The sequence below is a fragment of the Nocardia bovistercoris genome (assembly GCF_015674855.1).
In the GTDB taxonomy this organism is placed as follows: Bacteria; Actinomycetota; Actinomycetes; order Mycobacteriales; family Mycobacteriaceae; genus Nocardia; species Nocardia bovistercoris.
Map to the genome: position 1 here is coordinate 140883 of NZ_JADMLG010000009.1, position 200902 is coordinate 341784.

The 200902-nt window shown below is 67.8% G+C and carries 166 protein-coding genes, 6 tRNA genes and 1 other RNA gene (1 of these 173 running past the window's edge); 88 read left to right on the forward strand and 85 right to left on the reverse strand.

The genetic code is table 11. The features are described from left to right. The 7 genes from IT779_RS22230 to IT779_RS22260 form a co-directional block, all read left to right on the forward strand. Positions 1 to 1540, forward strand: the 3' portion of a protein-coding gene (locus IT779_RS22230) for an alpha/beta hydrolase-fold protein (protein WP_196151465.1). 260 nt of this gene lie to the left of the window's left edge; 1540 of the gene's 1800 nt are visible here — the last part of the coding sequence; the start codon falls outside the window, past its left edge; its stop codon occupies positions 1538 to 1540. 459 nt (positions 1541 to 1999) lie between these two features. Next, positions 2000 to 2251: a DUF732 domain-containing protein gene (locus IT779_RS37935; protein ID WP_232541976.1), complete on the forward strand. Its 252-nt coding sequence runs from the start codon at positions 2000 to 2002 to the stop codon at positions 2249 to 2251. A gap of 17 nt (positions 2252 to 2268) precedes the next feature. After that, positions 2269 to 3231, forward strand: coding sequence for a cutinase family protein (locus tag IT779_RS22240; RefSeq protein WP_332838910.1), 963 nt, complete (start codon positions 2269 to 2271; stop codon positions 3229 to 3231). 212 nt (positions 3232 to 3443) lie between these two features. Further along, positions 3444 to 4481: an LLM class F420-dependent oxidoreductase gene (locus tag IT779_RS22245; RefSeq protein ID WP_196151320.1), complete on the forward strand. Its 1038-nt coding sequence runs from the start codon at positions 3444 to 3446 to the stop codon at positions 4479 to 4481. Positions 4482 to 4669: 188 nt separating this feature from the next. Next, on the forward strand, positions 4670 to 6583 hold the full coding sequence (gene fadD32, locus IT779_RS22250; protein WP_196151321.1) for a long-chain-fatty-acid--AMP ligase FadD32: 1914 nt from the start codon (positions 4670 to 4672) through the stop codon (positions 6581 to 6583). Between the two features lie 92 nt (positions 6584 to 6675). Continuing rightward, the gene (gene pks13 / locus IT779_RS22255) at positions 6676 to 12165 is read left to right on the forward strand and encodes a polyketide synthase Pks13 (protein WP_196151322.1); all 5490 of its coding nucleotides are present in this window, start codon (positions 6676 to 6678) and stop codon (positions 12163 to 12165) included. Next, positions 12162 to 13706, forward strand: coding sequence for an acyl-CoA carboxylase subunit beta (locus IT779_RS22260; protein WP_196151323.1), 1545 nt, complete (start codon positions 12162 to 12164; stop codon positions 13704 to 13706). Before pks13 ends, IT779_RS22260 begins: the two co-directional genes overlap by 4 nt. Positions 13707 to 13767: 61 nt before the next feature. Here the strand turns inward: IT779_RS22260 and IT779_RS22265 are convergent, their stop codons facing one another. Then, positions 13768 to 14268 carry a peptidylprolyl isomerase gene (locus IT779_RS22265; RefSeq protein ID WP_196151324.1) on the reverse strand — a complete coding sequence of 167 codons (501 nt, stop codon included), beginning with the start codon at positions 14266 to 14268 and terminating at the stop codon, positions 13768 to 13770. A 188-nt stretch (positions 14269 to 14456) separates the two neighbouring features. Here IT779_RS22265 and IT779_RS22270 point away from each other — a divergent pair, with 188 nt between their 5' ends. Further along, positions 14457 to 17792 carry an arabinosyltransferase domain-containing protein gene (locus IT779_RS22270; protein ID WP_196151325.1) on the forward strand — a complete coding sequence of 1112 codons (3336 nt, stop codon included), beginning with the start codon at positions 14457 to 14459 and terminating at the stop codon, positions 17790 to 17792. 133 nt (positions 17793 to 17925) lie between these two features. Here the strand turns inward: IT779_RS22270 and IT779_RS22275 are convergent, their stop codons facing one another. The 6 genes from IT779_RS22275 to IT779_RS22300 all read right to left on the reverse strand — a co-directional run bounded on the left by IT779_RS22275 (position 17926) and on the right by IT779_RS22300 (position 28787). Next, complete coding sequence (locus IT779_RS22275; protein WP_196151326.1) at positions 17926 to 18084, reverse strand: hypothetical protein; 159 nt, start codon at positions 18082 to 18084, stop codon at positions 17926 to 17928. A gap of 316 nt (positions 18085 to 18400) precedes the next feature. After that, entirely contained in the window at positions 18401 to 21826 is a 3426-nt protein-coding gene (locus tag IT779_RS22280; protein WP_196151327.1) for an arabinosyltransferase domain-containing protein, read from the reverse strand. 38 nt (positions 21827 to 21864) lie between these two features. Continuing rightward, positions 21865 to 23877, reverse strand: a complete 2013-nt coding sequence (locus IT779_RS37940; protein ID WP_232541977.1) for a hypothetical protein — start codon at positions 23875 to 23877, stop codon at positions 21865 to 21867. Between the two features lie 417 nt (positions 23878 to 24294). Further along, positions 24295 to 26316, reverse strand: coding sequence for an arabinofuranosyltransferase (locus IT779_RS22290; protein WP_196151328.1), 2022 nt, complete (start codon positions 26314 to 26316; stop codon positions 24295 to 24297). 246 nt (positions 26317 to 26562) lie between these two features. Beyond that, on the reverse strand, positions 26563 to 27342 hold the full coding sequence (locus IT779_RS22295; protein ID WP_196151329.1) for a decaprenylphospho-beta-D-erythro-pentofuranosid-2-ulose 2-reductase: 780 nt from the start codon (positions 27340 to 27342) through the stop codon (positions 26563 to 26565). Further along, entirely contained in the window at positions 27339 to 28787 is a 1449-nt protein-coding gene (locus IT779_RS22300) for an FAD-binding oxidoreductase (protein ID WP_232541978.1), read from the reverse strand. The genes IT779_RS22295 and IT779_RS22300 overlap by 4 nt, the downstream gene beginning before the upstream one ends. Positions 28788 to 28960: 173 nt before the next feature. Between IT779_RS22300 and IT779_RS37230 the strand changes: the two genes are divergently transcribed. After that, the gene (locus tag IT779_RS37230; RefSeq protein ID WP_232542001.1) at positions 28961 to 29398 is read left to right on the forward strand and encodes a GtrA family protein; all 438 of its coding nucleotides are present in this window, start codon (positions 28961 to 28963) and stop codon (positions 29396 to 29398) included. A 4-nt stretch (positions 29399 to 29402) separates the two neighbouring features. Here the strand turns inward: IT779_RS37230 and IT779_RS22310 are convergent, their stop codons facing one another. From IT779_RS22310 to IT779_RS22320, 3 genes are all read right to left on the reverse strand, one after another. After that, positions 29403 to 30041: a pyridoxamine 5'-phosphate oxidase family protein gene (locus IT779_RS22310; RefSeq protein ID WP_196151330.1), complete on the reverse strand. Its 639-nt coding sequence runs from the start codon at positions 30039 to 30041 to the stop codon at positions 29403 to 29405. 227 nt (positions 30042 to 30268) lie between these two features. Beyond that, positions 30269 to 32470 (reverse strand): molybdopterin-dependent oxidoreductase, encoded by a 2202-nt coding sequence (locus tag IT779_RS22315; RefSeq protein WP_196151331.1) that lies wholly within the window; start codon positions 32468 to 32470, stop codon positions 30269 to 30271. A 198-nt stretch (positions 32471 to 32668) separates the two neighbouring features. After that, positions 32669 to 33178, reverse strand: coding sequence for a hypothetical protein (locus IT779_RS22320; protein WP_196151332.1), 510 nt, complete (start codon positions 33176 to 33178; stop codon positions 32669 to 32671). Between the two features lie 630 nt (positions 33179 to 33808). On the opposite strand from IT779_RS22320, the gene IT779_RS22325 reads away from it, so the two are divergent. Continuing rightward, positions 33809 to 34666, forward strand: coding sequence for a helix-turn-helix domain-containing protein (locus IT779_RS22325; RefSeq protein ID WP_196151333.1), 858 nt, complete (start codon positions 33809 to 33811; stop codon positions 34664 to 34666). Here IT779_RS22325 and IT779_RS22330 read toward each other — a convergent pair. Then, positions 34663 to 35082, reverse strand: a complete 420-nt coding sequence (locus IT779_RS22330; protein ID WP_196151334.1) for a MarR family winged helix-turn-helix transcriptional regulator — start codon at positions 35080 to 35082, stop codon at positions 34663 to 34665. The genes IT779_RS22325 and IT779_RS22330 overlap by 4 nt on opposite strands. An 85-nt stretch (positions 35083 to 35167) precedes the next feature. On the opposite strand from IT779_RS22330, the gene IT779_RS22335 reads away from it, so the two are divergent. Next, on the forward strand, positions 35168 to 36628 hold the full coding sequence (locus IT779_RS22335; RefSeq protein WP_196151335.1) for an MFS transporter: 1461 nt from the start codon (positions 35168 to 35170) through the stop codon (positions 36626 to 36628). Between the two features lie 94 nt (positions 36629 to 36722). Here IT779_RS22335 and IT779_RS22340 read toward each other — a convergent pair whose 3' ends face one another. Further along, on the reverse strand, positions 36723 to 37277 hold the full coding sequence (locus tag IT779_RS22340) for a dTDP-4-dehydrorhamnose 3,5-epimerase family protein (RefSeq protein ID WP_196151336.1): 555 nt from the start codon (positions 37275 to 37277) through the stop codon (positions 36723 to 36725). A 2-nt stretch (positions 37278 to 37279) separates the two neighbouring features. Continuing rightward, positions 37280 to 38152 carry a glucose-1-phosphate thymidylyltransferase RfbA gene (gene rfbA / locus IT779_RS22345; protein WP_196151337.1) on the reverse strand — a complete coding sequence of 291 codons (873 nt, stop codon included), beginning with the start codon at positions 38150 to 38152 and terminating at the stop codon, positions 37280 to 37282. 265 nt (positions 38153 to 38417) lie between these two features. Between rfbA and IT779_RS22350 the strand changes: the two genes are divergently transcribed. Next, positions 38418 to 39410 (forward strand): alpha/beta hydrolase, encoded by a 993-nt coding sequence (locus tag IT779_RS22350; RefSeq protein ID WP_196151338.1) that lies wholly within the window; start codon positions 38418 to 38420, stop codon positions 39408 to 39410. A gap of 192 nt (positions 39411 to 39602) precedes the next feature. On the opposite strand, the gene IT779_RS22355 is transcribed toward IT779_RS22350, so the two are convergent. Next, the gene (locus tag IT779_RS22355) at positions 39603 to 40316 is read right to left on the reverse strand and encodes a hypothetical protein (RefSeq protein WP_196151339.1); all 714 of its coding nucleotides are present in this window, start codon (positions 40314 to 40316) and stop codon (positions 39603 to 39605) included. Between the two features lie 305 nt (positions 40317 to 40621). On the opposite strand from IT779_RS22355, the gene rfbB reads away from it, so the two are divergent. Then, positions 40622 to 41635, forward strand: coding sequence for a dTDP-glucose 4,6-dehydratase (rfbB, locus tag IT779_RS22360; protein WP_196151340.1), 1014 nt, complete (start codon positions 40622 to 40624; stop codon positions 41633 to 41635). A 7-nt stretch (positions 41636 to 41642) separates the two neighbouring features. Here rfbB and IT779_RS22365 read toward each other — a convergent pair whose 3' ends face one another. Both IT779_RS22365 and IT779_RS22370 read right to left on the reverse strand, forming a co-directional pair. Then, the gene (locus IT779_RS22365) at positions 41643 to 43319 is read right to left on the reverse strand and encodes a DUF2142 domain-containing protein (RefSeq protein WP_332838911.1); all 1677 of its coding nucleotides are present in this window, start codon (positions 43317 to 43319) and stop codon (positions 41643 to 41645) included. After that, complete coding sequence (locus IT779_RS22370; RefSeq protein ID WP_196151341.1) at positions 43316 to 44296, reverse strand: glycosyltransferase; 981 nt, start codon at positions 44294 to 44296, stop codon at positions 43316 to 43318. The genes IT779_RS22365 and IT779_RS22370 overlap by 4 nt, the downstream gene beginning before the upstream one ends. Positions 44297 to 44565: 269 nt before the next feature. Between IT779_RS22370 and IT779_RS22375 the strand changes: the two genes are divergently transcribed. Together IT779_RS22375 and IT779_RS22380 are read left to right on the forward strand one after the other, a co-directional pair. Beyond that, a complete protein-coding gene (locus IT779_RS22375; protein ID WP_332838912.1) occupies positions 44566 to 45093 on the forward strand; it encodes a GtrA family protein in 528 nt (175 codons plus the stop codon). A gap of 226 nt (positions 45094 to 45319) precedes the next feature. Next, a complete protein-coding gene (locus IT779_RS22380; RefSeq protein WP_196151342.1) occupies positions 45320 to 47218 on the forward strand; it encodes a glycosyltransferase in 1899 nt (632 codons plus the stop codon). Positions 47219 to 47442: 224 nt separating this feature from the next. On the opposite strand, the gene IT779_RS22385 is transcribed toward IT779_RS22380, so the two are convergent. The 7 genes from IT779_RS22385 to IT779_RS22415 form a co-directional block, all read right to left on the reverse strand. After that, complete coding sequence (locus tag IT779_RS22385) at positions 47443 to 48294, reverse strand: SDR family oxidoreductase (protein WP_196151343.1); 852 nt, start codon at positions 48292 to 48294, stop codon at positions 47443 to 47445. A gap of 87 nt (positions 48295 to 48381) precedes the next feature. Next, positions 48382 to 49293, reverse strand: a complete 912-nt coding sequence (locus tag IT779_RS37945; RefSeq protein WP_232541980.1) for a hypothetical protein — start codon at positions 49291 to 49293, stop codon at positions 48382 to 48384. A gap of 56 nt (positions 49294 to 49349) precedes the next feature. Further along, positions 49350 to 50405: a ribosome small subunit-dependent GTPase A gene (gene rsgA, locus IT779_RS22395; protein WP_196151344.1), complete on the reverse strand. Its 1056-nt coding sequence runs from the start codon at positions 50403 to 50405 to the stop codon at positions 49350 to 49352. A 247-nt stretch (positions 50406 to 50652) separates the two neighbouring features. Continuing rightward, on the reverse strand, positions 50653 to 51621 hold the full coding sequence (gene glfT1, locus IT779_RS22400) for a galactofuranosyltransferase GlfT1 (RefSeq protein ID WP_232541981.1): 969 nt from the start codon (positions 51619 to 51621) through the stop codon (positions 50653 to 50655). Further along, positions 51618 to 52469: a galactan export ABC transporter ATP-binding subunit Wzt/RfbE gene (gene wzt, locus IT779_RS22405; protein WP_196151345.1), complete on the reverse strand. Its 852-nt coding sequence runs from the start codon at positions 52467 to 52469 to the stop codon at positions 51618 to 51620. The genes glfT1 and wzt overlap by 4 nt, the downstream gene beginning before the upstream one ends. A gap of 13 nt (positions 52470 to 52482) precedes the next feature. Continuing rightward, the gene (wzm, locus tag IT779_RS22410) at positions 52483 to 53304 is read right to left on the reverse strand and encodes a galactan export ABC transporter permease subunit Wzm/RfbD (RefSeq protein WP_196151473.1); all 822 of its coding nucleotides are present in this window, start codon (positions 53302 to 53304) and stop codon (positions 52483 to 52485) included. Between the two features lie 557 nt (positions 53305 to 53861). After that, positions 53862 to 54458 carry a bacterial proteasome activator family protein gene (locus IT779_RS22415; protein WP_196151346.1) on the reverse strand — a complete coding sequence of 199 codons (597 nt, stop codon included), beginning with the start codon at positions 54456 to 54458 and terminating at the stop codon, positions 53862 to 53864. A 114-nt stretch (positions 54459 to 54572) separates the two neighbouring features. On the opposite strand from IT779_RS22415, the gene IT779_RS22420 reads away from it, so the two are divergent. Then, a complete protein-coding gene (locus IT779_RS22420; RefSeq protein ID WP_196151347.1) occupies positions 54573 to 55775 on the forward strand; it encodes a cysteine desulfurase-like protein in 1203 nt (400 codons plus the stop codon). Between the two features lie 13 nt (positions 55776 to 55788). Here IT779_RS22420 and IT779_RS22425 read toward each other — a convergent pair whose 3' ends face one another. Further along, complete coding sequence (locus IT779_RS22425) at positions 55789 to 56775, reverse strand: NAD(P)H-quinone oxidoreductase (RefSeq protein WP_196151348.1); 987 nt, start codon at positions 56773 to 56775, stop codon at positions 55789 to 55791. Positions 56776 to 56927: 152 nt separating this feature from the next. On the opposite strand from IT779_RS22425, the gene IT779_RS22430 reads away from it, so the two are divergent. The 4 genes from IT779_RS22430 to IT779_RS22445 all read left to right on the forward strand — a co-directional run bounded on the left by IT779_RS22430 (position 56928) and on the right by IT779_RS22445 (position 59459). Further along, complete coding sequence (locus IT779_RS22430) at positions 56928 to 58103, forward strand: alpha-hydroxy-acid oxidizing protein (RefSeq protein ID WP_196151349.1); 1176 nt, start codon at positions 56928 to 56930, stop codon at positions 58101 to 58103. Positions 58104 to 58232: 129 nt separating this feature from the next. Further along, on the forward strand, positions 58233 to 58643 hold the full coding sequence (locus IT779_RS22435; RefSeq protein ID WP_196151474.1) for a MarR family winged helix-turn-helix transcriptional regulator: 411 nt from the start codon (positions 58233 to 58235) through the stop codon (positions 58641 to 58643). 66 nt (positions 58644 to 58709) lie between these two features. Then, positions 58710 to 58794 (forward strand) — tRNA-Ser (locus IT779_RS22440). A gap of 89 nt (positions 58795 to 58883) precedes the next feature. Further along, a complete protein-coding gene (locus IT779_RS22445) occupies positions 58884 to 59459 on the forward strand; it encodes a Uma2 family endonuclease (protein WP_198428798.1) in 576 nt (191 codons plus the stop codon). 6 nt (positions 59460 to 59465) lie between these two features. Here IT779_RS22445 and IT779_RS22450 read toward each other — a convergent pair whose 3' ends face one another. The 3 genes from IT779_RS22450 to IT779_RS22460 form a co-directional block, all read right to left on the reverse strand. Continuing rightward, complete coding sequence (locus IT779_RS22450) at positions 59466 to 59765, reverse strand: type II toxin-antitoxin system PemK/MazF family toxin (protein WP_196151351.1); 300 nt, start codon at positions 59763 to 59765, stop codon at positions 59466 to 59468. Continuing rightward, complete coding sequence (locus tag IT779_RS22455; protein ID WP_269781622.1) at positions 59765 to 59989, reverse strand: antitoxin; 225 nt, start codon at positions 59987 to 59989, stop codon at positions 59765 to 59767. Before IT779_RS22455 ends, IT779_RS22450 begins: the two co-directional genes overlap by 1 nt. A gap of 65 nt (positions 59990 to 60054) precedes the next feature. After that, complete coding sequence (locus tag IT779_RS22460; protein ID WP_332838930.1) at positions 60055 to 61134, reverse strand: nitric oxide synthase oxygenase; 1080 nt, start codon at positions 61132 to 61134, stop codon at positions 60055 to 60057. Positions 61135 to 61810: 676 nt separating this feature from the next. Here IT779_RS22460 and IT779_RS22465 point away from each other — a divergent pair. Next, positions 61811 to 62887 (forward strand): alpha/beta hydrolase, encoded by a 1077-nt coding sequence (locus IT779_RS22465; RefSeq protein WP_232541982.1) that lies wholly within the window; start codon positions 61811 to 61813, stop codon positions 62885 to 62887. Here IT779_RS22465 and hisC read toward each other — a convergent pair. Beyond that, positions 62884 to 63960: a histidinol-phosphate transaminase gene (gene hisC, locus IT779_RS22470; RefSeq protein ID WP_196151353.1), complete on the reverse strand. Its 1077-nt coding sequence runs from the start codon at positions 63958 to 63960 to the stop codon at positions 62884 to 62886. The two genes, IT779_RS22465 and hisC, sit on opposite strands and share 4 nt — an antisense overlap. A gap of 168 nt (positions 63961 to 64128) precedes the next feature. On the opposite strand from hisC, the gene IT779_RS22475 reads away from it, so the two are divergent. The 3 genes from IT779_RS22475 to IT779_RS22485 all read left to right on the forward strand — a co-directional run bounded on the left by IT779_RS22475 (position 64129) and on the right by IT779_RS22485 (position 65128). Beyond that, on the forward strand, positions 64129 to 64836 hold the full coding sequence (locus tag IT779_RS22475) for a dienelactone hydrolase family protein (protein ID WP_196151354.1): 708 nt from the start codon (positions 64129 to 64131) through the stop codon (positions 64834 to 64836). Between the two features lie 92 nt (positions 64837 to 64928). Next, positions 64929 to 65018, forward strand: a tRNA-Ser gene (locus tag IT779_RS22480). 34 nt (positions 65019 to 65052) lie between these two features. Next, positions 65053 to 65128: transfer RNA gene (locus IT779_RS22485), tRNA-Arg, on the forward strand. Between the two features lie 155 nt (positions 65129 to 65283). Here IT779_RS22485 and IT779_RS22490 read toward each other — a convergent pair. Continuing rightward, positions 65284 to 66108 (reverse strand): hypothetical protein, encoded by an 825-nt coding sequence (locus IT779_RS22490; RefSeq protein WP_196151355.1) that lies wholly within the window; start codon positions 66106 to 66108, stop codon positions 65284 to 65286. A 120-nt stretch (positions 66109 to 66228) separates the two neighbouring features. Continuing rightward, a complete protein-coding gene (locus IT779_RS22495; RefSeq protein WP_196151356.1) occupies positions 66229 to 66648 on the reverse strand; it encodes a Rid family hydrolase in 420 nt (139 codons plus the stop codon). A gap of 81 nt (positions 66649 to 66729) precedes the next feature. Between IT779_RS22495 and IT779_RS22500 the strand changes: the two genes are divergently transcribed. Continuing rightward, positions 66730 to 68313: an esterase-like activity of phytase family protein gene (locus IT779_RS22500; protein ID WP_196151357.1), complete on the forward strand. Its 1584-nt coding sequence runs from the start codon at positions 66730 to 66732 to the stop codon at positions 68311 to 68313. Here IT779_RS22500 and IT779_RS22505 read toward each other — a convergent pair. The 3 genes from IT779_RS22505 to IT779_RS22515 form a co-directional block, all read right to left on the reverse strand. Further along, positions 68300 to 69010, reverse strand: coding sequence for a DUF998 domain-containing protein (locus IT779_RS22505; protein WP_332838914.1), 711 nt, complete (start codon positions 69008 to 69010; stop codon positions 68300 to 68302). The genes IT779_RS22500 and IT779_RS22505 overlap by 14 nt on opposite strands. A 273-nt stretch (positions 69011 to 69283) precedes the next feature. Further along, on the reverse strand, positions 69284 to 69694 hold the full coding sequence (locus IT779_RS22510) for a very short patch repair endonuclease (protein WP_196151359.1): 411 nt from the start codon (positions 69692 to 69694) through the stop codon (positions 69284 to 69286). Then, on the reverse strand, positions 69691 to 70824 hold the full coding sequence (locus IT779_RS22515) for a DNA cytosine methyltransferase (protein WP_196151476.1): 1134 nt from the start codon (positions 70822 to 70824) through the stop codon (positions 69691 to 69693). Before IT779_RS22515 ends, IT779_RS22510 begins: the two co-directional genes overlap by 4 nt. Positions 70825 to 71085: 261 nt before the next feature. Here IT779_RS22515 and IT779_RS22520 point away from each other — a divergent pair, with 261 nt between their 5' ends. Both IT779_RS22520 and fadD32 (IT779_RS22525) read left to right on the forward strand, forming a co-directional pair. Then, on the forward strand, positions 71086 to 72336 hold the full coding sequence (locus tag IT779_RS22520; RefSeq protein WP_196151360.1) for a KasA/KasB family beta-ketoacyl-ACP synthase: 1251 nt from the start codon (positions 71086 to 71088) through the stop codon (positions 72334 to 72336). 128 nt (positions 72337 to 72464) lie between these two features. Continuing rightward, complete coding sequence (gene fadD32 / locus IT779_RS22525; RefSeq protein ID WP_196151361.1) at positions 72465 to 74378, forward strand: long-chain-fatty-acid--AMP ligase FadD32; 1914 nt, start codon at positions 72465 to 72467, stop codon at positions 74376 to 74378. Positions 74379 to 74442: 64 nt separating this feature from the next. Here fadD32 (IT779_RS22525) and IT779_RS22530 read toward each other — a convergent pair whose 3' ends face one another. Then, on the reverse strand, positions 74443 to 74721 hold the full coding sequence (locus IT779_RS22530) for a putative quinol monooxygenase (RefSeq protein WP_196151362.1): 279 nt from the start codon (positions 74719 to 74721) through the stop codon (positions 74443 to 74445). Between the two features lie 167 nt (positions 74722 to 74888). Here IT779_RS22530 and IT779_RS22535 point away from each other — a divergent pair, with 167 nt between their 5' ends. The 3 genes from IT779_RS22535 to IT779_RS22545 all read left to right on the forward strand — a co-directional run bounded on the left by IT779_RS22535 (position 74889) and on the right by IT779_RS22545 (position 79340). Continuing rightward, entirely contained in the window at positions 74889 to 76766 is a 1878-nt protein-coding gene (locus IT779_RS22535) for an ABC transporter ATP-binding protein (RefSeq protein ID WP_332838915.1), read from the forward strand. Beyond that, positions 76763 to 78619 carry an ABC transporter ATP-binding protein gene (locus IT779_RS22540; protein WP_196151364.1) on the forward strand — a complete coding sequence of 619 codons (1857 nt, stop codon included), beginning with the start codon at positions 76763 to 76765 and terminating at the stop codon, positions 78617 to 78619. Before IT779_RS22535 ends, IT779_RS22540 begins: the two co-directional genes overlap by 4 nt. 109 nt (positions 78620 to 78728) lie before the next feature. Further along, the gene (locus tag IT779_RS22545; RefSeq protein ID WP_196151365.1) at positions 78729 to 79340 is read left to right on the forward strand and encodes a putative glycolipid-binding domain-containing protein; all 612 of its coding nucleotides are present in this window, start codon (positions 78729 to 78731) and stop codon (positions 79338 to 79340) included. Positions 79341 to 79499: 159 nt separating this feature from the next. On the opposite strand, the gene IT779_RS22550 is transcribed toward IT779_RS22545, so the two are convergent. Beyond that, positions 79500 to 80453: a prephenate dehydrogenase gene (locus tag IT779_RS22550; RefSeq protein ID WP_332838916.1), complete on the reverse strand. Its 954-nt coding sequence runs from the start codon at positions 80451 to 80453 to the stop codon at positions 79500 to 79502. Between the two features lie 58 nt (positions 80454 to 80511). On the opposite strand from IT779_RS22550, the gene IT779_RS22555 reads away from it, so the two are divergent. The 5 genes from IT779_RS22555 (at position 80512) to IT779_RS22575 (ending at position 82453) form a co-directional block, all read left to right on the forward strand. Then, on the forward strand, positions 80512 to 81051 hold the full coding sequence (locus IT779_RS22555; RefSeq protein ID WP_196151367.1) for a tRNA adenosine deaminase-associated protein: 540 nt from the start codon (positions 80512 to 80514) through the stop codon (positions 81049 to 81051). 35 nt (positions 81052 to 81086) lie between these two features. After that, on the forward strand, positions 81087 to 81521 hold the full coding sequence (locus IT779_RS22560) for a nucleoside deaminase (RefSeq protein WP_196151477.1): 435 nt from the start codon (positions 81087 to 81089) through the stop codon (positions 81519 to 81521). 53 nt (positions 81522 to 81574) lie between these two features. Next, positions 81575 to 81665 (forward strand) — tRNA-Ser (locus IT779_RS22565). A gap of 130 nt (positions 81666 to 81795) precedes the next feature. Continuing rightward, entirely contained in the window at positions 81796 to 82047 is a 252-nt protein-coding gene (locus tag IT779_RS22570) for a type II toxin-antitoxin system Phd/YefM family antitoxin (protein ID WP_196151368.1), read from the forward strand. A gap of 58 nt (positions 82048 to 82105) precedes the next feature. After that, positions 82106 to 82453 carry a type II toxin-antitoxin system VapC family toxin gene (locus IT779_RS22575; RefSeq protein WP_332838931.1) on the forward strand — a complete coding sequence of 116 codons (348 nt, stop codon included), beginning with the start codon at positions 82106 to 82108 and terminating at the stop codon, positions 82451 to 82453. Here the strand turns inward: IT779_RS22575 and IT779_RS22580 are convergent. Beyond that, positions 82390 to 82575 carry a hypothetical protein gene (locus IT779_RS22580; protein WP_196151490.1) on the reverse strand — a complete coding sequence of 62 codons (186 nt, stop codon included), beginning with the start codon at positions 82573 to 82575 and terminating at the stop codon, positions 82390 to 82392. The two genes, IT779_RS22575 and IT779_RS22580, sit on opposite strands and share 64 nt — an antisense overlap. A gap of 221 nt (positions 82576 to 82796) precedes the next feature. Here IT779_RS22580 and IT779_RS22585 point away from each other — a divergent pair, with 221 nt between their 5' ends. Both IT779_RS22585 and IT779_RS22590 read left to right on the forward strand, forming a co-directional pair. Further along, complete coding sequence (locus tag IT779_RS22585; RefSeq protein ID WP_196151370.1) at positions 82797 to 83012, forward strand: hypothetical protein; 216 nt, start codon at positions 82797 to 82799, stop codon at positions 83010 to 83012. 343 nt (positions 83013 to 83355) lie between these two features. After that, a complete protein-coding gene (locus IT779_RS22590; RefSeq protein WP_196151491.1) occupies positions 83356 to 83616 on the forward strand; it encodes a hypothetical protein in 261 nt (86 codons plus the stop codon). Positions 83617 to 83660: 44 nt separating this feature from the next. Here the strand turns inward: IT779_RS22590 and IT779_RS22595 are convergent, their stop codons facing one another. Together IT779_RS22595 and IT779_RS22600 are read right to left on the reverse strand one after the other, a co-directional pair. Then, positions 83661 to 85940, reverse strand: a complete 2280-nt coding sequence (locus IT779_RS22595) for an MMPL family transporter (RefSeq protein ID WP_196151371.1) — start codon at positions 85938 to 85940, stop codon at positions 83661 to 83663. A gap of 215 nt (positions 85941 to 86155) precedes the next feature. Next, positions 86156 to 88450, reverse strand: a complete 2295-nt coding sequence (locus tag IT779_RS22600) for an MMPL family transporter (protein ID WP_196151372.1) — start codon at positions 88448 to 88450, stop codon at positions 86156 to 86158. Positions 88451 to 88659: 209 nt separating this feature from the next. On the opposite strand from IT779_RS22600, the gene IT779_RS22605 reads away from it, so the two are divergent. The 5 genes from IT779_RS22605 (at position 88660) to tgt (ending at position 94844) form a co-directional block, all read left to right on the forward strand. Beyond that, positions 88660 to 89253, forward strand: coding sequence for a TetR/AcrR family transcriptional regulator (locus IT779_RS22605; RefSeq protein ID WP_196151373.1), 594 nt, complete (start codon positions 88660 to 88662; stop codon positions 89251 to 89253). Between the two features lie 92 nt (positions 89254 to 89345). Continuing rightward, on the forward strand, positions 89346 to 89831 hold the full coding sequence (locus IT779_RS22610; RefSeq protein WP_196151374.1) for an RrF2 family transcriptional regulator: 486 nt from the start codon (positions 89346 to 89348) through the stop codon (positions 89829 to 89831). Between the two features lie 66 nt (positions 89832 to 89897). Continuing rightward, positions 89898 to 91631 carry an ABC transporter ATP-binding protein gene (locus IT779_RS22615; protein WP_196151375.1) on the forward strand — a complete coding sequence of 578 codons (1734 nt, stop codon included), beginning with the start codon at positions 89898 to 89900 and terminating at the stop codon, positions 91629 to 91631. Continuing rightward, positions 91628 to 93547 (forward strand): ABC transporter ATP-binding protein, encoded by a 1920-nt coding sequence (locus tag IT779_RS22620; protein WP_196151376.1) that lies wholly within the window; start codon positions 91628 to 91630, stop codon positions 93545 to 93547. The genes IT779_RS22615 and IT779_RS22620 overlap by 4 nt, the downstream gene beginning before the upstream one ends. Positions 93548 to 93611: 64 nt before the next feature. Continuing rightward, a complete protein-coding gene (tgt, locus tag IT779_RS22625; protein ID WP_196151377.1) occupies positions 93612 to 94844 on the forward strand; it encodes a tRNA guanosine(34) transglycosylase Tgt in 1233 nt (410 codons plus the stop codon). A gap of 36 nt (positions 94845 to 94880) precedes the next feature. On the opposite strand, the gene IT779_RS22630 is transcribed toward tgt, so the two are convergent. Further along, positions 94881 to 95660 (reverse strand): queuosine precursor transporter, encoded by a 780-nt coding sequence (locus IT779_RS22630; RefSeq protein ID WP_196151378.1) that lies wholly within the window; start codon positions 95658 to 95660, stop codon positions 94881 to 94883. 82 nt (positions 95661 to 95742) lie between these two features. Here IT779_RS22630 and IT779_RS22635 point away from each other — a divergent pair, with 82 nt between their 5' ends. Next, a complete protein-coding gene (locus IT779_RS22635; protein WP_196151379.1) occupies positions 95743 to 96258 on the forward strand; it encodes a DUF4190 domain-containing protein in 516 nt (171 codons plus the stop codon). Positions 96259 to 96335: 77 nt separating this feature from the next. Here the strand turns inward: IT779_RS22635 and IT779_RS22640 are convergent, their stop codons facing one another. The 3 genes from IT779_RS22640 to IT779_RS22650 are packed head-to-tail and all read right to left on the reverse strand — an operon-like array spanning position 96336 to position 98509. Beyond that, positions 96336 to 97025, reverse strand: coding sequence for an RDD family protein (locus IT779_RS22640; protein WP_196151380.1), 690 nt, complete (start codon positions 97023 to 97025; stop codon positions 96336 to 96338). Between the two features lie 54 nt (positions 97026 to 97079). Continuing rightward, complete coding sequence (gene gluQRS / locus IT779_RS22645) at positions 97080 to 98000, reverse strand: tRNA glutamyl-Q(34) synthetase GluQRS (RefSeq protein ID WP_408637781.1); 921 nt, start codon at positions 97998 to 98000, stop codon at positions 97080 to 97082. 5 nt (positions 98001 to 98005) lie between these two features. Then, positions 98006 to 98509 (reverse strand): DUF309 domain-containing protein, encoded by a 504-nt coding sequence (locus IT779_RS22650; RefSeq protein WP_196151382.1) that lies wholly within the window; start codon positions 98507 to 98509, stop codon positions 98006 to 98008. Positions 98510 to 98931: 422 nt separating this feature from the next. On the opposite strand from IT779_RS22650, the gene IT779_RS22655 reads away from it, so the two are divergent. After that, positions 98932 to 99141 (forward strand): DUF397 domain-containing protein, encoded by a 210-nt coding sequence (locus IT779_RS22655; RefSeq protein WP_332838917.1) that lies wholly within the window; start codon positions 98932 to 98934, stop codon positions 99139 to 99141. Between the two features lie 190 nt (positions 99142 to 99331). Continuing rightward, complete coding sequence (locus tag IT779_RS22660) at positions 99332 to 100717, forward strand: condensation/DUF1298 domains-containing protein (protein WP_196151384.1); 1386 nt, start codon at positions 99332 to 99334, stop codon at positions 100715 to 100717. A gap of 171 nt (positions 100718 to 100888) precedes the next feature. Here the strand turns inward: IT779_RS22660 and IT779_RS22665 are convergent, their stop codons facing one another. Next, positions 100889 to 101731 carry an ADP-ribosylglycohydrolase family protein gene (locus tag IT779_RS22665; protein ID WP_196151385.1) on the reverse strand — a complete coding sequence of 281 codons (843 nt, stop codon included), beginning with the start codon at positions 101729 to 101731 and terminating at the stop codon, positions 100889 to 100891. A 298-nt stretch (positions 101732 to 102029) separates the two neighbouring features. On the opposite strand from IT779_RS22665, the gene IT779_RS22670 reads away from it, so the two are divergent. From IT779_RS22670 to IT779_RS22680, 3 genes are all read left to right on the forward strand, one after another. Beyond that, positions 102030 to 102356 (forward strand): hypothetical protein, encoded by a 327-nt coding sequence (locus tag IT779_RS22670; protein ID WP_196151386.1) that lies wholly within the window; start codon positions 102030 to 102032, stop codon positions 102354 to 102356. A 313-nt stretch (positions 102357 to 102669) separates the two neighbouring features. Beyond that, complete coding sequence (locus tag IT779_RS39105) at positions 102670 to 102849, forward strand: hypothetical protein (RefSeq protein WP_408637782.1); 180 nt, start codon at positions 102670 to 102672, stop codon at positions 102847 to 102849. Continuing rightward, on the forward strand, positions 102842 to 103153 hold the full coding sequence (locus tag IT779_RS22680; RefSeq protein WP_196151387.1) for a helix-turn-helix domain-containing protein: 312 nt from the start codon (positions 102842 to 102844) through the stop codon (positions 103151 to 103153). Before IT779_RS39105 ends, IT779_RS22680 begins: the two co-directional genes overlap by 8 nt. A 109-nt stretch (positions 103154 to 103262) precedes the next feature. Here IT779_RS22680 and IT779_RS22685 read toward each other — a convergent pair. Further along, positions 103263 to 103350, reverse strand: a tRNA-Ser gene (locus tag IT779_RS22685). A gap of 128 nt (positions 103351 to 103478) precedes the next feature. Between IT779_RS22685 and ffs the strand changes: the two genes are divergently transcribed. Both ffs and IT779_RS22695 read left to right on the forward strand, forming a co-directional pair. Next, an RNA gene (gene ffs, locus IT779_RS22690) (signal recognition particle sRNA small type) lies at positions 103479 to 103573 on the forward strand. A 170-nt stretch (positions 103574 to 103743) separates the two neighbouring features. Then, positions 103744 to 105033 carry an aminotransferase class I/II-fold pyridoxal phosphate-dependent enzyme gene (locus tag IT779_RS22695; RefSeq protein WP_196151388.1) on the forward strand — a complete coding sequence of 430 codons (1290 nt, stop codon included), beginning with the start codon at positions 103744 to 103746 and terminating at the stop codon, positions 105031 to 105033. A 46-nt stretch (positions 105034 to 105079) separates the two neighbouring features. Here the strand turns inward: IT779_RS22695 and IT779_RS22700 are convergent, their stop codons facing one another. Beyond that, positions 105080 to 105928 carry a methyltransferase domain-containing protein gene (locus tag IT779_RS22700; RefSeq protein WP_408637783.1) on the reverse strand — a complete coding sequence of 283 codons (849 nt, stop codon included), beginning with the start codon at positions 105926 to 105928 and terminating at the stop codon, positions 105080 to 105082. Between the two features lie 156 nt (positions 105929 to 106084). On the opposite strand from IT779_RS22700, the gene IT779_RS22705 reads away from it, so the two are divergent. The 3 genes from IT779_RS22705 to IT779_RS22715 all read left to right on the forward strand — a co-directional run bounded on the left by IT779_RS22705 (position 106085) and on the right by IT779_RS22715 (position 109160). Further along, the gene (locus IT779_RS22705) at positions 106085 to 106672 is read left to right on the forward strand and encodes an HhH-GPD-type base excision DNA repair protein (RefSeq protein ID WP_196151389.1); all 588 of its coding nucleotides are present in this window, start codon (positions 106085 to 106087) and stop codon (positions 106670 to 106672) included. Between the two features lie 119 nt (positions 106673 to 106791). After that, complete coding sequence (locus tag IT779_RS22710; RefSeq protein ID WP_196151390.1) at positions 106792 to 107502, forward strand: hypothetical protein; 711 nt, start codon at positions 106792 to 106794, stop codon at positions 107500 to 107502. A gap of 389 nt (positions 107503 to 107891) precedes the next feature. After that, complete coding sequence (locus tag IT779_RS22715; RefSeq protein ID WP_196151391.1) at positions 107892 to 109160, forward strand: ROK family transcriptional regulator; 1269 nt, start codon at positions 107892 to 107894, stop codon at positions 109158 to 109160. A 73-nt stretch (positions 109161 to 109233) separates the two neighbouring features. Here the strand turns inward: IT779_RS22715 and IT779_RS22720 are convergent, their stop codons facing one another. Beyond that, a complete protein-coding gene (locus IT779_RS22720; RefSeq protein WP_232541983.1) occupies positions 109234 to 110892 on the reverse strand; it encodes a DUF2207 family protein in 1659 nt (552 codons plus the stop codon). Positions 110893 to 111045: 153 nt separating this feature from the next. Between IT779_RS22720 and IT779_RS22725 the strand changes: the two genes are divergently transcribed. Next, positions 111046 to 112179, forward strand: coding sequence for a neutral zinc metallopeptidase (locus IT779_RS22725; protein ID WP_332838919.1), 1134 nt, complete (start codon positions 111046 to 111048; stop codon positions 112177 to 112179). Between the two features lie 4 nt (positions 112180 to 112183). Here IT779_RS22725 and IT779_RS22730 read toward each other — a convergent pair whose 3' ends face one another. From IT779_RS22730 to IT779_RS22740, 3 genes are all read right to left on the reverse strand, one after another. Continuing rightward, positions 112184 to 112858 (reverse strand): TetR/AcrR family transcriptional regulator, encoded by a 675-nt coding sequence (locus tag IT779_RS22730; protein WP_196151392.1) that lies wholly within the window; start codon positions 112856 to 112858, stop codon positions 112184 to 112186. Next, on the reverse strand, positions 112855 to 115092 hold the full coding sequence (locus tag IT779_RS22735) for an MMPL family transporter (RefSeq protein ID WP_196151393.1): 2238 nt from the start codon (positions 115090 to 115092) through the stop codon (positions 112855 to 112857). Before IT779_RS22735 ends, IT779_RS22730 begins: the two co-directional genes overlap by 4 nt. Positions 115093 to 115159: 67 nt before the next feature. After that, positions 115160 to 115984 carry a hypothetical protein gene (locus IT779_RS22740; protein ID WP_196151394.1) on the reverse strand — a complete coding sequence of 275 codons (825 nt, stop codon included), beginning with the start codon at positions 115982 to 115984 and terminating at the stop codon, positions 115160 to 115162. Positions 115985 to 116471: 487 nt separating this feature from the next. On the opposite strand from IT779_RS22740, the gene IT779_RS22745 reads away from it, so the two are divergent. The 5 genes from IT779_RS22745 (at position 116472) to IT779_RS22765 (ending at position 128180) form a co-directional block, all read left to right on the forward strand. Beyond that, a complete protein-coding gene (locus IT779_RS22745) occupies positions 116472 to 119405 on the forward strand; it encodes a DNA polymerase III subunit gamma and tau (protein ID WP_196151395.1) in 2934 nt (977 codons plus the stop codon). 369 nt (positions 119406 to 119774) lie between these two features. Then, entirely contained in the window at positions 119775 to 120989 is a 1215-nt protein-coding gene (locus IT779_RS22750; RefSeq protein ID WP_196151396.1) for an acetyl-CoA C-acetyltransferase, read from the forward strand. Positions 120990 to 121037: 48 nt separating this feature from the next. Continuing rightward, a complete protein-coding gene (locus IT779_RS22755; RefSeq protein WP_198428845.1) occupies positions 121038 to 123170 on the forward strand; it encodes a 3-hydroxyacyl-CoA dehydrogenase NAD-binding domain-containing protein in 2133 nt (710 codons plus the stop codon). A gap of 410 nt (positions 123171 to 123580) precedes the next feature. Further along, the gene (locus IT779_RS22760) at positions 123581 to 124252 is read left to right on the forward strand and encodes a hypothetical protein (protein WP_196151398.1); all 672 of its coding nucleotides are present in this window, start codon (positions 123581 to 123583) and stop codon (positions 124250 to 124252) included. A 268-nt stretch (positions 124253 to 124520) separates the two neighbouring features. Further along, on the forward strand, positions 124521 to 128180 hold the full coding sequence (locus tag IT779_RS22765; RefSeq protein ID WP_232541984.1) for a serine/threonine-protein kinase: 3660 nt from the start codon (positions 124521 to 124523) through the stop codon (positions 128178 to 128180). 66 nt (positions 128181 to 128246) lie between these two features. Here the strand turns inward: IT779_RS22765 and IT779_RS22770 are convergent, their stop codons facing one another. The 3 genes from IT779_RS22770 to IT779_RS22780 all read right to left on the reverse strand — a co-directional run bounded on the left by IT779_RS22770 (position 128247) and on the right by IT779_RS22780 (position 131795). Then, a complete protein-coding gene (locus tag IT779_RS22770) occupies positions 128247 to 128906 on the reverse strand; it encodes a hypothetical protein (protein ID WP_198428800.1) in 660 nt (219 codons plus the stop codon). 136 nt (positions 128907 to 129042) lie between these two features. After that, positions 129043 to 130359: a class I SAM-dependent methyltransferase gene (locus IT779_RS22775; protein ID WP_196151399.1), complete on the reverse strand. Its 1317-nt coding sequence runs from the start codon at positions 130357 to 130359 to the stop codon at positions 129043 to 129045. Next, on the reverse strand, positions 130356 to 131795 hold the full coding sequence (locus tag IT779_RS22780) for an FAD-binding protein (protein WP_196151483.1): 1440 nt from the start codon (positions 131793 to 131795) through the stop codon (positions 130356 to 130358). Before IT779_RS22780 ends, IT779_RS22775 begins: the two co-directional genes overlap by 4 nt. Before the next feature lie 260 nt (positions 131796 to 132055). On the opposite strand from IT779_RS22780, the gene IT779_RS22785 reads away from it, so the two are divergent. Then, entirely contained in the window at positions 132056 to 132490 is a 435-nt protein-coding gene (locus tag IT779_RS22785; RefSeq protein ID WP_196151400.1) for an SRPBCC family protein, read from the forward strand. Positions 132491 to 132661: 171 nt separating this feature from the next. Here IT779_RS22785 and IT779_RS22790 read toward each other — a convergent pair whose 3' ends face one another. Together IT779_RS22790 and IT779_RS22795 are read right to left on the reverse strand one after the other, a co-directional pair. After that, positions 132662 to 133015 carry a VOC family protein gene (locus IT779_RS22790; protein WP_196151401.1) on the reverse strand — a complete coding sequence of 118 codons (354 nt, stop codon included), beginning with the start codon at positions 133013 to 133015 and terminating at the stop codon, positions 132662 to 132664. Between the two features lie 10 nt (positions 133016 to 133025). Next, on the reverse strand, positions 133026 to 133847 hold the full coding sequence (locus tag IT779_RS22795) for a MerR family transcriptional regulator (RefSeq protein WP_196151402.1): 822 nt from the start codon (positions 133845 to 133847) through the stop codon (positions 133026 to 133028). A 114-nt stretch (positions 133848 to 133961) separates the two neighbouring features. Here IT779_RS22795 and IT779_RS22800 point away from each other — a divergent pair, with 114 nt between their 5' ends. Further along, positions 133962 to 134303: a YbaB/EbfC family nucleoid-associated protein gene (locus IT779_RS22800; RefSeq protein WP_196151403.1), complete on the forward strand. Its 342-nt coding sequence runs from the start codon at positions 133962 to 133964 to the stop codon at positions 134301 to 134303. Positions 134304 to 134313: 10 nt separating this feature from the next. Beyond that, positions 134314 to 134922, forward strand: a complete 609-nt coding sequence (recR, locus tag IT779_RS22805; protein ID WP_196151404.1) for a recombination mediator RecR — start codon at positions 134314 to 134316, stop codon at positions 134920 to 134922. Between the two features lie 105 nt (positions 134923 to 135027). Here recR and IT779_RS22810 read toward each other — a convergent pair whose 3' ends face one another. Then, positions 135028 to 135666, reverse strand: coding sequence for a hypothetical protein (locus tag IT779_RS22810; RefSeq protein ID WP_196151405.1), 639 nt, complete (start codon positions 135664 to 135666; stop codon positions 135028 to 135030). Positions 135667 to 135781: 115 nt separating this feature from the next. Then, positions 135782 to 135988, reverse strand: a complete 207-nt coding sequence (locus tag IT779_RS22815; protein ID WP_196151406.1) for a hypothetical protein — start codon at positions 135986 to 135988, stop codon at positions 135782 to 135784. A gap of 153 nt (positions 135989 to 136141) precedes the next feature. Here IT779_RS22815 and IT779_RS22820 point away from each other — a divergent pair, with 153 nt between their 5' ends. The 4 genes from IT779_RS22820 to IT779_RS22835 are packed head-to-tail and all read left to right on the forward strand — an operon-like array spanning position 136142 to position 145414. Continuing rightward, the gene (locus tag IT779_RS22820) at positions 136142 to 139831 is read left to right on the forward strand and encodes a transglutaminase family protein (RefSeq protein WP_196151407.1); all 3690 of its coding nucleotides are present in this window, start codon (positions 136142 to 136144) and stop codon (positions 139829 to 139831) included. Positions 139832 to 139859: 28 nt separating this feature from the next. Beyond that, a complete protein-coding gene (locus IT779_RS39110) occupies positions 139860 to 143372 on the forward strand; it encodes a circularly permuted type 2 ATP-grasp protein (protein ID WP_408637784.1) in 3513 nt (1170 codons plus the stop codon). Continuing rightward, entirely contained in the window at positions 143369 to 144283 is a 915-nt protein-coding gene (locus tag IT779_RS22830; protein WP_196151408.1) for a transglutaminase family protein, read from the forward strand. Before IT779_RS39110 ends, IT779_RS22830 begins: the two co-directional genes overlap by 4 nt. Positions 144284 to 144343: 60 nt before the next feature. Further along, positions 144344 to 145414, forward strand: coding sequence for a zinc-binding metallopeptidase family protein (locus tag IT779_RS22835; protein ID WP_408637786.1), 1071 nt, complete (start codon positions 144344 to 144346; stop codon positions 145412 to 145414). Between the two features lie 82 nt (positions 145415 to 145496). Here the strand turns inward: IT779_RS22835 and IT779_RS22840 are convergent, their stop codons facing one another. The 6 genes from IT779_RS22840 to leuA form a co-directional block, all read right to left on the reverse strand. Further along, positions 145497 to 146207, reverse strand: a complete 711-nt coding sequence (locus tag IT779_RS22840) for a type 1 glutamine amidotransferase (RefSeq protein WP_196151410.1) — start codon at positions 146205 to 146207, stop codon at positions 145497 to 145499. After that, positions 146204 to 147442, reverse strand: a complete 1239-nt coding sequence (locus tag IT779_RS22845; RefSeq protein WP_196151411.1) for a MurT ligase domain-containing protein — start codon at positions 147440 to 147442, stop codon at positions 146204 to 146206. The genes IT779_RS22840 and IT779_RS22845 overlap by 4 nt, the downstream gene beginning before the upstream one ends. 37 nt (positions 147443 to 147479) lie before the next feature. After that, positions 147480 to 148127: a pyridoxamine 5'-phosphate oxidase family protein gene (locus IT779_RS22850; protein WP_196151412.1), complete on the reverse strand. Its 648-nt coding sequence runs from the start codon at positions 148125 to 148127 to the stop codon at positions 147480 to 147482. Between the two features lie 237 nt (positions 148128 to 148364). After that, on the reverse strand, positions 148365 to 150083 hold the full coding sequence (locus IT779_RS22855; RefSeq protein WP_232541985.1) for a hydroxysqualene dehydroxylase: 1719 nt from the start codon (positions 150081 to 150083) through the stop codon (positions 148365 to 148367). A 258-nt stretch (positions 150084 to 150341) separates the two neighbouring features. Beyond that, a complete protein-coding gene (locus IT779_RS22860; RefSeq protein WP_196151414.1) occupies positions 150342 to 151898 on the reverse strand; it encodes a MinD/ParA family ATP-binding protein in 1557 nt (518 codons plus the stop codon). Positions 151899 to 152317: 419 nt separating this feature from the next. Further along, positions 152318 to 154111: a 2-isopropylmalate synthase gene (gene leuA / locus IT779_RS22865; protein WP_196151415.1), complete on the reverse strand. Its 1794-nt coding sequence runs from the start codon at positions 154109 to 154111 to the stop codon at positions 152318 to 152320. 291 nt (positions 154112 to 154402) lie between these two features. On the opposite strand from leuA, the gene IT779_RS22870 reads away from it, so the two are divergent. The 5 genes from IT779_RS22870 (at position 154403) to IT779_RS22890 (ending at position 159950) form a co-directional block, all read left to right on the forward strand. Further along, positions 154403 to 155170: a sulfite exporter TauE/SafE family protein gene (locus IT779_RS22870; protein WP_196151416.1), complete on the forward strand. Its 768-nt coding sequence runs from the start codon at positions 154403 to 154405 to the stop codon at positions 155168 to 155170. Continuing rightward, entirely contained in the window at positions 155167 to 155736 is a 570-nt protein-coding gene (locus tag IT779_RS22875) for a hypothetical protein (RefSeq protein WP_196151417.1), read from the forward strand. The genes IT779_RS22870 and IT779_RS22875 overlap by 4 nt, the downstream gene beginning before the upstream one ends. 5 nt (positions 155737 to 155741) lie before the next feature. Then, the gene (locus tag IT779_RS22880) at positions 155742 to 157340 is read left to right on the forward strand and encodes an alpha/beta hydrolase (protein ID WP_332838920.1); all 1599 of its coding nucleotides are present in this window, start codon (positions 155742 to 155744) and stop codon (positions 157338 to 157340) included. A 78-nt stretch (positions 157341 to 157418) separates the two neighbouring features. Beyond that, positions 157419 to 159047 (forward strand): GMC oxidoreductase, encoded by a 1629-nt coding sequence (locus tag IT779_RS22885; RefSeq protein ID WP_332838921.1) that lies wholly within the window; start codon positions 157419 to 157421, stop codon positions 159045 to 159047. A 72-nt stretch (positions 159048 to 159119) separates the two neighbouring features. Continuing rightward, the gene (locus tag IT779_RS22890) at positions 159120 to 159950 is read left to right on the forward strand and encodes an ion transporter (RefSeq protein ID WP_196151419.1); all 831 of its coding nucleotides are present in this window, start codon (positions 159120 to 159122) and stop codon (positions 159948 to 159950) included. A 5-nt stretch (positions 159951 to 159955) separates the two neighbouring features. Here IT779_RS22890 and IT779_RS22895 read toward each other — a convergent pair whose 3' ends face one another. The 4 genes from IT779_RS22895 to IT779_RS22910 form a co-directional block, all read right to left on the reverse strand. Further along, positions 159956 to 161170 carry a low temperature requirement protein A gene (locus tag IT779_RS22895; protein WP_196151420.1) on the reverse strand — a complete coding sequence of 405 codons (1215 nt, stop codon included), beginning with the start codon at positions 161168 to 161170 and terminating at the stop codon, positions 159956 to 159958. A gap of 37 nt (positions 161171 to 161207) precedes the next feature. Next, positions 161208 to 161669, reverse strand: coding sequence for an SRPBCC family protein (locus tag IT779_RS22900; RefSeq protein ID WP_196151421.1), 462 nt, complete (start codon positions 161667 to 161669; stop codon positions 161208 to 161210). Between the two features lie 156 nt (positions 161670 to 161825). Then, entirely contained in the window at positions 161826 to 162017 is a 192-nt protein-coding gene (locus IT779_RS22905; RefSeq protein ID WP_196151422.1) for a DUF1918 domain-containing protein, read from the reverse strand. 121 nt (positions 162018 to 162138) lie between these two features. Further along, the gene (locus IT779_RS22910) at positions 162139 to 162708 is read right to left on the reverse strand and encodes a TetR/AcrR family transcriptional regulator (protein WP_408637785.1); all 570 of its coding nucleotides are present in this window, start codon (positions 162706 to 162708) and stop codon (positions 162139 to 162141) included. Positions 162709 to 162781: 73 nt separating this feature from the next. On the opposite strand from IT779_RS22910, the gene IT779_RS22915 reads away from it, so the two are divergent. Further along, a complete protein-coding gene (locus IT779_RS22915; RefSeq protein WP_196151424.1) occupies positions 162782 to 163360 on the forward strand; it encodes a dihydrofolate reductase family protein in 579 nt (192 codons plus the stop codon). Here IT779_RS22915 and IT779_RS22920 read toward each other — a convergent pair whose 3' ends face one another. Beyond that, entirely contained in the window at positions 163361 to 163774 is a 414-nt protein-coding gene (locus IT779_RS22920; RefSeq protein ID WP_196151425.1) for a YjbQ family protein, read from the reverse strand. It lies immediately after the preceding gene. A gap of 549 nt (positions 163775 to 164323) precedes the next feature. On the opposite strand from IT779_RS22920, the gene IT779_RS22925 reads away from it, so the two are divergent. Further along, positions 164324 to 165589: an aspartate kinase gene (locus tag IT779_RS22925; protein WP_196151426.1), complete on the forward strand. Its 1266-nt coding sequence runs from the start codon at positions 164324 to 164326 to the stop codon at positions 165587 to 165589. 2 nt (positions 165590 to 165591) lie between these two features. Beyond that, positions 165592 to 166626 carry an aspartate-semialdehyde dehydrogenase gene (locus IT779_RS22930; protein WP_196151427.1) on the forward strand — a complete coding sequence of 345 codons (1035 nt, stop codon included), beginning with the start codon at positions 165592 to 165594 and terminating at the stop codon, positions 166624 to 166626. 9 nt (positions 166627 to 166635) lie between these two features. Here IT779_RS22930 and IT779_RS22935 read toward each other — a convergent pair whose 3' ends face one another. Both IT779_RS22935 and IT779_RS22940 read right to left on the reverse strand, forming a co-directional pair. Further along, entirely contained in the window at positions 166636 to 167991 is a 1356-nt protein-coding gene (locus IT779_RS22935; RefSeq protein WP_196151428.1) for a serine hydrolase domain-containing protein, read from the reverse strand. Positions 167992 to 168038: 47 nt separating this feature from the next. Next, on the reverse strand, positions 168039 to 169217 hold the full coding sequence (locus tag IT779_RS22940) for an APC family permease (protein ID WP_196151486.1): 1179 nt from the start codon (positions 169215 to 169217) through the stop codon (positions 168039 to 168041). A 430-nt stretch (positions 169218 to 169647) separates the two neighbouring features. On the opposite strand from IT779_RS22940, the gene IT779_RS22945 reads away from it, so the two are divergent. Both IT779_RS22945 and IT779_RS22950 read left to right on the forward strand, forming a co-directional pair. Further along, the gene (locus IT779_RS22945; RefSeq protein WP_196151429.1) at positions 169648 to 170085 is read left to right on the forward strand and encodes a Fur family transcriptional regulator; all 438 of its coding nucleotides are present in this window, start codon (positions 169648 to 169650) and stop codon (positions 170083 to 170085) included. A gap of 748 nt (positions 170086 to 170833) precedes the next feature. Next, positions 170834 to 171499, forward strand: coding sequence for an arsenate reductase ArsC (locus IT779_RS22950; protein ID WP_332838923.1), 666 nt, complete (start codon positions 170834 to 170836; stop codon positions 171497 to 171499). 105 nt (positions 171500 to 171604) lie between these two features. Here the strand turns inward: IT779_RS22950 and IT779_RS22955 are convergent, their stop codons facing one another. From IT779_RS22955 to IT779_RS22975, 4 genes are all read right to left on the reverse strand, one after another. Continuing rightward, positions 171605 to 172819: an FAD-dependent monooxygenase gene (locus IT779_RS22955; RefSeq protein WP_196151431.1), complete on the reverse strand. Its 1215-nt coding sequence runs from the start codon at positions 172817 to 172819 to the stop codon at positions 171605 to 171607. Between the two features lie 148 nt (positions 172820 to 172967). Further along, positions 172968 to 174812: an allophanate hydrolase gene (gene atzF, locus IT779_RS22960; protein ID WP_196151432.1), complete on the reverse strand. Its 1845-nt coding sequence runs from the start codon at positions 174810 to 174812 to the stop codon at positions 172968 to 172970. After that, on the reverse strand, positions 174813 to 178559 hold the full coding sequence (locus IT779_RS37960) for a 5-oxoprolinase/urea amidolyase family protein (RefSeq protein WP_232542017.1): 3747 nt from the start codon (positions 178557 to 178559) through the stop codon (positions 174813 to 174815). 62 nt (positions 178560 to 178621) lie between these two features. Continuing rightward, entirely contained in the window at positions 178622 to 179329 is a 708-nt protein-coding gene (locus IT779_RS22975; RefSeq protein ID WP_196151433.1) for a GntR family transcriptional regulator, read from the reverse strand. Between the two features lie 351 nt (positions 179330 to 179680). Between IT779_RS22975 and IT779_RS22980 the strand changes: the two genes are divergently transcribed. The 3 genes from IT779_RS22980 to IT779_RS22990 all read left to right on the forward strand — a co-directional run bounded on the left by IT779_RS22980 (position 179681) and on the right by IT779_RS22990 (position 181744). After that, positions 179681 to 179965, forward strand: coding sequence for a hypothetical protein (locus tag IT779_RS22980; RefSeq protein ID WP_196151434.1), 285 nt, complete (start codon positions 179681 to 179683; stop codon positions 179963 to 179965). Positions 179966 to 180020: 55 nt separating this feature from the next. After that, a complete protein-coding gene (locus tag IT779_RS38845; RefSeq protein ID WP_332838925.1) occupies positions 180021 to 180839 on the forward strand; it encodes a GNAT family N-acetyltransferase in 819 nt (272 codons plus the stop codon). A gap of 83 nt (positions 180840 to 180922) precedes the next feature. Beyond that, positions 180923 to 181744 carry an alpha/beta hydrolase gene (locus IT779_RS22990; RefSeq protein WP_196151435.1) on the forward strand — a complete coding sequence of 274 codons (822 nt, stop codon included), beginning with the start codon at positions 180923 to 180925 and terminating at the stop codon, positions 181742 to 181744. Positions 181745 to 181822: 78 nt separating this feature from the next. Here the strand turns inward: IT779_RS22990 and IT779_RS22995 are convergent. The 3 genes from IT779_RS22995 to IT779_RS23005 all read right to left on the reverse strand — a co-directional run bounded on the left by IT779_RS22995 (position 181823) and on the right by IT779_RS23005 (position 184566). Then, a tRNA-Pro gene (locus IT779_RS22995) sits at positions 181823 to 181896 on the reverse strand. Between the two features lie 61 nt (positions 181897 to 181957). Then, entirely contained in the window at positions 181958 to 182977 is a 1020-nt protein-coding gene (locus tag IT779_RS23000; protein WP_196151436.1) for a hypothetical protein, read from the reverse strand. 626 nt (positions 182978 to 183603) lie between these two features. Further along, the gene (locus IT779_RS23005; protein ID WP_196151437.1) at positions 183604 to 184566 is read right to left on the reverse strand and encodes a metallophosphoesterase; all 963 of its coding nucleotides are present in this window, start codon (positions 184564 to 184566) and stop codon (positions 183604 to 183606) included. Positions 184567 to 184699: 133 nt separating this feature from the next. Between IT779_RS23005 and IT779_RS23010 the strand changes: the two genes are divergently transcribed. Beyond that, positions 184700 to 185164 carry a GatB/YqeY domain-containing protein gene (locus IT779_RS23010; RefSeq protein ID WP_196151438.1) on the forward strand — a complete coding sequence of 155 codons (465 nt, stop codon included), beginning with the start codon at positions 184700 to 184702 and terminating at the stop codon, positions 185162 to 185164. 69 nt (positions 185165 to 185233) lie between these two features. Here IT779_RS23010 and IT779_RS23015 read toward each other — a convergent pair whose 3' ends face one another. Then, positions 185234 to 187594, reverse strand: coding sequence for a penicillin-binding protein (locus IT779_RS23015; RefSeq protein WP_196151439.1), 2361 nt, complete (start codon positions 187592 to 187594; stop codon positions 185234 to 185236). A gap of 372 nt (positions 187595 to 187966) precedes the next feature. On the opposite strand from IT779_RS23015, the gene IT779_RS23020 reads away from it, so the two are divergent. After that, positions 187967 to 188290, forward strand: coding sequence for a WhiB family transcriptional regulator (locus tag IT779_RS23020; RefSeq protein ID WP_054816825.1), 324 nt, complete (start codon positions 187967 to 187969; stop codon positions 188288 to 188290). Positions 188291 to 188374: 84 nt separating this feature from the next. On the opposite strand, the gene IT779_RS23025 is transcribed toward IT779_RS23020, so the two are convergent. Further along, positions 188375 to 189505: an ArsA family ATPase gene (locus IT779_RS23025; RefSeq protein ID WP_196151440.1), complete on the reverse strand. Its 1131-nt coding sequence runs from the start codon at positions 189503 to 189505 to the stop codon at positions 188375 to 188377. Beyond that, on the reverse strand, positions 189505 to 190518 hold the full coding sequence (locus IT779_RS23030) for an ArsA family ATPase (RefSeq protein WP_408637787.1): 1014 nt from the start codon (positions 190516 to 190518) through the stop codon (positions 189505 to 189507). The genes IT779_RS23025 and IT779_RS23030 overlap by 1 nt, the downstream gene beginning before the upstream one ends. 179 nt (positions 190519 to 190697) lie before the next feature. Between IT779_RS23030 and IT779_RS23035 the strand changes: the two genes are divergently transcribed. Genes IT779_RS23035 through IT779_RS23045 form a run of 3 tightly spaced genes read left to right on the forward strand, consistent with a single transcriptional unit; the run spans position 190698 to position 192167 of the window. Further along, entirely contained in the window at positions 190698 to 190862 is a 165-nt protein-coding gene (locus tag IT779_RS23035) for a DUF4177 domain-containing protein (RefSeq protein ID WP_196151442.1), read from the forward strand. Next, positions 190859 to 191332 carry a RidA family protein gene (locus tag IT779_RS23040; RefSeq protein WP_196151443.1) on the forward strand — a complete coding sequence of 158 codons (474 nt, stop codon included), beginning with the start codon at positions 190859 to 190861 and terminating at the stop codon, positions 191330 to 191332. Before IT779_RS23035 ends, IT779_RS23040 begins: the two co-directional genes overlap by 4 nt. A 43-nt stretch (positions 191333 to 191375) precedes the next feature. Further along, the gene (locus IT779_RS23045; protein ID WP_196151444.1) at positions 191376 to 192167 is read left to right on the forward strand and encodes an MBL fold metallo-hydrolase; all 792 of its coding nucleotides are present in this window, start codon (positions 191376 to 191378) and stop codon (positions 192165 to 192167) included. Between the two features lie 55 nt (positions 192168 to 192222). On the opposite strand, the gene IT779_RS23050 is transcribed toward IT779_RS23045, so the two are convergent. Both IT779_RS23050 and IT779_RS23055 read right to left on the reverse strand, forming a co-directional pair. Then, on the reverse strand, positions 192223 to 192897 hold the full coding sequence (locus IT779_RS23050; protein ID WP_040703546.1) for a Crp/Fnr family transcriptional regulator: 675 nt from the start codon (positions 192895 to 192897) through the stop codon (positions 192223 to 192225). A gap of 171 nt (positions 192898 to 193068) precedes the next feature. Further along, complete coding sequence (locus IT779_RS23055; RefSeq protein WP_082393642.1) at positions 193069 to 193296, reverse strand: hypothetical protein; 228 nt, start codon at positions 193294 to 193296, stop codon at positions 193069 to 193071. A 232-nt stretch (positions 193297 to 193528) separates the two neighbouring features. On the opposite strand from IT779_RS23055, the gene nth reads away from it, so the two are divergent. The 4 genes from nth to IT779_RS23075 are packed head-to-tail and all read left to right on the forward strand — an operon-like array spanning position 193529 to position 196786. Then, positions 193529 to 194236 (forward strand): endonuclease III, encoded by a 708-nt coding sequence (gene nth / locus IT779_RS23060; RefSeq protein WP_232542018.1) that lies wholly within the window; start codon positions 193529 to 193531, stop codon positions 194234 to 194236. Continuing rightward, positions 194233 to 194862 (forward strand): TlpA family protein disulfide reductase, encoded by a 630-nt coding sequence (locus IT779_RS23065; RefSeq protein ID WP_196151445.1) that lies wholly within the window; start codon positions 194233 to 194235, stop codon positions 194860 to 194862. Before nth ends, IT779_RS23065 begins: the two co-directional genes overlap by 4 nt. Beyond that, positions 194859 to 195596, forward strand: a complete 738-nt coding sequence (locus IT779_RS23070) for an NUDIX hydrolase (RefSeq protein ID WP_332838927.1) — start codon at positions 194859 to 194861, stop codon at positions 195594 to 195596. The genes IT779_RS23065 and IT779_RS23070 overlap by 4 nt, the downstream gene beginning before the upstream one ends. Beyond that, a complete protein-coding gene (locus IT779_RS23075; RefSeq protein WP_196151446.1) occupies positions 195593 to 196786 on the forward strand; it encodes a MarP family serine protease in 1194 nt (397 codons plus the stop codon). The genes IT779_RS23070 and IT779_RS23075 overlap by 4 nt, the downstream gene beginning before the upstream one ends. Positions 196787 to 196818: 32 nt before the next feature. On the opposite strand, the gene IT779_RS23080 is transcribed toward IT779_RS23075, so the two are convergent. From IT779_RS23080 to IT779_RS23095, 4 genes are all read right to left on the reverse strand, one after another. After that, positions 196819 to 197754 carry an alpha/beta fold hydrolase gene (locus tag IT779_RS23080; protein ID WP_332838928.1) on the reverse strand — a complete coding sequence of 312 codons (936 nt, stop codon included), beginning with the start codon at positions 197752 to 197754 and terminating at the stop codon, positions 196819 to 196821. A gap of 94 nt (positions 197755 to 197848) precedes the next feature. Beyond that, positions 197849 to 198361: a phage holin family protein gene (locus IT779_RS23085; RefSeq protein WP_196151448.1), complete on the reverse strand. Its 513-nt coding sequence runs from the start codon at positions 198359 to 198361 to the stop codon at positions 197849 to 197851. Continuing rightward, a complete protein-coding gene (gene nhaA / locus IT779_RS23090; RefSeq protein ID WP_196151449.1) occupies positions 198358 to 199638 on the reverse strand; it encodes a Na+/H+ antiporter NhaA in 1281 nt (426 codons plus the stop codon). The genes IT779_RS23085 and nhaA overlap by 4 nt, the downstream gene beginning before the upstream one ends. A gap of 173 nt (positions 199639 to 199811) precedes the next feature. Next, the coding region (locus IT779_RS23095; RefSeq protein ID WP_196151450.1) for an AMP-binding protein at positions 199812 to 200902 on the reverse strand (1091 nt) is incomplete at its 5' end.

The window sequence follows — 200902 nt, forward strand, 5'->3', positions numbered from 1 at the left end:
CGACGACGAGAACGGGTGGACCAAAGACGCGGGAGCGCAGGACTTCTACGCGGACAAGAACGTCACCGTGGTGCTGCCCATCGGTGGGCAGTCCAGTTTCTACTCCGACTGGATCCAGCCCGACAACGGGCGGACCTACATGTGGGAGACGTTTCTCACCAAGGAGCTGCCGCCGCTGCTGGAGAACCAGTGGCGTGCCACCGACACGCGCGGGATCGCCGGGCTGTCCATGGGGGGTACCGCCGCGATGTTCCTGGCGGCCCGCAATCCCGGATTCGCCCGCTATGCGGCGTCCTATTCGGGGTTTCTCACCACGACGACGCTCGGCATGCCGCAGGCCATCGAATTCGCCATGCGTGACGCGGGGGGCTACCACTCCGCCGCCATGTGGGGGCCGCCGACGAATCCGCTGTGGGAGGCGCACGATCCGTACGCGTTGGCGGAGAAACTGAAAGGGGTCAGTCTCTACATCTCCAGCGGGAGCGGGGCGACCGGGCGTCACGATCAGACCGCGGGGATACCTGGAATCAGCACCAATTACGCGGGGATGGGTTTGGAGATTCTGTCTCGGCTCACCTCGCAGAACTTCGTCACCAAACTGACCGAACTGGCCATTCCCGCTCAGGTCAACTACCGGCCGTCCGGTACTCATACATGGCCGTACTGGGATTTCGAGATGCGGCAATCGTGGGCGCAGGCGGCGTCGGCGCTCGGTGCCGAGCAGGGCAAACCCGCGTGTGAACTCGGTGGCGCCATCGGGGACACCGCTGCCGCCAACGCTTGGCTGGGGGACTGCCTCACCACCGAATACCCGGTCGCAGGCGGCCTGGCTCAAGACTTTCGCCACGGTCGAGTGTTCTACTCCCAGGCTGCGGGCGCGAATCCGGTCGGTGGGCCGGTCGGCGGTGGTTATCAGGCTGCGCTGGGGCCTGCGGGTGCGCTCGGTCTGCCCGTCGGCGTCGAACAAGCGCTTCCTGACGGTCGGGGTCGGTTCCAGGCGTTTCAGAACGGGGCTCTGTACTGGACGCCCCAGACCGGTGCTCAGGTGGTGCGTGGTGCGATACAGGAGGAATGGGGTCGGCAAGGTTTCGAACGGGGACCCGCGGGTTATCCCGTCGCTCCGGAAGCTCGGACTCCCGGTAAGGACGGGGTCGTTCAGGCGTTCGAAGGCGGGCCGTTCTACTACAGCCAGAAAACCGGTGCGCATCGGGTGCAGGGGCTGATTCTCGGCAAATACGCTGAGCTGGGGTATGAGAACGGTTGGTTGGGGTTTCCCGCGGCCGAAGAAGCTCCCTTGAAGGATCTCGGGCGGATCGGTGTGTTCGAAGGCGGCAACGTCTACTGGAGTCCTCTTTCCGGTGCTTGGACTGTTCGGAGTGGGCCGGTCATGGATGTGTGGAGAGAGCAGGGGTACGAGAACGGCAAGCTGGGGTATCCCGTGTCGGATGAGTTCGCTATCCCCGGGGGGAGTCAGCAGAACTTTCAGACCGGCTTCATCACCATTCGGGACAGTAAGGCGGAGACTCACGGGCTTCCGTGAGGGTGGGTGCGGGTGGTGGGGCCGAGTTTGTCGGGCTCGCTTCTGACGGGGGTGGGTGGGTTTGGGGGGAGGCGTTCGGGGGATTGCTGAAGGGGCCGGGAAACCTCTGGTCCGAGCATCGGCGTCTGCGCCCGCGGCTAGGCTGGGGGCTGACCTGACCCCGAGTAACCAGATCGAGGACACGATTTCATGTATCGGACCTGTGGAAAGGTTCTAGGCGTCGCTGCTGTTCTTGCCGCGACTGGTCTGCTCAGCGCTTGTGGTGACAACGATTCGACTGCCTCGAGTACGCCGACGTTGAGCACCACCGCTTCGTCCGCGGTGTCGGCGCCGTCGACTCCGTCCGCGTCCGCGCCTGCGTCGTCCTCGCTTCCGCAGCCTGAGCCGCCGCCGTCCCAGGAGACGACTCCTGAGCGTCCGGCGCCCGCTCCTGCGCCGTCTCAGCAGGACACTTCCAGTTTGGCCGACAAGGATCGCAAGTTCTTGGACTCGTTGAAGGCGCAGGGGATCAATCCGGCCAGTCCGGATATCGCTTTGAGTATCGGCGCCTATGTCTGTCAGGGGGTTGCGGCGGGGGCGTCGGAGGCCGACTTGTCCACGTTCGTGAATGCCATGGCCGGGTCGGATCCGTCGTTCGATCCGGCGAAGATGCCGGTGGAGCAGGCGGGGAAGATCTATATCGATACGGCTAAGCAGACGTACTGCCAGTGAGTGCGCGTCGCGGTTCCGTGTCCCGCCGGTCTCGGCCCGCGGGGTGTCTTTCGCTGCTCGGGGGACTCGCGCTGGTGGCGGTGATCGTGGTGGCTGCTTGGTACATGTTGGCGGGGTGTGGGCGGACGCCCAAGCCGCCCAAGCCGCCGGAGCAGCCGACTTCGCAGCCCGCGTGGTGTCCCGATGTGCAGATGATCTCGGTGCCAGGGACGTGGGAGTCGGGTAGCGGGGACGATCCTTATAACCCGTCGGCGAATCCGGCGTCGTTGATGTTGAACGTGTCGCGTCCGATTCAGCAGCGATTTCCGTCGGAGCGGGTGGATGTGTACACGGTGCCGTATGTGGCGCAGTTCTCGAATCCGGTGGCGATTCCGCCGGACGGGCAGCAGTCGTACAACAACAGCCGGTCCGAGGGAACGGAGCGGATGATCGATTTCATGGCACTGCGTGCCAAGGATTGTCCGTTGACTACCTACGTGCTGGCAGGCTTCTCGCAGGGCGCGGTGATCGCCGGTGACGTGGCGAGCATGATCGGCGCCGACAAGGGGCCTGTCGCGGCGAAGTCGGTGCTCGGTGTCGCGTTGATCGCCGATGGTCGGCGTACCGGTGACACCGGCGCGGGTGAGGCCACCCAGATCGGGCCCGTGCCCGGCGGTGTCGGCGCGGAGATCGCGTTGACCGGTGTGAAGGTGCCGGGGATCACGATGACGGGAGCGCGTCCCGGCGGTTTCGGCTCGTTGGCCGACCGTACGTTCAGTATTTGCGCGCCGAGTGATCTGATCTGCGATTCGCCACGTCAGGCGTTGAGTCCGGTGAATTTCGTCGGCAGTGTTCTGACCTTGGTGCGGGCGGTGGGCAATCCGGTGCACGCGCTGTACAACGGCTTCGTCGTGGACGGGAACGGAACGACTTCGACGGCGTGGATGGCGGCGTGGGCCGCCGATCTGATCGAGGCCGCGCCGCATCCCGCGCATTCATGAGGTCTCACAGTCGTGACCGGGAGGACCGGTGTTTAGGCATCGCGTGCCGTGACATCCGTACTCTGGTTGGCTCGCACGTTGTAAAGTGCGCTGATGATCGCGACGTTCGCTAGCCGTCAATTGGCACGGCATATCGGATGTCGTGGCGCTCAGCGGCGATCACCCCGTCCGGTGATCGAGGATCGCACACCGACAGCCAGGAGCATGAGTTCATGACACAAGCCGCCGCACCGGCCGCGGCCAACAGCGCAGCGGCCGGGGTGACCGCGCAGGGGGTTCCCCTGCGACCTTTCCGCTTCGGAGCCGCGGGGGAGGGGAACAAGCAGGAGGGCGGGGCCCGCAAGTTCATCCAGACCGCGCAGCAGGCCGAGGAGTACGGCTTCGACACGTTCTTCGTGCCGGATCACCTCGGCGACCAGATCGGTCCGATCGCGGCGCTCGGCGCGCTCAGTCAGGCCACCGAGCGGATTCGGCTCGGAACTTCGGTGCTGGCCAACGGTTTCCGGCATCCGGTGGTGTTGGCGAAGGATCTCGCCACCATCGATGTGCTGTCGAAGGGCCGTCTCGAGGTCGGTCTCGGCGCGGGCTGGAAGCAGGACGAATACCTGGCGGCGGGCCTGACCTACGATCCGCCGGGTGTGCGACTGGCGAAGCTGGACGAGGCGCTGACCATCCTCGACGTGCTCTTGCGCGGTCAGGAGTGCAATTTCGACGGCACCTACTACCAGGTGCACGGGGTGAAGGGCACGCCGCGGCCGCGGCAGGGTCCGCGTCCGCCGATCTGCACCGGCGGCGGCGGCCCGAAGATGCTGCGCCTCGCGGCCAAGCACGCCGACATCATCTCGATCGTCCCGATCACCACCAAGGGCGGCAAGGGTCTGCTTTCGGGCATCACCCTGGAGAAGACCATCGAGAAGGTGGAGTTGATCAAGGAAGCGGCGGGCGACCGTTTCCCCGAGATCGAGCTGAATTGGGCGATCACCGCGATCGTGATCACCGACGACCGGGAGAAGACGGCGGAGATGGCGCTGTCGGCGCTGGATCGCGGTCTGCATCCCGATCTCGAGGTCGACGTGAAACTGTCGGTGGAGGAGATTCTCTCCTCGCCGTATGTGGCGATCGGGACCTTCGAGGAGATCGCGGAGCAGATCCGACGTGTGCGGCAACTCACCTCGATGTCCTACGTCGGAGTTTTCCCCACGCAGATGGATGCTTTCGCACCGGTTATCCCCATGCTGCGAGACGAGTGAGCCGCTCTTCTCTGTAACATGACTCTGGTTTGAGTACATCTAGCCGATAGCGGTCACCGCGCAGGCCGCAGGAAAATCGCAGGTCGACTCTCTACATTTGGAGCACCCGCGGCGAAAGCGAGTCGGGGCCTCACAGACGACAGCGGCGATAGCCGTTTTGCTGCGTGTGCCTCGGAGGAGAAGAAGGAATGGAAGAGACTTTCGACGACTACCTGGACGAAACCGGGAACATCCGTATTCCCGAGGATCACACCCTGGTCGATCACGTCGAGAAGCACACCAGGAACGACGCGAACACGCTGGCGTACCGCTACATCGATTACTCGCGCGAGCGCGACGGCGAGGTGCACGAGCTGACGTGGCAGGAATTCGGCGTACGGCTGCGCGCGGTGGCCGCCCGTCTCCAGCAGGTGACCAAGCGGGGTGACCGGGTCGCCGTCCTGGCCCCGCAGGGGCTGGACTACGTGATCTCCTTCTTCGCCGCGATCTACGCGGGCTGCATCTCGGTGCCGCTGTTCGATCCGGACGAGCCGGGTCACACCGATCGCCTGCACGCGGTGCTCGGCGACTGCACGCCCTCGGCGATCCTGACGGCGAGTTCCTCGGCGGCGGGCGTCCGCCAGTTCTTCCGCGCACTGCCCGCGGCGCAGCGTCCGCGCATCATCGCCGTCGACGCCATCCCGGACAGTATCGCCGAGAACTGGGTGCGCCCGGATATCAAGATCGACGATATCGCTTACCTCCAGTACACCTCCGGGTCGACTCGCGTACCGGCGGGCGTTGAGATCACCCATCGCGGTGTCGGCACGAACCTGCTGCAAATGGTCGAGGCGATCAACCTGGACTGGAATTCGCGCGGCGTCACCTGGCTGCCGCTGTTCCACGACATGGGGCTGCTCACGGTCATCCTGCCCGCGGTCGGCGGCCGGTACATCACGATCATGTCGCCGAGCGCGTTCGTGCGCCGCCCGTACCGCTGGATCAAGGAATTGGCGGCGGTCTCCGACGGGGCGGGCACCTTCGCCGCCGCGCCGAACTTCGCGTTCGAGCACGCGGCCGCGCGCGGTCTGCCGAAGAACGGCGAGACGCTGGATCTGTCGAACGTGATCGGCCTGATCAACGGCAGCGAACCGGTCACCACGTCCTCGATGAAGAAGTTCAACGAGGCGTTCGCGCCGTACGGCCTACCGAAGACCGCGATCAAACCCTGCTACGGCATGGCCGAGGCCACGCTGTTCGTCTCGGCGACCAAGGCCGAGGACGAGGCCAAGGTCGTGTACGTGGACCGGCACGAACTCAACGCCGGTCGGATGGTGAAGGTCGACCAGGCGGCGGAGAACTCGATCGCCCAGGTGTCCTGCGGATATGTCGCGCTGTCGCAGTGGGCGGTGATCGTCGACCCGGAGACCGTGGAATCCGACGGCGGCCACGAACAGCCCGACGGCCGGGTCGGTGAGATCTGGCTGCACGGCAACAACATGGGCATCGGGTACTGGGGTCGCGAGGAAGAGACCACCAAGACCTTCCGCAACAAGGTAGCCGAGCGGATCGCCGAGGGCTCGCACGCCGAGGGCACCGAGCCGGACGCGAACTGGATGCGCACCGGCGACTACGGCGTCTACTTCGAAGGCGAGCTCTACATCACCGGTCGCGTGAAGGACCTGGTGATCGTCGACGGACGCAACCACTACCCGCAGGACCTGGAATTCTCGGCTCAGGAGGCCAGCTCGGCGCTGCGCCCCGGATTCGTCGCCGCGTTCTCGGTGCCCGCCAACCAGCTGCCCGCCGAGGTCTTCGCCCAGGACAGCCATTCCGGGCTGAAGTTCGATTCCGACGACGCCTCCGAACAGCTGGTCGTGGTCGGTGAGCGCGGGCCCGGCGCGGGCAAGGCCGATCCGCTGCCGATCGCCGACGCGGTGCGCGCCGCGATCTCGCAGCGTCACGGCGTGACGGTGCGCGACGTGCTGCTCGTCCCCGCGGGCTCCATCCCGCGGACCTCGAGCGGCAAGATCGCGCGTCGGGCCTGCAAGACCGCATACCTGGAGGGAACACTGCGCGGTGGTTACACCCAGCAGGCTTTCCCCGATGCACCCGAAGAGTAGTTCCGCTCCGAGTGCTCGATATCGCTCGACCAGACCACCGAGCGTCAATTTGGCGGCGCCTCCGGTACGCAGACAGGTAGCTTGAGGAATTGATGGCTGACAACGAGGGCACGCCCGCACCGGCGACCGAGGGCGCACCGGTCGACGCGGTATCGAGTGAGCAGGTCACGCAGGCCGATATTTCGGTGGCGGAGCTGCGGGAGTGGTTGCGGCGCTGGGTGGCCGACGCGACGGGTCAGGCGGTCGAGCAGATCACCGTCGACCGGCCGATGGAGGAATTCGGCCTCGCCTCGCGTGACGCGCTCGCCCTCGGCGGCGATATCGAGGAGCTGACCGGGGTGGTGTTGACGGCGACGGTCGTCTACCAGCATCCGACCATCGCCTCGCTGGCCGAACGCATCGTCAACGGTGAGCCGGACGCGCCGGAGGAATCCGGCAACGAGGACATCTACACCGCCCTCACCGCCGACGAGGCGCACGACATCGCCATCGTCGGTCTGTCGACCCGGCTGCCGGGCGCGGGTGACACGCCGGAGTCGACGTGGGAGTTCCTGATCGGCGGCGGTGACGCGATCCGTGAACGGCCCGAGGGCCGGTGGTCGGAGTTCACCGCCGACCCGCAGGTGGCGAAGGCGGTCGAGGAGGGCAACACCCTCGGCGGCTACCTCGACCAAGAGGTGGTCAAGGGGTTCGACGCGGAGTTCTTCGCGATGTCGCCGATCGAGGTCGAGCGGGTCGATCCGCAGCAGCGGCTCATGATGGAACTCACCTGGGAGGCGCTCGAGCACGCCAGGATTCCGGCCAGTGAGCTGCGCGGCGAGGCCGTCGGTGTCTACATCGGCTCGACCGGCAACGATTTCCAGCTGCTGGCCGCGCTCGGGCTCGGCGACCCCGATCCGAACGTGCCCGCCTCGGCGGAGGCGTACGCGATCATGGGCAGCGTCTCCAGCATCATCCCCAACCGCGTCTCCTACTTCTACGACTTCCGCGGCCCTTCGGTGTCGGTGGACACCGCCTGCTCCTCGACGCTGGTCGCGGTGCACCAGGCGGTGCGCGCGCTGCGTGCGGGCGAGGCCGACCTCGCGGTGGCGGGCGGTGTGAACATGCTGCTCGCGCCGCTGGCCACGCTCGGTTTCGACCGGAACGGCGGTGTCGCCGCGAACGGCAGGATCAAGGCGTTCTCCTCCGACGCCGACGGTATGGTCCGCTCCGAAGGCGGCGGGCTCGTCGTGCTCAAGCGCCTGGTCGACGCCGAACGTGACGGCGACCGGATCCTCGCGGTCGTCAAGGGCTCCGCGATCAACAACGACGGCCGTTCCAACGGTCTGCTTGCCCCGAACCCGGACGCGCAGGCCGACGTGCTGCGCCGCGCGTACCGCGACGCGGGTATCAAGCCTTCCACCGTCGACTACATCGAGGCGCACGGCACCGGCACCCTGATCGGTGATCCGATCGAGGCCGACGCGCTCGGCCGGGTGGTCGGTCGCGGACGCGACGCCGACAAGCCCGCGCTGCTCGGTTCGGCGAAGACGAACTTCGGTCACCTGGAGTCGGGCGCGGGCGCGGCCAGTCTGGCGAAGGTCCTGATGTCCTTCCAGCACAATGTGATTCCCGGAAATCTGCACTTCGCGGGCCCGCATCCGTTCATCCCGTTCGAGCAGGCGAATCTGAAGGTCGTCGACGCCGCGACGGAGTTCCCGCGCTACAGCGGGGTCGCGACCGTCGGTGTCTCCGGGTTCGGTTTCGGCGGCACCAACGCGCACATCGTGATCCAGGAGTACGTCCCGTCCGCCGCGGTTTCCGAACCCGGTGCGAGCGATCTCGATGGCGAGTCCGCGAAGCTCGCCGAGACCGACGGCGCCGAGACCGCCGACCTCGCCCGGACCGACGAACTCGCCGGTGTCGGCGGCGCGGCGCACGATGGCGCCGCGCCCGAACCGGAATGGACCGCCGAGCGCACCGAACCGCTGCCGGTGATCCTCGCGGTCTCCGGATACCTGCCGTCGCGTCGCCGTCGCGCTGCGGGCGAACTCGCCGACTGGCTCGAATCCGCGGGCAGCGAGGTGCCGTTGGCCGATGTCGCCAGGTCGTTGGCCCGCCGCAGCCATTGGCGCTCGCGCGGCGTTGTGATCGCGCGCACCAACGAGGAAGCCGTCGCCGGTCTGCGCGCCATCGCGGAGGGCAAGCCGGGTGCGGGCGTTTTCACCGCCGACGCGCCTGCCGTCAAGGCGCCGATCTGGGTCCTCTCGGGCTTCGGTGCGCAGCACCGCAAGATGGGCAAACAGCTCTACGCGGAGAATTCCATCTTCCGCCGGGCCGTCGACGAGGTCGACGAACTCGTCCAGGACGAGGCCGGTTACTCGATCCGCGAAATGATCCTCGACGACGGTCAGGACTACGACGTCGGCACCTCCCAGGTCGGCATCTTCACCGTCCAGATCGGCCTGGCCGCCGTCCTGCGCGCGCACGGCGCCGAACCCGAAGCGGTGGTCGGCCATTCGATGGGCGAGGTGGCGGGCGCCTACATCGCGGGCGGGCTCGCGCTCGAGGACGCGGTGCGGGTCATCTGCGCGCGTTCGCGCCTGATGGGTGAGGGCGAGGCCATGATCACCGAGGACGACGTGCGCAATATGGCGCTGGTCGAACTCGGCGTCGCCGATGTGGAGAAGCTGCTCCCGGAGTATCCGGACGTCGAGATGGCGGTCTTCGCCGCGCCGACCAACACCGTCATCGGCGGTCCGCGCGACCAGGTGGCCGCGATCGTCGCGCAGGTCGAGGCGGCGGGCAAATTCGCCCGCGTGCTGCAGACCCGCGGCGCCGGGCACACCTCGCAGATGGACCCGCTGCTCGGCGAGTTGGCCGCCGAACTCGCGGGCATCGAACCCACCGCGCTGCGGCACGGCCTGTACTCGACGGTGCACAAGGAGGAATTCTTCCGCGCCGGTCACGACCCGATCCACGACGAGGACTACTGGGTCAAGAACATGCGCCACGCGGTGTACTTCACCAACGCGGTGCAGAACGCGGTGGACGCAGGCCACACCACCTTCCTCGAGCTCGCGCCGAATTCGGTGGCGCTCATGCAGGTGCTCGGCACCACCTTCGCGGCGGGCGTGCACGACGCGCAGCTGATTCCGACGCTCAAGCGCAAGGAAGACGAGTCGGCAGGCGTCGTCGGTGCGCTCGCGCAGCTGTACGTGCACGGCCACAAGGTCGACCTGCCGTCGCTGCTGCCCGCGGGCGAGTTCGCCGATATCCCGCGAACCACGTTCGTGCGCAAGGAGTTCTGGCCGAAAGCCAAGATCGCCGCAGGCGGCGGCAGCGACCGGATTCCCGGCGCGCACGTCGCGCTGCCGGACGGTCGGCACGTCTGGGAGGTGCAGGCCGGTCCGGTCGGCGACCTCACCGCGCTGGCGCGGGCGGCGGCGGGTCAGGTGCTCGCCGATGTCGCGCTCGGCGCGACCGTCACGCACGCGCCCGCACCGATCGTCGGCACGCTGACCACCACCCTCACCCCGCATCCCGGCGGCGCGTCGGTGCAGGTGCACGCGCGGTCGGGCGCGAACTTCACGCTGCTGTTGGACGCCGTGGTGACCTCGGGCGCGCCGCTGCCGGAATCCGCGGTGGTCACGCCCGTCGAGCAGGCGGTCGTCGCGGCCGACAGCGTCGAAGTGATCGTCGGCGCCGACAGTTTCGGTGACCGTTGGGATCCGAACGGCACGCAGACCATCGAGGACAGGCTCGCGCTGATCGTCGCCGAATCGATGGGTTACGCGGTCGAGGATCTCCCGATGGAGATCCCGCTCATGGAACTCGGCCTCGACTCGCTGATGGCCATGCGCATCAAGAACCGCGTCGAATACGAATTCGACATCCCGCAGCTGCAGATCCAGGCCGTGCGCGACGCCAATCTGGCCGAGGTCGGCAAGGTGCTTCGCTACGCCATCGACCATCGCGACGAGGTCCAAGCCATCGCCGACAAGCAGGCGGCGGGCGAGGACATCTCGGTGGACGGCGGATTCGCCGCCGCCGCCCGCGCCGCGCTCGCCGCCGGTGAGGATCCCGATGCCATCGCGAAAGCCGTTGCCGGACAGGCGGATAATTCGGCAGGCGGGGCAGGCGCACTCGGTGCGGAGGAAGCTTCCGATGCCGGTGAGTCGGGCATACAGGCGAATGGGCTCGGCGCACAGGGAGTTTCCGACGCGGGCGTAGAGTCTGCCGCGCGGGTGAATGGAACCGGCGCACAGCAGGACTCCGACGCCGTCGCGAAAACCGCTGCGGCCAAGGCGGGTAACTCGACCGCGCAGGTGAACGGCTCTACCGCGGGAATCGGGGAGGCCGCCCCGCGACCGGGTGCCACTGTCGAGACGATCGCGGACGAGGCCGAGCGCGCCGAGACCACCGGCTCGGTCGCCGAGGAACAGTCGAAGGTCGGTGCGGACGCGACGGATTCGGTGCTCGCCGGATTCGGCGCGCAGGGCGGCGGCGCCGACGAAGAGGACGTTCCGCCGCGTGACGCTCCCGAGCGCCTGACCTACGCGACCTGGGCGATCGTCACCGGTAAGTCGGCGGGCGGCATCTTCAACACCCTGCCGATCCTCGAAGAGGAGGTCGCGGAGAAACTCGCGGCCAGGCTCTCCGAGCGCATCGGGGCCGAACTCACCGTCGATGACGTCCTCGACTGCGAGACCATCGAGCAGTTGTCCGATATCGTGCGCACCCTGCAGGACACCGGCGCCGAACTCGACGGGTTCGTGCGCACGTTGCGAGCACCGGTCGCGGGCTCGAACGCGGTGCCTGTCTTCGTGTTCCATCCCGCGGGCGGCAACACCCTGGTCTACGAACCGCTGCTCAAGCGGTTGCCGAGCGACACGCCGATGTTCGGCGTCGAGCGCGCGGAGGGCGAGATCGAAGAACGCGCCAGGCAGTACGTGCCGCAGCTGCGCAAGATCCAGGGCGACGGGCCGTTCATCCTCTACGGGTGGTCCCTCGGGGCGGTGCTCGCGATGGCGTGCGCGCAGCAGTTGCGTGCCGAAGGCGCCGACGTGGCGCTGGTCGGCCTGATCGACCTGGCGATTCCGGCCGATCCGGAGGACAACAGTTCGGCCGAGCGGGTGCGTCGCATCGAGCGCTATCAGGAGTTCGCCAAGAAGACCTACGGCGTGCAGGGAGAACTGCCGCGCGAGCAGCTCGAGGAACTGGCCGCGGCCGACGACGAGGAACAGTTCACGATCATCAGCGACCTGGTGAAGATCAGCGGAACCAAGATCCCCGGCGGCGTGCTGGAGCACCAGCGCACCTCGTGGATCGAGTTCCGGGCGCTGGCCAGGGTCACCCCGACCCGTTACGACGGTCGAGTCGCCCTCTACCTGGCCGATCGCTACCACGACGGCGCGATCGAACTCGAACCGCGTTTCGCGAACCGGCGGCCCAACGGCGGCTGGGACGAGTACGTTCGGAATCTCGATATCGTGCGCATCCCCGGCGACCACCTGCAGATCGTGGACGAGCCGCGCATCGGCAAGATCGGCGCCGACCTCACCGCGAAACTGATCGCCATCGAGGCGAAGGGAACCAAGTGAGCACTACTGCCGAGAAACTCGCCGATCTGCGCAAGCGCCTGGAGCTGGCGCAGGAACCGGCGGGTGAAGCGGGAGTGGCGAAGCGGGCCGCGAAGGGCATCCCGAGCGCGCGCGACCGGATCAACATGCTGCTCGATGCAGGCACGTTCGTCGAGATCGGCGCGTTGGTGCGCAAGCCGGGTGATCCGGACGCGCTCTACGGCGACGGCGTGGTCACCGGGCACGGGCTGGTCGATGGCCGTCCGGTGGCGGTGTTCTCCCACGACCAGACGGTGTACGGCGGGTCGGTGGGTGAGATGTTCGGCCGCAAGGTCGCGTTGATCCTGGAGTACGCCGCGAAGGTCGGTTGCCCGGTGGTCGGCATCAACGACTCCGGCGGCGCGCGCGTGCAGGAGGCGGTGACGTCGCTGGCCTGGTACGCCGAATTGGGCCGTCGCCAGGAGCCGCTCTCGGGTCTGGTGCCGCAGATCTCCATGATTCTCGGCAAGTGCGCGGGCGGCGCGGTGTACGCCCCGATCAATACCGATGTGGTGGTGGCGACCGAGGACGCGTACATGTTCGTCACCGGGCCGAAGGTGATCCGCGAGGTCACCGGCGAGGACGTGAGTCTCGAGGAACTCGGCGGCGCGCAGAGTCAGGCCGAGTACGGCAATATCCACCACGTCGCGAAGGACGAGGCGGCGGCCTTCGAGTGGGTGCGCGACTATCTCGGTTTTCTGCCGACGAGTTGCCAGGAGACGGCGCCGATCGTGAATCCTGGCATGGAGCCGGGGATCACCGAATCCGATCTGGCCTTGGATTCGATCGTGCCGGATTCCGATAATGCCGCCTACGACATGCACGACATCCTGTTGCGCATCTTCGACGACGGTGACTTCCACGAGGTCGGCGGTTCGGCGGGTCGCAATGTGCTGACCGGATTCGCGCGCGTCGACGGGCGCAGCGTCGGTGTGGTGGCCAATCAGCCGATGGTGTACGCGGGCGCGCTGGACGCCCGCGCTTCGGACAAGGCCGCGCATTTCGTGCGATTGTGCGACGCGTTCGAGATTCCACTGGTGTTCGTGGTCGACACGCCGGGTTTTCTGCCCGGCGTGGAACAGGAGAAGATCGGCGTCATCAAACGCGGCGGCCGTTTCCTTTTCTCGTTCGTCGAGGCCACGGTGCCGAAGGTGACGGTGGTGATCCGCAAATCCTACGGCGGCGGTTACGCCGTGATGGGTTCCAAACAGCTCGGCGCCGATGTGAATCTGGCGTGGCCGACCGCGCGTATCGCGGTGATGGGCGCGGAGAGCGCGGTGAGCCTGATCGGCGGACGCCAGATCGCCGCCGCGCCGGAGGATCAGCGCGAGGCGATGCGCAAAGAGATGATCGATTTCTACAACGCGACGATGGCGACGCCGTGGGTGGCGGCCGAGCGCGGCTACATCGACGCGGTGATCGAGCCGTCGGCGACCCGCCTGGAATTGCGCAGGGCGCTGCAATTGCTGCGTGACAAGCAGTTGGCGCGGAATCCGCGCAAACACCATCTGCTGCCGCTGTGAACCGGAATCGGGCCGCATCCCGAGGGGATGACGGGCCCGATTCGCGTCGATTCTCGGTCGGTCAGCCCGCGACGGTGGCGGATTCGATGACCACGTCCTCGCGCGGCACGTCCTGGTGCATCCCCGCGGAGCCGGTGGTGACGCCGACGATCTTGTCGACGACCTCGGTGCCTTCGGTGACCTTGCCGAACACCGCGTAACCCCAGCCGGACGGGGTCGGCGCGCTGTGGTTGAGGAAGGCGTTGTCGGAGACGTTGATGAAGAACTGCGCGGTGGCCGAATGCGGGTCGTTGGTGCGGGCCATCGCGACCGTGTACTTGTCGTTCTTCAGGCCGTTGTTCGCCTCGTTCTGGATGGGCGCCTGGGTGCCCTTCTGGCGCATGCCGGGTTCGAAGCCGCCGCCCTGGATCATGAAGTCGGGGATGACGCGGTGGAAGATGGTGCCGTTGTAGTGTCCGGAATTCACGTATTCCACGAAGTTCTTGGCCGAGTTCGGCGCCTTGGCGTCGTCGAGTTCGATCACGATCGGCCCGAAGTTCGTTACGAGATTCACCTTTGTCATACCTCTACCTTTCCACGGAGGGGGTGCGGGGTCAGCGATTCGGTCCCGTTTTTCGGTGGCCGCGCCCGGTGTCGCGGCGCGTCACCTCGGATTTCGCGGTGCGTGACGGCGCCCTGAATCGATCTTCGGCGCGATCGGATGCTCACAGGACACGCTGCGGATCGGACGGGAAGATAGCATGTCCAACCGTGCCCGACGCCGTAACCGCAGTCCTCGCCAAACCGACACCGATCCCGGAGGTCGCTCCGCGCGATTTCCGGGTGGCGCGCGTGATAGCGCTGGTGACGGGACTGATAGGGGCGCTGCTCGCGCTGGCGACGCCGTTCCTGCCGGTCACCCAGACCACGGCGGTGCTGAACTGGCCGCAGGGCGACACGCTCGGCAATGTGCAGGCGCCGCTGATGTCGCAGGTGCCGGTCGATCTGCGGGCCGTCATTCCGTGCGCCGCGGTGGGGTCGCTGCCGCCGCAGGGCGGCATGCTGTTGGCGACGGCGCCGCCGCAGGGTGACCGGGCGGCCCTCGAGGCCATGTTCGTGCGGGTGTCGGAGACCTCGGTCGACGTGGTCGACCGCAACGCGGTGGTCGCCACCGCCGATCGCGCCGACATGGGCGGCTGTTCCTCGATCGTCATCGATTCGAACGACGAGCGCACGCGCGCGGAGTTCGCCGGTCTGACGAAGACGGTGGAGCGGCCGGTCGAGGGTGGCGCGCCGGGCGCGAAGGAGTCGGTGGCCGTTCCGGTCGAGGGGCAGTTGCTCGGTGACCTGCGCCCGCAGGTGGTCGGCGTGTTCTCCGATCTGGAGGGCGCGGCGCCCACGGGTCTGTCGTTCACGATGACGGTGGACACCCGCTTCACCACCGGCCCGACGCTGATCAAACTGCTCGCCATGATCGGCGCGGTGCTGTGCACGCTGATCGCGCTCGGCGCGTTGGCGCGCCTCGACGGCAGCGACGGCCGAGGGCACCGCCGTTTCCTGCCTGCGAACTGGCTGAAGCCGTCGTGGGCCGACGGCGCGGTGATCGGCACCCTGCTGGTGTGGCATTTCGTCGGCGCCAACACCTCCGACGACGGCTACATCCTCTCCATGGTTCGGGTGGCGCCGCACGCGGGCTACATGGCGAACTATTTCCGCTGGTACGGCGTGCCGGAGGCGCCGTTCGGCTGGTACTACTACGTGATCCAGGTCTTCGCCGAGATCTCGACGGCGAGTCCGTGGGTTCGGCTGCCCGCGCTGGCCTGCGCGATCCTGTGCTGGATGGTGATCAGCCGGGAGGTGGTGCCACGGCTCGGGCGCGGCGTGCGCAGCAGTCGGGTGGCGCTGTGGACCGGCGGCCTGGTGTTCCTCGCGTTCTGGCTGCCCTTCGACAACGGCCTGCGCTCGGAACCCATCGTCGCCCTCGGCGCACTGCTGACCTGGGTGTCCATCGAGCGCGCCATCGCGACCGGGCGGCTGCTGCCCGCCGCGGCGGCGGTGCTGATCGCGGCCTTCACGCTGGCGGCCGCACCGACCGGGCTGATGTGCGTGGCGGCGCTGCTCGCCGGTATCCGGCCGCTGGTGCGGATCGTGGTGCGCAGGCATCGCGAGCACGGCACGCTGCCGCTGCTCGCGCCGATAGCGGCGGCCGGGTTACTGGTGCTCACGGTGGTCTACAGCGATCAGACCTTCGCCGCGATCCAGGAAGCCAACCGGGTCAGGCAGATCACCGGCCCGAACCTCGCCTGGTACGAGGACTACCTGCGTTACTACTACCTGTTCGTGGAGACGGTCGACGGTTCGCTGTCGCGCCGCTTCGCGTTCCTGGTGATGCTGCTGTGCCTGTTCACGACCATGCTGGTGCTGTTGCGGCGCAGGCAGGTGCCAGGCATCGCGAGCGGCCCGACCTGGCGGCTCATGGGCGTGGTCATCGGAACCATCTTCTTCATGATGTTCAACCCGACCAAGTGGACCCACCACTTCGGCGCCTACGCGGGCATCGCCGGTTCATTGGCCGCGGTGACGGCGGTCGCGGTGTCGGCGACGGCGCTGCGAGCCAGGAAGAACCGCGCGATATTCCTGGCCGGGCTGCTGTTCGTGCTCGCGCTGGCCTTCTCGGGCATCAACGGCTACTGGTACGTGTCCAGTTTCGGGGTGCCGTGGTTCGACAAGCGCATCTCGCTGTTCGGATACCAGTCCAACACCGTCATGCTGATCCTGTTCGGCGCGGCGCTGGCGCTGGTCGCCTGGTTCACCTTGCGCGAGCAGTACGTTCCGCCGGAGGCGTCGCCGAAGTCGGCGCGCGGCAGGCGAATTCGCCGGTTCGCGGCGATCCCGCTGACCGTGGTGGCCGCGCTCATGGTCGCGGTGGAGGTGCTGTCGCTGGCGAAGGGCGCCTACGCGCAGTACCCGGCCTATTCGCTGGCCCGCTCGAACTTCGACGCGATCGGCGGCAACGCCTGCGGTCTGGCCAATGACATTCTGGTGGAACCGAACGCGAACGGCGGCAGGCTGCGACCGATCGTCGACCCGGCGGAGCCGCCGCTGAACGGCGACCCGCTGGCCGGTGTGGCGCCGGTCGGATTCGACGCCAACGGCGTGCCCGACGACCTGTCCGCCGACAGTGTCGAGGTCAAGCCCGGCACCGGCAACACCTCGACGCAATCGGTCGGCGCCGCGTTCGCCGAGGGCGAGAGCGCGGGCACCGGCGGCGGGCAGGGCGCGCAGGGCGTCAACGGGAGCACCGTCGCACTGCCCTTCGGCCTCGACCCCGCGACCACGCCGGTGATGGGCAGCTACCAGGAAGGCGTGCAGAAGCCCGCGCTGCTGACCTCGAGCTGGTACGAACTCGCGCCGCGCGCCGCGGACAAACCGCTGGTGGTGATCTCGGCGGCGGGACGCATCCTGTCCTTCGACAACACCGGCGCGATGAAGTACGGCCAGTCCCTCACCGTCGACTACGGCAAGCGCCGCGCCGACGGCGGCGTCGACAAGCTCGGCACCTACCTGCCGCGCGATATCGGCCCGTTCCCGTCCTGGCGCAATCTACGGGTGCCGTTGGACGAGATCGCGCCCGAGGCCGACGCGGTGCGCATCGTCGCCAACGACCCGATCCTGATCGGCGACCAGTGGTTGGCCTTCACCCCGCCCCGGATGCCGACGTTGCAGTCGCTCGACAGCTACATCGGCGCCGATCAGCCGGTGCTCCTCGACTGGGCGGTCGGCCTGCAGTTCCCGTGCCAGCGCCCGTTCGACCACCGCGACGGCGTCGCCGAAGTCCCCGGCTTCCGCATCCTGCCCGACCGCCCGCTGGCGATCAGCTCCACCAACACCTGGCAGGCCGAGGAATTCGGCGGCCCGCTCGGATTCACCCAGATGCTCGCGAAGTCCACAACCGTCCCGACCTACATGAAGGACGACTGGGCCCGCGACTGGGGCTCCCTGGAGCGCTACGACCAGTACGACCGCAGCGCCACCCCCGCGAAACTCGACACCGGCACGGAAACACGCACCGGCTTGTGGACGCCGGGTCAGTTGCGGGTGTTCTGAGGATAGAAGGGCCGAAAAAGTAGGAGGGCCGTGGCGTCGGTGACGCTACGGCCCTGCTGCGTATTACGAGGCTGTTTTCGATCGGCGAAGGTTCAGGGTCTTCGGCGGGATGCGGTCGCGGTGTTCGGTCCGTTCATACCTCCATGCGCCTGCCGAGTTCGCGGCGCAGCACCTCCTGGGAGGGCAGGCGACCGAGCACTCGAAGTACGGCCGGACGTAACTCGCGCTTCTCGTCATCTGTGAGCAGATCGACGAGATCGCGCAGATCCATGTCATCGAAGGCTGCTGTCATACCCACAACCCTACGTTCCCAAACTGTAATTCGCCGAGCAATCCCACCAACGGTTACTGGCGCGTCACCCTGCCGAAACTCGCGCTGTACCAGGAGGTTTGAGTCATATGCCGGTAACATCACCGACGTGACGATGATTCGCCAAGATGTGTCACGTCTCACACTTCTCGGCATTCGCGAATGATGACGTATCATCTCCGCATCGCCTCACTTCGGCGGGTATGCGGCGGTCGGTTCCAGCGGAAAACCGCCGCGTCGGCTATTGATCCGCGCGCTGTCCGAGACGCTCGCGGCGCCGAAGCGGCGGTCGGCGAAGTCAGCGAATCCGGATCGGATCCTGCTTCGACCATCCGCCGCGATTCACCACCGACACGTCGATCGTCGCGGGCGCGGCACTCGGTTCGTACGGAGTGAAGCGCTCGAGTGCGCCCCAATCGCGTCCCCAGTCCTCGTCCAGATAGCTCGGCACCGTCTGCGCCTCCGACAGCAGACCCGTCCAGCCGAGCGGACCGCCGCCGATATCGTCCTGCCAGGCATTGGCGGCATCGGAACCGACCCGGTCCGGCAGGATGCGCCAGCGCGGCGCCTCGGCGACGCCGTCGTGGTGGTCGAAGGGCCGCTGGCACGGGAAGGCCAAGCCGACGTGCCAGTCCAGCAGCACCGGATCGGACGAACCGACAACCGAATCCAGGCTCGCCAAGCGGGGCAACCGGGGCGGGGTGACGGCGAGCCACTGCCGCGCCGTGATGTCGTTGTCCACGGCCACCAGACGCACCGCGTTCACCTCGGCGGGCAACCGGTCCAGCGGGACCCGCAGGTTGCGCCACGACGGCGCGGGCCCGATATCCAGCGGATCCACCGACCCGAGCATTTCCACCGCGCCGTCCGCGCCGCGCACGCCGTACTCCACGCGCAGTTCCTGACCGTAGGTGAGCACGCCGTCCGCGTCGACCGACCGGATGCGGCCCGCCGCGGTCACGGCGAGCACCCGGTAGGCGGGGTCGTGGCGCATGCTGTCGGTCAGATCGAGCCGATACCACTGGGATCGGAGCGTGGCCTGGCGCTGCTCGCCCTCCTGATAGCTGCCGAGCACGGGAGTGCGCGCCGGATCGAGGCCGAAGGGCAGCGTCACGGTGCTGCCGTTCACGCCGACCCGCTCGCTGGTGCCGCCGCCGGTGCCCGCGCCGGTGGTGTTGGTGGTCTTGTTGTCGGAATCCTTCTCGACCGAATTCGCGCCGCCGGTCACGGTTTCCTCGGCGTCGGCGGTGAGATCCTCGGCCACGCCGTTCGGGCTGAATCCCTTCGTCGCGTCCGGCGTCGAAAGGCCGTCCGCCACCGAACCCTCGAAGGGCAGCAGCACCGAGTCCGCCGTATCGGTCTCCACCAGAACGTCGTTGGCGAGACCGCAGGAATCGCCTGCCAGCGATTCGATATTCGACTTCGCGATCGAATAGGCCGGGTACTGGGTCACCGCGGCCTTGGCCAGCGACGCCACCTCGAACAGCACGAGCAGCGCGGCCGCGACGGTCAGCGGAACCGAGGCGAAACGGTCGAACCGATTCGGCGGCGCGGGCGCCCGGTACGGCTCGCGGTAGTGCAGCCAGATCGCCCAGAGCAGGGCGAGCACGCTGAGCCCGAGGAATGCGGTGGACAGACCCTTTCCCGCGATCAGCGGCGACTTGTCCCACCACGGGACACCGTAACTGGAGACATACCACCAGCCGTTCGACCCGGTGAAGGTGATGGCGAGCAGGAACAGCACGGCGGCGGCGAACAGCGCCCGGTTGCGCGGCGCGCGGATACCGGTGCTGCCGACCGCGACGGCGGCCAGCGCCGCGAGCGAGCCCGCGAGTCCGGCGTAGACGCCGAAGTGATGGGTCCACTTGGTCGGGGTGAACATCATCAGCAGCAGCGAGGCGAACACGATGCCGAGAATGCGCACCGAAGGACCGCGCGAAGTGCCGGGGATGCGACCCTTGCGCAGCACCTGGAGCACGCACACCAGCAGGCACAGCAGCATCATCAGCACGCCGAAACGCCGGGCCAGCGACCCGTCCGGGGACAGCATGAGCAGCGAATCCCAACGGGTGCGCTCGTCGAACCAGGCCACGTTGGGGCCGACGATGGTGCGCACGCGGGTGGCTTCCATGACGGTCGCGAGGGTCTGGTCGGCGAAGACGACGATGAGCACGAGGGTGCCCGCCGCGAGTCCTGGCGCGAGCAGGGACGCGTAGCGGTAGGCGAGAGCGCCGAAAGAACGGGACTCGATCGGTCGCGGCGCGTCGGCGCTGGGCAACTTGCCCTGGGCGCGCTTGACGATGATCTGCAGAACCGGCCGCGACCCGGCGATGAGCGCGGCGATGCAGATCAGTCCGGTGGGTCCGGCGGCCAGCGAGAAGGCGGCGATCATGACGCCGATCGCGGCGGGCAGCAGTCGCCCGGTGGCGATGGCGCGCTCGATCGAACACCAGGTGAGCAGCGCGCCCGCGGCGATCAGCGGTTCGGGGCGCAGGCCGTTGTCGTAGGGCAGCCAGAAGGCGAGGAACACCAGTCCGGCCGTCCACAACGCGACCTGGTGCCTGCGGACCCGCGCGCCGAGCCTCGGCAACACCTCGCGGCTGATCACCAGCCAGCACACCACGCCCGCGGCCAGCGTCGGCAGCCGCATCCACGGGCTCGCCGCCGAGATCTTCGTCATCCAGGCCAGCACCTCGTATGACCAGCCGAACGGGGCCTCCGGCACCGCGAACCACCGGTAGTAGTTCGCCATGTAGCCCGAATGTTCCGACGCCCTGGCCATATTGAGGATGTAGCCGTCGTCGGAGGTGTTCGCGCCGATGATGTGCCACAGCGCCAGGGTGCCGAGGACGGCGAGGTCGGCGAGCCCGAAGCGCCACCAGTGCGCGGGCAGGAAGCGCCGCGCCCGGCGGCCGTCGGAGGTGTCGAGCAGGTGCAGGGCGATCAGCGCGATCACGGTGCAGACCGCCGCCGCGATCATGGCGATCAGTTTCAGCGCGGTCGGAGTGGAGGAGAACCGCGAATCGATGTCGAGGTGCACGCGCGCGGCCGCGACCTGACTCGCGTCCAGATCGGTGAATATCCCCACCACCTGCGGACGCACGTCGCGCGGCAGGACCGTGCGGAACGCCGAGCCGTCCTTGCGGGTCACACCGGTGAATTCCACGGTGGTCGCGGCGGCGGTGGAATCGATGACGACCGAATCGCACGCCCCGATCTCCGCGACCGGCGCCGACAGCAGCGGGATATCGCGCTGCACCACGGCGAGCGTGCCCTCGGACACCGAGACGACGAGGCCCTTGGTCGCGGCCTGACCCGAGTCGACCGGGATGGTGGACAGCAACGTCTTCGACGATCCGGTCGCCCCGGCCCGATCCGTCTCCGCGGCGCGGGGCGCTTGGGCGCCTTGGTCGCGGGGCGCTTGGGCGCCTTGGTCGCGGGGCGCTTGGGCGCCTTGGTCGCGCGGCGCTTGGGCGCCTTGGTCGCGCGGCAGCATCGAACACGGCAGCGTGGCGGTGAAGCGCAGCGGCTCGTAGGAGACCAGCGGCGCCGCGACATCGGTGCTGTTGCCCGCCTGCGGCCAGTCCAGCGTCGCCCGGTCCTGGCGCACCGGAAGCAGCGGGGCGAGCAGCGCCAGCGCGAATCCGAGGAAGCCGGAAACGAGGGCGATCAGGCGGTAACGGGCAAACGCGGGTGTCGATCGGTCCGGGCGCACGGGGGTCATGCTAGCCACCGCGTCACACGCCACCGGCCGGTGCGTGCTCAGCGCAGGTGGCGGACGTCCCAGACCCACACGTCGTCGATGCGGGTCGGGGCGAATCCGACCAGTTGGGTCACGGTGTGACGGAGGGCGTCGGCGTTGCGGGAGGTGGCGAGGACGAGGACGTCGGCGCGCCAGGAATTCAGGTCGGCGATGGTGTTGTCGCGTTCTTCCTGACCGATGGGCGGGACGACGCCGGTGTCGCCGGTGCGGACGAGCAGCGCCATGGTCGGCAGGAATTCGGGGCCGTAGATGCCCTTCTTGTCGCGACCGGTCGGGCCGACGAAATAGCCTCCCGCGAGCGGGAATTCGAAACCGGTCTCGGTCTGCCAGCGCAGCGGTTCGGCGTCGGCAGGGCGTGGCGGGGGCACCATCACCACCGATCCGTCGCCGACGTAGGCGCGGATCGACCCGTCCGCGAAGAAGGCGGGGGTCGGGGCGCGGTCGACCACGGGGAGCGGGGTCGGGATCAGGGGCAGCGCGGCGAGTGCCAGCGCCGCGAACCAGGCGGGCGGCTTCCAGTCCACGGCCGATTCCCGCCACGTGGCCACCGCGCGTTCGACGCCGATGGCGAGCACGACGGCGATGGCGGGTATCGCGGCCATCGTCAGCCGGGTCTCCAGGACCGAATTCAGCAGCGGCACCCGCTCGGCCCAGCGCCACGGCAGTCCGACACCGGTCGGTCGCTTGCCGATGGTCGCCACCGCGCCGAGCGACAGCACGCCGAAGACCAGGATCACCGCGGTCGCCGCCCGCACCACCCGATCGCGCAGCAGCATCAGCACCGCGACGGCCAGCAGCAACAGCAGCGGCCAGCCGAAGTAGGCGTTCTGCTCGGTCTCGTTGATCGCCACGTACTGTCCCGGCGCGAACAACCCGCCCAGCGATTCGGAAGGGAACTGCACGATGGCCTTCAGATCGTTGCCCATCGGCCCGTGATCGATGGACCGGTAACTCTGCGAGCCGAAGAACTGCCACCACAGCGGAATCGCGGTGAGCGCGAGCGTGATCAACGCCGCCACCCCGACCGTCGGCGCGATCCCCGACACGGCCCGCACCCCGGCGCGCGGAGTGTGCAGGTAGTAGACGAACGCGAAGACCGCGAACGCCAGCGCGAAGATCAGCAGCGGTTCCTCGCCGAACGCGATTTGCGTCGCGACCAGCAAACCGAGCCGCACCGCATCCCCACCCCACACCCGCGGCGCAGGCGTCGCGGCAAGCACACCGCTCAGGCGCACCAGCCGCGCAGGCGTCTCGAACCGCGAACCGAGCCGGATCGCGTTCCGCCCCCGCGCTAGCGATGACGGTTTCGCGGTCTGCGGATCGAGCTGGGCCGTGTCTCGGCTGCGCGCTCGCGATGACGGTTTCGCGGTCTGCGGATCGAGCTGGGCCGTGTCTCGGCTGCGCGCTCGCGCTGCCTGCTTCGCGAGCTGCCACCTGTTGGAGATGGTGGTCGTCGCGTCGCAGGCCGATTCCGGCGACTCCGCGAGCGCGCGACGCGCCATGCGGATGAGCAGCCCGGCGATGATCGGGAGCAGCCCGAGGGCGACGAAGTTCGGGTGGGCGTTGGCGTGCGAGATCATGGCGGGTGCGAATCCGCAGAAGAGTCCGCCGATTCCGGCGGCGAGTCGGGATGTCACCAGTTCTCGCGCGAACAGCCGATACCAGGCGAATGCGGTGCAGGCCAGGCCGAGGGTGAGCACAAGCACGAAGGTGACCGTCGGGCCGAAGATCAGTGTGACCGGGGTGAGCGGGACGCCTACCCCGAACATCGCTGTGTTCGCCATGAGGTTCACGCCTGCCGGATAGTTCTGCAGGGTGGTGCCGAGCGGGTTCTCGAAATGCGTGACCGAATGCGCGGTGAGAGCGAAGAACCACTCCCACATGGTCTGGTCCTGGCCGCTCTTGATCAGGTAGCCGTTCGAGGTGTCGCGCCACTGGCCGGACAGGACGAACACCGCCAGCGCGAGATAGAGCGAGCAGGCGAGCAGGTCACCGCGCGCGATCCGAGGCAATCGAATTCGTCGAATCCGTGCGGCCGACGTGGTGCGGGGTGACTCACCGGAAGACGGTGCGCAGGCAGTGCGTGGCGGCAGGCCCGCGTCGTCGGGAAGCTGTGCGTCGAGAGGAATCGGCGGTCGGGTTTCCTCGACTCCCTCCGGTACCGCCGTCGACCCGCTGCGCTCACTTCCGACGACGTTCCCTGCAACCACGGGCAAACTTCTCCAACGACTCGACGCACGAACCAGCCCACACTAGGCCCGGTCGGTGTGAACCGCGATCGAAGCGACTGGGAGTGAGAGTGAGCCGGCAATTGCTCTCAGGAGTAGCCGAATCGTCGCTGTCTCAATCCGTGATCTCACCCACCGGCGACCCGGCGAGACCGCAAGGAACCCGGCTCGGCCGCAGCCGCCTCCGGACCGGAGCGGGTGTCAGCGCGTGACCGTGACCAGCGTGAACGGACCGATATCGGTGACGGTGAATGCCGGATCGGCGAACAGCCGCGCGGGGAACGCGACGGTGTAGCGCTTCACATTCGGATCGTTCGGATAGACGTCCTCGGCCAGCCGCAGCGTGTAGGTGTCACCGCTGCGGCGGAACAGGAACGCGTCGGGACCGCGCCACGGCGTCGCGTCGAGCGCGGCGCGCAACTGCGCCGGGGTATCGAGCTTGCTCCAGTCCTTTATGGTCGCGGCCCGACCAGCGAAGTCGGCGAGTGGATTCGCGTAGTGCGAGGTCAGCGCCTGGAATCCGAAGTAGGGGTAGAAGGAGAGGAAGCTGGTGTCGGCGGTGAGCAGCACCGTCTCGTCGCGCGGGCGGCCGGTCTTCGCCAGCAGTTGGGCGTCGATCTCGCGGTAGTGCCAGACCGCCGATTCCTTGCCGCGATCACCGCGTTTCCCGTCGCCGTCGGTGTCGGTGTACGCGGTGGTGATCTCGGGTTCGAGCACGTGCGGAATGTCCTGGGCGAAGGCAAGCGCGCCGACGAGTGCGATCACCGCCGCGGCGACTCGGAACCGCTCCGGCTCGTTGAACGCCTGGTAGGCGGCGCGCGCGCCCTCCACGAAGCCGAACGCGCCCGCCGCGGCGAGCAGTACGAGCAGGGGGGCTTCGAGTCGGAAGGACAGCAGGGTGGTGCCCGCCGCGGTCGCCAGCATCGACAGCAGCGTCCACAGGTAGATCGCCACCACGCCGATGCCGATGGCCTGTGCCCGCCGCGACGATCCGGCGCGCACGACCAGCCAGATCGTCCCGATCAGGCACAACCCGCCGAGCAGGGAGAACTCCGCCATCGGCAGTGGCAGTTCGGCGCCGGAACGCGGCAGGTAATGCAGTGCGGTGCCCGAGCGAGGCGTACTCGAATCCAGCGACTTCAGCAGGTACGGCAACCACACGATGGCGGCGAGTGCGCCCGCGATCACGCCGATCACGGCCGTGCGCAGCACCGGCGGCAGCACGGCCCGCCACACCGACCCGTTCGCCTCGGTGCGCCCGCGCGCGGCCCGGATCGCCTGCCGCCGTTCGCGTATCGCGTAGGCCGCCGAGATCAGGCCCATGAGGGCGATCGCGAACGCGGCGACCAGGAAGTACAGCGTGTAGAAGGTCGCGCCGAGTCCGAGGAAGCAGCCCGCGCCGACCACCGCGCCCCAACCGCCCGCCGTCGACGGCGCGCCGCCCCACACGCCGGGTTCGGCGGGACGGTGGATCGCGCCCCAGGCCAACACGAGTGCGGGCGGCAGCAGCAGCACGATCACCGCGCTGTAAGCCTCGGGCGCGGCGAAGGTGACGCCGACGGCGGTGGTGGCGGCCGTCACCGCGACCGCCCAGTCCGCGCGGATCAGCCGCGTCCACAGCACCAGCGCGAGCACGGCGGCCACCGCGAGCGACCCGATCGCGTACGGCTTGAACACCTCCCAGCCGTCCATGCCGAGCACGTTGGCGACCCGTCCGCCGAACCAGAACCAGCCCGCCGGGTACAGCGGCGGCAGATCCGCGTACGTCATATCGCGCAGCGCGGGACTGTCGGTGAGTCGCGTCAGGTATTCGGTGCGGAACTCCTGATCCACCGAGATCCCGAACAGGTACAACTTGGTGGCCGCGAGCGGCATGCCGAGCGTGACCGTGACGAATGTCGAAATGCCGACCCAGGACAGCAGTTTCGCCACCAACGGCCGACGCCGCAGCCGCAGCAGCGTGATCGAGGCGACCAGCATGACCGCCGCCGCCACCTGCCCGACGGTGGTCAGCGCCCTGGTGACATTCGAGGAGTTGAACGCGGGCCAGTCGACCAGCGAGAACGCGAACAGCCCGACCGCCGCGACGGCGACCGCGACGAGGCAGGCCAGAACGGCCTCGCCGAGCCCTGACCCGAGATGCCTGCCGACGGCGCGCAGGCGCGCACCCGACGGCGTCGGCGCGGCGGTCGCGGGCGGCGCTTCGGCGGTGTCGACGCTCATCCGCGCACCGCTCCGAGCCGTCGCGCGACCTCGTCCGTCACGGACTCCCGATGATCCGGGAGCCCGGTGGGGATCGGTCCGACTACTCGCATTACGCCTCCGGTTCGCTGCTCGGCTCCGACTCGTGCTGACCGCGAGAGCGCAGCCGCGACCGATGGTAACCGTGCCCCGCGACGCGCGAGCCGCACCGGCTCCCGTCTACGCGGGGACCGGTGCGGCTCGGACGCGATGATCAGGTGGTGACGATCAGATCGGCAGGCGGCGGAAGATGGGGCGCGGGATGTGGCGCAGGACCATCATCACGTAGCGGAAGATCCCCGGCGCCCAGATCAGTTCCTTACCGCGTTCGGAAGCCGCCACCGCGAGCGCGGCGACCTCTTCCTTGTCCACGGTGAACGGCGCTTCCTTGGCGCCGGTCGCCTTCCAGTGCGCGAGCGTGGTCGAGGTGCGCACCTGGCCCGGTCGGATCACCAGCACGCGCGGGCCGAACGGCCGCAGCGCCTCGCCGAGACCGAGGTAGAACCCGTCGAGACCGGCCTTGGTCGACCCGTACACGAAGTTGGAGCGGCGCACCCGTTCACCGGCCGCCGAGGACATGGCGATGATCCGCCCGTATCCCTGCGCCTTCATCTTCTCGCCGATCAGCACGCCGACCGACACGGCGGCGGTGTAGTTGATCTCGGCGATCTGCACGGCCTTGCGCTGGTTCTGCCACAGTTCCTCGGCGTCGCCGAGCAGCCCGAACGCCACGATCGCGACGTCGACGTCGCCGGTGTCCCAGGCCGCGTCGACGACCTTGGGGTGGCTGCCGCTGTCGAGTGCGTCGAAATCGATGACCTCGACCGAGGCCGCGCCCGCCGCGTTCATCTGCGCGACGGCGCCGTCGCGCAGCGGATCGTTCGGCAGGGTCGCGAGGATGACGCGGGCGGGTCCCTTCTTCAGGTACTCCGCGCAAATCGCGAGGCCGATCTCCGAGGTTCCGCCCAGCAGCAGCAGGGTCTGCGGGTTACCTACGGCATTGATCACTGAAGCTCCAGCCTTCTCGCCATATCGGACATGAATACGCCTGTGGGATCGACACTTCGGCGGATCTTGATCCACTCGCCGATCCGGGGGTACATCTGGTGGAAGGCCTCGGCGGTGGTCCGCGAGTCCTTCCCGGTGTAGAGCCTGCCGCCGAATTCAAGGACGCGGCGGTCGAGTTCGGTGACGAACTCGTTGAGCCCGGCCTTTATCGGGAAATCGAGGCAGACGTTCCAGCCCGGCATCGGGAAGCTCAGCGGCGCCTGATTGCCCTCGCCGAAATACTTGAACACGTTCAGGAACGAGTAGTGCCCGCTGCTCTGCACGTCGACGAGGATCTGCTTGAACTCCTGCACCGCTTCCGGCGGCACCACGAACTGGTACTGCAGGAAGCCGCGCGACCCGTAGGCGCGGTTCCATTCGCCGAGCATGTCGAGCGGATGGTAGAAGGCCGTGAGGTTCTGCGGCTTCTGCCGGTAGGTGGCGCCCTTGCGGTACCAGACCTCGGTGGCCAGCGCGAAGGTCCGCTTGTTCAGCAGGCCGTTCGGGAACACGTCGGGGAAGGTCAGGAACGTCTTGCCGGTGAAGTCGAGCGGGTTCTTCCTGAGTTTCTTCGGCAGCTGGTCAAGGGTGGCCAGCGAACCGCGCGAGATCACCGCGCGCCCGAGTGCGGGCATCGGGCTCATCGCGTCGAACCATGCCGAGCTGTACTCGTAGCGGTCCTCGGAGCCGTCGCTGTGGAAGGCGATGGTTTCGTCGAGGCCCGCGGTGACGTCGCCGTCGGCGATGAAGTACGCCGTCTCGGTCGGCGTCATCTCGATGGTGGCGCGCAGGATGATGCCGGTGAGTCCGCAGCCGCCGACGGTGGCCCAGAACAGTTTGGCGTTGCGCTTGGGGGTGATGTGCTGCACCGTGCCGTCGGCGGTGAGCAGCTCCATCGACCGCACGTGGTTGCCGAAGCTGCCCGCGCTGTGATGGTTCTTGCCGTGGATGTCGGAGCCGATGGCGCCGCCGACGGTGACCTGGCGGGTGCCGGGCAGCACCGGCACCCAGAGGCCGAACGGCAGCGCGGCCTTCATGAGCTGGTCGAGGTTCACACCCGCGTCCACGTCGACGAGCCGGGTGTCCCGGTCGATGCGGTGGATCTTGTCCAGCGCCGTCATGTCGACGACGAGGCCGCCCGCGTTCTGCGCGTTGTCGCCGTAGGAGCGACCGAGTCCGCGGGCGATGACGCCGCGACGCAGGTGGGCTGGCTTGCCGTCGTTGTCCTCGGCGACCATGGCCACGGCCTTGGCGATGACTTCCGGATCCGGGGTCGACAGAACTTCGGCGGAGGTTGCGGCGGTGCGACCCCATCCGGTCAACTCACGGTGTCGCGTTGGTAGGGCGTACGCGGACCCGTTGTCGTCACCGGTTGTCGTGGTGGGGGTCGAAACTTTCGTGGACATCGGCATAGAGGCTACAGGTATCGATGAATTACGGACCGTCCTCACCATCCTCGCTCGTATCGGATCGCTCGGTTCCCGTTAAGCTCGTCGCCGTGCACGCCGAATCCCGCCTCCCGCTGCCGACCGAACCGCTCCCGGTCCAGGCGCGGCCCGACGCGGGTGAAGGAGACGTTCTGTCCACTCAGCCGTTCGCGAGCATCCCGCCCGACGAGGCGCGCGCCGACCTCGACCTGAAGACCCAGATCATCCGTTTCACGGTCACCGGCGGCCTGTCGGCGGTGGTCGACTTCGGGCTGTATCTGCTGCTCAGGAATGTCCTCGGGCTGCCGACCAGCGGCGCGAAGGCGATCAGCTTCGTGGCGGGCACCACGACGGCGTACCTGATCAACCGGCGCTGGACCTTCCAGGCGCCGCCGAGCCGCGCCAGATTCATCGCGGTGGTCGCGCTGTACGCGACGACGTTCGCGGTGCAGGTCGGCATCAATCAGCTGATGGTGAACGTCCTCGGCGACAAGGCGTGGCAGCTGACGCTGGCTTTCGTGGTCGCGCAGGGCACCGCGACCGTCATCAACTTCGTCGTGCAGCGGCTGGTGATCTTCAAACTCCGGTGAGCCTTCACCGCCCGCCGAAAGTGTGCAGCGCGGCGACGAGCCCTTCGCGGTCGGCTTTCGCGCCGAAGTAGTCGCCGCCCTTGGCGCGGGTGCTGTCGGTGCCCCATTCGCGGTTCTCGCGGGGCGCGGGCACCAGCCGCGGTATGTGTTTGCGGCAGTGGATGTATGCCTCCTCGACGCCGATCACCACCCACAGCCCGACCGTGCGGCCCTTGGTATTCGACGGCAGGTCGCCGACCCGTCCGCGCAGCGTCGCGTCCTCGACCACGCGCGCCGATCCGTTGACGTGCAGGCCGATCAGATCACGGACGAAATCCATGAGCAGGATTCCGATATGCGGGTTCTCCAGGATATTGCCCATACTGGCCATGACCCCGTTGCCGCGGAACTCGGGATATGCGATGGTCCGCTCGTCGATGACGTGCAGGAATCCGGGTTCGCCCGCGCGAAAACTGGTGTCGCATTCCCCGTGTTTATCGCTGGTCGCGATGAAGGCCATATCCATTCGCGCGATGAATTCGATCATCGTCGGGTTGAGGTGGTCGAGGACCTGGTCGGTGTAGAACCGTTCGGCCCGCTCGGTGCTGCCGTGTCTGTCCTGTAGTTCGTGTTCGCCGTCGCTGCCGTATCGTGTACCGGGCATGTGCGCCCCCTCTGGTAGCCGGAATCCCGGATAGCACGGGTTCCGTGTCGAACGGGTGAATCGACCACAATGTGCAGAGTTTAGGGGAGGGGCGCGCGGCGCCGAGGTGGAATCGTCATGGGGAATGAACCGTATTTCGGTTTGCCACATGAGTTTCCAGGTATTCGCCCATTCCGACCGATCGGAATTTTCCGGCCGATCGGAATGGGATTCGCGGTGCGCGAAGGTCATGCGGGGGTCAGGGTGACCGGCACGCCGTTGAACACCGCGTTGCCCGATGGCGCGTCGACCACCGAATCATCGGTCAGCACATTGGCGTTGACCCCGGCGTTGGCCTTGGCCACCGTCTGCGGACTCTCCTGGTGTCCCCAGCCGTGCGGCAGGCTCACCACACCCGGCATGATCGACTCGGTCGGCTCGACCGGCACGGTCACGACTCCCGCCGCGGATTTCACCACCGCCGTGCCGCCGAGGCCGAGCCGGAGCACATCGTCGGGATGCACCTGCAGCGTGCACCGATTCGTCCCGCTGACCAGCGTCGCGACATTGTGCATCCAACTGTTGTTGGACCGCAGGTGGCGGCGGCCGATCAAGACGAACTCGGGGGTGGCCTCGACCGCCTTGGCCCGTATCCGCGCGACCTCGGCGAGCAGTTGCGGCGGCGCGAGATCCACCCTGCGTGACGCGGTCAGCAGCACCTCGGGCAGGCGCGGGCGCAACGGTCCGAGGTCGAGGCCGTGCGGATTGTCCAGCAGCGCGCGCAGATTCAGGCCGCCGGGCACCCCGGAGTCGAGGCGCTCGGTATTCCATTCGCCGTATGCGCCGAGGCGAAGCATCATGTCGATGCGCTGTTCGGTGGTCGTCTCGCCGTGCAGGTCGGGACGGCGCTGCGCGAGCCCGGCCTTGGCCAGCGTGGTCGCGATGACCATCTCGTCCAGCGCGACCAGCGGGTCGTCGGTGTGCGGCAGCCCGGCGGCGATGGCGGCGAGGGTCGCGATCACCCGTGCCTCGGAGGGTTGATCGCCCAGCGGCACCAGCGGCGGCGAGTACCTCACGTAATTGCGCACCGCGAGCTGCAAGAGCGCGAAATCGTAGTGCGGGGACTGCAACGGACGCGGCGGCGGCAGGATCACGTCGGCGTGGCGCGTCGTCTCGTTCACGTAGCGGTCGACGCTGACCATGAATTCGAGACCGGCGAACGCGGCGGCCATCCGGTTGCCGCTCGGCGCTGACAGCACCGGATTGCCCGCCACCGTGATCATCGCCCTGACCTGCTGCCCGTCGCCGGGTGTCAGGATTTCGTCGGCGAGGGTCGCGACGGGCAGTTCGCCCATGGCCTCCGGCAGGCCGCGCACCCGGCTGCTCCAGCGTCCGGTGCGGAACGGTTTGGTGCGCACGATGCCCGCCGCCGCGGCCGAGGCGAACATCGCGCCGCCTGGCGCGTCGAGATTGCCGGTGAGGGTGTTCACCGCTTCGACCAGCCACTGTGTGACCGTGCCGAATTCGGCGGTGCAGGTACCGATGCGGGCGTAGACGGCGGCCGTCGGCGCGGCCGCGAGTTCGCGCGCGATCCGCGACACCGTCGCCGCCGGGATACCGGTGCGCGCCTGCACCACCTCGGGGGTGAAGCTCGCGGCGGCGGCGCGCAGCTCGTCGAGTCCGTCGACCTCGAGCCGGATATCGGTCAACTCTTCCTCGAACAGAGTCCGCACGATGCCGAACAGCAGGTAGGCGTCGCTGCCCGGCCGGATGAACAGGTGCTCGTCGGCGAGTTTCGCGGTGCGGGTCACCCGGGGGTCGACCACGACCAAACGGCCGCCGCGCGCACGCAACGCCTTGAGCCTGCCGGGGAAGTCGGGTGCGGTGCACAGCGATCCGTTGGATTCCAGCGGGTTGGCGCCGAGCATCAGCAGATAGTCGGTGCGATCCAGATCGGGTACCGGCATGAGGAGGGGGTCGCCGAACATCAGTCCGCTGGCGACTTGTTTCGGCATCTGGTCCGCGGTGCTGGCCGAGTACAGGTTCTTGGTGCCGACGGCGCGGACCAGGGCGGGCACGTAGAGCGCGCCCGCGACGGTGTGCGCGTTGGGATTGCCCAGATATACGCCGACCGACTGGTTCCCGTGGGTGGCGATCAGCTCGGGTAGTCGGCTCGCGATGTAGTCGTATGCCTCGTCCCAGGTGGCGGTGCGCCAGGTGTCGGTGGTCCGGTCCCGGATCAGCGGCGCGGTCACGCGATCCGGGTCCTCGTCGACGTGGCCGAGGCTGGCGCCCTTGGGGCAGATGAAGCCGCGGCTGAGCGGATCCTTCTTGTCGCCGCGCACGGAGGTCACGTGGTCGTTCGGGTCGAGGGTGATCGACAGTCCGCACACCGCCTCGCACAGCGGGCAGGTGCGCAGCAGATTACGGGCGGTGATGACATCGGCCATACCTCAATCATCGCGTGCGATGTTCTTTCGTCAACAGTGCCGGGACGAAAAAGACCGGTATCCGCGATCAGCGGATACCGGCCGCACCGGCGCGAGCCGGTGTTACTCGACGTGCGGTCGCCGACGGATGTCGGCAAGGGGGGACCGTGAACGCAGTGCCCGATCGCGAACGTCGAGGGGGCTGAAGCGTTCGGCCGGTCAGCAGGCGACGCTGGTGAGGGTGTCGCCGTTGCGGCGACGCGCCCGCGCGGCGGCGGAACGGACCGCGGCGGCGATGGCGACGACCGGAGGCAGCCAGCGGGCCTCGGCGGGGGAGACGCTCCACTGCGCCGCGCCCGCGGCGGAGATGTGGGTGGGCGGCAGCGCGATGCCCGCGCCGTCGGCATGCACGGTGACGCCGGCCTCGCGCAGCGCCTCGATGGCCATGGCCGCCTTGCGCAGGCCGGTGACCAGGTGGATCTCGCGACGCTCGGCGCCGGGGATCTCGATCACGGGGCCGGAGAGGTTGTTGGCGCGGAGGAAGCGGCGAACATCGCCTGCCAGCTTGCCGCTGACCTCGATACCCGCGACGTCCTCATCGGTGATCAGGCAGATCCCGTTGGCCGTTTCGGCGATCGTCCATCCGCGCGCGGTGTAGTCCTGCGCTGCGGCGGTCATCTCGGCCGCCGAGACGGAAGTCGGAAACGAGGTGCGCACTGTGTTCTCCATTCCCCGGTAGATCCTTGGGTCTGCGTTCACGGGGGGTATCGAACGAGGGTGGTCGTCGCGTTACGCGAGTTTCCAAAGAAATTTCGAACTGTATGGCTCGTCTCACAACGGGGGCCCGCATGTCGTTCGGCTATGACCGGCCGGTCAGTTCGTTTCATGCCTTCCGAGCTCGGGAAATCGGCCCGGTCGACGATCGCGGCGCGGCGGTTCGGCCGGTGCCCGGACGTGCGCTCGGCTCCGCGCGCTCGGCGGAACGGATCGGTGGTCCGCCTGCGAAGGCGCGCTGTCGGATGCGGCCGGAGTGGTCCGCCGTCCGGGAATCCTCGGGTCGGTCCGCGCCACGCGCGAAGGCGTCGATGTGGGTTTCCGGCGCGAGCGGCCTGCGTCCGCACGAAAAGCGACCGCACGGTGATCAACCTTGTTGTATTGCCGGGAAGTGGCTGACGCGAACCACATTGGCATGAGTGTGATGCTGACCTATCTGTGCCACCAAGTGTGCACTATGTCAGATCGCCTGTGAAACAATGCTGTCCGGGCGGCCGCCCGACAATCGCGGGCGCCGAGGGAAGCGTCGCGCCGGGGGTCTGGAGGAGTGCCGGGCCGAGTCGACGCATGGCGCGAGGGGGAAGCATGGCTTTACCGCACGGAACGACGGGTTCGACCATGCCGCGACGGCAACTGGGTCGCCACCTGCGCGAGTTGCGCAACCGCGCCAGGATGACCACGCGCACCGCGGCGCAGCGGCTCGAGTGGTCCGAGGCCAAGATCTGGCGTATCGAAACCGGGCAGACCTCGCTGCGCAGCCTCGACGTCGAGGCGATGTGCAAGGTCTACGACGCGCCGACCGATGTCGTCGGCACGCTGACGGCGCTGGCCCGCGAGACCAAGGCGCGCGGCTGGTGGACCGCCTACAGCGATGTCATCTCCGAGGGTTTCGACGTCTACGTCGGACTCGAGGAGGCGGCCAAGCGGGTGTCCACCTACGAGGACGCCATGATTCCCGGTCTGTTGCAGACCGAGTCGTATATGCGGGCCATGTACGCCGCGGGTCGCCCCGAGGCCACCACCGCCGAGATCGATCGCCGGGTGCGGTTCCGGATGGCGCGGCAGAACCTGCTCACCCGCGCCGGGACGCCGCTGCACATCGACGCGGTGCTCACCGAGGCGGCGTTGTGGCACGGCATCGGCGGCGTCGAGGTCGCCGACGCGCAGCGCGCGCACCTGCGCCGGATGTGCGACCTGCCGAACACCCGCATCCAGGTGGTGCCGACCGAGTCCGGCTACCACGACGGCCTGGATTCGGGTCGGTTCGTCCTGCTGGAGTTCCCCGAGGGCCGCATGGGCGAGCAGCCGGAGCCGCCGGTGGTCTACATCGAGGCGTTCACCGGTCCGGTCTACCTGGACAAGGACGCCGAGATCGAGCGCTACCGAAGGGCTCTCGCGAATATCAGGGCCGCCGCGGTGGACGCGCGCACGGTATTGGACTAGTCGGCCCGGACTCGGTCCCAGGTTTCGGCGAGTATCGCGCGATGGGTCGGCAGCGCCCGCGCGTGCACGGCCCTGCCCTCCTCGGTGGGGCAGACGAAGATGGCGCGGCGGTCGTCGACGCACATGCTGCGGTGCACGAGGCCGTCGCGCTCGAGCCGGGCCACCGCGCGGGAGAGCGCGCTCTGGCTGAGGTGGATGTCGCCCGCGAGATCGCTCATGCGGTAGTCGTCGCAGTTCGCGTCCATCAGCCGATCGAGGGTTTCGAATTCGCTGAGCCCGATGCCGTGCTGTCCTTGCAGCCCCTTCTCCAGGGCGCAGCTCACGGCGGCGTGTCGGTCGAGTAGTCGACGCCATTCGTCGACGCGTTCGGTCGGTGTGACCGTGCGTCGATCCGCCTGCGGTGCCGTCTTCGACATGGCGTCATCCTAGTCGGTCCGCCCAATCTATGCAATCACATTAAATGTGTTGGCATTTAATGCACGCGCAAGTAATGTCCTTCGCATGACATCACCGGCACCGCTGTCGGCCGCCGAGAAAGCGACCGATCCGACCATTTGGTCCGCCCGACTGTGGGGCATGCTGATAACCCTCTGCATAGTGCTGTTCCTCGACGGCCTCGACGTCTCGATGATCGGGGTCGCCCTCCCGTCCATCGGCGCCGAACTCGACCTGTCGACCTCGACCCTGCAATGGCTGGTCAGCGGCTACGTCCTCGGCTACGGCGGCCTGCTGCTGCTCGGCGGCCGCACCGCCGACCTGCTCGGCCGCCGCCGCGTCTTCCTCATCGCGCTGGCCGTCTTCGCCGTCGCCTCCCTGCTCGGCGGCCTGGTGACCTCGGGTCCGCTGCTCATCGCGACCCGCTTCGTCAAAGGCCTGGCCGCGGCCTTCACCGCGCCGACCGGCCTGTCCATCATCACCACCAACTTCGCCGAAGGTCCGGCGCGCAACAAGGCGCTGTCCATCTACACGGTGTTCGGTGCGGGCGGCTACTCCATGGGCCTGCTGTTCGGCGGGCTCATGACCGGCGTCGGCTGGCGTTGGACCTTCCTGCTCCCGGTGCCCATCGCGCTGGCCGCGCTGGCGGCCGCCTACGTGCTCGTTCCCAAGGACGACGGCGTCGCCGAAGGCGGCCACGACATCCTCGGTGCGCTGCTGTCGAGCGCGGGCATGCTGCTGCTGGTCTACACCGTGGTCAGCGCACCCGAGGCGGGCTGGGTCTCGGCGCGGACCATCGGCTCCTTCGCGCTGGTCGTCGCATTGTTCGCGGCCTTCGTCGCGGTGGAGAAGCGGGTCAGGTATCCGCTGATCCGCCTCGGTATCCTGCGTAAAGCCACGCTGGTGCGCGCCAGTCTGGCCATCATCGCGCTCGCGGGCTCGTACTTCAGCTGGCAGTTCGTCGTGACCATCTACCTGCAGGATTCACTCGGCTGGTCACCGCTGCGGCTGGCCATGGCGCTGCTGCCGGTCGGTGTACTCGTCGTCGCGTCGGTGTTCTTCTCCGATCGCCTGGTGGATCGCTTCGGCACCGGCCCGGTGATCGCGGTCACTCTCGCCGTCATGACCGTCGGCTATCTGCTGTTCCTCCGCTTGGACACCGCGCCGTCCTACCCGGCGATGCTGCTGCCCGCGATCCTGCTGATCGGCATCGGCTGGGTCGGTTTTCCCGCCATCAACATCCAGGCCACCGCAGGCATCGACGACGAGGAACAAGGACTGGCCGCGGGCGTGCTCCAGACCGCCATGCAGGTCGGCGCCGCCATCGTGCTCGCCGTCACCACCGCGGTCGTGACCTCGGGCGACGCCGTCGACACCTCGGCCGAAGGCATGCTCGAAACCTTCCGCCCCGGACTGGAATTCGTGACCGGCGTCGCCGCGGTGGGCGCGGTGGTCGCCCTGGCCGCCGTCCTGCCGCGCATCCGGCGGCAACGGAGGCGGGAACCCGAACTCGAACTCGTCGGCTGAGTCACTACACGGCTGGGCCGACCTGCGGGAATGCCACGCCCGGCGCATCGCGGGGCGTGGCATCCGGCTGTTCGGGCCTCCGGCAACGGGGCAATCAGGACGGGGCGAAGCGCGGGGCCGCGATGTCCTTCGGGGAGCGGACGAAGGTCAGCGCCGAGCCGTCGCGCCCGACGGTAGGCCAGTCGATGGCCAGTGCCGGATCGAACGCGTCGAGCTCGTGATCGAGTTCCGGGCTGTACTCCAGCGAGCACAGGTAGGTCACCGTCGACTCGTCCTCCAGCGCGAGGATCGCGTGGCCGAGGCCCTCGGACAGGAAGACCGAGCGCCGGTCGACATCGTCGAGCAGCACGCTGTCCCACCGCCCGAAGGTCGGTGAGTCGGGTCGCAGATCCACCACGACGTCGAGGAACGCGCCGCGCACACATGTCACGTATTTGGCCTGGCCCGGCGGGTCCTCGGTGTAGTGGATGCCGCGCAGCACACCGGCGGCCGAGGTCGAGCAGTTCACCTGGCACAGCTCGAACGGCCTGCCGGTGGCCTTCTCGAATTCCGAGGCCTTGAACGTTTCGGCGAAGGCGCCGCGCTCGTCGCGCAGGACCCGAGGGGTGACGACCCACGCGCCGGGCACCGCGAGTTCGCGAATATCCATGCTCACCAATCCCGTCCGCGCTCGAGCAGGTCGAGCAGGTAGCCGCCGTAGCCGGAACGTACCAGCGGTTCGGCGCGGGCGCGCAATTCCTCGTCGTCGATATACCCCATTCGCCAGGCGACTTCCTCCGGTACGCCGATCTTCAGTCCCTGCCGTTCCTCGATGGTGCGCACGTAGTTGGCGGCGTCGAGCAGCGAGTCGAAGGTGCCGGTGTCGAGCCAGGCGGTGCCGCGGGCGAGCACGTCCACCCGCAGCCTGCCCTGTTCCAGGTAGGCGCGGTTGATGTCGGTGATCTCGTATTCGCCGCGCGCGGACGGACGCAGCCCTCTGGCGATCTCGATGACGTCGTTGTCGTAGAAGTACAGCCCCGGAATCGCGTAGTTGGATCGGGGGATCTTCGGCTTCTCCTCGATCGATACCGCGCGCCCCTCGGTGAACTCGATGACGCCGTACGCGGAGGGATCGGAGACCCAGTAGGCGAATACCGCGCCGCCGTCGATGTCGGCGAACTGGTTCAGGCCGGTGCCGAGGCCGGGGCCGTGGAAGATGTTGTCGCCGAGGACGAGTGCCGCGTGTTCGCCGCCGATGTGGTCGGCGCCGAGGACGAAGGCGCGCGCGAGTCCGTCGGGTTCCGGCTGCACCACGTAGGTGATGGCGATGCCGAACTTGGCGCCGTCGCCGAGCAGCCGGGCGAAGGCCGCGGCGTCCTCGGGGGTGGTGATGACGAGGATGTCTCTGATGCCCGCCAGCATCAGTGTGGACAGTGGGTAGTAGACCATCGGTTTGTCGTAGACCGGGACCAGCTGTTTGCTCACCCCGCGCGTGATCGGGTGCAGCCGGGATCCGGTGCCGCCCGCCAAGATGATTCCGCGCATGCCGAGAAGTCTGCCAGTTCCGGCCCGCCGGGATTCGGTCAGGTTCCGACTGTCCTACGAATTCGTCACGACGGTCACGGAAGCGACGACTCCGAGCGATTCTGTTGCATAGATCACTCTATCGTGGTGTTCTGAACGGACGACCAATTGACGGGCGCCGTCCGGGAAGGACAACCCGTCGAGTGGCGTTGTACCTGATGTCAGCGCCGACATCACGCCGGGTGGGCCGGTCGGATGCGGCGCGCCTGGAAGAGGGTGATGCGCGATGAACGGCGAACCCCATGCGGTGATGAATCCACACGGGCCGAGCATTTCGGCGCGACTGCTCGCGGCGACCTGCCGCGGCCTGGTCCGCCCCGTGCTGCGCGCCGCGCCCATCACGCCGACGACCATCCCCTTCGGCGCCTTCGCCATCGACAACCTGGCCAGGCTGCGCCCGCGACCGCGCGGCGTCGACCGGGAACAGGTCACGCTCGACGGCTTCCGGATGGAGATCATCCGGCCATCGGGCGCCGGACGCGCACTGCGCCACGGCGCGCTGCTGTACATGCACGGCGGCGGATTCGCGATCTGCGGCCTTGAGACGCACCGGCCGGTGGCGGCCAGCCTCGCCAGGCGCACCGGGCTGCCGGTGGTGAACGTCGAGTACCGGCAGTTGCCCCGGCACAGCATCGGTCAGTCGGTGCAGGACTGCCTCACCGCCTACCGCTGGCTGCTCGGTCACGGCGCGGACCCGGCGCGGGTGGTCTTCGCGGGCGATTCCGCGGGCGGCTACCTCACCTTCGCGACCGCGCTGGCCGCGATCGAGTCCGGACTGCCGGTCCCCGCGGGCCTGATCGGCCTGAGCCCGCTGCTCGACCTGGACTACGTCGCCAAGGAGAGCTACGAATACGTCGCGAGCGACCCGTATATCCCCCTGACGGCGCTGCGCGCGGTCGCGCGGCTCGGCGCGGAGATCGACGGCGTGATCGACCCGATGCTCTCACCGGTCAACGGCGCACTGGCCGGACTGCCCCCGGTGCTGCTCATCGCCGCCGAGGAGGAGGTGCTGCGTTACGACTGCGAGCTCATGGCGCGGCGGCTGACGGCGGCGGGTGTGCCCAACACCGTGGAACTGTGGCGCGGGCAGGTGCACGCCTTCACGAGTATCGCGCCGAATCTGCCCGAAGCGCGGGCCGCCCTCGGTAGGGTGGCACGGTTCGTGCGCGAGGTCACCCCCAACGAGCAGGCTCCCACCGAGCAGGCCAGGACCGCGTAGTAGCCAGGACCGCGTAGACCGGTCCGCACGACGAGAACGGGCTCGGACGGCCTTGATCACGGTCGGCCGGACGAGTCGAACCCCGCCCCGATGATTCGGGGCGGGGTTCTCTCGTCTTGCTGTTCGGTTGTGCTCGGTGAGCTGCCGGGGGTCTACCGGCGAGCCACCGGGTTCACCGCGATCCGCTCGGAATTACTTGGCCGGGGCGGGCGGCGGCGCGGTGGTGGTCGCGATGTACTGGATCGCGGCGGCGATGGCGACCGGAGCGGTGATCAGGATCTGACCGATCAGGGTGCCGAGGAAGCCGATGGCGGCCATACCGCCGACGCAGCCGAGCGCGGCGGCCGGGATGAACGGGCCGAACAGGCCGACCAGGGTGGCCGAGGCGACGGTGGCGCCGACGATGCCGCCGAGGACACAGCCGATCGCCGCGCCGCTGATGCCACCGACCAGGGTGCCGATGGTGGCGCCGACGCTGATGGTGTCCTTCAGGCGGTTGAACGCGGCGAGCTCACGGTCGTACTCGTTCTTCCAGGGAGCCTGGTTCTCGTAAGGCAGGGCGACCGGCTTGTAGACGGCCTTGTCCACGTCGAGCTGCGGGGTGAGGGTGGCGGTGCGGCCCGAGATCTCCGCGGCGATCGGCAGTTCGTAGTCTTCGAGGCGGAACTTCAGTTCGGTGCCCGCGACGACGGTGCCGTTGTTGTCCTTGACCTTCAGGGTGTCGTTCTCGACGACGATCGAACCGGAGTCGATGGTGAAGATCGACTGGGTGTCGGTGGAGTGCGCGTTGACGCCGACCGGCTGGGCCGCGGCCGGCTCGGCCGGTGCCGCGTTGACGGTGCCCGCGGTGACGCCGAGCGCGGCGATCAGCAGCGCCGACGTGGCGGCGAATTTCCTCATCAGCATTTGTTTGGAACCTCGATGTGAAGCGTTCGGAGGGGACCTGACGATCGAAATCCAAACCAGCTAACGAGTGGTGAACCGCCTGTGACCGTTAATTCAATTTTTGTTCACCGTCGCGATGCTCGGCATGGTGGGTTTCTTGAAACCTGTGCTGCGAGCTGGGTTTTCTCCCAAAAATCAAACCGAGCGTCACGCTCTACCGGCAAGTAATGTGATGAAGGTCACGCCATCCGAACGGGGTCGAATTAACCGGTCGCGGTGCGGGACTTGGTAGCCGAAGTCCGATCCGTCCCACGTATGGTCGAGGGGTGCGATTGCTCGTAACCGGCGGCGCCGGGTTCATCGGTGCGAATTTTGTCCAGCGGACCGTCACCGAACGGCCCGACGCGACGGTAACCGTCCTCGACGCGCTGACCTACGCGGGCAATAAGAGATCCCTGGATCCGGTATCGGACCGCATCGATTTCGTGCACGGCGATATCGCCGATCTCGACCTCGTCGACGAACTCGTCAGCGGTGTCGACGCGGTCGTCCACTTCGCCGCCGAATCACACAACGACAACTCCCTCGCCGAACCGTGGCCGTTCGTGCAGACGAATATCGTCGGCACATATTCGCTGCTCCAGGCGGTGCGCAGGCACGAAGTGCGCTACCACCACGTGTCGACCGACGAGGTGTACGGCGATCTCGCTCCGGACGCACCCGCATTCACCGAGGCGACGCCCTACAACCCGTCGAGTCCGTATTCCGCTACCAAAGCCTCCAGCGACCTGTTGGTCCGCGCCTGGACCAGGTCTTTCGGCGTGCGCGCGACCATGTCGAACTGCAGTAACAACTACGGTCCCTATCAACACGTCGAGAAATTCATACCGCGCCAGATCACCAACCTCATCGACGGCGTGCGGCCGCGTCTGTACGGGGCCGGACATCAGGTGCGGGATTGGATTCACGTCGATGATCACAATCGCGCGGTATGGGACATCCTGGAGCGCGGGAGAATCGGACAAACATACCTTATCGGGGCAAATGGTGAACTCGACAACAAAACCGTCGTGCGCTTGATCCTGGAAGCATTCGACCGCGACCCCGACGATTTCGACCACGTCACCGACCGGCCGGGTCACGACCAGCGCTACGCGATCGACGCGACCCTGTTGCGCGACGAACTCGGCTGGATTCCGCGATTCGGAGATTTCCGCGCCGGACTCGCGGAGACCGTGCGCTGGTATCGGGACAACGAATCCTGGTGGCGCGATGCCAAAGCCGTCACCGAACACGCCTACGCGCAGGCCGGGGAACGCACACTCGATCCCGCCGAGTAATTCCGAATCAGCCCCACACGATGGCGTGATATTTGGCGACGGCGGCCACCAGGGCGACCGTGCTCGCCGCCACCACTGTGACGGCGGGACCCCTGGTCGGGGTCCTGCCCGCCGCATCGGAGAGCCGCAGCGGCATCCAGCGCAACACCACGGCAAGCCCCGTGATGGCCAGCGGGACGAAGTATCGGCCCTGCACGCCGTCGATGATGTAGTAGCCGACCGGGGTGAACGACATGTAGAGCGTCACATAGATCATCGCGACGCTGGCCGCGAGCACCAGCGCCACCAGCATGGTTCGGCGCGTAGTGGCGGTCAGCGGGTTCATCCGGTCCGCGACGCCGACGCTCACCGCGAAGGCGAGCAGGCAGGCCAGCACCGACAGCGCGGGCACGTCGATGTAGGCGAAGCCGAGTTCGCCGAAGAACTGGGTGAACCAGCGCTGGTCGCGGTAGACGATGCTGTCGCCGAAGGTGGAGACGAATTTCGGCAGGTCGCCGAGGATTCCGCTCAACTGGTCGCCGGGGCGCACCGAATTCCACTGGTGCTGCGGGCGCATCAGGCCCATGCCGTCGCCGGTCGGGGCGGCGATCTTCATCCACACCGCGAAGGCCAGCGCGCCCGCGCCGGCGAACACCCACGGAATCCACCGGCGCAAGCCCGTGAAACCGAAGCGATCGGCCGGTACCACCACGACGAGCATGGCGAGCAGCACGTAGGTCGGCTTGCTCACCGGGAGCAGCAGGGTCGCGCCGAGCAGCGCCGCCGTCTCCGGCGCGCGCAGCCGCTCACCGAGGAACAGTGCCTTGACCAGTAGCGCCGAAACCATGATGGCGAGCGCGTTGGTGAGTGTGTCCGCGGTCACCGTGCCCGCCTGGAACACCGCGATCGGCAGCACAGCGACCGTGAACGCCAACCACTGCACCCGGTGCGCGCGCAACGCCCACAGCCCGAAACCGACGACCGCCAGATAGGCGAGTAGTCCGGCCAACCGCGTGAGCAGCACGAGCCCGCCGACATCGAGGCCGAACAGTTCCGCGAGCCGGATGCCGATCGCCGCGGGCACATACGGCACCGGCGAGTAGGCGGCGGTATTGGTGAACCAGACCGGCTCGGTGGCCTCGGAGACCTCCGCGCCCTTGAAACGGTCGTAGTCGCTCGGGTCGGCCACCATCGGATCGGGTTCTTCCGGATTGGTGGTGTAATCGCGCAGCGCGTAACCCATCAGGGTCGTCACGCTCACCGGAACGTCACCGCCGTAGGAGATTCCGCGATCGTCGGCGATGCGCTCGGGCAGTATGCCGCCGTGCGCGACCTGGTACGCGCGGCCGAACTGGGTGATCTCGTCGTGGCCCCAGAACGGCGGGGTGACCACGGCGAATACCGCGCCGAACACCCCCGCGACGACCGCGAAAGCCAGGGTGGCCGCGCCGAAACGCGCGATCAGCGGTGCGGCGACCCGGCGTAGGGAACCGCGAATGCCGGACTCGGCCATGGGATTCGACGTTTTCGCCGGTTCGACGTCCGCCGTCGCCTGCTCCGAGTGCGGGTGCGTGATGGGTCTCGGACTCACCTCGCCGCCGGTATCGGACTGCTCCGCACCGTCGGTGTGATTCTCGGTATCCGTCCGCGCCCCCGAGGAATTCGAGACGGAATCGCGGGCGGTGCGGTCGGCGGAGGTCGTCACCGCGCGATACCGCCCTCGGGCTCGTCGCCATCGCGCGCATCGTCGCCGCCGACCGCCGCGTAGCGCAGGTAGACCAGGCGCGCTGCCTCGTGCCGTGACCGGCGGATGCCGTCCAGGATCAGACCCGCCGTCCAAGCCAGGCTGCCGAGCAGCAGCAGGGTGAAACCGAGGAAAAGGGTGGGAAAGCGCGGCACTTCGCCGGTGTTGTAGAACTCGATCACGATCGGGATGGTGAGCACGATCGAGACCAGCCAGGCGAAGGTGCCCGCCAGACCGTAGAATGCGACCGGCCGTTCGTGCCTGGCCAATCCGAAGATCAGCGCCAGGATCTTGAAACCGTCGTGGTAGGTCCGCAGTTTCGACTCACTGCCCGCGGGCCGGTCCCGGAAGCCGACCGGAACCGCGGTCCTCGGCACCCGCAGATGCAGGGAATGCACGGTCAGTTCGGTTTCGATCTCGAACTCGCGCGACACCGCGGGGAAACTCTTGACGAATCGGCGCGAGAACACTCGGAAGCCGCTCAGCATATCCTCGACGTTCTCACCGAACACCTTGCCGACGACGCCGTTCAGAATCTTGTTGCCGCTTTCGTGACCCGCCCGATACGCGCTCGCGCCCTCGTCCTGCCTGCGCACGCCGAGTACGTGGTCGTAGGGGCCGTCGAGCAGGGTTTTGATCATCAGCGGCGCCGCGGACGCCTCGTAGGTGTCGTCGCCGTCGATCATCAGGTAGATGTCGGCATCGATGTCGGCGAAAGCGCGGCGCACCACATTGCCCTTGCCCTTGGTGTGCTCGTGGCGCACGATCGCGCCTGCCTCGCGGGCGCGTTCGGCGGTCCGGTCGGTGCTGAGGTTGTCGTAGACGTAGACGACGATTCCCGGCACGGCCGCCTGCAGGTCGGCGACGACCTTGGCGACCGCGGCCTCTTCGTTGTGGCACGGGACCACGGCGGCAATGCGAAGCTCGGTGGAGTCCACCCGGTCATTCCTCGATGTCGGCGGAGAAGGGGAACACCGGGAGGGTACAGGGCTGTCGGGTGGTGCGCTCATCCGGATCGTCCGGTCTCGGGCCGTATTCAGGCATGACCGAACCGCTGTCGTGACGTAGTCGCGACCGATGAACGCTGTCGTGACGTAGTCGCGACCGATGAACGCTGTCGTGACGTAGTCGCGACCGATGAACGCTGTCGTGACGTAGTCGCGACCGATGAGCACAGCCGCGGCGGCCGGTGGGGTACCGTCGCCCGGTGTCCTACCCCGAGCAGCCCGTGTCGGTTCCCGAACGGTCCGGCTCCGATTCCGCACCAGCCGAGTTCCCCGCCGCGCCGTCGGCGGTTCAGCGCCTGATCGCCGGTCTGCGGCAGGGCGCGGCGTTCCTGGTCGTCGGGTTGATCGGGCTCGGAGTCGACGCGGGCACATACAACCTGCTGGTGTTCTGGGGCGGCGAAGGTGTGCTTTATCACGCCCCGATTCCCGCCAAGATCATCGCCATCGCGGTCGCCACCGTGGTCACCTACTTCGGTAACAAGTGGTGGACCTTCGCGCACAAGCAGACCGACAATCCGGGCCGCGAATATCTGCTCTACGCGGTTTTCAATGTGGTGGCGATCGGATTGCAATTGGGTTGCCTCGGCTTCTCCCGCTACGTCCTCGACCTGGCCACGCCCTTCTGGGACAACTTCTTCGGCACTTTCATCGGCCAGGTCGTCGCGGTGGTCTTCCGTTACTGGGCGTACGGGAAATTCGTGTTCACCGGGAAAACGGAGCGTTCGTGAGATCGTGACCATTCGGTGTCGGCGCAGGATCGGGCGAGCCGCGCGGATCGCGCATACGCTGAACACAGTGCACGCGTGCGAGCTATGTCGTGGGGTGGCCGGTGCGTCCGGTTCATCCGGTTGCTGAGCGGGCAAGCCGGGACACGGATTGATATCCTCGGCCCGCCGCGAACGGTATCCAGGGGCGTGTGTGTCCCGTCGGCACAGTAAGGATTTCGAGGACTTCATGGAGCAGTCGGCTACTCAGGCCGTTACCGAACCGAACGATCACGCCGAAACCGCACCCGCCGCGTTGCGCGTAGATCACCGCGCGCCCGATCGGCTGGTGTTGCAGCGTGGCATCTTCACCGGACCGTCGGCCAAGATCAGCGACGAGCTGTACGCCGTCGCGAAGGGACGCGCACATCGGGAACGGTTGGCGCTGCGCCTGGAGAAGGGCGCGTCCGCGCACACCAACACCTACTTCGGTCGGTTCGCCGCCGCCTACTGGCAGCGTTGGACCACCGTCACCGAGGTGCGCACCACCATGGTGCTCGACGTGGCGGCCAAGGCGCGGGTGCGGCTGGTCGCCTCCGACATCGCGGGGCACCGGCGCATCATCGAGACCACCGAGGTGAACGCGAGCGGACCGGTCACCCTGACCGCGCCGCTCGACCAGTACGTCGACGGCGGCGCGCTGTGGCTCGAATTCGACGCCGTCGGCGGTGAGCTCGGCATCACCGAGCTGACCTGGACCTCGGTCGCCCCCGAACGGGTGCGCCCGGTGGCCATCGCCATCTGCACCTTCAACCGGGCCGCCGACTGCGCCGAGACGGTGGCCGCGCTGGCCTCCGACCCGACGGTGCTCGCCGCCATCGACGCCGTCTACGTCATCGATCAGGGCACCGACCTGGTGCGCGACCGGCCGCGCTACCGGGAGACCCAGCCGAGGCTCGGCGACAAACTCCGCTACATCCAGCAGCCGAACCTCGGCGGCGCGGGCGGCTTCACCCGCGGCCTCTACGAGGTGTCGGCGGTGAACGAACACGCCGACGTCATCCTCATGGACGACGACATCCTCTGCGAACCCGAGACGGTGCTGCGCCTCAACGCCTTCGCCAACTCCACCGTGGAACCCACCCTGGTCGGCGCGCAGATGCTGTTCCTGCTCAACCCCGACTACCTGAACGTCGGCGCCGAGGAAGTGCATCTGCACGAACTCAAACACGGTCAGCGGGTGGCCAAGGCGCTGCGCAACACCAGCATGCTGAAGAAGAATCAGGAACGGCGCGTCGACGCGGGCTACAACGCCTGGTGGACCTGCCTCATCCCGGCCGAGGTGGTGGCCGAGATCGGGCTGCCGTTGCCGATCTTCTTCCAGTGGGACGACGTCGAATACGGCATCCGCGCCAGGGAACACGGATTCGTGACCGTGACCCTGCCGAACGCCGCGGTCTGGCACGCCGACTTCTACTGGAAGGACTACGACGACTGGGCGCGCTACTTCAGCACCCGCAACTCGCTCATCGTCGGAGCGCTGCACGCCGACCTCGATGCCAAGTCCATCACCCGCGACCTGTTCCGCACCATGTCCGAACAGTTGGTCGCCATGCAGTACGGCCTTGTGCACACCACCCTGCAGGGCATCGAGGACTTCCTCGCAGGCCCGAAGGTGTTGCGCGACGGCGGAATCGCGGCGCTGTCCGCGGCGCGCACGAGTCGCGCCGACTACACCGAGACCGTCAAACATCCCGCGAGCACGCCGCCGGTGCCATCGGCGGACATCCAATTGCGCAGGGCGGGCGGTGAACCGAGTCGCGCGCTGCTTGTGCTCGTCAAGCGGGCCATCAACCAGTGGTTCGGGCGCACCCAGCACGGGCTGATCGGCGTCACCCGCGAGGACGCCTACTGGTGGCACGTGTCGCTGTTCGACCACGTGGTGGTCACCGACGCCTCGCAGTCGGGGGTGCGGGTGCGCAGGCGCGACAAGGCGCGGGCGCGGGCCTTGCTGCTGCGCATGGTTCGGGTGCTGCGCAGGCTGCGCCGGGAACTGCCGACGCTGCAGGGGCAGTACCGCGCGGCTGTGCCTGATCTCACCAGTCGCGCGAATTGGGAACGGCTGTACGGGATCGCGCAGCAGGACTGATCGCGCTCGTGTCACGTGCGGGCTTGCGTCGCGTGCGTGTCGCGCGCGGCTTGTGTCGCGTGCGGCGTGCGTGGCGTGCGGCTTGCGTGACGTGCGGCTTGTGTCACGTGGGGAAATGCGGACGGGCTTCCGATGCCCGTCCGCATCGCGTTCGCTGTGGCGCGGTCAGCGGAATGAATCGGTCGCGGCGACTCGGTGGCGCCTGTCTCTGTCGCGGTGTGCCGTCAGAGGAACAGATCGGTGGTCAGTGGACCGTCGCCGGGGACGACGCGGTACTCGTCGAGGTCGGTGATGCCGTGCGCGGCGAGGACCTCGTCATCTATGAAGAAGTTGCCGGTAGTCTTCGCGGCGGGCGAGGTGAGCACCAGGTACGCGGAGTCGGCGTAGATCGCGGGCGTGCGCGAGGTGGCGACCATCTCCGGCCCGCCGAGCAGGTTCTCGACCGCCGCGGTGGCGATGGTGGTGCGCGGCCACAGCGAGTTGACGCCGATGCCGTCGCCCTTCAGTTCCTCGGCCAATCCCAGTGTGGTGAGCGACATTCCGTATTTGGCGATGGTGTAGCCGAGGGACGAGCCCGCCCATTTCGGGTCCAGGTTCAGCGGCGGCGACAGGGTCAGCACGTGCGGGTTCCGGCCCGCCTTCGCCGACGCGCGCAGATGCGGAATGCTCAGCTTGGCGAGCAGGAAACTGCCCCGGCAGTTGATGTCCTGCATGAGGTCGTACTTCTTCATCGATAGGGCGTCGGTGGGGGACAGGTCGATCGCCGAGGCGTTGTTGACGACGATGTCGATGCCGCCGAACCGCTCGACGGTCTTGCGCACCGCCTCGGCCACCGACTCGTCGTCGCGGATATCGCCGACGTGCGCCAGCACTTGGCCGCCGGTCTGTTCCAGTTCGGCGGCCGCGGTGTGGATGGTGCCGGGGAGCCGGGGATGCGGCTGGTCGGTCTTGGCGATCAGCGTGATGTTCGCCCCGTCCGCCGCCGCGCGCTTGGCGATCTCGAGCCCGATGCCTCGGCTGCCGCCGGACATGATCATCGTCGCGCCCGCCAGCGGTTTCGATGCCGGTTCCGTCATGACCTGCTCCTTTCGTCTCGGCGCGGGACGCGAGCCGCCCGCGGCCTCCACTCCCGAGCGTAGCCCCTCTATGCAACCAGTTGCATACTAGATCGAGGCGACCAGCGCCAGCAGCAGGATCAGTAGCACCAACGCGCCGACCAGCGCGAACGGCAGCCAGACGAACAACATCCCCGGCGTCTTCTGCGGCTCGAATCCGAGCGCGCCACCGAGGAACACCACCGCGGGCGGCTTGTAATAGGCCCGCAACCCCTGCGCTTGATGCACCTGCACCGTCATCTGCGCCGCACCCATATCGAACAACCACGGCGTCGCGACCCACACGTGATAGGTGCCAGGCCCGAGCGGAATATTGTTCTCCCCCCACCGCGTATTCGGCACCAGCTGCCCATTGATCTTGATCTTCGGCGTGGTCAACAACCCCATCATGAAGTTGAACCACTCATAGGACGCGTCGATGGTGAGCCCGGACGTGGCCGTCGGCACGTGCTGCTGATACGGCTGGCCGTACCAGCCGTACTGCTGCCCTGCCTGCTGCGGCGCGAACTGCCCATGCGGCGGCGGCATCTGCTGATGCGGTCCCGACGCGGGGTAGGGCGACTGCTGCCCGAGCGGTCTTTGTGGATACGCCGGTGCCGCCGCCTGCTGATGTGGCCCGGACTGCGAGTAGGACTGTTGCGGCACTTGCGGATTCGCTCCCGACTGCCCAAAAGGCTGCGAACCGGCCGACTGCGCCTGCCCGTACTGCGGTGGCGCCTGCTGATGTGGTCCCGATGGTGGCTGCGAGAGCTGCTGGTGCGCTCCAGGCATGGGGAAAGGCTGCTGACCGGGTGCCTGCCAGTACGGCGGCTGCGGCGCCTGCCGGTGCGGCGCGGACTGTCCGTAGGGCTGTTGTGGCACTTGCAGATGCGACCCCGATGAGCCGGCCGCCGACGCGGGCTGACCTTGCTGGGATTGCTGCGGCCCGTCCTGAGGTGGGTATCCGCCGGGGTAAGTCATCCATTTCTCCCAAGATCGCGAAATCTGCGAGCCGAATGTACCCCGGCGGATTCCGGTCAGCGCCGCGAGTTCCGGTCGCGGTAGTGCTGCCGCTGCTGCTTGCTGATGTCGCGCCACGCCCGGTTGCGTTCGGCTTGCAGCCGTTTGTCGGTGCGCGCCAGCATCCGGTCGTTCTCGCGGCCCAGTTTGCGGTAGTTGTCGAAACGGCGCTGAGTCAGTTCACCTACCTCGATGGCCGCCAGCACCGCGCATCCCGGTTCGCTGTCGTGCGCGCAATCGGCGAATCGGCAGTGCCGGGCGAAGGATTCGATATCGCTGAAGGTGCGTTCGATGCCATCGCTCGCGTCCCAGAGCCCGATGCCGCGCAGTCCCGGTGTGTCGATCAGCGTGCCGCCGGTCGGCAGCGGCCGCAGTTCCCGGTGCACCGTGGTGTGGCGGCCCTTCTTGTCCACGGAACGAACGGCGCTGGTGGCGAACACTTCCGCACCGAGCAGAGCATTGGCGAGGGTGGATTTGCCCGCGCCGGAAGGGCCGATGAGCGCGACCGTGCCGTCGAGGAGCGCGGTGAGCACGTCGAGTCCGGCGCCGGTGCTCGCGCTCACCGCGACCGCCGTCGCACCCGGCGCCACCGCGCGCACCTCGTCGAGCGGAATGAATTCCGCCGCATCCGCTTTGGTGAGCACCACCACCGGCTTGGCATTGCTCTCCCACGCCAGCGCGAGCATGCGTTCGATCCGGCCGAGGTCGACGTCGCCGTCGGCGGCCGTGCAGATCAGCACGGTGTCGACATTGGCGGCGAGCACCTGCCCCTCGGACCGCCCGGACACCGACGATCGCATGATCGCCGAACGCCGAGGCAACAGCTGCCGAACAGTCGGCTCGTCCGTGCCGACCTCCAGTGTGACCCAGTCGCCGGTGCACAGACCGCCGAGCTCGGAGTCGGAACGGGAACAGCGCGCCCGCGCCGGACCGGTGGGGCTCGCGACATCGCATTCGCCGCGATCCATGCGGATCACCCGCGCGGGCACGCTGCCGGGTGTGACGAGCGGGGTGTAGTAATCGGATACGGCCTCGTTCCAGCCGTAAGGAATGAGCAGGTCGTTGTCGACCATGAGAAGTGAGGTCCTTCGTCGGGCGCCGAGCCCGAGGCGGACTCAGCGAATGAAGCGGGAGAAGGTGATCTGCGGGGCGGTGACTCGCACCGCCGCGGCGCAGGCGGGCACGGCGAAGACAGCGTTCGTCACGAATACCCACCTCCTCGTCTCATTCGTCGGTCGACACACTCTGACACCTCGCGCCGAAGCGCGCAATCCATTTATTTCGGAGTACCGGCTCGGTCACCCCGCCCGACCGCCCGTGCTATTTGTCCGGTTTGCCGAACTGCTCGTGGCGCCCCAGCGAATGCAGATGGAACCACTCCCGCAACCCCGCCGGATCGCGTCGGGTGATCAGGAAGAACCAGGAGAACCGAATCCACTCCTGCGGCAACAGTTTCCGCATACCCGGCTGCGCCATAAGATACCCGCGATTGCGATAGGTGAAGTACCGCTTGACCGGATCGTCCGGATACTGCGTGTGCATACGCCCGCCGAGGATCGGCTTGAACTCCGCCGACCCGTTCGGATGCAGATAGGCCGTCTGCAGACAGGTGCCGAACGGCAACCCGGACCGCACCAGCCGCCGATGCACCTCGACCTCGTCACCGCGGACGAACAGCCGCAGATCGGGCACGCCGATGAGATCGACCGCCTTGGCCGAGATCAGCGCGCCGTTGAACAGCGACGCGATCCCGGGCAGGAAGTCCTCGTCGCCGAGTTCGGACCGGTGCCGCCGCCACACCACGCCGCGCCGCAGCGGGAAGGCCAGGTTGTCGGGGTTGTCGATATCGCACACCACCGGCGACACCTCGGCGAGCCCGTGCCGTTCGGCGCAGTCGAGCAGGGTGGCGAGCACCTCGGGGCCTTCCGGGCGGCCGTCGTCGTCGGCCAGCCAGACCCAGTCGGCGCCCTGGCTGAGCGCGTGCAGCATGCCGAGCGCGAATCCGCCCGCGCCGCCGAGATTGTGCGCCGAACCCAGGTAGGTGGCCTCGATCGGCTGGTCCCGGACCAGATCGGCGACCTCGGACTCGTTGGCGTTGTCGATGACGATCAGGTGGTCGACCGGACGGGTCTGGCTGGTGAGCACCTTCAGCGATTCGGCGAGCAGGTCGCGCCGCTTGTGGGTCACCACGACGGCGATGATCCGCGCGTCGGGCCCGGTGCCCGCTTCGGGTTGTACGGCCGCGGCGTCCAGCAGCGGTGGAATCGCGTCGTCGGCCTGACCGGTCATGCCTGATTCCGCTCCAGTTCTCGTTCGTCGGATTTCGCGGCGTTCGCCGTTCGTTCCGCTTCCATTTCACGCAGCACCGTCGCGACGTGGTTACCGGCGTCGGGCCCCTCGTAGGCGCGGACCACCTCTTCGATGCCGCCGCGCAGCCTGATGTGCCCGTGGTCGATCCACATCGCCGAATCGCACAGTTGCGCAAGGAATTCGTTGGAGTGGCTCGCGAAGACCAGGATGCCAGAGCGTGCGACCAGTTCTTGCAGCCGCCGTCGCGCCTTCTTCATGAATTCCGCGTCCACCGCGCCGATGCCCTCGTCGAGCAGCAGGATCTCCGGGTCGATGGAGGTGACGACGCCCATCGCCAGCCGCACCCGCATACCCGTCGAATAGGTGCGCAGCGGCATCGACAGATATTCGCCGAGTTCGGTGAAGTCGGCGATCTCATCGATCTTGGCCAGCATCTGTTTGCGGGTCTGGCCGAGGAACAGCCCGCGGATGACGATGTTCTCGTACCCGGAGATCTCCGGGTCCATGCCGACGCCGAGGTCGAAGACCGGCGCGACCCGCCCTCGGATCCGCGCGCTGCCGCGTGATGGCTCGTAGATGCCGGACAGCAGGCGCAACAGCGTCGATTTGCCCGCGCCGTTGTGGCCGACCAGGCCGATCCGGTCGCCTTCCTTCAGCGAGAGATTGATATCGCGCAGCGCTTCGACCACGACCACATCGGACTGGTTGCGGCCGATGGCGCCGCCCGCCTTGCCGAGGAACGCCTTCTTCAGCGACCGCGACTTGGCGTCGAAGATCGGGAACTCGACCCACGCCTGGTGGGTTTCGATACTCACTCGGGAGGTCACCGCGGAACTCTCCTCATACCCAGTAGGGAACGCGGGAACGGAACTGTTTCATGGCGAGCACCGCGATGATCCAGCCGACCACGGTGATGGCGCCGACCACGACCCAGTGCCGCAGCGCCTGCGGTTCGCCGAGCAGTGGGGCGCGCACGATCTCCAGGTAGTGGAAGGTCGGGATGATCTCGACCAGCCGGGCGCGGTCACCGGCGCCGACCTGGGTCTGCAAGGTCTTCGTCGTCCACATCACCGGGGTGAGCACGAAAAGCATGAGCGTCGTGCTCCCGAGGATCGGGGCGATATCGCGGTAGCGGGTGGCGAAGATGCCGAACACGATCGAGACCCACATGGCGTTGAGGAACAGCAGGATCATCGCGGGCACCGCGAGCAGACTGGCGAAACTCAGATTCTCCCAGACCGCGAACACCACCAACAAGGCCAGGTAGATCACACTGTTGTGGGCGAAGAACAAGAATTGCCGCCACACCAGCCGATACACGTGCACGCTCAGCGCCGACGGCAGTTGTTTGATCAACCCCTCGTTGGCGATGAAGACCTCGGAGCCCTCCAGAATGCTGGCCTGGATCACATTCCAGACGATGAGCCCGACGGTCACATACGGCAGGTATTCGCTCAGCGGCTGGTCGAGCAGGGTCGCGTAGAGCACACCCATGGCCGCGGCCTGCAATCCGGTCGCGATGGTGATCCAGAACGGGCCGAGCACCGAACGCCGGTACCGCTGCTTGATGTCCTGCCAGCCCAGCGAAAGCCACAGCTCGCGCTGGGAGAAGCCGTCGCGGAAGTCCCTGAAGGCGCGCCGGAAGGTCTGCGAATCGGACACCGGTGGCTCGGCGGGAACGCCTGGCGCCGCAGCGGTGTCGACAGCTTTCTCCTCTGGCGTCGATGTGTCGTCGGAAGATTCCCCGGTGGACTTCGCCGCTGTGGCCTCCCCGGTGGACTTCGCCACGGTGGCCTCCCCGGTGGACTTCGCCACGGTGGCCTCCCCGGTGGACTTCGCCGCATCGGCCGACACCGCAGGAGTCTGTTCGGCGCCCGCCCCGTCCGCGTCGGTTTCCTCGGCGCCCACCGGGCCGCCGTCCTCGGTTCTCGACTCCTCCGACCGCGATAGCGACTCCGCGTCTCCCGACACGGAATCCTCCGAACTCTCCGAACGCGTCGAGCCGTCTTCTAGATGCACTGAGCTCTCATCCGAACGCACTTGGCTGTCATCTGAACGCACTCGGCTTTCTTCGGGACGCGCCGAGCTCACAGTGGAGTCGGGGCGAGCGGCAGCGGCGGGCACGGTCCCCGAGACTACCCGTCCTTACTCCCGCGTGACGCCGCGGTGCGCAAGGCCGGGAACCCGTCCACCGGCCCGTCGCGCGCACAGTCGCCCGCCTACAGATACTGCCCCGACCCGCCCGTGACGTGGTCGCCGCGGCCACCGCGCGGATCCACCGTGTGGATTCCCGGCGGCAACGCACCCTGCCGGATCTGCTCGAGCTGCGCGCGGGCCGCCATCTGCTGGGCGAACAGCGCCGTCTGGATGCCGTGGAACAGCCCTTCGAGCCAGCCGACCAGCTGGGCCTGCGCGATGCGAAGTTCGGCGTCGCTCGGTACGGCGTCGTCGGTGAAAGGCAAGGTCAGGCGCTCGAGCTCGGCGCGGAGTTCGGGGGCGAGGCCCTGTTCGAGTTCGCGCACCGAGGACTTGTGGATCTCCCGCAGCCTGGTGCGGCTCGCGTCGTCCAGTGGCGCCGCGCGTACCTCCTCGAGCAGCTGTTTGATCATGGTCCCGATGCGCATGACCTTGGCGGGCTGCTCGACCATGTCGGCCAGCGACTCGCCCGCCTCGTCGTTGTCGTCGTCGGACGAGTTCGCACGGTCGGCGAGCACCTGCCCGCTCAGCGGAGTGGCCGCGTCGGCGGGAATAATGAGCGGGCGGCCGTCGGGGCCGACGACGACGATGGAATCGGGTGCCTCGTCCGAGTGCGTCATGGTGTCCATCATGTCCTCTCCGCACCGAACGCGCTAAGCCGGGAGGCGGCCCGCTCCGACCTCGAGAGGGAACACGGTTACGTCGCCCCGCCCACTGCCCTTAGAGTGGCCAACATGACTTACGACGTCGCGAGGGTTCGGGGCCTGATACCGTCCCTGGGCGACGGCTGGATCCATCTGGATCCCCAGGCGGGCATGCTGGTCCCGGACTCGGTATCCCGTGCCGTGTCAACGGGTTTCCGTATGTCGTCGTTCTCCCATGCCGGTCGCAACGGCGCCGCCGTGCGCAGCGCCGCGATCCTCGACGCGGCCCGCGAGGCCATCGCCGACCTGGTCGGCGGCGACCCGGCGGGCGTCGTCCTCGGCCCGGACCGCGCGGTACTTTTGGCGTGGCTTGCGGAGTCGCTGAGTTCGCGGCTCGGGCTCGGCACCGGAATCGTGCTGTCGCGGCTCGACGACGAGGCCAATGTGGCGCCCTGGTTGCGTATCGCGAACCGCTACGGCGCCCATGTCCGCTGGGCCGAGGTCGAGATCGAGACCTGTGAGATGCCGTCGTGGCAGTTCGAGGAATTGATCGGACCGACGGCCAGGCTCGTCGCGCTCACCGCGGCCTCGCCGATCGTCGGTTCCGCGCCCGCCGTGCGCGTCGCCGCCGACCGGGTGCACGAGGTCGGCGGTTTACTGGTCGCTGACGCCTTCGGCGCCGCGCCCTACGCCCTCATCGATATCGATGAACTCAACGCCGACGTGGTCGCCTTGAGCGCGCCCGCGTGGGGCGGCCCGCAGATCGGTGCGCTCGTCTTCCGCGATCCCGCGTTCCTCGACCGGATTCCGTCCATGTCGCTGAACCCCTACGCCAAGGGCGCCGAACGGCTCGAGGTCGGCGGCCACCAGTACGCGCTGCTCGCCGGCTTGACCACCTCGATCGATTTCCTCGCAGGCCTCGACGAACGCGCCAAGGGCACGCGTCGGGAACGCCTGGAGATCTCGATCACCTCACTGCAGGACTACCACGATCAGCTGTTCGAACACCTGATGGGCACCCTGGACAAGATCCCGAATCTCACCGTGATCGGCCGCGCGTCCACCCGCATACCGACCGTCAGTTTCACGCTGTCGGGCATGCAGGCGGAGAAGGTCGCCGCCAGACTCGCCGACGCCCGCATCGGCACCCTGAGCGGGGTGCACGGCGGCAGCAGGCTGCTCGACGCGCTCGGCGTCAACGACGAGGGCGGGGCGGTCACCGTCGGACTCGCCCCGTACACAACGAGATTCGAGATCGACCAGCTCGGTCGCGCGCTGAGCTCGCTGGATTAGCCGAGTCCCCGGATCAGTCGCGCACCCGCAGCGTCACCTTGCCGAACGCCTCGGAGGAATCGAGCAGCCGGTGCGCTTCGGCGGCCTCGGCGATCGGTAGTTCGGCGTGGATGACCGGGACGATGGTGCCGTCGGTCACCAGCGGCCACAGCTGCCTGCGGACTTCGCTGATCACCTCGGCTTTGCTGTGCTTGCCGGTGGCGGGACGCCCGCGCAGATTCGTCGCGTGCAGGTTGCCCCATTTGACGAGCAGCGCACCGAGATTCAATTCCGCCGTCGTACCGCCCTGCATTCCGATCACCACCAGGTGACCGTGCGGCGCCAACGCCTGGATATTGCGCGCCAGATAGGCCGCGCCCATATTGTCGAGAATGATGTCCGCCCCCGAGGATTCGGCGCGCACCATTTCCACGAAATCCTGTTCGCGATAGTTGATCAGCACCTGCGCACCCAATTCGGCGCAGCGCCGCAATTTCTCGTCCGAACCCGCGGTCACCGCGACCCGCGCGCCGCGCTGCCTGGCGACCTGGATGGCGTGCGTGCCGATACCGCTGCCGCCGCCGTGGATCAGCACCAACTGTCCAGCGCGCAGTCCGGCGGTCGTCACCAGATTCGACCACACCGTCGCCGCGACCTCGGGAAGTCCGGCCGCGGCCCCGAGATCGAAATCCTCGGGCACCGGCAGCAGTTGCCCCTCGGGCACCGCGACCCGCTCGGCGTATCCGCCGCCGGACATCAGCGCGCACACCCGGTCGCCGACCCGCCAGTCCCGCACGCCGGGACCGAGTTCGGCGATCACGCCGGAGCATTCGAGTCCCATGATGGTGGTCGCGCCCGGCGGCGGCGCGTAGAGACCTTGGCGTTGCAGCAGATCCGCGCGATTCACCCCTGCGGCGACCACATCGATCAGGACTTCACCGTGGCCGGGTTTCGGGTCCGGCGCCTGCGCCCACCGCATGACCTCCGGTCCGCCGACACCGTCCAATTCGATCGCGCGCATCGCGGTCCTTTCCGCATCGGGGCGCCGACCGTGCGGTCGGCAGCCCGCTCGCCGTCCTTGCGACGCCAGGCTACTCGGCCGGAATGTAATCGCTGGATTTCGATTCGCTGACCGCACTCCGCGAATACGCCGCAGGGGCTAGCGTTCCCCGCGTGAGTAATTTCGTCGACTTCCAGACCGAGATCTACCAGGGCGGACTGGGAGGTGTGCGACCCGAACTACCGGTGACGGTCGCGGGTTTGGCCGCGCGTGCCGAAAGTGAACTGGATCCGGTCGCGTTCGCCTATGTCGCGGGTTCGGCGTCCGCGGAACGCACCGCGGCGGCCAATATCGCCGCATTCGACCGCCACCGGATTCTGCCCAGAATGCTGCGCGCCGCCACCGGGCCCGACGCGCGTGACCTGTCCGTCGAAGTCCTCGGCACCCGACTGTCCGCGCCCGTCATGACCGCGCCCATCGGGGCGCTCGAATTGGTGCGCGAGCGCGGCGAGGTGCTCGTCGCCGAGGTGACGAAGGAACTCGGACTCGGCGCCGTGCTGTCCACCGTCGCCTCCAGCACCATCGAGGAGGTCGGCGCGGCGGCCGACCAGTGGTGGTTCCAGCTGTACTGGCCCGGCGACGACGAACTGGCCCGCTCCTTCGTGCGCCGGGCCGAACGCGCGGGCGCGAAAGCGATCGTGGTCACCGTCGACACCCCGCAACTCGGCTGGCGCCCCCGCGACCTCGCGCACGCCCACCTGCCGTTCCTGCACGGCAAAGGCATCGCCAACTACCTGTCCGACCCGGTATTCCTCGACCGCCTTCCCGCGCCGCCCGAGCAGAGCCCCGACGCCATGCGCGCCGCCGTCGAAACCTGGACCGCCCTGTTCGGCAACCACGCGCTGCGCGTCGCCGACCTCGCCCACCTGCGGGAATGGACCGACCTGCCGATCGCGGTGAAAGGCGTGCTGCACCCCGACGACGCCAGGATGATGGTGGACGCGGGCGCCGACGCCGTCGTGGTCAGCAATCACGGCGGCAGACAGGTCGACGGCGCCGTCGCCGCGCTGGACGCGCTGCCCGCCGTGGTCGCGACCGTAGGCGACCGCGCCGACGTGCTGTTCGACTCCGGCGTGCGCACCGGCGCCGACATGCTGATCGCGCTCGCCCTCGGCGCCAGAGCGGTCATGTACGGGCGGCCATGGGTCTACGGTCTCGGCATCGCGGGCGCCGACGGCGTCCGCCACACCCTGCGCATGCTGCTCGCCGAATTCGACTCGGTACTCGGCCTGTCCGGTTGCACACGTCCCGACCAGCTGAGCCGGTCGTTGCTGGTTAGTTCACGCTGATACCAATTCGTCGGGTTTTCCCAGTTCAGACCGTCCTAGAATGGGGAAGTGCAACCCGAACCGAACGGTAGTGTTCGCGTCGAGCCGCGGTGGCTCGACGCGGCGCAGCAGCGGGCATGGCGTGCCTACATGGACGGCCATCAACGGTTGATGACGGCCCTGAACCGGCAGTTACAAGCCGATTCGGACCTCAGCATCGCCGAATACCGCATCCTCGTCCTGCTGTCCGAAGCCCCACACCGCAGCATGCGCATGAGCGAACTGGCCGACGGCGTCCTGTCCTCCCGCAGCCGCCTCACCCACCAGATCCGCCGCCTCGAAGTCGAGAACCTGGTCCGCCGCAACACCTGCCTCGAAGACGGCCGAGGCGTCATCGCCGAACTCACCGACGAGGGCATGCGCCGCCTCGAATCCGCGGCCCCCGGCCACGTGGAAGCCGTCCGCCGCGACTTCATCGACCTCCTCACCCCCGACCAACTCCAAGCCATAGCCGAAGTCTTCACCCGAGTAGACCGCACCATCTCCCACCACACCCCCTGAAACCGACTGGGCACCCCCCACCCCCACAAGGTAAAGTCCCCGCACGGGGTCCTCACCACCCCGCGAGGAGACGTGGCAGAGCGGCCGAATGCACTCGCCTTGAAAGCGAGCGTCGCGAGAGCGACCGGGGGTTCAAATCCCTCCGTCTCCGCCCCCTGAACAGCGGTTTCCTGGACGGCGGCGCCTACCATGGGCGTTGTCGGTACAGATCGTCATCGAGGGTGGAAGGGAGCTGTCACGTTGAGCACCGCGATCCCGCAATGGATGTACCCGCCCCGCGACACCGGTTGGGAAGCCGACGATCTCGACCTGCTGCCTCCGGACGCACCACGCCACATCGAACTGCTCGACGGAGCCTTGATCTTCAATACGTCGCCTCGGCGAAGTTGGCGCGATCGGATGATCCGGAGGCTCACCGCGGCGCTCGAGAAGGCGGTGCCGCCGGGCTGGACCGTCGAAGCTCAGATGACCATCAAATTGAACCATCGCAGCAGGCCGGAGCCCGACATAATCGCGGCCCGAGTGCCGTATGCGCCGGATCGGACCCGTTTTCTTCCGGACGAAGTCGAATTGATCGTGGAGATCGTGTCGGCGGAGTCCGAGGACCGGGATCGGCGCTACAAACCGCGCCTGTACGCCGAGGCGGGGTTGCGCCATTTCTGGCGCATCGAGGACGAGGCGGGCCTTCCGGTCGTACACACTTACGAACTGGACGACACGACCGGCTGCTATGTCGCAACGGGGGTACACCGCGATCGGCTGTCCACCCCCGTGCCGTTCGCCATCGACATCGAACTCGCCGTTCTCGCGCACTGAACACCGTCATTTCAGGTCGAAGGCCAGCCGCAGCGCTTCGCTGAGGTCTCGTTCCTGTTCGGGGTGAAACCACCCGACTTGTGCGCCGAGATCGGCGACCGGGATTGTGTACACCAAGTCGCAGTTCACTACCGAGTCCCGTGTCAGGCCATTGCGGCGACCGACGGCTACCTCCGTGGACAGGCCTCGGATCGTAGATGTGATCGCGGCGACTGTGACTTGATTCAGATGTGGCCGGACCATTTCGCGGGTGAGGACCAACACCGGCCGCACCTTGTCCAGGCGGGCGCTGTGGATCGGCCGCATCAGTCGATATCCGGGAATGCTTGACGGGTTCCGCTGGTGATTGCTTCGGCCTCGACATGTGCTTCGGCGCTTGTATTGGCGAGCGCCAAGATGTCGGCCTCGGCCAAGCGACGACGGCGCTCGCGTTCGAGAGCCTCGAGCACATAGGTGGTGCGGTTGGAAGTCTGGTCATCGATGAAGGCCAAAACGTCATCCGGTAGACGGATCGTAATCTGTGAAGACATGCATTCAGCATACCAAGTCGGGATGCAAGATTTCACCGCTTGCCGATCCGGAGGTTCAGTGACCGTCAAGCATCGTCCCTGCGGACGAAATTGGGCCGGACATCGTCGTCCACCGCGTCGAAATAGCGGTGGAACGTAGGCGTGAGCCCGGACGAGATGGGCGGATTCACCCACGACCAGTCGGTGGGACAGGTCCGCCCCGCGGCTTCCTCCCGCTCCACGTGATCGCAGAACTGTTTGGCGACGGTGTGATGGTCGACGATATGCACCCCGGCTTCGCGGTAACTGTGCAGAACCGCGCGATTGAGCGCGATGGATGCCTGGTCGCGCCAGAGGGTGCGGGGGTGGGAGGTGTCGAGTTCCATCATGTCGGCGATGAGCGGAAGCATGTTGTAGCGGTTGGCGTCGCTGAGATTGCGCGCGCCGATCTCGGTGCCCACGTACCACCCGTTGAACGGTGCGAACGGGTAGGTGATACCGCCGATCTCCAGGTTCATGTTCGAGACCGCGGGAACCGCATGCCATTTCAATTCCAGACCCGCGAACCACTCGTATTCGGGGTGCGCGATGTGGACTTCGCGGACCAGTTCGGGCGGCACGTCGAACCAGCGAATCGGCTCGTCGGGTGTGCTGATGAGCAGCGGCAGGATATCGAAGGGCGTGCCTGCTCCGCGCCACCCCAGTGCGCGGGCGAATTCGGTGATCGCGATGTGCGCGGCGTCTCCGGTGACGGTGCCGTCGCCGTTGCGGTATCCGGCGTAGCGGATGAGCTGCGGACTGACGATCCGATGGTCGCGTCCGTCGGCGCCGCGCGGAGGGCCGATCGTGATCACGGACTGCACCGCGCCGCCGTTGGTCGCGGTCCGCAGGTGCTGCCAGCAGGCTTCGGCCAGTTCGCGGGCCGAGCGCGCGTGTCGCATATCGAGTAATTTCAGGGAGCGCCAATGTTTTCGACCGACGCAGCGGGCGTGATTGCGCCAGGCTAGTTTCGCGCCGATCAGTATTTCCTCCGCCGTCTGCGTGTAATCACCGTGCTGTTCCAGTTGCGCGAGTGCGGCGCGGCGGCGGTGGTCGGGCAGGTGGGCGAGTTCGGGTTGCCGGAAGAATTCGTCGCATTCTCGCAGGCGACGGCGTAGGTCGGCGATCGGTTCGGCGTCGGTGGCGTTCTCGAAATGCGTAACGGGCAACACATGATTCACGGTTTTCTCCGGTCGTGCATCGGTACTGCGGCCGAACATGTGATGTATTGCGGATGGTTCACCCGCGACGCGTGCACGCGGGCGGCGGATGCGAGGTCGGCGCCGCCGCGATGCCATCCGGTTGCCCGTGCGTGGCCGGACGGGCGTTCGATAACGCGGGCGTGCAGCGTGAATCCCTTCTTGTGCAAGTGATTACGGCACTTCGACCTCGATGCATCGCAGAGCGGTACGCGGTCATTGGCTTCCGATCGACGCACGAATTGGCCCGAACAGCAGAGTAGACGCGGTGTGCTGGTCATGTGCCCGGAATGGTGGATTCCGTGTACATTTCGCATCCGAACCATTCGAGGACCGGTCGGTTTTATTGATAGGTGGCGCTCCGGTGTCACGGTTCTCAGTGGAAACCGTTCTGTTGTATTGCGGACTGTCCGATCGGGGGAAACCGTCCGTGAGTGCGCTCTCGCGCGCGATCTTCGACCCGCGAGTCTGGAAGTTAGCTAGATAGGTGAAGTAAAGGTCCGGGTCCGGCCGAATAACAGTGCGCGGACCATACTCTCACCGGGGTTGACGAAACGCTCCGCGCAAGCGAAATCTGTCGGTGCCGGTCCGTATCCTTGGCGTCATGAAGAGCGTGCTGTTTCGGCGGGATGCGCGACATCGGTTCGGAATCGCGGCGGTGCTGGCCGTGCTGGTCATGGGCGCCGTGCTCGTCATGGGCGCTGTCGGGTCGCCCGCCTCGGCCGAACCGAATATTCCGGGGACCGGTTCATCGGGCGCCCCGCTGCTCGGCGAACCCACCACCGAACGCGCGCCGAATCCGGCGATCGAACGCGTCGAACCGATCAACGACCGGTGGCTGCGGGTGTTCGTGCAGTCACCCGCGATGAGCCGCACCGTCGAAGTGCAGGTCCTGCTGCCCCGCGATCAGAGCCGCAGCCGCCCCACCGTCTACATGCTCGACGGTCGCAGCGCCGAACGCGACGGCAACAACTGGATCGTCCAGGGCCGCGCCGACCGGTTCTTCGAGGACAAGGACGTCAACGTCGTCCTCACCGTCGGCGGCCCGGCCAGCTTCTACACCGACTGGCTCAATCCCGACCCGGTCCTCGGCACCAACAAATGGGAAACCTTCCTCACCGCCGAACTGCCGCCGCTCATCGACGCGCGCTTCGACGGCAACGGCCGCAACGCCATCATGGGCGTCTCCATGGGCGCGGAAGCGGCCATGATGCTCGCGGTGCGCCGCCCCACCCTCTACGCCGCGGTCGCCGCGCACAGCGGCTGCTACTCCGTCGGCACCGAGCCGGGCCAAGCCCAAGCCCGCGCGATCGTCGCCACCTACTTCGGGCAACCCGACAATATGTTCGGCAGACCGGACAATCCCGAATGGCTCGCCCACGATGTGATCCAGCACGCCGAGGCGCTGCGCGGCAAAGCCATCTACCTGTCCACGGGCAACGGCATGCCGGGCCGATACGAGACACCCGACACCCCGAACCTCCCGACCGTCCTCGCCTTCGGCGGCCCGCTCGAAGCGGGCGCGGCCATGTGCGCGCGCAAACTGGTCGACCGGCTGGGCAGCCTCGACATCCCGGTCACCGCCAACTTCCGTGCGAACGGCATCCACGCCTGGCGGTACTGGGCCGACGAACTCGGGCTCTCGTGGCCGACCGTCGCAGGCCCGCTCGGCGTGCGCTAGGCGAATCGCGCGCGGACCGCCGGATCGGTGGCGAACGCGAGGAACAGATCGTTCTCGTGCGGGTCGCCGACGGTCACCCGCACCCCGTCGACTCCGTAGGGGCGAACCAGCACCCCGGCCGCCGCCGACGCCTCACCGAATTCGGCGCTGCGCGCACCCAGCGGCAGCCACACGAAATTGGTCTCACTCGGCGGCAGTCGATATCCGGCGTTCAGCAGCGCCTCCCGCACCCGCTCGCGTTCGACGACGAGGGCGTGTGTGCGGTCGAGCAGTTCGTGCCGCGCCTCCAGCGACGCGATGGCGGCCGCCTGCGCGACCCGGTTGACACTGAACGGGATGTGCACTTTCAGCAGCGCGGTGATGACCTCGGGGTCGCCGACCGCGTACCCGACCCGCAGCCCCGCCAGCCCGTACGCCTTCGAGAAGGTGCGTAACACGAGCACATTCGGCCGGTCGCGCCCGATCTCGACACCGTCGGGACGGTCCTCGGGGGTCAGCCGAAGATATTCGTAGTACGCCTCGTCCAGCACGACCAGCACGTGCGACGGCACGCGGTCGAGAAACCGGATGATCGCTTCGCGACCCACCGCTGTACCGGTCGGATTGTTCGGATTGCACACGAACACCAACTTGGTGCGCTCGGTGACCGCCGCCGCCATCGCGTCCAGATCGTGTACGGCCCCGTCGTCCAACGGCACCGGCACCGCCGTGGCGTTCCCGACCTGGGTGACGATCGGATACGCCTCGAACGAACGCCAGGCGAACACCACCTCGTCGGTGGGCGCGTCGCAGGTGATCTGCACGAGTTCCTGCAGCAGCGCGACGCTGCCGCAGCCCACCGCCACATTCGCCACCGTGACACCGAGGAAATCCGCCAGCGCCGCCCGCAACTCCCCGGACTGGTTGTCCGGATACCGATGAGCCAGTTCGGCCGCTTCGCCGATCGCTTTCGCGGCCGACGGCAGCGGCGGCATGGTGGTCTCGTTGCTGGCGAGCTTGACCGCTCCGGGATTGCTGCGGCCGGGGGTGTACGCCGGAATCGAGGCGAGATCCGGCCGGATGTGCGGTGTCACCCCTCCACATTAGGCGTCGAACCTATACCGGTTCCCCCTCGGGTACGGGCAGACCGCAACCTCATCGAATATGCGTCGAATCGGGCACGTCACCGTAAATTTCTGCGAATAACGGCCGTCCACGTGCAATTTCTCGCGAAGTTCGGACTATCGCCCTACTCTGGTTTCATGTCGGGCGTTTATGACGATATCGCCCCGCTACGCGGTGGCGACGATGATGCACAACCCTGCGCAGCCGACGCGCGGGTACCCATCACCGTGGTCGAACCGGAGGGCAACGCGCGCGGCGGGATCGTGGTCCTGCACGAATCGCGCGAGTTCACCGGATCACTTCTCGACCTCATGAAAGCGCTCGCCGACGAAGGCTGGACAGCGGTCGCCCCCGACCTGTTCCACCGCATCAACGGCGACCCGGCGCGCGAAGTGTTCGGCGAGGAACTCTTCGCCGACTTCGACGCCTGCTTCGACTGGCTCACCCACCACGGCGTGTTCCCCGACTGCATCGGCGTCCTCGGATTCGACCACGCCGGCACCGCGGCCTTCCTCGTCGCCACCAACCGCCCCGTCGGCGCCGCCGTGAGCGTCTCCGCCCCCGGCATCGTCGAACCACTCACCTCCGAAGCCGAAGCCATGGTCCAGGTCGCCCCCGACCTGCAGGCCCCCTGGCTCGGCCTCTACGGCTCCGACGACCCCGACACCCCCGCCGACGACATCGACAAACTCCGCGACGCCACCTCCCGCGCCGCCGTCGCCAGCCTCGTCGTGAGCTACCCCGGCCTGCGCCGCCGAACCGACCGCCCCACCGACACCGAAGACCTCGTAGGCATCGACTCCCAAACCCGCATCTTCGACTGGTTCGACAGCAACTTACGCTGATTAACCAGGCGTTTTGTTACTTCACACCAGGCTCATGTAATCTTCATGCTCGGCGGTTCGAAAGGACCGGTGCCCTCGAAGAGAAGGCTCCAGGAGGCGTGCCAGAGCGGCCGAATGGGACTCACTGCTAATGAGTTGTCCCTTCACGGGGACCGGAGGTTCAAATCCTCTCGCCTCCGCCACCCGAACCCTCGGGTAACAACTGAACACACGCATGCGCCCGTAGCTCAACGGATAGAGCATCTGACTACGGATCAGAAGGTTAGGGGTTCGAATCCCTTCGGGCGCACCACAATTCGCCTCCCATCGGGTACACCCGATGGGAGGCGAATTCGCTTCTCGAAGTATTGGGCTTCGTCCGCGGAGCGGTCGAGAAACCTGGTCTCGGGTTCGGTTGGGATATAGATCGGTGACAGCGTCAGGGTCTGCCCATCGGCGCGGGCTGTGTCAACGACGGACCCAGCCGCGTGCGGTGTCGGCCAGGTTCCACCACGAAACAAATCGCGGATCTTCCGATTCCAGTCGCCATCCCTCGGTCAACGCGTCGAAGAACGCGTCGTCGCCGGTCCTCCCGCCCTTCGGTTCGCCGATGTAGACCAGCCGTTCACCGTTGAATGCCGTCAGTGCTTCGGAGGCCATTGTGTTTCCCCAGCCGGGGGGCCAGCACAGAAATAGAACTTCCTGGCCGTCGCTTGATCGCGCGGCGTATTCTCTCGGCCCGCCGATTCGGTGCCATACGTCCGGCTGGCCTGCTGTGTGGAGAAACGAGATGTTGTCGGTGGTGTCGGGTGGTTGTGAGTCGTATGCCTCGACGGTCAGCCCGGCTTCGGTCAGTTGCGCCGCCCAGTATCCGCGACCGGCGCCCGCTTCGATCACCGTCAGCCCGGCGCAGAATTCGGCCATCCACTGAATTGTCTCTGGGGACGGCACCGCGTAGGCGAATGCCGACTGCAGGATTGTCTGCGCGAATCCGAGGCGGGCGCTTCCTTTCTCCCGGCCGCCGTCTACGGTCCTTCGCCCCGCGCGGACGGAAACCGAGGGTGCGACGATGTCCCAGTAGGGATTCGAGCTGTGCTCCCGACCTCCGGTCATGTAGTGCACGAGTCGGATATCGAAGGCTCGGTCCGCGCGGTCGTCTCCGGTCCCGGCGAGCAACGGTGTCGCGTCGAGGTACTCCAGCACCTTCGGGTACTGGGCTCGAAGGCGTTGTTCGTCATCGAGCAGTGCGACCAGTTCCTCGTGACGTGCTGCCGTCAGCGCAAGCTCAGCCATCCATCAATTCTCGCCTGCACCAGCTAGATTCGTGAACCATTCGATGGAAGGCGTATTCCTTGCGAACGCCTGCGGCAAAAGGCCGTCGGTAGTCGGAAGCGGATGTTGGTTTCGGTACCCCTATGCGTGGTTCGAATCGGTTCGGGGTTGTTCGAGGACCACGGCGTCGGCTTCGATCTCCACCAACAGTGTCGGTGTGATGAATCCGCTGACCTGGTACATCGATGCGGCGGGACGGATTTCGCCGAATACCTCCCGGTGGGCTTCGGCGATTTCGGGCCACCGGGTGATGTCGGTGACGAAGATCCTGGTGCGGATCACGTCGGTGAGTGCGGCTCCGGCTTCGGCCAGTGCCGCGGCGATGCGGCGCAGCGCTTCGCGGGTCTGCGCGCCGATATCGTCGCCGCCGACCGCGGTGCCGCCCGGTGCGGCGGCTGTGGTGCCGCTGACCGCGATGATGTCACCGATGCGGACGGCGCGCGAATATCCGACGACGGCTTCGAACTCGGATTCGGAGGCGATGTTCACGCGAGAGACCATGGGGTGAGGATGGCAGGTTCGATCGCCATTCGTTCACTTGTTTTTCGGCTCACCGTCGAACGCGCACGATAGGCAGGTTCGGTGATAGCACCTTCCGGTACTCGAATCGTTCTGTCCGCCGCGGTGTTGTGCGCGGGCGTGCTCGCGACGGCCTGCGGGGGCTCGGACGCGGATTTCACGGTGGCGAAGGATCAGTCGCTGGTGCTGACCATGGACGAGCTGACGTCCCGGTCCGGTGCGAGCGCGGTGTTGAATGTCTCCCGCGAGCCGGAGCACGGCAACCTCACCAGGCGACCGGACGGCTCGTTCGAATATCGCCCGAGTTCCGGCTTCGCGGGCACCGATCAGTTCACGGTCACCACCTCGGACGCGGTTCGCCTGTTCACCACCGATATTCCGGTGCTCGGGGTATTCGGCGGGACCACGGTGCAGGGCAGTGGTTTCGGTTCGGCGTTGACGCCGGTGCCGGGCAGCGCGAACGAGTTCTACGGGTTGACCGATCGCGGCCCGAATGTGGATGGTCCGAACAAGAACGAGAAACTGGCGCCGGTGGCGGATTATGTGCCGAAGATCGGCAGGTTCAGGCTGGAGGGCACGCGCGCGGTGCTGGTGTCCACCATCGATCTGCGGGATAAGCGCGGGGTGCCGTTCAACGGTCAGGTGGATGTATCCGCGAGTACCGGTGAGACCATTCGTGACTTGGCAGGCGCGGTCCTGCCCGCCACCGATCACGGTATCGATCCGGAGGGTCTGGTGGCACTGCCCGACGGCACGTTCTGGATTTCCGACGAATACGGCCCGTTCCTTGTGCATTTCGACGCGAAGGGCACCGAGATCGAGCGGTTGGCGCCGGGGAAGGGGCTGCCCGACGAACTCGCGCTGCGCACTCCGAATCAGGGGATGGAGGGGCTGACCAGCACACCGGACGGCCGCACGCTGGTCGGTGTCGTGCAGAGCGGTCTGAACACGCCGGGGCTTGCGGGGGCCGCGAAGGATGTCCCGATGACGCGCATCGTCACCGTCGATCTGGCGTCGAAGCAGACGAAGGAGTTCGTCTACCCGCTGGAGAATCCGAAGCAGACGAAGGTCGCGGTGTCGGAGATCACCGCGTTGAGTGCCACCACGTTCTTGGTCGACGAGCGTGACGGCAATCTCGCTCCGGATTCGAACAAGAAGATCTGGACGATCGACATCTCGGGCGCGACCGATGTCGGTCCGGCGGCGGCGAACTACGACCCGGCGCGCGGCGGCCTGCTGGTGGACGGGAAGCCGCTGGAGACGCTGGTCGGCGGGGTGTCGACCGCCGACGGTGTCGAGGCGTTGCGGCGGGCCGGGATCACGCCGGTCGCGAAGACCTCGAATTTGGACTTGACCGGCCTGGTCGACGATCTCAATGCCGACGGGGATTCCGCCAACGCGAACGGCAAATTCTTCGGCCACGACAAGATCGAGGGCATCGCGACGCTGGACGGCGGCAAAACTCTCTATATCGCGAACGACAGCGATTTCGGTCTGGCGGGCAGTACCGGTGACCGGCCGCCGTTCGGGTTGAAACCGAAGACCTTGCCGGACGGCCGCCAAGACACCGGTGAAATCCTGATGGTCGACACCGCGAGACTGCCCGCGAAACCGGGCGGCTACACGGTGCGGATCAAGGTCGGCTGACCGGCTCGATCCATTCGCGTCCTTCCAGCACCACGGCGGCCGCGAGGGTGATCAGCCACAGCGACATCGACCCGACCTGAACGCGTTGCGCGATGCCGAGCGCGTGCGCGCCGGACATGTTGTCGGCGACCAGCATCCAGACGGTCGCGGACGCGCCGATCACCAGGAACGCCACGCCTGCCTCGCGCAGGATTCGCCAGCGGTGGTAGCGGTAGGCGGCGAGGCTGAACGCGAAGACCGCGACGGCGATGGCGGTGACGGCGAGGGTGCTGGTCAGGGCGTGCGGCTGGTGCAGTTGCGGGAACAGTTCGCTGCCGCCTGTACCGCATCCTGCCTCGCCCGGGGTGCAGTCGTGCAGCGGCAACAGTACGTCGGCGATGGTGGCGGCGCCGAAGCAGAGCAACGCGATCCAACCGACGGTGGTGAGCGGGCGGCGTGGGAACAGCAGCAGCCCGCCGAGTGCTGCGGGGATCAGCAGTGCGCCGACGATTTTGTCGGCGGTCGCGAATATCTCGCGGTATGGCTTTCCTTCGGCGTCGAGTTCGCTGAGGAAGGCGTTGACCGAGTCCACATCGATGGGCAGGGCGAATTCGAGGATCCAGGACGAATAACAGAGTCCGGCCAGTGCGATCGCGGCGGCTATTGCCAGCGACACGCGTCGTTTACGCCGTTCAGCGATTTCTTGGCTACCGGTCACCGGCCCATTGTCCTTCGCCTGTCGTCGTGCCGCCGAAACGCGGCTTCGGCGATTTCTCGTCCGTGCCCGCGGTTCGCACGGCTTTGCCATCGAATACACAGGCTACTGTCAGGGTGGTTGCCCAGGATTGCGGGGGAAGCAGACGAGGAGGTCCCCATGATCGGATTCGTGACCGCGGTGGGAGCTTTCGCCGTAATGGCCACTATCGCAGCCTCTGGCTATTTTGCGGCGAATGCCCCGCGTCATTTGGTGCGGTTACGTCACCGTTAGCTTTCATTCCTGCAGCACAGCCTGGACCCGGTCCGCCGCGGCGACGGGATCCTCGTGCTCCCAGATACGCAGGACCCGCCAACCCGCGGCGTCGAGTTGCGCGTCGGTCGCCCGGTCGCGGGTCACGTTCCCGGCCAATTTCCGCGCCCACCATTCGCCGTTGTTCTTCGGATCGGTGGCGTGTTCCGGGCAGCGATGCCAAAAGCAGCCGTCGACGTAAACCGCGACTCGCAGGCGTGGAAAGACCACATCGGCGCGACGGCGCTGACCCGCCAGCGGCGCCCGATCGACGAAATAGCGCAGGCCGCGCCGGTGTAATTCGCGGCGCAACGCCAATTCCGGTTTCGTGCCGCTGCGCCGTTGCCGCGACATGCGCGCGCTGGTCGCGGCGTCGGTGCGCGGTCTGTCGCTCATGCCGCCCAGCCTCCCATCCGGTCCAGATGACTTTCCATGTCATCGATGAATCCGGGTGGGAAACGCAACCGTCCCATGCCTGCGCGGCGCAGGAATCCGGCGGTGGCGCGGGCCGAAAGCAACCGCGAGTCGGTGAGGAAATTCTTCAGGTCCTCGTACGGTTCCTGCACCGGCCAGGTGGATACCGGCGCACGGTATGCCTCCCCTCGAAACCCCCACGCGGCCACCGGCCACGGCTGTCCCGGCGCGAGCGGGGTGTATTCCGGGGTCGCGCCGTCGGGTTCGCGCAGTCGCGCACCGACCCAGTCGGCCATGCGCACACTCACCGCGTTGCCGATCAACTTCCACCGGTGCCCGACGCGCACACCGGGCACTGTCACCGCGGGCGCGGTCCATTCGGGATCGAATCCCTGCAAACGTTCGGCATCGACCAAGCCTGGGGTGACGATCTCGCCGGAGGGCAGACGAACGGCGGGCGGACTCGCGATGCCGATCGCCGACCCGCCCTTCAACGTCGGCACCGCGTTCACCGCCCAACCCAGTCCGCGCACGCCCTCGGTCCAGTAGAAACCGCACGGATCGCGGTCGGGATCGCCGATCTCCGCCGGACCCGCGTCCGCGCCGAACAGCACCGGGCGCGGGTCCTCGGTGCGCGAGGCCAGCATCAGCACCCGCTGCCTGCGCTGCGGCAACCCGAACGCGCGGGCGTCGACCACCCGGTAGGCCCAGCTGTAGCCGAGGTCGTCGAGGGCGGCGGTGATGTGGCGCATCGCCGCGCCTCGGCCCAGTTGCAGCATGAACGGGACGTTCTCGATCAGCAGCCAGTCGGGTCCGCGTTTGCGCCGCACCAGCCGGAAGATCTCGTCGACCAGACCCGAACGCGCGCCGGTGATCCCCGCGGTGCGACCCGCCTGCGACAGGTCCTGACACGGGAAACCGGCCGCGACCAGTTCGGTGCCCGCCGGGATCGCCCGCAGCCGCGTCACATCGGTGTGCAGTTCGACCTCGGGGAATCGGGCCGTGAGCACCGCGCGCGCACCGGGATCGATCTCGCAGAGCAGTTCGGTGTGCCAGCCGTGCGCGGTGAGGCCGAGTTCGAGCCCGCCGATACCGGCGAACAGCCCGACCATGCGCCCCGTCACAGCTGTTCCTTCCGCGTCCGGCAAATCCGACCGGGCCGAGATTACTCGAGAAACCGGCGCCGACCCGAGTCGAGGGCGTGGCGAGCACCGGCGGTTGGCGCCGGACGGAGCTCGCGTGTCATGCTTCGGATCGGAACCAGCTCCCCGATAATGCCTATCGGCCCGATCACGGCCCCTACGGCGGGGCGGCCTTCTTGCTCTGCGCAGTTCCCGGATTCATCCACGCGAGGCCAGGAAAGCGAGCCAACGATGCAGATTCCGTCCACCGCACGCGGCGATTTCCCGAATATCGTCGTGACCAGCGTGGCCGCGACAACGTCGATCGCGGGCGATGTCGACTCGACGTGGAAGGCGCTGCTCGACGGCGAGAGCGGCATCGATGTGCTCGACGACGAGTTCATCGACCAGTTCGAATTGCCGGTGCGCATCGGCGGACACCTGAAGGTAGCGCCCGCCTTGAGCCTCGCCGACGACGAGATCCGCAGACTGTCCTACGTCGAGCAGATGGCGACGGTACTCGGGCGTGAGGTGTGGCGCAACGCGGGCAGTCCCGAGGTCGACCGTGATCGCCTCGGAGTCTGCGTCGGGACCGGACTCGGCGGGGCGGAGGCGCTCATCGACGCCAGGGCCAAGCTCGCCAACGGCGGATACCGCAAGGTGTCGCCGTACACGGTGCAGGCGATCATGCCGAACGGGGCGGCGGCCTGCGTCGCGGTCGAGCTCGGCGCGCGCGGCGGGGTGGCGACGCCGGTGTCGGCGTGCTCTTCCGGGTCGGAGGCGGTCGCGAACGCGTGGAAGATGATCGTGATGGGTGATGCCGACATGGTCGTCACCGGCGGGGTCGAGGGGTCGATCCAGGCTCTCCCCATCGCCGCCTTCACCATGATGCGCGCCATGAGCACCCGCAACGACGCGCCGAAATCCGCGTCGCGCCCGTTCGACGTGGACCGCGACGGCTTCGTGTTCGGCGAAGCGGGCGCGATGATGGTGATCGAGACCGAGGCGCACGCCAAGGCGCGCGGCGCCACGATTCACGCGCGGCTGCTCGGCGCCGGTGTCACCTCCGACGGATTCCACCTGGTCGCCCCTGATCCCGACGGGACCGGCGCGGCCCGCGCGATGACGCGCGCGCTGGAGACCGCGGGCCTCACCAAACGCGATATCGGGCATATCAACGCGCACGCCACCGCGACGCCGATCGGCGACACCGCCGAGGCGAGGGCGATCGGCAAGGCCATCGGCGACCACGCGTCGGTGTATGCCCCGAAATCGGCGCTCGGACATTCGATCGGCGCGGTCGGCGCCCTCGAATCGGTGCTGACGGTGTTGAGCATCCGGGACGGCGTCGTCCCGCCGACCTTGAATCTGGACAACCAGGATCCCGAGGTGGATCTCGACATCGTGCGCGGTCGGTCGCGGCCCGGTGCGATCGACTACGCGGTGAACAACTCGTTCGGCTTCGGCGGTCACAATGTCGCGCTCGCCTTCGGAAGGTACTGAGCAAGAAACGGTGAAGTGGGAGTTCAGGTCTCGGGCCTGCTAATCTTCCCGACGCTCCTTGTTCGGTGTCTTTCTGTGTTCGATGTCACTGCCCACCAAGTATGTGCGTTGGATAAAGGATATGGCTGATGATCGGCGAGACCTTTGACGATTATGTGGACGAGCGGGGCAAGATCAGGATTCCGGGGGACAAGACCCTCATCGACTTCGTCGACAAGCACAGCGCGGAGAACGGTGACGGACTCGCCTACCGCTACATCGACTATTCGCGCGAACGCGACGGCGAATACCAGGACCTGACCTGGCGCGAATTCGGCGTCCGGCTGCGCGCGGTCGCGGCTCGGCTGCAACAGGTTTCGGACTCCGGCGACCGGGTCGCGATACTCGCGCCGCAGGGGCTGGACTATGTCGTGTCGATCTTCGCGGCCGTCTACGCGGGTGCGATCGCGGTGCCGTTGTTCGATCCCGACGAACAGGGGCATACCGATCGGCTGCGGACCGTGCTCGAGGATTGTTCGCCCGCGGTGATCCTGACGGTCACCGAGGCGGCGGCGCGGGTGCGGGAATTCTTCCGTCACCTGCCCGCCGCGCGCCGCCCGCGCGTCATCGCCGTCGACGCGATTCCCGAGGGCGTCGGGCGGAAATGGGTCCGTCCCGATATCGCGATCGACGACGTGGCCTATCTGCAGTACACCTCGGGTTCCACGCGCAGCCCGGCGGGCGTGGAGATCACGCATCGGGCCGTCGGCACGAACCTGCTGCAGATGATCGACGCCATCGGGGTCACCGAGAATTCGCGCGGGGTCACCTGGCTGCCGCTGTTCCACGATATGGGGCTGCTGTGCGTGATCCTGCCGACCATCGGCGGCGGATTCATCACGATCATGTCCCCGAGCGCGTTCGTGCGGCGGCCCTACCGCTGGATCAAGGAATTGGCGGCGGCCTCCGACGGAGCCGGAACCTTCGCCGCCGCACCGAATTTCGCGTTCGAGCACGCGGCAGCGCGCGGTCTGCCGAAGGCGGGCGAGGAATTGGACCTGTCGAATGTGATCGGGCTGATCAACGGCAGCGAACCGGTTTCGGTGACCTCCATGCGGAAATTCAACGAGGCGTTCGCGCCGTACGGGCTGCCGAAGACCGCGATCAAACCGTGTTACGGCATGGCCGAGGCCACGCTGTTCGTCTCGGCCACTCGCAATTCCGACGAGGCGAAGGTGGTCTACGTCGATCGCGCGGAATTGAACGCGGGCCGCATGGTCGAGGTCGATTCCGGCGCGGACGGCGCCATCGCGCAGGTCTCGTGCGGATTCGTGGCGCATTCGCAGTGGGCGGCGATCGTGGACTCCGAACACGGCGTCGAACAGCCCGACGGCGCGGTCGGGGAGATCTGGCTGCACGGCGCCAATATGGGCATCGGGTATTGGGGGCGGCCTGCGGAGAGCGCGTCGACCTTCGGCAATCGACTCGCGCGCCGACTGCCGGAGGGTAGCCATGCCGAAGGCGCCGACATCGACGGAATCTGGATGCGCACCGGGGATTTCGGCGCGTACGTCGACGGTGAGCTCTTCATCACCGGCCGGGTCAAGGACCTGGTGATCGTGGACGGGCGCAACCACTATCCGCAGGATCTGGAATTCTCGGCGCAGGAAGCGGATTCGGCGCTGCGGCCGGGATTCGTCGCCGCGTTCTCGGTGCCCGCGAACGAATTGCCCGCCGAGGTGTTCGACGGGAATTCCCGCGATCGCGACGACACCTCCGAACAGCTCGTGGTCGTCGCCGAACGCGGCACCGGCGCCGCCAAGGCCGATCCCGGTCCGATCACCGAGATCGTGCGCGCGGCCATCGCCGCCCGCCACGGGGTGACCGTGCGCGACCTGCTGCTGGTGCCCGCCGGATCGATTCCGCGGACCTCGAGCGGCAAGATCGCCAGGCGCGCCTGCCGCGCCGCCTACCTCGAGGGCGCCTTGCGCGGCGGTCACCGCCAACAGGCTTTCCCGGACACCGCGGACGATTTCGAACCCGAGCGCGCGGCGGCGCGCTGAGGCGGACACCGCGTCGGGACCCGTCGACTCGGCGGGTCCCGAGGCATTGGGTCCCGAGGCATTTCTACAGCCGGGTCTCCGAATCACAAGTGAATTCGCGCACATCGGCGCCGACGATGTGCGCGTCGAGTTCGCCGGAGGTGCCTTCGCCGCGGAAGCGTTCGGCCGAGGCGCGATCGGTCCAGCGCTCGTAGACGTTCACGCGGTCGGGTTCCACGAGGTCCGCGCCGAGGCAGAAGTCGAGGCATCCCGGCGCCGCGCGAGCGAGTTCGACGGCCGAACGGCACAGCGCGAGATAGCTGTCCCGGTCGGCGACCCTCAAATATCCGGAGACGATGAGCACGCTCGCAGTGTATTGCCTGTTCCTGCCCCCAACTTGTGTCCGTTCGGGAACCGAAACCGCTTGGCGGAACCGGCCGCGGCTGCCACGCTGGGTTGTCGGACCCCGATGCGATGATCGTCGGGCGTTCCGTCGTGTGCCATCGCCAGTACGTATCCGCAGGGGGATTCGTGTCCATCGCAACGCAGTCGCCGCCCACCGAACCGGAGAGCGACCTAGCCGCGCCGTCCCCCGCACCGGCGCCGGGCCGCCTGCATTCGCTGCGCCGCTTCTGGCCCTACCTGCGCCCGTACCGAGGGCCACTGGTGGTGGCGACCGTACTCGCCATCATCGCGACGGTGACGGCGATCGCCATTCCCGTCGTGGTCGCCCGGATCATCGACGGGCCGATCGCGCGGCGCGACATCGACGGCATCGTCGGCCCGATCGCGCTGGTGCTGGTACTCGGCATGCTCGAGGCGCTCGGCGTATGGGGCAGACGCTGGCTGGTGTCCGAACCCGCCACCCGCTTCGAGATCACCATGCGCGCCAAGCTCTACCGGAAACTGCAATCGCTGGCCATCGCCAGGCACGACGCCTGGGAATCGGGTCAGTTGCTCTCCCGCGCGGTCGACGATCTGAGCACGATGCGCCGCTTCGTCGCCTTCGTCGGCCCGTTCCTGTGCATCAACCTCGTGGTGATCCCGGTGGGACTGTTGATCCTGTTCGCGCTGAGCTGGGAGGTCGGGGCGATCTTCGTCATTGTCATCTTCCCGCTCGGCTACCTGTGCAACCGGTTCGACCGCCGCTACAGCGTGGCCGCGCGGCGCGCTCAGGACCAGTCGGGTGATCTGGCGACCACCGCCGAGGAATCCGCGCAGGGCGTACGGGTGTTGAAGGCGTTCGGGCGCGGCGCGTTCTTCGGCGCGCGTTGGACCGCGCAGGCCAGAGAGTTGCAGAAGACCGAACTGGAGAAGGTCCGCCTCGACGCGACGCTGTGGTCGGCTCTGGTCGGGCTGCCGCAGATCGCGGTGGTCTTCGCGCTCGGCTACGGCGGTTACGCGGTGGTGCACGGCACCATGACCATGGGCACGCTGATCGCGGCCATCACCCTGGCCAATCTCGTGCAGTGGCCCATCATCGCCACCGGATTCCTGCTGGCCGAACTGAGTAACGCGCGCACCGCGGCCGATCGGTACTGGGAGATCATCGACGTTCCGGTCGATATCGCCGATCCGGCGCGGCCGGTTGTGCCGCCCGAGCACATCATCGGCGAATTGCGCTTGGACGGAGTGCGTTTCGCGTTCCCGCGCGGAAAGGACGACACGGCGGTCGAGCCGGTGTTGCGCGATGTCTCGCTGCGCGTGCGGCCGGGGGAGACGCTGGCGCTGGTCGGTGCGACGGGCAGTGGAAAAACGGCGCTGCTCAACCTGATTCCGCGACTCTACGACGCCGACGCCGGCGTGATCACCATCGACGGCATCGACATCACGTCCTTGCGCGTCGCCGATCTGCGCGAGGTGGTGACGATCGCGTTCGAGGATCCGGTGCTGTTCTCGGCCAGTGTGCGCGAGAACGTGGCCCTCGGCGATCCGACCGCCACCGACGCCGACGTGCGCCGCGCCCTCGACATCGCCGCGGCCGAATTCGTCGACGAACTGCCGTGGGGGCTCGACACCAGGATCGGCGAACAGGGGTTGAGCCTGTCCGGCGGGCAGCGGCAGCGTCTCGCGCTGGCCCGCGCGGTGCTGAATCGCGAGGGCACAGCCACCCGGGGGCGGATCATGGTCCTCGACGATCCGCTCTCCGCGCTCGACGTGGAGACCGAGGAGCGGGTGCAGGCGCGGCTGCGCGCGGCGCTGTCCGGGGTGACGACGTTGCTGGTCGCGCACCGCCCGTCCACCGCGGCGTTGGCCGACCGGGTCGCGCTGCTCGCCGACGGCCGGATCGTCGCAGATGGCACGCACGAACAACTGTTGCGGACCAACACCCGCTACCGGGAGTTGATGGGCGGCAACCCGAATCAGCTGTATCGCAAGAGCGGTGACCGGGCGGGGGAGCTGTCGTGAGCGCCGAAACGCGGGACGCGCCATCGTCTTCGGACGAGGCTGACGACTGGCGCGGTATCGCCAGCGAGGATCGCGAGGTCACCGAGACCGGGAACCTCGTTTTGGCGGGCAGGTCCCGGCGGCTGTTGATGAGCCTGATCCGGCCCTATCGGGGTCCGGCGCTGCTCGCGCTCGGGCTCATCGTGGTCGACAACGCGGCGAAGGTGTCGGCGCCGTTGTTCATCGCACACGGGCTCGACACCGGCATCGCGCGCGGCGCCGAGGGCGACTGGGCGCCGATGGCGTGGACGGTCGCCGGATTCGTGGCCTCCGTCGGCCTCAGCGCGCTGACAACCCTGCTGTTCCTGCGCATCGCGGCGGGCCTGAGCCAGAACGTGCTGTTCGACCTGCGGGTGCGCGCGTTCGAGCATATGCAGCGGCTCAGCGTGTCCTTCCACGAGAAATACACCTCGGGCAAGGTGGTCACCCGCCTCACCGGCGATATCGAGACCATGCAGGAACTGCTCGAAGGCGCGCTGAATCAGGCGCTGAGCGCGATCCTTTCGGTCCTGAGCATCGCGGTGGTGCTGGTCTATCTCGACCAGGGTCTCGCGGCCATCGTGCTCGTCGGCTTCGTGCCGCTCGCGCTGGTCACGCGCTGGGCGCAGCGCAGGCAGCGCGCGGGTTACCGGCGCACCCGAGGGGCCATCGCCAAGGTCGTCGTGCAGTTCGTGGAGTCGATGGGCGGTATGCGCGCCGTGCAGGCGTTCCGCCGGGAGCGCCGCAACGAATCGGTGCTCGCCGTCGAGGACGCGGAATTCCAGTCGGCCACCGCGGCGGCCATCCGCGGCATGGGCGACTACGCGGGCCTGACCAGACTGCTCGGCAATTTGACCACCACCGTGGTGATCGTGGTCGGCGCGTGGCAGGTGATCGAGGGCAATCTGGCGCTCGGCGTGCTCGCGGCCTACCTGCTCTACCTCAACGAGTTCTACGGTCCGCTGGACGAACTCGCGCAGGTCTTCAACGCCTACCAGTCCGCGGCGGCGGCGCTGGAGAAGATTTCCGGGGTGCTGGAAGAGGAGCCGTCGGTGGCCGAACCCGCCGACCCGGTGGCGTTGCCGGTCGCGGCGGGCGCCGTGCGGATGACGAAGGTGTGGTTCGGCTACGAGGCGGGCGCGATCGGGCGCACCGTGTTGCCCGAATTCGATCTCGACATCCCGGCCGGTCAGGTGGTCGCGCTGGTCGGCGCCACCGGCGCGGGCAAGTCGACGCTGGCCAAACTGCTGACCCGCTTCTACGACCCCTCCGGCGGCGTCGTCACCCTCGACGGTGTCGACCTGCGTGATCTCGCCGACACCGAGTTGCGCCGCCACGTCGTGATGGTCACCCAGGAGTCGTATCTCTTCTCCGGATCGGTCGCGGACAATATCCGACTCGGCAGACCGCAGGCCACCGACGAGCAGGTGTACGCGGCGGCGCGCGCGGTCGGGTTGTACGACTTCGTCACCGCGCTGCCGAACGGGTTCGCCACCGATGTGCGCAAACGCGGCGGGCGGCTGTCGGCGGGGCAGAAGCAGTTGGTCGCGTTCGCCAGGGTGTTCCTGGCCGATCCGGCGGTCGTCGTCCTCGACGAGGCCACCTCGAGTCTGGACATTCCGGGCGAACGGCAGGTGCAGCGGGCGCTGGAGACCGTGCTGCGCGAGCGCACGGCGGTCATCATCGCCCACCGGCTGTCCACGGTGTCCATCGCGGACCGGGTGCTGGTGCTGGACAAGGGTCGAATCGTGGAAGACGGCGCCCCCGCCGAGCTGATCGCCGGTTCGGGACGTTTCGCAGGCCTGCACGCCGCGTGGCGGGAGTCGCTGGTGTAACGGATCGCTGTGATTCAGCTCGCGCGAGGTTCGATTCGGTTCGCCTATGTGATGCGGGTAGGACGGGATGTGATGCGGTCGCCGGGTGTTTGTCGCTTACGGTAGATAGGTGACCAATCCAGCCCCTGGTTCCGAGAGCCCCGCCGCCGAGAGCGCATCCCGGTGGCCGGCGATTCTCACGTGGCGTTCGCACAACGCCACGCGGATGGAGTCGGTACGCGTGACCGTGAACGGCAATCGCATCCGCGCCGCAGGCCGAATGATCGGCGGCGCCTGCGAGGACCACCCCGCGTTCAGCGCCTCCTACGACCTGGTCACCGACGAGAACGGCGTCACCAAGCGGCTGTCGCTGCGCACGACGACGGCCGCGGGCGAACGGCACGCCTCCATCGCCCGCGACGAAGAGGACTACTGGCTCGTCGACGCGGGCGGCAGCCACGTGCGCTCCACCTTCGCGGGCGCACTCGACGTCGACGTGGTGCTCAGCCCGTTCTTCAACACCCTGCCGATCCGCCGCTTCGGTTTGCAGCACGCCGTCGAGGACGTCCACGTACCGGTCGTGTACGTGCGGCTGCCCGAGCTGTACGTACAGGAGGCCAGCCTCGTCTACAGCAGCGGCGCCGACGGCATCAGCGTGCTGTCACCGGTGTCGAGCGCGACCGTCACGGTGGACGAGGACGGGTTCCTCCTGGACTATCCGGGACTGGCCGAACGCATCTAGTCGGACCCGCGGCACTGGCGAGGTGGCTCGAGGCGCACCGATTCGATAGGCCGTTCCGGGCGGTCGGGGCGGTCGGGCGGGCGGGTGGTAGCCAGGTGGTCGGGCGGCGGTGGTCGGGTGGTCGGTGGTGGCCGGGTGGCGCCGGGGCTTGGTGTCGGGTCAGGTGCGCAGTGTCGTGAACACCCCACCGCGCCGGCCTGCGTCCCGCAGCCGAGCTTGCCAGTCGTGGTCCCCGGGGCGGATGTCGGTGATCTCCCAGCGTCGCACCGTGTCGAAGGCCGCGCGTCCGTCGTGGCCCGCTTCGACCAGTTTCGCCAGCGAGCCATGGGCGCGCAGGTCGTCGCGGGCTGCGGTGAGGACGGCGATGGTGTCGTCGAGGACTTCGAGCAGCGCGTCCCGGTTCGGTTCGCAGATGGCCCGCACCAGGTCGGGCGCGGTGCCCGCGACCCTGGTGCCGTCGCGGAAGGAGCCGGCCGCGAGTCCGAGGGCGAGGGTGCCGCCGCCCGAGCCCGCGACCGCGAGCGCTTCGGCGAGCACGTGCGGCAGATGGGAGATGCGCGCGACCGCGCGGTCGTGGTCCTCGGCGCCGACCGGCACCACCACCGCGCCGCAGTCAACGGCCAGGCGCGCGACTCTCGTCCACACCCGCGCGTGCGCGTCGTCGTCGGCGCCGACCGTCCACACGGCGTTGCGGAACAGCTCGGAATCCGTTGCGGACCAGCCCGATTCGGAAGTGCCCGCCATCGGGTGACCGCCAACGTAGCGTTTGCCGAGCCCGTGCGCGCGGACGGCGCGCACGACCGGTCCCTTGACGCTGACCACGTCGGTGAGCGCGCAGTCGGGGGCGAGGGTTTCGACGGCTCCGAGCAGATGGTCGACGGCGGGCATCGGCACCGCGACGACGATGAGCGCATCGGATTCGGCGGCTCGGGTCAATGCCGCTGCCAGGTCGCCGGTGACGTCGTAGCCGTCGGCTGTCGCGGCGCGCACGCCTGCTTGCGACCTGTTGTATCCCCAGGCCGGGTAGCCCGCCGCACGCGCCGCGCGCAACAGCGACCCGCCGATCAACCCCGCCCCGAGGACGCAAACCGGTGGTTTCTGGTCACGAGTCACCGGAACAGATTGGCATACGACTACAACATTCAGGCTCAGGCCGACTACCGTTGCGGCCATGGCAGCACAGCGCTCGGGCACGAACAGGGCGACGTCGGAAGATTACGACGACGTGGAAGGGTTCGCAGTGGCGGTTGTCCGCGAAGACGGCAAATGGCGGTGCAGCCCGTTGAGCTCGGACGCACTGACCAATCTGTCCGCGGCGGAAGATGAACTGAAGGCATTGCGCAGCTCAGGCGCGGTGTTCGGACTACTCGACATCGACGACGAATTCTTCGTGGTGCTGCGGCCCGCGCCGAGCGGAACCAGGCTGCTGGTCTCGGATGCCACGGCCGCGATCGACTACGACGTCGCCGCTGATGTCCTCGAGGCGCTCAATATCGAGATCCCGGATATCGACCCGGACGAACTCGACGATATCGAGCCGTGGGAGGAGGGCGATCTCGGTGTGCTCGCCGATCTCGGTCTCCCCGAACCGGTGTTGAGCGTGATACTCGCCGACACCGATCTCTACCCGGACGAGCAACTCGGCATGATCGCCCAGCGGCTCGGTTTCGCCAATGAACTGTCGGCGGTGCTGGACAAACTGCCGCGGTGACCCTGCCGCCGAATCCGATCGTCTCCGATACGGCGATGGTGCGCGCCGCGATCGCGGCCGCGGCCGCCGCCGACCCGCGTGACGTCCCGGTGGGTGCGGTCGTATTCGATTCGGCCGGAAGGGAACTCGCGCGCGCCGCGAACGCGCGCGAGGCACTGGCCGACCCCACCGCGCACGCCGAGGTGCTCGCGCTGCGCCGGGCCGCCGCGGTGCACGGCGACGGCTGGCGCCTCGAGCACACCACCCTCGCCGTCACGCTGGAGCCGTGCACGATGTGCGCGGGCGCCCTCGTCCTTGCCCGCGTCGGCCGCGTCGTCTTCGGCGCCTGGGAACCCAAGACCGGCGCCGTCGGCTCACTGTGGGACGTGGTCCGCGACCGCCGCCTCAACCACCGCCCCGACGTCCGAGGCGGCATCCTCGAATCCGAATGCGCAACCCTCCTCGACACCTTCTTCCGAACCCAACGCTGACCCCGCATCCAGCCGATTTAACGATCCAGCCCCCTTCCGGTATCGTTGGCGGCGGTGGCGTGTCCGAGCGGCCTAAGGAGCACGCCTCGAAAGCGTGTGAGGGGTAACCCCCCTCCGAGGGTTCAAATCCCTCCGCCACCGCCAGAGCCCTTCACCTGTTCATGCAGGTGAAGGGCTATTTTCATTACCGCAGTGTTGGCCTCAGTACCCGAAGCGCGGTCGGCGAGTATGTAGCATTCTGTACACCGTGTAGCAGTTTGGGTAGCATGTGGTTATGAGGACGATCCAGCAACGGGACCTCCGCAACGACAGTGGCAAGGTCCTCGCCGCGGTCGAAGCCGGCGAGAGCTTCACCATCACCCGTAATGGCAAACCCGTCGCCGAACTCAAGCCCCTGACACGGCGAACCTTTGTGCCCATCGCCGAACTCGCCCGCACCAGCGCCCATCTACCGCGCATTCCCTACAACGAGTGGCGTGCCGACATGGATGCGATGATCGACCAGGAGATCGCAGGCGGTGAGTGAACCCACCGTGCCACGGCACGTGCTGCTCGACACGTCGGTCCTCATCGACTACTCCGAGGTGCACTCAGCGCTACCCGATGAAGCGGAGGCCGCCATCAGTGCGATAAGTCTCGCTGAACTCGCTGCCGGACTGCACTCCACCAAAGATCCGATGAAACAAGCCCAACGCCAACTCCAGTTCCAGTGGGTCGCGAGATCGTTCAACCCGCTCGCGTTCGACGCCGAGACAGCCAACGTGTACGGGTCGTTGGCATTTCTCCTCGAGCAAATCGGACGTAGACCGCGAGGCCGAGTGGCTGACCTCCAGATAGCAGCTACAGCCGTCCAACACAGCTTGCCTCTCTACACCCGCAACCCAGACGACTTCACGGGGCTCGGACCGCTGCTGAACATCGCCGCGGTGTAGACCGGCGCCTCGTTTAGCGGCCCGGTCATGAACTGGTAGGCGGCGACGGCAACCGGTTCGGGTAGCCGCTCGGTCAGCATGCGCCGCACGGTCTGGGTGGTCTCCAGGCTGTAGGTGGTCACCGCCTGTGGTGCGACATCGCGGCGGCCAGTTCGTCGCCGGTGACGGCCTCACCACGCGCCAGTTCGGCGTCGGAAGAGATGAGCCGGGCTACCGGGGTCGCGCTCGGGTATCGACGTGGTTCGGTGGGTGAGTTCGGTGGGGAAGTGGGTATTGCGGGCGGTAGGAGAGCGCGGATAGGTGTTTCGCTCAGGGCGTTACCGAACGAGCCGCGTGGAGAACGATGCGCGACAGTTATTCGAGAGTCGGTGGACTGATTGTCCTGGTCTGGTTGGTCATCGGCATTATCGCCGCGGCGCAACGGGGCTATTTCGACGGCGGGCCGGTGAACTGCGCCGGTTTCGGCACGATCGCGGTGACGACCATCGCCGGTCCGCTGAACTATATGGGGGTGAACCCGAAGATCGCGGATTGTAATGTGCCGCAGCCGAGTCCGTAGTGGATTCGTCGAACGGGCCGGGTGTACGCGTACACCCGGCCCGTTCGTTTCGGCAAGTAGCGGTGAGATCGCGATCAGTTAGCGATCGGATCGCCCTATATCTCGATAACCCTGGATTGCCGACCGGTGTGCGGGGAGAATGGGGAATTGTCAGTCCACTGCGCTGCGTGAGGCAGTGTTTCACAAGAAACATAGCGTGCGCCTCGGACATGTGGAATGTGCCACATAATTGCCGGAAGTCTGTTCAGGGATAGCCCGCATGTGTCGACCGGGGCGCACGAGGGGATAGCGACGTCCCACGAGGACTCGTGCCCCGCGTGAGTGCGGAAGGATGCGATGAACAATGCGCGACCGCGAGCGTTTCGAGCGTCTGATCCTGCAACCGCCGACACCCAGCCTCGGCGTGCGGATAGCGAGCACACTCATCATGCTCTGGTTGGTCGTCGGCGTACTCGCCGCGGGCCAACGTAATTACCTGTTCCCCGGCCCGGTCGATTGCGGTGGGCTCGGCACCATCGCGCTGACCGTCGTGGCCGGTCCGCTCAACTACATGGGGGTCAATCCCAAAGTCGCCGAATGCGAGATTCCACAGCCGAGTCAGTGATGAGCGCACGCGCGGGTGCGCCCGATCGGTGCGCCCGCGCCCGCTCACCCCACCGAGACCGTCGACCGGGCGCGCAACGCGTGCAGCTTGGCGCCCTCGACATCGATATCGGGCACGATGCGGTCCAGCCATTTCGGCAACCACCACGCCCACTTCCCGAGCAGGACGAGCAGCGCCGGGATGAGCACCATCCGCACCAGGAACGCGTCGAGCAGCACACCGGCCGCGAGCGCGAAACCCATCTGCTTCGCGGTGGCGTTGGTCTCCAGGATGAACGAGCCGAACACCGAGATCATGATGACGGCCGCCGAGGTCACCACGCGCGCGCCGTGGCGATAACCGGAGATCATCGCCTCCTTCGGAGGTTTGCCGTGCACGTACTCCTCGCGCATTCGGGTGACGAGGAACACCTGGTAGTCCATGGCGAGGCCGAAGACGAGGCCGATGAGCATGATCGGCAGGAAGCTCACGATGGCGTGCCGATCCTCGATCAGTCCGAGGCCGCCGTCCTGGAAGATCAGTACGGTCGCGCCGAAGGTGGCGGCCATCGAGAGCAGGAAGCCGAGCGCGGCGGTCAACGGCACCAGAACCGACCGGAATACCGAGATGAGCAGCAGGAACGCCGCGCCCGCCACGATCGCGAGATAGGGCACGATCTTGCTGAGCAGAACGTGGTCGATATCGGCGTAGATGGCGGTGGTGCCGGTGATGCCGTAGGCGATGCCGAATTCGGAGCGCAGCGTCGCCTCGTCCGCCCTTGCCGCGCGCACCAGATCCTTGGTGTCCTGGTTGTTGGGTCCGGCATTCGGCACGCCGTTGAGCAGTGCGCCCCGCCCGTCCTCGCTCATGGTTGGCTCGGTCACGTATGCCATGGCCGGGTAGGCGGAGAGCGTGTCGCGCAGTGCGGTCAGCGCGCGCGTCCGGTTCTCGGGTGCGACGGCGCCCAGATCCACCGCGACCTGGAGCACGCCGTTGCTGCCCTCGCCGAACCCTTCGGTGCGCAGTTCGTATGCCTTTCGCACGGTGGTGGTCTTCGGCATGCTGTCTTCGCCGGGTAGGCCGAGGTTCAGGTTCAGCGCGGGCGCGGCGAGCAGGCCGAGCACCACGACCGCGAGGATCAGGGTCGGCACCGGCATGCGGCCGATCACCGTCGCGAATCGCATACCGTTGGTGACCCGCGCGTCGTCCTCGGGATCACCTCGGGCGATCAGCGGCAGCTCCGGCTTGAACAGGAACCGGCCGAAGGCGCCGAGCAGCGCGGGCATCAGGGTGATGGCGGTGAGCACCGCGAAGGCAGCGGCCACCGCGCCGCCGAGTCCCATGAACGTGAGGAACCGCACACCGACGATGGCCAGCCCGACCAGCGCGATGATCACCGTGAGACCCGCGAACACCACCGCCGAGCCCGCCGTGCCGAGCGCGGTTCCCGCGGCTTCCTCGGGTGAGTCCAGCACGGCGCGTTCGTGTTTGTAGCGGGAGACGATGAACAGCGCGTAGTCGATGGACAGCGCGATGCCGATCATCGAGGCCAGGAACGTGGTGAAACTGGGTATGGACAGGAACGAGGTGCCGAGGAAGATCAGCGAGGTGGCCGCGCTCAAGCCGACGATCGCGGTGATGATCGGTACGAACGCGGCCACGATCGCGCCGAAGGCGACGATCATCACCACCAGGGCCACGGCCATGCCGATCAGCTCGGACTTGCCGCTCGGAGTCTCCTGTTCGACGGCGATCGTTCCGCTCATCTCCACGGTGAGCCCGGCGTCGCGCGCCGGGTCGGCCGCGTCGTAGGCGGCGGCGCGATCAGCCGCGGTGACATCGCCGAAATTCGCGATGGTGAACGGCACGCTGAAGTAGGCGACGGTGCGCGGCGCGGTCTTGTTCAGCACGTTCAGCGGCGCACCGCTGCATCGGCTCGGCTCCGGATCCGGTACCAGGCAGCCCATCTCCTCGGTGGCGGTGACCGGATCGACGATCGGGGTGGCGTGCTCGATGATGTCGAGCTGTTCGACGCGGCCGATCAGCGCCGTGAGCGCGGCGCGGTTGGCCGGGTCGGTGAGCTGCTGCCCCGGCGGAGCGCCGATCACGTAGGTGCCGGTGACCGCGTCGAATGCGAATGCCTCCGACATACCGGGGAAGTGTTGGTCCAGGATTTCGGTGGCGCGTTCCGACGGCAGATTCGGCAGGCTGAAGTCGTCGGTCATGGGTTTCTTCAGCTGGGCGCCGAGCGCGCCGAGGATCAGGAACAGCAGTAGCCAGACGGGTAGCACGATCCACTTGCGGCGGAAGGCGAACTTCCCCCACCGGTACAGATACACGGACACAGCGTTCTCCTCGCGATCATCGGGTCGAGCCGGTTCGGGGCTTGCGCTTCCCGCCGACGGGACCGCGTCGGCGAGGGACCGAGCTGAAGAGTCGAACAGTTCCGAGTCTGCTGTGCCTTCGGTGCGATATCAAGATCATCGGCGCCCGCGGGGAACGAGTTCGGCCCCGCACCCTGGAGCGGGTGCGGGGCCGAAGATCTCAGGTGACCGATATGTCAGCTCGCGTGGACGGGCTCCTTGTCGAGCTCGACCGACTTGTTCTGGAGCTCGACCAGCTTCGCTCCTTCGACGTCGATATCGGGCAGAACGCGGTCCAGCCACTTCGGGATCCACCACGACCACTTGCCCATCAGGGTCAGCAGCGACGGGATGAGGACCATGCGGATCAGGAACGCGTCGAGCAGCACGCCCGCAGCGAGCGCGAAGCCCATCTGCTTGGCGATCGCGTCGGTCTCGAGGAGGAAGGAGGCGAACACCGAGATCATGATGATGGCCGCCGAGGTGACCACGCGCGCGCCGTGGTGGTAGCCGGAGATCATGGCTTCCTTCGGCGCCTTGCCGTGCACGTATTCCTCGCGCATTCGGGTGACGAGGAACACCTGGTAGTCCATGGCGAGGCCGAAGACCAAGCCGATGAGCATGATCGGCAGGAAGCTGACCAGCGGTCGCGGATCCTCGATGAGTCCGAGCGCGCCTTCCTGGAAGATGAGCACGGTCGCGCCGAAAGTGGCCGCCATGGAGAGCAGGAAGCCGAGCGCGGCGGTCAACGGGACCAGGATCGAGCGGAACACCAGGATCAGCAGCAGGAACGCCGCGCCCGCGACGACCGCCAGATACGGTGCGATCTTGCTGAGCAGGACGTGGTCTATGTCGGCGTAGATCGCGGTGGTGCCGGTGATGCCGTACTGCATACCGTACGTCGACTCGAATTCGGCTTCGGCGCCGCGCGCCTCGGCCACCAGATCCTTGGTGTCCTGGTTGTTCGGGCCGGACTTCGGCACGCCGTCGAGCAGCGCGCCCTGGCCGTCATCACTCCACTGCGGCGTGGTCACGTAGTCCATGTGGGAGTACGAGCCCAGTTTGGTGCGCAGCGCCTGGACGGCTTCCTCGCGCTTGTCCTTGGCGACGCCGCTGAGGTCGACCGCGATGTTGAGCACACCGTTGCTGCCCTCGCCGAAGCCGTCGGTGCGCAGGTCGTACGCCTTGCGGATGGTGGAGTCCTTCGGCATGCTGTCCTCGCCGGGCAGGCCGAGGTTCAGGCCCGCGGCCGGTGCGGCGAGCGCGCCGAGCACGACAACGCTGAGGATCAGCGCGGCCCACGGCGCCTTGCCGATCAGCTTCGCGACCCGCATGCCGTTGGTGACCTGGCGGTCGTCCTCGGGGTCGTGCTTGGCGACGAACGGCAGTTTCGGCGTGAACAGGAACCGGCCGAAGGCGCCGAGCAGCGCGGGCATCAGGGTGATGGCGGTGAGCACCGCGAAGGCCGCGGCCACCGCGCCGCCCAGACCCATCCAGGTCATGAATTCGACGCCGATGACGCTGAGACCGCCCAGCGCGATGATGACCGTGAGACCCGCGAACACGACGGCCGAGCCTGCGGTACCGAGCGCTGTTCCCGCGGCTTCTTCGGGTGAATCCTGGACGGTGCGTTCGTGTTTGTAGCGGGAGACGATGAACAGCGCGTAGTCGATGGACAGCGCGATGCCGATCATCGATGCCAGGAACGTGGTGAAACTGGGCAGCGAGATGAACCCGGTGCCGACCATGATCAGCGACATGGCGGCGCCGAGGCCGACGATCGCGGTGATGATGGGGATGAAGGCCGCGACGATCGCGCCGAAGGCCAGGATCATCACGACCAGCGCGACGCCCATGCCGATGAGTTCGGCCTGACCGCTCGGCCCGCCGGTCGGCTGAGCGATGCTGCCGCCCAGTTCGACGGTCAGTCCCGCGTTGCGCGCGTCGGCCGCGACATTGGATGCGGCTTCGCGGTGCGCGTCGGTGACGTCATCGAAGGTCTTGATGCTGAACGGCACGCTCATGAACGCGACGGTGGCAGGCTCGGTCTTGTTGAGCACGTTGAGCGGCGCGCCGCTGCACTTGGCCGGATCCGGATCGGCCAGGCAGCCCAGCTTGTCGGTGGCTTCGATCGGATTGCTCAGCGGTTTGCTGTGATCGATGATGTCGAGCTGGTCGAGCCGGGCGATGAAGGCTTGCAGTGCCGCACGGTTCGCCGGGTCGGTCAGCTTCTGGCCTTCCGGCGCCGCGATCACGTAGGTACCGGTGACGGCGTCGAACTGGTAGGCCGCGGAGGCGCCGGGGAAGTGCTTGTCCAGGATCTCGTTCGCGCGTTCGGAGGGCAGCGCGGGCAGGCTGAAGTCGTTGCTCATCGGCTTGCTGAGCTGTGCTCCCAGGCCGCCTAGCAGGACGAACAGGACGAGCCATACCGGCAGCACTATCCATTTCCGGCGGAAAGCGAACTTTCCCCATCTATAGAGGTATACGGACACGAGTGGGTTCTCCTAGCGAATGACTGGGACGTGCTGGACCGTGGCGCGTAGACAGCACTTCGCGGGGCATCGTGCCTGTGTCCCCGCCTCCACTATGACGCTTTCTGCCTACCGTGCGGTAGGTAGACTACCCATCGGATAAGCGGAGACACAACCTCAATATCAGTGACCCCATTGGCTCCGCGCAATCGGGGTGAGAGGATCAAGGAATGGCCGTCCGTGCGGTATCGGATACTGTTGTCGCAGCTAGAGGTACTAAAATCGCGATTCGGGACGCTGCGGTCAAGCTGTTCGGCAGCAAAGGCTTCGAGCAGACGAGCCTGCGCGAGGTCGCAGATGCGGTAGGAATCACAAAGGCTTCCCTGTACTATCACTACCCCTCGAAGCTGGATCTGCTACTGGCGATCATCGATCCGATCATCGACCACATGCGCGACATCACCGAGGACATCGACGCCGTACCCCACGACCCTGAGGGGATACGCGCCGTGCTGCGCACCTATCTGCGCGGCCTGATCCGCCACCGCGACGCGGGCGCCCTGTGCATTCGCGACACGGTCGCCATCCTCAACGCGATGGCCGACCGGTATCCCGATCTCGTCGACTCCAACCGCGTCCTGCGCACCTGGCTGTCCGGTCCCGACCCGACACCGGAGGCGCAACTGCGGGCGTGTGCCGCGCTCGAGGTGATCGGCGTCGCACTGACCTCGAAAGAGTTCGTGCCGAACGCCGACGACGCCCTGGTCGAGCGGACCCTGCTCGACGCCGCGACCGGCGTACTCGCGGTGGGCGGCGGGCGGTAGCGGCCGACCTGTCGCCGCGTCGGCGTACATTCGAGCCGAATCCCGCGGTACGCGCCGCGACCCGTGTAGACCGGTTCCCCTGGGAGTGATCCGTGCACATCACCGCGAAGATCGACTACGCGGTACGAACGCTGCTCGAAATCGCGCGCGCGGCGCACGCCGCGGACGGCGCGGCATTGAAATCGGATGTCATCGCGGCCGAACAGGGCATCCCCCCGAAGGTGTTGGAATCGGTCGTCGGTGATCTGCGGCGGGCGAATCTCGTGGTGAGCAGGCGCGGTCCCGACGGCGGCTACTGGCTGGCACGGCCCGCCTCCCAGATCACCGTCGCCGATGTCATCCGCGCCATCGAGGGCCCGTTGGCCTCGGTGCGCGGGCAGCGTCCCGAGGACGTCACCTACGGCGGCGCGGCCGAATCGCTGCAACGCGTGTGGATCGCGCTGCGCGTGAACATTCGCGCGGTACTGGAGAACGTGACCATCGAGGAGATCGCCCATGCGCGCCTGCCCGGCTTCGTCGACACACTCACCGAGGACGCGGGCGCCTGGGCGCGCCGCGAGCCATCGACCCGCAAATGACCATCGATTTCGCTGGTCAAGAAAGTGCGAGACGATGACATCCGTACCCGGTAACCTGCGTTCATCATGTTGACCGGACTGCTTCGCACCTACCTGAGCCCCTACCGCACTCAGTTGGCCGCGGTCGTTGTGCTCCAGTTGATCTCGGTGATCGCGATGCTATATCTACCGCGATTGAACGCCGACCTGATCGACGACGGCGTCACCAAGGGAGATATCGGCTACATCTGGACCACCGGGCTGTGGATGCTCGGGGTCAGCGCCGTGCAGATCGTGGCATCGGCGTGCTCGGTGTACTTCGGCGCGCAGGCGGCCATGGGCGCGGGCCGCGACCTGCGCGGCGCGCTGCTGCACCGGGTCGGCACCTTCTCCTCGCGCGAGGTCGGGATGTTCGGCGCGCCGTCGCTGATCACCCGCAACACCAACGACATTCAGCAGGTCCAACTGCTCATCGTGATGTCGGCGACGATTCTGGTGATGGCCCCGATCATGTGCGTCGGCGGCATCTTCATGGCACTGCGCGAGGATCTGGCGCTGTCGTGGCTGCTACTGATCGCCGTGCCCGCCCTCGGGCTTTCCATGGGGCTGGTCGTGGCGAGGATGGTGCCGGGCTTCCGCGCCATGCAATTCCGCATCGACGAGGTCAATCGGGTACTGCGCGAACAGATCACCGGAATCCGGGTGGTGCGCGCGTTCGTCCGCGAGCGGCAGGAGACGTGGCGCTTCGGCGTCGCGAACAGCGAACTCACCGACACCGCGATGCGCGTCGGGCGCCTGATGGCGCTGATGTTCCCCATCGTCATGCTGATCAGCAATGTCACCGCGGTCGGGGTGATCTGGTTCGGCGGCCACCTCATCGACGACGGCACGATGCACATCGGGTCGCTCACCGCGATGCTGTCCTACATCATGCAGATCCTGATGGCGGTCATGATGGCCTCCTTCCTGGCCATGATGGCGCCGCGCGCTGCGGTGTCGGCGGACCGGATCGGCGATGTGCTCGGCACCGAGTCGTCGGTGCGCACGCCGTCGCAGCCGCGGCCGTTCGCGACCGATCCGGCCTCCCTCGAACTCGCCGGGGTCGAATTCAGCTTCCCCGGCGCGGAGAAACCGGTGTTGCGGGGCATCACGTTCGGCGTCGGACCGGGCACGACGACCGCGATCGTCGGTTCCACCGGCGCGGGCAAGACCACGCTGGTGAACCTGATACCCCGCCTCATCGACGTCACCGACGGCGCGGTCCTCATCGGCGGCACCGACGTGCGCCACCTCGACCTGGAGGTGCTGCGCACCCAGATCGGCTTGATCCCGCAGAAGGCGTACCTGTTCTCGGGCACCGTGGCGAGCAATCTGCGCTACGGAAATCCCGACGCCACCGACGAACAACTCTGGCACGCACTCGAGGTCGCGCAGGCCGCCGACTTCGTCCGCGATATGCCGCAGGGTCTCGATACACCGGTCGCCCAGGGTGGCACCACGGTCTCGGGCGGGCAGCGGCAGCGGTTGGCCATCGCGCGGGCGCTGGTGCGCAGGCCGCGGATCTACCTGTTCGACGACTCGTTCTCCGCGCTCGACGTCGCCACCGACGCGCGCCTGCGCGCGGCGCTGCGGCCGGAGACCAAGGACGCCGCGGTGATCATCGTGGCGCAGCGCATTTCCACGATTCGCGACGCGGATCAGATCGTGGTGCTCGAAGACGGCGAGATCGCGGGCATCGGCACGCACGAGCGATTGGTGCGCGACTGTGCCGAATACCGCGAGATCGTCGAGTCCCAGTTGAGTGCGGAGGAGGTCGGATGAGGCCCGGCGGTCCCATGGCGGGCGCGCCGGATTCGAAGGCGAAATCCTTCGGTCCGTCGCTGAAACGGCTGCTGCGCAGGCTCGCTCCCGAACGGTTCTACGTCGCCGTGATCGTCGCCCTTGTGATCGCGGCGGTGGTGCTCAACACCCTCGGCCCCTACCTGCTCGGCAAGGCCACCAACCTGGTCTTCGACGGATTGATCGGCAAGCAGCTCACCGATTTCCAAGGGATGAGCAAGGACCAGGTCACCGAGGTGCTGCGCGATCGCGGCGAGAACACCTTCGCCGACATGCTCGGCGCGATGGACGTGGTCCCCGGCGTCGGCGTCGATTTCACGGCGGTGGGCCGGGTGCTGCTGGTGGTACTCGCGCTGTACATCGGTTCGGCGGTCTTCGGCTGGCTGCAGGGGTTCCTGCTCAATATCGTCATCAACCGCACGGTGCAGCGGCTGCGCGGCGAGGTCGAGGACAAGATCCACCGACTGCCGTTGCGCTACTTCGACTCCGCGCCGCGCGGTGACGTGCTCAGTCGCGTCACCAACGACGTCGACAATGTCTCGCAGAGCCTCCAGCAGACCATGAACCAGTTGCTGGTCTCGGTCTTCTCGGTGATCGGCATCCTGATCATGATGTTCTGGATCTCGCCGCTGCTCGCGCTGATCGCCTTGCTCACGGTGCCTGCCGCAGTGGTCGTCACCGCGCAGATCGCGAAACGGTCCAAACCGCACTTCATCGACCAGTGGAAGTACACCGGCATGGTGAACGCCCAGGTCGAGGAGGCGTACACCGGTCACGAGGTGGTCAGCGCCTTCGGCCGCAGCCGGGAGGTCGGCGAGGAGTTCGACAAGCGCAATCAGGATCTGTACGAGTCGAGCTTCAAGGCGCAGTTCATCTCCGGGCTGATCATGCCGTCCATCATGTTCCTGGGGAACGTGAACTTCGTGCTGGTCGCGCTGGTCGGCGGCCTGCGCGTGGCGACGGGGCAGATCTCGCTCGGCGAGGTGCAGGCGTTCATCCAGTACTCGCGCCAGTTCAGCCAGCCGCTCACCCAGATCGGCGCCATGGCCAACCTGCTCCAGTCCGGCGTGGCCTCGGCGGAGCGCATCTTCGAGATCCTCGACGCCGAGGAGCAGTCCGCCGATCCGGTCATGGACGATGTCCGTCCGGTCGATCGCGGCCGGGTGGAATTCGAGGCGGTGTCGTTCCGCTACCAGCCCGACAAGCCGGTGATCGAGCGGTTGTCGCTGGTCGCGGAGCCGGGACATGTGGTGGCGATCGTCGGTCCCACCGGCGCGGGCAAGACCACGCTGGTGAACCTGCTGATGCGCTTCTACGACCTCGACGCGGGCGCGATCACCGTGGACGGCGTCGATATCACCCGCATGACCAGGGAGAACCTGCGCTCCAGGATCGGCATGGTCTTGCAGGACACCTGGCTGTTCAAGGGCACCATCAAGGAGAACATCGCCTACGGTGATCCCACCGCGAGCGAGGACGACATCCTCGCCGCCGCCCGCGCCGCCTACGTCGACCGGTTCGTGCACGCGCTGCCCGACGGCTACGACACGGTGATCGACGAGGAGGGCTCCGGGGTGAGCGCAGGCGAGAAACAGCTCATCACCATCGCCCGCGCCTTCCTGGCCAAGCCGTCGATCCTGATCCTGGACGAGGCGACGAGTTCCGTCGACACCCGCACCGAACTGCTCGTGCAGCACGCCACGGCGGCGCTGCGCCGCGACCGCACGAGTTTCGTGATCGCCCACCGGCTTTCGACCATCCGCGACGCCGACCTGATCGTGGTCATGGAGGCCGGGCGCATCGTCGAGCACGGCACACACGAGCGGCTGCTCGAGGAGCGCGGCGCCTACTACCGGCTCTACAACGCCCAGTTCGCGGCCGCGGCCGCGGAAGCCTGAGCGGAGTCGGCCGATAGCGCACCTGCGGGTCCGTGCCCTCGGGCGCGCCTGCGAGGATGAGGAGGTGGCAGCACCCGACACCTCCTTCTCCTTCACCATCGGCGCCCGCCTCGAGGACAGGCACGGGCGAGCCGGGGTGATCGAAACGCCGCACGGCCGGATCGCGACGCCCGCGTTCATCCCGGTCGGCACCAAGGCGACGGTGAAGTCGGTGCTACCGGAGACCATGAAGGAGATCGGGGCGCAGGCCGTACTCGCCAACGCCTACCACCTGTATCTGCAACCGGGCCCGGACATCGTGGACGAGGCGGGCGGGCTCGCGAAATTCATGAACTGGCACGGTCCGACCTTCACCGACAGCGGCGGATTCCAGGTGATGTCGCTCGGCGTCGGCTTCAAGAAGGTCATCGCGATGGAAGCGGTCGACGTGCGCAGTGACGACGTGATCGCCAAGGGCAAGGAACGTCTGGCGACCGTGGACGACGACGGCGTCACCTTCCGCTCGCACCTGGACGGATCGCGGCACCGGTTCACCCCCGAGGTGTCCATGGGGATCCAACACGGACTCGGCGCGGACATCATGTTCGCCTTCGACGAGTTGACCACGCTGCTCAATACCCGTGAATACCAGGAGAAGTCGGTGCGCCGCACGCACGAGTGGGCGCAGCGCTGCATCGACGAGCACGAACGGTTGACCGTCGAACGCGCGCACCACCCGTATCAGGCGCTGTTCGCGGTGATCCAGGGCGCGCAGTACGAGGACCTGCGACGCAAAGCATGCCGGGATCTCGAGGCGATCCGTGGCGCGGCGGGCACGGAATTCGACGGCTACGGCATCGGCGGCGCGCTCGAGAAGCACAATCTCGGCGCCATCGTCGGCTGGTGCTGTGACGAACTGCCCGAGCACAAGCCGCGGCACATGCTCGGCATCAGCGAACCCGAGGACATCTTCGTCGCCGTGGAGAACGGCGCGGATACCTTCGACTGCGTGAATCCGTCACGGGTGGCCCGCAATGCCGCGATCTATGTCGCCGAGGGGCGATTCAACATCGACACCAGGCGATTCCGCCGCGACTTCACCCCGATCGACGACAGCTGCGACTGCTACACCTGCGCCAACTACACCCGCGCCTACATCCATCACCTGTTCAAGGCCAAGGAGATGCTGGCCTCGACCCTGTGCACGATCCACAACGAACGGTTCACCATCCGGCTCGTCGACCGCATCCGCGACAGCATCGAGGGCGGCTATTTCGACGAGTTCAAGGAGGAGACGCTGCGGGTGTGGAAGCGCTGAAAGCCGCGCGACCCAGGCGGGCGCGCGGCCGCGCGATCAGGCGTGCAGCGCGTCCGACGGTGACGGCGCGTAGGTCGGTTCGTACTTCTTGAGCAGCGCGATGACCCGGTAGGTGACCGGCATGACCACCACCTCGCACAGCGTCTTCCACACGAATCCGACGATCACGTAGTTCACGAACTGCCGCCAGCTGTCGATGCCGATGGCGCCCGCGGCGATGGAGCAGAAGATCAGCGTGTCGGCGAACTCGCCGACGATGGTCGACCCGATCAACCTGGCCCACAGGTGCTTCTCCCTGGTGCGTTCCTTGATCAGCACGAGCGTCGCCGAATTCAGCAGCTGACCGACGAAATACCCGGCGAGACCGGCGGCGACCAGCCGCGGCGTGGTTCCGATGACGGTCCGGAACGCCTCCTGGTTCTCGTAGAAACCGGCGGCGGGCAGCCGGATCGCGATGGCGAAGCACGCGACGGTCAGCAGCAGCGCGCCGAATCCGTAGTAGATGGCGTGCCGGGTGGCGCGGAAGCCGTACACCTCGCTGAGCACGTCGCCGAGGATGTAGGCGAGGGGGAACAGGAAGAACGCGCCGTCGGTCGCGATCGGCAGGATCTGCAGTGGGCCGAGCGACACCGATTCGTCCCCGAAGAACTCCACGCCCTTGGTGGCGCAGATATTCGAGATGATCAGAGTCGCGGTGAACAGTGCGACGATGGCCGGGTAGTACCCCCGCGCGACCCGGGCGAAAGCCACATGGTCGGCGGGGTGTCCAGACCCCTCGTGTTCTTCGGATTTGGTCGAATCACTCACGCGACTCATCAAACCAGGTGCGTGCCGGGCCGGTCGGGTAACGGATTCATATCGGCACGGCGCGCTCGTCGGCGACGATTATTCTGTAGCCATGACCAAACCCGGCGATTCCGACGAGTGGTGGAAGCAGTACGGCGGCCAAGGCGTGTCGCCGGAGTCCGGCGCGCAGAGCTCGGTCCCGCAGTACCCGACCCCCGAACCGTCCGGGTATCCCTCCGCCCCGCAATATCCGCAACAGCCGCAACAGTCGCAGCCGCAATATCCGCAGCAGCCGTCGCAGCCCCAGTACCAGCAGCCGTATCCGCAGCAGCCGTCGCAGCCGAACTACGGCTACCAGCAGCCGCCCGGATATCAGCCCTACGGCCAGCCGCTCGCGCAGGGCACCAACGGTTTGGCCATCGGCGCGCTGGTCTCCTCGCTGATCGGGTTGTGCACGTGCAGTATCGGTTCGATCGTCGGCATCATCCTCGGCGTGATCGCCCTGAATCAGCTGAAGGAACGTCCCGGCCAGGAGGGGCGCGGGATGGCGTTGTCGGGCATCTGGGTGGGCGCGGGCGGAATCGTCGCGTGGATCATCTATGTGGCGGTCATCCTCGCCACCAGTTAGGGCCGCGCGAACTCTCCAGGCACGACAAAAGGGGCGCCCCCGATGTGGGAGCGCCCCTTTCGTGACAGGTCGGAACCTCAGGAGACCTTGACGACCTGGGTGCCGCCTGCGAACTTGTCGTGCCAGCCCTGCTTGTTGGGGTCCTGCGAGATGGTGATGATGATGTAGATCATCAGACCGAGGGTGACGAAACCGCCGACGCAGGGAATGAGGTTCGCGGCGAGGAACGCGTTGCGCTTGAACGACACCTCGGGGGTGAGGGTCGCCGCGCCCGAGGGCGGGAGCACCTTGAGGCCGAGGATCTTCTTGCCGAGGGTCTGGCCCTGGGTGACCTCGAGTGCGACGAAGTAGCCGAGCAGCGCGAGCGCGCCGACGAAGCTGATCGCGATCTGCAGCACGAACGAGTTCACCACCTGCGCCAGGATGATGAACACGATGTTGACGATCAGGCCGTCGATGATGCGCGCGCCGATGCGGGTGCCGAGATCGGCCGGGACGCCGCCGCCCGGTGCGCCGTAACCGCCGCCCTGCTGGCCGTACTGATCCTGCCCGTACTGCGGCTGACCGTACTGCTGCTGCGGCTGGCCGTACTGCTGTTGCCCACCGTATTGCTGCTGTCCGCCGTACTGTTGCTGGCCGTATTGCGGCGGCTGCTGTCCGTACTGGCCGCCCTGCTGCGGGTACTGCTGTCCACCCTGCGGGTAGGGCTGGCCGTACGGCTGCCCGCCCTGGGGATTCTGATTGGGGTCGTAGCCACCGCTAGTCATAGTGTGTCGTCCTCGTCGTGATCAGTAGATCAGTAGATCGGTCGACTGCGTACGTTACGGACATCGGCTCGGTTGCAACAACCTATTCCCGTCGAAGGTCAACGGCTGTCGCGGCAAACCGGACGGATCGAAGTGCTCCGACAACTGTGTCGGTGTTCTCGCGCTATCGCTGATCGACCGGCACAGGGCGCTGACCACCGCTTCCACGGTGTCGCCGCCCGCCAACCGATCGGCGAGGGTGACCGATCCGTCCCTTTTCGCCAACCGCTGTCCGGCCGCGTTGAGCACCAGTGGCACGTGGGCATATTCCGGAATCGGCAGGCCGAGCAAGGTGCACAGATATGCCTGGCGCGGGGTGGAGGCGAGGAGGTCGTCGCCGCGGACCACCTGGTCTACGCCCTGCGCGGCGTCGTCGACCACGACCGCGAGGTTGTAGGCGGGCATGCCGTCGCCGCGGCGCAACACCACGTCGTCGACGAGGCCGCGATATCCGCCGTGCAGCCGATCGATGATCTCGAATTCGCCGACGTCGGCGCGCAGTCGCAGCGCGGCGGGGCGACCGGCGGCGATGTGGTCGGCGCGGGCGGCGGCGGTCAGGGTGCGGCAGGTGCCGGGGTAGGCGCCCATCGGTCCGTGCGGCGCGGTCGTGGCCTGTTGGATCTCGCGGCGGGTGCAGAAACATTCGTAGGTGCGGCCGGATTCGGTGAGGCGGTCGATGGCGGCGCGGTAGTGCTCGAGGCGTTCGCTCTGTCGCACGAGGGGTCCGTCCCAGTCGAGTCCGATGGCCGCGAGATCGGCGAGCTGGCGTTGTTCGGCGCCGGGACGGACGCGATCGAGGTCATCGACTCGCATCAGGAAGCGTCGTCCGGTGGTGCGGGCGAACACCCATGCCAGCAGGGCGGTGCGGAGATTGCCGAGGTGCAGGTCGCCGGAGGGGCTCGGGGCGTAGCGGCCCGCGCCGCCGGGTTCGGACACGGCTGTCATGGTAGGTCGGGGCCGGCGGGTTCGGTCAGGCGCGGCTTCAGCTCGTCGGGACTGATGGGGGTGTCCGCGTCGAGTGCGTTCAGCAGGGCTTCGGCACGGGCGACGAGTCCGGAGCGGTCGATGCCGTAGGGGAGGGCGTCGTCGTCGCCCGCGTAGCGGTCCAGACGGGTGACCGCGCGAGTGAGCAGGGTCCGCGCCCCCTTCTTATTCCCGCGCTGGATGTGGGTGAGCCCCACCGCGTATTGCGCCAACCCCTGCCACAGCATCCTTTCGGCGAACGGTCCGTTCTTCCATGCGGACTCGAGTACCTCGTGCGCGTTGAAGGCCAAACCGTCGTCCAGCAGTTGCTGGGCGAAGGTCAAGGTTTGCTGGGGTGGCAGATCGAGGTCATCCGGGATGCGCGGGACGCCGACGCTACCGCGCGGTAGGGGTCGCCCGAAGCGATCGCGCGGACGCGGGTTAAGGGCGCGACCTGCCTCGTCGCGGGGACGTTCGACCATGTACCCATCATCCACAACGGGTCGGGCCGGTGTCGCGTACGTGCCCCGGCGTAAGGGGAATTGACGGATCACAGACCAATCACGCCACTTGTGAAGCTGCGGCGTGCAAGACTCGCGGTGAATGGACGATGGATGCCCGGCAATGTCTCCGCTATCGCATATCTTCGCAAGATTGGCAAATATCATGATCGAATAAACCGGGGGTCGGCAAACTATCGGCGGACCTGCTACTGTTTAGCTCGGGGGTTGCCCCCGCGAGGTGTATTCGCCTCGGCCACCGTGCGATTGGGACGCACCGTGAAAGTCGCGCGCTACCGCTAGGCGCACCACGGGTATTCGGCGCTTCCGGTCGAATATCGGTGCTGGTTACAGCGATGTCCGAATTATTTCTCGTATCTCGACGCAGCAAAGGAGCATGTGCCGTGGAGGTTGATTTGACGGGTGCGGTGTGGCGCAAGAGCGTGCACAGCGGCCCCGATGGAAACTGCGTGGCGGTCGCAAATCTTCGAGACGGCAATGTCGCCGTTCGCGACACCAAAGACAAAGAGCAAGGCCGGGTGCTCGCGTTCACCCCGAATGAATGGGATGCGTTTCTCACGGGGATAGTGGCGGGCGAGTTCGGGCGCGCCTGATTCGGGTCGCCGGAGTCGGTCAGCACGGGTCCCGCGCCGTAACGGCTCGGGGCCTTCGCGTGTACCGCGGATGATGTGAACTACTGCACGGCAAGCTTTTTCGGGCGGTGGCCGAGATCGGTCGCGGACTTCGGTGCGCGACCGTGGACGCGGTGCATGCCGCGTTCGCGGGGAGGATATCGTCGCCACTGTGATCGAGCGTCGCCTGCGAATGAGTCGGATCGCGCCACCGGACGCGACCGTGTACTGGTTGTCCCGGCGCACCCGCAATGATGTGTTCCTGCTCTACGGATTCTCCGACCGCGGTGTGCCCACCTCCGAACTGCGTAAATCGGTCGTCGAACGTAGTGCGCGCATCCCGGATCTCAGTGTCCGACTGCGCCCGACTCCGGGTGATCTCGACTATCCGCGCTGGATTCCCTGCGAATTCCAGGCCGAGCAGTTCCTCGAACATCCGGCAACGCGCTGGAGCGAGGTGCTCGACACCCTTGCCGAATTACTCGACACCGGCGTCGAAGCCACCGTCCGGCCGTGGCGAATACATGTGTTTCGCGGTATCACCGAAGCGCCCCGGCGAACCGACCCGGACGAACCAACCACGGTCGTGGCACTTCAGATATCGCACGCACTGGTGGACGGAAAACGATCATCGGCAATCGCGCGCACGTTGTTCGCGCCCGGCGATGGTGACCGGTCCGACGGACAGCACGAGACCGACGCGTGGTCACGGTGGTATTCCGTCACAGACGCGACCGTGGGCCTACTGCGATACCCCTTCCGAGTCGCACAGACCGTCGTGCGCGGTGTCGGTGCGTTCCGCGCGCAGCGAGCACTGGCGAAGGCGACGGCGGCCGGATCGGTACCGGAACCCGGACCTGGCTTCCCGCCCACCATCCTGAATCGTGCCGAGACGCCGGAAGTCTCGGGTCACCTGATACGGACCATCGTGCTCGATACACAGGCGCTGCGCGTCGAAGGGCGCACGATCACCGTTCTCGTCCTCACCGCCGTCTCGATGGCGCTCGCCGAATACCTCGACAGCCGAGGCGAATCCGTCGACCGGCTCGGCGCACAAGTGCCCGTGGCCGTACCCCTCACCTCGGCCCGCAACGGCTACCGCAGCACCGGAGTCGACCTGCACATCGACGAACCCGACCTGTCGCGCCGCGCCGACCGCATCGCCGCCGACCTCACCGCCCGCCGAACCCGCGCCGCCCATCCGCTGCTCGGCGCCCAAGACCGAGTCACAGCCGTCACCCCCGCGCGGACACTGCGCAACGACATCGACCGCCACATTCTCGACACCCCCGACAGCATCACCGGCCACACGGTCGTCTCCAGCGTCGACCGCGGCCCTGCCGACCTCGAATTCGGCGGACCGGTGTTGTTCACCGGAGGATTCCCGGCCATCGGCTCGGTCATGCGCCTCACCCACGGGGTCTACGGACTCGGCGACACCGTCACCGTCTGCGTACACGCCGATCCGGGCGTCCTTCCCGATCTCGATGGTTACGTTGACATGCTGCGCGCCGCCCTCGAGCGGGTGCGTGGCATCGCGCCCGGTGGTGTCGGGTAGGTCGCGCGGGTGGTCCGGTAGTGCGCGCGGCCAACGAACTGGGCCATCGAGTCCGGTGGTGTCGGGGTCGCATCACGCGGTCTCTCGAGTGAGTCGGGTAGTGCGAGTCGTGTGCACGGCGAGCGTGTCCGCGGTAGGCGGCGCGGGGCGGACTCGGCGCGTGCGCTCGGTTCAGGAGAAGCGGTCGAGGAGTCGGGCGTTCAGGTCGCGCAGGTAGTCGTGACCGTACGCGCCGTTCTCCAGGTTCTCGATCAGGGTGACGGGGAGGTCCTGATCGATGTCGGCGCAGCGGGACCCGGCGGCGAGCGCGATGGTGGCGACGGTATCGACGTCTCCGGTCCATGCCACCGAGCTGCGCAGGATCTCGCTCATTGCGGTGCCGGTGGACAGTGAAGTGAGCGCCGCACGGACGCTCATCCACCCCTTGGATCCGACCTTGCCCCGCCACGGTCTCGCCCATTCGGGACCGAGATGCGAAGCGACCCAGGCGGGCAGGTCACGCACCGGCCCGAGGCCGCGGTGGCAGTAGTGCACGGCGAGTGCCGCGGCCTGGGCCGCGGCGATGCCGTCGGGTGTGTCATGGGTGATGCGCGCCTGCGTGTGGGTGTACCGCAACACCTCGTCGACGGTCGGCAGCAGCCCGATCGGCCCCGCACGCATGGCCGCGCCACTCTTGTCGCTGGCCGGGACGATCCCGGCCAGCAGTTCGGAGCCGGTACTGACGGTGCCGAGAAACTCCTGGAACCGCCGCGCGTAACCGTCGCGCGGGTCACGTCGGTAGGCGCGCACGAAGTATTCGGCCAGCCGATCACGATCCCACGGCTCATCCGAGACAAGCAGCTCCGCCACCGCGAGAGTCATCTGAGTGTCATCGGTATAAGCGCCCGGCAGCACCCCGAGATGCGTCGGATGCTGCACATAAGCACCGAGCGTGTTGTGCTCGGCAACGAACCCCGGCTCCGCATACTCGAATCCCGCCCCGTAAGCATCACCCACCGCAAGCTCGACCAACATGCCCCGTTCCTCCCATCCGCGACCCCGGTGAGTATGCCACCGAAACACCCCGCCGCGAACCTAATTGGGTAGCTGTACCTTCGGGTCGCGTCGTGTCCGCCATTCTCAGCCCAACACATCCACCGGGTAGCCCACCGAAATCCCCCGCATCCTGCTATTTCCCACCGACCACCCCGAGATCCCGCTCCGACCCGCCCCGAAGTCAATAGTGAAACGGCAATGTACTGGTTGGCTGATTCCCCACCCGCCATCTAGTGTGAAAGCTCGTTCACAGCGTTGTACACCAAGGAGTTTCGGTATGGGTATTCGTGTTCTGTCCGCCGGTTTCGCGGTAACGGCCGCCGCCGGGTTGACCATCCTGGCCGGCGGCGTCGCCGCGGCCGACCACCAGAGCGAGGCCCAGCTCCGCACCCAGGTCGAAGCGGCCTGCGCGGCCATCGGCGGCACCTACCCCCAGAACTACTTCCACGTCCCCGGCCAGTTCGCGGGCAAGGCAGGCTGCCTGATGCCCGACGGCCGCTACGTCCAGGTGAACCTCCCCGACGGCACCGAATGCACCAAGGACGCGGGCTTCGGCGTCTGGGTCCGCGGCACCGTTCGCAACGGCGAATGTCTCGACGCCTGACCCTGGACTCAACGCACGAAGGCTCGGTGGGCACCCCTGTCCCCACCGAGCCTTTCGGCTTTCTCGGCGCGTTCGGAATTGCCATCTTGTCTATAGGATGAATGCTATATAGCATCGATCCTATGGGGATGTATTCGATCGAGATCGAACCAGAGGTGGCCGAGTGGTTGCGGTCGCTTTCGGATCGAGACTTCGGTCGGGTGGATCAATATGTAGGCATGCTCGCCGAGCAGGCCGAGACGCTGAGTGAACCGTGGTCTCGGAGCCTTGTGACGGATTGCGGGAGCTGCGTTTCCACTTGCATCCGCTGGAGATGCGCATTACCTACTGGCTCGCCCCCGCCAGGCGAGTGGTGCTGCTGACAGTCTTTCGCAAGACGCGAATGCGGGAAATCTCGGAAGTCGATCGTGCGAAAGTGCTGCGGAAGGTGTGTGAAGCGGAGCATGAGCACGCTCGAGTCGGCTTCGACAGAAAAGTGAGGAACGATGTCTGAACACGAGTCGATGGACGAAGTGCGTCGTGAGCGGTTCAGCCGGCCTGGCTTCGACAGTGCCGAGTACTACGCGGGCCGCGAAGAGGCGAAGCTCGCGATCGAGTTCGCCAACGCGATCCGTGAACGCAGGCTGGAGCTCGGGCTGACGCAAACGCAACTTGCTTTACGTGCTGGACTGCGCCAACCCGATGTCTCCCGGTTGGAGTCCGGTGGGGGGACGCCGACCATCGGCATGCTGGAGCGATTGGCGCATGCCCTCGAACTGCGGTTTGTTGCTCGGTTCGAGAAGCCGGACGCGGCATAGGGGCACTGCCTTGCGGATGGCGGGCTCTACTCGTTTCATCGGTCGGGACGTTCACGCATGCGAAAATGCCCCTGACCAGCAATTGATGTCTGGTCAGGGGCATTTGCCGTGGCGGAGGATAGGGGATTTGAACCCCTGAGGGCGTTAACCCAACCCGCGTTCCAGGCGAGCGCCATAGGCCACTAGGCGAATCCTCCGTGGAGCAGCATAGCGGGATGTGGCGGTGAGATGCCAAACCGGGGTGGGGGTGGTGGGGGTGAGCTGGGCGGATGGAGTGTCGGGTGGGGGGTTGTCCGCGGGGGTGGGAGGACCGGCTACACTGGCCGACGGATCCCGCGCGGCGCGCATCCTGTGAACTCCCCCAGGGCCGGAAGGCAGCAAGGGTCAACGGGCTCTGCCGGGTGCGCGGGGTCCCCTTTCGTTCCACCGGCCATCGGGCTCCTCCGACGGTAGGCGGCCTTCCCCGCTCCGCGTGACTCGCACACGGGCGCGGTGGCGGGGGTAACGTGAGCGGCGGTCCGCCGGTGGTCCTCCGACCTCGGTCGGATGTCGATATACGCCCCCTTCGCTGCTTCGAAAGGCTGCTCAGGATGCCCCGGCAAACGCAAATCGGTGTGATGAGCCACGAGGAACTCGTGTCCGAACACGAGACCCAGACCGCGAATTACGCGCAGCTCCGTACCGAGAAGCTCACGCTGGATCTGACGAGGGGTAAACCCTCTCCGGAACAACTCGACCTGTCGGCGGAACTGCTTTCGCTGCCCGGCGCGGGCGACTACCGCGACGGCACGGGTACCGATTGCCGCAATTACGGCGGCCAGCACGGGCTTCCGGAGTTGCGCGCGATCTTCGGCGAACTGCTCGGCATCCCGGTCGAGAACCTGATCGCGGGCAACAATGCGAGCCTGCAACTGATGCACGATGTGATCGCCTACGCGATGCTGTACGGCACCAACGATTCCGAGCGGCGCTGGGCGGCGGAGCCCGCGATCAAGTGGCTGTGCCCGAGCCCGGGTTACGACCGGCATTTCGCGATCACCGAGGCACTCGGATTCGAGATGATCCCGATCCCGATGAGCGACGACGGCCCGGACACGGCGGCCATCGCGACGCTGCTTGCCGCCGATCCGCAGATCAAGGGTTTGTGGGCGGTGCCGAACTACGCCAACCCTTCCGGCGCGGTGTATTCCGAAGAGGTTGTGCGGGAACTGGTTTCGATGCCCGCCGCGGCCCCGGACTTCCGCCTGTTCTGGGACAACGCGTACGCGGTGCACCCGCTCACCGATACCGCGGCACCGGTGTTCGACGTGCTCGGTCTCGCCGCCGCGGCCGGAAACCCCAACCGGCCCATCGTTTTCGCGTCGACCTCGAAGATCACCTTCGCGGGTTCGGGGGTCAGTTTCCTCGGCGCGTCCACCGCGAATCTGGACTGGTATCTGAGCCATGCCGCCAAGAGCAGCATCGGCCCGGACAAGATCAACCAGTTGCGGCATCTGCGTTTCTTCGGCGACGCCGACGGTGTCCGCGCGCACATGCAGAAGCACCGCGAGATCCTGGAACCGAAGTTCGCGCTGGTGCTGCGCATTCTGGAGGACCGGCTCGGCGCGTCGAAGGTGGCGTCCTGGACCGAACCCAAGGGCGGCTATTTCATCAGCCTCGACGTGCTCGATGGCACGGCGGCGCGGGTCATCGCCTTGGCCAAGGACGCCGGAATCGCGCTCACCGCGGCCGGTTCGGCATTCCCCTACCGCAATGATCCGGACGACAAGAACATCCGCATCGCGCCGAGTTTCCCGAAGCTGCCGGAATTGGAGAAGGCCATGGATGGCCTTGCCACTTGCGTGCTGTTGGCGGCCACGGAAAAGACACTCGGCAAGTAGGTGAACAAGGCGGCGGGTCGGCCCGCCGCCTTTCCGCCTTGTCCGGTCAGTTCGGTTTGTGCGCGAGCACCGCGAACATGGTGACCGAGAGGTGGATGTCGCCGGTTTCGGCGCCGCGACCCAGATCGGCCAGCAGTTTGTCGCGCTGCGCTTCGGTGATCGCGCCGCGCGCCACCGCCATCGCCGAGATCCTGGTGACCAGCGCGCCCGCGCCGACCCCGCGATCCTGGACGAGGGCGTGCGAGCCGATGTCGTCGACGACCAGCCCGGCCTTGGTGAGCAGGCCGGGGATGCGGCGCCCGGAGCGCGGGTTCGTGGTCGCGGCGGCCAGGGTTTCGATGATCTGGTGCACGACGGTGAGGTCGCCGGGATGCATGATCGCGGTGCCCCAGTCCACATCGACGACGACGGCGCGCCCGCCGGGGCGAAGCACCCTGGCGATCTCGTTGGCGGCGCGGGCGGGCGCGGTCAGGTGCTGGAAGACGCGTTCGCAGAGCAGCGCGTCGAAGGTGTTCGCGCCGAAGGGGATTCCGTAGGCGTCGCCGGAGTGGAATTTCGCGGCCGAATCGGCTTCGGCGGCGCGGCGTTCGGCGGAGGCGAGCAGGTTGGGGTCGGGTTCGACGCCGACGGCCGATCCGGTCGGGCCGACGGTTTCGGCGAAGTTCAGTACTTCGGAGCCGGTGCCGGAGCCGATGTCGACCGCGGACTCGCCGCTGCGCAGCGCGAGCGCGTGGTGTGCCCAGGCGCGTAGCCCACGGATGCCAGGCAGTGCCGCGTTCAGGTCGCGGACGTCGACGAGTTGGTCCTGACCGGCGCTGTCGAAGCGATCGGGGCGCGGTGCGAAGGTGTCCATGGGCGCGAGTCCGTCCCTGGGTCGTGCGGTCGTCTGCGGCATGGCCCGTAGCCTACGCATGGGCGAACACCCCCGCACGTCATCCTTGTGAGCTGTGTCACCAGCTGCGGTTTACTCGGTCGGCGTGGGGGAGTATGCGCGCGAGCGGCGGTGGGATGATCGAGGACGTCCGGGCGATCGATGACGGCGAAAGGACCGATGGTGACAGTCGAACTGTGTCTCGCGCAGGAGCCGGAGGCGGACAAACTGCTCTCCGATGACCCCTTCGCCCTGCTGACCGGAATGTTGCTCGACCAGCAGTACCCGCTCGAACACGCCTTCCGCGGCCCGAAGAAGATCGCCGACCGCATGGACGGATTCGCCATCGCCAAGATCGCCGAGGCCGATCCGCAGGGCTTCGAGGACCTGTGCTCGACCCCGCCCGCGATCCATCGCTACGGCCGGTCCATGGCGCGGCGGACCCAGGAACTCGCGCGCTATGTCATCGAGAACTACGGCGGCCGCACCGAGGCGATCTGGACCGAGGGCGACCCGGACGGCGCCGAGGTGCTGCGCAGGCTCAAGGCGCTGCCCGGCTACGGCGACCAGAAGGCTCGGATCTTCCTCGCCCTGCTCGGCAAACAGCTCGGCGTGCGTCCCAAGGGCTGGGAAAAGGCCGCCGGAGCGTATTCGGAGAAAGGGTCGCGGCGCTCGGCCGCCGATATCGTCGACGGCGAATCCCTGCTGGAGGTGCGCGCTTTCAAGAAACAGATGAAGGCCGCCGCGAAGGAGTCCGGCGCGAAATAGAAGTGCTGAAAGCGCCTCGGCCCCATTGGAATCGCGCTGCGTTTTTCCCTCGTCCCCCGGAGCCGTCTCGGTGATGCTTTTCCCTCGAATGCTGCTTCTAGATGAGGGAACACAAATCAATGAGGATGAGGAAACTTGCGGTCGTCGCCGCACTGCTCACGGTGGCCACCGGCGTCGCGGCGGGTACCGCGGGCGCGGCTCCCGAGGCGGCCGAAGTCGCCCCGGTCAATTTCACCGCGCACGCCACGGACACCCAGTCGATCATCAGCATCGATTCGGGATCCATCGCCATCGAGGACGGCACGCTGAAGATCAAGGCGTCCGACGGCACGGTGGTCGCGGGCACCGCACTGACCTATCGGGTCGATGAATTCGAACTCCCCATCGCCGCCGAGATCTCGGGTCGCACGGCGACGCTGACACCGCAGGTCGACGCGAGCCAGGCCGTGTACAAGCCGGTGGCGCTGCCCTACGAGGACAAGGCGCCGTGGAAGAACGAATACGACCGTGAGGTCGCGGCCTGGACGCGTCTGACGACCACGATCTCCGCGGGCGCCACCATCGGCACCCTGGTCGGCGGTATCACCGGCGGCGCCATCGGCTGCGTGGCAGGCGCTCTCGCGGCGGGCACCGTCGCGGTGGGCACCCTGCTCGGCCTGTTCGGTCCGTTCATTCCCGCCGCGGCTGTCGGATGCCTCGTCGGCGCCGCCGCCGTCGGTTTCCTCGGCACCTTGATCGGTCAGATCTTCGTGACGGCTCCGGTCGCCATCGCGGCTGCGATCCAGTACTTCACCACGATCAACACCCCGTTCCCGGCGCCCGCCAAGTAGCGGTAGCAGACCCCGCGGCACGGCCTTCGCCGCGGCAGCAGGCCCCGTTCGGTCCACGGACCGGCGGGGCCTTTCGGCGTGTCGTGACACGCGGGGAGCGACACGCACGACCTGCGGAAATGTTGTGGCCTCGCATACCAAAAGATAACTGTAGGTTGGTATCGCGCCCAAACCGGTGTTACCGTTTTTTTATGTCCAGCAACCATCCCACCGCCTTGCGGGTCACCTACGTGACCGCCGCGTTGGGGCTCCGGTTGCCGCTGACTCGCGAACTGTGTTGTTCCTGCCGTCGCAGCTGAGCTGAGCTCCGCTTCGGCCGCATGCTGCCTCGTCATCGCACGTAGTAGGCCTGTCCCGGTTCGTTCGGGACTTCAGCAAGGAATCTTCATATGTCCCTCCCCATCCTCGAGCGATCCGCTTCGCGGGTTGCCACCGGTCGTGTCCGCACCGCCCGTCCAGTTATCGCCCCGGAACTTCGCATCGCGGACAATCCGGCCTCGGCCGTGTTGCGCGCCGCGACCGGCGGCCCGGTATCGCGCGACAATGCCGCGCGCACAACGGGTCTCAGCATCGCGACCGTCAACCGTCAGGTGTCGGCCTTACTCGCGGCGGGATTGTTACGCGAGCGCCCCGACCTGACCGCGTCGGGTGCGGTAGGGCGTCCCCGTGTGCCGTTCGAAATCGACCACGAGGCGTATCTGACCCTCGGCATCCACATCGGCGCGGCCGTCACCAAGATCGTCGCGGCCGACCTGCGCGGCCGCATCCTCGGCGGGCTCGCCATCGCGACACCGCAGACCGGCCAGGACTTCGCGACCAACACGGTGGCGCGCAGCGCACGCGCCTTCCTGCAGCGGTGGCATCGGCGAAAACCACTCTGGGCCGGTGTCGCCATCGGCGGCCGGGTCGACCCGCTCACCGGTGTGGTCGACCATCCGAAGCTGGAGTGGAAGGGCGCGCCGGTCGGCGCGGTCCTCGGCGAGGTGCTCGAACTGCCGGTCTCGGTGGCGCCGCACGTGGAGGCCATGGCCGCCTCCGAACTGCTCCTGCCAACGCCGGAACCGCGCGAAGGCCAGGAGCGCGGCAGCAGCCTGTACTTCTACGTGCGTGAGACCGCGGGTATCGCGGTCACACTGGACGGTCGGGTGCACACGCCGAGCAACGGTCCCGGCTCCATCGCGCATCTGCCCACCGGCTCCGACGTGGAATGCGTGTGCGGTCGGCGCGGCTGCTTGGAGGTCACCGTCGGTGACCGGGCGCTGCACGCCAGGGCCGTCGGGCGCGGAGTCATCCCGGCCTACAACGGAACCGCCGGGTCGACCATCGCGGATCTGTATCGCGCGGCCGAGGGCGGTTCGGAGGCGGCGCGCGAACTGCTGGCCGAGCGCGCGACCATGCTCGGGCACACCGTGGCGATGGTAAGGGACATGTTGAATCCCGATCGCGTCATCCTCGGCGGCCAGGCGTTCACCGCGTACCGGCCCGCGCTCGCCCACGTGGCGAACGCGTTCCGGCAGGCGTCGATTCTGCCCGCCACCGATATCAGGATCAGCGGATTCGGCGGCAAGGTGCAGGAATTCGCGGCCGTGGTGACCTCGGTCAGCGCGATCTACGCCGATCCGCTCGCGGCCATGCGCAGGCTCTCGCCCGCCGAGTGAGGCACTGAAACACCGACGGCCGGGGCGAACACGCCCCGGCCGCTGTCATATGTGCGCTGTCGTATGCTTCCGTCTACTTGTCGCCGAACAGGCCTTCCATCGCGGTGATGAAGTACGGGAAGTGACCGGCGAAGCGCTGGAGATTCGCGTCACGCTCGAAACCGCCGAACCAGTACAGGCCGGGCTGGGAGTCGGCGGCCGGATTGAGATCGCGGAACACCCTGACCCAGTTGTCGGCCCGTCCGCTGATGACCGTGAACGGCAGGGCGCGGGAGAACACCGTCTCCTGATCGCTGTCCGGGATCTGTTCGCGCCGTACGTTTTCCAGTCCGCGTTGCAGCGCGCGCACCCGGCCCGCGAGTTCGCGGCCGTAGCCGGTGCGCACCGGAAGATAGGTGGGCAGCAGCGCGACGGCGACGCCCGCGAGCGCGATAGCGACGCCGACCAGAGCGTGTCCGGCCGAGACCGCCAATCCGATCGCGGCGGCGATGCCCGCGACGATCAGGGCCGCGCCGACCCACACCGGGAGCCCGGGACGGGACCGGTCGGTGAGCGCGCCGCGCGCGACCGCGTCGGCCACCATCGCCTTGCGGATCGGTTCCGCCGCGACCCGGCCCGGCGCGCGCAGTTCGCCGACGGTGACCGCCTCGACGCCTTCGGGCAGCAGTGCGGTGTAGACGGTGCGCTCGTAGTCGCGCAGTTGGTCGTCGGGCGGGTTGATCCGGCTGATTCGCCAGTCGTTGCCACCGGGGGAGGCGCCGATGGGCGCGACCCAGATGTAGCGGCGCACCGCGAGATCCACCACCGTGGCGGCGATGTCGACCGGGTCGGCGTGTGCGTCGAGGACGAGTCCGGCCTCGCCGGGCAGTATCCCGTCGGGTGAGACGAAACGCACTTGGGCGCCGTCGCGTTCGAGCGGGTCGAGCGATTCCGATCCGGCGGTGGCCGCGGCGTCGGCCTGGCGTGCGCGCACGACGACGACGGCGAGCGCGGCCAGCGCGGCGAGCAGTACGCCGAAGGCGAGCCACACCGGGCCGGTCAGCGCGAACGGGCCGGCTTCGTCCTCACGGATGTCGGCGTTGGCAGGCACGGTGCCCGGCGGGAGTTGCAGTGTGAGGTCGATCGCGTCGCCCTTGCGCACGTCGGTCTGTTCGAGGAACAGCGCGCCCGTGGCTTCGACGCGCACGTCGGCGCAGGGCCGGACATTGCCGGGCGGGCCGAGTTTGCAGTCGACGATGCCCATCTCGTAGCTGGGGGCGATCACCGAGGCGGTGATCTTCGCGAGATCGGTGTTCACCACGCCGATCCAGTGGAACACCTGGGTGCCCGGCGCGTCACGGACCGTGTTGTGAATGGCGTAGGTGAAGGTGGACGCGCCCGCGCCTGCCTCGATCGTGAACTGGTCGCCCGCGACCGTCGCGGTGCCCGCGCCCTTCGCGTCCACATCGGTGACCCGGAACACCCGCTCCACATCGTCGGTGAGCCGCAGACGCAGCGGCAACGCCATCGTGAACTGTTCGCCCTCCGGCACGTTCACGGTTTCGACGACCTTCAGCACGCCTTGGCGGTCGAGGGTCAGGTCGGCGTCGATGGTGATCCCGGCGGCGGCGGGTTGCGCGTGCGCGGGCGCGGCGGTGACCATGGCCGATGCGGCGCCCATGAGCGATGCGGCGGAGAGCAGAGCGCTCGCGGTGGCCCTCCGAAAGCCGGCGGCCCCCCGAAATGTCAGCATGGCTGCCTACTCTAGACAGGTTGCTATTCTTCGTCAGCGGCGCGGCGCGAGCGACGGGCCAGGAGACAGCAGCGGCGAGCGTGACCTCAGGGCCGAGTGCGCGCTGCCGATCCATACTGTCGGCCACCAATCGAGACGAGGGGGTACGGGGCAGTGACGCAGCCACCGTACGGATCCGGACCGTTCCCACCCGGTGGGCGCCCGGTACCGCCCGGTTACCGCCCGCCGCCGGGTTACGGGCAGCCCGCTTACGGGCAGCCGGGGCGTGCCCCGCAGCAGCCCACCTTCCGGCCCGGCTACGGAGCCGCACCGGGATACGGTGCGCCGCAAGGGTATCCGCCGCCCGGCTATCGGCCTGGAATGCCCGCGCCGATGCCGTACGGCCCGCCGGGCCGCCCGCCGCAGCGCCCGCGCAAACGCGGCGGCGGCGGACTGCTCGCCCTGCTGCTCGTGGTGATCGTCCTGGTCACGGGCGGTCTGGTGCTGAACGCCGTGCGCCAGGTCGGCGTCGACGACAGTGCCGCGGGCCCGAATCCGAGCAACACCTACCCGACGGAAGGCAACGCGACGGGATCCGCGGAGACGGCGAGCAATCCGCTGCTCACCGACCCCGACGCCACCCTGATCCCGGCCCGCTGCGCCTATTCGCCGTGGAGTACGCAGGTCGATGCGGCGCGCAAGTTCTTCGAGAGCGCGGCCACCTGCCTCGAGTCCGCGTGGAAGCCGGTGCTGGCCGACGCGGATCTGCCGTTCCAGCCGCCGGTCGTGAACGTGAGCGCGAGCACGGCGGGCGTCACCACGCCGTGCACCGGAAGCACCACCAACTTCGCCGCGTTCTACTGCCCGGCCAACAAGACCATCTACATGCCGATCAGCCAACTGCAGACCGATCTGTTCAAGGACAACTGGGTGGTCTACCTGTCGGTGTTCGCCCACGAGTACGGCCACCACGTGCAGGCCATGTCCGGAATCCTGCGCAAGGCCAATGCCGAGCGGGTCGACGCGGGCACCCGAAGCGACCGGGGTCTCGAACTGTCGCGCCGAGTCGAATTGCAGGCCCAGTGTTTCGACGGCATGTACCTCGGCTCGTCGGCGAGCGGCGGTTCCCTCACGAATTCGCAGATCACCATCGCCAAACGCGACGCCAACGGCCGCGGCGACGCGCCGAGCGACTCCCGCGACCACGGCACGACGGAGAACAGCGGCAACTGGTTCGAACTCGGCGTCGACAAGAACCGCGCCTTCCAGTGCAATACGTTCACCGCGCCCTCGAGCGCGGTGAGCTGAGCCGCTACTCGCCCGCGAGCCGGTCCAGCCACTGCTGGACCTCGTCGGGTTCTGGGGTCTCGCCGATGATGTCGAGCACCGCGTGACCGATGCAGGCCGAGGCCATCACCCGGTTCGCGACGGCCTCGACATCGCCCCACGGCAGGAACGGTTTCGCGATGAGCAGCGAGGCGATGCCGTGCGCGGCGGCCCACAGTTCGAGTACCACCGGTGTCGGGTCGCCCCGGTTCATGGTGCCCTCGTCCATGCACTGCCGGACGGTGGCCGTGAACAGCTGGAACGCGCCGCTGCTCAGCACCCGGTCCACCGCGCCGCCCGCTTCGGCGGGCGAGGTGGCGACCCGGTACTGCGCCGGATGGTCCAGCGCGTAGCGCACATACGCCACGCCCTGATCGCGCAGGCGGCTCATGCCCGAGACCGCCGGATCGCTGGCGGCGGTCATCGCGCCGTACAGATCCTCGAAGGTGCGCGCCACCGCGGCCTCGATCAGTTCTTCCTTGTCGGCGAAATGCCGATAGATCGACGGCGCGCTCACCCCGACCACCCGACCGACATCGCGGATCGACACGCCGTCGGAATGTCCGGCGCGAGCGAGCAATTCGGTGGTGGCGTCGAGTATCTCGGTGCGTAGTCGGGCACCCGAGCCACGGGGTGAGCGGGGTCGGCGCGACGGGATCATGTGCGTCCGGCGGTCACTGGTTCGGGGGTCGGTTCGCTCTCCTCGCTCAAGCCGATCCTGGCGTGCAGCCGGGCCAGTGGTGCGGGCGCCCACCAGTTCAGCGGGCCGAGCAGGCGCATGAGGGCCGGGGCGAGCAGACCGCGGATGAGGGTCGCGTCGGCGAGCACGGTCAGCGTCAGACCGAGTCCCATCATCTGCATGAACGAAACTTTCGAGGTGATCATCGCACCCAACACGATAGCCATCAGCAATGCGGCGGCGGTGAAGATCCTGCCCGTCCTGGCGAGGCCGATGGCGACCGCGCGATTGTTGTCGCGGGTCACGAGCCATTCCTCGCGGATGCGCGAGAGCAGGAACACCTCGTAGTCCATGGACAGGCCGAAGGCGAGGCAGAACATCAGGATCGGCATCGTCGGGACGATGTGCCCCACGGCGGTGAAGCCGAGCAGTCCGGACAGGTGCCCTTCCTGGAAGATCCAGACCATCGCGCCGAACGCCGCGGCCAGCGACAGCGTGTTGAGCACGAGCGCCTTGATCGGCAGCACCACGCTGCCGGTGAACAGGAACAGCACGACGAAGGTGGCGAGCGCGATCAGCGTCAGCGCGAGCGGCATGCGCGCGCCGAGCGAGTCGAGCGAGTCCGCGTTGCTGGCGGCCGCGCCGCCGTAGAGCGCGGGAGCGGGGGCCGCGGTGGCGCGGATCTGCGCGAGCTGGTCCTGGCCGGCTTCGGAATAGGGGTCGAGGCGGGTCGATACGGTGAGGTAGGCGCCGGTGTCGTTGGTCATGCCGGGCGGTGCGGGGGCAACTCGGGCGCCGCCGATGTAGACCCCGGCGGGCGACAGCACCGCTGGAACGTCATTGATCTGGGAGAGCTGGGTCGCGTAGGCGCCGAGTGCCGTTTCGTCGCCGCGGTAACCGTCGAGGACGATGGTGGTGATCGCGCCGGGATCGGCGCGCGGGAAGTCCTCGCGCAGGATGTCGCCGACCTGGTGGGCGGCGGAGCTGGTCGGCAGCACGCGATCGTCGGGGAAGCCGAATTTCACGCCGAGGAACGGTGCGCCGAGGGTGAGCAGCAGCGCGATCAGGACCACCGCGATGGGGGCCGCGCGTCGCATGACGCCGTGCGCGAGGCGGTACCAGCCGCTTTCCTCGGGCGGCACCGGACGCGGGTGCGGGTCGCGGCCGAACAGTCTGCGCAGTGGAACCCGCAGGTCGGCGGAGTTGACGCGGTGTCCGAGCAGGACGAGGGCCGCGGGCAGCACGACGATCGATGCCGCGGCCGCGGCCGCGACCACCGCGACGCCGGTGTAGGCGAAGGACTTCAGGAAGTAGAGGTCGAACACGACGAGCACGGCCATGGACAGGGCGACGGTCAGCGCGGAGAACAGCACCGTTCGGCCCGCGGTCTGCACCGCGCGGATGGTGGCGGCCACCGGATCGCGGCCCGCGGTGAGTTCCTCGCGGTAGCGGCTCACGATGAACAGGCTGTAGTCGATGGCGAGTGCGAGTCCGAGTGCGGTGGTGAGGTTCAGCGCGTAGATCGAGACGTCGGTGAACAGCGTGAACAGGCGCAGGATGGCCAGTGTGACCACGATCGCGAACAGTCCGATCGCCAGTGGCAGCGAGGCGGCTACCAGGCTGCCGAACACCAGGACGAGCACGATCATCGACAGCGGGATCGCGACACCCTCGGCGACGGCGAGGTCGCGGGTGGTCTGGATGTTGACGTCGTTGTAGATGGAGGCGATGCCGCCCTGCCTGACCCGGATGCCGTCGCGGTCGGTGCCGAGCTGGTCGCCGATTTCGCCCGCGATGCGCGGGAGCTCGCTTTCGTCGCCGACCAGGTAGGCGGCGATGAGGGCGCTCTTGCCGTCGCTCGCGCGCAACGCGGGGGACAGCGTCGGCGGCGCGGTCCAATACGACTGCACGCCGCGCACGTCGGTGCGGGCGCGCAGGGCGTCGACGAGTCCGAGTCCGGCGGCGCGGGTCGCGGGGGCGTCGGCGCCCGCCTCGGCTTCGATCAGCAGGACGAAGTTGGGTGCGGCGCCGTCGAAGTTGTCGGCGAGCAGTTCGGTCGCTCGAGTGGATTCGGCGTCGGCGGGGGTGAATCCGCCCGATTTCAGGTGACTCGCCGCGGTGATCCCCGCGATGCCGCACAGCACGGCGAAGACCAGCGCGGCGACCAGCACGGTGCGTGGTCTGCTGGTGGAGAATCGAGCGATTCCGGTCAACATTGCTTGGCCCTCCGTAGGTTAACGCCGTTAGAGTAACGCCGTTAACCTATGAAGTCGAGAGCTCGGATCAGCGGCGCGCCTGCTTGGCCAGCGCCCGCCTGCCGCGCCTGCCCGGCACCGGCGCTTCGTCGTCGAGATCGATCCACTCGGCGGTGCGCAGCCAGAGTTGCTGGGTGAGGGCGTCGGCGGTGTCGTGGAACAACTTGCGGCCCTTGTCGTCGCGCAATTCGTGCGCGACGGTGGACCAGCGCGGGGCGCGGCCGGTCGCGTTCCGATAATCGGCGAGATATCCGGCGACAATGGTGCCGATGGTATTGACCGGGCGCAACGAGACCCGATTGCCGTATTTCGCCGCGTGGAAACGGCGGGCCGCGCACAGGGACTGCGGATTCGCGTTGGAGGCGAGCCAGCCCGCGCGCTGCGCTCGCTCGATCAACCACAGATGTTTGACCGCCGCCGGGGCGACATCGCCGATGTGTTCGCGGATCAGCGCCATGATCGGCTCGGAATTCAGGACATCGCGCCGGACCGGCCCGACGCCGTGTTCGGTCCAGTGCTCGTGGGCGAGCCGGGCCAGCGCGCGACCGAATTCATCGATGGCGCGTTGGGCGCGGCGGCCGAGGCGTTCGATGCGCTCGGCCTCGTGGCGCATCTCGTTCTGCGCGGTCAGGGTGCGAATCGCGGCCATGGTCGGCACCTGCCCGCGATGCAGCAGGTCGAGGATGGCCGTCGCGGTGGTTGGGTCGGCGGCGGCGGCGACCGGCAGGGAGTCGCGCTTGATCGCGTAGTCCCTCGGGCTGATGGCTCGGCTCAGCAGGTCGACCGCGGCGGGGTCGTCCGCGAAATCGGTATTGGACAGCCAGGCGGCGGCGACGTCGTCACATGACGGCACGTGGGACATTCCTCCGGTGCGGGCGGTGGGTTGCTGGTGGCGCCCTCGGGCATTCGCGGGTATTCGCGATATTCGCGCGGTAAAGGTTGTGCCCCGGTCGGGATGAGGGACCGACCGGGGCCACCAACCTGATGAAGGTTTGGCTACCGAAGTTGCCGATAACCACGGTAGCCGGCCGTCGGACTCGCTGTCACTTTTGTTCATTGATTCGTTACATCCAAAATTCGATGCCGAATCGGGCTATACGTTTGACCAATTCCGGAGCAATGCGATCGACCGGTGTGAATTGAGATTGCTGGACAGTCGCGGAGTTTGCGATATCGGGCAAGTGGCCGCCGCCGCGTCCGTTGACTCGCGATGAAGAAGTCGCCCGGAATGCTGTGATGTATGTCACGTTCATGCGGCGATTCGGATTCTTCCGCGTGTCGCGGGGTGCCTCGGCGGGCGCGAATGTTCGTTTGTCGGTGCTCGCCGGTAACCTCTGGCCGTGGCTCTGTACCGGAAGTACCGACCGGCAACGTTCGCAGAGGTGGTGGGTCAGGAGCACGTCACCGACCCGCTGAGTACCGCGCTCGACACCGGGCGGATCAGTCATGCCTACCTCTTCTCCGGTCCTCGCGGCTGCGGGAAGACCTCGTCGGCGCGCATCCTGGCCAGATCGCTGAACTGCGAGCACGGCCCGACATCGACCCCGTGCGGCCTATGCTCCTCCTGCGTCGCGCTCGGACCGGGCGGGCCGGGCAATATCGACGTCATCGAACTCGACGCCGCGAGTCACGGCGGTGTCGACGACACCCGCGAACTGCGTGATCGCGCCTTCTACGCGCCCGCCGAATCCCGCTACCGCGTGTTCATCGTCGACGAGGCGCACATGGTCACCACCGCGGGCTTCAACGCGCTGCTGAAGATCGTCGAGGAACCGCCCGCGCACCTCATCTTCATCTTCGCCACCACCGAACCCGACAAGGTGCTGGCGACCATCCGTTCGCGCACCCACCACTATCCGTTCCGGCTGCTGCCGCCGGTCACCATGCGCGGACTGCTCGGCCGCATCTGCGAACAGGAGAGCGTCGCGGTCGAAGAGGCGGTGTACCCGCTGGTCATCCGAGCGGGCGGCGGCTCGCCCCGCGACAGCCTCAGCGTGCTCGACCAGCTGCTCGCGGGCGCGGGGCCGGAAGGTGTCACCTACGGCCGGGCGGTGTCGCTGCTCGGCGTCACCGACGTCGCGCTGATCGACGACGCGGTCGAAGCTCTCGCCGCCGACGACGGCGCCGCCCTTTTCGGCACCGTCGACCAGGTCATGGAGGCCGGGCACGACCCGCGCCGCTTCGCCGTCGACCTCCTCGAACGCTTCCGCGACCTGATCCTGCTGCGCGCCGTCCCCGACGCCACCGACCGCGGCCTGGTCTCCGGCCCCGGCGACGTCCTGGACCGCATGCACGACCAAGCCGAACGCATCGGCCCCGCCACCCTCACCCGCTACGCCGAACTGCTGCACGCGGGCCTCGGCGAGATGCGCGGCGCCACCGCCCCGCGCCTGCTCCTCGAGGTCGTGTGCGCGCGCATGCTGCTGCCATCGGTGTCGGACGCGGAGTCCGCCACCCTGCAACGGCTGGAGCGGCTGGAGCGCGGAATCGCCACGGGTGCGGTCGCTTCGGGGGCGGTGTCCTCCGGTGCGGCTGTTCCCGCGGGGGCATCCTCCGGTGCGGGCACGGTCGCACCCGCGGCCCGACCTGTACCTGCTGAGCCGGGGAGGCGGCGTGGTGCCGAGGCGCTGGCCGCCATGCGCGGAAACCAGACAGCAGACGCATCCGGCTCGACGAAGCGAGCCGGTGCGGTAGGGGACGACGAGGTGGCCGCGCGATCGCCCGCCGTTGCCCCCGCCGATTCGCGTGCCGCGGCGACCACCGAGAAGCGCGCATCGGAGCTACCGCCTCTCCAGGACGGCGGCGGGTCCGCGCTGCCTCGGGGTGAGAACCAGGCGGGCGGGTCGAGCGAGCCACCGGAGTCGGCACCCGATTTCGACGTGCACTCGCGGGTCGACCGGGGCGGCGGTAGTGCGCGATCGGATTCCGATCGGTCCGATCCCGCGCGGGGTGCGGGGGACCGCGCGGATCGATCCGGCGACGATCCACGACAGACGGCCCGCCCGGATGCGGACCCGACTCCGCCGCGTACCTCTCCGGCATCGGCTGCCGCCGAGGTACCGGCGGTCGCGGGTGCGGCGCCGGACTCCGAGCCCGCGAATGTATCGGCACGCGTTCGTCCGGATGCTGTCTCCGGGCGCGGTGACGTGGGATCGGCCGGTCCGGCGTCGCCCCCCGAACCGAAGCGGCGGGAGGTGGCCGGTGCGAGGCGTGTGGCTGGTCAGGACCGGCGCGGCGGCATCGGGGATGTCGGTTCGGAGGCGCGACCCGGGACCGAGGTGCTTGTCGGGGCGGATGAACCCGTTGAGCGGACCGCTTCGGAGCGGCAGGCGTTGCCCGACGGTTCGAGGGCGGAATCGGATCGTGCCGGGCGTGCGCCGGAGTCGGCGTACGGTGCGCGGGGTTCGGAAGGGCAACGGCGGCAGTCTGTTCCGGAGACGGAATCGCAGGGCCGTGGTTCGGGTGACGCGGGGCGGGGCGGGGCTTCTGGCGCCGAAAGGGCGGATTCGGGCGGTGGTTCGGCGGGGGCATCGGGTGCGGAGTTGTTGCGGACCGTCGAGGGGGCGTGGGGGGATATCAGGGCGAAGGTGCGGGAGTTCGGGGCCGCGGTGCACGCGTTGCTGTCGGGGGCGTCGATTTCGCGGATCGAGGGGGAGGTGATCGTCTTCGGTCATCAGCACGCGCCGTTGGCGCAGCGGCTCTCCGAGCCGAGGAATCTGGAGGCGGTGCGTTCGGCGGTGCGGGCGGTGCTCGGCCGCGAGTACGAGGTGCGGTGGGAGTCCGGTGCGGGGGCGGCGCGGCCGTCGACGCAGCAGGCGGCGCGGCCGCGAGCCGGCGGCGGCGCGCCGAGTGCGCCCGCGCGCGGCGGTCAGGGGCGTGGCGGTGCGGCCGCGGCGGGCGGGCGGAAATCGGAGGCGCCCGCCGCGCCGCGCTATTCGCGGCCGAGTCAGGCCAACAAGGCGGCCGAGGCGTCGAACGGGAGTGCGCGACCGGCGAATGCTCCGCGTTCCTTCGCGGGTGAGGACGAGATCCCACCGCCGGACTACCCGGATCTGCCCGATGATCCGGGGCCGGGCGACTATCCGCCCCCGGATCCTTCGGCCGACTACGAGCGCACGGCGCCCGCGGTCGCGCAGGAGCCGACGCCGGAGGAGGAGCAGGAGATGTTCGCCGAGGCGGCGCGTCCGGTGGCTCCCGAGGATCGTCGCGACCCCGACGAGGTCGCGTTGGAACTGCTGCGCGATGAGCTCGGTGCCACACGGCTCGATGGTTGACAACCACCGGCTCGAGCACGTTAAGTTAACCGGAGTTCGCACACCACGGTAGTATGGGTTGGTGGCCGCGAGCTCCGGTTCGACGAGGTTCTATGGTAGGCCCGTGCGCATGGGCGCCTGGAGCGTGCGTCCGCCGGTGTGTGCCGAGTTTTTTACAGCGTTATACAACGTGAACCACGGACCCGTAGGCGCAAGCCTGCGAAACCACGCAGGGTCCGCGGCGCGCGGAGTGAATCGAACACCGACGACCGGTCAGGGCCGGTCGGCGAGGTAAGCCGCAGGCCGCGCCGCATACGCGGTCGGCGGTGCACAGAGCGCTCGGACGGGTGAGAGCCCGGCCGCCGCACCCCAAGGAAGGAAACACTCCACATGACCACAGAGGCCTACATTTACGAGGCCATCCGCACCCCACGCGGACGCGGCAAGAAGAGCGGTTCGCTGCACTCGGTCAAGCCGATCGACCTCACCGTTGGTCTGATCCAGGAGCTGCGCGGCCGTTTCCCGAACCTGGAAGAGGACAGGATCTCCGATCTGATCCTCGGTGTGGTGATGCCGATCGGTGATCAGGGCGCCGATATCGCCCGCACCGCGGTGACCGTGGCCGGTCTGCCCGACACCGTCGGCGGCTTCCAGCTCAACCGCTTCTGTGCCTCCGGCCTCGAGGCCGTCAACCTGGCCGCCCAGAAGGTGCGTTCCGGCTTCGACGACCTGGTCATCGCCGGTGGCGTCGAATCCATGTCGCGTGTGCCGATGGGCTCCGACGGCGGCGCCTGGATGCTCGACCCCACCACCAACTACGACACCTACTTCGTCCCGCAGGGTGTCTCGGCCGACCTCATCGCCACCATCGAGGGCTTCAGCCGCGACGACGTCGACGCCTACGCCGTACGTTCGCAGGAACTGGCGGCCAAGGCCACCACCGGCGGCTACTTCGCCAAGTCGATCGTCCCGGTCCGCGACCAGAACGGCCTGGTCGTCCTCGACAACGACGAGCACATGCGTCCCGGCACCACCGCCGCCGACCTCGGCAAACTCACCCCCTCGTTCGAGGTCATCGGCGAGATCGGCGGCTTCGACGCGGTCGCGCTGCAGAAGTACCACTTCGTGGAGAAGATCAACCACGTCCACCACGGCGGCAACAGCTCCGGCATCGTCGACGGCGCCGCGCTCGTGCTCATCGGTTCCGAGGAGGCGGGCAAGGCCAGCGGCCTCACCCCGCGCGCCCGCGTCGTCGCCACCGCCACCAGCGGCGCCGACGCCACCATCATGCTGACCGGCCCCACCCCGGCTTCGCGCAAGGTGCTCGCCAAGGCGGGCCTGACCCTCGACGACATGGACCTGGTCGAGATCAACGAGGCGTTCGCCTCCGTCGTGCTCAAGTTCCAGAAGGACCTGAACGTCCCCGACGAGAAGCTGAACGTCAACGGCGGCGCCATCGCGATGGGTCACCCGCTCGGCGCCACCGGCGCGATGATCACCGGCACCATGGTCGACGAGCTGGAGCGCCGCAACGGCCGCTACGCCCTCATCACCCTGTGCATCGGCGGCGGCATGGGCGTCGCGACCATCATCGAGCGCGTCTGATCCCGCCGAAGCCACTAGACCAGGAGACACAGAGCTGTGAGTGACAACATGATCGGTTGGGAGCAGGATTCGGACGGCATCGTCGTGCTGACGATGGACGACCCGAACCAGGGCGCCAACACGATGAACGAGCTGTACAAGAAGTCGATGACCGACACCGTCGACCGGCTCGAGGCCGAGAAGGACAGCATCACCGGCGTCGTGCTGACCTCGGCGAAGAAGACCTTCTTCGCGGGCGGCGACCTGAAGAACATGATGAATGTCGGCCCCGACGACGGCCCGGCCCTCATGGAGGAGCTCCGCGTCATCAAGTCGGCGCTGCGTCGCCTGGAGACCCTCGGCAAGCCGGTCGTCTCCGCGATCAACGGCGCCGCGCTCGGCGGCGGCCTCGAGATCACCCTCGCCACCCACTACCGCATCGCCGCCGACGTGCCAGGCGTGCAGCTCGGCCTGCCCGAGGTGACCCTCGGCCTGCTGCCCGCGGGCGGCGGCGTCATCCGCACCGTGCGCATGCTCGGCCTGCAGGCCGCACTCATGCAGGTGCTGTTGCAGGGCAACAGGTTCCGTCCGAGTCAGGCCAAGGACCTCGGCCTGATCAACGAACTCGTCGGCTCCGTCGCGGAACTGGTGCCCGCCGCGAAGGCGTGGATCAAGGCCAATCCCGAAGCGAGCGTGCAGCCCTGGGACAAGAAGGGTTACAAGATCCCCGGCGGCACCCCCGCCAGCCCGGGGCTCGCGGCGAACCTGCCCGCGTTCCCGGCCAACCTGCGCAAGCAGCTCAAGGGCGCCAACATGCCCGCGCCGCGCGCCATCATGGCCGCCGCCGTCGAAGGCTCGCAGGTCGACATCGACAACGCCTCGCTCATCGAGTCCCGCTACTTCGTGCACCTGCTCACCGGGCCGGTCGCGAAGAACATGATCCAGGCGTTCTTCTTCGACCTGCAGTCGATCAACAACGGCGGATCGCGTCCCAAGGACGTGCCCAAGCGTGAGATCAAGAAGGTCGGCGTGCTCGGCGCGGGCATGATGGGCGCGGGCATCGCCTACGTCTCCGCGAAAGCGGGCTACGAGGTCGTCCTCAAGGACGTCACGCTGGAAGCGGCCGAGCGCGGCAAGAACTACTCCGAGAAGATCGAAGCCAAGGCGCTGTCCCGCGGCAAGACCACCGAGGCGAAGTCCAAGGCGCTGCTCGACCTGATCAAGCCCACCGCCGACCCGGCCGACTTCGCGGGCGTCGACTTCGTCATCGAAGCCGTGTTCGAGAACACCGAACTCAAGCACAAGGTGTTCCAGGAGATCGAGGACGTCGTCGCCCCCGACGCGCTGCTCGGCTCCAATACCTCCACGCTGCCGATCACCGGTCTCGCCGCCGGTGTGAAGCGGCAGGAGGACTTCATCGGCATCCACTTCTTCTCGCCCGTCGACAAGATGCCGCTGGTGGAGATCATCAAGGGGGAGAAGACCTCCGCCGATGCGCTGGCTCGCGTGTACGACTACACGCTGGCCATCAAGAAGACGCCGATCGTCGTCAACGACAGTCGCGGGTTCTTCACCTCGCGGGTCATCGGGACCTTCGTCAACGAGGCGATCGCGATGCTCGGTGAAGGGATCGAGCCGGCCACCATCGAGCAGGCGGGGCAGCAGGCCGGGTATCCGGCGGCGCCGTTGCAGCTCACCGACGAGCTCAATATGAAGCTCATGCTGAAGATCGCCAAGGAGACCGAGGAAGCGGCGCAGCAGGGCGACGCGACCATGGGGAATACGCGGCATCCGGCTATCGACGTCGTCGAATACATGGTCGGTGAAGGTCGGCCGGGGCGTCTGGAGAAGGCCGGGTTCTACGAGTACGACGAGAACGGCAAGCGGCTCGGGTTGTGGCAGGGGCTGCGGGATCACTTCAAGACTGTCGCGACGCTCGATGTGCCGCTGCAGGATTTGATCGATCGGATGCTGTTCGCCGAGGCGATCGAGACTCAGAAGTGTTTCGACGAAGGGGTTCTCGAGACCACGGCCGATGCGAACATCGGGTCGATCTTCGGGATCGGGTTCCCGGCTTGGACCGGTGGTGTGCATCAGTACATCGTTGGGTTCCCGGGTGGGCAGCAAGGGTTTGTCGCTCGGGCGGATGAGCTTGCCGCCAAGTACGGGCCGCGGTTCGAGGTTCCGGCTTCCTTGAGGTGAGTTCTGGCTGGACGCCGTCGCGGGAAGGTTTACGCGGCTGTGTTTATTGGCCGCGACTTCGTCGCGGCGGGGTTTCGCGGCCTTGATGTCTCGCGCCCGACCGATCGATACTCGCGCCTTCGGCGCATTGTCTCGATCGGTCGGGCGCGAGACGCCGCGAAACCCTTGGTGGACTGGCTGGGGCGGGTGGGGGTGGGGGATCTTTTGCGTCATTCGGCCGCATTGGGGAGAGGTTGCTCGGGTTCGGGGGTGGGGGGTTTGCCTGTTCTGTCGGATGTGAAGTCCGCCATTGTGTTTCACGGTGGTGGACTTTTTCGATTTGCGGGGTGTGAGTGTGTCGATGTGGTCGATTACCCGGTGTGTGGTTGGTTGGGGGACGCGCGTACGGGGTGCGATGCGATGATTGCCCCGTGACTCAGTGGCTTCCGCTTCTCTGCTCGCTCATCATCGCCGGGGTGGCTTTGGTGGGCGTTCTCGTCAATAACCGTACGAATCGGGACGCGATCGTCGCGGCGGATGAACGTAGCCGGGTCACCCTGGAGACTGCGCAGCGCAGTAACGAGCAGACCAATTCGGCGGCGGAGCGGCGGGAGCGGGACAAGTGGCGGCGGGATTCGATTCTCGCGGCGGTTTCCTCGATTCTCGCGGTGTCCGAGGAGGTGCGCGAACAGCTCGCCTCCTGTGCGCACTGGAACGCCCAGGACGCCGAGGAGATCGACGCGGCGGGCGAGGAGATCAACCGGATCGTCGAGGGCTGCCACGGGACGGTCAGCCGGTTGCGGGTGCTGTCCAGTCGCAAGATTCCCAATCGCTGTGAGGATCTGCTGCGCACCCTCACCGCGGCGCAGGCGATCACGGTGCAGCGGCTGCGGACCGAACTCGACGACGACCCGAGCAGCAAGGAAGTCCTCGACGTGCTGACGCTGTGGCACAAGGCCATGGCCAAGGCCGTCGAGCAGGAGACCTCGGTGATCTACGCGACCCGCGCCGAACTCGGCATCGAGGTGCTCAAGGACAAGGACATGCCCGAACATCTCGAGGAGGCGGAACCAGTTCCGGTTCCGGTGCCCGCTCAGGTGTAGCCGGGCGCGACCCGGTCGCCGAACCTGTCTCGGCCCGTTACCCGGGCGTCGGGAATCCGTGATTCCGAGTCGCGGATTACGGTCGTGTCGATAGTCGATTCCGGTCGCGACGACACTGAATCGAATCTCCACCCACCCGACTCGGGACCGCGCTACGTTGGAGTATGCGCAGACATATCGGACATCACGGGATTGCCCAGAGTTGTCCGTGGTCGGCGTCCGAACGATCGCCGGTGGCGCCGATTCGATGTGAGTGCGAGGTGGTCACATGAATCCACGGATGCGCGCGGGTCAGGTGCGTCCCGGCGGGGCGGGGCAGATGGGTCCGGGCGGGGCGGAGCAGATGGGTGTCGAGGGTACGGCGGCGGATACCGGCTCGGGGGAGGCGGAGCCGTCCGCCGGGTCGGGCGCGAACACGCAACGTGACGAGCCGGTCGGGATAGCCGACGAGCTGGAGGCCATGGGGTTGTCCGGCGCGGTGGAGATCGGGCGCGGCGGATTCGGCGTGGTCTACCGGTGTCTGCAAACGGTGCTGGAACGGGTCGTCGCGGTGAAGGTGCTCTCCTCGGAGATCGACTCCGAGAGCCGGGAGCGGTTCCTGCGTGAGGAACACGCCATGGGCAGGCTGTCGGGGCATCCGAATATCGTGGACATCCTCCAGGTCGATGTCACACCGTCGGGGATGCCGTTCATCGTCATGCCCTACTGCACCCGGGGGTCGCTGGAACAGCTCATCCGCGACCAAGGCCCGCTGACCTGGACCGACGCCGTGCGGGCCGGGGTGAAACTGGCGGGCGCGATCGAGAGCGCGCACCGCGCCGGCATCCTGCACCGCGATGTGAAGCCCGCGAACGTTCTGCTCAGCGCATACGGCGAACCGCAGCTCACCGATTTCGGCATCGCCAGGATTCCCGGCGGATTCCGCACCTCGAGCAGCCTGATCACCGGATCGCCCGCGTTCACCGCGCCCGAGGTGCTGCGCGGCGACGAGCCGACCGTGCGTTCGGACGTCTACGGACTCGGCGCCACCCTGTTCGCGCTGCTCACCGGGCACGCCGCGTTCGAGCGGCAGGCGGGGGAGAAGGTGGTCGCGCAATTCCTGCGCATCACCACCCAACCGGTCCCCGACCTGCGCGAACAGGACATTCCGACCGATGTGGCCGCGGCCGTCGAGCAGGCCATGTCACCCGACCCGCGCGACCGGCCGCCATCGGCCTTCGAATTCGGCGAACTGCTGCGCTCGGTGCAACGCGACCACGATCAGACCCCCGACGAGATGGCCCTGCTCGATCCGGCGCACACCCCCGACCGGGCCGGTCCCGACGGATCCCGCGATGCCGCCACGTCGACCCGCTCGCGTCCCGCCGTCACCGCACCGCGCAGCTGGCCGCTGACGCTGCGTCCCGCGGTGTCGCGGCACCCCGTCGCGTCGGCCTCCACCACGCTGCCACCGACCGCGACCACCAAATTCCGCCCGCCGACCCCCGCGCGCGACCCGGTGCCGCGCCCCCGCCTGCTCGACATGCTGCGGGCGGGCGGGCGCCGCAAACTGACCACCATCCACGCACCCGCTGGATTCGGCAAGAGCACCCTCGCCGCCCAGTGGCGCGCCGACCTGACCGGGCGCGGTATCCCGGTGGCCTGGATCGGGGTCGACGACGGCGACGACAACGAGATCTGGTTCCTCGCACACCTGATCGAGGCCATCCGCCGGGTCCGCCCCGAGGTCGGCGAAGGTCTCGACCAGGTGCTCGAGGAACGTCCGGCGGACGCGGTCGCGTTCGCCATCTCCACTCTCATCGACGAGATCCACGCCGACGGGCGCACGGTGGTGGTGATCGTCGACGACTGGCATCGCGTCGGCGACACCGGCGTCCACCAGGCCATGACCGCCCTGCTGGAGAACGGTTGCCACCACTTGCGTTTCGTCGTCACCAGCCGTGAGCAGACCGGGCTGCCGACCAGTCGGATGCGGGTGCACGACGAACTCGTCGAGATCGGCTCGGCCGACCTGCGCCTCACCGCGGCCGAGACGGCGCAGATTCTGGTGGAACGCAACGGCTTCGCGCTGACCGACGCGCAGGTCGAGCAGATCCACGCGGTCACCGACGGCTGGCCCGCCGCGATCCAGCTGGTCGGGCTTTCGCTGCGCGGCAACGGTGTTTCCGCGGCCGGCCGCGGCGGTGACCCGGAACAGCTGATCGAACATCTCTCCGAAGGCGGGCACGGCATCCGCGAATACCTCGCCGAGAACGTGCTCGACACCCTGGAACCCAGGATGCTCGACTTCCTCAGCGCGATCTCGGTGACCGAACGGGTTTCGGCGTCGCTGGCCTCGGCGTTGTCGGGCGACAGCGAGGCCGAGATGCTGCTCACCCAGGCCGAACAGCGCGAACTGTTCCTGCGCCGCATCGAGCACGACCCGGAATGGTTCCGCATGCAGCCGCTGTTCGCCGAACACCTGCGCGCACGCTTGGACCGCACCCACCCCGGCCGGTCGAAGGCGCTGCACCGCAAGGCATCGCGCTGGTATGCCGAACATCAGCAGTTGCGCAAGTCGGTGGATCACGCGCTGGCCGCGACGGACCTGAAGCTGGCGATGGACCTGGTCGAGAGCGGCGGCATGGACCTGATCGACGGGTCGCGGCTGGCGACGCTGCTCGGCACGGTGTCGAAACTGCCGGTGCAGCAGGTCGCTTCGCGGTCGAAACTGTTGATGGCGGTGGCGCGGGCCAATGTGAATTTGCAGCAGTCCGGTGCGGCGCGCAACGCGCTCGGGCGGCTGTCGAGCATGCTCGCGCGCGGCTCGTCCACCGACACCGATATCGGCAGGCAGCGTTGCGAGGTCGAGGTGCTCGCCGCCGCCGACGACATCGCCCGGGATCACACCGACGGCGTGCGGGAACGGATCGCGGGCTGCCTGGACCGGCCCGACGACCTGCCCGCTTGGACCGTCTCCACCGCCGCCAACCTGACCTCCTTCGTCCGGCTGTGCGAATTCGATTTCCGCGGCGCACGCGAAATGCAGGACTGGGCAGCCGAATACCACGCGCGCTCCAAAGACCCGCTCGGCGCGGTGTTCGGCCTGTGCGGGCAGGGCGCCGCCGCCTACGAACAACTCGACATCGCCACCGCCACCGGCTGCTTCGAACTGGCCTGGGAAACCGCGCACACCCGTTCCGGACCGCGCTCACACGCGGTGCGAGTAGCTTCGGCGCTGCTCGGCGAATTGAGTTACCGCCGCGGCGATCTGGACGCCGCCGACCGACTGCTGGACGAAAGTCACCAGCTGGCAGCCCGAATCGGCCCCGTCGACTTCCTCATCGTCACCTTCGTCGTCGGCGCCCGCGTGAAAGCCGTACTCGGCGACCTCTACACCGCCGCCGCACGCCTCGACGAAGGCGCCGCCATCGCCGCCGAGAACAACCTCGACCGCCTCGCCGCCCACATCCACGCCGAACGCATCCGCCTCGGCCTCGCCGACGACGCCGAAGTGCGAGAATCCGAGAACAGCCACCATTCCCACCGCCTGCGCGGCGCCCCCGCCCTCGCCGCCGAAGCCCGCGAAGTCGCCGCCATCCGAGCGACCCTGACCGGAAACCGCCTGCGCTCCGACGACCGCGCCGTCCGCCGCGCCCGCGCCCTACACGTGCGAACCACCGAACAACACCGCCCCCGAGCCGAACTCGACACCGCCCTGCTCCTCGCGGAATGCCTCGCCGCTTCCGGCTGGGTAGGCGAAGCCACCGGCCTGCTCCTCCCCGCCGCCGCCAAATGCGCCGACCTCGGCTGGACCCGCCCCCTACTCGACGCGGGCCCCGGCGTAGTGGCCATCCTGCGAGTCCTCCGCACCGACATGCACACCACCCCCGAAGGCGCCGAAGAAATAACCCTCCCCACCCTCTTCCTCTCCGAACTCCTCGATTGAGCGCTCCAACCCCGAGTTGGTTGGAATGCGTGCGGGCCGGTTGGCGCCGGTCGTCACAGCGAAGAGTCAGGGGCGTTCGGCGAGAATACTGGTCACGTCCTCCATCGCGCAGACCCAGTCGAGAGTGGGAGTCGAGCGGAGTTCGACGAGTTCGAGCATCCGCATGAGGTCGTCTTCGAGGTTCCTCGTGAAGATCGGCTCATGATGAGCGAGGCGGTTGCGCAGGGTGCGGATCGCTTCGAGGTCGTCGTAAATCCGGTGACGAAGTTGCGCCGCGGTCATCCCTTTGGCGTTCGGGAACAGGGTCAGGATGTATCGGTTCCAGAGCCGATGGTCATGGCGGGCCGTGAACATGCTTTGCCAGAACTTGAACTTGAGCTCCGCGATAACTTTGTCGGTCGTGGTATGCCGCTTTCGGGTTTCGATCAGATCGCGCTGGGGATCATAGGCACGACTCTTCGGTGGATTGAGTGCTCGCTCGAAACCTGTGCTCCACGGCCATCGAGGGCCGTAAGTGGCGGCGATGGCCTCCGAGGCGGCATTGCGGACTGTGATCTCGGCGAAGTGCGACGGCAACATGAACGCCGCCGCGATCCGAGCGTTCCACCCGTATAGCTCCATAGCGTGTGCTTTGTCGCCCCCGACGGCGGTGATGTAGGTGGTCGAGCGCGGGGCGCTCAGGACGTCGCAAATCGCTGACTCGTTGAGGGGCTTGGCACTCGGCACCCAGGAAATGTACACTCGCTATCACGAGTCGTGGGACTTCGTTGGCTTCGGCCTCCCCCCGCGGACATAAGAAGAGAGACAGGGCCTTCACACACTGTGTGAAGGCCCTGTCGTTTGTCCGCATCCGGGAAGGGGGTCAGGGCTGCCACCAGGGGCGCAAGGGGAGGCCCGATTCGCCTTTCGGGCCGAGTTTCACTCCGAGGACCTGGTGGAGTTGGACCACGTTGCGTTGGAAGCCGAGGCGGGAACCCGCCATGTAGAGGCCCCAGACCTTCGCGGTGCCCTCACCCGCTTCGGCGACGCAGGCGTCCCAGTTGGCTACCAGGTTCTTGCACCATTCGTGCAGGGTGAGGGCGTAGTGTTCGCGGAGGTTTTCCTCGTGGACGACCTCGAGGCCGATGTTCTGGATTTCGCTGATGATGCGGCCGGAGCCGATCAGTTCGCCGTCGGGGAAGACGTAGCGGTCGATGAAGTCGCCCGCTTTGGTGGTGCGCAGGTTGTCGTGGCGGGTGATGCAGTGGTTGAGGAATACGCCGCCGTCGCGCAGTTTGCTCTTGATGAAGTCGAAGTAGAACGGGTAGTTGTGGACGCCGATGTGTTCGGTGAGCCCGATCGAGGACACCGCGTCGAAACCGGATTCCGCGATATCGCGGTAATCGGAATGTCTGACCTCGGCCAGTTCCGACAGACCCTCCGCGGCGATCCGCTTCTGCGCCCATTCGGCTTGTTCGGCCGACAGTGTGGCGCCGATGACCTTCACGCCGCGTTTGGCCGCGTAGCGGACCATTCCGCCCCAGCCGCAGCCGATATCGAGCAGTCGGTCGCCTTCCCGCAGGCGCAACTTGTCGAAGACGAGGCGGTATTTGTTCTCCTGCGCTTGCTCCAGCGTCCAGTTCTCGTCCTCGTAGACCGCGCAGGTGTAGGTCATCGACGGGCCGAGGACGTGTTCGTAGAAGGTGTTGGAGACGTCGTAATGGTGGTGGATGGCCTCGGCGTCGCGCGCCTTGGAGTGGCGTAGGCCCTCCAGCGCGATACGGCGCCAGCGCGGCAAGGTCTCCTGCGGCGGTGGGGCCACCGGGCGCAGCCGCTCCCAACCCAGCGAGCGAGCGATCGTGACCAGCGCCAGCGCCGAGGGGCGACGGAACTTCAGGCTGTCGATGGCCCTGAGGAGTTCGTAGGGGTCGCCGGGGTGCACACCGGTTGCGGTCATGTCGCCGGAGATGTAGGCCCGCGCCATGCCGAGATCGCCGGGGGCGGTGGCCAGGTAGTTGATGCCGCGCGGAGTCTTGATGTCCAGCGCGAATTCCGAATCCTCGGGGCCGGTGGCGCTGCCGTCGTAGGCGGTGAGCCGGATGGGCATGTCACCGTCGATCAGCGTCTCGAAGATTTCGGCAATGCTGAGTTTGGTTCCGAGATCCGCGAAGACATCGGAACGGTCCCTGAATGTCGTCACTTGCGTTGCACCGCCTTCGAATACAAATCCAGCAAGCGCTGGTCCGGGTCGTAGCGTTTCTTCAGTTCGGTGTAGGCGCTGCCACCGTACAGCGCCGCGAATTCATCTTTGCCGTAGAACGCGTCGGAGTACAGCGACTTATGACCGTCGAAATCGGTCACGGTCTTTTCGATCGCGCGATTGGCCGCGCCTTCGGGCTGCCCCGCGACCGTCGGCACCGCGGACCAGAACCCGACATTGACGTAGGTCCGGTTCGGTTCCAGCGGATACAGCGGCCACGCGCGCCCGCCGTCGGTGCTCGCACCGGTGTCGCGCAGCCGCAGCGGGCACAGCCAGAGCGGTTCGATGGGGATTTCGCGCAGGAACCATTCCACGAAATCGGCGGTGCGCTCCACGGGCACCTCGATGTCCTGCACCACGCGCTCGCGCGGCGGATTGCCCTTGCGGGCCTCCAGCCTGTCGCTGATGTCGAATTTGTGGTCGAGCGCGATCAGTTTCCAGTAGAAGCTGCTGCGCCGGTAACGCTTCGGCCAGAAGCGGCGGATGCGCGGGTTCTGGGTGCCGAACGCGCGCGAACACCAGAACCAGTCGGTGTCCCAGCGCCACAGGTAGTCGTGGATGGTCAGCCGGTCCCGCTTGGGTATCGCGGCGTCGTGCTGCAGGGACCGGTAGTAGATGTCCATACCGGTGTAATCGCTGACCGGGCCGGGTTCGTCGGTTTTGCGGCCGAGCGTCAGATAGCTTTCGTCGGCGCTGAACACGACGCCGTCCAGATAGTCGACCTGTTCGCCGTCGTAGAACTTCTCGACGACGATCCGGTCCAGCGCCGTCTCGAGTTCGCGCAGATCGTGGAAGCGCACGTGCCGCAGCGCCACATAGGGGAGTACGGATTCCAGTTCGATTTTCAGCCGGACCGTGTAGCCGAGCGTGCCGTAGGAATTGGGAAAGCCGCGGAACAGATCCGAGTACGCGCCGTCGGGACTCGCGGTGATGAGTTCTCCCGCGCCCGTGAGCACGTCCATTTCCAGGACGGCCTCGTGCGGCAGACCGGTGCGGAAGGAACTCGACTCGATGCCGAGTCCGGTGACCGCGCCGCCGAGGGTGATCGTCTTGAGCTGCGGGACCACGGTCGGCGCGAGCCCGTATGGCAATGTCGCGGCAACCAGGTCCTCGTAAGTGGTCATGCCCGCGACATCGGCCGTCTTCGCCTCCGCGTCCACCTGCACGACCTTCGTCAATCCTGAGACGTCGAGGCCGGGAGCTGTGCTCTTGGCCCGCGCTCGGAACAGGTTGGAGGTCTTCTTGGCCAGCCGGACATTGGCATCGGCGGGTATGGCGCGGTAACTCGCCAGCAAGCGATCGACACCCGCTCGATGCGCGGCAAACCCTGATTCGTGCGCGGCCGGATCGTGACCGGCCTTCCCCAACAGACTCACTGCCACCCCTCGACGCTAGTACGCACCACGGCCGGCAGCCACCGCGAGGCGACGGCCGGAGGAGAAATGTCACGCATATGTTGCAACGGGAATATCGACCGTCGGTGAAACCAGCGGCAAACTCCGTGATCGAGGCGAGCGTACTACCGGGTACCGACAACTCACGCGCACGGTCGCCACTCGCGCTCGGCGACGTGTCGGCGGTGCGCAACGCCTAAGGTGAATCCGAAGGCCGAGCCAAATCCGGACAAGGAGTTCACGTGGGACAGGTCAGCGCCAGCAGTTCGATCGCCGTAACGGCGGATCCGAAGCGCGCTCTCGAGGCCATCGCGGATTACGACACGGTGCGTCCGCGCATCCTCACCTCGCACTACCGCGACTACAAGGTGGTCGATGGCGGCAAAGGTGCGGGCACCGTCGCCGAATGGACCTTGCAGGCCACCGAGAGCCGGTCGCGCGACATCCACGCCGAGGTCACGGTCGCCGATTCCATCGTGACCGAGCGGGACGCCAACTCGAGCCTGGTCAACACCTGGACCGTCACCCCCGACGGCACGGGTTCGCAGGTCACGCTGCGCACCACCTGGACCGGCGCGGGCGGTGTGAAGGGCATCTTCGAGGGCATCTTCGCCCCGCTCGGGCTGAAGAAGATCCAGGCCGAGGTGCTCGGCAACCTGAAGACCGAGCTGGGATAGTCCGCGAGCGGAACACACCGGCGGGGCCGCCCCCCGGGTACTGGGGGGGCGGCCCGGGGGCCGGGGGCGGCGCCGCGCGGTAGGTTTTCGCCCGCGCGCGCACCACCCCGGCGCCCCGCCCCTATTTACGGGCCGGGCCCGCCGTGCGTCCGCGTCTCGGCGCGCGAGATATCAGCCGCTGCAGCCGATATCGAACAGATTGCCCTCCGGATCGGCGAGCGTCGCCCACTTCGCGCCGAATTCGTCGAAGTCGGCGAGGTGTTTCGCGCCGAGGCCGATCGCACGCTCGACGTGCTCGCGCCACTGTTCGGAGTGCAGATCGAGATGGATCACATTCTTGCCGGGCGTCTTGTCGGGCACCGCGATGAACATCAGCGCCGGTCGAGCGCTCGCGCCGAGGCCGACCGTGGCGAAATGCTCGCTCGCGTCCTGGTCGACCGGCAGTTCGAGCAGCGCGGACCAGAAGCCCGCGAGCGCCGCCGCGTTCTCGCAGTCGAAGGTGACATGACCGAGGGAAAGAGACATGGTTCTCCTGTCATTGGTGTGCGATGGGCCAGCAGACTTCGGTGATGTAGTCGGCCGGGTTGTCGGTGTCGTCGGGGGAGGTCAGGTAGATCTCGCGTACGGGTTCGAGCAGCGAGACGTCGTGTTCGGCGACGTGGGTGCCCAGCGCGCCGTAGGTGCGGTCGAAATCCTCGAAGGGGCCGAGGTGCATGGCCACCGCGAACCGGCGCGCGGGCAGTTCGACCCGGGCGAGACCGTCGCGCGCGAGATCGGGGATCTCGGTGTCCTCGGGCAGCGGCACATAGGCAAGCACCTCGCCGAGGTCGTGTTCGAAGAAGTCGAGTGAGTAGGTCGCGCCGCCGGGACCGGCCGGTTCGATGCCCGCCGCGGCCAGCGCCCCGTACAGCTGCCCGAACGTGGATTCGCACCAGGCGCCCGTGTCGGCACGGTCGATGACGGCGCGCAGGCCGAGCGCGGGAAAGGCGGCGGAGGTGCGGTATTCGACGGTGACCGGCGCGGCCGGGGTGAGCAGTGCGCGCAGTGAGGTGACCACCTCGCGGGTGCGTTGGAGTTGCTCCTCCATGCGTTCCAGGTGCGCGCGCAGGGTCGCGTCGCGCGCGCCGAGGTCCGGCGCGTCGAGGACCGCCTTGATCTCCGGCAGCGGCATGTCGAGTCGGCGCAGCCTGCGGATGAGGTGCGCGTCGGCGACCTGATCGGTGGAGTACCTGCGGTAGCCGGACCCGACGTCGATCTCGACCGGAACGAGCAGGGCTATCTCGTGGTAATGCCGCAGCGTCTTCACGGTGAGATAGGTCAGCCTGCTGAATTCGCCGATCGATACCGTCGCTGTCATGGGTTCAGCGAACACCCTCCGGTGAGGGGAGAGTCAACAGGTCACGGTGACGCGCGGGAGTGTTCCGGCCTTCCACTAGGCTTGGCGGCGACACCTTCCGCAGAGAGGAATGCCGTGCAGCCCGGTGGTCAGTTCGACATGCAGCAGTTACTCGCCCAAGCTCAGCAGATGCAGCAGGCCATGGTCGAGGCCCAGGCCGAACTCGCGGCCGCCGAGGTCGAGGGCCAGGCGGGCGGCGGGCTGGTGAAGGTCACCATCAAGGCGGGCGGCGAGGTCGTCGCGCTCACCATCGACCCCAAGGTCGTCGATCCCGACGATGTCGAAGGGCTACAGGATCTGGTGATCGGCGCGGTCAACGCGGCGCTGGCCAACGCGCAGGATCTCGCGGCCGAACGCCTCGGTCCGCTCGCGGGCGGACTCGGCGGCGGTGCGCTGCCCGGTCTGCCGGAATTCTGAGGGTCGCGGGTTGTACGAGGGGCCGGTCCAGGATCTGATCGACGAACTGGGCAAACTCCCCGGCGTCGGGCCGAAGAGCGCGCAGCGCATCGCCTTCCACCTGCTCCAGGTGGAACCGCCCGAGATCGACCGGCTCCAGGCCGCGTTGCAGAAGGTGCGCGACGGCGTGCGGTTCTGCGCCGCCTGCGGCACCGTCTCCGACAACGAACTGTGCCGGATCTGCGCCGACCCGCGCCGCGACCGCACCATGATCTGCGTGGTCGAGGAACCGAAAGACGTGCAGGCCATCGAACGCACCCGCGAATTCCGCGGTCGCTACCACGTGCTCGGCGGCGCGCTCGACCCGCTCAGCGGTGTCGGGCCCGACCAGTTGCGGATCAGGGAACTGTTGGCCCGCATCGGCAATCAGAGCGACGGCGTCGACGTGTCGGAGGTGATCATCGCCACCGACCCGAACACCGAGGGCGAGGCCACCGCGACCTATCTCGTGCGGATGCTGCGCGATTTCCCCGGTCTCAGCGTGACTCGGCTCGCTTCCGGTCTGCCGATGGGCGGCGACCTCGAATTCGCCGACGAATTGACCCTCGGTCGAGCGCTGTCCGGACGTCGCGCGCTGTAGCGCGGGCAGTTCGGGGGTCTGCGCTCTCAGGGGCCGACCTGCGGCTTCGACTCAGCCGAGGTCGAGCGGACGCGGGTGGGTTGGTCAGCTGTGGCCGAGCATCGGTCAGAAGTCGACCCTGCTCCAGCCGGGATCGGGCAGTTCATTGCCTTCGGCCCAGGTCCAGAAGAGTTCCGCGACCCGCTTCGGATCCTCGACGGTCGCGCCGAAATGCCGTTCGGGTGCGCCGTCGCGATATTCGACGGTGTAGGAGCCGGAGGGGTCGCGATAGGTCTGGATGTAGACCTGTTCGCCGCGTTCCGCGATCAGATACGGATTCGGCCCCGACAGCTCCGGAACCCACAGGTGCGCCAACGATTCGGTGAGGTAGGGAAACTCTCCCGCGCCACCGTGCGTCACGTGGACTTCCGCGCGCCCCGCCGGATCGATCAACCAGGTGAGCTGCGGGTCGTACACCGCGTAGCCGCGCGGTGTGGCGATCTCGAACAGCAGCGCGCGCACGAACCCGATCGCGTCGTAGGGACCGCTGACATACAGCGCGTTCCCGGTCGCCGCCCCGCCGACCCGCTCGGCGCCGAGAAAGGTATCCGCCTCGGGCAACTCCGCGTCCCGCGCATTGATCACCGCCGCCATCTCCGCCACCACCGCGACCTCGCCCACCCCGTTCTGCGCCGCGAGGTACTCGTCCACCTCCTCCGGCGTAACGGCTACCCCCGACGGCACCAACACGTGGTCGTAATTCACCCCGCCCACCCTACGACCCCACCCCACTCACCCCCGGCTGCCCTACCATCGACTCCGACAACCAGCGAAGGACGGTCATCGTTCGATCGGACCGTCGACATCGCGTCGACTGAGGTCAGGCCGTTTCGGCTCGGTGGTCGGGGTGGGCGCAGGGGCAGCCGCCTGCCAGGTCGGTGCAGTCGACTACGAAGGTGTGGCGGGCGTGGGTGGGGTCGGTGCAGTCGGGGTCGGTGCATTCGGTGGCGTTGTGAGGGTGGACGATCAGGGTGCCGTGGCAGTGGTCGATCGCGGCGCGGCAGGATCGGCACTCCGGTGTCGGCATGGGACCTCCCGATGTGAACTCTGGGTGACTCCGGTCTTATCACCGTGGTCCGACAGGTGAGGTGATGGCCGGAGGTGTGTCGCAATGTTGCCGTAGGGAAAACGCCAGGTTGATGGCTCGGCACCGGGTCGCGGGGTGTGGTGAACTTGCTGCATGGGCATCAAGGTGTCGCTCGAACACCGGACCGCGTATACCTTCGACCGGTTGGTGCAGGTGTATCCGCACGTGGTGCGGTTGCGTCCGGCTCCGCACTCCCGGACCAGGATCGAGGCGTACTCGATGCGGGTGACGCCGGCCGAGCACTGGGTGAACTGGCAGCAGGACGCGTTCGGCAACTTCCTTGCCCGGCTTGTCTTCCCGGAGCCGACGCGGGAGCTCTCGATCACCATCGGGCTGGTGGCCGACCTCGAGGTGGTCAACCCGTTCGACTTCTTCATCGAGGATTCCGCCGAGTACTTCCCGTTCGCCTACGGCAAGGAACTCACCGACGACCTCGAGCCGTATCTGCGGCCGGTGGACGAGACGGGGCCCGGCACGGGTCCGGGTGAGCTCGTGCGGGAGTGGGTGCGCGCCCACCGCCCGGATGGCGAGCCGCGCACCATCGACTTCCTGGTCGAGGTCAATCGGGTGCTGCGCGAACACGTCGGGTACACGGTGCGGATGGAGCCGGGCGTGCAGTCGCCGGATCACACACTGCGCACCGCCATCGGTTCCTGCCGCGACTCGGCGTGGCTGCTGGTGTCGATCCTGCGGGAATTCGGGCTCGCGGCCCGGTTCGTCTCCGGATACCTGGTGCAACTCGCCCAGGATGTGGCGTCGCTGGACGGCCCGTCCGGTCCCGCCGCCGATTTCACCGACCTGCACGCCTGGACCGAGGTGTACGTGCCCGGAGCCGGGTGGATCGGCATGGACCCGACCTCCGGCCTGTTCGCGGGCGAGGGGCACATCCCGCTCGCCGCCACTCCGCACCCGACCTCGTCGGCGGCGATCACCGGCGCGACCGACAAGACCGAGGCGACCCTCGACTTCTCCAACACGGTCCGACGCATCCACGAGGACCCTCGGGTCACGCTGCCCTACACCGATTCCCAGTGGACCCGCATCACGGCGGCGGGCATCGCGCTCGACACGCGGATGGCGGCCGACGGTATCGGGCTCACCATCGGCGGCGAACCGACGTTCGTGTCGATCGACGACCAGATCAGCCCCGAGTGGACCACCGCCGCCGACGGCACGCACAAACGGGAGCGCGCCGTCGACCTGGCCGATCGCCTGAAACGCATCTACGCCCCGACCGGTATCGCGCAGTATCGCCAGGGCAAGTGGTATCCGGGTGAGCCGTTGCCGCGCTGGGAGATCGCCCTCGCTTGGCGCACCGACGGCGAACCGCTGTGGACCCGCCCCGACCTGCTCCTCGATCCGTGGACTCCGGTGGATCTCGCCCCGAAGCCATCCGCTCCCGAGATGCTTTCGGATACGAACGGCGGGCACGGGCGAAACGGCGCAAGCGCGCGGGACGGCGCGGACACGAATGACGGCGCGGGCGCACCGGATGGCGCGGGCGCACATCGCGGTGCGGGCGAAGGCGCAAGTGAGCGAAATGGAGCGAGCGCTCACAAGGAGACAGGTGCGCAGGACGACGTAGTCGAGCGCACACGTGACGATTCGGGCGGGGATCCATCGGAACTGCCCGCTGACGGCACCGACATCCGGACCGTGCGCGTCGAGGGCAATTCGAATGTCGGCACGCTCCCGCGCCGAGTGGTGCCCGCCGCCGATTCCGCAGCGGCCGAAGCCCTGATCGGCCATCTCGCGGACGGGCTCGGCCTGCCCGAAACCCAGGTCCGCCCGGCCTACGAGGACCCGCTGGCCCGCCTGGCCGCGACCATGCGGATGCCTTCGGGCGACCCGGTCGTCGCCGACGACATCGATCCCGAGCGCGATTCGCTCGAGGCCCGCGCTGAACTGCTGCGCCGACTGGAGGATTCGGTCGCCGACCCGATCGCCTACGTGCTCCCGCTGTATCGCCGGGCCGACGGCGGCGGCTGGGCCAGCGCGGACTGGCGGCTGCGGCGCGGCCGGTCCGAACACCGCCCGACCGGCCGGATCGTTCTGGCGGAGGGCGATTCTCCCGCCGGTCTCAGACTGCCGCTCGACGCCATCTCCTGGGGTGTGCCGCGCCCGCGTCCCGACAGTGATCCGCTGTTCATGGGCCCGCTGCGCCCGGATCGCAAGGAACCGCCCGCCGTGGTCGAGTCCGGGTACTGGGAGCCGACCACCGCCGTGGTCGCCGAGGTGCGCGACAACCGACTGCACGTATTCCTGCCGCCGGTGGACACTCTGGCGGATTTCGTCGACCTGATCGGGCGGGTCGAAGCCGCCGCGGCGGCCTCGGGTCAGCCGGTGGTGCTGGAAGGTTACGGACCGCCCGTCGACGCCCGGCTACAGACGCTGTCGGTGACCCCCGACCCCGGCGTCATCGAGGTCAACGTGCAGCCCACAGCCTCCTTCGCGGAACAGGCCGACCTGCTGTCCACGCTCTACGACCAGGCCAGGCTGGCCCGCCTCGGCACCGAATCCTTCGACGTCGACGGCAGTTCCAGCGGCACCGGCGGCGGCAACCACATCACCCTCGGCGGTGTGAACCCCGCGAGCTCGCCCATCCTGCGCAGGCCGGACCTGCTCGTGTCGATGCTGACCTACTGGCAGCGGCATCCGTCGCTGTCGTACCTGTTCTCCGGCCGGTTCATCGGCCCGACCTCGCAGGCGCCGCGCATCGACGAGGGCAGGGAGGGCGCGCTCTACGAACTCGAGATCGCCTTCGCCGAGATCGCCCGCCTCACCGCCGATTCGCCGGGCGACGAGCCGGTCGCGCCGTGGCAGGTGGATCGCGCGCTGCGGCACCTGCTCACCGACCTGACCGGCAACACCCATCGCGCCGAGTTCTGCATCGACAAGCTGTACAACCCGGATTCGGCGCGCGGTCGACTCGGTCTGCTGGAGTTGCGCGGTTTCGAGATGCCGCCGCATTTCCAGATGGCGATGGTGCAGTCGCTGCTGGTTCGAGGCATCGTGACGATGTTCTGGGCGCGGCCCTATCACGCCAAGCTCATCCGCCACGGCGCCAACCTGCACGGTCGGTATCTGCTGCCGCACTTCATCTCCACCGATATCGCCGAGGTCGCCGCCGACCTGCGCGCGGCCGGTATCGAATTCGACACCGGTTGGCTCGATCCGTTCACCGAGTTCAGGTTCCCCCGCATCGGCACGGTGGTACTCGGCGATGTGGAGATCGAGGTGCGCGGCGCGATCGAACCGTGGCACACCCTCGGCGAGCAGACCGTCGCCTCCGGCACCGCCCGCTACGTCGATTCCTCGGTGGAGCGCATCCAGGTCAGGGTCGTCGGCGCCGATCGCGACCGTTTCGTCGTTACCTGCAATGGCGCGCCGGTCCCGCTGCTGGCTACCGACAAGGCCGATGTGCAAGTGGCCGGTATCCGCTACCGCGCGTGGCAGCCGCCGAACGCGCTGCATCCCACCATCACCGTCGACGCACCGCTGGTCTTCGACCTGATCGACGCCGAGACCGGAATCTCGCGCGGCGGCTGCACCTATCACGTCTCCCACCCCGGCGGCCAGTACTGGGAGGATCCGCCGGTGAACGCGGTGGTCGCGCAATCGCGGCGCAACCGGCGTTTCGAGGCCGCGGGTCACACCACCGCGCCGGTCGATACCGGGTTGTTGCGTGCGAAGATTGCGGCACAGTCGACCGATGTGGGCGCACCGGGCATCCTGGATCTACGCCGGGCTCGTACCGTGTGGGGACTGTCCAGCGACCGGTAGACACGTCCGGCAGGGAAGTGAGGTCGGCATGGTGGCCGATGGCGAGACATCCGGACAGCGGACATGGGCGGACGTCCTCGAATCCGTGCGGGACGACGACGAGGACGGGGGACAGGCACATGGTGCGGCGGTGCGTGCGACGGATGTTCGTGAGCTGAGGGTGCGCGCGGAGATCGCCGAACAGTTCGCCCGCTACCGCGCGGAGAGCGGCGAACACGGCTTCGACGAATGCGGTATGCCGATTCCGGGCCACTACGACGAACTGGTCGGCGCCGACGGCCGGATCCGGCCGATGTGGTCGGAACTGTCCGCCGATTTCGTGCACCTCGGCACCGCGGGGCTCGGGCGTCTGGACACCAGGCTGCGCAGGCTCATCGAGGACGACGGCATCACCTACACCGAGGTAAACGGGTCGGGCGAGAAGGTCATCCCGGTGCCGTGGCGGCTCGACCCGATTCCGCTGCTGGTGTCGGCCGACGACTGGAGCAGGCTGGAAGCCGGTCTGTTGCAGCGCTCGCGGGTGCTGGACGAGGTGCTCACCGACGTCTACGGTTCGCGGCGCACCCTCACCTCCGGGCTGCTTCCGCCGGAAATCGTTTTCGGCAACACCGGTTACGTGCGTGCCGCGCACGGCATCACCATTCCCGGCAGGCACCAACTGTTCCTGCACGCCTGCGATATCAGCCGGTGGGGCGACGGACAGTTCCGCGTTATCGCCGACTGGGCGCAGGCGCCGTCCGGGGCGGGTTACGCGTTGGCCGACCGCAGGGTGGTCTCCACCGCGATCCCGGAATCCTTCGAACATTCCGGCCCGCGTCCGCTGACACCGTTCGCGCGCGCCATGCGGATGATGCTCATCGAAGCCGCGCCGGTCGCCGACGTGGACGACCCGATGGTGGTGGTCCTGAGTCCGGGCGTGCACTCCGAAACCGCCTTCGACCAGGCATATCTGGCCGCCACACTGGGTTTCCCGCTGGTGGAGAGCGCCGATCTGGTGGTCCGCGACGGAGCGCTGTGGATGCGTTCGCTCGGCACCCTGAAACGGGTGGACGTGGTGCTGCGGCGCGTCGACTCGGAATTCTCCGATCCGCTCGACCTTCGCCCCGATTCGCAACTCGGTGTGGTCGGGCTGGTCGAGGTGCTGCGCCGCGGCGCGGTCACGGTGGTCAACACGCTCGGCAGCGGTCTGCTGGAAAGTCCCGCGCTCACCGGATTCCTGCCGAGGATCTCGCGCGCCCTGCTCGGCGAGGAACTGCTGCTGGAGAGTGCACCTTCGTATTGGGGCGGTGACGAAACCGAACTCTCGCACCTGTTGGCGAACCTGTCGCGGCTGGTCATACGGTCGGCCGTGGACGGCTCCACCATTTTCGGGCCGGGGCTCGCCGCCGCCGAACGCGCCGAACTGAAGGCGCGCGTCGAAGCCGCTCCGTGGCAGTGGGTCGGGCAGGAACCCGCGCAGTTCTCGGTCGCGCCCGCCGTGCAGGGCTACGGCGGACTCGCCGCCGCCCCGGTCGGCATGCGATTGTTCGCACTCGCCCGACGCGGCGGCTACACCGCGATGACGGGTGGACTCGGCCAACTTCGACACCGCCTCGCACCCGACCGGTCGGTCATCAAGGTCGCGGCCAAGGACGTGTGGGTGCGCACCGCCCCTTCCGCGGTGACGGCGGTCTCGGCCGAACCGCACACCGAGGAACGGCTGTTCCGCCCCGAACCCGTCGTGGAAGCGATCAGTTCGCCCCGCGTCCTCAACGACCTGTTCTGGATGGGCCGCTACAGCGAACGCGCCGAATCCGTTGCCCGCCTGCTCATCGCCACCCACGACCGCTACCAGGACTACCGCTACCGCCCGTGGCTGGAAGGAGCGGAAGCCGTCCCGGTCCTGATGGCGGCTCTCGCCAGAAGCACCGGAACCATCGCGCCACCCGCCGTGGTCTCGGTCATCCCCCGCCCGACCCCACCCGTACCGCAACAGCCGAATCCGCTGCACGCAAAGGATTCCGGACCGAACGGTGCACCCACCCCCGCCGGTGGGTCCGGCGCGGAGCAGTCACAATCGGGTGCCGGTCAGTCGCAGTCGGTTGGTGGACAGGCGCATTCGACAAGCGGTCCGTCGCATCCGAACGGCGGACAGACACAGTCGACCGAGGGGCAGCCGCGATCGAACGAAACGCGGACGCCGTCCAGCGGTGGCCCCGGTGCGGGCAGCGAGGAACCGTCGCAGTCCGATGCCGCACGTGAAGCAGGGCGGCCCACATCGGGGATGTCCCAGTCGATGCCGGGGATGTCGCAATCTTCGTCCGGACAGTCGATGCCGGGGATGTCCCAGTCCGGTGCGGGCCAATCGATGTCGGAGGCATCGCAAAGCATTGCTGGGCAGTCGGATTCGTATCCGGAGCCGGAGAAGTCGTCGGCATCCGACGCGGAGGGCCGCGAATCCGGCGCCGCGCGGGCCGACCACTCGCGGGTCGCCGAGTCGAGGAAATCGACGGGCATGCCCGACTCGGAAGACCTGGCGGCGCGTTCGGGCCGCACCGGTTCCGGGGCCACGGCCGACTCCGAACTCGCGGCCGAGACCGAGAGCGCGATCGGTTCCGAAGGGACGGCCGGACCTGGCGAATCGGTGCGGCCCGAGGCCGGGTCGTCCACCGATCGGCCGACGAATACCGTTGCCACGCCCGAAGATCCGCTCGCGTCGGTGACCGGGCAGGTGCGGAACAGGGCGAGTGTGGCGGGGGCTTCTCGGGAAGGGTACGAGTATCTGGTGTCGCTGACCATCGACCGGGAACTGCCGGGCTCGCTGGCCTTCGCCATCGACCGGTACGGTTCGGCCGCGCGTGCGGTGCGCGATCAGCTGTCGCAGGACACCTGGATGATCCTGAGCGCGGTGGATCGCGCGCTCGCGGAGTACCGCGACGCCGACACCAACGAGGAGGCGGCGTTGTCGGCGGTGCATTCGCTGACTTTGGCCGCGCTGCTCTCGCTGTCCGGGATCGGATCGGAATCGCTGGTGCGCGACGCCGGTTGGTACGTCATGGACATCGGGAAGCGGATCGAACGCGGTCTCGCGTTGACGGCGCTCATGTCCGGCGCGCTGACCGAGAACTACGGCGGCGAAGCCGAACAGGTGGTGACCGAATCGGTGCTGCGCGCCGCCGAATCCTCGGTGAGTTACCGTCGGCGGCACCGGGATTCGGTGCGGATCTCGTCGGTGGCCAGTCTGCTGCTCTTCGACGCGAGCAATCCGCGCTCACTGGCCTACCAACTCGATCGTCTCGACGCGGCCTTCCAACAACTCCCCGGCGCGTCGGGATCGTCACGGCCGCAACGGTTGCTGGCCGACGCGCAGCGCATGTTGCGCCGCGTCGACCCGGCCGACCTCGAGGCCACCGACGCCGACGGCAAGCGCGCCGAACTCGCCGAACTCCTGGAGGGGGTGCACTTGCGGCTGCGCAAGGTATCCGAATCGTTCGAGACCACGAAACTGGCACTGCCCGCGGGTATCCAGCCGCTGTGGGGCAGCACGAGGATCGTCGGATGACCACGGTCGAACGCGCCACCCGGCGCTACCGGGTGCGGCACAAGACGAAATACTCCTACTCCGACGAGGTCAGCAGTTCCTACGGGCGCGCCTACCTGACGCCGCGAGATTTCCCGGGTCAGCGGCTCATCGGCCATGATCTGCACATCGACCCGGTGCCCTCGGACCGGTCGGTTGGCAGCGATGTGTACGGCAACACCACCTCCTACTTCCACGTCACCGCCGAGCACACCCAACTGGAGGTGACCGGCGACTCGGTGGTCGAAGTCGACGCGCCCGACCCCGAACTGCGGTCGGCGGCGCTGCTGCCGTGGGAGCAGGCGCGGCCGAGTGCCGTCTCGGGTCCGCTCGCCGTCGAGTTCACCCTCGACCTGCGGCCGCCGGAGATCACCCCGGCCGTGGTCGAATACGCGGCGGAGTCGCTGCGGCCGGGGCGTCCGCTGCTCGAGGCCGTCACCGAACTCAACAGCCGCATCCACGACGACTTCACCTACCGCTCGGGATCGACCACCGTGTCGACGCGGGTCGCCGACGTCTTCGCCGCGCGCGAAGGCGTGTGCCAGGACTTCGCGCGTGTCGGCGCGGCCTGCCTGCGTTCGCACGGACTCGCCGCGCGCTACGTGTCCGGATACCTGGCGACCGACCCGCCGCCAGGTAAGGAACGCATGGTCGGCGCCGACGCCACGCACGCCTGGGCCGCGGTATGGGTGCCGGGCGACTCGGCCGGTGACCGCACCGGTCGCTGGATCGGATTCGACCCGACCAACGATCAGTTCGCCGACGAACGCTATGTGACCGCGGCCTGGGGCCGTGACTACGCCGATGTGCCGCCGCTGCGCGGCATCATCTACACCGATGCGAGAGAGAGCATGATCACCGTGTCCGTCGACGTCGCTCCACTGGAGGTGTGAGCCCGCGTGCGTGATTTCGCCTGCCCCAACTGCGGTCAGCAGTTGGCCTTCGAGAATTCGCTGTGCCTGTCCTGCTCGAGTCCGCTCGGATTCAGCCTCGCCCTGCGCACCCTGCTCGTCATCTCGGATTTCGCGCCGACCGGCGACAACGGGCACCTCAGCGGTGTGGTCGACGGGCATCGGTACCGGCTGTGCGACAACCTGCATGTGGCCAAATGCAATTGGCTCGTGCAGGTGCCCGACGCCGACGGGGACGGAGTGGCCGCCGAACCCCAACCTGCCGAGCACGACGACGACGCTCCCGATGCCGCACCGCTCGTGCAGGTCAACGGTGGACCGGCACTGTGTGAGTCCTGCCGACTGACCCGCACCCGGCCGAACGACAACGACACCGCGGGTCTCGACGCGTTCGCCGAAGCGGAGGCCGCCAAGCGCCGCCTGATCACCGAATTGGCCGAACTCGGTCTGCCGATCACGGGCCGCGACGAGAATCCGCGGTTCGGTCTGGCTTTCGATCTGCTGTCCAGCGCCACCGACCAGGTGCTGACCGGGCATCAGAACGGTGTCATCACGTTGGATCTGGCCGAGGCGAACGATCCGCATCGCGAGCAGTTGCGCGTGGAGATGGACGAACCGTACCGGACGTTGCTCGGCCATTTCCGGCACGAGATCGGCCACTACTATTACGCCGTCCTCGTCGCCGACGACGAAGCGCGCCAACGTTTCCTCGACCTGTTCGGTGACGCCGACGCCGACTATCAAGCGGCACTGGATCGCCACTACTCCGAGGGCGCGCCCGCGGGCTGGGAGGCGAACTACGTCTCCTCCTACGCCACCATGCACCCCGCCGAGGATTGGGCCGAGACCTTCGCCCACTACCTGCACATCCGCGACACCCTCGACACCGCCGCCGCCTTCGGCTTCGCCTCCGCGGGAGCCACCCTCGACCGCCCCCAACTCGGCCGGGCCGGTTTCGACAAGATCATCGACCAGTGGTTGCCTCTGGCCTGGTCCTTGAACATGGTGAACCGGTCCATGGGGCATCCTGATCTCTACCCCTTCGTCCTCCCCGACCCGGTCCTGGAGAAGATGCGTCTGGTGCACGACCTCTGCGCTACGGCTCCGGCCTAGCCGTCGTTCTCCACCCGGACCGGGACTCCGAAGCGGTGAACGCCGAGATCGCGCGGGATTTCGGGATCGAGCCCTGAACGGGTCAGGCGCGGAGGCGTTCTCGGCGGAGTTGGTCTACCTCGGGGAGGTCGAGGGGTGGCAGGGTTTCGGCGCCGAGGGCTCGGGACAGGAGGAGGTCGGCTAGTTCGGGGTTGCGGGCCAGGGCGGGGCCGTGCATGTAGGTGCCGATCACCGAGCCTTGGACTACGCCTTCGAGACTGTCGCCAACGCCGTTGCCCACGCCGCGGGTCACTCGGGCCAGGGCGGTGGCTTCGGGGCCGAGTGTTGTTCCGCCGCGGTGGTTTTCGAAGCCGGTGAGGGCGGCGGTGAGGCCGGGTACCAGGGGGGTGGTCGTCACTTCGCCGATGGCGCGTTTGGTCTGGGGCGAGGTGGTGGCGTCGATCATGCCTACGCCGTCGACGCGTTCGCCGGTCGAGGTTTCGTACCAGTGGCCGAGTACCTGGATCGCCGCGCAGATCGCCAGGACGGGGGCGCCGTTCGCGGCGGCGCGCTGCAGGCCCGGGAAGCGCTGGAGGTGGCGGGTGGCCAGGCGTTGGGCGGAGTCCTCGGCGCCGCCGAGGGTGTAGATGTCGAGGGATTCCGGTACCGGGTCGGGCAGGGTTATCTCCACGATCTCGGCGTCATAGCCGCGCATGCGGGCGCGTTGGCGCAGGACGAGCGCGTTGCCGCCGTCGCCGTAGGTGCCCATCACGTCGGGCAGCACCAGTCCGATTCGTACGGTGGATGTGGTCATGCTCCCGCCTTGGTGTCGAGGTCGCGGTTGAGGTCGCGGAACGCGGTGTAGTTCGCCAGCACCTCGACGTGGCCTGCCGGGCAGGAGGCGATGGCGCGCACCGGGTCGGGGACGGTGGTGTGTTCGACGCCCGCGTAGGTCAGGCGGACGGCGAGGTCGGTGGCGCGTTCGCCCGCGGCGACCACTTGCACGCCCTCGAAATGTTCGAATCGCACGTCCCACAGCCAGGACAGGTCCTCGCCGTCGGGGACTTGCCCGTTCACGGCGATCACCAACCCGGCCGAGGACGGGTCGATCATCGACAAGGCTTCCTGCCAGCCCGCCGGATTCTTGGCGAGCAGCAGGCGCGCCGCGTGCTCGCCGACCTGAACGGTGCGGTACCGGCCCGCGATCTCGCGGACGGTGCCCGCGGCCGCGGCGGCCTGAGTGGGATCGGCCCCCAACGCCACCGACGCCGCCACCGCTTGCGCGGCATTGCCGCGGTTGGCGCGGCCGGGCAGCGCGAGGGTCAGGGGCAGGCGCACTCCGTCGGGACCGCAAAGCTTGTCGTCATCGAGCCACCAATCCGGTTGCGGGCGTTGAAAGTCCGCGCCGGTGCTGTGCCAGTGCGGACCGTCCCAGAGGATCGGTTCGCCGCTGCGCGGGCAACTGGTCGCGTCCATGGCCCATCCGCTGCCCGCGGCCACCCACACCACGTTCGGGTGGTCGTAGGCGATGGAGGTGATGAGCACATCGTCGCAGTTGGCGATGACCACGGTGTCGGGGTGGCGGGCCAGTCCGGCGCGCAGCCTGCGTTCGATCATGTTGATCTCGCCGACCCGGTCCAATTGGTCGCGGCTCAGGTTCAGCAAAACCACGGCCGCCGGATTCAGCGAATCGGTGACGTGCGGCAGATGCAGTTCGTCGACCTCGATGGCGGCCAGCGCGACCCCGGGATGCGCGCTGAGCGCGGCGACGATGCCCGCGTCCATATTGGCGCCGTCGGCCTGGGTGGCGACCTCGCCGAGGGTGGCGAGCGCGGCCGTGGTCATCCTGGTGGTGGTGGATTTGCCGTTGGTGCCGGTGACCAACACGGTGCGGCGGCCGCGTCCGAGCTGATCCATGATCGTCGGATCGATCTTCAACGCGATCAATCCGCCGATCATGGAACCCTTGCCGCGGCCCGCTCGCTGCGAGGCCCACGACGCCAGCGCCGCGGCCCGCAGGGCGATCCGCCCACGCACCGAAATTTTCACGGGCCAAGTCTCGCACGGGCGGGGCGCGGGCGCGGATTCAGTCGCGGTACAGCTTGGCGCGGTAGTTCTCGGGCGCGTAGTACCGTTCCAACTCGGCCACCGTCTCCGGGGAATCGGGGATGACGTCCTTGGTGATCTGCGCGTGACTGGGCAGCGTGTGGGCGGGTTGTCGCGCGACATCCCACAGGTGGCTGCGCATGAACGCCTTGCCGCAGTGGAAGAAGATCTGCTCGACGGCGACCTCGACGGCCAGGATCGGGCGGTGCCCTTTCACCACCATGTCGTCGAAGTAGCCGGCATCGCGCACCAGCCGCGCGCTGCCGTTGACCCGCAAGGTCTCGCTGCGGCCGGGAATGAGGAAGATCACGCCGATATGCGGGTTGGCCAGGATGTTGAGGTAGCCGTCGGCCCTTCGGTTGCCGGGACGCTCGGGGATGGCGAGGGTGGTGTCATCGATGACCTGCACGAATCCCGCCGGGTCGCCCTTCGGTGAGGCGTCGCAGTTGCCGTCGGCGTCGCTGGTCGCGACCACGATGAACGGTGACGCCGCGATCCATTCCCGGTCTCTGGCGTGCAGGGCGATCCGCTCCTTGGCCACCGCGCGCGGCATCGGCTCGCCGAGCAGGTGGCGCAGGTCGGCGGGATCGGTGATCTGGTCGGCGTTCGCACTTGTCGGTCGCGGCATATAGAACTCCCCCGCAGGTTCGAGAGGTCCGCCGGGACGCGCCCGGTCACGGACGGGACCAATCCACCGTAGCCCCTGGGGAATCGCTCGCTCGTGTGAATTTGCCGACCTGCTCGGTACCGCCGACCTGCTCGATATCGCTCGGCCGTTCGATGTTGTCCGGTCCGAGCGGAGTGCCGACCCGTCGGGATTCGCCTGCTCGCGCGAAGCTATCTGCCTGCTGGAGTCGGCATCGCGTCAGGTGCCCAGGTCGAACATGTTCGGCAGGCCCGCCGCGAACCGGTCGGCGTCGATGGTGCGCAACGGCTCGAGTTCGGCCGCTCGGTACATCCGATACTTCGCGCAGCGCGGCGCGGTGGAACCCGCCACGTCGAGCAGTGCGTTGACCGCCGACCGCGCCGACTCGTTCGCGCCCTCCATGGTGGCGAGGTCGATATTGGTGCGTACGTAATCGCCCGCGAGGAAAAGGTTTTCGACCGCGCCGTGCGCTTCCGGCCTGCACGCCCACGATCCGGTCGTATTGATGAGCAGCGGGTCGGCGTTGACATTGCGACGCTGATCGGGCTGCCACGTGACGCCCGGATCGAGGAACCACGAATGCAGATCGGCGTCGCGCAGGGTGTCGCCGACGTCGTCGAGGTGTTCGCGCATCTGCGTCCACACCTCGCGTGCGATCTCCTCGTGCGTGCATTCCTTGGCGATCTTGCCGTACAGCACACCGGGTGTGTTCCAGTCGGAGATGTCCACCGATAGGCAGTCCTGCACGGCGCCGTCGCCGTATTCGGGGAGTTTGCGGTTCCAGAGCTGGTTCTGGCTGATCGAGGTGAGCGACCACGGCGAGTCGATGTAGGCGGTGTGCCCGCGCGAGATGTCGGCGGGACGACGCAGGTAGAACTGGATTCCGGTCATCCAGTCCACGTAAAGGCGATCCATGGCCGCCAGTTCCGGCCACACCGCGAGGACGTCGTCGTTCCACAGTGTCCGCGCCCGTTCGGCGGGCAGCGCGACCACGAAATAGTCGGCGTCGACGGTGTTCGCGCCGGACGGGCCGACCACTTTCGCCGCCGCGATCCGCCGGTCGCGCACCTCGAGTCCGCGCACTTCGGCGCCGAGCACGAATTCGACGCCGAGCTCGCGCAGCCGCCCGATCCACGGGTCGATCCACGCGGCATTGGTCGGGCCGTTCAACACCCGGTCGAGCGGTCCGTCGTTGCCGACCTGGAACGGATTGCCGAGGAATTGCTCGCCCATCGTGCCTATGGTGCGCACGCTCGCGATCTCGTCCTTCGCCGCGACCAGCAGACTGGTCAGCGCGCGAGAAAGCAGCGCGCGGAATTCGTGCGAACGCTGATGGCCGCCGACGAAACGGTTCCAGGCCGTCTGCTCCCATTGGCCGACCCGCCGCGCGTCACAACTGGAGTTGAAGACCAGCAACCGGTTGGCGAAATAGAGGCCCTCGGGTGCGGGCAGATTCAGCGACGCCGAGATGGTGGCGCCGACCGTCTCCCGGAAAGCTTCCGGCGTCGCGTGCGAGGCGTCGGGCATACTCAGCGGCAGCATTCGGAAGTCGTCGCCGCCGCGTCGAGCGAAACGCGCCTCCGACACCGAGAGCAGGTTGTCCCGCACCCCGTCCGGGTTGCCCGCGAACGGAATCCGCCGCATGGTGTCCGGTATGTGCTGGTAGAAGCCGGGGAAGAAGCGGAACCCGTGCTCACCGGGCAGATCCGGCCGACCGGCCGCACCCGTATTCGGCACCGGAATACTGCGCGCTTTGCCGCCGAGCGCGCGCCGCTCGTACACCGTGACCCGGAACCCGCGTTCGGCCAGCTCGTGCGCCGCCGTCAACCCGGCGACACCGCCACCGAGCACCGCAACCCGTGGTCCCGAGGGAGCGGCCTGCGCCGAGGGTGTTCTCAGCGCACTCGCCGCTACCGCACCGGCCGTCGCAAACCCCATCGCCACCGTGCCGCGAATCATCGATCTCCGCGAGACGGACCATCGCTGTTCTGCCATGCGCTTCTTCGCCGCCTAGCCTCTGCCGCTCAGTCTTCGCCGACCAACCTTCAACGCCGCACACTCTAAGGTGACGTCGCGAGAACCCCCGACCCGCCCCCGATACGGCCGCCGCCGAACTGGACGGCGGACCGGTACGCCGCAGAGACTAACCCGCGCCCGCACGCGCGCGGGGCGGGTTCGCCGAAGTTCTTCGCCGGATCAGTGCACGCCCGGCGGACCCGGGTTGCGATACTGCTGCGCCGCGATATAGCCGAAATCGTCGGCGACCATGGCCGCGAGTTCGAGCAGCGCGCGGCTCGTGGGTTTGCTGACCAGTTCCAGGTCGATCTCCGCGCCCTCGGCCAGATGGTCGTCGAACGGCACGACCTGCACCGCGCGAGTCCGGTCGAGGAACAGTTTGCGCAGCTGATCCAGGTCGACGGTGGACGCGCCGCGCCGCGAAGCGTTCACCACGACCACGGTCCGCTCCACGAGTTTGCCGTAACCGTGATGGTCGAGCCAGTCCAGCGTGGCCGAAGCGCTGCGCGCGCCGTCGATCGCCGGTGAGGTGACCAGCACCAGGGAACTGGCCATGTCGAGAACGCCGGACATGGCCGAATGCATCAGACCGGTGCCGCAGTCGGTGAGGATGATGTTGTAGAACGATTGCAGGATACCGATGGCCTTGCGGTAATCGGCTTCGCTGAACGCCTCCGACACCGCCGGATCCTGTTCCGAGGCAAGCACTTCCAGCCTGCTCGGCGCCTGCGAGGTGTGCGCGCGGACATCGGAATACCGCGAGATCTGCTGATCCTCGAGCAGATTGCGCACCGTGGAACGGGTTTGGCGCGGCACCCGGTGCGCGAGCGTGCCCAGGTCGGGGTTGGCGTCGATGGCGATCACGCGGTCACCGCGCAGCGAAGCGAAAGTGGAACCGAGGCCGACGGTGGTCGTCGTCTTGCCGACACCGCCCTTCAACGACAGGATCGCGATCCGGTAATCGCCGCGCACCGGCTGATTCACCCGGTCAACGAGATCACGGAAAACGATGTCGGCGGCCGACTCTCCCGGATTGATCATGCCGCCGGAAGCCTTGTGCACCGCACGCCGCCACCCGCTGCGCGGCGCCCGACGAGCCCGCTTCAGCAGGTTGAGATCGTTCACCGAATGGCCCGACTGCCCCGGCTGCGCGACATGCTGCGGCTGGAACGGGACCTGCGGCTGCGGCGCACCCGCCGGGCCGCTCGACCAGCCCTGACCCGGGCCTTGGCCGCCCTGCGGTGGGTACATCGGCGGCTGATGCTGCGGAGGTGGCGGCGCCCAACTGTAGATGGGTGCGCTCTGCGTCTCCTGCGGACCCGGGCCGTCGGGGCGAGGCTCGCCGTAATGGGGCGGCGGGGGCAGCGGTTCGGCCGAATGCGGGTGGGGGCCCTGCGGATACGGGCCACCCTGATACGGCGGTGGGAACTGGCCGGTGGTGTAAGGGGGCGCGAACTGATGCTGCTCGGTCTGCGGCGCGAAACCCTCGACCGGGCCGTAACCGGGCTGCGGGGCCTGCTGTTCGTATCCCGGGGGCTTGACCTGCTTGTACGGGCCGGAATCGCCCGGGGCGCTGGAATATCCGGCGTACGGGCCGTCCGGGGAAGCCGGAACGGACTCCGACTCACGGGCCTCGGTGACCGTCGGATCCGGCTGCTCCGCGGACTTCGATGAGGTGGGATCGTCCTTGGTAGCCGATGTGGCCGCGGACTCGGCTTCGACCTCGGCCGTGTCCACCGAACGACCTTGCAGCCAGGGCGGAGAAGTCGGGTTGTGGTCGTTGTTTGTCACAGTTCCCCCATCTGCTCGGGATCGAGCAGAGAGCTCGGCGCTTGGATGCGGAATCAACGCTAGCACGGGGTTCGTGGGTGTGTGGCTCGGTGCACCGAGCGGGTGGCGGGTGGTGTGAGGGCGGCTGTGGCAGGGTTTCGACCGGGACGATAAGCCGTGCCTACCAGGGGTTTCCGTCTAAGCGAACTAGAGATGTCCGGCAGCGGAACGGGATGCGCCGGAGCTTTCACCGCACGGTAGGACCGGTGATGGTTGGTGGAACGGGCGTGGGTACGCGGGCGCGGGTATGGGGATGTCATCGGGGAGGGGATTCACCTGGCCGTTGGTTGGACAGGTGAATCCCCCGCGTTGCTCTGGGGGGTGCCTCAGTGGGTGCGGTTTACCGCTGAGACGACTGCGCGCAGTGAGGCTGTGGTGATCGAGGTCGCGATTCCTACGCCCCAGACGACGGTGTCGCCGATGGCGCATTCCACGTAGGCGGCGGCTTGTGCGTCGTCGCCCGCTGACATCGCGTGTTCGCTGTAGTCGAGTACTCGTACGTCGAATCCGACTGTGGCGATCGCGTCTACGAATGCTGCCAGTGGGCCGTTTCCGGAGCCGCTGATCTCGTGTTCGACTCCGTTGACCTTGACCACGGCGGTTATCGAGTCGACGCCGCCGTCGGTTTCGGATGCGGTGACTCGCTGGCGCATCCGTTCCAGGGGCAGGATGGGGGACAGGTATTCCTCGTGGAAGACGTCCCACATTTCCTTCGGGGTGACTTCGCCGCCTTCGCCATCGGTGATCTTCTGGATGGCTTGGGAGAATTCGATTTGCAGGCGGCGCGGGAGTGCCAGGCCGTGATCGGTTTTCATGATGTAGGCGACGCCGCCCTTGCCGGATTGCGAGTTGACTCGGATCACCGCTTCGTAGGTGCGTCCGACGTCTTTGGGGTCGATCGGCAGGTAGGGGACTTCCCAGACGATGTCGTCGACATCAGCTTCGGCGGCGTCGGCGGTGGCCTTCATCGCGTCGAGGCCCTTGTTGATGGCGTCCTGGTGGGAGCCGGAGAAGGCGGTGTAGACCAGGTCGCCGCCGTAGGGGTGGCGTTCGTGGACGGGCAGCTGGTTGCAGTATTCGACGGTTCGGCGGATTTCGTCGATGTCGGAGAAGGTGATCTGGGGGTCGATGCCTCGGGAGAACATGTTCATGCCGAGGGTGACGAGGCAGACGTTGCCGGTGCGTTCGCCGTTGCCGAACAGGCAGCCTTCGATGCGGTCGGCGCCTGCCTGGTAGCCGAGTTCGGCGGCTGCGACGGCGGTGCCCCGGTCGTTGTGCGGGTGCAGGGACAGCACGATCGAGTCGCGGCGGGCCAGGTTGCGGCTCATCCATTCGATCGAGTCGGCGTAGACGTTGGGGGTCGCCATTTCCACCGTGGCGGGCAGGTTGATGATCATCGGCTTGTCGGGGGTCGGCGCGATGATCGCGGTGACGGCGTCGCAGACGTCTTTGGCGTATTCGAGTTCGGTGCCGGTGTAGGACTCGGGGCTGTACTCGTAGCGCCAGGTGGTGTCGGGGTAGCGCTGTTCGAATTCCAGGCACAACGTCGCGGCGTCGGTGGCGATCTTCTTGACGGCTTCGCGGTCGGCGCGGAACACGACTTTGCGTTGCAGGATGGAGGTCGAGTTGTAGAAGTGCACGATCACGTTGGTCGCGCCCGCGCATGCCTCGAAGGTGCGTTCGATCAGTTCGGGGCGGCACTGGGTCAGGACTTGGATGGAGACGTCGTGCGGGATGGCGCCGTCTTCGATGATTTCGCGGACGAAGTCGAAATCGGTCTGGCTGGCGGAGGGGAAGCCGACCTCGATCTCCTTGTAGCCCATCCTGACCAGCAGGTCGAACATGCGGCGCTTGCGGGCGGGGCTCATGGGGTCGATCAGCGCCTGGTTGCCGTCGCGCAGGTCGACGGCGCACCAGCCGGGGGCGCGGTCGATGACGCGGTCGGGCCAGGTGCGGTCGGGCAGGCTGACGGGCTCGACCTCTTCGGCGTACGGCCGGTAGCGGTAGGTCGGCATGGACGAGTTCTTCTGGGTGTTCCATGCGGGCTGGTCGGCCGGTGCGGGCTTGGCCGGAGCGGAAATACTGCGCGAACCCGATACGTAGACGTCAGCAGGGGACATGCGATTCTCCAGGGTTTGGTGGATCCCGATATTGGGGTCGACCGGCGCGGCGAAACCCCGCGGCGGGTGCCGGTCCGTTCAGACCCCGCCGCGGCGGCTGAGGAGAAGCGCCCGCTGCATGATGAGAGCCATTTTAGCGTCGACTCGGTCGCCGCGTGTTCGCGGCCCCTCCCATCTCGCGTCCGAGAGTCCGATCCCGCTCCGTGCCCGCCCGGTCGGCAGCGGACGGCCACTTCGGTGCGCATAAGGGTTTGCCAGGGTGGTGGTGACGGCCGTTAAGGTTCGAGCACTATGAGCTGGTTGGAGATGTTGGCCGTCTTCGGTGCGGGAATCGCGGCGGGGGGGATCAACACCGTGGTGGGGTCGGGGACCCTCATCACGTTCCCGGTGCTGCTCGCGTTCGGGTTGTCGCCGGTGACCGCGAACGTGTCGAACACGATCGGCTTGGTTCCGGGGTCGGTGAGCGGCGCGATCGGGTATCGGCGGGAGCTGGCCGGGCAGCGCGAGCGGTTGCTGAAGTTGGGGACGGCATCGCTGCTCGGCGGCATCACCGGCGCGATCCTGCTGCTGATCCTGCCCGCCGACGCGTTCAAGGCCATCGTGCCCGTGCTCATCATCCTGGCCTTGGTGCTGGTGGTGGTGCAGCCTCGACTGGCGGCGTGGGTGAAGAAGCGGCGGGAACAGGACACCGGGCCCGCTCCTCGGCACGGCGGGCCGATCCTGTTCGCCGCCGTGTACGCGACCGGCATCTACGGCGGATATTTCGGCGCGGCCCAGGGTGTGCTGCTGATCGGGCTGCTCGGGGTCTTCGTGCACGAGGACATCCAGCGCCTCAACGGTGTGAAGAATGTGCTGGCGCTGATCGTGAACGGGGTATCGGCGGTGATCTTCATCGCGATCGCCGAGGTGGACTGGGTCGTGGTGGCGCTGATCGCGGTGGGTTCGATCATCGGCGGCCAACTCGGGGCGACGGTGGGCCGCAAGCTGTCGCCGACGGTGTTGCGCGGGGTGATCGTGGTGGTCGGCACGATCGCGGTGATCCGATTGTTGACGTCGTGATCGCGGCTGCCGACGTCGTGAACGCGGCCGACGTCGTGATCGCGGCTGCTGACGACGTGATCGCGGCTGCTGAGGTCGTGATCGTGGCTGCTGAGGTCGTGATCGTGGCTGCTGAGGTCGTGATCGTGGCTGCTGAGGTCGTGATCGTGGCTGCTGAGGTCGTGATCGTGGCTGCCGACGTCGTGAACGCGGCCGACGTCGTGATCGCGGCTGCTGACGACGTGATCGCGGCTGCTGAGGTCGTGATCGTGGCTGCTGAGGTCGTGATCGTGGCTGCTGAGGTCGTGATCGTGGCTGCTGAGGTCGTGATCGTGGCTGCTGAGGTCGTGATCGTGGCTGCCGACGTCGTGAACGCGGCCGACGTCGTGATCGCGGCTGCTGACGACGTGATCGCGGCTGCTGAGGTCGTGATCGTGGCTGCTGAGGTCGTGATCGTGGCTGCTGAGGTCGTGATCGTGGCTGCTGACGTCGCGAACGTGCCTGCTGACGTCGCGAACGCGACAGAGATGGGGGTCGATGTCCGCATCGAGGATGACGACCGCGACGGTCGCGGCGGCGGACGATGATGTCCGTGCGTAGATGGAGTCCGGTGTTCGCGGTGGCGTTGGTCGTCACGTTGCCGTCGGTCGTTGGTTGCGGTCGCACGACCGAGCACGAGTCGGCGGTGGCCGCATTGGTCGCGCAGGTCGACGCCGCGCCGACGCCGCTGCTGGACTGGGCGACCTGCCAGGAACCCGAATTGGCTCGCTACCAGTGCGCGACCGCGCGGGTGCCGCTGGACTACGCCCGACCCGACGGCGAGACCATCGGTGTCGCCGTGCTGCGCCAGCCCGCCACCGATCAGGACCGCAGGATCGGCACGGTGTTCGCGGCGGCGGGCGGACCCGGCGCTTCCGGCTTCGACCTGGCCGAGCGGGGCGTGCTGTTCCCCGGCGAGGTGAGCCGCCGATTCGACGTGGTGACCTTCGACCAGCGCGGTGTGGGACGCAGCGCGCCGGTCGAATGCTTCGCCGACGCCGAGACGCAGCGCGCGTTCTGGTCGGCGCGGTCGATCCCTCCGGCCACACCGGAGGAAGAGGCGGCGAACGCCCGCGCGGCCCGCGAACTCGGACCGGGTTGCGCCGCCAATACCGGCGCGCTGCTCGACCACCTGACGACCGTCGACGCCGCGCGGGACCTCGACCTGTTGCGTCGCGCCGTGGACGACCCGCTGCTGACCTACCAGGGCGCAGGCTATCTCGGCATCGTCTACGGCGCGCTGTTCGGTGACCGGGTGCGCGCGATGCAACTCGGCTCCCTCGTCGACCCCGAGTCCTACACCCGCGACACCCGCGCCATGATGGCCGATACCGCGGTCGCCACCGAGGAGGTGCGCGCGGAGTTCCTGCGATTGTGTGCCGCCGCGGGACGTTCGTCCTGCGATTTCGCCCGTTCACCCGGTCTCATCGACCTGGCTCGCGACTCGGCCGCCCCTACCGCGACCGATCTGCGCGAACGCGACGACGCCTTGGTGCACCGGGCGCGGCGCGGTCCGATCACGGTCGGTGCGGGGGAGCGCACGGCCACGGTGAGTTACGCCGAACTCGTGCGGGCGCACGCCGTGCTGCTCTCCGACAGCGAGGACGGCTGGCCCGCGTTGGGACGGCTGCTGCACGAACTCGAACGCGGCGCCGAGGGCGACAGCGCGGTCGTGCGCGAGATCCTGACGACGAGCGCGGTCGACGCCGACTTCCTCGATTCGTTCACCGCCATTTCCTGCGCCGACCACACCCTGCCCGACCAGCCGGAGGCGTGGCCCGCAATGGCGAGCGAGATCGAGCGCGCGGCGCCGGTGTTCGGCGCTTTCTGGCTGTACACGCGGCAGCCGTGCGCGTCGTGGCCGATGCGGGCGGGCGGCTTTCCGCAGCGTTATTCCGGGCCGTGGACCTTGGGCGCGGACAAGCCGGCGCTACTGTTCGGCAATCGCTTCGATCCGGTGACGCCGCTGCTGTTCGCGCAGCGCGCGCAGCAGGCGATGGTGAACGCGCGCCTGGTCACCGTGACCGACGGGTACGGCAACGACCGGATCGACGAGTGCACGACCCACTTGCGTGAGCGGTATCTGGTGGATCTCCAGCTACCTGCGCCGGGCGCCACCTGCGCCGCTGACCGGCTGCCTTTCTCGTCCTGACCTCCACCGCGAGGTGTGGTTGGACGGCTGATTTACCGGTAGTCTGCGCTCGGCCATGCGTGATGAGGGAGGTGGCCGGTGGACAGACGCGCCTTTTTCAGGGTGAGCGCGGCGGCGGCGTTGGTGGGTTCCGCGGGGATGGCGGGCCTGGCGACGGGGGCGCGGCCCGCGGCCGCGGATCCGATCTGGCACGAGTTGTTCCGTGCTTGGATTCCGGAGATCTTCGCGCCACTGCCCGATCCGCCGGAACACACTCCCGCGATCGTCGTCGGCTCCGGTTTCGGCGCGGCGGTCGCCGCATTGCGGCTGGCCGAGGCGGGCGTGGTGAACACCGTGTTGGAACGGGGTTCGCGCTGGCCGAACGATCCGTGGCGGGAGATCTTCACCGGCGACGACCTGCCCGACGGTCGCGGTTTCTGGCATAGGACCACCTTCACCGGCGTCAACAAGGTGCCGATGCAGTTCTCGAGTTTCGGCGGCGTCCTGGACTGCACCAGCTATCCGGGTATCGACGTGTGGCGCGCGGCGGCGGTCGGCGGCGGTTCGGTGGTCTTCACCGGCGCCATGGTCGCGCCGCAGCGACGGCTGTTCGACCAGGTCTTCGGGGGTGTGGTCGACTACGGCGAGCTGGATCGCGTCTACTACCCGCGGGTGCGGCAGATGCTGCGACTGGACGCGCTGCCCGCCGACCTCTACGGGACGGCCCCGTTCACCCATTCCCGCGCGTGGGACGACCAGGTGCGCAAGGCGGGTTACGAACCGATTCCCAACGATTCGATCTTCGACTGGAATGTGGTGCGCGCGGAGTTGTCGGGTGCGAGCCGCCCTTCGGCTACCGCCGCGCGCAGCAATCTCGGGAATTCCAACGGCGCGAAATTCGATCTGAACAAGAACTATCTGCGCTACGCCACCGAGACCGGCAAATCGACGATCTTCCCCGGCCACCGCGTCGACGCCATCGCGCAGGAGCCAGGCGGCCGCTTCGTCGTCACTGTGACCAAACTCGCCCCGACCGGCGCACAGCTCGGCACCCGAACCCTGACCTGTGATCGCCTGTTCCTCGGCGCCGGGTCCATCGGCACCTCGGAACTGCTGGTCCGCGCCCGTGCCACCGGCACACTGCCCGAGTTGAACGAGCACGTCGGCGAGGGGTGGGGCACCAACGGCGACGTGGTGCTCGCGCGCGGAGCCAGCGCCGTCGGCGGCTTCGGGCAGGGCGTGCCGAGCGCGAGCCGCATCTTCGACGAGCGCACGGTTCCGGTGACCCTGGAGAACTGGTACATCCCCGGCATCCCGTTCGAGACCGGCGCGCTGGCGTCACTCGGCATGGTCCTCGACCCCACCCGCACCGGTTTCGGCTATGACCCCGCTACCAACGGGGTCGGCTTGACCTGGTCGGCGCGCAACCGCGACGAGACGACCGAAGCGGCGCGCGCGGTCGACCACCGCATCGCCGAAGCCGCGGGCGCGATGTTCGAATACGGCGCGCTCGGCTACGACGCCAACGCGTTGTTCACCGCGCACCCGCTCGGCGGCGCCGTTCTCGGCAAGGCCACCGACGCGTACGGGCGCGTGCACGGTCATCGCGGTCTGTACGTGGTCGACGGCGCCGCGGTGCCGGGCAGCACCGCGACGGTCAATCCTTCCCTCACCATCACCGCGCTGGCCGAACGCAATATCGAGAACATCGTCCGCGCGGGGCGCTGAACGGTTCGGTGATCACCGCCGCGCGGGCGGGATACTCTCGGCGGGACCGTTCGGTGTCGAAGGGATTCGCCAGTGGCAGCAACCAACCCCGCGAGCGACGAGGCGGCGGGGCTTCCGCCCGGACCGCCCGCGCTGTGGACCGATCTGGTCATGCTGGCGTTGGCGGTGGTTTCCGTCGTGCTGGTCGTGTGGGTGAGCTTCTTCCCGGTGTCCCATCACACCTACCGCGTGATCGTGATCGTCGACTGGTCGATCTGCGCGGTGTTCGCCTCGGAATTCCTGTGGCGCTGGCGCCGGGCGGGTTGGCCGTGGACCTTCCCGTTCGTCTACTGGTACGAAGTGCTCGGCATGATCCCGGTGACCAGCCCGTACTTCCGCGGGTTCCGGCTGCTGCGGATCGTGGTGATCGCGGTGCGGCTCGGTCGCGTCGCCGACCGCGCGCTCGGCGACCGGGTCACCGCGGCGGTGGTGAACCGGTTCGTCAAGACCATCGTCGATGTCATCAAGCGCCCCATGACGATCGCGGTGCTCGATGAGGTGGCGCGGGTGCTGCGCACCGGCCACTACACCCGCAATATCGCCGCCGCGCTGGAGGAGAACCGCGCGGAGATGGACGAGATGATCATCGAACTCATCAAGAAGGACCCGCGGGCGGGCGTGGTCCGCTACGTCCCGTTCCACGACGACATCATGCGGCTGGTCGCCGACACCACCTTCCGCATCGTGTTCCAGGTGCTCGCCGATCCGCGCACCGACGAACTCGTCTCCGACATGATCCGCGAGAACGTCGACCAGATCAGGAAGGCGGTGATCGACGGCGTCGACGTGCGGCCGTCGGACTACGGGCACACCCCGCACGAACACCGGGTCGCGCACGTCCTGCGGCGCCCGCCCGCGCCGTGAGCGGCTCAGTGCTCCTGATGTCCGTGCCGGATCTCCTCGCGCGGCTGCGCGTAGCGGGTGACCTCCCAGACCGTCAGCGCGGTCAGCACCGCGCACAGCAGGGTCAGCGAGGCGAGCGCGGGCAGTGCGCAGGCCAACGGGATCAGCGCGAGCAGGATCGCCGCGGTGATCAGACGCAACCACGAGACCACGCCCGTCGCATAGTGTTTGAAGCCGACCAGGGCGAACAGATACAGCACGACACCGCCGTAGAGCGCGAACAACGGGATACCGTACAGGGCGTCGCGCAGCGTGTGATGTGAGGCGTCGCCGACGTAGTACAGCACCTTCTTCAGGCCGAGCGAGAGCCCGATGATGCCGACGATCATCGGGAAATGCCAATAGGTGTAGCTGTTCCTGGCGATCTTGATCTGCCGCTGCCCCGTCGCGTTCTTCAGCTCGTGTTCCACCGCGAGCGCGGCCACGTCGAAGTAGGCCCACCAGAGCAGGCCCGAAATAGCAAGTCCGAGCATCGATCCCAGCGCGATCGGCCACGAGATCGGCAGCCCGGCCACGCCGATGCCGATGGAGACGATGGATTCGCCGAGCGCGACGATGATGATGAGTCCGTAGCGCTCGGCGAAGTGGTTCGCCGAATTCACCCGCCAGTCCTCGCCCGCGAGCATGGTCCACAGCATGTCGCCCGCGATGGCGGCCACCCACAGCACGATCTGCGTGACGCCGTGCGTCATGGCCGCGATCACCAGCAACGACGTGCCGATGGTGATCGATCCGAGCGCCCACCTGGTCAGTTGACCGCGCAACTGCGGGTCATCGGCGCTGGCGAGAAAGAAGATGCCGAGGTGGATCAGGCGCGTCACCATGTAGGCGATCGCGAACACCAGCGGGCCGAACCAGCCGCCGGGCAGATCGTGGAAGGCTTCGGGAATGGTGAGCGCCGCGATGAAGCCGCCGCCCATCGCGGCGAACAGGGCGACCCGCATGATGCCCTCGTCGGCCTTCACCACATTGCCGAGCCACGAGTAGCCGATCCAGATCCACCACATGACGGCGAGCACCAGGACCGCGCGCACCATGTTCTCGGCGCTGGTTTCCTCGGCCGCGAGGTCGGTGACCATGGTGAACGCGAACACGATGACGAGGTCGAAGAACAGTTCGAGCTGCGTCACCGCAGCGCCCTCGGCCTGCGGCTGGAACCGCGGCTTCCGCTTACCGATCATGCCGCCATATTGGCACCTCGGGACGTGCGCCGGGAGGTCAGAGGGCTTGGTAGTCGTCCTGGGGTTCCTGGTGCGAATACGCCTCGGAGAATTCGACGAAATTCTGCACGACCGTCTCGTGCCAGCGCTGCACGGTGCGCTTCATGACCAGGCCGGGCAGCGGGAGCCGGGAGTGCAGTTCGGCGTGGTACCAGATCTTGGTCTGGCGTTCCTCGACCACATCGAACCAGCCGCCGCCGCCGATGCCGCGCGAACTGTCCACCACCCGCCAGGCCGCCCGGTGCACGGTCCACTCGTATTCGAGGACTTGCAGATCGGAACTGCCGAGGACATCGGCGGTGACGTAGACCCGGCGCGGTCGGCCGTTCTCGTCGCGGCTCGCGACGCGCGCGTCCTGGTACATCGACCACGTGGGAAGCATCTCGATGGCCGCGAGAGCCTCGAAGACCTGCGCACGTGTGATGTCAACGGCGAAGCGGATATCGACCTTCGTGCGCATGCCATACCTCCACCCCCCGGCGGATCAACTCGGCCGATTCTGCACAGCCGTGTTCAGTTCCGTCAACCGGGTGATGCGGATCCGGCATGACGCTACTCGCGAGTAACGCCGACGTCGGTGGGGTGGTCGATTTCGCGGGCCTCGGGACGGCCGGTGTCAATCCGATCCGGCGGGCTCGACGACCGCGTCCGGCCCCGGATACATCAGCGACTCGTGTCCGTCGGCGAATCGCACCATATAGGGCGGCGATCCGTCGTGGCCGCGCACCTCGATGATCTCGCATCGATGGTCCGCCTGCCCGACCACGTGTCCGTGTACGTGCAGTCGATCTCCGACATTCGCCATCATCGGTCCATTATCGAACTTGGTGATGGGCGTCACAAGTTCCCCCACCGATGTGATCCCGGTATCGGCCGATACGGCGGCCCGCCGATGAGTTCACCGCTCACTCGATCAGGCGGTTCACCGCTCACTCGATCAGGCGGTTCACCGCCGCGGCGACGAGTTCTCGGCTCTGTTCCTCGCCCATCACGCCCGGCAGGGTGAGGCGCTCGACGATCAGCCAGTTCAGTGCCAGGTAGAGCAGGCGCACCGAGGTCTCGTCGCCGGGCATGCCCGCGTCGAGGTGGGTGCGCACGTTGAATTCGACGTCGGCGCGCACCCGCTCGGTGAGGACGGCGCGCAGTTCGGGGCGGCGGGTGGCTTCGAGGCGGAGTTCGAGCAGGGCGAGGTAGCCGGTGCGGAAGGTTTCGAGGCGGTCGATGATCTCGTACATGAGTTCGGTGACGGTGGCGCGATCCTTCGGGCCGTCGGTCACCTTCGCCATGGTCTCCGCGCTCGGCTGCACCCGCTCGTAGAAGCGTTCTCCGGCGCGGGTGAGCAGCTCGTCGCGGTTGGCGAAGTAGTTCGACGCCGTGCCCGCGGGCACCGAAGCGTACTTGTCGACCGCGCGAAAAGTGAGTCCGCGCGCGCCCTCGGCCGCCAATACCTCGATCGCCGCGTCCAGCAGCGCCCCTCGTCGTTCGGGATTCGTGCGCACTTGACACCACTCCATCCGTAGTACTACATTCAAATCACTACATACAGAGTACTACAGTTCAGGTGGTGTGGTTATGCGAAACCTCGTCTACTACGTGGGTGTCTCCCTCGACGGATATATCGCCGGGCCGAACGGCGAATTCGACTTCTTTCCCGTCGGCGCCGACCTGACGGCCTGGATCAACGCCGAATATCCGGAGACCATGCCGACCCACGTGCGCGAAATGGTCGGCCTGCCCCCGGACGTGCCGAACCGGCGCTTCGACACGGTGGTGATGGGCCGCCGCACGTACGAACCGGCGCGGCAAGCGGGTCTGCTCAGCCCGTACCGCCACCTGCGGCAGTACATCGTCTCGCGCACGATCGGCAGTGTCGACGCTCCCGGCGTCGAGGTGGTCGACACGGATCCGCTCGCTCTCGTGCGCCGGTTGAAACAAGAGCCCGACGGGCTCGACATCTGGCTGTGCGGCGGCGGCGAACTCGCGGGTCAGCTCTCGACCGAGATCGATGAGCTGGTCATCAAGAGTTATCCGGTCGTCGCGGGTGCGGGCATCCCGGCGTTCGCGGGCGGGTTCCTGCCCACCATGTTCACGCCGACCGCGCGCCGCGAATTCGACAACGGCACCCAGGTCGGCTGGTTCCGCCGGACCTGATCACCCGGCGTCGGAGAGGAAGGACAGCCGCACCTGACGGTCGGGATTGTCGACATTGAGGTCGACCAGCGCGATCGACTGCCAGGTGCCGAGCGTCAACGCGCCGCCGAGCACGGGCACCGTGGCGTACGGGGGAATCAGCGCGGGCATGACGTGCGAACGCCCGTGCCCTCGGCTGCCGTGCGCATGCCGCCATCGGTCGTCGGCGGGCAGCAGATCACCGAGTGCGGCCAGCAGGTCGTCGTCACTGCCCGCGCCGAGTTCGATGATCGCGATACCCGCCGTGGCGTGCGGGACGAAGATGTGCAGCAGTCCGTCGCCGCCGACCTCCTCGGCGAAGGCGGCGCAACGCGGGGTCAGATCGTGGACGACTTCGGTGCGGCCGGTCGACACCTTCAGCACTGTGCTCTTCACACTGCGATCCTCCTCTCGGACGTCGCCACGATCACGCGCGGTACGGACAACAGCCCATCGTGGACTCGTTGGGTGACGCGGGCGACGCGGGCGACGCGGGCGACGCGGGCGACTGGGAATACCCACGTGCACGGGGTCTATGTGTGTGAGAGGAAAACCGGGTGGACCAACTCTTCCGGCGGTTGCCGCGCCGCTGTGGAGTACCTCACTTACCGGGCCGAAATCGTTGTCCGCACGGTGTGTCCCGAACGCGGCGAGTCGCGGAGCGGGACCCGCCGCGGCGACATCACGGTCGACAAGGCGCGCACCTGCGTCGCCGGGTGGGACATGACCTGCGTAAACCGCCGCCCGCCGCGCCCGCGGGACACCGCTCGGAACCGGCGGTCACGGATACCGGGGCAGCGTCTCCGCCGCGCCGAATTCACCCGCGATCACGGCCCGGCGCTGGTCGCGGTGCCACCAGCCTGCGCCGGAGGTACGCGCATATTCGCTGGCCGAGGTCGGTACTCTAGCTGCGTCTGCTGTTTGCCGATCGTGGAGGACCCCGTCGTGGCTCTCGTTGTTCAGAAGTACGGAGGATCCTCGGTGGCCACCGCCGAGCGTATCCGGCGCGTCGCTGAACGGATCGTCGAAACGAAGAAACAGGGGCACGACGTGGTGGTCGTGTGCTCCGCCATGGGCGACACCACCGACGAGCTGTTGGATCTGGCCCAGCAGGTCGCGCCGTCCCCGCCCGCCCGCGAAATGGACATGCTGCTCACCTCGGGTGAACGCATCTCCAACGCGCTGGTCGCCATGGCCATCCACTCCCTCGGCGCGGAGGCGCGTTCCTTCACCGGTTCGCAGGCGGGTGTGATCACCACGGGCGCGCACGGCAATGCCAAGATCATCGATGTCACCCCGAGCCGGCTGCGTTCGGCGCTCGACGAGGGGCTCGTGGTGCTGGTCGCCGGATTCCAGGGCGTCAGCCAGGACAGCAAGGACGTCACCACCCTCGGCCGCGGCGGGTCCGACACCACCGCGGTGGCGTTGGCGGCGGCGCTCGACGCCGATGTCTGCGAGATCTACACCGATGTGGACGGCGTCTTCACCGCCGATCCCCGGATCGTGCCGGATGCGCAGCGGCTCGATCAGGTCTCCTACGAGGAGATGCTGGAACTGGCGGCGTGCGGTGCGAAGGTGCTGATGCTGCGGTGCGTGGAATACGCGCGCCGCTACAACGTGCCAGTGCACGTGCGTTCGTCCTACACCGACAAGCAGGGCACCTACGTATACGGATCGATGGAGGACATCCCCTTGGAGCAAGCAATCCTCACCGGTGTCGCGCACGATCGCAGCGAGGCCAAGGTGACCGTGGTCGGCCTGCCCGACGTACCGGGCTACGCCGCCAAGATCTTCCGTGCCGTCGCCGACGCGGAGATCAACATCGACATGGTGCTGCAGAACATCTCCAAGATCGACACCGGCAAGACCGACATCACCTTCACCCTGCCCAAGTCCGACGGTTCCCGCGCGGTCGAGTTGCTCACCCGCCACCAGGACGAGATCGGCTTCGCCCAGGTGCTCTACGACGATCACATCGGCAAGGTGTCGCTGGTCGGCGCGGGCATGAAGAGCCATCCCGGCGTCACAGCCACCTTCTGCGAGGCGCTGGCCGAGGCGGGCGTCAACATCGACCTCATCTCCACCTCCGAGATCCGTATCTCGGTGCTGGTCAGGGACAGCGAACTCGACGAGGCGGTGCAGGCGCTGCACAAGGCCTTCGACCTCGGCGGCGACGAGGTCGCCGTGGTGCACGCGGGAACGGGGCGATAACCGTGGGTATTCGCGTCGGAGTCGTCGGCGCCACCGGTCAGGTCGGCGCGGTCATGCGGAAGCTGTTGGAGGAACGGGATTTTCCGGCCGACGAGGTGCGTTTCTTCGCCTCGGCGCGTTCGGCGGGCAAGACGCTGCCGTGGCGCGGCGGCGAGATCGTGGTGGAGGACACCGAGACCGCCGACCCGTCGGGTCTGGATATCGCGCTGTTCTCCGCGGGCGGTGCGATGTCGCGCGTGCAGGCGCCGCGCTTCGCGGCCGCGGGCGTCACGGTGATCGACAATTCCTCGGCCTGGCGCAAGGATCCCGATGTGCCGCTCGTGGTCAGCGAGGTCAATCCCGAACAGACCCGCTCGCTCGCCAAGGGCATCATCGCCAACCCGAACTGCACGACCATGGCGGCCATGCCGGTGCTCAAGCCGCTGCACGACGAAGCCGGCCTGCGCAGGCTGATCGTTTCCAGTTATCAGGCGGTGTCCGGCAGCGGCCTTGCCGGCGTCGAGGAACTCGCCACCCAGGTGCGCGCGGTTGTCGACGACGCGGAGAAACTGGTGCACGACGGCGGCGCGGTCGCCTTCCCGGCGCCGAACAAGTACGTCGCGCCGATCGCCTTCGACGTGATCCCGCTCGCGGGCGCGCTCGTCGACGACGGCAGCTTCGAGACCGACGAGGATCAGAAGCTGCGCAACGAGAGCCGCAAGATTCTGGGCCTGCCCGACCTGCTGGTCAGCGGTACCTGCGTGCGGGTTCCGGTGTTCACCGGGCATTCGCTGTCGATCAACGCCGAATTCGCCGACCCGCTTTCGGTGGAACGGGCGAAGCAGATCCTCGCGGGCGCGCCCGGCGTGAAACTGGTCGACGTGCCGACGCCGTTGCAGGCCGCCGGTGTCGACGAATCCCTCGTCGGCCGCATCCGCCAGGATCCCGGCGTGCCCGACGGCCGCGGCCTCGCGCTGTTCGTCTCCGGCGACAACCTCCGCAAGGGGGCCGCGCTCAACACCATTCAGATCGCCGAGGTCCTGCTCAGCCGGCGCTGAGTAGCCACCTCAGGGCCGGATGCCTGGTGCGTCCGGCCCGAGGCAGGCGAGGATGGCGCAGCCGGGCGCGGTATCGGCGAACGGCGGTGCGAGCGGATAGTTCAGGCAGCTCAGCACATTGCAGCCGGGATAGGAACTCGGGCCGACGCCGAATACCGCGAGCAGGAAGTTCGCGTCGACGAAGCGGCTCGGGTCGAGGCGAAGCGGCGGTTCCACGTACGGCCCCGGCTCGGGTACCGGGCTGCCGTGGAAGGCCGCCAACAGCCGCCGGAAGAATTCGTGCGGCAGTTCCGAGGTGTTCTGCACGACCCCCGACACCCCGTAGGCGCTGACATTGCCGTACGCGCCTGTCCACACGACCGTCAGATCGAGACTGCGGATGACGAACACGTTCTGCATGCCGAGTCCGGCCATCGTGAAGACGTCGTCGGGCAGGAAGGCCGGGGTCTCCGCGCAGCCGGGTCCGAGCCAGAACAGGTAGCCGTAGCACGGATTCGCGCGCGAGGGCGTGGTCGCCTTGTCCAGGTATTCCGCCGAGACCAGCTGCCGCTCGCCCCAGCGACCCTGGTTGCTCACCAGCAGGCCGAGTTTGGCGAAGTCATCGGGCGGGATCATCAGGTGGGCGTAGCCGTAGGTGTGTCCGGCGCGGTCGCGCGCCCAGTAGTAGTCGCCGCGCGCGATGCCGAGCGGATCGAACAGTTCGCGCTGCGCGAACTGTTGCAGCGGTTCGCCGATGGCGATCTCGAGGACGTAGGCGAGCAGGTCGACGGTGCGTTGGCTGTAGCTGAACGCGGTGCCGGGTGTGGAGGCGAGCGGCACGCCGAGCGCTTGGACGGCGCTGTTCGGGTCGAGCGGGATGACGCCGGTGAGTCCTTCGGTGAGGACCCCGACTTTCATGCCGGAGGTCTCGGTGAGCAGATTCTCCACGGTGATGGACCGGTGCGCCGCGTCGCCGAGACCGGGGGGTAGGTAGCGGTCGATGGGGGCGTCGAGGTCGATGAGGCCTCGGTCCCATGCCATTCCGGCGAGTACGGACACCACGCTCTTGGTTGCGCTCCAGACATTCCACGCCACCGTGTCGGTCACGTTGTTGGTCGGACCTTCACCGACCAGGCAGTTGTGCCGGAAAATCTTGACGTTCAAGCGATTTCGGGTGCTCGCGAACCGCAACGCGGTATCGAGCAGTTGTGGGTCGATGCCGACCTCCTCGGGCGCCGCGCGCTGCGCCTCCCGTCCCGATGAGACCGCGCAGTGCGTCTCGCTTCCGGACGGAGCCGCCGCCGCGGGCGCGGCCCCGGCGAATACGCCGCCCGCCACCAGTGCCGCCACCCCGACGTGGACCATCAGACCACGGATTCGCCCCATGGCCGGAAGGCTATCGCGCCGAAGCCCTCCGCACCCGCTGATAGGCCTTATGTCACGTCGCGTCGTGTCCGGCGCGCCACCGCGTACCATGCCGCGCCGAGCGCGAGCACCCCGAGACCGGCGAGCACCGAGGCGACCGGCAGCGCGAACGCGACCACCACGCAACCGATCGCGCCGAGGACCGGAATCGCCCGCGCCGGTCGGCGCTCGTCGGCCCGCAGGGTGCTCGCCGCGATATTCGCGATCAGGTAGTAGAACAGCACCGCGAAGGACGAGAAGCCGATGGCCGCACGCACATCGAAGATCGCGGCGAGCACCGCGACCGTCGCGCCGACCGCGAGTTCCGCGCGATGCGGCACCCCGAAACGCGGATGCACGGCCGCGAGCGCGCCGGGCAGATACCGGTCGCGCGCCATTGCGAGACCGATCCGCGACACGCCGAGCAGCAGTCCGAGCAGCGAACCCGCCGCCGCGAGTACGGCGCCGAAGCGCACCACCGGCGCCAGCTCGGGCACGCCCGCTTCCGTCACCAGCCGGGCCAACGGGTCGTCCGACCCGGCGAGACCGCCCGACCCGAGCGTGAGCATGGCCGCCGCCGCCACCAGCGCGTAGAGCAGCAGGGTGAATCCGAGTGCGAGCATGATCGCGCGCGGTATGGTCCGGCGCGGGTCGCGCACCTCTTCGCCGAGGGTGGCGATGCGCGCGTAGCCCGCGAAGGCGAAGAACAGGATGCCCGCGGCTTGGAGTACGCCGAGCGGCCCGACGGTCTCCGACAGCGAGCGCGCGCCCGCGTGGTCGCCGAACAGGCCGACCGCGATCGCGGCGGCCAACACCGCGAGCACGACGCCGACGAGAATCCTGGTGGCCAGCGCGGATTTCTGCACACCCGCGTAGTTGATGCCGGTGATCACGACCACGGTCGCCACCGCGACGATCCGCGAATACTCGGGCCAGGCGTACGCGCCGACGGTCAATGCCATCGCCGCGCAGGAAGCGGTCTTGCCCGCGACGAAACCCCAACCGGCGAGGTACCCCCAGAACGGGCCGAGGCGCTCTCGCCCGTAGACGTATGTGCCGCCGGACACCGGGTACAGGGCGGCCAGGTGGGCCGATGAGGTCGCGTTGCAGTAGGCGAGTACGGCCGCCACCGCCAAGGCCGTAGGCAGCCACGCGCCTGCCGCCGCCGCTGCCGGGGCGAGTGCGACGAATACGCCCGCGCCGACCATCGAGCCGAGGCCGATGACTACCGAATCCGTCAGTCCGAGCCGTCGGGAGAGTGCGTCGTGCGCGGTCACGTCCGTATCCTGCGCCAACTCACGGCCGGTGCCAACTCGGGCGCGAATACGAGAAGTGCCGCCGGTGCTGGACCGGCGGCACTTGCACGCGAGGGTCGACGTCCCACAAGCGCCTCTCGGCGGGTGGTCGCTCGTAGCGACGAATGGGGTGAGGCCCGGGGCTGTCCGGACGCCGACAGTGCGGTACAACGAGTCGACCCCCGAACCTATTCCGCGCCGGTAGGGGTGATTCGCGCCACCCCGCGGGCCGACCGCGACATGAGCGGATCGCGGTGACGCCGAGGATTAGCCGCTGTCGATCGCCTCACAAGGAATCTCGGTTTCCTTGGACCGTGTCCGGAAAACTGGGACCATCGACAATGTGCGCGAAAAAGGCGAATCAGGCGGGGGCGATCCGCGCGGCCGGTTACAGGAGGCGGGACTGCGGGTCACGGCCCCTCGGGTCGCGGTGTTGAACGCGGTTGCCGCCCATCCCCATTCCGATGCCGACCGGGTCGCCGCCGCGGTGCGCACGGCGATCGGCTCGGTGTCCACCCAGGCCGTCTACGACGTGCTGAGAGCCTGTGTGACCGCCGGTCTGCTGCGCCGTATCGAGCCCGCCGGTTCGCCCGCGCTCTACGAGACCAGGACCGGCGACAACCATCACCATCTGGTGTGCCGCGGCTGTGACGCCGTGGTCGACGTGGACTGCGTGGTCGGCGCGATGCCGTGTCTCGACCCCGGCGATTCCCACGGATTCGCCGTGGACGAGGCCGAGGTCGTGTTCTGGGGCCTGTGCCCCACCTGCCGCGCCCGCTGAATCCCCGACGGGGAGGTGCGTATCCAGCCGCGGGCGCACCTCCCCGCGCATTGGAGTACCCGCCACAGGTGATGTCAACCGCACTCGGACGGAGTAAATATTTCGCCCCCGGTCACGGAACCGGGGGCGAACTAGTCGTCGGGTAACAGTCTCAGAGCAGGCCCCACCAGTACAGCAGGCAGGCCAGTACGAAGACCACCACGGTTTCCATCGTCGCTCCAATCTCCTTGGCGCACTGATTACATCATCGCGCCTACCGCGCGTCGGCGCGATCAAACGATCGTTACCAGCACGTATTGCGTTCCAAGGTCTTCTTAAGTGCGCAGCAAGCCCGCCATCGCATTGTTTATCTCGAGACCGGGGCTCACCGGTAACACCGAACAGGAGGACCGAAAGCAGGACGGAACCGGGGGAAAGGGGGGAATCAGCCACAGCCGGGGTGGGGAACCTGGCTCGACTTGTCCACGAGGGGTGACAAGTCGGGTCGGGGGGACGACGCCGGTCGGATCGGTCCACGAGGGGTGACCGACCCGACCGTTCGTCGTCCGGGCAGGCGCGATGTGGCACTTCCGGGAGCTGATGGGCGATCGGGGCGCTACCGCTGCGACCGGTAACCATGCGCCGCGTGTCGACGAATTCCATCCGAGATATCGGGCCGGGCCGGTCAACGAGGGGTGACCGGCCCGGCTCGCAGGATTCATGCGAAGTTCGCTTGCCCCTTCAAGTGCCGCGCGGGGAAACTGGACGCGTGTCTGACCTGTCGGCCACGCGCCCATTTCGGCTCCTGGCACTCGACCACGACGTGGCACTCGAACTCGCGGAGGAGCGGCTGCGCCTGAAGTTCGTGACCCTGTTCGACTGGGACACGGTGCACGACTGTCTCGAGTCGTCCTACGACGAATTCGTGGCGAGTTCGCGAGTGCCGACCTACCTGCCGGTGCTCGCCGAACGTTTCTGTCGCCGACATCTGGAAGCCAGGGCGCGCGATGAGGGCAAGCGGCAGCGCGTCGACCCGACGGTGCTGTTCCTGTGCACCCACAACGCCGGGCGTTCCCAGATCGCGCTCGGCTTCTTCGACCATTTGGCCAGGGGCAGGGCGGTGGCCTGGTCGGGCGGGCTCGAGCCGAGTGCGGCGCTGAATCCCGCCGCGGTCGAGGCGATGGCCGAGATCGGCATCGATATCGGCCTGGGCCGCCCGAAGCGCTGGACCTACGAGATCCTGCGCGCCGCCGACATCGTCGTCACGATGGGCTGCGGAGACATCTGTCCGCTGGTGCCGGGACCGCGCTATGTGGAGTGGATCATCGAGGACCCGGCCGGGCTCGACGTCGACCAGGTCCGTCCGATCCGCGACGAGATCGGCAGGCGCGTCGCGGATCTGCTGGTGGAACTGGACGTGCTCGCGGTGCACTGACCGCGGTGGTTCCCGGCCGTGCGGATGGACGACGCCGAGCGGTCGAGCGCGCGTGCTGAGCGGCGGGACGGGGTGTTCGACGCGGTCGGCGGAACGGGAGAGCGATTAGGCCGCGTACTCGGGGAGGCGGTAGGTCTCGGTTTCGGATTCCGGCAGCATGCGCATGACCAGTGGTTTCATGAACCTGGACGTCATCAGTCTGCTCACCGCGCGGCCAGCCATGATGCCCGCGCGCGAATTCGGCGTCATCGCGCGCAGCCCGCCGGGTGGAAGTCGTCGCGCTGTCGTGACGAACGGTCGCATCCGCTGTTCGTAGGTCGCGAGCGCGCGCACCGGGTCACCCGGAGCCGCGATGATCTCGCCCGCGAGCAGGTAGGCGCCGACCAGTGCCATCGCCGTGCCGTGGCCGCTGAGCGGGGAACCGCAGTAGCCCGCGTCGCCGAGCAGGGTTACTCGTTCGCGTGACCAGTGCGGGAGGTCGACGCGTGACAGTTCGTCGAAGTAGAAGTCCTCGGTTGTGGACATGGCGGCTACGACCAGATCGGCGAGTGCTCCGCCGCCGGACAGGCGCGTACGGATCAGGTTCTGTTGTGCGGTGGTGTCACGACGCAGCGTGGGGTCGGCGGGTGCGCGGATGATCACGAGGGCTTTGCAGGTGGACGGGTCGGCGTCGGGGCGGAAACCGAGTCCGGTGGCGCCGACCAGCGACTGCATCGAGAACCAGTGCGGTTGGATGCCTTCGGGTGTGTCCATGGTGCAGAAGGACATGTATCCGCCCAGGTAGGTGGTGAATTCCGGTTCGGGACCGAAGACGAGGGCGCGGGTGGTCGAGTGCAGGCCGTCGGCGCCTATCACCACGTCGTAGCGTTCGGTCGCGCCGGAGGCGAAACTCACGTTCGCGCCCGCGGGGTCCTGGGCGATGTCGGTGATCGATTCGCCGTAGCGGTAGTCCGCGCCGCCGGTCTCCGCGACGGCGTCGAGGAGTATCGCGTTCAGGTCGCCCCTGGTGATCTCGATATCGGCGACGCCGCCTTTGCCGTCGAAGAGTTCGGCGGGCACGCGTAGGTTCTCGCGGCCGTGGTCGTCGAGGTAGAGCATGCCGCGCTCATCGAGTCGGCGCCGCTGGATCGCGGGCATGATGCCCATGCGTTCGGCTACTTCTCGGCTCGGTCCGCGCAGGTCGACGGCTTGGCCGCCGGGGCGGGGAGCGGTGGCGCGTTCCACGACGGTGACGGGGATGCCCGCGCGGAGCAGGAGCGCCGCGACGGCGTTGCCGCCGATGCCGCCGCCGGAGACGAGGACGCGGGGTGTGGCGTTCATGGTGACCTCTCTGGATCGAATGTCTTAGACAAATGTCTAACAGACGACTCGCACGTCTGTCTAGAACAAATGTGTAAGACATGCGTTCCAGCGGGTCGGGGAATGCCGAGGGACCGAAGCTGCCGGAGGCCTCGGTCCGTCCGTGGGATCAGTTCTGGCGCTGTAGATACGCCTTCCACCCGCCGAAAGCTGTGATATCGGTGCCCGCACGCCCGGCGTCGTAGGCGCAGGCGAAGCCGATGACCGCGCGACCGTCGGACAACTCGATCGGGGCCAGCCCCATCGGCGCGGGCAGGCCCGCGAGGAATCCGCCGAGTCCGGCCCGCGACACCAGGAACAATTCACCGCGGATCGGGGCGCCGAGCCCCGCCCCGTGCCGGACCAGCCCCGGTTTGGGCGGAACCGTGTCCAAGGCGGTCAACCGATAAGCGTCGGTGGTCGTGACCGCACCCGCGAACCGCGCGCCTACCTCCTCCAACTGCCAGTGCAACGGCTGCCCCCGCAGATGGGCGCCGAACACCGCCAATTCCACACCGCCACCGACCAGCACCGGTGTGCCGGTGTCCGCCCGCGATGGATTGTGGCTGTTCGCCCGCGACCGTTTCCGGCCCGCTGCCCGCGATTGCTTCTCGGTGTCCGCGGGCGCATCGGTGTCCACCGACGAAGGACCGATCGCGGTGGTGATCCGTGCCGCGAGATCGATCGCGACCTGATCGTCGAATGCGCGCGTCACCACCATCACGCCGAAGGGATTCCCGCGCGGCGTCGGTGCGCCGGGCACCGCCATCGCCGCCATGTCGAGCAGGTTGCAGAAGTTCGTGTACGTGCCCATCCTGCGGTTGATGGCGATCGGATCGGCTTGCACCGCGGCGATGGTCGGGTGTTCGGTGGTGGTCGGCAGCAGCAGGCCGTCGAAATTCCGCAATGCGGTGGCCGCGGCTGCTTTCGCGCGCGCCAGGGTGTCCATGTCGTCGGCGAAACCGGGTCCTGTGGTGCGACCCGCCGCCGCGATGATGGCGGCGACCGTCGGGTCGGCGCTCGCGGGCGACCCCGCGAGGAATTCGCCCACCGCGGCGTATCGTTCCGCGACCACCGAGCCGTCGTAGAGCAGCAGCGCCGCCTCCAACAGCGCCGAGATGTCGACCTCCTCGGTGGCGACACCGGCCGCCCGCGCCGCGGCGACCGTATCGGCGAACGCGGCGCGGTAGTCGGGGGTGAGCGCGGTGAGGTCGTCGGCGCGCGGCACCGCGAGCCGGGCGCGCGCCGGGGCGGCCAAGCGCACGTCGGCGGGCCAGCGGCGGCTGCGCGGGTCGCGCGGATCGGGGCCCGCCATGATCGCGGCCGCCGCCACCGCCGCGCTCATTTCGGCGGCGAACACCGTCACCGCGTCGAAGTCGGCGCAGGCGGGCACGACGCCGTGGGTGGGGATGATTCCGAGCGTGGCCTTGATCCCGACCAGACCGTGCAGCGCCGCGGGCACCCGACCCGACCCCGCCGTATCGGTGCCGATGCCGATATCGGCGATGCCGAGCGCCACCGCGACCGCCGACCCCGAACTGGAACCTCCCGACACCAACTCCGGGTCGACCGCGTGCCGGACCGCGCCGTATGGACTGCGCGTGCCGACCAGTCCGGTGGCGAACTGATCCAGATTCGTCTTGCCGAGCACCACCGCGCCCGCCGCGACCAACCGTTCCACGGCGACCGCGGTGACCTCGGCGGTATAGGCGAATTCGGGGCAGGCGGCCGTGGTCGGCAGCCCCGCGACGTCGATATTGTCCTTCACCGCGACCAACACACCCGCCAACGGCAGCGACGCGCCCGCGGCCAGCCGGGCTTCGACCGCAGCGGCGTCCGCGACCACCTCCTCCCGCGTCCGCAGGGTTATCCACACCTCGGGACGGTCTACCTCGGCGATGCGCCGGAACGCGGCCTCGGCCCGTTCGGTCGGAGATTCGTGCACCGCGGTGTCGTCAACAACGCCTGTGGTCATTCAGTCGACTCCGATCACTGCTAGCGGGGTTCCCGGTTCCACTTTCGCGCCGGGCGCGGTGAGCACCCGGAGAACTGTGCCCGCGCCCGGACTGTGCACCGGCAGTTCCAATTTCATCGCCTCGAGGATCGCGACCGGCGCACCCGCGTCGAGTCGCTGGCCCTCCTCGATCTCCACGCGCCACACATTGCCGATCATCGGCGCGGTGACCACGGTCGCGTCCGCGGGCAGCCCGGCCAGCGGGTCCGCATCGACCGCCGCGACGGCCGCCGCGACCGCGCCGCGTTCGAATTCGCCCGCCGCGAGCCACGCCTGCTTCTCCGCTTCGAACGCCGCGGCTTGCGCGGATTCGAACGCGGCGATGGAATCGGCGTGTTCGGCGAGCATGCGCCGGTGATCGGCGAGGGCGAAGACGCCCGCCCCGATCTCGGCGTCGAACCGGCTGGCCCGCGCGGCCGCCCGGAATTCGAGCAGTTCCTCCGGGGTGCACGGCTCCCACACGATCCGGTCGAAGAAGCGGAACAGCCACGGCGTGCCCGGCTCGAACGGCGCGGACTGGCGGTAACTCGACCAGATCGGTACGGTCCGCCCGATCAGCTGGTACCCGCCGGGCGAGGCCATCCCGTAGACGCACAGGTACTTTCCGCCGATACCGACCGCGTCGGACGGCGTCCACGTGCGCGCCGGATTGTATTTGGTGGTCACCAGGCGATGGCGCGGGTCGAGCGGAACCGCGAGCGGCGCGCCCAGGTACACGTCACCGAGCCCGAGAACCAGATACTCGGCGTCGAAAACCGCCGCGCGCACCTGCTCGACACTGTCGAGTCCGTTGATGCGCCTGATGAATTCGGTATTCGACGGCAACCACGGGGCGGTGTCGCGCACACCGCTGCGATAACGGTCGATGGCTTCGGCTATGGACGGATCGTCGAAGGACAGCGGAAGTCGCACGGTGCGACTCGGCACGACCAGGTCGTTGGTCGCCGGAAGTTCGGACTCCAGTTCCCGCAGCGCACCTACGAGTTTCCGCTGGGAGAGGACCTGGGGATCGATGTGGATATGTAGCGACCGCACACCCGGCGTCACATCGACGATACCGGGTAGACCGGTCGCGGCGAGCGCTTCGGTCAGTGCGTGCACCCGCATCCGCAGACCGAGGTCCAGCACCATCTCGCCGTACTCGACCAGCACGTTGTCGTCACCGCCGCGCAGATACACCGCCTCGGGCCGGTCCGCGCCCGCCTCGACGCCGCCGAGAACACCGCGGTCGTCGAGGATTCCGGCGCGAAACCTCCGATGTGCTCCGGAATCGCCGCGCACCACCGAGTTCGCCGTATGCGTCCGGGCATCGTGCTCTCGGTCGGTGTGATCACCGCTGATGTCGGGACCGTTGGTCGAAGATTCGCTGTCCGCGTCGGTAGCGTCGCGTTCGCCGAAGATCGTCGGCGCGTGCGGTCCCGTGTGAAACTCGCGGGCGCTCGCGAGTGCCTCGGAGACCGAATCCCGGCCGCGCGCTTCCGAATCGCGCAAGAGCTCGGCCTCGGCATCGGTGACCGGAACGAATCGCACCGTGTCACCGGGGCGCAGTTGCCCCAGTTTCCATCGGTGCGCGGAGATCACCGTGAGCGGGCACGCGAATCCGCCGAGGCTCGGACCGTCCGGGCCGAGCAGGATCGGAGTGTCCCCGGAGACGTTCAAAGTCCCTACGCTGTAAGGATTGTCGTGCAGATTCGACGGATGCAGACCGGCGTCGCCGCCGTCGGTGCGCGACCACGTCGGTTTCGGCCCTTCGAGACGTATGCCGGTTCTGTTGGCGTGACTGGCGACCCGCCACGGATGTGTACAGAACTGCGCCATGTCGTCGTCGGTGAAATAGGCGGGCGCGGTCTGCGGGCCGACGCCGACGGCGAGTTCCCAGACATGTCCGAAACTCGGCCGCCGCTTCTCCGAAATATATTGTTTCGCAGAAAGATTCGGGTCCTGCGCAATATCGAGCACCTCGCCGGTCGCCACCGATTTCCCGGTGACGCCGCCGAATCCGCCGAGGGTGAACGTGGACGCGCTGCCCTGGTAGTGCGGCGCGTCGATACCGCCGCGCACCGCGACATAGGTCCGCAGCCCGGCATCGACAGGCATGCCGATGTCGAGCACCGCCCCGGCGGGCACGCTGACCGGCTCCCACATCGCGACCGGCGCGTCGTCCACCGTGACCGGCGTCGGCGCGCCTGTCACGCAGATCGTCGCCGGTCGGGCGAACCGCAGCCGGGGTCCGTGCAGGGTGCATTCGAGCGCGGGCGCCGACGCCGGATTGCCGACCGCCTCGTTGGCGAGCAGGAAGGACAGGTCGTCCATCGGTCCGGAAGGCGGTATCCCGACCCGCCACAAGCCGATTCGACCCGGATGGTCCTGAATTGTCGTCATGGTTCCGCCGCGAAGGACATCGATGCGGTCCTCGACGGGTGCGATGTCGGCCAGCGTGGTGGTCAGATGCGCCGCGTCCAGCACCGTCGGATCGGTCGCCGCCGCGCGCAGTTGCGCGAGATTCGTGCGCACGCCGTGTATCCCGGTGCGCGCCAACGCATTCGAGAGATCGGCGAACGCACCGGCCCGCGTTGAGTGCGTGGTGATCACCTTCGCCAGCAGTGGGTCGTAGTACGGGCTGACCTCGGCGCCGGTGCGCACCCAGGTGTCCACCCTGGCGTTCTCGGGGAACCGCGCGGCCGTGATCAGACCCGCGCTCGGCCGGTGATCGTGCGCCGGATCCTCCGCGTACACGCGCGCCTCCACAGCCCATCCGGTGATCGCGGGACCGGATTCGGGCAGTTCGTCGAGCATCGAACTGTCACCGCCCGCCAGGCGCAGCATCCACTCGACGAGATCGACCCCGGTGACCGCCTCGGTCACCGGATGTTCCACCTGCAGCCGCGTGTTCATCTCCAGGAAAGAGGCCGTACCGCGATCGACGTCGTAGACGAATTCCACGGTGCCCGCCGACCGGTAGTCGACCGAGCGCGCGAGTTCGCGCGAACACGCCACGAGACGCTCGGTGAGTTCCGAGGTCAGACCCGGCGCGGGCGCCTCTTCGAGCACCTTCTGATTGCGCCGCTGCAAGGAACAGTCGCGGGTGCCGAGCCCGACGACGCGACCGCGCCCGTCGCCGAACACCTGCACTTCGACGTGCCGGGCGCGCGCGACGAACCGTTCCAGGAAAACGCCCGAGGAGGAGAAATTCGCCGCCGCGAGCCGCTGCACCTGCAGAAACGCCGTGCGCAATTCGTCGGCGTCGAAACAGGACCGCATTCCGATACCGCCACCGCCGCCGACCGCTTTCACCATGACCGGGAACCCGATTTGTTCCGCCTCCGCCACGGCGTGCTCGACCGATTCCAGCAGGCCGCTGCCGGGAATCAGCGGCGCCCCGACCGCCGTCGCGGCCTCGCGCGCGGTGTGCTTGTCGCCGAAAACCCGCAACTGGTCGGGCGTCGGCCCGACGAAAGTGATGCCCGCGGCGGCCACCTCGGCGGCAAATTCCGCATTCTCCGAAAGGAATCCGTAACCGGGATGGATCGCGCCCGCGCCGCTCGCGAGCGCGGCCTCGATCACCCGGTCGGCGCGCAGATAGGACTGCGCGGCCGCCGCCGGACCGAGCGCTGTCGCGGAATCGGCGAATTCCACGTGCGCGGCGCCCGCGTCCGCCTCCGAATACACGGCCACCGTCTTCAGCCCGAGTTCGCGCGCGGTGCGCATGATCCGGCAGGCGATCTCGCCGCGATTGGCGACGAGAACGGTATCGAAATCCACCGCGACCCCTAGTCGGTCGCCAGCGACATGGCGGTGATCGCGCGCGTCACCCGGTCGAGCACGACATCCAGCGATTCCCCGATATGGGTGTGCAGCAGCCGGAACGCCAGCCGCAGATCGTCGGCGAGTACCGCCTCCAGAATCCCGAGATGTTCGGTGATGGTGGTCTCGATTCGATTGTTGACCATGAAGTCGTACATGCGCACGTGCCGGATCCGCGAATTCACCGCCCGTAACGAGCGCACCAGTTCCGCGTTTCCGGCGGCGGTGAGCAGCGTGACGTGGAATTCCTCGTCGCGCACCACGAATCCCGGTTCCTGTTCGGGCGGGTCGGCTTGCAGCGCGAGCCAGCTGTCGCGTTCGGCCTCGAGCAGGGCGCGGTCGTGGGTCACCGACGGATTGTCGATGGCGCGTTGGATACCGCCGAGTTCGAGGGTGATGCGCAGTTCGTAGAGGTCGCGGATCAGCGGGATGCTCGGCCTTACCGGACTGAATCCGTAATCCTCGCGGCGCAGCAGGCCGTCCGAGCAGAGCACGGTCAGCGCCTCGCGGATCGGTGTCCGAGAAATGCCGAATCGCGCCGATAATTTCGGCTCGGTGAGGCGTTCACCGAATTTGATGTCCCCGTTCATCAATTCGGCGCGTAACGTCGTATAGACGACGTCACGCAACGGCCGTCCCGCAGCATCGGCCAATGTGGCCACCCGTGTCGACATGCGTGTATACGCTATGGACCTCGTGTTTCCGGCAGATGACGGCAGATTAGCGGATCGTAAGACTCTGCTCACCGGGGATCGCCGTCCGCATTGCCCGCACACCGAGAATTTGCCACGAAACCGCCGACTCGTCACCGACTTCACCGATGGCCGTCGAATTCCGGGAGCACACTGCAACAGCTGGCAACACCCTGGCGTCATTAACCGACACAAAACGGCCTCAGGCTGATGACAGCCCCGGCGCCGGGCGATGCCGTCACCCCTCAGCGGCACACCGCCCGACCAGGACGTCGGTCGGTGGCGTGAGCCCCCGGCGCCGGGAGCTCAATACCCGGCCTCCTGGAGGTAGCGATGGAAATGTTCGTCCTGATCGGATTGCTGGCGTTGATATCCGGCTTGCTAGCCGTGATCGCCGGGACCGTGTGGTGGCCGATTCCCTCGCACGCCGACGACGGTGCGGAACTGGTCGCCGAAATGTGGCCGACAGGCTGGCCGCACGAAGCGCCCGAACGTCCGTTCACCCTGTTCGAGGCCAGGCAGGCGATGCGCAGACACCGCCCGTGCCATGTCGAGCGCTGCGCCCGCAAAGCCGCGGCCACGCGCGCACTGCGCGCCGCCGGATATCCCGCGGAATGAACGAGAGCGGATTCGGGTGCGCCCGAATCCCGCGCGCATGGTGCAATTCCTGTCCGTGAGTTCCGGTAATCAATACGCACCCGAGGATCTGACGGCCCGCATGGAGGCCAATCTCGCCGAACACGCATGTCACCTGCATGCGGGCGTTCCCGGGGCGAGCGTCGTCGTCGAACCCGACCTGGTGATCGCGGACAGCGGCCTCGCCGACGACACCTTCAATATCGTCGCGGCCACCCGTTTCACCTCCGACACCGCGCCCGCCCGCATCGCGGTAACCCTCGCGCACCTGACCGAGGTGCCGCGCCCGTTCTCCTGGTGGGTCGGCCCCGCCTCGACACCGACCGACCTGGGGTCCCGACTCGCGCGCGCGGGCCTCACCGAATCCGAACCGGAAGCGGGCATGTGGATCCCGCTGACCGACGACATCGCCGACATCGCCGCACCCGAACTCGACGGACTCCTGATCGAGCCGGTGACCACCGCCGAACAGCTCGCCGACTACGCCGCGATCCTCGCCTCGAACTGGAACCCGGCCGCCGTCACGGTCACCGACTTCTACGCCGCCGCCGCACCCGAAGCCCTCGCCCCCGACTGCCCCGCCCGCTACCTGCTCGGCACCGTCGACGGTCACGCCGTCTGCACCGCCGAAGTGTTCCTGCACGCGGGCGTCGCGGGCCTGTACAACATCTGCACCCGCCCCAGCCACCGCCGCCGCGGTCACGGCGCCGCGATCACCGTCGCCGCCCTGCGCGCCGCCCGGTCCGCCGGTTACGACCTCGCGGTACTCCAGGCATCCGAAGAGGGCGAACCGGTCTACCGCGCCCTGGGTTTCCGGCCGGTCGGAGACTTCGTCGAGTACTCCATCGCACCCTGAACCGCGTCGTCAGGTCTTACTGTTTTCGCCGTACCGCATTCATGAGGACATCACAGGTTTCGATCGTCTGCTTCACTGAACACGTGCCTTCCTACACCAGCGCCACCACGATCCGCACCCTCGACGGTTTGCGCTTGGCGGGCACGGTCGTTGCCACCGACGGTCCGCCGAACTCCGCTGCCCTGATCGTCTGCGGCGGCGCCGTGACCAGCGAAGAAGGCGGCTTCTACGCGCGCCTCGCGGCGGGGCTCGGCGGCGCGGGCATCGCGTCGCTGCGCTACGACCTACGCGGCTACGGGGAAAGCGAGGGCCTGCGCGAGGAATCCGCCCTCACCGCCCATCTCAACGACATCCGGGTAGCCCGCGCCCACCTGGTCGCCGCCACCGGCGTCTCCGTGGTCCACCTCGTCGGCACGGGTTTCGGCGGTGGCCTTGCCGCGTTCTACGCCGCCAAACGCCCACTCGAACTGACCCGCCTCGCCCTGCTGAACCCCCTGCTCGACTACAAGGGCCTCTACATCGAACAGAACCCGTCCTGGCACGGCGACTTCCTCGCCGACCACAAGGCCTCCGAACTGTCCGAGCACGGCTACCTCGACCACACCCCCGACGACTCCCACAGCCGCCCCTTCCTCAACGAACTCTTCTGGATCCAACCCCAAGAGGTGATTCCCGAAGTCCGCACCCCAACCCTCTTGGTCCACGGCACCATGGACACCTCGATCCCCATCCACACCACGAGAACCGCCGCCGAAAATTTCCGAACCCCCCATCGCCTCGTCGAAATAGACGGCGCCGACCACGGTTTCGCCATCCCCTCCGACCCCCAATTCCTCGACCCCCAAACCCGAAAGTGGCAAGCCTTCGTAATCCGAGCAGTCCGGGACTGGTTCACCAACCCCTGACCCTCGGGTGGAGGACAAAAAAAGAGACCCTGACCGGCTGAACCGATCAGGGCCTCTTACTGTGTCTCGACCAACACGTCGGGGTGACAGGATTTGAACCTGCGACCTCTTCGTCCCGAACGAAGCGCGCTACCAAGCTGCGCCACACCCCGTGAAGCGAACCTGAAGTAGCTTACAACAGGGAAGGGGTGGACGTTAAACCGGCAGGTCAGGCTAGCTTTCGTGGGGGCGGATGCTGGTGAATATGCGGCGGGCGGTTTCGGGGTCGACGGCGGCGGGGACGCCGGTGTCGGCGGCTATGACCATGATGAAGTTGCCGGTGTCGGTAGGGGTGGCGAAGGTGTAGACGGTGTACCGGGTGGCGCAGCCGGGTTTGGCGTTGCCGATGGCGCCTCGGGTTTCCACGAAGGCGCCGTGCTGGTTGCCGTCGATGGAGTCGAGGGGTTCGGGTGGGCCGGGGGTGGCGCCCGCGGGGGAGTCGGGGTAAGCGGCTCTTGCGGTGCGGATTCCGAGTTCGGCCGCGGCCGCGGCGGAGTCGGGGATGTCGGCGCCGGTGAGGAAGGCGATGCTGCGGGTGGATCCGGGGCAGTAGTTCTTGCCCTCGAAGGTGTAGCCCTTGCCGCCGACCGCGTTGGGCGGTACGCCGACACCGCCGGTGCGTGTGGAGTCGGCGACCGTCCATTCCCAGGGGACGTCGTAGGCGGCGCCGCTGTCGGGGGCGACCACGACCTGGTAGCCGGGGATCAGAGGTGTTTCGGTGCTGCGCGCGGCGGGGGCTTTCGGGACGATCTGGCGTTCCGAGGTCGTCAGTGCGCTCACCATCGACGGTTCGTCCTCGCCTGCCGCCTCCGCGCCGGTATCCGCCACCACGGCGACGGTCGCGCCTGCCGTGAGGACGAGTGCCGCCAGTCCGGCGCCGATCCAGAGCCGGGTGTTGCGATTGCGTCGGGCGGGAGCCAGGCCGGCGAATCCGCCTGCGAAGTACCGGTCGAAACTGTTGATGTGGTAACCCGGCGGGTACGGGTTCGATGGGGGCGTCGTGGCTCCGTTCGGATGCCATCCGGCAGCGGTGCCCGAATTCGCCGCATTAACCGCCTTCGGGGCCGCGCCTCGCGGTTCCCCGGGATACGGCTGCCAATCGGTCCCGGGCCGAGTATCCGGCGCGTTCTCGGCGGGCGTCGGATGACCGGCCCACGCTCGGTCGACGCCCGAAGTCGGAGCGGGGAGCGTCAAGGTTCCGGCGCGGTGTGGCGATGCGCCAGGCGGAAACTGCCGCGCCGCCAGTGGTGTCTCGTCGAAGGTCCGAGCCGTACGATCACGCGGCGAATTCCGGTCTCTCTCCGGCCCGTTCGACCCCGGGGCGGACGAAGTATCCGACCGTCCCGCGCGATGGCTCGGTGTGGGAGCGCCGAACGGCGAATCACCACCCCGAACCGGGCCGTCGAACGAGTCGACAGATCGCGGTCCGGATGGGGCGCAGTGCACCGGGGCGCCGAACGGACTGTCGGCGTGCACATTCGAGACATCCCGCGGTGGCGCGGTTGCACCGGCGTCCGCGAACGCACCCGACCGACCTGTCGAATCCCGCCCGCCCGCAACCGATTCCGCGCTATCCGGAGCGCCCGTGGATCCCGGCGCGCCCGACCTCGCCGCGAACTGTTCTCCCGGAGCGCCGAAATCCGAACCGCCGCGCTCGAATTCGCCCCTCATATCGCCGCCCCGCGATTCGTAGCCCACCTACTCGCCGACAGCACTCTGTGCGCACTCACGTAGTCGTCCCCTGCCCTGACATCGAGTCTCGGCACGCGACCCTACCGGGTGCCCCCGCGGCCGTGCTCGCCGGCACGGCCGTCAACGGTTCAGCGCGCGACGGCCTCCGAGGTCGACAGCCCGTGGCCGGAATCGGCTTCGGGACGCCGCGGCGGGGCGGCGACCAAGGTCAGCAGGGTGGCTTCGGGGCGGCAACAGAAGCGGTAAGGAGCCCACGGCGAGGTGCCGAGACCGGCCGAGACGTGCAGTTGGGTGTGGTCTCCCCACTGCGAAGGGCCCTTCACCCGCGACTTGTCGATGCCGCAGTTGGTGACCAGCGCGCCGTAACCGGGCAGCACCAGCTGACCGCCGTGGGTGTGGCCCGCCATGACGAGGTCGTAGCCGTCCTCGGCGAAGCGGTCGAGCACGCGGGGCTCGGGGGAGTGGGTGAGGCCGATGCGCAGATCCGCCGCCGGGTTCGGTGCGCCCGCGACGGTGTCGTAGCGGTCACGCTGCAGGTGCGGATCGTCGACGCCCGCGGTCGCGATACGGATGCCCGACACCTCGAGGTCGCGGCGTACGTGCGTGAGGTCGAGCCAGCCGCGTTCGGTGAACGCCGCGCGCAGATCCTTCCACGGCAGCGGCGCGCCGTAGACCCGGCGGTGATCCTTGTTGAAGTATTTGGCCGGGTTCTTCGGTACCGGCGCGAAGTAGTCGTTGCTGCCGAATACGAACAGGCCGGGGCGCGACAGCAGACCGCCGAGGGCCTGGACGACCGCGGGCACCGACCGCATGTGCGACAGGTTGTCACCGGTGTCGACGACCAGGTCGGGTTCGAGCCGGTCGAGTTCGCGCAGCCACTGCTGCTTGAGCTTCTGACCGGGCATCATGTGCAGGTCGCTGATGTGCAGCACCCGTAGGCTCGACGAGCCGGGCTGTAGCACCGGCATCGTGGCTTCACGCAGGATGAAGGCGTTGCGTTCGATCAGCGAGGCGTAGCCGACTCCGGCGACCGCGACTCCGGCGGCTCCCAGCACGGTTCTGCGGACGGCGGAGGTCGAGATTACGGGCATTTGCCCAGCATAGGTGAGCCCGGCCCGGATCGCTGGGTGTGATTGCGCACTGTGCGTTTCTTGCGCTGTACGACACCCGCCGACCGGGTAAATGTGTGGGCCGCGCGTGGCCGATGCGATTACCGTTGGGCCCATGTCGGAACTCAAAGCGAAATTGCGGACGGATATGACCGCCGCGATGAAGGCCAAGGACACCTTGCGGCTTTCCACCCTGCGCATGCTGATCGCGGCGATCCAGACCGCCGAGGTCGCAGGCGCGCAGGCGCATGAACTCTCCGACGCCGAGGTCGTCTCCGTGTTGCAGAAGGAGGCGAAGAAGCGCGGCGAGTCGGCCGAGATCTACACCCAGGCGGGTCGGGGCGAACTCGCGGCGAACGAGCACGCCGAGGCCAGGATCATCGACGAATACCTGCCGACGCAGCTGACCGAGGCCGAGGTCGCCGATGTCGCCGACACCGCGATCGCGCAGGTCGCCGAGCAGATCGGCGAGCGGCCGGGGATGCGGCAGATGGGTCAGGTCATGAAGATCGCCACCGGATTGGCCGAGGGCAAGGCCGACGGTGCCCGGTTGTCGGCCGCGGTCAAGGCTCGACTCTGAGCGGACGCGAACACGAAACCGCCGCCTCCCCGATGAATCAGGAGGCGGCGGTTTCGTTCGTCTGGCGGGCTAGCGTGGCCACCACGGTGGCAGTTGCAGTCCCGGTGGCACCGCGGGCGCCGGAGCGGGCGCTCCCGGTACGGGCGGACCAGGTGTCGGCGCGGCGCGCTGGGTGCCGTCGCTGATGTAGATCGTGATCACCGAGCCGGGGATGGCCGACCCGTTGGGCGCGCTGCTCATCACATTGCCCTTGGGCAGCGGACCTGCCCCGTTCACGGCCTGCACCTGGAAGCCCGCGCCGACCAGCGCCGCGGTGGCCTCACCCTGACCCATGCCGCTCACGTCGGGCACCTGCGCCTGATTCGAGCCGCGCACGTACTTGTCGTCCAGCGGCGGCAGCACCGGGGCCGGGAATCTGTCGACCACTGGTTTGATGGCGTTGAACCAGGTTCTGGCCGGTTCGTTGCCGCCGAACAGGTCGCCGCTGCCGCAGTTGCGCAGCGGGTAGGAGCAGATCTCGCCGGGGGTCGGGCTGTCGCCGTAGACGTAGGCGGCGCCCGCCAGCGCGTTGGTGAACCCGAAGAAGGCCGAGGACCGGTGACTTTCCGTGGTGCCGGTCTTGCCCGCCAGCGGCCAGTGCCAGCCGGTCGCCGCCGCGGCGCCCGCCGCGGTGCCGCTGGTGTCGTCCTTGCTCATGGCGTTGGCGAGTGTATTGGCCAGTCCGGGTTCGACGACCTGTTCGCACGCCTGCTGGGTCAGCGGGACCGGTTTGCCGTAGCGGTCGGTGACCTCCTTGATGGGCGTCGGCGGGCACCACCGTCCGCCGGAGGCGAGGGTCGCGGCGACGTTGGACAGTTCGAGCGGGTTGATGGCGACCGGGCCGAGGGTGAACGAGCCGAGGTTCTGTTCCTTCACCATATCGGCCAGGCTCTGGTTGCCGTGGCCGGAGCTGCCGGGTTCGGTGAACGAGCGCATGCCGAGGCGCACCGCCATGTCGACGGTCGGCGTGACGCCGACCGCCTGGATCAGTTTCACGAACGCCGTGTTGGGCGAGGTGGCCAGCGCCTCGGTGACCGACATCGGCGACTTGTACTTGCCCGCGTTCTCGACGCAGTACGTGGCGGGCGGGCAGCCGCGCGCGCCGCCGTTGCCGAGGCCCTTGGCGTCGAACCGGCCAGGCACATCGAGCTGGGCGTTGATGCCCATACCCTTCTCCATGGCCGCGGCGGTGGTGAAGATCTTGAACACCGAGCCCGCGCCGTCGCCGACCATCGAGTACGGCTGCGGTTGCACGGTCTCGTTGGCGTCGCGGTTGAGTCCGTAGTTGCGGCTGCTGCTCATTGCGACGAGCGGGTGGGAGTCCGCGCCGGGCGCGATGACCGACATGACCTGGGCAATGTCGTCGAGGTTCGGGTTGGCGGCTTCGCTGAGCGAGCGTTTCACCGAATCCTGGATGGCCGGGTCGAGGGTGGTCTTGATCAGGTAGCCGCCCTTGTTGATCTGTTCGCGGCTGATGCCCGCGTTGGCGAGGTACTGCAACGCGTAGTCGCAGAAGAACCCGCGGTCGTTGGCGGCGATGCAGCCGCGCGGCAGGCCCTTCGGCTCGGGGAGTACGCCGAGCGGTTCGGTCTTGGCCTTGCGGAATTCGTCGGCGCGCGCGGGGATGTTCTGGATCATGGTGTCCAGCACGGTGTTGCGGCGCGCGAGCACACCCTCGGTGTTGGTGTAGGGGTTGAGTTTGGAGCTGGACTGCACCATGCCCGCGAGCATCGCGGCCTGCGGCACGTTCAGGTCGGCGGCGTCGACGCCGAAGTAGGTCTGCGCGGCGTCCTGGATGCCGTAGGAGGAATTGCCGAACGGCACCAGGTTCAGGTACCGGGTGAGGATCTCTTCCTTGGTGAGCTCGCGGTCCAGCGTCAGCGCCATGCGGATCTCGCGGATCTTGCGCGCGGGGGTGGTCTCGATGGCGGCGCGGCGTTCGGCGTCGGTCTTGGCGACCACGAGCAGTTGGAAGTTCTTCACGTACTGCTGGTTCAGCGTCGAGGCGCCCTGCTGGACCTCGCCGCTGGTGGTGTTGGTGAGGAAGGCGCGCATGGTGCCCTGCCAGTCGACACCGTCGTGCTCGATGAAGCGCCGGTCCTCGATCGAGATGATCGCCAGCTTCATGTTGTTGGAGATCTTGTCGCTCGGCACTTCGAATCTGCGCTGCTCGTAGAGCCACGCGATCGGCGCCCCGGTCGCGTCCACCATGGTCGACACGGCCGGGACCGTGCCCTCGACCAGCTCCGCGGACACGTTGTCCACGGCGTCGGCCGCGCGGTTGGAGACGAACCCGAAACCACCAGCGAGCGGGAACAACAGACCGGCGACGAGCACGGAGGCCAACGCGCAGCTGCCTGCCAGCTTCGCGAGCGTATGTGTGATCGGCACGCCTGTCAGAGTACGGGGTGCGGCCGTCACTGTTCGCACGAGTGTTTCTCCGTCGGCGCGGGTTGCCGGGGATAGCTGGTGGGTATGGGCGTGTCGCGCGTAATGGGGTGGCGTGTCGGGGATGTGGCGGCGCTCAGGTCGAGGCGACCGGCCGGTTCTCTATAGGTATCGCATGGACGGACGTACCAATAATTCTCGAGACGGTCTTGCGCAGAGCCCATACCTTTACCTAGATTGAGAACCCAGTGTGATAGAGCTAACACTCAAAGTGGAATGTGGTGCAGTTCGCAGCGGGGTTCGGGTTGCTGCTGGCTGTTACGCGATTCTGGAGCGCCGTTGACCCGGTGTTCGGACTGCAAAGGGGCACACCAAATGCATATGACAACCCCCATCGCTCGATTGGACGTGGAGCAGGCCGAAGCGCGAATCGCCTGGGTAGCCCAGGCCCGATGCAAGGAAGTGGATCCCGATCAGCTGTTCGTTCGTGGCGCGGCGCAGCGTAAGGCGGCGACGATCTGCAGGCACTGTCCGGTGCTGATGCAGTGCGGCGCCGACGCACTCGACAATCGGGTCGAGTTCGGAGTGTGGGGCGGGATGACCGAGCGGCAGCGGCGTGCGCTGCTGAAACAGCATCCCGAGGTGACGTCGTGGGCCGACTTCTTCCAGGCCCAACGCCAACATCAGATCGCGATGTGAGGACCGAGGGCGTGGCGCCGAGCCCGGCGGTCGCGGGCTCGGAGTCGTTTCGCGACGATAGCGAGAGCGCCTGAAATGTTCGGATCAGGCGGACGCGGCGGAGTTGGTCAATTGATCACCTACGGCGCGCAACGCTTCCAGATCCGACACCTCGAACGGCAGCGCGGTCACCGCGACGATCGGCACCCTCGGGTGGGCGCCGGTGAAGCGGTGCAGCAGATGTTGCTCGCGCCTGGCCGTCGATACCCGCTGGGCGTGCACCCGCAACGCGGCCGCCGCCACCGGATCGGAATCCGCGAGCTGCTCGGCCGCGGTCAGCGCCCGCTCAGGGGGTAGGGCGCTGAGGGCGGGATGGGTCCGGTTCAGCACGAGTCCGGCCAGCGGCATCCGCTCGGTGGACAGCCGGTCGACGAAGAAGGACGCCTCGCGCAGCGCGTCGGGCTCCGGCGCGGCGATCACCAGGAAATGCGTCCCCGGCTTGGACAGCATCGCGTACGTGCGCTCCGCGCGGTCCTGGAACCCGCCGAACAGCGACTCGAGCGATTGCAGGAACGTCGACGCGTCCTTGAGCATCTGGCCGCCGACGATCGTCGACACCCCGCGCATCGCCAGGCTCATCGCGCCGGTAACGAACCGGCCGACACCGCGACCCGGCGCCATGATCAGGCGAATCATCTTGCCGTTGAGAAAGTTCCCCAGCCTTTTCGGCGCGTCGAGGAAGTCGAGCGCGTTGCGCGAGGGCGGGGTGTCGACCACGATCAGATCCCATTCGCGCCGCCCGGCCAGCTGCCCCAACTTCTCCATCGCCATGTACTCCTGGGTACCGCCGAAGGAGGAGGCGACCGTCTGATAGATCGGATTGGCGAAGATCTGCTCGGCCTTCTCCGGGCTGGTGTGCTCGAGCACCATCTCGTCGAAGGTGCGCCGCATGTTCAGCATCATCGCGAACAATTCGCCCCGCACCTCAGGACCGAGGTCGACCCGTTGCGGGCTGTTGTCCAGATCCGCCACCCCGAGTGACTGGGCCAGCCTGCGCGCCGGGTCGATGGTGAGCACGACCACCTTGCGCCCCCGCTCGGCGGCCCGCAGCGCGATGGCCGCCGCCGTGGTGGTCTTGCCGACCCCGCCCGAGCCGCAGCAGACCACGACGCGCGCCGAACGGTCCGCGATGATGGCGGAGATGTCTAGGTGCGCGGCGCCCGCCGACGTGGTCATCAGCGGACTCCCTGCGCGCTCAGATGTTCGGCCAACTCGTAGAGCCCACCCAGGTCGATGCCGTCGGGCAGCGCGGGCAGATACAGCTGGGACACGTCGACCCGCTTGAGCTCCGCGGCGCTCGCGTCCTGGGCGCGCAGCGTCGCGGCGTGTTCCACGTTCTCGGTGACCAGGCCGTCGAAGTCCGCGTCGGACAGGGTGATTCCGGCCTCGGCGAAGCCCGCCCGCAACGCTTCGGCATCGATGTCGCCGTCGGCCGCGCGTTCCCGGATCTCGGTGGGCAGGAAACCCTCGTTGGCGCGATTGACGATGACGGTGCCGATGCGCAGGTCGTTGGCGGTGAGTTCGGCCACAGCGTCGGCGGTCTCCTGCACCGGCAGCGCCTCGAGCAGGGTGACCAGGTGGATCAGCGTCTGATCGGAGTGCAGCAGCCGCGAAACCCCGTCGGCCTGCGAGGCGATCGGCCCGCCCTTGGCGATCTCGCCCATGGCCTGGGTGACGTCGAGGAAGCCCGCGATGCGACCGGTCGGCGGCGAATCCACCACCACCTCGTCGTACACCCGCTCGCCCGAATGGTCGACGCGGACCGCGCACTCCTTGATCTTGCCGGTCACGATGACATCGCGCAGGCCGGGCGCGATGGTGGTGACGAATTCGATCGCGCCCATCCTGCGCATGGCGCGACCCGCGAAACCGAGGTTGTAGAACATGTCGAGGTACTCGAGGAACGCGTGCTCGATGTCGAGGGCGAGTGCGACCACCTCGCCGCCGCCGTCCGCGGCCGCGATCTTGGTCTCGGTCGGCGGCAGCGGCGACCGGTCGAACAGTTGCGCGATCGACTGCCTGCTCTCCACCTCGACCAACAGCACCCGCCGCCCGCCCGCCGCGAGCGCGAGCGCCAATGCCGCGGCGACGGTGGACTTTCCGGTGCCGCCCTTGCCCGAGACGAAATGTAATCGGGCGCGTTCGGCGCGCTCGGGCCAGCCCGACTCCGGCCCCGGCTCCGCCGAAATGGGCGCTGCTGTTGGTACTCCCACGCTCGCGAGCCTATAACTCGCCGGGAACCCGCGTCCGAGGGATACGGTTAGCGCCGCGTTTCCGCGCATTCTGTACCAGACAGCCCGACCACGCGCGGTGTGACGAGTCACGCTCCGATGATTTCGCGGGCACGCGGCAGACTACGCTCCTTGGCATGAGCGATTTGACCCTGTGGGAGTACGCGACCGTGCCCTTGTTGACGCACGCGACCAAGCAGATCCTCGATCAGTGGGGGGCCGACGGCTGGGAACTGGTGAACGTGCTGCCCGGCCCCACCGGTGAGCAGCACGTCGCCTACCTGAAGCGGCCGCGGCAGTGAGCGTTGAGGTCGGCGCCGACTGGCGGCGGAACCTGGAGCAACTCGGCCTCACGGTCCCCGCCGTCACGCCGCCGGTCGCCGCCTATGTGCCCGCGGTGCGCACCGGGTCGCTGGTCTACACCTCGGGCCAGCTGCCGTTCGTGGACGGGCGGCTCACGGTCACGGGCAAGGTCGGCGCCGAAGTCACCCTCGAGCAAGCCGCCGAGGCGGCCCGCCTGTGCGCGCTCAACGCGCTGGCCGCGGTACACGACCTGGTCGGCCTCGACGCCGTGGTCAGGATCGTGAAGGTGGTCGGATTCGTCGCGTCCGCGCCCGGATTCTGCGATCAGCCGCTGGTCGTCAACGGCGCCTCGGAATTCCTCGGCGCCGTGTTCGGAGCCGCGGGCGCGCACGCGCGTTCGGCGGTCGGGGTGTCCGAGTTGCCCAAGAACACCCCGGTGGAAGTCGAGCTCATCGCCGAGGTCCGCTAGACACGTTGGTGGACAACGTTTCCCGATCGGATGGGAGATCCCGATGACACTGACTCATCCCGCCTACGGACAGGTGCGCCAGGTCACCCCGACCGCGGCGGTCCTGCTCGCCGACAATCCCGGCCAGATGACGCTCGACGGCACCAACACCTGGATACTCGGCGGCCCGGACGCCGCGGAGTACGTGGTCATCGATCCCGGCCCGCAGGACCACGCGCACGGCGCGGCCATCGCCGAAGCCACCGGCGGCCGCATCGCGCTCACCCTGATCACCCATCACCACCACGATCACACCGGCGGCATCGACCGGCTGGTCGAGCTCACGGGCACCGCGGTGCGCGCGGCGGATCCGGCCCATCAGCGGGCCTCGGAGTCGCTGTTGCGCGACGGCGAGGTGATCGAGGCGGCCGGGCTGTCCATCGAGGTGCTCGCCACGCCGGGCCACACCGGCGACTCGCTCAGTTTCGTCCTCGACGACGCGGTGCTGACCGGTGACACCATCCTCGGCAGCGGCACCACCGTCCTCGAAGCCCGCGACGGCGCTCTCGCCGACTACCTCGCCTCGCTGGACAAACTTGTCGCGTCGGGCAGGGGCAAAGCGCTGCTGCCCGCGCACGGACCCGATCATGCCGATCTGGGTCCCGTCGCCGAGTACTACATCGCGCACCGGCGCGAACGTCTTGACCAGGTGCGTGCCGCGCTGTCCCAGCTCGGCGAGCGTGCCGAGCCGATGGACGTGGTGCGCGTGGTCTACGCCGATGTGGACCAGCGACTGTGGCCCGCCGCGCTCAGTTCGGTGCGAGCCCAACTGGAGTACCTGCACACCCACGGGTGAGATAACCGCGAATCCCGCCGCCCGGCGTCGTACCGGGCGGCGGGTCACATCTCGGTCAGCGAGCGCGGCGCGCCAGGCGCTCGGAGTCGGAGATCAGCACGCTCTTGCCCTCGAGCCGCAGCCAGCCGCGATGCGCGAAATCGGCGAGCGCCTTGTTCACGGTTTCGCGGGAGGCGCCGACGAGCTGGGCGATCTCCTCCTGGGTGAGGTCGTGGGTGACCCGAAGCGCACCGGCTTCCTGGGTGCCGAACCGCTGCGCGAGCTGCAGCAGCGCCTTGGCGACTCGACCGGGGACATCGGTGAAGATGAGGTCGGCCAGGTTGTTGTTGGTGCGGCGCAGTCGCCGGGCGAGCACGCGCAGCAGCTGTTCGGCGATCTCGGGGCGCTGGTCGATCCAGGACTTGAGCGCGTCGCGGTCCATCGTGACGGCGCGTACCTCGGTGACGGTCGTCGCGGTCGAGGTGCGCGGACCCGGATCGAAGATCGAGAGCTCGCCGAACATGTCCGACGGGCCCATGATGGTCAGCAGATTCTCGCGGCCGTCGGGCGAGCGGCGGCCGATCTTCACCTTGCCGGTGGTGATGATGTACAGACGATCGCCGGGCTCGCCTTCGTTGAAGATGACGTGGCCGCGGGGGAAATCAACTGGCTGGAGTTGTTTGGCGAGTGCCGCCACCGCGGTGGGCTCAACGCCTTGGAAGATGCCTGCTCTGGCGAGGGCCTCGTCCACGAATGTGCTCCTTATGGGAAATGGCTTGTCCTGGACCGAAGCGAATCGGCCAACAGTGAAGTCTACGCGCTGTAGTAGCGGCGCAGTGACAGACGCCACGTAACGAGTGTATTGCGCGGTGCCTCGTTGGCCGATCGGTAGCTCTGTGATGTTGGTGGTCGCTACGGCGGGTCAGCTCGCGCGCGCGACGTCCAGCTCCTCACCCCTCGACCGGCGCTTGCGCATCCTGGCCACGGCGGCGGGCAGTCCGAGCTTGGTCAACTCCTTCACCTCGGCGTTGCTTGCGTTGTCCAGGTACTGCTGAACCTCGGGTTCGGGTTCGAGAAGTTTGCGGAGCCGATTCTCGACCCGCTCCATGAGCAGAGCGAACAGCATCAACACCACTGGGAACAGCACCACAGCGAGTCCTTGCATAGGGAGGAGTAAACACTGTGTAGGTCTCAGATGGAACACGGCAGTCGATCTGGGCGGTCGACGCCGCTTCGCGGTTCCGTATGGTGGACAGGTGCGTGCCACCCCCTCCACTCCCGCCGCAGGCGGGTCAGCGCCCGCCGCCGGGACCGCCGATCGGAGCGCGGCGGCCGCGGCATCGCCCAAGCGCAGATCCCGGTCCCGACAAGCGGAAACCTCGCTGGGGCTGGTCCGAAGGGCGCGCCGCATGAACCGGGTGCTCGCCCGCGCCTTCCCTGACGCGCACTGCGAACTGGATTTCACGACTCCGCTCGAATTGGCGGTGGCGACAATACTTTCCGCGCAGTGCACCGACGAGCGCGTGAACCTGACCACACCGGCGCTGTTCGCCAGGTATCCGGACGCGCGCGCATATGCCGAGGCCAACCGTGCCGAGATGGAGGAGTACATCCGCCCGACGGGCTTCTTCCGCAACAAGACGAACTCGCTCATCGGGCTCGGCCAAGCCCTGCTGGAACATCATGATGGTGAATTGCCTCACACCCTGGAGGAATTGGTGAGGTTGCCCGGCGTCGGCCGCAAGACTGCCAACGTCATCCTCGGCAACGCCTTCGAAGTCCCCGGCATCACCGTCGACACCCATTTCGGTCGGCTCGTGCGGCGCTGGCAGTGGACCGCCGAGGAGGACCCGGTCAAGGTCGAGCACATCGTCGGCGAGCTCATCGAGCGCAAGGAGTGGACGCTGCTGTCCCATCGCGTGATCTTCCACGGCAGGCGGGTCTGTCACGCGCGCAAGCCTGCCTGCGGGGTGTGCGTGCTCGCCGATGACTGTCCTTCCTTCGGCATCGGGCCGACCGACCCGGATGTCGCGGCCGCCTTGGTCAAGGGGCCCGAGCGCGCGCATCTGCTCGGAATGGTCGGGCGGTGACCCGATTTCCGGTCACGGCCAGGCTGCTGCTGGCCGGATTGATCACGGCGATCGCGCTCGCGGTCGCGCTGTGGCCGCGTGACTCGGGCGAATCCGACACCGCGACGAACGCGGGGACGAATTCCGCCGTCGCGCAGGCGGCCCGCGCCGACGCCGGACTCACGCCGTGCCCGCGTCCCGCGCCCGGCGCCGCGAGCTCGGGACCGCTGGCCGCGCTCACCGTGCGCTGCCTGGCCGACGGACAACCCGTCGACCTTGCCGCCGCGCTCGCCGGCCGTCCCGCGCTGCTGAATCTGTGGGCCTACTGGTGCGGTCCGTGCGCGCAGGAGTTGCCTTATCTGAACCAGTACGCGCGGCGCGCGGGCGACGCTATTACGGTGCTGACTGTGCACAGCGATCCCGAAGAGGCCAAGGCGCTGGCCCGGCTGACCGGGCTCGGCGTCACGGTGCCGGGCGTACTCGACCCCGACGCGTCGGTCCGCGCCGCGCTCGGCGCGCCCTCGGTCCTACCGATCTCGGTGCTGCTGCGCGCCGACGGCACCGTCGCGGAGGTGGTGGTCCGCACCTTCGCGGGCGTCCAGGACATCGCCGACACGGTCGCGAATCGGCTCGGAGTCGCCGCGTGACGACATCGGGGGACAGCGTCGCCCCGGTACCCGACGAGACACCGTCCTGGCTGCGCCGCGCCACCGAGTCGAGCACCGTCGACACCGTCGACTCGCTGGCCCTCGCACGCGCCGCGCGCCGCGCGCTCACCATCAAGGGCGAGCCGCGCCAGGCCGCGGTGCTCGTCCTCTTCGGCGGGTCGATCGAGGCCGATCACGATGCGCCGGGCGGAGTTCCGGCCGACGCCGACATCCTGCTGACCCAGCGCGCCTCGACCATGCGCTCCCATCGCGGCCAGGTCGCCTTCCCCGGCGGCGAGGTCGAAGTCGGCGACACCGGACCGATCGACACCGCGCTGCGCGAGGCGAACGAGGAGACCGGCCTCGACCGCGCGGGCGTGGAACCGCTGCTGGTGCTGCCGAAACTGTTCGTCCCGCCGTCGCGTTTCGACGTGACCCCGGTGCTCGCCTACTGGCGCACCCCGAGCGAGGTGCGGGTGGTCGACCGCGGCGAGACCGACCGGGTGGTGCGCGTGCCGCTGGCCGACCTGCTCGACCCGGCCAACCGCTTCCTCGTACGCGGCCCGCTCGGCTATAAGAGTCCGGCCTTCCTGGTGGACGGCCTGCTGGTGTGGGGACTCACCGGGGGCATACTGGCCGGCATCTTCGCCTCGGCCGGTTGGGAACCGGACTGGGATCGCGAGGACGTGCGTGATCTGGAGGCGACGTTGGCGGCCGTGGGAATGACCTTATGAGTTCCTCGGCGTGGCTCGATATCGCCGTACTCCTGCTCGCCCTGCTCGCCGCGTCCTCGGGATGGCGCCAGGGCGCGGTCGCTTCGGCGCTCGCCTTCCTCGGTGTGGTGCTCGGCGCGGTGGCGGGCATCCTCATCGCCCCGCATCTGCTCGTACATGTGGACGCGGGGCGCCAGCGCGTGCTCACCGGCGTGCTGCTGATCGTGTTGCTGGTGATCGTCGGCGAGGTCGCGGGCATGGTGCTCGGTCGGGCGGCGCGCGGCAGTATGCGCCATCCGTTCACGCGCAGCGTCGACAGCGTCGTCGGCGCGGTCCTTCAGGCGGTCGCGGTGCTGGTCACCGCGTGGCTGCTCGCCTTACCGCTCGCCACCTCGTCGCAGCCCGCGATCGCGACCGCGATCAACGGCTCCAAGGTGCTGACCGATGTGAACGCGGTCGCGCCGAACTGGCTGCGCAAGGTCCCGAACGAATTCTCCAGGCTGCTCAACACCTCCGGCCTGCCCGATGTCATCGGACCGTTCGGTCGCGCCCCGATCGCGGCGGTCGAACCGCCCGACCCCGGCGTGCTCGCCAGTCCGGTCGCGGCCTCGTTGCAGCAGAGCGTGCTGCGCATCCGCGGTGTCGCGCCGAGTTGCCAGCGCGCGCTGGAAGGCTCGGGATTCGTGATCGCGCCCGAACGGGTGATGACCAACGCGCACGTGGTCGCGGGCACGACCAGCGTCGCGGTCGACACCGCGCGCGGCCCGCTCGAGGCCACCGTCGTGCTGTTCGATCCGTCCAAGGACGTCGCGGTGCTCGCGGTGCCGGGACTGACCGCGCCCGTGGTGCCGCAGTCGCCCGAGGCCGCGCGGCCCGGAGAGAGCGCGATCGTGCTCGGCTATCCGGGTGGCGGACCGTACACCGCGAGCGCCGCCAGGATTCGCGAGACCCTCGACCTGACCGGGCCGACGATCTACCGCAACGGGACCGTGGAACGCGAGGTCTACACGGTGCGCGGCCTGGTTCGCGCGGGCAACTCCGGTGGGCCGCTGGTCGACACCGAGGGACAGGTGCTCGGCATGGTGTTCGGCGCCGCGGTGACCGACGAGGACACCGGATACGTGCTCACGTTGAAGGAAGTCCGCCCCGATCTCGAGGCGGCGGTGAACGCGAACTCGCCCATCAACACCGGCGCCTGCGTCCTGAGCTGACGGGCTTTCACCTACGCGATGGGAAGGCCCGTTCAGTCCAAGAATTTGGCGAGCTCGGTGGTGACGGTGTCGGGGTTCTCCTGGTGCGCGAAATGCGCGGCCTCCGGGATCGTCACCAGGCGCCGTCGCGGCGACCACTGGTGGCCGCGGTGGAAGGTCGAGCGCAGCAGATAGCTGTCGTATTCGCCGCGCATCGCGAGCACCGGGATGGGAACGGGATCACGCATGGTCGCCATGAACCTGCGCCCGTCCGGCCGCCACTGACTGCGGAAAGCCCAGCGCTGATATTCCAGCGCGCAGTGCGCCGCGCCCGGTATGCGGATCGCCGAACGCATCCGGCGCGCGGTATCGACGAATTCGGCCGTCCCTGACCAGCTCGCACCGACCCGCTGCCGCAGCAGCCGTTCCACCTCGAAACCGCCGTGTGTGGTCAGCAGCCGCTCCGGATAGCGCGGCAGCTGATAGCGCAGGAAATTCGGCAGCCACGCCGCGCGCTGGCGACGGTCGCGCAACACAGCGGCTTTGAGCGCCGCCGGATGCGGTGAACCCACCAGCGCGATCGCCGAAACCAACCGGGGATGCAGCACCGCCGTCGTCCAGCAGACCAGTCCGCCCTCGGCGTGCCCGACCAGCGTCGCCTCGGTGTGGCCGAGCGCGCGGACCAGCCCGGCGACATCACCCGCGAGCGTCCAGCCGTCGTAGCCGCGCGGCGGTTTGTCGCTGTCGCCGTAGCCGCGCAGATCCACCGCGACCGCGCGGAAGCCGAGCTCGGCCAAGCCCGTCAGCTGATGTCGCCACGACCACCAGAAATCGGCGAAGCCGTGCAGCAGCACCACCAGCGGGGCGTCGGCGCGTTCCGGCGTCGCCTCCACCACGTGGAATCGAATGCCGTTGGCGCGAACGTCCCGGTGCGTCCACGGCCCGTCGAAGCGGACACTCGACGGGTCAGGAAGGAAGTTCGACGACACGCCGCCCGAGCCTACTGCGCCGGACATCGCGTCGCGCGCGCTGCGCGTGCTTCGCGACCGCATCGATGTGCCTGCGCGATCGAGCGGGGGATTCTCACTTCCTCAGGGCGAGCTGGTCCTCGTGCGCCGACCCGAAACCGCTCGGCAGCACGCTGCGCGCCTGCTTGAGCGAGTCGATGGTCTTCTCCGGCGCACGCAGCTTCTTCACGCGCAGGTAGCCGAGCAACGCCAGGATCACCGTCGTCGCCACCATCAGGCCGAACACGATCAGGAACGCCGCCCAGCGGGCCAGCCAGACGTCGAGCAGTTCGCCGAGGAAAAAGAAGAAGAAGAACGAACTGAACAGCAGAACGGTGAGCGCGAGAATGAAATAGACGCTGCCCTGCAAGCCCTTCTTGATCTCACCGGTGACCTCGGCCTTGGCCAGCTCGACCTCGGCGCGCACCAGCGTGGACATCTGCTCGGTGGCATCGCGCACCAGACTGCCGAAACTCGCCGATCCGATCGGATTCGCGTCGGTCAGGGGAATTGAGGTCAGCGACCGATGCGCTGTGTCGCCCGCGCCGCCGCCGCTCTGTGACCCGTTACCGCCCTGGGTGAAACTCACTTGGTCGACCCTTCTCCCTGTCCCGGCACTGCCTCGTCTCCGTTCGATCTGCGGCGCGCGCCCGCGTCGTCGGGCGCTCGCGCGTCACGCCGTGCCCGGTGGACGCGCCCACGCCGCAACAGTAGCGCCGAACCCGCGATGGACGCGGTCGCCGATGTCATCAACACCGCGGCCTTCGCCGATTCGACGGCGGATCCGTCGTCGACATCGGCCAGCGCGAGTTCCGCCACAAGAAGGCTAACGGTGAACCCGATCGCGCCGAGCACCGACAGGGCGAACATGTCCCGATAGCCGAGTCCGGGGGGTCTGGTCGCGATACCGAGGCGGATCGCGACCAGGCTCGATCCGAAGATGCCCAGCGGTTTTCCGCACAGCAGGCCGAGTACGACGGCGAGGGCGAGCCGGTCGGTGCGCAGGTCGCCGAATACCGTGGCGTCCAATCGGACTCCCGAGGCGAACAGGGCGAACAGCGGCACGCACAGGCCCGCCGAGATGGGCTGCACGAGATGTTCCAGTCGGGTCGCGGGCGCCTGATCCTCGTCCGGGTCAGGGCGGACCCGGGTCAGCAGGCCGAGCGCGACGCCCGCGAGGGTGGGATGGATGCCCGCCTCGTGCAGGGTGTACCAGGTGGTCAGTGCCAGTGGGAGATAGACCGCCGGCGTCCGGATCCGGCGGTGCTGCGCCAGTGCCCAAGCGGCGCAGCAGGTCAGTGTCGCGGTGAGCCACAGCGGCGCCAGGCTCGCGGTGAACAGCACGGCGATCAGGGCGATGGCGATCAGATCGTCCACGACCGCGAGGCTGAGCAGGAAAACGCGTGCGGTCGGCGGAATCCGCGATCCGGTGATGGCGAGGATCGCCAACGCGAAGGCGATATCGGTGGCCACCGGGATCGCCCAGCCCCGATCCATGCCCGGCATGCCGTATCCGACGGCGAACGCGATCACCGCCGGAACGATCACACCGCCGACCGCCGCGATCAACGGGAGTGCCGCGCGTTTCCGGTCGGCGAGTTCACCGGTCACGAGTTCGCGCTTGAGTTCGAGGCCCGCGACGAAGAAGAAGATCGCGAGCAGACCGTCCGCGGTCCATTCCGCGAGGGTGAGGTCCAGATGCAGCGGCGTGATCGCGACCACCGTGTCGGTCATCGCGAAATAGCCCGCGCTCCACGGCGAATTGGCCCACAGCAGCGCGATGGCGGCAGCCGTCAGAAGTAGCGCGCCGCCGAAGGTTTCGGTGCGTAGATAGCGGGTGAGTTCGGACGGTGCTCGGGTGATCACGCGGGAGCCCTCTCGATGGTCCGGACGACGGCTGCTGACCGTGACCAGCCGAAATGGATTCGGGCACGCACGACCGCACGCCGACCAGACTTCCCGGCACTCCCGGTGCGATCCTAGTCCGCCGCGATCTTGGTGTGCGGCTCGCCCGTCATCCGAACGGGCCACACTTGTGTTCAGGCGCGACTGTCCCGGATCGCCTCGAAGACGTTCGGGTCGACCAGGGTGGAGGTGTCGCCGAGTTCGCGTCCCTCGGCGACGTCGCGCAGGAGTCGGCGCATGATCTTGCCGCTGCGGGTCTTGGGGAGTTCGGGGACGATGTGGATTTCGCGTGGTCGGGCGATGGGGCTGATCTCGCGCGACACCGCCGTCTTCAACGCGGCCACCAGGGTGTCGCCGGTGTCGGTGGTTTCGGCGGTGAGGATGACGAAGGCCACGATCGCTTGACCGGTCGTCTCGTCGGCGGCGGCCACGACGGCGGCTTCGGCGACTCCGGAGTGTCCGACGAGGGCGGATTCGACTTCGGCGGTGGAGATGCGGTGTCCTGAGACGTTCATGACGTCGTCGACGCGTCCGAGGACCCAGAGGTCGCCGTCGGTGTCGAGTTTGGCGCCGTCGCCCGCGAAGTACCAGCCGTCGGCGGCGAAGCGTGCCCAGTAGGTTTCGCGGAAGCGGTCCATGTCGCCCCAGATGCCGCGCAGCATCGACGGCCACGGCTTGTCCAGGACGAGCAACCCGGACTGATCGCGGCCGAGTTCGTTGCCGTCGTCGTCCACGATCTTGGCGCCGATGCCGGGCAGCGGTGTCATGGCGGCGCCCGGTTTGGTGGTGGTGACCGCGGGCAGGGGCGAGATCATGATCGCCCCGGTTTCGGTCTGCCACCAGGTGTCGACGATGGGTGCGGTGTCGGCGCCGATGACGTGGCGGTACCAGCGCCAGGCTTCGGGGTTGATGGGTTCGCCGACGCTGCCGAGCAGACGCAGGCTGGTCAGGTCGTGGGCGTCGGGGATTTCGCGTCCCCACTTCATGAAGGTGCGGATGAGGGTGGGTGCGGTGTAATAGATTGTGACGCCGTATTTTTCGATGATCTGGAAGTGGCGGTGCTCGTCGGGGGTGTTGGGGGTGCCTTCGTAGACGACTTGGGTGGCGCGGTTGGCCAGTGGTCCGTAGACGATGTAGGAGTGTCCGGTGACCCAGCCGATGTCGGCGGTGCACCAGTAGATGTCTTTTCCGGGTTTGTGGTCGAAGACGGTGTGGTGGGTGTAGG

Excerpts from the sequence above, each read along its gene's own strand:
- fadD32 (WP_196151321.1), top strand. The coding sequence starts at position 4,670 with ATGGAAGAGACTTTCGACGACTACCTGGACGAAACCGGGAACATCCGT.
- IT779_RS22915 (WP_196151424.1), top strand. The coding sequence starts at position 162,782 with ATGCGAAACCTCGTCTACTACGTGGGTGTCTCCCTCGACGGATATATC.
- IT779_RS22520 (WP_196151360.1), top strand. The coding sequence starts at position 71,086 with ATGCAGATTCCGTCCACCGCACGCGGCGATTTCCCGAATATCGTCGTG.
- IT779_RS22590 (WP_196151491.1), top strand. The coding sequence starts at position 83,356 with ATGCGCGACCGCGAGCGTTTCGAGCGTCTGATCCTGCAACCGCCGACA.
- IT779_RS22855 (WP_232541985.1), bottom strand. The coding sequence starts at position 150,083 with ATGGGGTTTGCGACGGCCGGTGCGGTAGCGGCGAGTGCGCTGAGAACA.
- IT779_RS22455 (WP_269781622.1), bottom strand. The coding sequence starts at position 59,989 with ATGTCTTCACAGATTACGATCCGTCTACCGGATGACGTTTTGGCCTTC.
- IT779_RS22790 (WP_196151401.1), bottom strand. The coding sequence starts at position 133,015 with ATGTCTCTTTCCCTCGGTCATGTCACCTTCGACTGCGAGAACGCGGCG.
- rsgA (WP_196151344.1), bottom strand. The coding sequence starts at position 50,405 with ATGGTCGACAACGACCTGCTCATTCCTTACGGCTGGAACGAGGCCGTA.
- IT779_RS23010 (WP_196151438.1), top strand. The coding sequence starts at position 184,700 with ATGTCGGAACTCAAAGCGAAATTGCGGACGGATATGACCGCCGCGATG.
- IT779_RS23045 (WP_196151444.1), top strand. The coding sequence starts at position 191,376 with ATGACACTGACTCATCCCGCCTACGGACAGGTGCGCCAGGTCACCCCG.
- IT779_RS22425 (WP_196151348.1), bottom strand. The coding sequence starts at position 56,775 with ATGCGCGCGATCGAATTGGACGGTGTCGGCGGACCGGAGGTCATGCGG.
- IT779_RS22245 (WP_196151320.1), top strand. The coding sequence starts at position 3,444 with ATGACACAAGCCGCCGCACCGGCCGCGGCCAACAGCGCAGCGGCCGGG.
- IT779_RS22495 (WP_196151356.1), bottom strand. The coding sequence starts at position 66,648 with ATGGTCTCTCGCGTGAACATCGCCTCCGAATCCGAGTTCGAAGCCGTC.
- atzF (WP_196151432.1), bottom strand. The coding sequence starts at position 174,812 with ATGACCACAGGCGTTGTTGACGACACCGCGGTGCACGAATCTCCGACC.
- IT779_RS22605 (WP_196151373.1), top strand. The coding sequence starts at position 88,660 with ATGGCCGTCCGTGCGGTATCGGATACTGTTGTCGCAGCTAGAGGTACT.
- glfT1 (WP_232541981.1), bottom strand. The coding sequence starts at position 51,621 with ATGACCGGTCAGGCCGACGACGCGATTCCACCGCTGCTGGACGCCGCG.
- IT779_RS22475 (WP_196151354.1), top strand. The coding sequence starts at position 64,129 with ATGTCGGGCGTTTATGACGATATCGCCCCGCTACGCGGTGGCGACGAT.
- IT779_RS22310 (WP_196151330.1), bottom strand. The coding sequence starts at position 30,041 with ATGCCCGGTACACGATACGGCAGCGACGGCGAACACGAACTACAGGAC.
- IT779_RS37960 (WP_232542017.1), bottom strand. The coding sequence starts at position 178,559 with ATGCGCACCGCGCGCGAACTCGGGCTGAAGACGGTGGCCGTGTATTCG.
- IT779_RS22280 (WP_196151327.1), bottom strand. The coding sequence starts at position 21,826 with ATGACCCCCGTGCGCCCGGACCGATCGACACCCGCGTTTGCCCGTTAC.
- IT779_RS22795 (WP_196151402.1), bottom strand. The coding sequence starts at position 133,847 with ATGACAGCGACGGTATCGATCGGCGAATTCAGCAGGCTGACCTATCTC.
- pks13 (WP_196151322.1), top strand. The coding sequence starts at position 6,676 with ATGGCTGACAACGAGGGCACGCCCGCACCGGCGACCGAGGGCGCACCG.
- IT779_RS23025 (WP_196151440.1), bottom strand. The coding sequence starts at position 189,505 with ATGACCACGTCGGCGGGCGCCGCGCACCTAGACATCTCCGCCATCATC.
- IT779_RS22630 (WP_196151378.1), bottom strand. The coding sequence starts at position 95,660 with ATGAGTCGCGTGAGTGATTCGACCAAATCCGAAGAACACGAGGGGTCT.
- IT779_RS22620 (WP_196151376.1), top strand. The coding sequence starts at position 91,628 with ATGAGGCCCGGCGGTCCCATGGCGGGCGCGCCGGATTCGAAGGCGAAA.
- IT779_RS22815 (WP_196151406.1), bottom strand. The coding sequence starts at position 135,988 with ATGCCGACACCGGAGTGCCGATCCTGCCGCGCCGCGATCGACCACTGC.
- IT779_RS22870 (WP_196151416.1), top strand. The coding sequence starts at position 154,403 with ATGAGCTGGTTGGAGATGTTGGCCGTCTTCGGTGCGGGAATCGCGGCG.
- IT779_RS22585 (WP_196151370.1), top strand. The coding sequence starts at position 82,797 with ATGCGCGACAGTTATTCGAGAGTCGGTGGACTGATTGTCCTGGTCTGG.
- IT779_RS22905 (WP_196151422.1), bottom strand. The coding sequence starts at position 162,017 with ATGATGGCGAATGTCGGAGATCGACTGCACGTACACGGACACGTGGTC.
- IT779_RS22640 (WP_196151380.1), bottom strand. The coding sequence starts at position 97,025 with ATGACTAGCGGTGGCTACGACCCCAATCAGAATCCCCAGGGCGGGCAG.
- IT779_RS22385 (WP_196151343.1), bottom strand. The coding sequence starts at position 48,294 with ATGACGGAACCGGCATCGAAACCGCTGGCGGGCGCGACGATGATCATG.
- IT779_RS23020 (WP_054816825.1), top strand. The coding sequence starts at position 187,967 with ATGCATATGACAACCCCCATCGCTCGATTGGACGTGGAGCAGGCCGAA.
- IT779_RS22325 (WP_196151333.1), top strand. The coding sequence starts at position 33,809 with ATGGCTTTACCGCACGGAACGACGGGTTCGACCATGCCGCGACGGCAA.
- IT779_RS22755 (WP_198428845.1), top strand. The coding sequence starts at position 121,038 with ATGATCGGTTGGGAGCAGGATTCGGACGGCATCGTCGTGCTGACGATG.
- IT779_RS22665 (WP_196151385.1), bottom strand. The coding sequence starts at position 101,731 with ATGTTGGTCGAGCTTGCGGTGGGTGATGCTTACGGGGCGGGATTCGAG.
- IT779_RS23035 (WP_196151442.1), top strand. The coding sequence starts at position 190,698 with ATGAGCGATTTGACCCTGTGGGAGTACGCGACCGTGCCCTTGTTGACG.
- IT779_RS22290 (WP_196151328.1), bottom strand. The coding sequence starts at position 26,316 with ATGAGCGTCGACACCGCCGAAGCGCCGCCCGCGACCGCCGCGCCGACG.
- IT779_RS22900 (WP_196151421.1), bottom strand. The coding sequence starts at position 161,669 with ATGCGCACGAAGGTCGATATCCGCTTCGCCGTTGACATCACACGTGCG.
- IT779_RS22895 (WP_196151420.1), bottom strand. The coding sequence starts at position 161,170 with ATGATCGGTAAGCGGAAGCCGCGGTTCCAGCCGCAGGCCGAGGGCGCT.
- IT779_RS22715 (WP_196151391.1), top strand. The coding sequence starts at position 107,892 with ATGTCCCTCCCCATCCTCGAGCGATCCGCTTCGCGGGTTGCCACCGGT.
- IT779_RS22670 (WP_196151386.1), top strand. The coding sequence starts at position 102,030 with ATGGGTATTCGTGTTCTGTCCGCCGGTTTCGCGGTAACGGCCGCCGCC.
- IT779_RS22935 (WP_196151428.1), bottom strand. The coding sequence starts at position 167,991 with ATGGGGCGAATCCGTGGTCTGATGGTCCACGTCGGGGTGGCGGCACTG.
- rfbA (WP_196151337.1), bottom strand. The coding sequence starts at position 38,152 with ATGCGCGGAATCATCTTGGCGGGCGGCACCGGATCCCGGCTGCACCCG.
- fadD32 (WP_196151361.1), top strand. The coding sequence starts at position 72,465 with ATGATCGGCGAGACCTTTGACGATTATGTGGACGAGCGGGGCAAGATC.
- IT779_RS22350 (WP_196151338.1), top strand. The coding sequence starts at position 38,418 with ATGAACGGCGAACCCCATGCGGTGATGAATCCACACGGGCCGAGCATT.
- IT779_RS22555 (WP_196151367.1), top strand. The coding sequence starts at position 80,512 with ATGGCAGCACAGCGCTCGGGCACGAACAGGGCGACGTCGGAAGATTAC.
- IT779_RS22695 (WP_196151388.1), top strand. The coding sequence starts at position 103,744 with ATGCCCCGGCAAACGCAAATCGGTGTGATGAGCCACGAGGAACTCGTG.
- IT779_RS23005 (WP_196151437.1), bottom strand. The coding sequence starts at position 184,566 with ATGCCCGTAATCTCGACCTCCGCCGTCCGCAGAACCGTGCTGGGAGCC.
- IT779_RS22355 (WP_196151339.1), bottom strand. The coding sequence starts at position 40,316 with ATGCTGATGAGGAAATTCGCCGCCACGTCGGCGCTGCTGATCGCCGCG.
- IT779_RS22340 (WP_196151336.1), bottom strand. The coding sequence starts at position 37,277 with ATGGATATTCGCGAACTCGCGGTGCCCGGCGCGTGGGTCGTCACCCCT.
- IT779_RS39105 (WP_408637782.1), top strand. The coding sequence starts at position 102,670 with ATGCGCATTACCTACTGGCTCGCCCCCGCCAGGCGAGTGGTGCTGCTG.
- IT779_RS22850 (WP_196151412.1), bottom strand. The coding sequence starts at position 148,127 with ATGCCGCGACCGACAAGTGCGAACGCCGACCAGATCACCGATCCCGCC.
- IT779_RS22705 (WP_196151389.1), top strand. The coding sequence starts at position 106,085 with ATGGTGACAGTCGAACTGTGTCTCGCGCAGGAGCCGGAGGCGGACAAA.
- IT779_RS22615 (WP_196151375.1), top strand. The coding sequence starts at position 89,898 with ATGTTGACCGGACTGCTTCGCACCTACCTGAGCCCCTACCGCACTCAG.
- IT779_RS23075 (WP_196151446.1), top strand. The coding sequence starts at position 195,593 with ATGAGTTCCTCGGCGTGGCTCGATATCGCCGTACTCCTGCTCGCCCTG.
- IT779_RS22320 (WP_196151332.1), bottom strand. The coding sequence starts at position 33,178 with ATGGAGAACACAGTGCGCACCTCGTTTCCGACTTCCGTCTCGGCGGCC.
- IT779_RS22515 (WP_196151476.1), bottom strand. The coding sequence starts at position 70,824 with ATGGTCGGGCTGTTCGCCGGTATCGGCGGGCTCGAACTCGGCCTCACC.
- IT779_RS22330 (WP_196151334.1), bottom strand. The coding sequence starts at position 35,082 with ATGTCGAAGACGGCACCGCAGGCGGATCGACGCACGGTCACACCGACC.
- IT779_RS22570 (WP_196151368.1), top strand. The coding sequence starts at position 81,796 with ATGAGGACGATCCAGCAACGGGACCTCCGCAACGACAGTGGCAAGGTC.
- IT779_RS22450 (WP_196151351.1), bottom strand. The coding sequence starts at position 59,765 with ATGCGGCCGATCCACAGCGCCCGCCTGGACAAGGTGCGGCCGGTGTTG.
- IT779_RS22465 (WP_232541982.1), top strand. The coding sequence starts at position 61,811 with ATGAAGAGCGTGCTGTTTCGGCGGGATGCGCGACATCGGTTCGGAATC.
- IT779_RS22730 (WP_196151392.1), bottom strand. The coding sequence starts at position 112,858 with ATGATCCCGTCGCGCCGACCCCGCTCACCCCGTGGCTCGGGTGCCCGA.
- IT779_RS22735 (WP_196151393.1), bottom strand. The coding sequence starts at position 115,092 with ATGTTGACCGGAATCGCTCGATTCTCCACCAGCAGACCACGCACCGTG.
- IT779_RS22275 (WP_196151326.1), bottom strand. The coding sequence starts at position 18,084 with ATGACAGCAGCCTTCGATGACATGGATCTGCGCGATCTCGTCGATCTG.
- IT779_RS22265 (WP_196151324.1), bottom strand. The coding sequence starts at position 14,268 with ATGACAAAGGTGAATCTCGTAACGAACTTCGGGCCGATCGTGATCGAA.
- IT779_RS22700 (WP_408637783.1), bottom strand. The coding sequence starts at position 105,928 with ATGCCGCAGACGACCGCACGACCCAGGGACGGACTCGCGCCCATGGAC.
- IT779_RS22415 (WP_196151346.1), bottom strand. The coding sequence starts at position 54,458 with ATGACGCACTCGGACGAGGCACCCGATTCCATCGTCGTCGTCGGCCCC.
- IT779_RS22335 (WP_196151335.1), top strand. The coding sequence starts at position 35,168 with ATGACATCACCGGCACCGCTGTCGGCCGCCGAGAAAGCGACCGATCCG.
- IT779_RS22560 (WP_196151477.1), top strand. The coding sequence starts at position 81,087 with ATGGTGCGCGCCGCGATCGCGGCCGCGGCCGCCGCCGACCCGCGTGAC.
- IT779_RS22840 (WP_196151410.1), bottom strand. The coding sequence starts at position 146,207 with ATGACCACATCCACCGTACGAATCGGACTGGTGCTGCCCGACGTGATG.
- IT779_RS22510 (WP_196151359.1), bottom strand. The coding sequence starts at position 69,694 with ATGAGCGACAGACCGCGCACCGACGCCGCGACCAGCGCGCGCATGTCG.
- IT779_RS22680 (WP_196151387.1), top strand. The coding sequence starts at position 102,842 with ATGTCTGAACACGAGTCGATGGACGAAGTGCGTCGTGAGCGGTTCAGC.
- IT779_RS22720 (WP_232541983.1), bottom strand. The coding sequence starts at position 110,892 with ATGCTGACATTTCGGGGGGCCGCCGGCTTTCGGAGGGCCACCGCGAGC.
- IT779_RS22980 (WP_196151434.1), top strand. The coding sequence starts at position 179,681 with ATGGAAATGTTCGTCCTGATCGGATTGCTGGCGTTGATATCCGGCTTG.
- IT779_RS22420 (WP_196151347.1), top strand. The coding sequence starts at position 54,573 with ATGACTTACGACGTCGCGAGGGTTCGGGGCCTGATACCGTCCCTGGGC.
- leuA (WP_196151415.1), bottom strand. The coding sequence starts at position 154,111 with ATGTCCCCTGCTGACGTCTACGTATCGGGTTCGCGCAGTATTTCCGCT.
- IT779_RS22315 (WP_196151331.1), bottom strand. The coding sequence starts at position 32,470 with ATGGCCGATGTCATCACCGCCCGTAATCTGCTGCGCACCTGCCCGCTG.
- IT779_RS37945 (WP_232541980.1), bottom strand. The coding sequence starts at position 49,293 with ATGACTTACCCCGGCGGATACCCACCTCAGGACGGGCCGCAGCAATCC.
- IT779_RS22750 (WP_196151396.1), top strand. The coding sequence starts at position 119,775 with ATGACCACAGAGGCCTACATTTACGAGGCCATCCGCACCCCACGCGGA.
- IT779_RS22975 (WP_196151433.1), bottom strand. The coding sequence starts at position 179,329 with ATGTCGACACGGGTGGCCACATTGGCCGATGCTGCGGGACGGCCGTTG.
- IT779_RS22490 (WP_196151355.1), bottom strand. The coding sequence starts at position 66,108 with ATGGCTGAGCTTGCGCTGACGGCAGCACGTCACGAGGAACTGGTCGCA.
- IT779_RS22955 (WP_196151431.1), bottom strand. The coding sequence starts at position 172,819 with ATGAACGCCACACCCCGCGTCCTCGTCTCCGGCGGCGGCATCGGCGGC.
- IT779_RS22940 (WP_196151486.1), bottom strand. The coding sequence starts at position 169,217 with ATGGTCGGCGCGGGCGTATTCGTCGCACTCGCCCCGGCAGCGGCGGCG.
- IT779_RS22710 (WP_196151390.1), top strand. The coding sequence starts at position 106,792 with ATGAGGATGAGGAAACTTGCGGTCGTCGCCGCACTGCTCACGGTGGCC.
- IT779_RS22830 (WP_196151408.1), top strand. The coding sequence starts at position 143,369 with ATGACCACGGTCGAACGCGCCACCCGGCGCTACCGGGTGCGGCACAAG.
- IT779_RS22300 (WP_232541978.1), bottom strand. The coding sequence starts at position 28,787 with ATGTCCACGAAAGTTTCGACCCCCACCACGACAACCGGTGACGACAAC.
- IT779_RS39110 (WP_408637784.1), top strand. The coding sequence starts at position 139,860 with ATGGTGGCCGATGGCGAGACATCCGGACAGCGGACATGGGCGGACGTC.
- IT779_RS22765 (WP_232541984.1), top strand. The coding sequence starts at position 124,521 with ATGAATCCACGGATGCGCGCGGGTCAGGTGCGTCCCGGCGGGGCGGGG.
- IT779_RS22635 (WP_196151379.1), top strand. The coding sequence starts at position 95,743 with ATGACCAAACCCGGCGATTCCGACGAGTGGTGGAAGCAGTACGGCGGC.
- IT779_RS22435 (WP_196151474.1), top strand. The coding sequence starts at position 58,233 with ATGGACGGCCATCAACGGTTGATGACGGCCCTGAACCGGCAGTTACAA.
- IT779_RS22820 (WP_196151407.1), top strand. The coding sequence starts at position 136,142 with ATGGGCATCAAGGTGTCGCTCGAACACCGGACCGCGTATACCTTCGAC.
- IT779_RS22650 (WP_196151382.1), bottom strand. The coding sequence starts at position 98,509 with ATGGTCGAACGTCCCCGCGACGAGGCAGGTCGCGCCCTTAACCCGCGT.
- IT779_RS22380 (WP_196151342.1), top strand. The coding sequence starts at position 45,320 with ATGGAGCAGTCGGCTACTCAGGCCGTTACCGAACCGAACGATCACGCC.